Below are 230,686 nucleotides of genomic sequence, written 5' to 3'. Positions count from 1 at the left end.
CCATGTTGAAAACGAAGGACGATACCCCCGGCCTTGAGAGGCATTCGGTCACGAGCGCCCTGTGGAGCGCCGTCGGCGGTTACGGCAATGTCTTCCTCTCATTTGCAGTTTTTCTTATCCTCGCGCGTCTGCTGACGCCGGATGAGTTTGGCCTCGTCGCCATCGCCACGGTTTTTGTCGATATCATTCTCGTCATCGCGCGCGGCGGATTGCCGGAGGCGGTGGTGCAGCGGCCTCAACTTGAAGAAGACTATGCGGATACAGCCTTCTGGTTCTCCCTTGGCTGGGGCGCTGCCTTATGCGTTGCGCTGTCCGTGGCGGCACCGTTCCTCGCCGGCCTGTTCGGGCTCGCGGAACTCTGCCCCGTGTTGATGGCGCTTTCTGCGGTGCTCCTGATCATGGGTGCCGGCAGTATCCATGAGGCCCGGCTGCAGCGGGCGTTCGCGTTTCGAAAGCTGGCGATGCGGGCGATTTTTTCCAACATGCTCGCCGGGGCCATTGCCATAGTTCTTGCCCTCCAGGGATGGGGCATATGGGCCATGGTGGCCCAGCGCCTGCTGGCCAGTATCGCAACGACGATCATGAACTGGCTCGCATCAGGCTGGGTGCCGCGCCGCCGTTTCGTCAGGCATTACGCGGCTGACCAATGGAGTTTCGGGTCCAGAATTTTCTCGGCCAGCTTCCTGCTCGCCATGAACCTCAGACTTCAGGAACTGATCGCGGCCATGTTCCTGACGCCGGCTGCCGTGGGTTACATCAGGCTTTCCTGGCGCTGTATCGATCTTGTCAGCCAGTTCGCCGTTATTCCTTTCGGTTCGGTGGCCATGGCGACCTACTCGCAGGCCCATGCACAGAAAGGCTCGGTGGAAGAGGCCTGTCTCGGTTTCATCCGCTTTTCGGGCCTTCTCGCATTTCCCTGTTTTGCCGGCATGGCAGCGGTCGCGCCTATATTCATTCCAGTATTGTTTGGCGAGAACTGGAAACCCGCGGTGCCGGTGCTGCAAATTCTCTGCCTCATTGCCATACCCTTCGTGGTGGAATCCTTCACCTGGGGTGTTCTGGCGGCGATCAAAAGGCCAGGGCTCAATCTCAAAATTTCGGTCCTGCAATTGCTCGCCGGTATCGGACTGAGTTTCCTTGCCGCTCCTTTCGGTCTTTATCCTGTCGCGTGGGCGCATGTCGCGAAAGTGTACGGCGTCTGGCCAGTGGGTGTTTTTTATACCCAGCGTTACGGCGGCGTGGAATTCCAGAAAATCATGAGGGTCATTGCCATCCCGCTCGGTGCATCGATCGTCATGGGAGCGTCCGTATTTGGATTGGAGCAGGTCATCGAGGGTAGATTGCCTCCGATCATCTCTCTCGCATGTCTGGTCGTGGTGGGCGCCTGCATCTACGCGGCGCTGATTTTCGCGGCCATGCCCGCGGTCGCGAAAACCTCGGTCGTAGAGTTGCGCAAAATTCTGTCGCGCCGCTGAAGCGGGGCATTGCAGACTATTTCGCCGTCGTCTCCCATCAGGAAAAGGGCAGCGCCCGCAATTTTTCAGGACCGGGGGAGGCAGGTGGCGGGCGCAGAATATCCCGGAATGCGGCCGGGTGACGGATGGTTTTTAGGGCAAGAGCCAGCAATTGCCTGTTTTTATAGAGCTTTACCATCTCGGCTTTCACCGGTTCCCGGCGTTGCGACAGATTAAGACGCGCCTTTCGCTCAAGAAGGGCGTTGCGCCCGCCGTCCCCCTGCTGCAGCCGCTCGATGAGCATGTCACTCGAGGCGAGTAAGTGCGCATTATTGACGACTGTCTGCGATGTCGAACGCTGACCCGATACTGCGCCGGTGGGCGTGGTGTATAGATAGAGCGCCTCATGAAGAATGGCTGCCCTGCAGCCGGTGAGAATCAATTCGGCATAAAGAAGAAAATCCTCGCCGACGCGAAATGTGTCGTGGTAGCGAAGATTATTCTCCGCAAGCAATTGCTTGCGAAAAACAGGCTTCAGCCATCCCGCGTGGCTGTGTCGGCCGGGGCCATCGTTTTCGCAGAGAGTCCGGATCGTCCATTTCGAAAGCGCGTTCTCCATCGCAAAGGCCGGGCCGACGATGGTATCGGCCCCGAGGTCGTAAAGCAGGAGATTGTCAGCGATCATATCGAGGCCGACACGGTCGGATATTTCCGCCAGCCTTTTCAATCGATCGGGCAGGTAGGCGTCATCGGCATCGAGAAGCGCGATCCATTCTCCCCGTGCATGCTCGATGCCCGCGTTGCGGGATGCGGCCGGGCCGGCATTTTTCGGCTGGCGCAAAACCCGGAAGCGCGGGTCGCGCGCAGCATGGACTTCTGCCATCTCCGCCGTACCGTCGGTGGAAGCGTCGTCGATGATCAGGGCTTCCCAGTCACCGAAGCTCTGTTGGGTGAGGCTGTCTAGTGCGCGTGCCAGGGTTTTTTCGGAGTTGAAGGCCGGAACGAGAATGGAATAACGCATGAAGCCTCTTGCAGTTGGCTGGCCCTGGACCTGAAGCGACGACCGAGCGGGTTACCTGCTGCTGCGGTTTCGCGTGCGAGGCCTGTGGGAAACGCCCACGGAGCTTCATCGGGGATCAGGGAAAGTGTTCCTGTTTGTATCGGCACTGGCGGGGCGTCCTGAATGTTTAAATTATGGCCGGTTTTTCCCGGAAATATGCTGCAGTCATTTTAAGTATCCATCTTTTTTAAAGGCAATTTTCTTCAGGAATAAAGTGAAATTTCTCTCGTCAAAACAATAAACGGATATTCAAACGACATGTTGTATGGCGGTGACAGCGACGGGGTTACACGATAATCGAAAGACCCGATTCCACGATCTTCAGGACGGTCAGCCTGCCGGTTGTGAAAGCACCGGTATCGATGCCTACCCGTTGCGGCCCGGTTTCCGGTTCCGTCACCGGCGTGTGGCCGTGGATGACAAGGAGGTCCAGTCCCGCGCCCTGGGACAGAAAGGGTTCCCTGATCCACAGCATGTCCTCATCGGTCTGCGCTTCGAGCGGCAGACCCGGACGCAGGCCGGCATGCACAAAAATATAGGGCCCGATGCGGGCGTAGATCGGCAGATTGGCCAAAAGCTGGCGGTGAGTCTGGGGAATGGCGCCCAGCAGGGCATCCTTGAAGGGTTGAACCCTCAGGCGGCCCTTTTCAATGAAATAATCAATATCCACACCATAGGACAAAAGCGTCTGGCGACCGCCGAAATCCAGCCAATGCATGTTTTCGTGCGGGTTTTCGAGAAAGTCGCTGAACAGCTGCTCGTGATTGCCGCACAGCGCGATGCGGCGCAGTGGCGCAGGCGGCGGCCGCAGCAGATGCTCGAGAACCCCACAGGAATCGCGTCCGCGATCGACATAATCGCCGAGCAGCACGACAAGGGCGGGAGAGCGGTCGCCGGCCAGATCCGCAATGATTTTTTGTTCTGCCTGCAAAAGCAGGTCGAGACTGCCGTGCACATCGCCGATGGCATAGATCGGAAAGGATGTCAGCCTGTCGCCAAGCTCAACTCTGCGCCGTCTCCGCGCCTCGCGGGGGGCTGGTTGTTTACGACCGCGAATCCAGTTGAGCACCTTGGGCATAGCTGCCGATACTGTCTCCCTTACACGAGGTCAAGAGCGTTGGAAGCAGATGCCACGTCACCCGCCCGAGACAGGTCGTGCCCGGTCAGGATCTCGCTCCCGGCCCCTGCCGGAAGGCTTCGCCAGAAGCGGTTTTTGCGCGGCGGGGCCTCGATCGGCGAGCGGCAGGATACTCTTTTTCGCCTGCAAAGACTATGTCTGCTTCAGACCTAGAGTTTCAGCCAGACACGCGGGTCTTCGTGCGACTGGATCTTGATCCATTTCAGATCCACGGACTTCCACGGTTTGACGACATTGGTGCGATTGTCCAGCACCAAATCCCCTTGGGTGGTGCTGACCACCAAAACCGCGTGGCCGACACCGCTGGGGGTGCGCGCGGTGGCGATGCGCAGGGCGCCGGAAGGCCAGCCGGCACGCAGCAGGCGCTGCCGCTTGCTCACCGCATAGTCATCGCAATCACCGCTTGTCGGGTTCAGCTTCCATTCGTCTTCGCCCTCCAGTTCGCCAACATAGGTTATTGCGGTGTTGATCTCGGAGTTGATGCGCTGAAGCTCCACGCGTTTCTGTTTGGTCAGTTCGATCGTGTCACGATCACCAATGCGCACACATTGGTCGGCGGCATTGTCGCAGAATTTGGCAAAGGCGATCGGCGCGATCGTGGGACGGCTTGTCGTCATGAATTGGCCGGGCCGCGACGCCGCCGGGTTTTTCGCGAGGCCGCCGAGCTGAACGGCCGGTGCCGTCGTCGCCACGCCTGCCGCCACGCCGATGGCAATGGCCAGACTTGCCGCCACACGGGTTGTTTTCTTCGCCATGTTCTTGCCCCTGCACAGTTGTTTTCCTTATGCCCGGGAACATAGCGATGCTTTCTTGCAGGCCATTTAAGTCGATAGATTGCTTTTTAGTGAAATCCCATTTTTCTCGCGGGAATGCCATCAGTTGCAGCGTGTTCGGCCTTCGGCGTCGACGATACATGTCTGCTGCGGTACGCTGGTTCTCCGGTCGCGCCGCGTGTCCGGGGAGACGCGGCCGGCGGGCGGCCTGTCGTAACTGCGGGGCACTTCGAAATTTCGCCCGCCTATCGTTCCCTGCGCACCGCCGCGGCCATCCGGCGCGATCTCGAAATTCTGATATTGCTGGGCAGGTGACGAACCCGCCAGGCAAGCGGCAAAGATCCATGCGCCGCTCGCAAGGGCCGCCCGAAATGCTGCTGTTAGATGCCGATGCGCCGTCATTCCGTTTCCTCCGGGGCGCGCGAATGGTCGTCGCCGGCAGCGCCGTTTTCATCTCGCCGTATCGCTGATCATATCATTGATGCAGCAGCTGTCGTGAGAAGGATTTGACGGTTCCCGCGCATGGAATCACCCGCCGCTGTCTCGTCGTGCGACCGGCTGCTCAATCGGCCTCTGCCTGCCTCACCGGAACATAAAAGGGCCTTTTTCCCGCTGAAAAATTAAGCTCTTCTCCGCTGCATTTATAGGCTTCACAATCCTGTAACAACGGACCTAATATACAAGTGCAGATGCCGAATCGCTCAGGAGAAGCCCTTGACGATTGCAGTTTCACCACAGGCCCTGCCGGCGCTCGTTCTGAACGCAGACTATAGGCCGCTGAGTTATTATCCCTTGTCGTTATGGTCCTGGCAGGACGCGATCAAGGCCGTCTTTCTAGACCGTGTGAACATCATTGCAGAATATGATCATGCGGTGTCGTCACCCAGCTTTTCCATGCGGCTGCCGAGCGTCGTCAGCCTCAAGACCTATGTGCAGCCCACCCGCAACCCCGCTTTCACACGCTTCAACGTCTTCCTACGGGACAAGTTTGAATGCCAGTATTGCGGGACACGCGACGAATTGACCTTCGACCATGTGATTCCCCGCGCGCATGGCGGTGAAACCACCTGGCACAATGTCGTGGCGGCGTGCTCTCCCTGCAACCTCAAAAAAGGCAGCAAGCTTCCCAAACAGGCGGGCATGTTCCCGGCGCAGAAGCCTTTCCAGCCGACGGTTCAGGACCTGCACAATAATGGGCGTCTGTTTCCGCCCAATTATCTGCATGAAAGCTGGATGGACTATCTTTACTGGGATACCGAGCTGCAGCCCTGAGCTTTCAGGACTGCGACGCGGTTTTCCGCTTAGCGGCTTTTACGGCTTGCGCCGAAAAAAGCGACTGCCGCAAGTGCCAGACTTGCGATAACATTCCATCCGGCGAACGACAGGCCTAGGACACGAAGTGCCGCATCATTGCAGGAAGGCGCCTTGATGGCGTTGAGGTTGCCCAACAGGTCGCCGGCATTGGTCGTGATGGAAGGCGCCCCGGTGGCGCAGGTAATCGGCCCCGCCCAGAAACCCCATTCCACACCTGCATGATAGACGCCGAGGCCGGCCCCAATCAGCATGGCCACGCCGATAAGGGCGAGAAGCAGCCGTGTTATTTGAACCGGCAATTTGAAAATGCTGGATGCAATGGCCAAGATGCCAAGCGGAATGGCGTAATAATAGGGATCGCGTTGTAGCAGGCATAGCGCGCAGGGCGTGTAACCGCCAATATGCTGGAAACCGAGGGCTGAGCCGACGGTAAAGATCATTCCCGCCGTGACGCCGAGAGCGGCGAGTGTGCGGCTGTTATCGGCGGATGTCGCATTGGCCATGTAAATTTCCCCAAACTTCGCGAAGAAGCAGATATCCCGAACGGGCTTTCAAAAAGGCGGGCGTGATGGCGAAATTAAGTCGCCGATCTCGATGAATGTTACGGGATTCGTCTAATCCAGTCCTCTGCAACTGGCAAATGAAAGCCTGGTAAGAAACGGAGGCGGATGAGCAAGCTTTCGTGAGGACACCAGCCTCTACGCCACCCATCGAAGCCGCTATGAAAAAAGCATCTGGAGCAGGGAAAAATTGAGATATGTAGGTAATGGTACCCCAAGCCGGGATCGAACCAGCACTCCTTTCGGAACCGCATTTTGAGTGCGGCGCGTCTACCAATTCCGCCATTGGGGCAACGGTGGTAATGTCACGGCGTCTATCACGGGCAAGACCCTGCGTGCAACCCCAAAAGCTGGAAATTTGCGCGTTCGAGCGTGTAACTTCGCGCCTTTCAAATGACAGCTCATCGCTGCCATTCCTTGGAATTTTAAGCGTTTCGCTGTGCCTGAGCACCAGGTAGGGCGTGGACGGACGGGCCGGTCGGTGTCGCCCGCTGGCTGGAGATTCACGATGCGGCTGACCCGGGCCGGTGGCCAAAGCTAGCCGCGTTGCGCAGGCGTCTCGAGGCTGATCCCGCTGTTGTCTATGCGAGTGGCCTGGAACGTGGAGAGCCGGCTAAAGGCAATGGAAGCTGCCGGGGCCATGTTGATCGCAACGCTTGTCGAACGGTTCGGAAACTGACGAGGGCAGCGTGGACGGATTTTACCGCCCACGCTGTCTCGAAATGATACATCCTCGGTTGCGTTTTCATGATAATTTTAGATAGTTCTAATAAATTAGTATGTACGCAATTGCTAATTGAATTTATAATGGCCGGGTGGAGTTTCCACGCGGGGCGGGAGTAGCCAACTCATAGGGAGGAAATTATGAGGGCTTTTTCTCGCAATTTATTATTGTCTGCCTGCCTGATCCTGCCGGTCAATGCCCACGCGCTGGATATAGGGATCGGTGGAGAGAATGGGGTTAATGCGAGCGTGGGTGGTAATGGCAGCGGTGGGCTCGGGGTCGATGCTTCCGTTGGTGGCAGCGGCGGCGTCAACGCCAGTGCCGATGTCGGCGGCAGAAGCGGCGGCGGATTGGGCGCGGATGTCAACGCTTCGGTTGGTGGCAGCAATGGGGTCAATGCGGATGTCAACGCATCCGTCGGCGGTTCCAGCGGGGTCAACGCGGGCGTGAACGCCTCCGTTGGCGGCTCCAACGGCTTCAATGCCAATGTCGGCGCAAATGTCGGCGGATCCAGCGGCCTGGGCGTTGATGTCGGTCTCGGCATTGGCGGTTCAGGTTCCACGGGCAATCCCGGTAATCCGGGCAATCCTGGAAACCCCGGCAGTCCGGGAAATCCGAACAATCCCGGCAAATCGGGGCCGGTAACGCCTGGCGCCATGCGTAACGCCATTCAGGCTTATAACGACATGTCGCGCACCGAGCAGATCAGGCTCGCCCGACGTTGCATCGATATTCTGGGTGGCGGATACGATGCAGCTTTGACGCAATTGTGCAAGATGATCCGGACGGCCTCGCGCTGAAGCTGGACCCGAACAATCCGGAGGATGCCGTTGGCGTCCTCCGGCCTCAGTTGCCCTTGCGACCAAAGGACAGGATTTTCTGCCGCAGGCTGCGGGCGAGGTTACGGGTGTTGCGATACATGTCCACCTGCGTGGAAACCTGTCGAACGTCCCTGTCACTGTTCTGGGTGAGCCCCACGACAAGCGTGCCCATTTCCTGCCGTTCCTGCCAGAAGCGGCTCATGACAGGATGATCGGGCACGGCGCAGCTGTCACTGCGGAGAATATTGGCGTCGTCCAGATGCCAGTCGGTCAGTTTCTGTACCAGGAGCTTGCCGGGCGAAAATTGCGCGTAATTCTCGTCGAAGGCGGTTTTCCACGTATAGGCCTCGCCGGCGGTGATGAAGACGATCATGGAGGCAATGGCGCTTCCGTTGAGATCGATAGTGTGGATACGCACGGCATCGGCTTCGGCCAGGTTGGTGATCGCCTCGCGGGCGAAGGCCGCGCGATACCGGTCGTTGACCAGCGCGGTGCGTTTGCGGCCCTTCCAGCCGCTTGCCTCCAGCGCCAGAAACTCCTCCATGCGGTAGCGTATATCCTTCGGCTGGCGGGCGACAGTGTAGGATAACGCGCCCAACCTCTCGAGCTGTCGCCACTGCCGGCGCATTTCCCGCAAATGATGCGGGGCAAGGGCTTTTTGCAGATAAGCCTGGCCATCAAGCAGGCTTTCCAGCATCGGCCGGTGATAATGACCCGTCGTCGTCACCGGCAGGTTACGGCTGAGCGCGATGGCTCGGAACATGCGGGCAAAAGGCCCCTCCAGCCGCACATCCGGCAGAACCAGAACATTCGGCAGCCGCATGTCCCGGTCGGAAAGGGCGTCGAAAAGGTTATCGAGGGTCTCGGCCGCCCCTTCGGTATCCACCAGCGGCGTCCCGAGCGGCCCGAAAGGATTGGCCCAGACGCGAATAATGGAAGGACCGATGGAAAAACCCGGCTTTTCAACGGTAAAAGGCATCAGAAACCGCATGCGGCTTCGGGCGCCGTTCTCATCGCGAATGAGGGCGAAGCGCACGGTCTTGTCGTCGATACGCGGCATGGCCGGAGCAAGAAGCCGGCCGGTGAAAAAGACGTTTGCCTCCATGACGCGGTTGGAGAGAAAGTCGAGTTCCTCCTGCATGTCGTAACCGAGCTGCCCCGGATAGATGCAGAATTCACGGCCTTCCCGGCCCACACGCCGGCTGCTGTCCGCCACCGGGCGATCACGCTCCGCAGACGCCATGAGCGCCGCGATGCGCGGGTCCTGAAAATCCGGATTCTTTGGATCGCTGGACATGCTTATCGTTACACCGCCTTACCAGTGTTTTGACTCGCCCGGGGGTCGTTGAAGGCAAAAAGGACGATCCCGAGTGTACGGCGTATGGCAACATGCAATAGCACAGCCTCTATGGACATGGCTATCGCCACCGCTGCCGCGGCGCCTGTCAGACCATAGACCGGAATGAGCGCCATGTTGAGTGCAATGTTGCAACCGAAGATGATAATATAAAGCATCACGCACAATTTTTGTTTGCCGGCCATATTCAGCAGCGTCTCTCCGGGGCCGATGAGCGCTTTTGCCAGGAACCCCGCAAACAGGAAGAACATCAGCTCGTAACCCTCTACGAAGCCAGGACCGAACAGCGACAGCAGGAATGGCCCGGCCAGAAGCACCACGCTGCCAACGGCGAGAGACGGCCAGAAGGCCCACCGTGCGGCCTGGCTGGCGAAGCTCGCAAGCCCCGGCCTGTCATTGGCCGAAATCAGCGCCGCGAGACGTGGTGCGGCCGCCGCCTGGACGGAGAAAAACACGAACTGCATCAACACGATGGTTTTCGCCGCGGCGAAATAGATGCCGACCTGATCCGGCGGCAGATAAAGGCCGACGATCACCACATCGGAATTGGTCATCAGAAAACCGATGCCGTCGATCAGAAAGACCGGAAAGGCAAACCTGATCCAGTGACGAAAATGAACCCTTCGGGTGACGCTGCGGAAATGTCGGTTGAGCCGGCGGTTCAGGAAGACGAAGTGAAAAATGGTGGTGACATAAGTTGCGACAAGTGCCGTCAGCATGGCCGTCGTCGCAGTCTTTTCGGCTCCCAGGGCAATGGCCACCAGCATGAACAGGAGGATCAGTACGGGACGTACGATATAGGTGGGGCTAAGGGCGGAGATGGCCCAGCCATTGGCCCGCGCCGTGCCGTTCAACACATCGCCCAGCGCCACCATCGGCAGGGTGAAAAGCGCCAGCGAGACAGGAATGAGATAATAGGCGGCGATGCGCTCGCCAAAGAAATACAGAAAGATGAAACCGCAAAGCGCCAGCGTGCTGGCAGACAGCATGGCGAATACGCGGGCCGTCGAGGTTAGCCCCATGATTTTGTCATGGGCATCTTCCAGACGGTAGCCGGGCAGGAAGCGGATGACGGTGGTGTGGAAGCCGAGACAGGAAAGATTGCCGAACAGGATTACCAGAACCCACACGAAGGCGAAGAGGCCATATTCGAACTCGCCCATCAGGCGGGCAAGGATGATCTGCGATATGAAGGCGATGCCGGCGCTGACGATGCGCACCGCGAAGGCGACGAGCGCCATGCGCTGTGCCCGGGCAACCTCGTCCCTCGCGGAGACAATGAGGGCGATTTTACCGCCCAGCGGCGAAATCTTCGCGCGCAGGCCTGCGGGTAAGGCTTTTTCCGCCGTGCTGAGGATAGCCATGATCCACACGCCATTATTTCCAGTTGAATGGGCAGGCCGATTGTAAGCCCTTCATCCTTAACGAAGCGTTTGGGAGGCGGCTGCGCCTGTCCTGATGTCACTCGCTTCCCGCGGCTTGCGGATGCCGTTGAAGAGAAACAGAGCCAACGGGCTGCGGCGTATCGCCTGATGCAGAGAGTAAGCCGTGATGGTCGTGGCTGCGACGATGATGGTGAATTCAACGAGGGGCGGCAGCGAGATGAGAATAAAGAGCGTACCCAGAGCGTAAATCAGCGGGTGGTGAAACAGATAGATAGTGAAGGACGCATCCGTCATCCGTCTGGCAAACCGGCTCGGCCGGTCGAAATACCGGCAGGCGAGGTCGATCAGCAGGCGGCTCACCGTTACTGCGGCAATTGCCGACACCAGCACGAGCAGGGCTGAATTCGAAAACGGGCTTTGCAGCCTGAGTGTCACTGCCGCCGCAATGGCGGCCGTCGCTACGATTGCCGTGAGAATACCGGTCTGGCGAAAGCGGTGAAAGAGGGTCCGGTCGCGGTGGAGCAGGGCTCCGACAAGGAAGAAGGGCAGGTAGCGCCCATAGGGGTCGGAAGCGCGCTCATAGAGAGAAAGCAGGCTGCTTTCGGTTTCTGCCGCAATCAGGCTGGAACCATATATCGCCAGCTCCCATAAAATGGGCAGGATGCAGAGTGCGGCGAAAAACACCCCGGCATGTCGCCGCCGCAGCCTGTCGAGCCTGTCTACTGCGCGCGCAAAAGGCGGACGTTCCAGAAGATACAAGAGAGCGGCAAGCACCACGGAATAGGCGATGAGAGCGGGCAGGAACCACAGATGCATGATCCATTGTTCACTCGGGCGCAGCAGACCCGGCAGGCTCTCAATCAGTCCTTCGGCTGCAATCTCGCCTTTGGCGATACCGGCCAGTCGCAACAGTAAAAGCTGCAGCGGCCCGAGCAGAACGAGCGTCACGACGAAGGGCACGCCGAGGCGGAGGAAACGTTGTCTGAGCCAAGGCATTTTGCCTTTTTTGCCGATGACCATGGTGGAGAAATACCCGGCGACCAGAAAAAACGCCGGCATTCGGAAGGTGACGAGCCCGGCACCAAGCGCGGTCAGGAGCGTGCTGGTCTCAAAATCCTTGATGTCCCAGGGCAAGGCGTAGCTATAGAGCAGTGAGGCATGATAGGGAATGCCGAGCAGCATCAGAAGCGCTCGCAACGGGTCCCAGTAATGTTCATAATCTGAACTGCTCGGTTGCATTTTCTCCTCGCGTCGCACATGCGATCACGCGTGATCTGCGCTAGCCGACACGACTATTGGTGGAAAACGCTAACAAACCCTTCATGCGCCGGCCGGTGTGGGCGGAGCCTTCTTTTTGGGTAGAAGATCGAGCACCAGCGCGCAGCCGAGGATAATGATGCCCGCGCCGAAGAGCTGAGGCAGCGACAGCGGCTCATCTAGCACGAGGGCGCCGATAAGCACCGCCACAACGGTGACTGCAAACTCCACACTGATGGCCTTTGTCGCGCCGATAACCGAGACGAGGCGGAAATAGGTTATGTAGGTGAGGCCGCTCATGACGATGGCCTGGATGAGCAGGTATAGGTAGTCGATCGGCGCGGGAATGCGGGGAATCGGAACTGCCAGCAGCAGTGGCAGCGTCATGATACCACCGGTCATGAATGAGCCGATGGTAATTTCCCATGAACCCACGCCTTTGAGATACCTGCTGGCATAATTGCTGCCGAAGGCCGCGCAGATGCAGGCGGCGACACAGGCGATGCAGCCGATGACAAAACCGGTCGTGACGGGTACGGCGGGAAAACCCACGAGCAGCACAATGCCGCCGAAGCCCAAAACCAGCCCCACGACACCTTGCCTCGTCAGTCGCTCCAGCCCCCAGACCTGCGAGATGAGCATGGAAAAAAGCGGGATGGTCGCGACCAATATTGCGGCCATGGCGGTCCCGACAAGTGGCGTGCCATAAGAAAGGCCGATCAACTGGCCGGCAACGGTGGTTGCGCCCACAATGGCAAAGGCTTGCCAGCTTGCCGAAAACGCCAGTTTGCGTCGCGCAGTTCTCGCGATCAGGAAAAGAGTGGTGGCGGTCACCAGTGACCGCAACGTCACTGCGCCGATCCAGCCGAACGCATCCACAACCTGTAGAAGCAGGAGGAAGGACGCGCCCCATGCGAGTGCGAGAAAAACATAGGCGGCAAGATCGCGAGGGGCCATGGCAGCATTTTCCGGAGGATGATCCAGCTCCCATATTGGAAACCGATCATGCCCGTCAACAACAATGAATTGCGCAAAGAAAATCGCCCGCAACCTGGGTTACGGGCGATGGTCTTCATCGGATATGCGCGGCGTTCAGGCCTGTTCGTAAACGCCGTGGCAGTGCTTGTATTTCTTGCCGGATCCGCAGGGGCACATTTCATTGCGGCCGATACGGCCCCAGGTGGCGGGGTTGTTCGGATCGCGCTCCTCGGCCGGCACGAAGGCGGCAGGCGTCGCCTGCAAGCCCTGAGCCATTTCATCCTCGCCCGTGTTCGGGTCAAGGTGATGGGCAGTCATTTCCGGCAGTTCCGGCTGCTGCGGCTCCTGCTGAACCAGTTCCACACGCATCAGCTGGGCGGTCACGGCTTCGCGCAGATTGGCGAGCAGCGCCTGGAAGAGTTCGAAGGCTTCCGCCTTGTACTCCTGCAGCGGGTCGCGCTGCGCATAACCGCGGAAACCGACGACGGAGCGGAGATGATCGAGGTTGACGATATGCTCGCGCCACAGATGGTCGATCGTCTGGAGAATGACCGAGCGTTCGACATAGGTCATGATCTCGGGGCCGAAACGTTCCGCACGCTCGGCGGCGTATTTGTCGGCCGCCTCCGTGACGCGCTGGAGAATATCGTCTTCGGCGATGCCTTCTTCCTTGGCCCACTCTTCCACCGGCAGGTCGAGGTTGAGGAACTGGGCGATGCCCGCCTTCAGGCCTGCAATATCCCACTGTTCGGCATAGGCATTTTCGGGAATATGCTTGGTGACGAGCATTTCGATGACTTCGTGACGCATATCGGCTGCGGTTTCGCCGATATTATCGGCTTCCATCAACTCAAGGCGCTGATCGAAGATCACCTTGCGCTGATCGTTCAGCACGTCGTCATATTTCAGAAGGTTCTTGCGGGTCTCGAAGTTGCGGGCTTCGACCTTCTTCTGGGCGCGTTCCAGCGCCTTGTTGATCCACGGATGGACGATGGCCTCGCCTTCCTTGAGACCCAGCTTCTGCAGCATCGAGTCCATACGCTCGGAACCGAAGATGCGCATCAGGTCGTCCTGAAGCGACAGGTAGAATTTCGAGCGGCCCGGGTCGCCCTGACGGCCGGAACGGCCACGCAGCTGGTTGTCGATACGGCGGCTTTCATGGCGTTCGGTGGCGATGACGTAGAGGCCGCCGGCGGCCAGCGCCTTTTCCTTGAGCACCTTGATTTCGGCGCGAATCGCCTGTTCCTTCGCATCGCGCTCCGGACCCGGCTCCATGCCTTCCAGCTCGCGCTCGAGACGCATCTCGACATTGCCGCCAAGCTGGATGTCGGTACCGCGGCCCGCCATGTTGGTGGCGATGGTGACGGCGCCCGGCACACCGGCCTGCGAGACGATATAAGCTTCCTGCTCGTGGTAACGGGCGTTCAGGACCTGGAAGTCGGAGAAACCGGACTGGCGCAGGAGATGTGCCAGAAGCTCGGATTTTTCAATCGACGTCGTGCCCACCAGAACCGGCTGGCCGCGCTCATGCGCTGCCTTGATTTCGGTAATGATCGCCTGGAATTTCTCTTCGCCGGTGCGATAAACCTCGTCGTCTTCGTCGATACGCTGGATCGGCAGGTTGGTCGGCACCTCGATGACATCGAGGCCGTAGATGTTGCCGAATTCTTCCGCTTCCGTCGCTGCCGTACCCGTCATGCCGGCCAGCTTTTCATACATGCGGAAATAATTCTGGAAGGTGACGGAGGACAGCGTCTGGTTTTCCGGCTGGATCTGTACCTTTTCCTTGGCTTCGAGAGCCTGGTGCTGACCTTCGGAATAACGACGGCCGGGCATCATGCGACCGGTAAATTCGTCAATGATGACGATTTCGTCGTTGCGGACGATGTAGTCCTTGTCGCGGGTGAAGAGCTTGTGGGCCTTCAGCGCATTGTTGATGTGGTGGACGATCGCGACGTTCTCGACGTCGTAAAGCGATTCGCCCTTGAGCAGCCCCGCCTGCCGCAGCAGGTTTTCGAGCTTTTCGGTGCCTTCTTCGGAGAAGTTGGCCGAGCGCTGCTTCTCATCGATTTCGTAATCTTCCGGCGTCAAGAGCGGAATGAAGGCGTCGATGGTATTGTAGAGATCGGAACGGTCGTCCAGCGGCCCGGAAATGATGAGCGGCGTGCGCGCCTCATCGACCAGGATCGAGTCGACTTCGTCGACGATTGCGTAGTTGTGGCCGCGCTGAACCATCTGGGCGCGGTCATATTTCATGTTGTCGCGCAGGTAATCGAAGCCGAGCTCGTTATTCGTCGCGTAGGTGATGTCGCAGGCATAGGCCTCGCGGCGCTGGTCGTCGTCAAGGCCATGAACGATGACGCCGGTGGTCAGGCCGAGGAAGCGATAGAGCCGGCTCATCGTGGCGGCGTCGCGCTGGGCGAGGTAGTCGTTGACGGTGACGACGTGCACACCCTTGCCGGCGAGCGCGTTGAGGTACACCGCAAGAGTGGCCACCAGCGTCTTGCCTTCACCCGTTTTCATCTCGGCGATGGCGCCGCCGTGCAGGATCATGCCGCCTGTCAGCTGCACGTCGAAGGGACGCATGCCGAGAACGCGGCGCGATGCTTCGCGGGCCACGGCAAAGGCCGGGATCAGCAGGTCGTCGAGTGTCTTGCCGTCTGCCAGCTGCTGGCGGAACTCGGCGGTCTTGGCCGCCAGCGCTTCGTCGGAGAGCGCCTTGGTGGCTTCTTCCAGCGCATTGATGGCTGCGATCTTGCTTTTATAAGAGCGGACGCGGCGATCATTTGCCGAACCGAACAACTTGCGGGCTATTCCGCCGAGACTGACCATCTTACTGGCCCTTTCTGAAATTCCGTTTTGCCGGGCGCTTTGCTCCGTCACGCTGTTTTCAGCACAAATGACGGACTTCGCCCTTCAACGTATCTGGACGCGAGGTTGCGTGACAGATAAGAGGGGGGGCAAATGATGTCAACGGTTCTGCCCGTTACAGAATGGCCACATTCCGGTGTTTGGAAGTTTTTTCAGAGCCGGAAACCATGTCTGGAGCCGGCATTGTCCCCGAAAGGTTCAAAATGTTGCGCTATAATAAAATTGCGGCTGCGGTGATTGTGGCCACGCTCGGCCTCCAGCTTCCGGCTTTCGCACAGGAAGACAAGGTCGTCGCCAAGGTCGGCGATCTGGAAATCCATCAGTCCGAACTCGACCTCGCCATGAGCAACCTCGATCCGCAACTCGCGCAGCTTCCCGACGAGCAGAAGAAGGTCGCAGCCCTTTCCGGCGCGATCGATGTCAAGCTTCTCGTCAAGAACGCCAGTGCCGAAGGTCTGGAAAAGACTGAAGATTTCAAGAAGCGCATGGAATTCATCCAGGACCGTGAGCTGCATAACGCGTATTTCCGCAAGCACGTGGTCGACGCCGTCACCAATGACGAAGTAAAGGCCCGCTACGACAAGGAAGTCGCAGCCCTGCCGCAGGAACAAGAGATCAAGGCAGCTCATATCCTCGTTGCCAGCGAGGACGAAGCCAAGGACATCATCAAGCAGCTTGATTCGGGCAAGGATTTCGCAGCCCTCGCCAAGGAAAAATCCACCGATTCCAACAAGGATGACGGTGGCGATCTCGGTTGGTTCGGCAAGGGCCGCATGGTGCCGGAATTCGAAGAAGCCGCCTTCGGCCTCGAAAAGGGCGCCTACACCAAAACGCCTGTGAAGACCCAGTTCGGCTTCCACGTCATCAAGCTGGAAGACAAGCGCATCGCGCCGCCGCCGGCTTTCGAGCAGGTCGAGCCGCAGGTTCGTCAGCTTGTCATGCGCGACAAGTACGTTGCCCTCATCGAGAAGGCAAAGGCCGAGCAGAAGATCGAAATCATGGATGAGACACTGAAGAAGGGCTACGACGAAGCCTCGAAGGAACAGCAGGCTCAGCCGCAGCAGTAAAATTTCGGATTACGGGGCGGCTTAACGGCCGCCCCGTTTCATCTCAGGCCATCTCCAGACATCCATTCCAGAATTTCAGGCGCTTCCCATGTCCGTTGCCGTTTCTCCGCTCGCTCCGAAATCCTATCCTGACATGCCTGCGCTCCGCGGCGTTCGCATGGCGACGGCCGCTGCCGGCATCAAGTACAAGAACCGCACGGACGTTCTCTTGATGGTTTTCGACAAGCCTGCAAGCGTTGCGGGCGTCTTCACCAAGTCGAAATGCCCTTCCGCCCCGGTTGATTTCTGCCGCGCCAATCTCGGCGGCGGCGCGGCGCGCGCCGTGGTGGTTAATTCCGGCAATGCCAATGCCTTTACCGGCCTCAAGGGCAAGGCCGCGACCGAGCTGACGGCGAAATCCGCCGCAGCTGCCGTCGGCTGCTCCGAAACAGAGGTCTTTCTGGCATCGACGGGCGTGATTGGGGAACCGCTGGATGCCTCGAAATTCGCCGGTGTCCTGGGTGACATGAATGTTCGGGCAGAAGCCGATTTCTGGCAGGAAGCCGCCAAGGCGATCATGACGACCGACACCTATCCGAAGGTCGCCAGCCGCACCGCCGAGATCGGTGGCGTGATCGTGACGATCAACGGTATCGCCAAGGGCGCCGGCATGATCGCGCCCGATATGGCGACGATGCTTTCCTTCGTTGTGACGGATGCGGATATTGAGCCTGCCGCGTTGCAGGCCCTGTTATCGGCCGGCGTTGGCCCGACCTTCAATTCCGTAACGGTCGACAGCGATACCTCCACCTCCGATACGTTGATGCTGTTCGCCACGGGCGCTGCGGCCGAAGACGGCCAGGTGAAAGTGACGAATGCCGATGATGAGCGCCTTTCCGGCTTCCGCGCTGCGCTGAACGATCTTCTGAAGGACCTTGCCTTGCAGGTCGTTCGTGATGGCGAAGGCGCGCGCAAGATGGTGGAAGTTACCGTGACAGGAGCGGAAAACGACGCCGCCGCCAAGAAGATCGCCCTTTCCATCGCCAATTCACCGCTGGTGAAGACCGCGGTTGCCGGTGAGGACGCCAATTGGGGCCGTGTCGTCATGGCCGTCGGCAAATCAGGCGAAATGGCGGACCGCGACCGTCTTGCCATCTGGTTCGGCGGTGTGCGCGTGGCCGTCAACGGCGAACGCGACCCGAACTATTCCGAAGCGGAAACCAGTGCCGTCATGAAACTGGAAGACATCACGGTAAAGGTCGATATCGGCCTCGGTCAGGGAACGGCTACCGTCTGGACCTGTGACCTGACGAAAGAATATGTTGCGATCAACGGCGACTACCGGAGCTGACCGTTGGAGCCGAAGAGAATGCAGGACAACAAGGCCGTCAATCTGCCGCTGGTTCGCCGTCTGGAAGCCGTCAGCTTCCGGGCGTGGCCAGCCTCGTCGGTTATTTATGACGGCAGCTGGCAAATCCGTCTCACGGGTTCGCATCCCTCCAAGCGTATCAACTGCGTAGTGCCGCTCGATCCGTCCGATTACGGAAACAGCGCGGTGCGGCTGGAAAAGGCGCGTAAGCGTTTCGATGATTTCGGCCGGCCGCTGGTGGTGCGCGAAACGACGCTGATGCCGCCGCAGCTTGTGGAATTTCTGGTCAGGGACGGCTGGTCGATGTTCGAAGAGGTTGTGGTCATGACGGCCGATCTTTCCGACATGGAGTTGCCGGAAACGCTGGTCAGCCTTCCGAGCCACGATATCGGCCGTTTTGTAGAGGCGAGCATCAAGGTGAGCGATGGCGATCCGGCGCTGCGCCCGGCAATTGCTGAAATCGTCAGTTCCATCAAGCCGACGCTCGGTCTCTTCATCAATGAGGAAGTGGAAGGCAATCCGCTCGCAACCGTCATCTGCGTGCAGGACAACGATCTTGCCGGCATCCTTTCCCTCGATGTCGAAAAGTCGCAGCGTAAGAAGGGCCTCGGTACGCAAATCCTGTCATCCGCACTGCGCTGGGCCAGGATCAGCGGCGCAAAAAGCGCGTGGCTGCAGGTTGAAGCCGCCAATGCGCCGGCAATCGCACTTTATGAGAAATTCGGCTTCTCCGAGGCTTATCGCTATCGCTATTGGCGCAAGGGTTCAGGAGAATGAGCGAGGCCGGCAAAAAAATCCTGCTGGTCGCCGCCTGCGCCCTTCTCGATCAGGATGGCCGCATTCTTCTGGCGCAACGTCCGGAGGGCAAGTCGCTCGCGGGCCTGTGGGAGTTTCCGGGCGGCAAGGTGGAGCAGGGCGAGACGCCCGAGGAAACTCTCGTGCGCGAACTGGACGAGGAGCTGGGTATCAAAACCAAGATCGCCTGCCTTGCGCCTTTGACATTTGCCAGCCACACTTATGAGACATTCCACCTTCTGATGCCGCTTTACGTGTGCCGTCGTTACGAGGGCATTGCGCATGGCCGGGAAGGACAGGCGCTGAAATGGGTAAAACCGCAGGCGTTGCGCGATTATCCCATGCCGCCGGCCGATGAGCCGCTGATCCCCTTCCTGCAGGATCTGCTTTAGAACAGGCAATCGCCGGCGTCCCTCGCTTATGATCCCGTCACAGCTTCGTGAAAATGCCCCGTTGCCAGCGCTTTGCCGTGCCAAAACGGGTCTGTGTTAAGAGATCGTTCAGCACCCTCTGGCAGATTGTTAAGCTAAAGAAGCGGTAAACTGCGCGTTACGAGGTTGGTCATGAACGAGGATTTCTGGAAGACGGTGGAAGGTCGTCACTCTTATTCCGATAAATCCAGTCGCACCGGCGTTCTGAACGTCGCATTGCTTTTCGGCACGGCCGTCATCGCCCTGTCGTTGATCATCACACCCATGCTCGCCGGAAAGTCTTCCACGCGTGTGGCGCAGTTTCCCGAAAATTACGACATGATCAGCACCGGCTCCATCAAGAAGACAGATGTGGGCAAGACATACTCCATCCGCCGTAGCATAACACAGCCGATGCCGGAAATGCCCTGCGTGGTGACGGGCTACAGCAATGAGAGCGGTTGCTGATCGTTTACCATTGTCGGTAACCGATCTCTCACATAGCCCGTCTAGAATAAGCCGACTTCAATAGGTCATATTGCCGGCTGGCGGATTGGGCATATTCTGTGCTGCGTTCATTTATCGATTTCTGTAGGAATGAAGACGGCGCCAGCGCCGTTGAGTATGGCCTGATAGTGGCCGTGATTTCCGTCGCTCTTGTCGGCGGCGCGAGCGCCATAAGCAGCAATATCAATGCCCTGTTTCAGTTCATCGCCGACACTTTCGCCAGTGTCTGAAACGGTCATTCTTGCGTTCAGGATAGCTTGACTTCCCTGGTCTTCAGGGCGTCCGCCAGGCGCACTTTGGCGGAGCCGGGCTTCAGCGGTTTCTGCTGGCTCTCATGCGGCGCCCAGCCCGAAATATAGATGACGGAGAATGTCGCCCTTATGCGCCCATCCGGATCGGCATAACGTTCAGCATAGAGCTCTGCCGCCCGCATGAAAAAGGCACGGTTGAGCGGTCGTCTGCTACGGCCTGCCAGCGGATTGGCCATGCCCATCGCACGCAGGTCGCGCATCAGCGGGAAAATCGAATCGTAACGTACCGTGTAGGTTTCCGCGTCGGTGACGGGAAGCGCAAAACCGGCGCGTTGCAGAAGCGCGCCGACATCGCGCACATCGGCGAAGGGAATGACGCGCGGGCTTGCCCCGCCGGTCAGTTCCGCCTCTGCCGTCAACAACACGTCGCGCAGTTCCTGCAGCGTCCCGCTGCCGGGAATCGCGCCGAGAAACAGGCCGTCCGGCTTTAACGCCCGCCGGATCTGGATCAGCGCGCCGGGCGTGTCGTTGGTCAAATGCAGGGCAAGCGGTGAAACGATTAGATTGGCGGAGGCCTCTTCCAGTGGCAGATGCTCCATGGATGCCGCCTCCGGAATATTTTCATCCGTGGTGAAACGGCTTTCCGTCTCTATGCGGCGAATGGAATTCACCTTTCCCGTCTGTGCCAGCCGCCGGGCGGCAACGCCGGTGCCGCCATGCAGCTCGATGGCGGTCTCGAACTGGCGTTCGACAATGGCAAGCCTGTCTGCCAGTTCTTCAGCCGCCATGTCGAGAAGAAAAAGGGCCTTGTCGTCGCGCCGGTTCCACGCCCGGCGACGGTTTTGTTCGATCACGGCCTGGTCAAAAAGAATGTCCATCGTCTTGCCTGCTCGGCCTCTGGCGCCATCGGTACGGCGGGGCCGCATTCTGTGTCATGCCGTTTCAGGCATTGCTTTTCCGGCACCGGCCGGAATGATCTGTCTCGCAAAGGCACCCGTTCGGCGCTAAAGTCAACCTCATGGGCGCTGGCGAAGGTCTGTTTTCGGGGATGCTGTCGAAATCCGCGGTCCTGCTGCGGGTCGCACGAGACGTGTTGCGTTCGGTCTTCCGCATGATTTACCCGCCGACCTGTGCCGGCTGCACCCGCATGATCGGCGCAGAAGGAGCGTTGTGCCCAGAGTGCTGGCGGGACATTGTTTTTATCGAGCGTCCTTACTGCGAAATTCTCGGCATTCCCTTTGTCCGCGACCATGGCGAAAACATTGTCAGCGCCGACGCCATTGCCGACCCGCCGCCTTTTGACCGTCTGCGTGCCGCCGCCAGCCATCAGGGCGTCGCCCGCAAGCTGGTGCACCGTCTGAAATATCAGGACCGGACAGAGCTTGCGCGGTTGATGGCGTTGTGGATGCTGCGCGCAGACGACGGAGCGGTCAGCGCCTGCGATTGCATCGTGCCCGTTCCTCTGCATCGCTACCGCTTCCTGCGCCGCCGTTTCAACCAGTCCGCCGAGCTTGCCCGGCATCTGGCCCGGGCGGCTGACAAGCCTTTGCTCGCCGGCACCCTGCTGCGGGTGAAATCGACGGAGCGGCAGGTTGGGCTCTCGGCAATCGCCAGGCGTGACAATATGCGGGGCGCTTTCGCTCTTGCCCCTGGTCGGGAAGCGGATGTTTCAGGCAAGCACGTAGTGCTGGTGGATGACGTTTACACCACCGGCGCGACGGTGCGTGCGGCGAGCCGGGCCCTCCGAAAAGCGGGTGCTGCGGAAGTGACAGTTTTGACCTTTGCAATGGCCATTTCCGGTCCTATATGAAGCCGTAATGACATGAGGAAACCGTGCGCTTGACCGCACGTTTGCGAGGCTTTGAAAACATGGCACCGGTGACAATCTATACGCGGGATTTTTGTGGTTATTGCGCGCGCGCCAAGGCGCTGCTGGATAGCAAGGGCGTGGATTATGCCGAATATAACGCCACGACGACGCCCGAATACCGGCAGGAGATGATCGAGAAATCGGGCGGAACGACCTTCCCGCAAATCTTCATCAATGGGCAGCACGTGGGCGGCTGCGATGATCTTCATGCGCTGGACCGCGCCGGCAAGCTGGACGCGATGCTGGCGGCCTGATCTGCCCGACCGACGGAGGAAATCATGAGTTTCAAGGCTGCCGCCATTCAGATGCGCTCCGGTGTCGATACGGCGAGGAATGCCGCCGATATGGATCGGCTTGTGCGCGCCGCCGCGGCCGAAGGGGCTGTTTATGTTCAGACCCCGGAAATGACGGGCGCAATCCAGAAGGACAGGCAGGCGCTGCGGGCCCAGCTGCGCGACGATGATGGCGATATCATTGTCGCGACCGCCGCACGCCTTGCCCGCGAACTCGGTATTCACGTCCATGTGGGCTCTACGGCTATTGCCCGCCCGGACGGCAAGATCGCCAATCGTGGCTTCCTCTTCGCGCCGGACGGCTCGCGCATCTGCAGCTATGACAAGATCCACATGTTCGATGTCGATCTCGACAATGGCGAGAGCTGGCGCGAAAGCGCCGCTTACGAGCCCGGCGAGGTGGCGCGCATCGTTGAACTGCCGCTGGGTAAATTCGGCTTCGCAATCTGCTACGACGTCCGTTTTCCGCAGCTTTTCCGGGCGGAAGCTCTTGCCGGCGCTGAGATCCTGACGGTTCCCGCTGCCTTCACGCGCCAGACCGGGGAAGCCCATTGGGAAATTCTGCTGCGCGCCCGCGCCATTGAAAACGGCGCGTTCGTCATCGCCGCCGCTCAGGCTGGCGTACATGAGGACGGGCGTGAGACATTCGGCCATTCCATCATCATCGATCCCTGGGGTAAGGTTCTGGCAGTCGCCGGCGGCGCTGGCGAGGAGATCATCTTCGCCGAGATCGATACATCGCTGGTGGCGACCGCCCGTGGAAAGATTCCCAATCTGCGCAATTCCCGGGAGTTCGGGCTGGATACGGTCATTCCCCTCAAACCTGTGGGAGGTGAGGCAGCGTGATCCGGTATGCGCTAGCCTGTGAAAAGGGCCATGAGTTCGAAGGCTGGTTTGCCGGCAGCGACGATTTCGATGATCAGTTGCAGCGCGGTATCCTGTCCTGTCCGGTTTGCAATTCCGTGCAGGTCTCCAAGCTTTTGATGGCGCCGTCGGTTTCCACCGCCCGCAAGAAGGACGAACGCCAGACGCTCGCCATGGATGCCGCCAGAAAAGAGGCGCTTGCAAAAATCCGCGAGGCCGTCGCCAATATTCGCGCCACTGCGGAGGATGTCGGCGACAGGTTTCCCGAGGAAGCCCGCAAGATCCATTATGGCGAAGCGGACGAGCGGGGTATCATCGGCAATGCCTCGGTGCAGGACGCCAGGGCCTTGCTGGAAGAGGGCATAGAGATCGCACCGCTGCCGGTGCTGCCCGACGACGTCAACTGAATTTCAGAGACATCGCTCACGGAGCGCCCGGCGTTACCCCTGCGCCGGGCGCTTTGCCAGCATCATGTAGTTGACGTCCATATCCGGTGAGAGGTTCCAGCGATCCTGCAGCACGTTGTAGAAGACGCCTGTCCGGTGGATGATATCCATTCCGCTTGCAACCAGCGGCCGCTCAAGCTCTTCCGGGCGGACCAGCTTTTCATATTGATGCGTGCCGCGCGGCAGCCAGCGCAAAACATTTTCGGCAGCAAAGATCGCCAATGCCCGGGCTTTCAGCGTGCGGTTGATGGTGGCCGCGAACATCAGGCCGCCGGGGCGTACCATTTTCGCGCAGGTGGTGACGAAGAGATCGACATTGGCCACGTGTTCGACCACCTCCATGTTGAGGATGACGTCGAAGGTTTCGCCGGCTTCCTGCAGCTGTTCGGCCGTCACCGCGCGATAGTCGACGCTGACCCCGCTTTCACGGGAGTGGGTGGAGGCGATGCCGATGTTCTTTTCCGAGGGATCCGCGCCTACCACATCGGCGCCCATGCGGGCGACGGGTTCGGAGAGAAGACCGCCGCCGCAGCCGATGTCGAGAACACGCAGCCCTTCCAATGGGCGGTGCGCCTTCGGGTCCCGGCCGAAATTGTCGCAGATGCGGTTGCGGATATATTCGAGACGCACCGGATTAAATTTGTGCAGCGGGCGGAACTTGCCGGTCGGGCTCCACCACTCTGCGGCCATCGCGGAGAAGCGATCCACTTCGCTCTGGTCGACGGTCGTCTGTGCGGTCTCGCTCATGGCTCTGCTCCATATTGCTGTTGCATTGAAGTCGGACGATTGCCCCCCGAAGTCAAGACCGGAGACTTTCTCCGGCAGCGATTTATCGGGCGCTCATTGCCGCAGGGGAACTGATGCGGTCCCTCATTTGTTTCATGCTGCGTTCATGGAAGAACGCGTATTTTCCGATCGTGGCAGTATGCGGAACGCATACTCGTCCATCGAACAGGATGGATGCCGACAAGGGCAAAGCGGGCCTTTGCTTGAGGAGAAAGAAGTGAAGAAAAAACTGTTTGGCGCAATTGCGCTGGTGGCCATGCTCGCCGCGCCGGCCCTTGCCGAAGCTGCGACGCGGGGATTCGCCACCGCGAATGTGAATATGCGCTCCGGTCCCAGCACAGCCTATCCGGCTGTTGTCGTGATCCCCGTCGGCGCACCATTGACGGTACACGGCTGCCTGTCCGATACGCCGTGGTGTGATGTGTCTTTCGTCAACGGTCGAGGCTGGGTAGCCGGCCGCTACATCCAGACGACATTCCGGCAAAACCGGGTCTACGTCGAGCCCCGTTATTATCGCGATCTCGGCGTTCCCATAATCACTTTCGAAGCCGGCCGTTATTGGGACCGTTATTATCGCGATCGCGACTTTTACCGCGAACGTGACCGGTGGCGTCGCCCGCCGCCATCAGGCGGCTACTGGAACGCCCCGCCCCCGAGTGCTGGATGGGATCGCCCACGTCCGCGTGACGACTGGCGCGATGGTCGCCGGGACGACTGGCGCGATGGCCGCCGCGATGAGTGGCGTGATCCCCGCCAGGGCGGTGGTCCGAATGATGGTCGTTGGGAACGTCGCTACGGCGACTGGAACCAGGGCGACAGAAATCAGGACAGGCCGCGTCGCGACGATGACCGCCGCCGTTGGGAAGATGAAAATCGCGACCGCAACCGTCAGTTCAATCAGGATGATGGTCAGCGTCGCCCCGAGCGTCGTGTTCAACCTGAAGAACAACGACGTCCCGAAGGCCGCGCTCCGTCACAGGAGCAGGTTCGTCCGCCCGAGCAGGCACCCCGGAGCTATCGAGCTTGTGATCCGGCGGATACGGAATGCCTGTCGAGACAATAAAGCTTAGACTGGCGGGAATACTTGCCAGTCAAACATGATTTGTGAAAAAATGTCCCCGGTTTGTTGCCGGGGACATTACACGTGTGGGAAGCGCTTCCAGTATGCTCCGTAAAACGCATCTGACGAGGCTACACACCCGCGCACTACTTGGTTGCTTCCAGACTTTTGATCGATGCGTAGGTGTTTGCTACTTCGTGGTGGCAGCCTTGCTGGCACGGACCTTGGGTTTTGCGGCAGCTTGCGCATCCGGTGCCGCCTCTGCCGCAGCGGCCTTGGGAGCGGCCTTCTTGCGCGTTGCGGGCTTCGTCGCTTCCGATGTCTTCAGCAGCGAAAATTCATGCTTGGCCTGTTCCCAATGGTGCGCATCGCGCCCGTGCGGGTGGCCTTCCTTTTCCCAGAGTGTATATGCGCGTTTACTGATCCATTCGTGTTCCGAAACCTGCATGCTCGTCTCCCGTTGCTGTTTACAGCGCCTATGAGAAGGCGACATTCCGCTTTGGTCCGGCACACGCTCGACAGGAATCAATGCCGGCATTTCCAGACGCCATTACATGCCATGATTTTCCGGGCGTCAAGCAAACATGCTGCATTGCGAAAACCGATTTCTGGCATTTTCTGCCCGTTAAAGCGGTTTGAGTGAAAGACGTTCCTGCCACGCAAGATCAACGTTGCGTGATTGCGCCAAGGCCGCCAAGATGGCCGAACGAACGGGCAGCGGAGGAGGCGGTCTTGGAGCGGAGAATGGAAACGGATGCGCAGGTCATCATCGAAAAACAGGGAGGGGCGGGCATCATTCGCCTCAACCGGCCGAAGGCCATCAACAGCCTGACCTTGCCGATGGTGCGCGACCTGTTCCATGCGCTTCAGCGTTTCGAGGAGGAACCCGGCGTTGCCTGCGTGGTGTTGACGGGAGAAGGGGACAGGGGGCTTTGCGCCGGGGGCGACGTCCGCATCATTCACGATCTCGGCAAGGCGGGGGACCCACAGGTCCTTGATTTCTGGCGGGAAGAATTTCCGCTCAATTATCGTATCGCCCACTTCGGCAAGCCCTATGTGGCGCTGATGGATGGCATTGTCATGGGCGGCGGCGTTGGCATTTCAGCCCATGGCAGCCATCGTATCGTCACGGAGCGCACAAAGCTCGCCATGCCGGAGACGGGCATCGGCTATTTTCCTGACGTTGGCGGGTCCTGGCTTTTGCCACGGGCGCCGGGCGAATGCGGCACCTGGCTGGGGCTGACGGGCAATGCCGTTACTGCCGCCGACGCCATCTATGCGGGCTTCGCCGATTATCTTGTTCCTTCGGATCGCCTTGGCAGGCTGGTTCAGGATCTATCGCGATCGGTGGATACGGACAGTGTTGAGACGGCCATCACGGCGCACGCTATTGAGGCCGGCGAAGGCATCTTATCCCTCAATCGGGAGATCATCGACGCGACATTCCGTTTTGACACGGTCGAGGAGATTTTTGCCGCGCTCTCGGCGCGCCAAGATGCATTTTCACGCGAGACCCTCGAGGTTCTGCAAAAGCGCTCCCCCACCAGCGTGAAGCTGACCCTGAAGCTGCTGCGCCTGGGTCGGGAAAGCGCGAGCCTCATCGAATGCCTTGAGCGGGAATTTGCTGCCGGCACGGAGATATTGCGCCAACGTGATTTTTATGAGGGCGTGCGCGCCGCCCTCGTCGACAAGGATCGCAATCCCCGCTGGTCGCCGGCGCGGCTGGAAGAGGTGCGGGAGGAGGACCTTGCGCCCTATCTCGCCAAGCATTCCGGCAACCTGTTTCCCGATCATCGCCTTTAGTGAGGCGCAAAAGAAATCCGGGTTCGTGGCTTATATGAAATCCTCGCCTTCCAAGTGAATATTATTTGGGCAAAATTTCCAATCCATCCTCCGGCAAGGCATAGTTGTTTCTCGCGGGCGTTGCTGCCGCCCGCTATGTTGAGCACCATTCGAATTGCCGGGGGTATTCATGAAACGTCTTCTCATTATCGGAACTGCCATCGCCGCTCTTTTTTCAGTTGCGGCGCAGGCGCAGTCTCCGACTACCATTCTCAACGCGTCCTATGATGTCGCCCGCGAGGTCTTCGCGGCCGAAAACGAGGCTTTCATCAAGCAGCATCCGGGCGTAACCGTCGATCAGTCGCATGCCGGCACCTCCAAACAGGCGCGTGCCATCGTCGAGGGTCTTGAAGCCGATGTCGTCACTTTCAACCAGGTGACCGATGTCGATTTTCTGGTGAAGCAGGGTTTCGTTTCCGCTGACTGGCAGAAGGATTTCCCGAATGACGCATCGCCTTTCTATTCCTTCCCCTCTTTCCTTGTCCGCGCCGGCAACCCCAAGGGAATCAAAGACTGGGACGATCTTGTCCGCGACGACGTGAAGGTCGTTTTCCCCAATCCGAAGACCTCCGGTAACGCGCGTTACACCTATCTCGCCGCCACAGCCTACGCCAAGGAAAAGTTCAAGGGCGACGACGCGAAGGTCCAGGAATTCGTTAAGAAAATCTTCGACAATACGCCTGTTTTCGACACCGGAGGCCGCGCTGCAACCACCACTTTCGTGGAGCGTGAAATCGGTGACGTCTTGATTACCTTTGAAGCGGAGACCCGCGGCATCGCCAAGCAATATGGCGCCCAGAAGGTGGAAGGCGTCGTGCCCTCCGTCAGTCTGCTGGCCGAATTCCCGGTTGCCGTGGTTGACAAGGTCGTCGACAAGCGTGGCTCTCGCGATCTGGCGAAAAGCTATCTCGACTTCCTCTATACCGAAGAGGGGCAGCGCATCGCCGCTGAATTCGGCCACCGTGTCCATAATGAAAAGGTTGTCGGTGAGTTCAAGGACAAGTTTCCGGCCATCCGCCTCGTCAACGTCAATGACGTTTTCGGTGGCTGGACTAAAATCCAGAAAGAGCATTTTGCATCCGGCGCGACGCTTGATACGCTCTACGGCAGCCGCTAATCACAGCGACAGCAACATTTGAATGACCCGGCGGGAAACTGCCGGGTCGCTTTTTGATTGATGGGGGCGGGGTTTGAAGCGGAATGTTCTGCCGGGGCTGAAATTGTCCCTTGGCGTTACCCTCACTTACGTCGCCATCATTGTGCTTTTGCCGCTCTCGGCGCTTGTGTTCAAGGCGGCAAGCCTCGGGCCTGCCGAGTATTGGTCCATCATTTCCTCGCCGCGGGCCGTCGCCAGTTACCGTGTCACCGTGCTCTGCGCGCTGGCCGCAACCCTGTTCAATGTGATCTTCGGACTGGCGCTCGCCTGGGTGTTGACGCGCTACCGCTTTCCCGGCTGGCGTTTTGTCGATGCGATCGTCGATCTTCCCTTCGCGCTTCCCACCGCCGTTGCCGGCATCGCCCTGACGACGCTGTTTGCCGGCAATGGCTGGTTCGGCTCGGTGCTGGCGCAATTCGGCATCAAGGTGGCCTATACGCCGCTTGGCATCATGGTGGCGATGGCTTTTACCAGCCTGCCCTTCATCGTGCGCACCGTGCAGCCGGTGCTGGAAGACCTCGATCCGGCGCTGGAAGAAGCGGCGCAGTCGCTCGGTGGTTCCGATCTTGAAATTTTCCGCAAGATCATCCTGCCGCTCCTGACTCCGGCTCTGCTCGCCGGTCTCTCGCTCTCTTTCGCCCGCAGCCTGGGTGAATTCGGGGCAATCATCTTCATCGCCGGCAATCAGCCGTTCTCGACGGAAATCACCGCCCTGCTGATCTTCATCCGGCTCGAGGAATATGATTATCAGGCGGCAGCGGCCATCGCCTCCGTGTTGCTTATCACCGCCTTCGTAATGCTGGCGGTGACCAATTATCTGCAGGCGCGCGCGCTTCGGTATACGGCGAGGGGCTGAGAAGATGAGCGGCGTTTCCTCACATCGCAAACCGCCCCGTGTCGGCGATGCACCTCTTGTGCGCCGCAGCCTGATCGCCTTCGTGCTCATCATCGGCACGCTTCTCGTTTTGGCACCGCTCGTCATCATCGGTGTCGAAGCGTTCTCGCAGGGCTGGAAGGCCTATTCGGCCACCATCACCCATCCGGATACTCGTCACGCCATTATGCTGACGGTGCTGACCGCACTGATCGCCGTGCCGGTCAATACGGCCTTTGGTGTTGCAGCGGCATGGTCCATCACCAAGTTCGATTTCCCGGGCCGGCGCTTCCTGCTGGTGCTGATCGAGATACCTTTCTCGATTTCACCGATCGTTGCCGGTGTCGCATATCTCTTCGTATATGGTTTGCAGGGCCTGTTCGGGCCGTTCCTCGACGCGCATGATATCAAGATATTGTTTGCGCTTCCCGGCATCGTTATCGCCTCAATGTTCGTGACTGCGCCTTTCGTGGCGCGTGAACTCATTCCGCTCATGCAGGCGCAGGGTCGTGATCTCGAGGAGGCGGCGACCTCGCTTGGCGCATCCGGCTGGCGAACCTTCTTTTCGGTGACCTTGCCGAACATCAAATGGGCGCTGCTTTATGGTGTCGTGTTGTGCAACGCCCGCGTAATGGGGGAATTTGGCGCCGTATCGGTCGTGTCAGGCAATATTCGCGGTCAGACCAATACGCTGCCGCTGCATATCGAGCTGCTTTATCACGATTACCAGACGGCTGGCGCTTTCGCCGCGGCGTCGATCCTCGCGACCCTCGCCGTCGTCACCATCATCGCCAAGGTGGCGCTGGAACGGCGCGGCGCAGGGCGCGGGCGTAAAAAGACCAACGGCGATGCCGCCATCGCCACGGAGACCTGATTCCCATGAAAATCCGCCTCGAAAATGTGGTGAAGACCTTTGATACGTTCCGTGCCGTGCGCGATGTTTCGCTTGATATCGAAAGCGGCGAGCTTCTGGCGCTGCTCGGTCCGTCAGGCTCCGGCAAGACCACGATTTTGCGCATGGTCGCCGGCCTCGAATATAGCGATGGCGGCCAGATTTTCTTCGGGGAGGAGGATGCCACCAATATTCCGGTGCGTGACCGCGGTGTGGGGTTTGTGTTCCAGCATTATGCGCTGTTTCCGCATATGACGCTCAACGAAAACATCGCCTTCGGCATGAAGGTTTCGAAGGTGAACCGGGACAGGGCGGCTATCGCCGCGCGCGTCGAAGAATTGCTGCGACTGGTGAAGCTCGATGGCCTGGGCGACCGTTTTCCCGCGCAGATTTCCGGCGGCCAACGGCAGCGCGTGGCGCTGGCGCGGGCGCTTTCGGTCGATCCCAAGGTGCTATTGCTGGATGAGCCTTTCGGAGCGCTGGACGCCAATGTGCGTCGCGACCTGCGCCGCTGGCTGCGCGAGATCCACGATTCGCTCGGCATCACGACGATTTTCGTGACGCATGACCAGGAAGAGGCGCTCGATCTGGCCGACCGGGTCGTCATTCTCAATCAGGGCGAAATCGTGCAGCAGGGCACGCCGAAGGAGGTCTGCCGCCAGCCGAACAGTGCCTTCGTCATGCGCTTTCTGGGAGATGCCAACCGGGTTGCCGGTGTGGCGCGCGGCGGAAAGGTGTATGTGGGTGAGAATGAACTGCCCTTCTCCTATGCTCAGGGCGATGGCGCGGTTGATATTTACGCACGTCCCGGCGATCTGGAGTGGGAAGACCTGCATGACGGCATACCGGCGTCCGTGGAGCGCGTCCTTGACCGCGCCGGTGAGCGCCGGGTGATCGCCAGTACCGACGGCGGCGATATTCTGGAATTCGACGTGCCGCCCGAAAACGACGTCGCCGCCGGAGATCGCGGTTCCGTCATCATTCGCCGGGCGAAGATTTTCCCGGCGCCGTAAGGCGCCAGGGCCTTTGCCCGCTTAAAACAGAAGTTCGAATGCGCTTTCGGCTATCAGCCTGCCGTTGATCACAAGGTCGACCCGGTGGACACCGGGATAGTGTTTGCGGGTCGTAAAATCACGTATGGCGCGGCTGATTGACAATGTACATGTCTCGCCGGGCGGAAGCTCGACTTCCTTCCACTTGAAGACCTTCGCGGAGGCATCGCCGCTCTTCTTCACATAATGCACGGCGTAATCGATCACCAGCTTTTGCCGGCTCTTCGCCGTCGAAGTGAAAGAGGCGGAAATCCGCACCGGATTGCCGAGAGCGACTTTTGCCGGCAACACCTCGAACGCCGCAAGTGTAATCTGCGCCTCCTCATGCGCCCCGAGATGGGCAAGCGCTGCGGTGTCGCCCTTCTTGATCAGCGTGCGCAAGGCCTGCCGCATGATCCAGCGTGTATGCGGGTTGTCCTTCGGCCATTCATCGATGAGCGCCAGCACAAAAGCGGGATTATCCTTGGTGATGTCGTTCAGGTGGTTGGCGACGGATTTGCGCACATAAAGCGCCTGGTCTGCTTTCATGGTGTCGAGGATCGCGGTAACCGGCGAGGGATCATCGATCAGGGGCTTGAGCTGGAATGACCATGGCAGGCGAGGCCGGCAGCCTTCGCTGGCAAGCCGCCGCACATGCTCATTTTCGTGCCGTGACCAGGTTTCCATCACGGCAAGGGTGGCGGTCAGGTCCTTTTGCAGGAAATGCCGGATGGCGAATTCCGAGGAGCCAAAGCGGGTGAAATATTGCAGCGCGTCCATGGAAAGATCGAAATCATCAAGGCCGTAAAGCGCGACATACTCCGGAAGCGAAATCGAAGCGAAACCGTTGCCGATGCCGGGCGCTGCGGCGGTGAGGATTTCGATGTTGCGGGCATAGTCGCCGGGAAGTGTCGCATGCAGGCTTGTTGCCACCTGCCGCATGCGCTGCATGATGCCCAGCGCTTCAAGGTTTTCGGTGGCGAGCGCCATGAAGGCGGAAGCGTTGAAGGGCGGATGGACGGCCCTGGTCTGATCGGCGATATGCTGCAGTTTCTCGTGGTTGAAGATTTCCTTCAGTGCCGGTGCCGCCGTGTCGCTCATAATGTCCTCAAAGTTCACTTTTTGTTCTTTTAGGGCAGGAGGAGAGGCGAGGCAAGGGAAGACTATGTCGCTTTCGAATACTGCTGACGGACCGAGCGCGTGCCACGAACGTCTTCTCCCCATCTGGGGAGAAGTTCGCGGTAGCGGGATGAGGAGGCAAGGTCAGCGAAAAGTCGCGAGCTTGCCCCCTCATCCGGCACTTCGGGCCACCTTCTCCGCGGCGGGAGAAGAATTTTCTGGGAAAATCAGCTCATCTGGCTGACGAACTTCGTCTCCAGATAGGCCTGGACTGCTTCGGAGCCACCTTCCGTGCCATAACCGGAGTCCTTGATGCCGCCAAAGGGGACTTCGGGAAGAGCAAGGCCGTTGTGGTTGATGGTCAGCATGCCGGCCTCGACCTGTTGGCCAAGCGCGTGCGCGGTCTTGACCGAACCGGTGAAGGCATAGGACGCAAGGCCGAAGGGCAGGCGGTTCGCCTCGGTGATGGCGTCATCGAAGCTTGAGAACCGGTTGATAATGGCGACCGGGCCGAAGGGCTCGTCATTCATGATCTTGGCTGATGTCGGCACATTGGCGAGAACCGTCGGCTCGAAGAAATTGCCCTTGTTACCGATGCGGCGGCCGCCGGTCTTCAATTCGCCGCCATGCGAAACGGCGTCGTTGATGAGGCCTTCCAGCGCCGGGATGCGACGCTCATTGGCGAGCGGGCCCATCACAACACCATCTTCCAGGCCATTGCCCACCTTGATCGCCTTGGTTGCTTCCACAAAACCTTCAAGGAACCGATCGGCCACACCGTCCTGCACAAGGAAGCGGGTAGGGGCGACACAGACCTGGCCGGCATTGCGGAACTTGGCAAGCGAGGTGACTTCGATGGCCTTGTCGATATCGGCGTCGTCGAAGATCATGACAGGCGCATGGCCGCCCAGTTCCATCGTTGCGCGCTTCATGTGCCTGCCGGCCAGTGCAGCCAGATGTTTGCCAACGGGCGTGGAGCCTGTGAAGGATATCTTGCGAATGACCGGATGCGGAATGAGATATTCCGAAATCTCTGACGGTACGCCATAGACGAGGCCGACGACGCCCGCCGGAACGCCCGCATCAACAAAGGCGCGGATGAGTTCGGCAGGCGACGCCGGCGTCTCTTCCGGCGCCTTGACGATGATGGAGCAGCCGGTTGCAAGCGCGGCGGAAAGCTTGCGGACGATCTGGTTGATCGGGAAGTTCCATGGCGTAAACGCTGCAACGGGTCCGACCGGCAGCTTGATGGCAAGCTGTGAGACACCGGTTGCCCGCGCCGGGATGACCTGCCCATAGGTGCGGCGCGCCTCTTCTGCGAACCAGTCGATGGTGTCGGCCGCGCCCATGATTTCAGTGGCGGACTGCGCCAGCGGCTTGCCCTGTTCGCGGGTCATGATGTAGGCGATCTTGTCCTTGCGCTCGCGCAATATGTCGGCCGCCCTGCGCATGATCTTGGAGCGCTCAAAGGGCGAGGTGTCACGCCACACCTTGAAACCCCGCTCGGCGGCGGCGAGCGCCAGATCGAGGTCTTCCTTCTCGGCATGCGCAATCGCGCCGATGATTTCGTCCGTCGCCGGATCGGAGACGGCGATTGTCTTACCGGAAACGGCATCGCGCCATTCGCCACCAATGAGAAGTTTGATGTCGGGATAGGTGTGCATAGGGGCTACCTTCATGATGCGGCCGATACGGCGGATGCCGCCCGGCCCGGAGAGGTGAACAGAATTTTCCTGGCCGGACGAAATCCGGCGTCGCAGCTTTCGCAGCGTGGAACAGGTGTCTGGGCTTTTCCGGCGGAGGTCGTGGACTGCCGGAAACGGAAACGACAGTGCTTATATTAAGTTCCGGGCGGTATGTTTCAACCGCTTGCCCGAGGTAATGCCATGATTTTTATGTGACGCGGAACCATCATTCGCCGTTTGTGCCGCCATGGAAGTCGATGCCGTTTTTCGGCCGCAACGGCGGGCGCGAATCACGTTGCTCCGTAAGGAAACGGTGGAAATTCGGCCACAATTCGGCCGTGGTCACGCTGGACGGATCAGGGGCGGGCGGTGCGCGGCGTTGCCGGTTGCGTCATAACAGGGCGCGCAACGTCAAAAAGTACAATAAGACGGAAAAATTATCCAAAGGGTTTACTCAATACCTAGAGAAAATACGGATAAAATCTCAGTGAGGATATAACATCGGTTCCTGATATATATGCTGTTGGCGGTTCCCTTGACCTTCCAGGGTTGGCGAAAACCCTCGACCTGAACGTTATCGATGGAGAAAAATTATGAATTTCGCCCGGGTACTTCTCAGTGCGTTCATGTCGCTCGTGTGGCTTTCCTGTGCCGAGGCGGGAGACATAGCCAAGCCGCAGGGAAAGCCGATATTAACCATATCCGGCAACATCACCAACACTAATACCGATGGAGCTGCGGAATTTGACCGCGACATGCTGGAAGCGCTCGGCATGGACACCGTGGAGACGACGACACCGTGGCACGACGGCCGTGTCCGCTTTGACGGTGTGTCGCTTGCCAAGCTGATGGATGTCGTCGGCGCAAAGGGCACCAGTGTCACGGCGGTGGCTCTCAACGATTATGTGAGCACGATACCGGTTGAAGACTTTAAGAAATTCAATGTTATCCTCGCCATCAAACTGGATGGCAACTATATGACAGTACGCGAAAAGGGCCCGTTGTTTGTCATCTATCCCTATGACAGCGACCCGGAACTGCAGAAGCAGACTTATTATTCGCGGTCCGCATGGCAAGTTGCCAAACTGATAGTGGAATAAAGGTGCCGTTTGCGAAAACTTGTGGCGGTGATCATCTGTTGCTTCGTCCTGGCAACGGGCTATATCGCTTTCGTCATTGCCGAGCGGCAGACCGCTCTGCAGAAGTTCGCCCGCTATAATGACTCATGGGCCGTCAGCCAGACCGTAGCCGAATATCTGCGCCTCCAGAATAAACTCGCCGTGTTCGCGCTTAATCCCGGCAGGGTTGACCGGGATGAATTGCAGCTGCGTCTGGATATCATGCTCAGTCGCCTGGAGCTGTTGAAGCAGGGCAACCTCGGCGCTTTCATCAATGAAAAGCAGCAATGGCGGGATCTGGTAACCCGCCTTGACGCCGTTCTGGCGCGTCTCGAACAGCAGATAAACAGCTTGAATTCGAGCGATGTGCCGGATCTTCTTGCCGCCATGAGCGCGCTGGATGCGCCGATGACGACGCTTGCCTCGTCTTCCGTCGCGTATGATGTGAATCTGATCGATACCGCCCATGAGGATGTCCGCAAGCTCCACATCGTCTATACGGCGCTGGCTGGCGGTCTCATCCTCTGCGGCATCGCGCTTGTCATATTGCTGCTTCGCCAGAACGATCTCCTGAACCGCGCGCAGAAAAGCATGCGCGGGCTGACGGACGATCTGCGCGCCGCGACGCTGGAGTTGCAGGCAAAGAATGTCCGTCTGGAGCATGATGCCTATCACGATGCGCTGACGGGCCTGCCGAACCGGGCGCTGTTCCGGCAGGAACTGATCGAGCGGCTGCGCCGGTCCTTCGGTGGCACCGGTACGACAGCCATATTGTTGCTCGATCTCGACGGATTCAAGGATGTCAACGACACGCTCGGCCACGATGCAGGCGATGCGCTGCTTCAGGCCGTGGCGCAGCGCCTCTCGGCCATCGGCGGCGATTATGACATGGTTTGCCGCCTTGGAGGCGATGAGTTCGCGGTTGTCTCCGACGATCTGAATGAGGACGCCGCGCGCCGTCTTGCCACCAAGCTCATCGATCAGATCAGCCGCACCTATCAGCTGGGTGAGCAGGAGGTCAAAATCGGCACCTGCATCGGCATCGCCATATCGCACGGTGCAGTGGATGCGGATGAATTGTTCAAGCGGGCGGATCTGGCGCTTTACGAGGCGAAAGCCATCGGTCCGGGCCGTGCGAGCGTTTTCAAGGTTCGGATGCAGAAGCAGCTGACCGAGAAGAAATCCTTCGAAGCCGATCTGCAGACGGCACTGCAGAACGACGAGATGGAAGTTTATTACCAGCCGCAGGTGGCGACGCAGACGCGCAAGCTCTGCGGGTTCGAGGCGTTGCTTCGCTGGAAACATCCGGTGCGCGGCGATGTGCCCCCCAGTGTGTTCATTCCCGTCGCGGAAAGAACCGGTCTCATCCATTCGCTCGGAAAGTGGGTGATGGAAACCGCCTGCCGCGAGGCGATGGGCTGGGACGAGGACATGAAGGTGGCCGTCAATCTGTCGCCCGTTCAGTTCCACAGTACCAACCTTATTCAAAACGTCATGGGCGCGCTTGAAAAAAGCGGACTGGAACCAAGCCGGCTCGAACTTGAGATCACCGAATCGATCCTGCTCAACAAGAGCGACCAGACGATCAACACGCTGTCGCGGTTGAAGGCTGTCGGCATCAAGATCGCCATGGATGATTTCGGCACCGGCTATTCATCGCTCGCCAATCTGCGCGGCGTCCCCTTCGACAAGATCAAGATCGACCGGTCCTTTCTGCGCGATATCACCAGCGACCGGGATGCGCTGGCGATCGTGGAATTCGTGGTCGGCGTTGGCCGCAGTTTGCGAATGACGACGATTGCGGAAGGTATCGAGACGGAAGAGCAATATGAATGCGTTAGGCGTCTGGGATGCGATCAGGTTCAGGGATATCTGATCAGCAGGCCGCTGCCGGCCAAGGAACTCGTCGCCTGGAGCTCTGCCTGAGTCGCGCCTGTCCTGGCGGCCATTGGAATTTTTACCATGTGATACTGTCGCTCGCGAAAACCCATACCGGTTACCGCAACGATGCTGTAGAGCATTTTCGGTTGATACGGAACCGTTGCGGCGAGACGACCGGATTTTGCGAAAAGGCTTGAGACATGGAAATACTGGACGTGCATGGAGTTGCCCTGCCTCTTTCTTCCGATGAGGTGTCGCCCGTCATCTGGCAGGCGCTGACCGACGGCAGCTACGAGGCGAAGGAAGCCCGCAGCGTCCTGAAAGCCATCAAGCCCGGTGATCGGGTGCTGGAGCTGGGTTCCGGTATCGGGATCATCACGTCGATCATTGCAGGCATCAAGGATGTTTCCGTATGGGCTTTCGAGGCCAACCCCGCGACTGCGGCGCTGGCCGAGCGGGTGATCAAGGCCAATTGCCGGGGTAACGTCGTGTTTTCGCAGGGGCTTCTCACCGCCGACGAGCCCAGCTCCTATCCATTTTACGTTCGCAGGGATCTCTGGATGTCGTCCATGGACGAAAATCAGGGTCCCTATGAAAAACGCATCGAAATCTCCTCCGCCAACATCGATGAATTCATCACGAGCCGCGGCATCACAGCGCTCGTCATGGATATCGAGGGTGCGGAACGCGATCTGCTAGGCAGGGCCGACCTGAGCGGCGTTGAGCGGATATTCGTCGAGCTGCACGACCACCTCTACGGTCTCGCCGGCGTCCGCGACATCATGCAGGCACTCACCGCCAAGGGTTATGCCTATGATCCGCGCGGCTCTCGCGGTCCTTGCGTGCTGTTTTCCCGGGATGACAGCCCGAGGGAATACGATCCCGAGGTGGATTGAAAGCGGGGCATCTCAAGCCAAGGGTGACGTTGGAGAGTTTGTTTCAAGCTGCGGGCAGGCGCTAAGCGTTCTGCGCGCAATCATTTACCGACCGCTTGCGCCATCTGGCGCAACCTTTGGCGCTTCATGCCGTTTAGTGTCCGTGCCGCAATTCATCTGGCAGCGGGCAGCTCTATTATTATTGCGAAAAATGCAATTCATTCCGAATTATTATTGTAATTGTTGAAGTCATTTTCCTGCGTCATTATCCCTCCATCAAACCGGCGCACAACAGGATGCACCATTCCAACGCAACCGAAGGAGAAACGATCATGGGCTTTGTTAAGACGACAGACGGAACCGAAATCTTCTATAAGGACTGGGGCCCGAAGGATGCCCAGCCGATCGTTTTCCACCATGGCTGGCCGCTCTCGTCCGATGACTGGGATGCGCAGATGCTGTTCTTCGTCTCCAAGGGTTTTCGTGTTGTCGCCCATGACCGCCGTGGTCATGGCCGTTCCGCCCAGGTTGCCGATGGTCATGACATGGACCACTACGCCGCCGACGCCTTTGCGGTCGTCGAAGCGCTCGATCTGAAGAATGCCGTGCATATCGGCCATTCCACCGGTGGCGGCGAAGTTGCGCGTTATGTCGCCAAGCATGGCGAACCCGCCGGCCGTGTCGCCAAGGCGGTTCTCGTTTCCGCCGTACCGCCGCTGATGCTGAAGACCGAAGCCAATCCGGAAGGTCTCCCGATGGAGGTTTTTGACGGCTTCCGCTCAGCGCTTGCCGCAAACCGTGCGCAGTTCTTCCGCGACGTGCCGGCCGGCCCGTTCTATGGCTTCAACCGCGATGGCGCGACCGTGCATGAAGGCGTGATCCAGAACTGGTGGCGTCAGGGCATGATGGGTGGTGCAAAGGCCCATTACGACGGCATCAAGGCCTTCTCGGAAACCGACCAGACCGATGACCTGAAGAATATCAGCGTTCCGACGCTTGTTCTGCACGGTGAAGACGACCAGATCGTTCCGATCGCCGACTCCGCTCACAAGTCGGTGAAGCTGCTGAAAAACGGCACGCTGAAGACCTATCCCGGTTTCTCGCATGGCATGCTCACCGTCAATGCCGATGTGCTGAACGCCGATCTCCTGGCCTTCATCAAGGGCTGATACTTTTGCGACATCAGAATGCGGCCGATCATTCGGCCGCATTTTGCGTTTCGCATCAGGCGAGGTGGTTACGCCAGACATTGCGGTAAGAGGTAAGACCGGGAATGTCGTGCGGCGTGAAATGGCGCTCTCGACCGGCAAGCGGTTTGATACCGGTGAGCAGGGCCGCGCCCGCGCTGGTGCCGGTTGATCCTTCGACCGCCGTTACGTCCGTCTCCGCAAAGCCGGCCAGGGCCTTCAGATAGAGGGCGTTGCTGGCGAAAGGGCCTTCGACAAGGATGGGACCTTTCCGCCCGATGAGCGAAAGGCTGAATTCCGTCATCAACGCCAGGTAAAGCGATGTCGCCGCGTGTCGCTCTGCAGCGGTGGCGTTTTTATCGCCGAGCCACTGCGCCGTCTTGTCCGGAAACGGGCCGGAGCCGCTGACAACACTCGGCAGCAGCATCATGCCCCTGGCAACGACGCCGCCGAGAGCTGCGTCTATTGCTTCGTCTTTTGCTTCTCCGAATTGCTGTGCCAGCATTTCATATTCCCTGCCGCCCATGAAACGGGAGGAGGGAACGGGACGGCCGAAAGCATCGACATTCAGGAGTGTGTCGCGGATGGGATCGAGCGCACCCGCCGCACCGCCAATGGCGAAATTCACCACCCAGGTGCCGGTGGAGACGACCGAAAAATCACCGTCGCGGCGCAGAAGATGCGGCAGGAGCGAGGCGTTGGAATCGTGGATTCCACAATAGACCGGCATATGCGGCGAAAGGCCGGTTTCGATTGCCAGTGATTGGTGGATTGTACCCAGGACATCGAAAGCGGAGCGGACCGGCGCCATTAACGTCTCGATACCGAGACGCTCGACGAGCGAGGAGAAGCTCTTCCGGGGCGGGTTCCAGAGATCGGTATGACAGCCGAGCGAGGTCGTTTCCGTGGCCCGAATGCCGGTCAGACGTCCCGCCCAATATTGTGGATAGGTAACGATGCTGCGCACCCTGGCGAAATCGTTCGGAAAGGCCGTCTTCTGGAAATGGATTTGCGCGCCAAGGTTCAGCCCGGCGGGAAGCTGTGGTGAACCGCTCTCGGCAAAATCGGGCCGGATGTTGTGATAGGCTTCCTCAATGGCTGCGGGATAGCTGTGTTCATAATCGAGCACAGGCATGGCGAGGTCGCCGTTCCCATCGAGAAGTGCTGCCGAAGCGCCATGGGTCGTGATGGAAATCGCATCGAAGCCGGGCTTCTGGCCGAAACGCTGAAGCGTGGAGAGAATGAAGCGCCAGAGCATCTCCACATCGTAATGCGGATAAATTCCATCGCGGAGGACAGGGTTCGCCTGTTTTTTGCTGGCAATCTCCTCGCCGCTGCCGGTGTCGATGACGACGACCTTGGCGTTGGTCTTGCCGATATCGATGACCGCGACGCGGTCCGGTCTGGTGCTCTTGCTCATGGCAGATGGAACACCGTCACCAGGTCTTTTGCGACCGGCGAATTATCGGGATTGCTCTCCATGATATCGGCCATGTGGGCCCACCACTTTTTCATCACGGGATGCTCTGGCAGAGCCGCCATGCGATGGGTCTTCGGGCGCGTCAGCACGCCGAAAAGGATGTTGGTTTCCGGGTCGAGATGAATGGAATAGTCACTCACCCCTGCCTCGTGCAGCAGTGTCACCAGTTCCGGCCATATCTCGTCATGGCGCTTTTTATATTCGGCCTCTTTTCCCGGAAAGAGTTTCATCTTGAAGGCGTATTTTTCGAGTTCCGTCATGGCTCAGCTTCTCATGGACCGAAGGCGGCGGACAACGATGGGGATGGCGATGGTGATGATCAGCAGCAGGCCGACGAAGATCGACATGACGATGCCGGGCACATTCAAAAGACCAAGCCCGAAGGTAACGAGGCCCATGACGAAGGCTGCGATGACGACGCCTGCGATGGTGCCGGAGCCGCCGAGGATCGACACGCCGCCCAGCACAACCATCGTCACGACCTCCAGCTCCCAGCCCTGAGCAATCGACGGCCGCGTCGAACCGAGCCGCGAGGTGAGGCAGACGGCGGCAATGCCGCTCATCATGCCCGTGAGCAGGAAGAGGATGAACTTCACCCGCTCGACGGGGATGCCGGAGAAACGGGCGGCGAACGGGTTGTTGCCGATCACATAGACCTGCCGGCCAAAATTGGTGGCATGCAGCAGAATGGCGAAGAGAATGGCCATGGCGATAAACAGGACGAATTCGAACGAAATCACCCAGAAGACGTAACCCTGACCGAAATAGGCGAAATCGGCGGGGTATTTGCCATAGGCCTGATCACCCAGCACCATATAGGAAATGCCGCGAAACAGGCTCATGGTGCCGATGGTAACGACGATGGACGGCAGTTTCAGCCCGGCGATCAGGAACCCGTTGAAGGCGCCGCACAAAAGTCCGGTGCCGATGCCGATCGCAACAAGGCCCGGTGTGCCGACGCCCATCTGCGCCGCAGCGCCCATGGCGGTGGACGCGAGCGCGATGATGGCGGCGACCGAGAGATCGATCTCACCGGCGATGATCAGCAGCGCCATGGCAAAGGCGATGATGGCCTTTTCCGTGAAATTGAAGGTCGCATCAGACAGGTTCCAGGCATTGAGGAAATAGGGCGAGGCCAGCGAATTGGCGATGAAGATCAGGATCGCGACGCCGAGCAGCAGCACTTCCCAGCTGCCCATGATGCGCCGTAGAGGTGTTCCCAGCTTGTCTGGAATGATGCGCGGGCTTTGTGTTGAATGGGACGGCGTGCTCATGCTGCGGCCTCCTTGGGCTGATCACCTGCGGCGCGGTCCCGCAGGATGATGCGGCCTTTCCTGGCTTCGGCGCGGGCGTTGAAGACGACGGCGAGCACGATGACGACGCCTGATATCGCCATCTGCGCGAAGGGCGAGATGCCAATGACGGGGAGCGCGTTCTTGATGACGCCGAGGAACAGCGCGCCGAGCACGGCACCCGCCACCGAACCGATGCCGCCCGCAATCGAGATGCCGCCGATCACATTTGCCGCCACGCTGTCCAGTTCGAAGCCGGCGGCGATGTCGACATAGGCAACCGCGTAACGCGACACCCAGAGATAGCTGGCGAGACCGGCGAGCGCGCCCGAGAGCACGAAGGCGAAGAAGCGCGTGCGGCCGACATCGATGCCCGCATAAACGGCTGCACTCGGATTACCGCCCGAGGCATAAGCGGAGCGGCCGAAGGAAGTCCGGCCGAGCACCAGCCAGGCGCCGGCGATGATGAGGATCGCCACCCAGGAAAGGACCGGCATGCCGAGAATCATGGTGCGCGGCACGTTGAGGAAAGTGGGGGATAGCTGGTGCGCATTCACCCAGCCGCCGCCCGAAAGCACGAAGGCCATGCCGCGATAGATGGTGAGTGTACCAAGCGTGACGACGATGGGCGGAATGCCGAGCCACCAGACCAGAACGCCGTTGAGCGAGCCGAGAAACGCGCCGATGCCGACAGCCATGACGATAAGAAGCGGCAGCGGAATGCCCGGAAAGGCAGCGTTGGTCATCGCCACCGCCATGCCGGTAAAGGCAAGATTGGCTGCGACCGAGAGGTCGATGGATTTTGTAAGGATGACCGCCATCTGGCCCAGCGCCAGAATGATGAGAATGGAGGTATCGTTGAAGATGTTGACGAGATTGCCGGGCCGGCCGAAGCCGGTGGCGCGCATCGCAAAACCGGCGATCATGACGATGATGATACCCGCCAGCAGCCATTCGCGGTTTTTGAGTAGACGTTGCATGTTAGCCCCTCTCAGGCATTGCCGGTGGCGGAGCGCACCAGCTTTTCCGGGGAAAAATCGGCGCGTTCGAACTGGCCCGCCATCAGGCCTTCGCGCATGACGATGGCGCGGTCGGACATGCCGAGGATTTCGGGAAGTTCGGACGAGATCATGATGATCGACAAGCCTTCGGCCGCGAGCTCGCTGATGAAGCCGTGCACCGCTGCCTTGGAGCCGATATCGATGCCCTTTGTTGGCTCATCGAGAATGATGACCTTTGGCTGGGTGGCGAGCCATTTGCCGATCACCACCTTCTGCTGGTTGCCGCCTGAAAGTGTACCGACCGGCACCGAAAGGGCGGCGGCGCGCAGATCGAGCCGCGAGGCATATTTGCGCGCAAGCGCGAATTCGTTGGCGGCGGCCAGGAAGCCCTTGCGCGAGGTGCGTGTGAGTGAAGGCAGCGACATGTTCTGGTAGATCGGCATGTCGAGCGCCAGACCGTGGCGGCCGCGTTCCTCCGGCACGTAGACGATACCGGCGCGGATGGCATCTTCCGGCGAGCGGATTGTGATGGGTTGGCCGTTCAACATCACTTCACCCGATGCCGGGCGGGTGATGCCGAACAGCGACTGGCAAAGCTCCGAACGCCCGGCGCCGATCAGCCCGTAAAGGCCAAGAATTTCGCCCTTGCGTAGCTCGAGAGAGATATCGCGAAACTCGGTCTGATGAGAGTAATCGCGGACTGAAAGAACCGTGGGGCCCAGCGTAACAGCCTGCTTTGGAAAGGCGTTCGTTACATCACGGCCAACCATCAGCCGAACGATTTCATCCTGCGGGGTGGTGGTGAGCGTGCCGGCGCCCACCATCCTGCCGTCCCGGAAGACGGCATAGTTTTCTGCAATCTCATAGACCTCGTCGAATTTGTGGCTGATGAAGAGAATAGCCTTGCCCTGCCGCTTCAGGTTTTCGACGATTCGGAAGAGATCATCGATTTCCTTGCGCGAAAGGGCGGCGGTCGGTTCGTCCATGATGACGATGCGCGCCTCGACCGACAGGGCGCGGGCAATGGCGACGAGGTGGCGCTGTGCGATCGACAGGTCTTTCAGCCGGATCGTCGGATCGATGGTGCTTTCCAGCTGTTCCAGCAGAATTCTGGCACGCGCATTGATGGTCTTCCAGTCGATCAGGCCAAAACGGCCTTTTGGCGCATGGCCGAGGAAGATGTTTTCGCCGACCGAAAGCTCATCGAACAGCACGGTTTCCTGATGAATGGCAGTGACGCCTGCATCGATGGCATCCTGTGCGCTGTGGAAGTGGACAGTCTTGCCATCCAGCAGGATTTCGCCTTCGTTCGGGCGATAGATGCCGGTGAGGATCTTGACGAGCGTGGATTTGCCCGCGCCGTTCTCGCCGATCAGCGCGGTAACCTTGCCGGGGTATAGCGCGATATCGACGCTATCAAGCGCTTTCACGCCAGGGAATATCTGGCTGATGCCGCGCATTTCCAGAATGGGCGTGGGGCTGGGGGCTTCTGCAGCGTTTAGGATTTGGGTTTCAGCGCGCATCGTCAGGTCTTACCGGTCGGTTTTGAGTGAAGTGATTGGGGCCACCCCCCTCTGCCCTGCCGGGCATCTCCCCCTCAAGGGGGGAGATCGGCAAGCGGATAGCACCCCGCGTTATGAATCGAGCGGGTGCGGCATATCGATCTCCCCCCTCGAGGGGGAGATGCCCGGCAGGGCAGAGGGACCCTCCGCCCGCGGTCAGCAACTTCTCAGATCAAAAAATCTTCGAAAACTGATCGATATTCTTCGCGTCATAAACGAACGGATCAGCCATCGCCGCTTCGCTGTTTTCGCCAACCTTGATCTTGCCCATACGGCCGGCTTCAATTTCCGAACCCGGCTTGCCGTCGGTTTCGCCCTTCACGAGGCGATAGGCGATCTGGGTGGCGGAATAGCCGAGGTCTATGGGGTTCCAGATGGCGAATTCCTTGGTCGCGCCCGACTTGATGGCGCCGGCCATTTCGGAAGGCAGGCCAAGACCGGTGACATAGACCTGACCTATCTTGCCGGAATCCTTCACAGCCTGCGAAGCGGCGAGAACGCCAACCGTGGTTGGCGCGACGATGACCTTCACATTCGGCTGCGAGGAGAGAAGGCCCTGAGCTTCGCGGTAGCTCTTGTCGGCGAGGTCGTCGCCATAGACCGTCGTGACGAGGTTGAGGCCAGGGAAGTCCTTCAGCTGCTTCTTCATCTCATCGATCCAGATGTTCTGGTTCGTTGAGGTGGTGGTAGCCGAAAGAATGGCGAAATCGCCCTTGCCGCCTTCCAGATGCGATGCTGCGAGCTGCAGGCACATTTTGCCGATCAGCGCGTTGGACGAGGGGTTGAGCTGAAGAATGCGTCCTTCGGGCGCAACGCCGGAATCCCAGGAAATCACCTTGATGCCGCGCTGCGCCGCCTTCTTCAGCGCTGGAACCACGGCGTCGGGATCGTTGGCGGAAATGGCAATGGCGTCGACGCCCTGCGCGATCAGCGAATTGATGACTTCGATCTGGCCTTCCGCCGTTGTGCTGGTCGGGCCGGTATAGATGATCTCGACTCCGCCGAGGTCCTTTGCGGCCTCCTGTGCGCCCTTGTTGGCGGCTTCGAAAAAGCCGTTGCCAAGCGATTTCACCACCAGCGCGATCTTCACGTCGGCGGCCTGTGCAACGCCGCCGAGGCCGGCGACGGAGAGTGCCGCGCCGAGCGCGAGTACGCTCGTCAATGTTCTGCGTGTAAGTTTCATGTCCCTTTTCCTCCCGTTTTTGAACCTTGCAACTTCCCTGCCGGCGCTCCTCAAGCGACCGACGAAGAATTCTCCTCATCCGGCGGACCGGCCGTTTTCGCGTCCGCCACGGCGCCGGCGATCAGCAGCTCTACCCCGGCATCTTCCACCATCCTTGCCGCCTCGTCAGAAATCCCGTCATCGGTGATGATGGTCGAGACGTTCTCGAGCGGGCAGAGAATGAGGCTGGACCGTTTCCTGAATTTCGAGGAATCGACCATCACGATCAGCTCTTCCGCCTGCCGCATCAGCTTCTGTTCGCTCTGGATGACCAGCGCGTCGGATTCCATGATGCCGAGCGCACCCACGCCCTGCGCCCCGAGAAAAATCCGCCGTGCATAGAAGTTGCGGATTGCGTCATTCTCGAAGGGTGACAGGATCAGGCTCTGGTCACGATAGATCGCGCCACCCGGCACGCTGACATTGCATTTGGAATGCTTCACCAGATGCTCGGCGATGGCGAAAGAATTGGTCATCACCTGCAGGCGGCGCGCCGCCATGTAATGCACCATCTGGAATGTCGTGGTGCCGCCATTCAGGATGATCGCATCGCCATCATTGCAGAGATCGACCGCCTTGCGCGCAATTGCGCGTTTCTTATCGATATTGACTGATTCGGACACGCGGAAAGGCCGCGCGGCCAGATTGCCGAGCTGCGGCGGATGCACCGCTTCCGCACCGCCGCGCACGCGCCGCAACTTGCCCTGCACGTGCAGGGACGCAATATCCCGCCGAATGGTCGCTTCCGACGCATCCGTCAATTCCGCAATATCCTGCACCGTCACCACAGGTTTTTCCTGTATGGCGCTCAAGATGATGCGATGGCGTTCGCGTTCGTGCATTTGGTCCTCCTGATCGTGATTATTCGCAATCTCTTTACGTTGTCAATCAACAACGATCAAATTAATCAATATCGCGCTGCAACATGAAAATTTATGATCGTTTTTGATTGACATTGGGCTTTTGGATGCGCGATACCTGCCGTCAAAGGAGGCGGACCGGTGTCGGTTCGCGAATGAAGACCATGTGGGAGGAAGACATGACGGGAACATCCCGCCTTCTCGAAAGCCGTTGGGACGACGCTTATGCCAGGACGCTTGATGAGCCGGGAAAGCTTCTTTACCGCTCCAACCTGCTCGGTGCCGACAAGCGCATCACCAATTACGGCGGCGGGAACACATCAGCAAAGGTGCTTGAAACCGATCCCCTGACGGGCGAGAAGGTCCGCGTCATGTGGGTGAAGGGCTCCGGCGGAGATGTCGGCACCATCAAGCTCGATGGTTTTGCAACGCTTTATCTCGACAAGCTGGAAGCGCTGAAGGGCATTTATAAGGGCGTTGAAGACGAGGACCGCATGGTCGGCTTCCTGCCGCATTGCACCTTCAACCTCAATCCGCGCGCGGCCTCCATAGATACGCCGCTGCACGGTTTCGTGCCTTATGATCATGTCGACCATATGCATCCCGATGCGATTATCGCTATCGCCGCCTCGAAAAACTCGAAGGAATTGACGCAGCAGATTTTCGGCGACGACATCGGTTGGCTGCCCTGGCGTCGCCCCGGTTTCCAGCTGGGCCTCGATCTGGAAGCTTTCGTCAAGGCCAATCCGAAAGCCAAGGGCGTCGTGCTGGAAAGCCACGGCCTCTTCACCTGGGATAACGACGCCAAGGCATGTTACGAACTGACGCTCGCCATCATCAACAAGGCGATCGAATGGTTTGCGGGAAAGACCGAAGGCAAGGTGATCTTCGGCGGGGCGGTGGCCAAAAGCCTGCCGGTTGCCGAACGTCGGGCCATCGCCGCCCGGTTGATGCCGGAAATCCGTGGCCGCATCGGCCGTGAAGAACGCAAGCTCGGCCATTTTGATGATCAGGATGCCGTTCTGGAATTCGTCAATTCGAAGGACTTGAAACCGCTCGGTGCGCTGGGCACATCCTGCCCTGACCATTTCCTGCGCACGAAAATTCGTCCGCTGATCCTTGATCTCGATACCGCAAATCCAGATGTGGATGCGCTGACGGCCAGCCTAGACAAGGCGCTGGAGGACTATCGCGCGGATTACACGCGCTATTATGAAGCTTGCCGCCATGACAATTCGCCAAAAATGCGTGATCCGAACCCGGTGATATTCCTCATCCCCGGCGTCGGCATGTTGTCTTTCGCTAAAGACAAGGCCACGGCCCGCATCGCTGGCGAATTTTATGTCAACGCCATTAATGTCATGCGTGGCGCGTCCACCGTGTCGGAATATCAGGGTCTTCCCGAGCAGGAAGCCTTCGATATCGAATATTGGCTGCTGGAAGAAGCGAAGCTGCAGCGCATGCCGAAGCCGAAGAGCCTTGCGGGCCGCGTGGCCTTCGTTACGGGCGGCGCCGGCGGCATCGGCCGGGCGACGGCGGAGCGGCTGGCGGGCGAGGGTGCCTGTGTGGTGCTGGCCGATATCGACGAAGCGGCACTGGAGGCTGCGAAGGGCGATTTCGTCAAGCGGTACAGCGCGGATGCGGTGCGTACCGTCAAGCTTGACGTGACGCAGGAGAATGCAGTGATTTCCGCCTTCGCGGAAGCGAGTGTGGAATTCGGAGGCGTGGATATCCTCGTTTCCAATGCCGGCATCGCTTCTTCCGCTCCCGTGGAAGATACGACGCTTGCCATGTGGAACAAGAATATCGACATTCTCGCGACAGGCTATTTCCTCGTTTCGCGAGAAGCATTCCGGCTGCTGCGGCGCCAGAATCTCGGCGGCAACGTCGTTTTTGTCGCTTCCAAGAACGGCCTCGCCTCTTCGCCCAATGCCTCGGCCTATTGCACCGCGAAGGCGGCAGAAATTCATCTCGCCCGTTGCCTTGCGCTTGAGGGGGCGGAGGCCGGCATTCGCGTCAACACCGTCAATCCCGATGCCGTGCTGCGCGGTTCGAAGATCTGGAGCGGCGAATGGCGCGAGCAGCGCGCGGCCTCTTCCAAGATCGAAGTGACCGATCTGGAGGAACATTACCGCAAGCGCTCCATGCTAAAACTCAACGTCTTTCCGGAAGATATCGCCGAGGCGATCTACTTCCTGGCGTCCGACGCCTCCGCAAAGTCCACCGGCAACATCATCAATGTCGATGCGGGTAATGCGCAGAGTTTTACGCGGTAGACGTCCGGCAGGTCCCACTCCGTCATTCCGGCCTTGAACCGGAATCCAGCAGTCGCGTATCTGCGCGGCGGGAGAGTCTTCTCAGCCCAAAGACTTGGGCTGGCTGGATTCCGGCTCAAGGCCGGAATGACGGAGTGGTGGTGTCGCGGGTCGAAGCACCTGTTGTGTTCATCGTTCGGGAGGAAAAAATGACCGAGACGACAATCGCCGCCGATGTGATCGCGGCTGAAAACGAAAAGCGCGCTGCTGCTTTGAAGGACGATTATCAGGCGCTTGGCAACCAGCTCGCGCGCCGCAATATCGATATCGAGGCCGTCACAACCAGTGTCTCCGAATTTTTCGTTGCCGTGCCCTCCTGGGGCGTCGGCACCGGCGGAACCCGTTTTGCCCGTTTTCCCGGCGCGGGCGAACCGCGCGGCATTTTCGACAAGCTCGATGACTGCGCCGTCATCAACCAGCTGACGCGGGCGACGCCCAATGTTTCACTGCATATTCCGTGGGACAAGGAAGACCCGAAACGCCTGAAAGCCCATGCGGATGCGCTGGGTCTCGGCTTCGACGCCATGAACTCCAACACGTTTTCGGATGCTCCGGGCCAGAGCCATTCCTACAAATATGGCTCGCTCAGCCACACCGACGCCGCCACACGCCGGCAGGCGGTGGAACACAATCTCGAATGTATCGAAATCGGTAGGGCCATCGGCTCCAAGGCCCTGACGGTCTGGGTGGGTGATGGCTCCAACTTCCCCGGACAGAGCAATTTTACCAGAAGTTTCGAGCGTTATCTCGCCGCAATGGCCGACATCTACAAGGCGCTGCCCGATGACTGGCGCATCTTTTCCGAACACAAGATGTATGAGCCGGCCTTTTATTCCACCGTCGTCCAGGATTGGGGCACCAATTATCTTATCGCCAATGCGCTCGGCGACAAGGCCTTCTGCCTCGTTGATCTTGGTCACCATGCGCCCAACACCAATATCGAAATGATCGTCGCCCGGCTGATACAGTTCGGCAAGCTCGGTGGTTTCCACTTCAACGACAGCAAATATGGCGATGACGATCTGGATGCCGGCTCAATCGACCCTTACCGCCTGTTCCTGGTTTTCAACGAACTTGTCGACGCCGAACATCGCGGGGTAAAGGGTTTCCATCCCGCCCACATGATAGATCAGTCGCATAATGTGACGGACCCGATCGAAAGCCTGATCTCCAGCGCCAACGAAATCCGTCGCGCCTATGCGCAGGCGCTGCTGGTGGATCGTGTGGCTCTTGACGGCTACCAGCAGGACAATGATGCATTGATGGCTTCAGATGTGCTGAAGCGGGCCTACCGCACCGATGTCGAACCAATTCTCGCTCAGGCGCGGCAACTGGCAGGCGGCGCGATTGATCCGATTGCGGCCTATCGGGCAAGCGGCTATCGCGAGCAGGTTGCGGCGAAGCGCCCGGTTTCGGTTGGCGGCAGCGGCGGGATTGTGTAAATTCGGTGTCGTTGGAACAGGGGGGAGCCGAGGCTGACTACACACCTTGCCTCTATCTCGACGTCATCCCCGGCATTGTGCCGAGGATCTGCCTGCTTTGCATGAAATCGATCGGTAATAGATGCTCGGGAGAGGCCCGAGCATGACGAAGGTGAAGGTGTTGGTCACGAAGCGCGCCCGCCCGCTGCGCCTTCACGACGTCCCAGAAGGCGATTGTCGGCGCACCTGAAACGTATGTTCGGGCCCCGGAAACGCCCCTGCGCGAACCTCATCGGCATAGGCCGCCGCCGCGTCGGAGATCGTCGGGCCCAGATCGGCGAAACGCTTGACGAATTTCGGTTTGAAGTCGGTGAAGAGGCCGAGCATGTCGTCGGAAACCAGCACCTGCCCGTCACAGGCTGGCGATGCGCCGATGCCAACGGTGGGCGCGGCAAGTTTTTCCGTCAGCTCGCGGGCCAGCGGCTCGACTGTGCCTTCTACGACGATGGCGAAGGCGCCCGCCTGATCCACCGCAATCGCGTCACGCCAGATCTTTTGCGTTTCCGCATCAGAATGCCCCAGCGAGCGGAAGCCGCCGGCCGTGTGAACAAGCTGCGGCATCAGACCGACATGGCCGAAGACGGGAATGCCGCGGGCTACCAGGAAGGCGATGGTTTCGGCCATTTCCTCGCCTCCCTCCAGCTTCACGCCGTCGCAGCCGGTTTCCTGCATCAGCCGCGCCGCGTTGCGGAAGGCCTGTTCCTTGGATTCCTGATAGGTTCCGAAGGGCAGATCAACAATGACGCAGGCATGTTCGACGCCGCGCATGACGGCCCGGCCATGGGCGATCATCATGTCCAGCGTCACGCCGACTGTGGTATCCATGCCGTAGAGCACCATGCCGAGGGAATCGCCGACCAGCAGCAGGTCGCAATGCGGGTCAAGCAGGCGGGCGATCGGTGTGGTGTAGGCGGTCAGGCAAACGATGCGCGCCTCGCCCTTCATCTGCCGGATGGAGGCCGTCGTCAGCCGTTTTTGTTTTCCATGGGCGCTCATTGGGCAGCCTCCCTTTTCTCTGTTCTCTCGCGGCCGATGACGCGGTTGTCGAGAAGCCTTGTGCTGCCGAGGCGCACGAACAGCGCCACCAATATTGGCCCTGCCTGCACGGAAGCAACGGGTGCCAGCGTATCGGGATCGCGTACCGCAACGACGTCGGGACATGCCAAAGGCTCGGCGGCGATAAATGTTTCGAGAGCCGCTTCGAACGCGGCGGGGTCATCCAATCCCAGGTCATAAAGCCGTTCCGCCTCGTTCAGCGCCCGCGGAACGATCACGGCGGCGGCACGTTCCTGGGCGCTCAGATAGACGTTGCGTGAGGAGCAGGCGAGCCCATCCGGCTCTCGCACGGTTGTGACGGGAACGACCCTGACCGGCTGGGCGAGGTCCTCGACCATGCGGCGGATCAACGTTACCTGCTGATAGTCCTTCTCACCGAAATAGGCCGAATCTGGCTGAACAAGATTAAAAAGCTTCGTCACCACGGTTGCGACACCGGCGAAATGCCCCGGCCGAACCGCGCCTTCCAGCTGGCTGCCGAGTTCCGGCACGTCAACGACGGTTGCCATTGGACGCGGATACATCTCCGAGACTTCGGGCGCGAAAAGAATGTCGACGCCAGCTTCCTCCAGAAGCGCGCTGTCGCGGGCGAGGTCGCGCGGATAGCGGGCCAGATCCTCATTGGCGCCGAATTGCAGCGGATTGACAAAGATGGAAACCACCGTCACGTCGTTTTCCGCCTTCGCCCTGGAAACCAGCGTGAGATGACCGATATGGAGGAAACCCATCGTCGGTACGAAGCCGACGGTTTTGCCGGCGCGGAGAAAGACGGCGATCGCATCGCGCAATTCGGCGACAGTTTTTACAAGGCGCATAAGGTCTCCTCCGGCTTCCCGATCACCCTCCGGCGAAAGGTGCTGGATAGAACGCGATTTGTGAAACGGGGTCAACGCGGTCAAACCCATTATATCGATTAACGGAGTTGGCGATCGACACACCCTGCCTGTCTGGCCTCAGGGCTTGCCGGTCCAGCGCGGGGGACGTTTTTCCGCAAAGGCCAGACGTCCCTCCCGCGCCTCATCACTGCCGCTGACGACGGTGATGATGCGTTCGGCGAAGACGAGCCGTTCCGCCGACGGCATATCGCGCATGGCGAGCAGCGCCGCCTTTCCGGCCGCGATGGCACCCGGTGCATTGTGCCGCAGCGTTGCAAGAACCTCTTCGATCAGGCCGTCGAGGCTGGCGAGGGGAACGGCGCGGTTTATGAGCCCGAGACGTGTCGCCTCACTGGCGCTGACCGTGTGGCCGAGATAAGCCATTTCCTGAAGCCCGCCCAATGGGATTTTTGCCAGAAGTTTCGCTGCGACCATGGCGGGGAAAACACCGACCTTCACCTCCGGCAGGCCGAATTCGGCATGATCGGCTGCATAGACGAGATCGCAGGCGGCAACGAGGCCAAGCCCGCCCGCCAGAACCCGGCCATTGATGCGGGCGATGACGGGCCTGTCGCAGCCTTCTATGGCGCGCATGACGTCGGCTATAGGGTTCGTGCCGTCCCGGGACAGGAACATGCCGCCCGCACTTTCCTTCAGATCTGCACCCGAACAGAAACTGCGTTCTCCCGCTGCCGTTATCACAACGGCGCGCAGGCCATGGTCGCCGGAGGCTGCGCGGATCGCATGGGTGAGCGCATCGGTCATGGCGGCATTCAGGGCATTATGCACCTCCGGTCGGTTGAGAGTCAGCCACAGAACATCCTTGCGTTTCTCGCTCAACACCTCATTTGCCATGGGCGTCACCCTTCTGTTTCGCGGCGAGAAGCGCCTTGCCGGCACGCGCTGCATTGGACCTGCCCAGATGCCTGCTTATCCAGTCACCGGTTATCGCCACGGCCATCAGGTCGACGCCGGTTTCTATGCCAAGTCCCGCCAGCAGATAAATGACGTCTTCGGTGGCGACGTTGCCGCTCGCGCCCGGCGCGAAGGGGCAACCGCCCAGCCCGGCGACGGAACTGTCGAACGTCGTTATGCCCTGTTGAAGCGAAGCCAGCACGTTGGCGACGCCCTGTCCGTAGGTATCGTGGAAATGCATGGCAAGTTTTTCAAGCGCGACATGTGCCGAGACCCGCTCGATGATGTTGCGGATCTGGCCCGCCGTGCCGATGCCGATCGTATCACCCAGCGAGATTTCATGGCAGCCGAGTGCAATAAGGGCATCGGCCATCGCCGTCACTTCATCGGGCGCAACTGCTCCGTCATAGGGGCAGCCGGCAATGCAGGAAAGGTAACCGCGCATGCGGATATTTCGCACGGCAGCGGCATCCGCGACATCGCGCAGACGGTCTAGGCTTTCGGCGCGCGAACAGCCGATGTTGTGCCGGCTGAAACCTTCGGAGGCGGACACGAAAACCGCGATTTCCGTGACGCCGGCTTCAATGGCAGCTTCGAAACCTCTCATGTTGGGAACAAGCGCCGGATAGGCCGTTCCCGCTCGTCTTTCGAGGCCTCTAAACACCTCTTTCGACCCCGCCATCTGCGGCACTTTTTTGGGTGAAACGAAAGCGCCCGCTTCCACCGTTCTCAGTCCTGCTGCAGCCAGCCGCTCGATCAGCTCGATTTTTGTCGCGGTCGGAACCTCGGTGGTCTCATTCTGCAAGCCGTCACGTGCGCCGACCTCAACGATCCTGACGGTTCGGGGCAAGCTCATCTCATGCTCCTTCCGGCTCGAAATTCACCAGCACCGCGCCGGCCGCGACCATGTCGCCCTCATTGCAATTGATGGCCGTGACGATGCCCTTCGCCGGCGCACGGATCGTATGCTCCATCTTCATCGCTTCCATCACCACAAGCGCGTCGCCGGCCTCCACGACAGCACCGTTTCGGCTGAGCACCGCGCGGATCACGCCCGGCATGGGAGCTTCCAGGCCAGCGGCGTGAACAGAAGAATCCGCGATTTCGACGGGATCTGGCTGGCTGATGCGGTAAGGCTCGCCATGCAGGAGAAGCGCATAGGTGCCGGTCTCGGCGAAGAAATAGCCCTGACTTTTCCGGCCGTCCAAGGTTGCAAGGAGCTGGCCGTCACCGGAAAGGCTGCCGTAGGCCCGGATCGTCCGCCCCTCGATTGCGAGCGTGAATTCATCACCCTCATACGTGACGCCGACGCTTAACGGCTGGTTCTCAAACATGAAATTCAGCGTTTCCCGCGCCGGTGCGTTGAGACGGAATGCGGCCTTCGTGTTCCACGGGCTATGGGGATCCGCCTCTGATTGCGACATTCCATTTGTCCGGCGGGAGAGCAGCAGGCCAAGCGCGGCGAGGGCGATGACACCTCCATCATTCGAGGCTGGACCAAAGAGCGAAGCTTCGTTGCGGGTGATGAAACCCGTATCGAGGTCGGCTGAGGCGAAAGCTTCCAATCGGGCAAGCCGTGTCAGAAAGGCGGCGTTGCTGGTGACGCCGCAGATCGCCAGATTTTCCAGCGCCAGCGTCAGACGCCGCACGGCTGAGGCTCGGTCCCGATCCCAGACGATAAGCTTGGCGATCATCGGATCGTAATGCACGGTGATGGCGTCGCCGGCGCGGATGCCGCTGTCGATCCTGACGTAAGAGCCTTGATCGGGGAAAACGAGATGGCTGATGGTGCCGACCGACGGCAGGAAATCATGCGCCGGGTCTTCGGCATAGATACGGGCCTCGATGGCATGACCATTTATGCTGAGATCGGCCCAGTCCTGCGGTAAGGTTTCACCATCCGCAACACGGATCTGCCATTCGACCAGATCGAGACCGGTAATATACTCGGTCACGGGATGTTCGACCTGAAGCCTCGTATTCATTTCCATGAAATAGAATGCGCCGGAAGGATCGAGCAGGAATTCCACGGTTCCCGCACCGCGATAGTCGATCGCGCGGGCGGCGGCTGTTGCCGCTTCATACATACGTTGCCTGAGCGCATCCGGCAGGCCGGGGGCAGGGGCTTCTTCCAAAACCTTCTGATGCCTGCGCTGGATGGAGCAGTCACGTTCGAAAAGGGAAAAACAATTGCCGTGGCTATCGGCAAAGATCTGCACCTCCACATGGCGCGGCCGTTCGAGATATTTTTCGATCAGAATGCGGTCATCACCGAAGGCGGCCGACGCCTCGCGTTTTGCCCCGGTAAGTTCCGCTGCAAATTCACGTTTTTGCCTGACGATGCGCATGCCCTTGCCGCCGCCGCCGGCCGAAGCCTTGAGCAGGACGGGATAGCCTATGGCTTCCGCCTCATTCCCCAGCCGTTCCTCCGCCTGGTCCTTACCGTGATAACCGGGAACCACGGGCACGCCAGCCTTGGCCATCAGTGCCTTTGCTTCGCTTTTGCCGCCCATGGCGCGGATCGCCGCGGCCGGTGGGCCGATGAACACCAGCCCGGCGGCGGCACAGGCTTCGGCGAAACCGGCATTTTCCGAAAGGAAACCGTAACCCGGATGAATGGCTTCTGCGCCGCTTGTCTTCGCTGCGGCGATGATCTTTTCGCCATCGAGATAGGAGGCACGCGCGGGTGCAGCGCCGATGGCGATCGCTTCGTCGGCAAGCGCCACATGCATGGCGTCACGATCGGCATCGGAATAAACGGCGACGGTACGAATGCCCATTTTGCGGGCGGTATGAATGATGCGGCAGGCGATCTCGCCCCTGTTGGCGATGAGTATTTTCGAAAACATCGTCGCCTCACATCCTGAATATGCCGAAACGGGTGGGTTCAATGGGTGCGTTGAGCGCGGCGGACAGACCGAGGCCGAGGACGAGGCGGGTATCCTTTGGGTCGATGATACCGTCGTCCCAAAGCCGCGCGCTGGCATAATAGGGATGGCCCTCCCGCTCGTATTTTTCGCGGATCGGCTGCTTGAACGCTTCTTCGCCTTCCTTCGACCAGTGCCGGCCATCAGCTTCGATACCGTCGCGGCGAATCTGTGCCAGAACGGAGGCCGCCTGCTCGCCGCCCATCACCGAAATGCGGGCATTCGGCCACATCCAGAGGAAGCGGGGCGAATAGGCCCGGCCGCACATGCCATAATTACCGGCCCCAAAGGATCCGCCGATGATGACGGTGAATTTCGGCACCTTGGCGGAGGCGACGGCGGTGACGAGCTTGGCGCCATCCTTGGCAATGCCGCCAGCCTCATAGGCCTTGCCGACCATGAAGCCGGTGATGTTCTGCAGGAAAACCAGGGGAATGCCGCGCTGGCAGCAGAGCTCGATGAAATGCGCGCCCTTGAGCGCCGATTCCGAAAACAGGATGCCGTTATTGGCGATGATGCCAACGGGATAGCCATGGATATGGGCGAAACCACAGACCAGCGTCGTGCCATAAAGCGCCTTGAACTCATCAAATTCAGAACCATCCACCAGACGGGCGATGATCTCACGTACCTCGAAGGGTTTGCGCGTATCGGCGGGAACGATGCCGTAAAGCTCTTCGGGCGGGTAAAGCGGTTCTGCCGGTTCACGGATATCCAGCTCCACCTGCTTGCGGCGGTTGAGGGTTGAGACAATCCGCCGGGTCAGCGCGAGCGCGTGGCGGTCGTCATGGGCAAAATGATCGGTGACGCCGGATTGCCGGGAGTGCACATCCGCACCGCCTAGCTCTTCCGCACTCACCACCTCACCTGTTGCCGCCTTCACCAGCGGCGGGCCGCCAAGGAAGATCGTGCCCTGGTTTTTGACGATCACGGATTGGTCGCTCATCGCAGGCACATAGGCCCCGCCCGCCGTGCAGCTGCCCATCACCACGGCGATCTGGGCGATGCCTTTCGCCGACATATTGGCCTGATTGTAGAAGATGCGGCCGAAATGATCGCGGTCGGGAAACACTTCGTCCTGATTGGGCAGGTTCGCGCCGCCGGAATCCACGAGGTAAATACAGGGCAGGCGGTTCTCGGCGGCAATCTCCTGCGCGCGCAGATGTTTCTTCACCGTCAGCGGATAATAGGTGCCGCCCTTCACCGTCGCATCATTGGCGACGATTACACATTCTCGGCCCGAGACCCTGCCGATGCCGGTGACAATGCCGGCGGCCGGAACGGGTTCGTCATAAACCTCGTAAGCTGCAAATTGCGAGAATTCGAGGAATGGACTGCCGGGATCGAGAAGTGTCTCGATGCGGTCACGTACCAGCAATTTGCCACGGGAAAGATGCCGTTCGCGGGCCTTGTCGCCGCCGCCTCTGGAGATTTTTTCGACCTGTCGGCGCAGGTCAGCCACCAGATCCGACATAAACTCGACATTGGCAGCGAAGGCGGGATCGCGGTTCATACTGGACGTAAGCTTCATCGCGTGTCCTCACCCGTTGCCCTTGACCAACTCGCGGCCGATCAGCATCCGGCGGATTTCGCTGGTGCCAGCGCCGATCTCATAAAGCTTGGCGTCGCGCAGCAGCCGTCCGGCCGGGCTTTCATTGACATAACCGGAACCGCCGAGAAGCTGGATCGCATCCAGCGCCACCTGCGTCGCCCGCTCGGCGGCGAAGAGGATAGCCCCTGCCGCATCCTGCCTCGTGATGCGGCCATTGTCGCAGGCCCGGGCCACGGAATAGACATAAGCGCGCGATGCGTTCATCGCCGAATATATATCCGCGAGCTTACCCTGCACGAGCTGGAATTCACCGATCGGTTTGCCGAATTGCTTGCGCTCGCGGGCATAAGGCAGCACCAGATCGATGGCCGCCTGCATGATGCCGACGGGGCCGGCGGCGAGCACGGCGCGCTCGTAATCCAGCCCGCTCATCAGCACTGCCACGCCGTCATTCAACCGCCCGAGGATGTTTTCCTCCGGCACCTCGCAATCCTCGAACACGAGTTCCGAGGTGGGGGAACCGCGCATGCCGAGCTTGTCGAGTTTCTGGGCCGGACGAAACCCTTTGAAGCCTTTTTCAATGAGGAAGGCGGTGATGCCGCGCGGGCCGGCGGACATATCCGTCTTGGCGTAAACCACCAGCGTATCGGCCTCGTGGCCGTTGGTGATCCACATTTTCGCACCGTTCAGCACATAGCGGTCGCCCCTGCGTTCCGCCTTCAGCCGCATCGAGACGACATCCGAACCGGCTTCCGTCTCGCTCATGGCAAGCGAACCGACATGCTCGCCAGAGACGAGTTTCGGCAGATATCTGTGCTTCTGCTCTTGCGTGCCCCAGCGATGGATCTGGTTGATACAGAGGTTGGAATGAGCGCCGTAGGAAAGGCCAATGGAGGCGGAAGCCCGGCTTATTTCCTCCATCGCCACGCAATGGGCGAGATAGCCCATGTCGGCACCGCCGAATTCTTCCGAAACAGTAATGCCGTGCAGGCCAAGCTCGCCCATTTCAGGCCAGAGCTGACGCGGGAAGCGGTCGTCCCTGTCGATCTCCGCCGCCAGCGGGACGATTTTATCATCTGCGAATGCACTTGCGCTGTCGCGCAATGCTGCGATTTCCGGGCCGAGATCGGCATCGAAAATGGCGGCGAGGTTCAAACTCATCGCGTCTCCTCCTCCGGACGGCAGGCCGTCCCTTTGTCAGCAGCCGGCACCTCCTCCGCGCCGGCAGCCCTTATTTACGGCGTGTCACCCCCGGTGAAGGCGGCGGAACGGCGCACGAATGTCTTGATGGCAAAGTTGGACTGGATGCGCGACACGCCGGGAACGGTGGTCAGGAAATCCAGCAGCTGCTGGTAATGCGGCAGATCCCGCACCATGGCGTGGATCAGATAATCGGAACTGCCGCTCGTCTGGTAACCACCCACCACCTCGGGAATGGAGGCCACATGATGTTCGAATGTCGTCAGCGCTTCCTTGATCTGCCGCTCCAGCGTGACGGAGATGAAGACACCCATATTGCCGAGCAGCCGGTTCTCGTCAAACACGGCGGTATAGCCGCGAATGATGCCTTCCTCTTCGAGCTTGCGCACGCGGCGCAACGTTGGCGTGAAGGAAAGGCCTATCCGAGCCGCAAGATCCCGCCAGCTGACCCGCCCGTCATCGCCGAGAACATGCAGAATCTTCTGGTCGAAACTGTCGAGCTCAATCATGGATCATTTGCTCTATGATATGACTATTTGTTGGATCAAAGATATCGCCAATCAAAAAACTGTCAATCAAAATAGCTTTGAAATGAATTCGAGATAGTGATAGCGTTCACGTCAGTCGCGGTCTGGAGGAGATTTGCGGCGGGCCGGTTCCTCACGTCAGGGCTGGCCAAGGGAGGTGAATTTGGCTGTGCATGACCTTGTCGTGATCGATGGGGCCGCCCGTGCTTTCAAGGGTAGCCCTCGCGACCAATTCCAGCTGGCGACGCGCCTGATACGCTTCTGCTTTTTGGCGGGAGGCGGCGATGATGCTCACTGAATCCCAGCAGCAGATCAGAGATATGGCCCGCGACTTCGCGCGGGAAAGGCTTGCCCCTGGCGCCGCGTCGCGTGACCGGGAAAGCCGTTTTCCCAAGGAAGAATTGAAAGCGATGGGCGAGCTCGGCTTCCTCGGCATGCTGGTGTCCGAAGAGTATGGCGGGGCGGAAACCGGTGCTGTCGCTTATGCGCTGGCGCTGGAAGAAATCGCTGCGGGGGACGGTGCCTGTTCCACCATCATGAGCGTCCATAATTCGGTCGGCTGCGTGCCGATCCTAAAATTCGGGACCGAGGACCAGAAGCAGCGTTTTCTGCCGAAGCTTGCCTCCGGCGAATGGATCGGTGGCTTTGCGCTGACCGAACCACAGGCCGGCTCCGATGCCTCAAATCTCAAGACCAGGGCGCGTCGCGATGGCGATAACTATATTCTTGATGGCGCGAAGCAGTTCATCACCTCGGGTAAGAATGGCGATGTCGTCATTGTTTTTGCCGTTACGGATGCAGCGGCAGGCAAGAAGGGTATCAGCGCCTTCATCGTGCCCACCGATACGCCGGGCTATGAGGTTATCCGGGTGGAGGAAAAGCTTGGCCTTCACTCGTCCGATACCTGCCAGATCGCTTTCAACGGCATGGCCATTCCCGCCGATTTACGGCTCGGTGCGGAAGGTCAGGGTTACCGTATTGCGCTCGCCAATCTGGAAGGCGGCCGCATCGGCATCGCGGCGCAGGCGGTGGGCATGGCGCAGGCGGCGTTTGAGGCGGCGCGGGATTATGCCCGTGAGCGCAAGGCCTTCGGGCAGGCGATCATCGAACATCAGGCGGTGGCGTTTCGTCTCGCGGATATGGCGACACGCATTCAGGCGGCGCGGCAGCTGGTGCTGCACGCGGCGGCGCTGAAGGAAGCGGGTGAACCCTGTCTTTCGGAGGCCTCGATGGCCAAGCTCTTCGCGTCGGAAATGGCCGAACGCGTTTGTTCGGACGCCATCCAGATCCACGGCGGTTATGGCTACATGGCGGATTATCCGGTGGAGCGGATCTATCGCGATGTGCGCATCTGCCAGATTTACGAGGGGACAAGCGATGTCCAGCGGATGGTGATCGCAAGAAACCTTTGAGAGTTGTTTCACGGTCTGGAGGAGACCGCGACGGGAGGAGTAGAATGGACATATCAGAAACGCCACATCTCAGCCTGCATGTTCCGGAACCCGCCGTGCGGCCCGGCGATCAGCCGGATTTCTCCAATGTAAAGATACCCAAGGCCGGTTCCGTGCCTCGCCCGGAAGTGGATGCCGCGCCGGAGAGCATGCGTGATCTCGCCTATTCGATCATTCGCGTCCTTAATCATCAGGGTGAGGCCGTCGGACCTTGGGCCGGGCTGCTTTCGGATGACGACCTGCTGACGGGTCTGAAGAACATGATGAGGCTTCGGGCTTTCGATGCGCGCATGCTGATGGCGCAGCGGCAGGGCAAGACCTCTTTTTATATGCAGCATCTCGGGGAGGAGGCAGTGAGTTGCGCCTTCCGCAAGGCGCTTTCCAAGGGCGACATGAACTTCCCGACCTATCGGCAGGCAGGCCTGCTGATCGCCGACGACTATCCGCTCGTCACCATGATGAACCAGATCTATTCCAACGAACTCGACCCGCTGCACGGGCGGCAACTGCCTGTCCTCTACTCTTCCAAAGAACACGGTTTCTTCACCGTATCCGGCAATCTCGCCACGCAATATGTCCAGGCAGTGGGCTGGGCGATGGCGTCGGCCATCAAGGGTGATACAAAGATTGCGGCCGCCTGGATTGGCGATGGCTCGACGGCGGAGTCGGACTTTCATTCGGCGATGGTTTTTGCATCGACCTACAAGGCGCCGGTCGTTCTCAACATCGTCAACAACCAATGGGCCATTTCCACCTTTCAGGGCATTGCACGCGGGGGCTCCGGGACCTTCGCGGCACGCGGGCTGGGTTTCGGTATTCCCGCACTGCGGGTCGACGGTAATGATTATCTGGCCGTTTATGCCGTGGCCCGTTGGGCCGTGGAGCGGGCGCGCCGCAATCTCGGCCCGACGCTCATCGAATACGTCACCTATCGTGTCGGCGCGCATTCCACCTCTGACGATCCGAGCGCCTACCGCCCGAAGACCGAGTCCGAAGCATGGCCTCTGGGCGACCCTGTCCTGAGGTTGAAGAAACACCTCATCCTGCGTGGCGTCTGGTCGGAAGAGCGGCACCGGCAGGCGGAAGCGGAGATCGCCGATGAGGTGCTGGAAGCCCAGCGCGAGGCGGAAAGCCACGGCACGCTGCACGAGGGCAAAAAACCGCCGAAGAAGGATATTTTCGAAGGTGTTTACGCCGAGATGCCGGCGCATCTCGTCCGCCAGCGCCAGAAGGCAGGATGGTAAGACATGGCAAGAATGACGATGATTGAAGCCGTCCGCAGCGCCATGGATGTATCCATGGAACGCAGCGACGATGTCGTGGTTTTTGGTGAGGATGTGGGTTATTTCGGCGGCGTTTTCCGCGCCACACAGGGGCTGCAGCAGAAATACGGTAAAACCCGCTGTTTCGATGCGCCTATCAGCGAATCCGGCATTGTCGGCACCGCCATCGGCATGGCCGCTTATGGATTGCGGCCCTGTGTCGAAATCCAGTTCGCCGATTACATGTATCCCGCCTATGACCAGATCACCCAGGAGGCAGCGCGTATCCGTTATCGCTCAAACGGGGATTTTACCTGCCCGATCGTTCTTCGCATGCCGACCGGCGGCGGCATTTTCGGAGGCCAGACGCATAGCCAGAGCCCGGAGGCGCTTTTCACCCATGTTTGCGGGCTGAAAGTGGTGGTTCCTTCCAATCCTTACGACGCCAAGGGGCTACTGATAGCGTCCATCGAAGATCCCGACCCCGTAATGTTTCTGGAGCCGAAGCGGCTTTATAACGGCCCGTTTGACGGTCACCATGACCGGCCCGTAACGCCATGGTCCAAACACGAGAAGGGGGAGGTGCCGGAAGGGCACTACACCATTCCCATCGGCAAGGCCGAAATCCGCCGCCCCGGAACCGATGTCACGGTCATCGCTTATGGCACCATGGTGCATGTGGCGCTGGCAGCGGCGGAAGAGACGGGAGTGGACGCCGAGATCATCGATCTGCGCAGCCTGCTGCCGCTCGACCTCGATACCGTCGTGAAGTCGGTTTCCAAGACCGGCCGCTGCGTCATGGTGCATGAGGCGACGTTGACCTCCGGCTTCGGGGCAGAAGTCGTGTCGCTGGTGCAGGAACATTGTTTTTATCACCTTGAGGCTCCCGTCGTGCGCGTCGCAGGTTGGGATACGCCTTATCCCCATGCGCAGGAGTGGGACTATTTTCCGGGGCCAGCCCGCGTCGGGCGCGCCCTTGTCGAAGTCATGGAGGCCTGATCATGGCAGAATTTATTCTAACCATGCCCGATGTCGGTGAAGGTGTGGCGGAAGCCGAACTCGTGGAATGGAACGTCAAACCGGGCGATCTTGTCCACGAGGACATGGTGCTGGCCGCGGTGATGACCGACAAGGCGACGGTGGAAATCCCTTCGCCGGTGGCGGGCGTCGTCACCTGGCTGGCGGTAACGGTGGGCAATACGGTGCCGGTGAAAGCACCGCTCCTGCGCATCGAAACCGATGTCGCTGCCGTCGCTGCCAATGGTAGCGCGCCGGAAGGGGAGGCGCCGACCCGCATGACGGAAGAGGAAGCGCCCGCCGACATGACGGACACGCCGCCACCCGTTGAAACCCAGCCGGTGCCGCGCGAAGCCGGGGAGGCCAACACGGCGCCTGCCGCCGAACTGCACCATAAGCCGCTGGCATCTCCGGCCGTTCGCCAGCGTGCTGACGATCTCGATATCGATCTTGCACAGGTCAAGGGAACGGGTCCCGACGGGCATATTACCCATGCGGATCTCGACGCGTTCTTAACCGTGCGGGGGCGGCCGGAACGCACTGAACCGATGGCAGCCCACGATAGCGCTGTCGAAGAGGTGAAGGTGACGGGGCTCAGGCGCAAGATTGCCGAGAAGATGGTGCTTTCCGCCTCCCGCATTCCCCACATCACCTATGTCGAAGAAGTCGACGTGACCGATCTGGAAGATCTGCGCGCTACGATGAACGGCAACCGCCGTTCCGGGCAGCCGAAACTGACGGTCCTGCCATTTTTGATGCGCGCGCTTGTCAAAGCCGTTGCCGATCATCCTGGTATGAATGCGCTTTTCGATGATGAAAAAGGTGTCGTCAGCCACTACGAGGCGGTTCATATCGGCATTGCCACGCAGACACCGTCAGGCCTCACCGTTCCGGTTGTGCGCCACGCGGAAGCGCTCGGCCTTTGGGAGTGCGCAGACGAGGTCGCACGCGTTGCCGAAGCCGCTCGCACCGGGACGGCGCATCGGGAAGAACTGATGGGCTCCACCATCACCATCAGCTCGCTTGGGGCGTTGGGTGGTATCGTTTCGACGCCCATCATCAATTACCCCGAAGTCGCGATCATCGGCGTCAACAAGATCGTGACGCGGCCGGTCTGGGACGGAATTCGCTTTGTGCCGCGCAGGATGATGAACCTGTCTTCGAGCTTCGATCATCGTGTCGTGGACGGCTGGGATGCGGCAGTCTTCATACAGGCCGTCAAGGCGCTTCTGGAAAAGCCGGCGCTTATTTTCATCGATTGAAGGCGATCCTTGCTCCCTCGTCCCTGTGCTCGTCAAAGGGACCCAGCCAGCCCAAGTCTTTAGGCTGAAAGGAACTCGTCCCGTCGCGCAGACGCGCGTCGGCTGGAGTCCTGTGACGAGCACAGGGAGGAGGGCGTATGCGTGTCATGACCGCATTTCTTAGCCCGCGTTTTCAGCCTTCACGGAACTGTTTCGCTATCGGTATAGGCTTGCGTTCGTCATCTTCGGGTATAGAAGAGAAGAACGAGAAGCATGTTTTCTCATCACGATCACAGTGGCGGACGAGGGCGCTCCGGTGCCCGGCGGTCCGCTCTCCGCCGGCAACAGAACGAAAAAGGTCCTCCCATGCAAACTCCCAAACCCGTTGTCCTGACTATTCTCGATGGCTGGGGGCTGAGTGAGGATACATCCAGCAACGCGCCTGTTCTGGCGAACACGCCCACCATGGACCGGCTTTTCGCCACCTGCCCGAATGCGAGGCTCACCACGTTTGGTCCTAAGGTGGGGCTGCCTACCGGACAAATGGGCAATTCCGAAGTCGGTCATACCAATATCGGTGCGGGCCGCATCGTCGCCATGGATCTCGGCCAGATCGATCTTGCAATCGAGGATGGCAGCTTTTTCCGCAATGCGGCGATGCTTGATTTCGCCGCCAAGGTGAAGGCCGCAGGCGGTGTGGCGCATCTGATGTGCGTCGTTTCCGATGGCGGCGTTCATGGCCATATCCTCCACGGCCAGGCGGCGGTGAAGCTGATGGTCAGCCACGGCCTGAAGGTCGTGGTGCATGCCATCACCGATGGTCGTGACGTCGCGCCGCAATCCGCTGAAGATTTTGTGGCTGCGCTTGTGGCAAGCCTGCCGGAAGGCGCCAGCATCGGCACCGTGATCGGCCGTTATTATGCGATGGACCGCGACAACCGCTGGGAGCGTGTCGAAAAGGCCTATGACGCGATGGTCCTGGCCAAAGGCGAGCACGCCCGGGATGCGGTGAGCGCCGTTGCACAGAGCTACGCGAATAAAGTCACGGACGAGTTCATCCTGCCGACCGTGATCGACGGTTATGAAGGCTTCAAGGCCGGCGATGGCCTGTTCTGCCTGAACTTCCGTGCTGACCGCGCGCGTGAAATCCTGCTTGCCATCGGTGCCGATGATTTCGACGGTTTTGAGCGCGAAAAGCCAGTGCTCTCGGCGCTGCTTGGCATGGTGGAATATTCTACCCGGCACAATGATTTCATGACCACGGCTTACCCGAAGCGCGATATCGTCAACACGCTTGGCGCCTGGGTGGCGAAGCAGGGCCTTACGCAGTTCCGGCTCGCCGAAACGGAAAAATATCCGCATGTGACGTTCTTCCTGAACGGCGGCAAGGAAGAGCCGGAAGTCGGTGAAGAACGCTTCATGCCGAAATCCCCGAAGGTCGCGACCTACGACCTGCAGCCGGAAATGAGCGCGCCCGAGGTAACGGAAAAATTTGTCGAGGCGATCGGCAAGGGTTACGATCTCATCGTCACCAATTACGCCAACCCTGATATGGTCGGCCATACCGGTGATCTGCAGGCCGCAATCAAGGCCTGTGAAGCCGTGGATCGTGGCCTCGGTGCGGTGGTTGCCGCACTCGAAAAAGTGGGAGGCGCGATGCTTGTGATTGCCGACCACGGCAATTGCGAAACCATGGTCGACCCGGTGACCGGCGGCCCGCATACGGCGCACACCACAAATCCGGTTCCGGTGATCCTTTTCGGTGGCCCTGAAGGTGCGAAGCTCCATGACGGTATTCTCGCCGATGTCGCGCCCACCCTGCTGCAGCTGATGAATGTGCCCTTGCCGCCGGAAATGACGGGCAAGAGCCTGATCGACCTTTAATCAAGCGTCGTCGCGCGGCAGCATTTCACCCCCGCGCGACCGTCTGTTTCAGGTTCCGAACGAGCGTTTTAAGCTATGACTGCTTCGCGTAGAGGCGGTCGTGAGCCAGCATGCCGGCAATCATGGCGCAGACGAAAAGAACGACTGGCATCAGCCCAAGGCCGACAGCGGAGAGTGCCGGGCCGGGGCAGAAGCCGGCAAGCCCCCAACCGATGCCGAAAATCGCCGAGCCGGTTATCAGCGGCCCGTCGATGCGGGTCTTTGCTGGAAGGCGGAAATCGTCGGCGAGAACGGGCTTGGCGAGACGTCTGCTGAGCAGCACGCCCGGCGCCGCGACCATAACGGCACCACCAAGAACGAACATCAGGCTCGGGTCCCAATGGCCGCTTGCGATGTCGAGAAAGCCGGAAACACGCGCCGGATCGACCATGCCCGACAGCGAAAGGCCGAATCCGAACAACGCTCCTGCAAGCAATGCAAGTGCAATACGCGCTACGGCCGGATTTTTCATGACATGGCTCCCGCTATCGTCGCAGTAAAGATGCCGGTGATCAGGAAGGTGGCGGTTGCGGCGATCGAGCGCCGGGAAAACCGCGCCAGCCCCATGATGCCATGGCCGGAGGTGCAGCCGGAGCCCATGCGTGTGCCAAAACCCACCAGCAGACCGGCAATCAGGATGAGGGGCCAAGGGGCAGCGACGGTGATTGCGGGTAGCCGGCCGAATGCTGCGGCATGGATATAAGGTCCCGCCAGCAAGCCGGCGATGAAAGCGAGATCGAAAAGACGCCGCTCCCTGCCAAGAGTTCTGCCGATGATCCCGCTGATACCGGCAATGCGGCCGTTAAAGACAAACAGGAGAACGCAGGCGAGGCCGAGCAACATGCCGCCGAAAAGAGAAGACCAGTAGGGGCTCACGCGGTCTCCTCCTCCGGCGCGCAGAATATGGTGTAAAGCGCCTCGATCAGCTGCGCCGCTTTCGCTTCGCTCAGCTGGTAGAAAATTTGCTTGGCGTCACGCCGGGTTTCAACCACACCGGCTTCCCGCAGGACGCCCAGCTGCTGGGAGAGTGTAGGCTGGCGAATATCCAGCCTGGCTTCCAGCTCTCCCACGGAAAATTCTCCCTGCGCCAGCGTGCAAGCCAGCATCAGCCGCGCAGGGTGGGCAAGGGTCTTCAAAAGCAGCGCGACTTCCACGGCCCGTTCCTCCATGGCGGGAAGGGGAATGTCAGGAGTATGAAGGGGCTTTCCGGGCGTCTTTCCCTTTACCACGTGCTGCCCTCCAGCACATCAAGAGGGAATTTCAGGTAACGCCTGCCATTTGCCTCCGGCTCCGGCAGGCGTCCGCCGCGAATATTGACCTGCAGGGCGTGGAGGATGAGCTTTGGCATCGGCAAGGTCCGATCCCGCGTTTCCCTGAGGTGGATGAAGCTTTCCTCCGTCATGCCGACCAGATGTGGATTGCTGCGTTTCTGTTCGCCCACAGTACTTTCCCATTTCGGCGCGCGGCCGCCGGGCTGATAATCATGGCCGGTGAACAGCCGTGTTTCGTCCGGAAGGGCGAGAATGTCCTGAATGGACGCCCAGAGTTCTCTGGCGCTGCCACCGGGAAAATCAGCCCGCGCTGTGCCTGAATCCGGCATAAAAAGCGTATCGTGCACGAAGGCGGCATCTCCCACCACATAGGTTACGGAGGCGAGCGTATGGCCGGGCGAAAACAGCACGCGCGCTTCAAGCGAACCGATATTGAACCTGTCGCCCGCCTCGAACAGCCTGTCCCACTGCGAACCATCGGTTTCAAGGTCAGGCCAATTGTATTTTTCCTGCCAGAGCCGCTGTACGCCGGTGATCTTCGCGCCGATGGCGGTCTGCGCACCGGTCTTCTGCTTCAGGTAATGGGCGGCGGAGAAATGGTCGGCATGCGGATGAGTATCGAGAATCCATTCCACCGACAGGCCTTCGCTTTCCACATGGTTCAGAATGGCGTCGGCATTCATCGTTCCGGTTGCGCCGGATTTCTCATCGAAATCATAGACCGGATCGATAATGGCACAGCGTTTGGTCACTGGATCGGAAACGACATATTGCACGCTCCAGGTGCGCGGATCAAAGAATGCCTTGACGTGCGGAACCGCTGCCGCGCGTCGCTCCAGCCAGCGGGTGGCGCCGGAAAGATCAAAGCCATGCGCCTTGCCAAAAGCCTCGATGTCGCCACGTTCCATGCGTCCGTCGAGCGCTTCCCCGAGCACATGAAGCGTGAGCGCACGGGTGCCACCCTTGCAATGGGCAAAAACGGGGCCTGCCGCTTCCGCCATTTTCTGTTGAAAGGCGCGGATATCGGCCTCAGTGATGGCAGGGCCGGTGACCGGGATGAAGCCATAGTCCATGCCTGCCGCCCCGGCGGCGCTTCTTTCCTGCTCATTGCCCGGTTGGCTCGGCTCTTCGCCATCCGGCCGGGCATTGATGACGCTTTTATAACCCTGCGCGGAGAGCGACTGGAAATCGGCGGTCATCGGCTGCCCCGCAACGGTCAAGCGCTCGTTGATCTTAACGACTTTCATCGACATCTCCTGTGGCAACAACTCAATATATATTATTGTATAATGTATATTGATCGCTGGCAAGAGTGCGAGGTACCTTCGCAGCTCTCTGCGGCTTGTGGCGTGTTAGCGGAACATCCCCTGCGCCCGGGTGGCAGGGCGCAAGGCATGTTTGCGGCATCGATTAGAATTCACACTGGCCTCAGACGGCAAGCCTGCGGCGCGTCGCCTTCCAGCCGAGACAGATGGCTCCTATAAGCAGGACCGTCTGGGCGATCAGGAAGGGTGGTTCATTGCCGTTCGGCGCCAGCTTGTTGAGCGTTTCGACCTTGAGAAAGGCCTGTACGATCAGGACGAACATGTTGAGATAGAGGCTCATCGTGGCGGTGATCGTATAAATGATGCGCGCCCTGCCATTCAGACCGTATCCGTAAAGCGCGACAAGTGCGATTGCCAGAACGAGGGTCGATATGACGCCGACACCGAGTGCCGGCGTGAAATTTCCGATTGGGAACAGGAAGCCGGTGAGCGTGGTGGCAAGCGTGGTGACGAGGAATAGCGCCATCATGCGGGGCATCCATCGCCCTGCCGCATAAGCTGGCAGGGCGATCAGTCCGGTAGCAATGCCGATGAAGCTCAAGCCCACATGCAGTGCGGTGAATTGGGGAATGGTCAGTCCGAGGATCATGATACGTATCCCTCTATTCGGGTTTGGCTGCACGATACCGGCTGGCGGCAAGTGCATGGGAGAGATTGGGCCGCAGGGCTGCACGCGCGGCAAGGAAATTTTCAAGATCGGCAGTGTCCGGCAGGGAGGGAATGGTCAGCGCTTCGCCAAGGTCGAGACCGGCAAGGGCAGCATCCACCATGTCATGGACATCCATGACCATCGCGGCCGGAATGGCATCGAGCCGTTCTTCCTCCCAGATGGCCGTGCGAGTTATACCGGGAAGAACGGCCTGAACCCGCACGCCGGAGGGTGAAAGCTGTGCCTGCAGCGCCTCGGTAAAAGCGAGCACGAAAGCCTTGGTGGCCGGGTAGACGGCGGTGAATGCTGCCGGCATCAGTGCTGTAACTGATGTAATGTTGATGATCGTACCCTTTCCGTCGGCGGCAAGGCGCGGCGCGATGGCTGCCGCAAGCCGCGTGACGGCGAGAATGTTGAGGTTGATCATCGTCGTCACATAGGCTGGGTCCAGCGCCGTGATCGCGCCTTCGCCAGCGATACCGGCATTGTTGACGAGGCCGGTAATCCGCCGGTCCTCACGCAGCCGCGCCTCTACCTTTTCGAGATCTTCCGCCCTGGAAAGATCGGCGGAGAGAACCTCGACGGCGATGTGATGATCCCTTTCCAGCTGCGCGGCCAATGCCTTCAGCTTCTCGGCGCGTCGCGCCACCAGAATGAGACCGTGGCCGCGTTTTGCCAGACGTTCGGCATAAACCGCGCCGATGCCGTCGGATGCGCCGGTGATGAGAAATGTATTCTGTGTCATGTCCGTGTCTCCTGTATCCGGTGGTTTCAGCCGTTGATGAAGGCGAGCAGGTCGGCGTTGAACCGGTCCTGATGGGTCTGTGTCAGGCCGTGATCGGCTCCCTGATAGATTTTGAGCACCGCATGTTTGACGATCTTGACCGTGGAAAGCGCGGAAGCGCCGACCGGCACGATCTGGTCGTCATCGCCGTGGAGAACCAGCGTCGGCTTGTCGAAAGCTTTCAGGTCCTGATGGAAATCGCTTTCCGAAAAGGCGCGGATACTGTCGAGCTGACCTTTCAGGCCGCCCATCATGCCCTGCCGCCAGAACTCATCACGGATACCTTCGGATATGACGGCGCCTTCGCGGTTGTAGCCGTAGAAGGGAATGGTCAGATCCTTGAAGAACTGGCTGCGATTGTCATAGGTGCCCTTACGGATGCCGTCGAAAACATCGATTGGCAGACCGATGGCGTTGCTTTCCGTCTTCAGCATCAGCGGCGGCACCGCGCCGATGAGAGCGATCTTGGCAACGCGGGCGGTGCCATGGCGGCCGATATAACGTGTCACCTCGCCGCCACCGGTGGAATGGCCAACCAGAATGATGTCGTGAAGATCGAGTTGTTCGATTAACTCGGCCAGATCGTCGGCATATTGATCCATGGTGTTGTCATGCCAGACCTGATCGGAGCGGCCGTGGCTACGGCGGTCATGGGCGATGGTGCGGAAACCGTTATTGGCGAAGAACACCATCTGCGCGTCCCAGGCGTCGGCGCTTAGCGGCCAACCGTGGGAGAAGATGATGGGCTGTCCGTCTTTCGGGCCCCAGTCCTTGTAGAAGATGTGCGTTCCGTCTCTGGTGGTGATCGTTGTCATGGCTCTCTCTCCTGTTGCAGGGAGCTTGCTTGCGTCCCGTGGGAATAGAGATACTCTTGACGCAGCCGGGGCTGGATTGGCGCTTCTGACAGAAAGCGAGCCGAAACTGACAAAACGGGGGTTGGGCATGGCGGGTGTAACGGGAAGCGCGCTGGAAGTGGGGCTGGTCCTCTATCGGGACTGCCAGATCGCCATGGTGCATGGCATCACCGATCTTTTCGCCATCGCGTCGGTATTTTCACAGGATCGCGGCGGGCCAAAATTGCGGGTCAGCCATTGGAGCATGGGCGAAGGCGGTGAATTTTCCCGCTCCTATGACACGGAACCCGGCGGGCCAGGGCATCCCGATATCTTCGTTGTGCCCGGCCGGTTGACCGGGCCGGCTGAAATCGAGGAAGCCGAGCCTTACGCCCGCTGGCTGCTGAACCGGCACGCCCAGGGCGCGACGCTGGCTGCCAGTTGCGGCGGGTCGTTCATGCTCGCGGCCACCGGGCTTCTGGCTGGCCGCCCGGCGACGACCCACTGGTTGTTTGCGGAGCGTTTTCGGGACCGATTTCCCGATGTCCGGCTGGAGATAGACAAGATCGTCATCGAGGACGGCGATATCATCACAGCCGGCGGGTTGATGGCGTGGACCGATCTTGGTCTGCGCATCGTCGACCGGCTGCTCGGCCCTTCCGTGATGATCGAGACCGGCAAGTTTCTGCTGATCGACCCGTCAGGACGGGAACAGCGTCATTATAGTAGTTTCGCCCCAAGGCTGACGCATGGCGATGAGCCGATCCTGAAGGTGCAGCACTGGTTGCAGGCCCGTGCCGGGCGGGCGACAAGCGTTACCGACATGGCCGGCCATGCCGGGCTGGAGGAGCGAACCTTTCTGCGCCGCTTCAAGGTGGCGACCGGCATGAAGCCCATCGAATATGTCCAGCACCTGCGGGTCGGCAAGGCGCGTGAATTGCTGGAATTCACCCGCCGTTCGGTCGATCAGATCGCTTGGTCGGTGGGTTATGAGGACGCTGCCGCCTTTCGCCGGGTGTTTCACCGCATTCTCGGCCTCTCACCGGGAGAGTATAGAAGCCGCTTTTCCAGCGGTTCGGCCATGGTTGCTGCCTGAGGTTGATCCGATGGGGGTGGTGGTACCCGGCACTTGCAATGTGGCCGGTGTTTGCTAACATGCCAGACAAGTTTAAAACAGGTGGGCCGGAATGGACGTCGAGAGCAGCACCAAGCAAGTATCGCTTGCGGCGAAAATCAGTTCGGCCTTGCGACGGGATCTGGCGGAGGGGGTGTTCCGCCCGGGTGACCGGCTTCCGAGCGAAAGCGAATTGACGCGGGAATATTCCGTCAGCCGAACGGTTGTGCGCGAGGCCATCGCCATTCTTCGTGCCGATGGCCTCGTTGAAGCACGCAAGGGCGCAGGGGTCTTTGCTGTCGAAGCCAAGCCGGCAAAGGAACTGCCTTTTAACGATCTCGCCGTGGGTCGCATTTCCTCGGTCATCGAACTCCTGGAACTGCGGACCGTGTTCGAAGTGGAATCCGCCGGGCTGGCGGCCTCGCGCCGTTCCGCCGTGCAGGTGGAATCGATCGTGGATGCGCATCGGCGTGTCGGTGACTGTCTCGCCGCCGGGCTACCAACGCGGGACGCCGATTTCGAATTCCATCTCGCCATCGCGCAGGCCACGCAGAACAGGCGGTTTCCGGAGTTTCTTCAACTCATTCGGTCCGGTATCATTCCCCGCGGCGAATTACAGGGTGCCGCGCCGGGGTCGCGGCCCAAGGATTACAACCTCCACCTTCAAGAGGAGCACGGCAAGATCGTCGATGCCATTATCGAGGGAGACGCCGATGCCGCGCGCCAATATATGGCCTCACATCTGCGCGGCAGTCTCGAGCGATACAAGGTGCTCCTGCGGTCCCGCACCGTGGCTGAGTAGGGCGGAAATAGCTGATATAGCAATGAATTATGCGTTTGCCCGTCGGTAAAAGGCCAGGGAAGCAGCAAGCGTCAGCAGCGCGCCGCCGCAGATGCGGTCGAGCCATAATGCTCCGGACTTGCGCAATATCCTGACCGCCTGCGCGCCGAACAGGGCGTATGCGAACATCACGATGAAATCGATGCCGGCGAAGATCAGCGCAAGTACGGTATATTGCTGAGTCTCCGGCGCGGCGACATCGATGAATTGCGGCAGGAAGGCCGAAAAAAACAGGTATCCCTTAGGATTGGTCACGGCGACGAGAAAGCTCTTCAGGAAGATTGAACGCGCCGATGCGGCCCTGTTTGCCTCTGCAGAGCCGAGAGCGCCGTCAAGCGTCCCTCTTGAACGCAGAAGCATGATGCCAAGGTAAACAAGGTAGCAGACCCCCGCCCATTTGACGACACCGAACCAGAACTCCGAGGTGGCCATAAGAGCCCCGAGTCCCAGTGCAACCGCGCCGATCAGGAAGAAATCCGAAAGGACGGCACCAGCCGTGCCGATCATCGCGCGACGCACGCCGAGTTTCGAACCATTGGCAAGCGCCAGCAAGACGGTGGGGCCGGGTGTTGCAATGCCGATAAAGGCGACCATGGCAAAAGCCAGGAGCGTCACGTCGATCATATTTTCCTCCCCCGAGGCGGCAGACACGAGCGGTCAAATCGCCACAATTTTCCATGTCAGCCTTCTGTGGGCAGGGAGAATACAGCGTTTTGCGGTTGTGGCAATGTGGGCTTCTTTAGGGAAAGAAGAACGCCGCAACCGCCGCCTGGGCAACGCTGTCCCTATATACCACCGTGCTTGCCGATATCGATTTTGGCGTCGGATGCTTGACAGCCTGCAACACCTGTGACAACTTTACCGTAGTTGTCAGACAGGATGTGCTCCTTGCACGCTCGGTGACTGGCAAGGGAGGAATCATGTCAAAAAGACGCCTTTCGCTTTATGGCCTGTCCGGCCAGATCGGAAGTATTGCGGTCACGCTGCTTGGATTGCTGCTGCTGACCTTTTTCATTGGCCGCCTGATGCCCGCCGACCCAGTGCGGGCCATTGTCGGTGAGGATGCGACCCGTGAAACCTATGAACAGGTCTATCACGCGCTCGGCTTTGACCGCCCGCTGTGGCAGCAGTTCGTCTATTATCTCGGAGATGTCTTCACCGGCAATTTCGGAACGTCGATCCGCACGGGCCGCCCCGTCATCGAGGACATCATAAGCGTGATGCCGGCGACGATCGAGCTTGCGACCTTCGCCATCCTGATCGGTGCCGGCCTCGGCATCCCCATGGGCGTTTACGCCGCCGTGAAGAAAGACCGCTGGCAGGATCATCTTGTGCGCGTTCTCAGCCTGTTCGGCCATTCCATGCCGATCTTCTGGACCGGCATGATCGCGCTGATCGTTTTTTACGCCCATCTCGGCCTCGTTGGCGGCGGTGGCCGCATGGACCAGTTCTATATCGGTCTGGTGGAGGAGCGGACGGGCTTTCTGCTGATCGACAGCCTGCTTGCGGGTGACATGGAGGTCTTCCGGTCGGCCATCAACCACCTCATCCTGCCAGCTGCCCTGCTGGGCTATTCCTCCTCTGCCTATATCACCCGCATGACGCGCAGCTTCATGCTGGATCAGCTGGGGCAGGAATATGTGACGACCGCGCGTGTCAAAGGCCTGTCGCAGCGGCAGACGGTGTGGCTGCATGCTTTCGGCAATATTCGCGTGCAGCTGGTCACCATCATCGCGCTGGCTTACGGTTCGCTGCTGGAAGGAGCGGTCCTCATTGAGACCGTCTTCGCCTGGCCGGGTTTCGGGCAATATCTCACCAGCAATCTTATCATCGGCGACATGAATGCCGTGATGACCTGTGTACTGATCGTCGGCGTCATCTTTATCGGGCTCAATCTCCTGTCCGACATTCTCTACCGCTTTTTCGATCCGAGGACCCGCTGATGACGGCCCCTGCTGAAACTTCCTTCCGTCTTCCGGTGCCGCTGAACGCGCTGAAGAACATTATCGTCTTCCTCCTCAAAAGCCCGACATCGGCTTTCGGCCTGCTGATCTTGCTGCTGCTCGTCATCTCGGCGATTTTTGCGCCCTGGCTCGCGACGCATGATCCTTACGCACAGAATCTCGCCAACACGCTGCAGCCCCCGGGCAACGGCCATGTCTTCGGGACGGATGAGCTGGGGCGCGATATCTATAGCCGTCTTCTCTGGGGCGCACGCATCACGCTCACCATCATCACGCTGGTATCGATCATCGTCGGTCCCGTCGGCCTTCTGGTCGGTACGGCATCCGGTTATCTCGGCGGCAAGTTCGATACGGTGATGATGCGCATCACGGATATCTTCCTGTCTTTCCCTAGCCTCATCCTGTCGCTCGCCTTCGTCGCAGCACTGGGTCCGAGCCTTAATAACGCGATCATTGCAATTGCGCTCACCTCATGGCCGCCGATTGCGCGTCTTGCCCGCGCTGAAGCCATGACCTTTCGCAAGGCGGATTACATTGCCGCTGCAAGGCTTCAGGGCGCGTCGCCGCTGCGCATCATCGTCAAGTCGATCATGCCCATGTGTCTCCCCTCGGTTCTCATCAGACTGACGCTGAACATGGCAACCGTCATTCTGACCGCCGCAGGTCTGGGCTTTCTTGGCCTCGGCGCGCAGCCGCCGCTGCCGGAATGGGGAGCGATGATCGCCACCGGCCGGCGTTACATGCTGGATAGCTGGTGGCTGGTGACCTTTCCCGGCATTGCGATCCTGTCTGTCAGTCTCGCTTTCAACCTCCTCGGTGACGGGCTGCGGGATGCGCTCGATCCGAAGCAGATGAACCGGAGATAGGAACATGGAAAAACCAATCCTTGATGTTGAAAATCTCCGTATCCGTTATGGTGGTTCACCCACCGAGGCGGTGCGCGGCATCTCCTTCACGCTCGGTCGGGAGCGGCTCGGCATTGTCGGTGAAAGCGGTTCGGGAAAATCCACAGTCGGACGCGCTCTGTTGCGCCTCCTGCCTTCGGCAACGATCACCGCTGACAAGCTGGCTTTCGACGGGCTCGATCTTCTCTCCCTCGATGAGAAGGAGATGCTGAAGGTTCGCGGGCGGCGCATGTCGATGATCCTTCAGGATCCGAAATTCTCCCTCAACCCCATCCGTCGGGTCGGCGATCAGGTGACGGAGACCTATCTGCGCCACTTCAGGGCATCAAAAGCCGAGGCACGGGAAAAGGCGCTGGCGATGCTGGATGCGGTGAAGATCCGCGATGCCTCACGTGTCTACGAGCAATACCCGCACGAAATCTCCGGTGGCATGGGTCAGCGCGTGATGATCGCCATGATGCTGCTTGCCGATCCCGATCTCGTTATCGCTGATGAACCAACTTCGGCGCTTGATGTGACGGTGCGGTTGCAGGTGCTGAACATTCTCGACGGTCTGGTGCGCGATCGCGGCATCGGCCTCATCATGATCAGCCACGATCTCAACCTTGTGCGCAATTTCTGCGACCGGGTGCTGATCATGTATTCAGGCCGCGTGGTGGAAACGCTGGCCGCCCGCGATCTCGATCAGGCGCAGCATCCCTATACGCGCGGCCTTTTGGCGGCACAGCCGCGTATCGGCGGTGCGCGCGCACCGCTTGCGGTGCTGGACCGCCGCCCTGAATGGCTGGAGGAGAATGCATAATGGCCGTTTCTGTCGAAACCCGCGATCTTTCCATCACTTTCGGCAGCGGCAACACCGCACTGAAAGTGCTGCCTTCGGTGTCGTTCCGTGTCGAGCCTGGCGAATGTTTCGGGCTGGTCGGTGAAAGCGGTTCGGGCAAGTCCACCGTGTTGCGCTGCGTCTCAATGCTCAACGATTTCTGGACTGGCGATATCCTCATCGACGGCAGATCGGTGCGAGACGTGCCGCTGATCGAGCGCTGCCGTATGTTGCAGATGGTGTTTCAGGACCCCTATGGCTCTCTGCATCCCCGCCAGTCGGTGCGCACCGTGCTTGGTGAATCGCTTGCGATCCACAAGCTCGGCGACCGCGAGGAGCGCATGCGCAAGGTCATCACTGATGTCGGCCTGCCGGTGTCTTTCCTCGACCGTTTCCCGCACCAACTCTCCGGCGGCCAACGGCAGCGCGTGGCGATTGCGAGGGCGCTGATCCTGGAACCGTCGCTGCTGCTGCTCGATGAGCCGACCTCGGCGCTCGATGTCTCGGTCCAGGCGGAAATCCTCAACCTCTTGCAGCGGCTGCGGGAAGAGCGCGGTTTCACCTATATCATGGTGACCCATGATCTCGCCGTGGTCGATCACATGTGCGATCGCTTCGCCGTGATGCTGCGTGGCGAAATCACCGAAATCCTGCCGCGCGAGGCCATTGCTGGCAACGATGCAACGCATCCTTATGCGCGCGAACTGATCGGTGCCTCGCTGGAATATGAAGGCGCGTGACGACTCCAAGAACGTGACCGTCCTCCTCCGGGGCGCCACGGATGATAACAGCCTCCTTCCTTGCCCGGCCTCCCCGCCGGGCATTTTTTTGAATGGCTTGAGAGGGGCGGCCGCGGCGACTGCGCCATCGGGTATTGACGTAACGATGAAACAGGAACGGGCGATGTTTTGCTGAGCTCCCTCCAACCGTCATGCCGGCCTTGAGCCGGTATCCAGCCAGCCCAAGTCCTTGGGCTGAAAGGATTCTTACCGCCGTGCAGACGCATGTCGGCTGGATTTCGGCTCAAGGCCGGAATGACGGAAGCGATATGTTTTCGCCAGTCGGAGCCGTTCTGTGCAGTCTTTCCGCCAACAAAAAGGCGCGGGGTGAGCCGCGCCTTTTCATATTCGAGAATACGCAGCGGGCTCACCGCTCCTTGCTCACCACTTCAAACCTCGAGAGCCAGGGGCTGACGATCATGCCCTTGACGTCGCTGCGGAAGGCTGCGGTGTCGACCACTTCGGAGAAGGGCTGAATGGACATGACGATTTCATCCATATAACCCTGCAGGTCTTCATAAAGCTTCGTCTGTTTTGCCGCATCGCGCTCAACAAGCGCTTCCTCAATCATCTTGTTCAGCTTTTCGTCGAAGAAGCTGGTGCGCCAGCTCTGGTAATTGGTGAGCTTGGCGTCATCGGCATTATTGGGGTTGTAGGCAATCGAGCGCAGGTTGTTGTCCGGGTGCGGCTGCTGGCCGCCGCCACCGCGGCCGAGCAGCAATTCGAAGTTGCGCTCGCGCATCGCACCATAGATCTGGTCGCCGGAGCCGCTGATCAGCTCGGCCTGAATGCCTGCCTGGGCGAGCGTGTTCTGGATTGCCGTTGCGGCTTTCATGAACGGGTCTTCCGAAAGCACGCGCAGCGTTGTCTTGAACCCATCAGGATAACCGGCCTCGGCCAGAAGCGCCTTGGCTTTTTCAATATCGAGCTTGTAGCCCTGATCCGGCAGCGCACCCATAACGCCGGTGCTGAGGGACCGCTGATGCAGCTTGCCGTAATAGGGCATGACCGCCTTGTCGAGACCATCGTAATCAATCAGGTAACGCAAGGCCTCGCGCACCTTCTTGTTCGCGAATTTCTCGTCCTTCATCGAAACGCTGAGGTAATAGAAACCGGAGCCCGGTGTGGATTCGATGGTGACGGCCTTGTCGGCCTCAAGTGATTTCAGATCCGGAGCCTGCAGGGAATAGGCAACGTCGATATCGCCCTTTTCCAGCATGAGCCGCTGCGACTGCGATTCCGGCAGATGGCGCATCAGGATACGCTTCATCTTGGCCTTTTCACCCCAATAATCGTCGTTGCGGGTGAGGATGATGTATTCGTTGGATTTCCACTGGGTCAGCTTGAAGGGGCCGGAGCCGGCGGAATTCAGCGTCAGCCATGCGCCGCCGAGATCGCCATCCTTCTCATTCTCAAGCGCGGTCTGGCTGTCGATGATCGAGCCGGGACCGTTCTGGGCAAGGATCATCAGGAGAAGGTTGGGATCGTCGGGCTTGGGGATATTCAGCACGAAGACCTGATCGCTTTCGGCAACGAAAAGCTTGTCGGCCTCTTCCAGCTTGAAACCGCGGGTTTTCAGAAAGGATGATTGCGCCAGGTTGCGGGCGAGCAGCCGTTTGAGGCTCCATGCCACATCCTTTGCCGTCACGGCATTGCCGGAAGCGAACTTGGCATCGGCACGCAGATGGAAACGGATCGACTTCCGGTCTTCGGCTATTTCCCAACGTTCGGCAAGGCGCGGCTGGACGCTGCGGTCCTCAGGCGAAAGCACGATCAGGGTGTCATAGATATTGTTCAGAACCTGCACGGTCTCGCGGCCGGTGATGGCGGCGGGGTCGAGTGTGAGGATATTGCTCATGGTCGTGGCGACAATGAGCTGGTCCTTTGGCGTCTCGGCAAAAGTGCTGAGCGGCATGGCGCCGATCAGCAGGGCGCCAAGTGCTGCTGTTGCAAGAAAATGTTTCATCTTTCCTCCCAATACGGCCGCTTCATACGGCCTTCCACGTTTCGATCCACGTGCCCGGTTCCTCCTCGGGCGGCGTGTGATCAACCAAGAATATCTTTGACTGGCGTGGCCAGGGCCCGGCCGATCGCCGCTGTCGCCGGCGCGTCCAGATGCACGCCGTCCACCGGCGAAGCACTGGCGACCGAACCGGCGTCGAAGAAGTGATGTCCGAGTTCGGTAGCGAGTTTTTGGTAAAGCGGCGCAAGCCTGAGCGATTGCCCGACATCCCGCCCTCCCGCCGGTTCTCCACCCGGGCCTGCAACGCAGGGCGGTGGGGCAACGATCAGCAGTTTCGGTACCGCTTCTCGCGGCTTGTAGATGAAGGTCTCGACGATCTGCGCTAACCGGCGCATGCCGGAAACGGCGGCTTCCGCGCGTCCGCCATGCACCGGTTTGATGTCATTGGTGCCGAGCATGATTATGACGAGGTCAATCGGCATATGGCACGAGAGCGCTATTTCCAGCGCCCGCACGCCGTTGCGGCAGGCCGGACCGGCGTGGTCGTCGTAGCAGGTGGTTCGTCCGCCAAGACCTTCGGGGTAAACTTTCGCCATGCCGGCAAGCTCGGTTTCCAGAACCTCCGGCCAGCGATATGCGGCGGGGTGCCTGAGGCCCGTTGCCGGGTCCGCACCCCAGGTGAGGCTGTCTCCAAAGGCGAGCACCGTTTTCATCGCCCGTTACCTCACCCGGTTGTTGTCGATGAAGGTAAAATCGATGTCCTCGCCAAGGCCCGGCCGGTCGGGAACGTGGACAAAGCCATCCCGGTCCATCGGATCGGACAGAGACTTCAGATAGTCGTGGCCGTCATCATATTCGAGGAAGGGATGTAGCAGGCCACGCTCATACCAGCGGCAATTCTTGGTGGCGGCAACCACATGCAGGTTCATGGCGGTATTTCCATGCACTTCGCACTCCATACCGAAGGCTTCGGCCAGATGCATCGTCTTCAGCGCCGGTGTGATGCCCCCGACATCGTTGACGCCGGTGCGCAGAATGTCGCAGGCGCCGGCCTTGATCCATTCGGCACGGTGCCAGTGTTTGCCGGCCGCACTTTCCGGGCCGACGACCGGAATATCGAGATTGTCGGAAAGCCACTTGTAGGAGGACAGCGACTGTTCATCCATCGGCTCCTCGATCCAGTCGAAACCGAGTTTTTCGAGGCCACGGCCCAGCGCCAGCGCATCGGTGCGGGAGTACCAGTGGAAGGCGTCAATCATCAGGCGGATATCGGGGCCGACCGCCTCGCGCACGGCCGCGCAGGCCTTGAGGTCCATCTTCACATCCGGCGCCCAGCTGACGGGCGGCATCCACGTGTGCAGCTTGATGCCCTTGTAGCCGCGCTTCACCAGTGTCTCGGCAAAGCGGCCGTAGTCGTCCGGTGTCGCCAGCCCGCCTTCCAGTTCGTCACCGCACATGATGGAGCCATAGGCGAGCACCTTGTCGCGATAACCGCCGACCAACTTGTATACAGGTTGATTGAGGGAGCGGCCGGCAAGGTCCCATAGCGCGCAGTCAACCACCGCCAGCGTGCGGTCAGTCAGTTGGGCGGCCGAACCGCGCTGCCAGTGGGCAAGGTCCTGCCACAGCCGTTCGCGGTCTCGATGGTCCTCACCGATCAGGACTTTCTTGACGAATTTTTCGATGACATGCGGGCGAACGATCTCTGGCGCGGTAAAAGAATGGCCCTCGTGGCCGTCCTCTGTCCGGATCGTCAGCATGGCCTGTTCCACCTGATGCGCCGGACCCGGATGCGCGTGGCCGGCACTGTCCGAGTGCCGACGGGTCGTCGTGCGGAAAACACGGACCTCGACGTCGGTAATGATCATAATTCCTCCCTCATGCAGGTGTCTCGGCGTTGTTGGTCGCCGCAATGTCATACATGTGTGCAATATTTGTCAACATGTATGATAATCTGTATTACATGTTGGAGGGGGAAATCAAGGTCATTTGTGCTCGACGCTGCGCAGGTCGACGGTGAGGAACAGCCTCTGGCGGATTTGCCTCATTCCAAAAAAAGACCCGAGGAAGCGTGAGGGCGGGCTGTGTGGAGGGATAGTCGACAATTTTAGTGTATTATTGAATCGCGCAATGATCTTTCAACAATGGCCGGGACTATAAACGAACATGCCGCGCCAGTTGCCGCCGTCATCATGCATGCTGTGTGAGCATGCGTCGCATCGGGCGGTCGTTCCAAACCAGGAGGGCTGCATTTGCGTCGCTGAGTTTCAACTCGTTTCCGGATGCGCGCCCATGCCCCTTTCCCACATCTCCCATTTCGCCTTTCTTGTCCCGGGCAACTATCATGACGATGATCCGGGACAGGGGCTGGAAGAAACCCTGCAGCTTTTCGAAGCAGGAGAGGCGCTGGGTTATCATAGCGCCTGGGTCCGCCAGCGCCATCTGGAGCGGGGTGTTTCCTCTGCGGCGACTTTCCTCGCTGCGGCTTCGCAACGAACCAGACGGATCGGATTAGGCACCGCCGTTATTCAACTCGGTTACGAGAACCCGTTCAGGCTGGCGGAGGATCTGGCCACCGTGGATGTCCTGTCGCGCGGACGGCTGAATGTGGGGGTTTCGGTGGGCGCACCGCCCTTCGCCCATCTTATTTCCGACTATGTTGATACGGTTATCGACGCGGACTACAGCCACGCGCGCGCTGAGAAGCTGGCGAGGGCGCTGCGATCGGAGCCGCTGTCGAACGAGACGGAGGCGGGCAATGCGGCCGGTGCGCAGGTGCCGCGGCTTCGGCCAGTCGCTAAGGGGCTGACGGACCGGTTATGGTATGGCGGTGGATCGCAGAACTCTGCGCGCTGGGCTGGCAGGGCAGGGTTCAATCTTCTGACGGGCAATATTGTCAGCGGCGAGAATACCGATGATTTTCTGACCGCTCAGGCGGCTCTCGTTGCTCGCTTCCGGCAGGAATGGGCGCATGAGCGCGAACCGCGTGTCGCTCTTGGCCGCGTCATCCTGCCAACCGATAGCGCAAGCCCCGCCACGCGCCGCCGTTACCAGGAATTCGTTGCCGAGCGGGACAAGCGCACGACCTCGCCGCATGGGGCGCGCCGCACGCTTTTCCTGCCGGATATCGTCGGGACGACGCATGAGATTCTGGAAAGATTGTCGAGCGACCCCGTTTTGCCGTTTGTCTCGGAATTCCGCCTCGAACTTCCCTATGAATTCCAGCCGGACGATTATCGCCAGATCGTGACGGATTTCGCCTCTGTCCTGCCGCAGCTTTCCGGCGAAAGGCCGGTTTTGAAAGTGGCGACGGGGCAATAACATCGCCACCTCCCGCCATTCGACTTTCAATGGAAGCCGGCGGGAGGTCGACTGAGCGACATTGCCGCATCCGTCCTTCAATCGGGGTATGGCAGGCCATAGCGGTCGCGGATCGTCGCGGCTTCATATTCGCGCGGGTAAACCCCACGATCCTGCAGTACCGGAACAACTTGTTCGACGAATTCAGCGATATCATCGGGCGCCCGTGGCGGCTGTAATGTGTAGCCGTCCACTGTGCCATCCTGCCAGAGCTCGATAATGCCGTCCGCTACCTCTTCCGCCGTGCCGAGCAGCAGCCGGTGATGTCCTTCCGAGCGGCGTACGGCCTCGCGGGCAGTCAGTTTTTCATGGGTCAGAAGATCGGAAAGGCCAAGGCCCATGCCTACCGCCCATTGCCGGTTCTGGTCGGGGATGAAACGCTCGGCATCGAGTTTTGCGTCGGGGTCGAAATCGCGAGGCTCTATGCCGTTTTCTCTGGCGAAACGTGCCAGGAGACCGTCTTCCGAACCGGCGCCGCTGTAGAGTTCATGTTTACGCAGGGCTTCCTGCCGGGTTTCGCCGAGAATGACGACGAGGCCGGGAACGATGCGGATGCCAGAGGGATCGCGCCCGAGGGAGACAGCGCGGTCGCGGACCTTCTTGCCAAAGGCCTGCCCTGCGGGACGTGACAGAATATTGCAATAGATGATCTCGCCATGGCGTGCCGCGAGATCAATGCCGCCTTCGGAGGCGCCGGCCTGCGCGATAACGGGATGCCCCTGCGGCCCGCGCGGAACGTTGAGGGGGCCTTTGACATGGAAATATTGCCCCTCATGATCGATGGTTTCGGCTGTCGCCGCATCCCAGAAGCGGTTCTCCGGCACGTCGCTCTCGCGGCGGGGGTCCCAGCTAGACCAGAGCTTTTTTGCGACATCCAGGAATTCGGTAGCCTTGGCATAACGTTCGCTGCGCGGCGGCAGCGGATCGTTGCCAAAATTGGCGGCAACATTGGGATTAAAGGAAGAAACGATATTGACGATCAGCCGGCCGCCGGTGACGAGATCGATGGATTGAGTTCGTCTGGCGAAATTATAGGGCGAATTGTAGGTGGAGGACACGGTTGCCACGAAGCCGATATCCGGCACCTGTGCGGCAAGCGATGTCGAGAGGATGAGCGGATCAATGGTGTGGAACGGCCGGCTTGCCGGGTCGGTCAGCAGTGCCGGGTGGTCGGAAAGGAAAACGGCGTCGAACCGGCCCTCATGCGCCAGTTCCGTCAGTCGTCGGTAATATCCGATATCGTTTATATCGTGCCGGTCTCCGCTCCGGTATTTCCAGGCACTGGCGAGATATCCTGTCGTGTTGATGCCGACGTTGAGATTGAGCCGGCGTTTGGTCTTGCTCATGCTGCCACTTTTTCTTTCGGGTCTGTTGGATTATCGGCCTGTATGGCCGCGCAATTGCGGGAAGCGTAACAGCCGGGGGGCCGGTCGCGAGTTAAAAATCCTTGCTGTGCGGAGAAGAAAAACTTTCGTCTCCAGTTTCACCCGCGCGTGGTCGATCTGATCGATGCCCGACAAAAATCCCAGCGAAATCCTGCTTTTATCGAAAGGATATTCCGCCATGCGGCGCATGAGCTGGTAAGATGGAAACGAATTTCCTCAATCGCGTTTGAAATAGTACACTTTATCTATAGAAAATGTTTTATGGCGTGTAGCGTGCCGTCCAGATCGCAATTTCGAGGACGAACGCCATGGCCAACGCCGCTCTTCGCCAGGGAACCCAACCCGTAACGGTGTGGTATACACGCTGCCCGGCGCCCACGCCGCTTTCCATCGCAACGCAACTGGGCTGGATTGAGCAGAGTTTTGCCAACCACGGCATCTCCGTTTCGTCCATTCGCGATGCGGCCGATCCAGCCATTCGCCAGAGTCATTTTGATCATAGGCTGGACTGGTCGTTCCGTCAGGGCGGCAACATCCCACCGATCTGGGCGAAATCCGGTGGCCGGAAAACACGGCTGGTGGGGCTGACAAGGACCGACGAGTTCCAGGCCGTCATTGCCTTGCCCGCAAGTGGCATAAGCAAGGGAAGCGACCTGAAGGGGCGGCGCATCGGTCTGCCGAAGCGCCCGGACGAGATCATCGATTTCCAGCGCGCCACCTCGCTCAAGGGCATCGTGTCGGCATTGACGGTCTCGGGGCTTTCCATCGCAGATGTCGAGCTTGTCGAGCTTGCCGCCAAAGAACCCGTGCTGCTCGGCCCGACGGAGGAACGGTTCCACGGTCTGCGCCGGCGGCTTCCCTATGGCGAGGAAATCGCAGCATTACACCGGGGCCAAATCGATGCATTTTTCGTCAAGGGCGCGGAAGGCGTCACTGTCGCCAATCTCATCGCCGCGCAGGTCGTGGTGTCGACGGGTTTTCACCCTGATCCGAAGATCCGCATCAATAACGGTACGCCGCGTCCCCTGACCGTGGACGCCACTTTTGCCGATGAGCGTCCGGATCTGGTAGCGGAACTGGTGGCCACGGTTCAGCGCGTTGCGGATTGGGCAAATGACAATCCGGGGGAGGCCGTGCGTTTCATCGCTCGCGAGATCGGCGTCAGCGAGGAGGCGGTTCTCGCTGCGAATGGCCCGGACGTATATCGCAATCTGAGACTCGATCTCGATCCGGCTGAGCTGGATGCGCTCAGTCACTTCAAGGATTTCCTGCTGCAATGGAAATTCATTCCCGAAGATTTCGATGTCCAGGACTGGGCCGATCCACGCGCCCTTTCTGCACCGCAGGATACCGCGCACCATATTGTTGGGAGATGATAACATCATGGCAGCCATCATTCTTGTAACGGGTGCAACGGGCAAGCTCGGGCAAAGGGTCGTCAGCCGTCTTTTGCAACGTCAGGCGGAGGTTCGGGTATTGACCCGCCGGCGCGAAGACGCGCTGAAGCTGTGGGGCGACAGGGTCGAGATTGCGGAGGGTAACTTTTCCGATCGGGCCAGCCTGAAGGCGGCGGCGCGGGGGACCAACAGGGTGCTTCTGCTTTCGCCCATCGGAGAGACGCTGGCGGCAGACCAGAAGACGGTCATCGATGCCGCCCTCTCCGCCGGTATATCGCGGATCGTGAAAATATCCGGTTCCGACTGGACTATTGGAAATGCTGCACGCTCGATTTCGGGAGCGGCGCATGGCGAGGTGGAACAATATCTGGCGGCAAGCGGCATCGCGCATACGGTGTTGCGGCCGAACGCCTGGATGCAGGTTGCGCTGGAGCCTGCTGTCGCCGCGCTTCGCAAAGGCGAGGACGTGCCGGCCCGTTTCGGCGATGCGGCGGTCTCCTTCATCGATGCCGACGATATTGCCGATGTCGCTGTACAGGCTCTGGCTTCAAGCGCACCGCTCGTCGGCCCATTGGTGCTGACCGGACGCGAAGCGCTGACGGCGCTGGAAATTGCCCGCATTGCGGCCCGTATCCTGCATCGGCCCGTTGGCGTTTCGCACCATGCTGCCCCCGTCTTCCCGCCGCATATCGGCGCTTTCGAACAGACGGCGATCGGTGAATTCGGAGAACTCATCCGCGAAGGTTTCGCCGCATCCATCACCGACGCCATCTACCATATCACCGGCCGCCAGCCCCGCAGTGTCGAAGATTATCTGCGCGCGCGGCTGGCGACTGCCCCACAGGGTGATCATTCCGAGGGAGAAAAGACATGGCGCTGACTGTTCCATTACCCGAAGATTCTGAGCTCAAAGGTCTTGAGCTGAAAGGCCCGGCTGATTTCGACGACAGCCCGCTCAGTCGCGCCATCAAGCAGCCCCTGATGCTCGGTCTGTTCCTCAATCTGCAGGATATCAATTTCTCCAGCTTGCCGACCAGCAACAGCTGGACCTTCGATTACAATGTCGAACTGGTGAAGCGTGCCGAAGAGCTCGGTTTCGAAATCGCCTTCAGTCGCACGCAATGGCTGCCGAAGGGTGGTTATGACGGTGAATCCTCGCTTGACAGTTTCATTGCGCTTGGCGCGATGGCGGCGGTGACGAAGAGCATTTTGCTGATCTCCACCATCCACGTTCTTTACGGGCCCCTGCATCCGCTGCATCTCGCCAAATATGGCGCGACGCTGGATCATATCGCCCAAGGACGCTGGGGCATCAACATCGTCACCGGCCACCGTGCCATCGAACATGAAATGTTCGGCTGGCAGCGGATCGATCATGACAAGCGTTATGACATGGCGGGGGAATTGTTCGATGTGCTCCACCGCCTTTGGGGAGAAACCGAAAACTTCACTTATGAAGGCAAGCTCAACCCGTGGGCGATCAACAATGGCTGGATCACGCCGAAGCCCGCTTTCGGCCGTCCGCCGCTGGTGACAGCGACCGGTTCTCCCGCCGGTATCGATTTCGCCGCCCGTCATTCCGATCTGGTTTTCGTCACTTCGCCGGGCGGTGCGCATATAGACAGTGCGCTCGAAACGCTTCCCGATCATGTCGCCACCATCAAGAACCGCGCCAAAGCCTATGGCCGGCAGGTGAAGACGATCATCAATCCGATCATTGTCAGTCGCGATACGGAGAAGGAGGCGATCGCCTATGCCGATGCCATCGAGGCCGGAAAGCCGCAGCCCGGCACGCGTGCTTTCGCCACCAACAATTACGACAGCGACGCCCATGCCTGGCGCGGACGCGGTGATGCACGCCACAAGCAGGGCCGCAATCTCGGTGGCAATATCGAAATCATCGGCTCGCCGGAACAGGTGGTCGAGCAGCTTGTCGGCCTGAAGAAGGCGGGGATCGATGGCGTTCAGCTGAATTTCTACGATTTCCGCGAAGACCTCGATTATTTCGCCGAGCGTATTCTGCCCTTGATGAAGGAGGCGGGCCTGAGGCTCTGACGCCTTTCCAGCCCTGATTTTCCTATCCGAAGCCAATCCTTCGCAATCGTCCGATTGCGAAAACGATATTTTTTGTCCTGAGGAGATACCGTGAATATCGCCGTCGATCCCGTTAAAACACCCGCCCCTAAAATCATCGACCGGATCGGGACGTTTGTTCCCGAGCTCGTCTCCATCCGCCACGACCTGCACCAGCATCCAGAAATCGGCTTCGAGGAGGTGCGCACGTCAGGCATCGTCGCTGAAAAGCTTGCTTCCTGGGGCATCGAGGTTCATCGCGGTTATGGCAAGACCGGCGTGGTTGGCGTGCTACGCGGCCGTCGTGCGGGCAATCGCTCCATCGGGCTCCGGGCCGATATGGATGCCCTGCCGATGCCCGAGGAAACCGGTCTGCCCTATGCGTCCGTCTACCCCGGAAAGTTCCATGGCTGCGGGCATGATGTGCACACCACCATCCTGCTCGGCACCGCCCGTTATCTGGCGGAAACCCGCGATTTCGCCGGCACGGTGGTGTTCATTTTCCAGCCTGCCGAAGAGGGGCTGGGCGGCGCGCGCGCCATGATTGCCGATGGGCTGTTCAAGGATTTTCCGGTCGACGAGATTTACGGGCTCCACAATTCCACCCATGCCGCGCCCAATCACCTCAAGGTTTCGCCGGGCACCATTCTGGCTGGTGCGGATTTCTTTGACATCCGGCTCAAGGGCCGGGGTGCTCACGCCGCGCATCCCGATGTCTCCCGCGACCCGGTGCCGGCAACGGGTGAACTGATCCAGGCGCTGCAGACCATCGTCAGCCGCAACGTATCGCCCACCGATCCCGCCGTGCTGTCGATCACGCGCATTGAAGCTGGATCAGCCTATAACGTCATTCCCGAAACGGCCGCGATTGCCGGAACAGTGCGAGCCTTCTCCGACAGCGTGCGCGAAACCATAAGGGGCCGCATCCGCACCATCTCGGATCACATCGCTGCTGCCTATGGCCTGAGTGCTGAGGTGGATATTCGCGACATATTCTCGGTCCTTACCAATGATGACGTGTCAGTGGAAATCGTTGCCGGCGTGGCGCGCGAGGTTCTGGGAGACGAGCGCGTTTCCACCGAGCCCGGCCGCTTCATGGGCAGCGAGGATTTCGCCGATCTTTTGAAACACGCACCGGGTGCGTTTTTCACCCTTGGCCATTCCGGCACGGTACCTGCCCACAATCCCGGTTTCATCGTTGACGACGACATCCTGCCCGTCGGGGCGACCCTGTTCGCGCGGCTGGTGGAAACCCGGCTGAAACCTGCCTGAAATTTAAAAAACAAGTCTGTAAGAGGAAACATCCATGGATATTACAAGACGTAAGACATTGCTTCTGAGTGCCGCCCTGGCCGGAGCCACATTGCTGCCATCCCTGCCGACGCTGGCGGCGGAAACGCCGAAAAAGGGCGGGATCGTCACTTTTGCAGGTCTCGGCGAGCCAACGACGCTAGTGCCGCTTTCCGATTCCAATACGCGCACCCGCGCCATTTCCACGAAAATCCTCGAGGGTCTGGTGCGGTTCGACAGCGAGTTCAAACCGCATCCGGTTCTGGCCGAAAGCTGGGAAACATCGGCCGACGGGCTGCGCTATACTTTCAAATTGCGCAAGGGTGTCAAATGGCATGATGGCAAGGATTTCACGTCGCAGGACGTCAAATTTTCGTTGCTTGCCTTCAAGAAGGTCGGGCCACGGGGGCGCATCACCTTCGCCAATGTTGCCGATATCGAAACGCCTGATCCGCTGACGGCCGTGGTGGTGCTTTCCAAACCCGCGCCTTATCTTCTGCGCGCGCTGACGGGCGGCGAGACGCCCATATTGCCGGCCCATGCCTATGCTTCGGAAAACTACAATGAAAGCCCGAACGGCAATGCGCCAATTGGCACAGGCCCCTTCGTGTTCGAGGAATGGAAACGCGGCAGCTATGTGAAGCTGAAGAAGAACCCGGATTACTGGCAGGCCGATCTGCCCTACCTTGATGGTTTCGTGGCACGGTTCGTCGCCGATGCGGCTTCCACCACCATTTCCGTGGAGACGGGTGAGGCGGATTACACCGCCGATGTCTCCTACAGCGATCTTGAGCGCCTGCGGCAAAATCCGAAACTGGCTGTGGAGGTCTATACCGACGCTTATCTCAACAATGCGGCCGTGTTCGAGTTCAATCTGGAGAACCCAATTCTGGCGAAGAAGGAGGTGCGTCACGCACTGGCCCACGCCATCGACCGCGATTTCATCAATGACGCCATCTTCTTCGGGACGGCGAAACCTGCCGGCTCCAACATCCCGGCAGTCTTCACCGCCTATAACGACGAAAAGCCTTTCACCTATCCCTTTGATCTCGCCAAGGCGAATGAGTTGCTGGACAAGGCCGGCTACCCGAAGGGCGAGGATGGCACGCGCTTTTCGCTGCGGCTCGCCTTTCTGCCGTCCGACGTCTTCCGTAAAACGTCCGAATATCTCCGCTCATCCTTCGGCAAACTCGGCGTGAAGGTGGATATCGTCGAAGGCGATCTCGCCACCTTTATCAAGCGCGTTTATACCGAGCGCGGTTTCGACCTGACGGTGAACGGCATCAGCCGGTTGTTCGATCCGACAGCGGGCGTGCAGCGTCTTTATTGGTCCGATGGCATCAAGAACCCCGCGCCTTATGTCAACGCCGCCCACTATAACAATCCCACGGTGGACAATCTTTTCCGGGCGGCCGCCATCGAGGTTGATGAAACGAAGCGGGCCGGGCAGTTCCATGAGATCCAGAAAGTCGTCGGAGATGAGCTGCCGAATTTCTCGATCGTTGCTTTGCCGACCGTCATTCTACGCAACACCAGCCTGAAATCGCTCGTGACGACCATCGACATTGCCTATGGCGATCTGGCGACAGCCTGGAAAAGCGAGTGAGGACAGAAATCCGATCACCCTGCAGCGCGAAAGTTATGACGAACTTTTCTCCGCATTCAACGTCATCCTCGGTCTTGCACCGAGGATCTCCCAAGGCATCCTACGCCTTGTAGATCGCAGATGCTCGGGACAGGCCGGAGCATGACGAAGGAGAGGTTTTACGCCAACAGCATCTCACCAGAACCCGGCAATTCTGCCGGGTTTTTTATTGCCGAAACCCACCCTCCATCCTGTTTGCATCTTCGCGCGGCAAGCCTGTTTCAGGGAAAAACTTTGCGCATGAGACAGATCGGGTGAAACAGCGATACCATCCACGAAAATTTCGAAAAAATCAATTTCATCAATAATTTAGCGCAAAGCTTCTCTTCGTTTCCAAGCAAGAATTGCTTTCTGGACCCGCGCTATGGCCGCCTGCACTGTGAGCTGGAAATCTCACCCTCACATGATGGATGCCATGGCCAAGGATACGCTTTTTTTGATCGCTCCCGGTTTTGAAGACCCCAAGCACCCCGGTGTCCGGTTCGTCTGCCCGCATTGTAACCAGATCGAGGGTCTGCTCGCCGCGTTTCCTGACCTTGCGGCTGGGATCGACGTCCACCGCGTCGGGTTCCAGCGCCCACGTGAGGCGGTTATCGCCGCCGTGGGAGAGGAAAATCAGTCGCTGCCGCTGTTGATCTTCGCCGGCGACGCGCCTGCCGACGTCACGGTCAAGGGCGAGACGCATTTCATTCAGGACACCAAACGCATTTTGCAAATCCTCGCCGAGCGCCACGGGTTCCCGCAGCTGCACTGAGTTGCCGCACCCCGCATATCGGATTTTTCGGAGACAGACATGACCATTTCCAGACGCCAGTTTCATAAGATCGCACTTGCTGCCGGCGCATTCGTGGCGCTCCCGGGCGGTTCTTTCGCCGCGGCCGAAGAGCCGGTTTCGGGCGGCACGCTCAAGATTGTTTATTTTCCTGAGCCGACCCAGCTCGTGGCCATCAATACAAGCGCGGGCGGACCGCAGTTCATCGGTTCGAAGATTTACGACGGGCTTCTGACCTATGACTATGAGCTTTCGCCCAAGCCGAGCCTTGCCAGGGAATGGAGCGTATCGGCGGACGGACTGGAATATGTTTTCCACCTCCAACCGAAGGCCAAATTCCATGATGGCAAACCGGTAACATCGGCGGATGTGGAATTTTCCATCCTGCGGCTGAAAGAGGCCCATCCGCGCGGTCGGGCGACGTTTGCGAATGTCGAGAGCGTCGATACATCCGATCCGCTGGTCGCAAAGGTGAAGCTCTCCAAGCCGGCACCGGGCCTGATTACCGCGCTCGCGTCGTCTGAATCGCCCATCGTGCCGAAGCACATCTTTGAAACCTTCAAACCGACCGACAATCCCAAGCCTGCGCAGATCATCGGCAGCGGCCCTTTCGTGCTGAAGGAATGGGTGCCAGGCAGCCATATCCTGCTGGAGAAAAATGCCGACTACTGGGATGCGCCGCGCCCTTATCTGGAGCGCGTCATCATCCGCCTCATCAACGATGCGGGCGCCCGCGCGGCGGCGCTGGAAACCGGGGAAGGGGATATTGGCCCCAACCCTGTGGCGCTCGCCGATCTGGAGCGGCTGAAAGCGATCCCGACGTTGAAGGTGGATGACCGCATCTATGCCTATGCCGGCCAGCAGAACCAGCTGGTCATCAATCTTGAGAACGAATATCTGAAGGAACTGAAGGTCAGGCAGGCCATTGCCCACGCCATCGATGTTCCGGCGCTCATCGATACCGTGCTTTACGGTTACGCCGTGCCATCGCCGACACCGATCAGCCCCGGTCTTGCGAAGTTCCACAATCCCGATATCGGTTTTGCCAGGTTCGACGTCGCGCAGGCGGAAAAATTGCTGGACGAGGCGGGTTTCCCGCGCAAGGACGGCGGCAAGCGTTTCAAGCTCCGCGTCACCACCAACCCATTCAATCCGCAGACCTATTCGGATTTCATCGCGCAGGCGCTGTCGAAGATCGGGATTGAGGCCGATATCCAGAAATTCGATTTCGGCACCTATGTGAAGGTGGTCTACACTGACCGCGCCTGGGACCTTTCGGTGGAATCCCTGTCCAACACTTTCGATCCAACGGCCGGCGTCCAGCGCGTCTACTGGAGCAAGAACTTCAAGATAGGCCTGCCATTCTCAAATGCCAGCCACTACGCCAATCCGGAGGTGGACCGGCTGCTGGAAGCGGCGGCGGTGGAGCCTGACATCGAGAAACGCGCTGCCTTCTTCAAGGAATTCCAAGCCGTTGTCGCGAAAGATCTTCCCGTCATCAATCTCGTCGCACCCATCCAGCCGGTCGTCGGCAGCGTGCGCATCAAGGATTATGCGACGGGGGCCGAAGGTCTCGGCGGTAATCTGGCCAGGGCATGGCTGACGAAGGAGGCGTGAGCCGCCGCAGTTGGTCCTTAGAGCAGTGAGGTCATTTCATGAGCAGAAAATCCGAAAAGCTGGTTCTCAACGCCTTCATCTATCCGGGCGGACATCACGAAGCGGCCTGGCGGCACCCGGATTCAGAGCCGCACCGCGTCACCGATATCAGGCTTTATCAGGATATCGCCCGCAAGGCCGAGGCGGCGAAGCTGGATGCGATCTTCTTTGCGGATGCGCCGGTACTGGATGCCAACATCCGCTACGCCGCCCGCCACCGGCTGGAGCCGATCACCATGCTGGCGGCTCTCGCTGCCGTCACCGAAAAGATCGGCTTCATCGCCACGGCGTCGACCACCTATTATGAGCCCTATAATCTCGCCCGGCTGTTTGCCTCTGTTGATCATATCAGCGGCGGCCGCGTAGGCTGGAACATCGTCACGACCTCGGCGGATGCAGCGGCCGGCAACTTCAACCTCCAGAAGCACCCGCCGCATGCCGATCGTTATCGTCAGGCCATCGAGTTCGTCGATGTGGTGACGAAGCTCTGGGACAGCTGGGAGGATGATGCCATCGTCGCTGACAAGGAAAGCGGTCTATTTGCCGAAACAGATCGCATCCATCCCGCCAATCACGATGGCGAATTTTATCGGGTGCGGGGCGCATTGAATGTGCCTCGTTCACCACAGGGACGGCCAGTCTATGTTCAGGCAGGCTCCTCGGAGGAAGGCCGCGGTTTTGCCGCCCATTATGCTGAGGCAATCTTTACCGCGCATCAGACTCTGGAGAGTGCGCGGTCTTTTTATTCCGACATCAAGCGGCGTGTCGCGGCCACGGGGCGCAATCCCGCCCATGTGAAAATCTTACCCGGCATCAGCCCCTTCATCGCATCAACCGAAGAGGAGGCACGAAACCTTGAGGCCTCCTTCAACGATCTCATCCAGCCGGCATTTTCGCTTGGGCAATTGCAGCGCATCACCGGCATAGACCTGTCATCGGCCGATCTCGACCGGCCGCTGCCGCAGGAAGCCGTGGAAGCGACGCGCGCGCAGGCGAACAGCAGCCGCCATCAGCTGGTTCTCGACATCATCGACCGGGAAAACCCGACGATCCGGCAATTGCTTCACCGGCTTGCCGGCGGGCGAGGTCACAAGGTCATATCAGGCACACCGGAACAGGTAGCGGACTGGATAGAGACCTGGTTTCGCGAGGGTGCTGCCGACGGATTCAATATCATGCCGCCATGGCTGAATGGCGGGTTTGATCTCTTCGTGGACGAGGTGGTGCCGATCCTCAAACAACGAGGCCTCTTCCGTGAGGATTATGAGGGCGACACGTTGCGTGATCACTACGGCCTGCCACGACCTGACAATATTTACGTGGCGAGAGAGCCGCAAAAGGAACGCGCCTGAGGTGGGACGGGCGTGTTCAGGCGGCGGCCTCAAGAGCGCGCATATCCTCGCGCAACAGAGCGAGTAGAGATGCGACCTCCGGCAGCCGCCGCCTGTCAGGACTGGTCAGGAGGTGATAGCGGCTGGCGGTCGGCTGCGGCGAACCAAAAGGAGCGATCAGGCGGCCGCTTTTCAGTTCTTCCGAAATCAGCGAATGACGCACCAGGCCTATGCCGTGCCCTGATGAGATCGCTTCTATCAGCGCGCTCTGGCGTGAAAAACGCGGACCCGTTGCGGAAAGCCTGAGCGGAATGCGGCAGGCGCGAAGCCAGTTCGCCCACTCAAATGCCGGGTCAAGGCCATTACCACGCAGCAGCGCAAAGCCGATATCACGCAACCGCTCCGGTTCGCCTGCAAGGCCATGGCGGGCTGCAAATTCCGGGGTGCAGACGGCGCTGACGGTGTCGGGAAATAGCGGTTCATGAATGAAGCCGGGAATTTGGGCGGCGGTGGCGACGATGGCGCAATCGGCATCAAAATGGGTGAGATCGACGGTATCGCCCTCGATGGATTCGATCGAAAGCTCGACGTCTCCGAGTGCCGGAACGATGCTGCCCAGCCGCGGCGCAAGCCAGCGGGCGGCAAAGCAACCTTCCGCCAGAACTTTCAACTGCGGCCGTGCATTCGAAACCATCAGGTCGGAAAGACTGCCGATCATGGTCTCGAAAGCGTCCGCCAGACCGGGATAAAGTGCGCTGCCGGCATCGGTCAGCACCAATTCACCGCGCTGGCGGCTGAAAAGCGGCTGGCCGAGGTGGGTTTCGAGAATGCGGACCTGCTGTCCGATGGCAGCGGTCGAAACATGCAGCTCCTCCGCCGCGCGTGAGAAGCTGGCGTGGCGCGCAGCCACGACAAAGGCGCGCAGGGCCGTCAGCGGCGGCAGCCGGGAAAGCGTGGGCAGGCGAAAAGCTGTCCGGCCCCCGGCGGGAGCGACAAACTCCGTTCTCATTGCTGCTTCTCCTTTGTCGGCTGCATCTTCCGCACAGTCAGAACACCCGGCCTTCCCTGAGATGTGTCGTCGTGCCGTTGAGATAATAATCACCGATCACCCGCGCTTTGTGGGCAAGCGGATTGTGATTGTAGACGGTGCGGATATTGCGCCAGTGACGGTCGAAATTCCGGTCGCTGGATGTCGCCGAACCGCCCCCCAGTTCATAAAGGTTGGTGGCAACGGCCAGCGACAGCTGCGAGGCAATGATCTGGGTGCGGGCAGTGGCGAGCGAGCCTTCCAGCAAGGCCGCCTCGATCGCCTCTTCATCGCCGGTGGCGAAGGCGGCCGCGGTGCGGTCGAGCGTTCGGGCTGCTTCGCGGATAAGGGTTTTCACCGCGAAGGCGCCGGCGCTGATTTCGCCGAGCATCTTCTGCACGAAGGGGTCCTGATTGGCGGTTTCGGCACTGCTGTGAAGCGTGGTGCGCGCCTGGCGCAAAACATACTCGACACCGTCATTCAGCGCGCCCTGAACGGCGCCGGCGGCCGAGGCGGCAAGGTGCAGCTGCCGCATGGCCGAACTGTGCCGGCCAATCTGGCTGCCGAGCTTACGGGTCGTCAATTCATGCGGCAGAACCTCGACATTATCCAGTAGCACGCCGCCGCTCGCTGTCATGCGCTGGCCCATGCTGTCCCAGTCATCGAGGATGGTGATACCCTGGCGATCAAGCGGAATGAGCACGCCGATTGGTTGCTCGTCATCGCCGATAGCGCTGAAAGTGCCAAAATCGGCAAAGGCGGTGCCGGTTGCATACCATTTGCGACCGTTCAGCCGGTAACGGTCGCCCTCGGCGCTGAGCCGTGTGGTGATTTCGCCGGGGCGCTTGGTGCCCTGTTCGGTGCTGGCACCGGCGAAAAGCTTGCCGGCGAGCACATGTTCGAGATGGCGCCGGTCTTCCAGCTCGATGGGTGCGAGAGCGAGGTTTTCGGTAAAATTGAAATGGCTGCGAAGCGCGTGGGGAATATTACTGTCGGCTTCGCCGAGGATCATCAGCACATCGATATAGTCCGCAATCGAGCCGCCCGGTCCGCCCTTGGCTTCGGGAATACGCAATGTACCGATCTTCGCCTCCTTGATGAGGGCGAAGATATCGTAAGGAAGTTCCCGTTGGCGTTCGCGGCGGGCGGCATCCTTTGCTGCGATAGCCGCAATGTCCTTTGCCCGGGCCAGAATCTCGTCACGGCTCGGTACGCCGGAATTGTCGGTGGTGGTTGTCTGCAGTTTCGGAGTGGACATTGCGGTTTTCCCTGAGCGGATGTGAGGGCCTGCGGCACAGCGCGCCGCAGGCATGGTCTTCTGGACGATCAGGCGACCGCGCGCGGCTTGAGCGCCGGGCGGTGCGCCGCTTCAAGATTGCGCGGCACACGGCCTTCGACGGGGTGGCTCGGATCGTTGAAACCGGGTGTGGAGGGATGGCCGGTGGTAACGAGGCTGTCGACCAGCGCTTCATCTTCCGCATCGATCTTCACATCGAGTGCGCGAATATATCCGTCCCAATGCTCTTCGGTGCGCGGGCCAGTGATGGCGGCGGTGACGAACTTGTTGTTCAGCACCCAGGCGAGCGCAAAATCCGCCGCTGAAACACCTTTCGAAGCGGCATGGGCCGCGACCTTTTGGGCGATCTCGACCGATTCCGGACGCCATTCCGTTTCCAAAACGCGCTTGTCGCCACGGCCAACGCGGGTATCGGCGCCGGGCTGTTCGCCAGGCTGGTATTTGCCGGTCAGCACGCCGCGGGCGAGCGGCGAATAGGACACCACGCCAAGGCCGTAATGATTGGCCGCCGGCAACTGCTCGGCTTCGGCCGTACGGTTGACGATGTTGTAGAGCGGCTGGCTGGCAACCGGCCGGTCGATGCCGAGCTGGTCGGCCAGATGCGAAATTTCGGCTATGCGCCAGCCGCGGAAATTCGACACGCCGAAATAGCGCAGCTTGCCGGCGCGGATGAGGTCGGCAATGGCGCGCACCGGCTCTTCCAGCGGCGCATCGAACACGGCGCGGTGGAAATAGAGGATGTCAATGTAATCGGTGTTGAGGCGGCGCAGCGAATTTTCGACCGTTTCGATCACCCATTTGCGCGAATGGCCGCCAAGGTTCGGGCCCTTGGTATGGGAGTTGACGAATTTCGTGGCCAGAACCCAGTGATCGCGCGTGGCCTTGATGCCGCGGCCCACGACCTCTTCCGACTTGCCGTCGTGATAGACATCGGCGGTGTCGATGAAATTGATGCCTTGTTCGCGAGCCTTGTCGATGATGCGGAAGGCCACGTCATCCGGCGTCGGGCCTCCGAACATCATCGTGCCGAGGCTCAGCGGTGAAACTTTCAGCGCGCTGCGTCCGAGATAGCGATAGTCGACCATTATGGTTGCTCCTTCAGTTTATTGGGCATGGTGGCAGGCCACGGCGTGGTTCTTGCCGAAAAGGGTATAGTCAGGTGCTTTTTCGCGACAGAGATCGGTGGCGAGCGGGCAGCGTGTATGGAACCGGCAGCCGGATGGCGGATTGTGCGGGCTCGGCAGATCGCCCGAAATGGGGGCCGCCTGCTTGCGGCGGGCGGGATCCGGAACGGCGGCGAGAAGCGCGCGGGTATAGGGGTGTTTCGGGGATGCCCAGAGTTCCGATGTGGGCGCGCTTTCGACGATCTTGCCGAGATACATGACCAGCACGCGATCGGAAAAATAACGCACCACGGAAAGGTCGTGCGAGACGAAGAGATAGGACAGCGAAAGCCGCTTCTTCATCTCCACCAGAAGATTGAGAATCTGCGCCTGTATCGACAGATCGAGCGCCGAGACCGGCTCGTCACAGACGACCAGTTCCGGTTCCAGAACAAGTGCGCGGGCAATGCCGATACGCTGGCGCTGGCCGCCCGAGAATTCATGCGGATAACGGTCGAGTGAATCCGCCGGCAGGCCCACCTGCGCGACGATGGCTTCAACGATCTCCCGCTGGCGCGCCCGGTCTCCTATGCCGTGCACCTTCAACGGCCCGGTAAGGATGGTGCGCACCGTCTGGCGGGGATTGAGCGAGGCAAAAGGATCCTGAAAGATCATCTGGATGCGGCGGCGAATGCCGCGCAGTTCGGACGATGTCATTGCGGTCACATCCGCACCCTTGAAGGTGATCCTGCCGGAAGACGGTTCGACCAGACGCATCAGGGACTTGCCGAGCGAAGACTTGCCGCAACCGGATTCGCCCACCAGGGCAACGGTTTCACCCGCCTCGATATCGAGCGACACGTCATCGACGGCGCGCACCGTGCCGCGTCCGCCCGTATAATGGGTGGAAAGACTATGCACCGACAAGAGCGCCATTGGGTATCTCCTGAGATGTTGGAGCAACGAAGGGGCAGGCGGCGTAACGGCCGTCTGAAATCTGCCTCAGCGGTGGTACATACTGCCCGCAGAAGCCGCGGGCGCTCGGACAGCGCGGCCGGAAGGCGCAGCCGCGTTCCCCCGTGGCGGAAACGATGGAGCCGGGAATTTCGATGAGCGGCCCATCGCGATAGTGCTGGCCGTCTTCGGCGCGCGGCGAGGCGGCAAGCAGGCCACGCGTATAGGGGTGGTAGGGATTGGAGAAAACCGGTTCCGGCAGCCCTTCCTCCACCTTGCGTCCGGCATACATCACCATCACCCGGTCCGCCCATTGCGCCACGATGCCGAGATCGTGGGTGATGAGGATGACGGCCATGTTGAGATCACGGCGCAGATTGTCGAGCAGCTGGAGTATCTGCGCCTGTATCGTCACGTCGAGCGCCGTCGTTGCTTCGTCGGCGATCAGCAGTTTCGGATTGCAGGCAACGCCGATGGCGATCATCACGCGCTGACGCATGCCGCCGGACAGCTGGTGCGGATAATCATCCACTCTACGGCTGGCATCGGGAATATTGACGAGGTCTAGGAGCTCAATGGCCCGTTTGCGGGCCTGATGCCGGTCGATCTTCTCATGGATACGCAGCACCTCGATGATCTGTTCGCCAACAGTCAGAACCGGGTTCAGCGAGGTCATAGGCTCCTGAAAGATCATGCCGATATCGCGACCGCGAATGCCGCGCCATTGTTTTTCCGAAAGCGGCAGCAGATCGCGCCCTTCGAGCAGAACCCGCCCGCCCGTCTTGGCGTGGGAGGGCAGGAGGCCGATCAGGCCGAGCGCCGTCAGGGATTTGCCCGAGCCGCTCTCTCCGACGATCGCGAGCATTTCACCGGGGCTGACATCGAAACTGACGCCTTTGACGGGCTGGGCAGAGCCGAAGCTGACGGAGAGATCATGGACTTCAATCAGTTTGCTCATCGGCGTTCTTCCGAAAAACGGGGGTTGAGCGCATCGTTGAGGCCATCGCTGATGAGGTTCAGCGAAATGACGGTGAAGACGATGGCGAGGCCGGGAAGGGCGGTCAGATACCAGGCGGTGCGGATGACATCGCGGCCAGACCCGATCATCGAACCCCAGGAAACGCGGTTGGGGTCACCAAGGCCCATGAAGGAAAGTGCTGCTTCCATGAGGATTGCGCCCGCCACCATGACGGAGGAGGTGACGATGATCGGCGGCAGCGCGTTGGGCAGGATTTCCTGAAACACGATGCGCGCATGGCCGTAACCGAGGCTGCGCGCGGCAAGCACGTAGTCCTTCTCGCGGATGGCGCGGAATTCGGCGCGGGTGAGGCGTGCCACCAGTGGCCAGGTGATGATGCCGATCGCCGAGGTGACCGTGGTGACTGAAGGCTGGGCGATGGCGACGAGCACGACCAGCAGGACGAAATTCGGCAGGGTCTGGAAGATTTCGATCAGCTTGACGAGGATATCGTCAATGATGCCGCCGAAATAACCGGCGAAAGCGCCAACGGCGATGCCGATGGTGAGCCCGATCAGTGTCGCCACGACACCGACGGTGAGCGAGATGCGCGCACCATGCACGATGCCTGCCAGAACATCCCGGCCCATGGAATCTGTGCCAAGCGGATAGGCCGCGTTCTGGCCGGGCCACAGGAACGGGCGGGCCACCATTTCCAGGGGATCGCCGGGATAGATCAAGGGGGCGATCAGCGCGGTAACGATGACGGTCGCGAGAAACAGCAGCCCTACGATGGCGTTGGGATTGGTGAGGAAGATTTTCAGTTCCCGCCGCAGGCCGCGCCGGGGCACGGAAACGGAGCGGGCCGAGAGCGCATCCGGCGCATGGATATAGGGCCAGGTCTTTTCTTCGGGCTTCTTCGGTTTGGGGCTGGTTTCTTCAGCGCCGAGTTCGGCCGTGTCGAGAACCGCTGATGTATGGGAGGAATTCATCGGCTTTCTCCAATGCGGGGGTCAAGCCATGCCTGCAACAGGTCCACGGCTGCATTGACGATGATAACGACGAGGGAGGAGAGAAGCAGAATGCCGAGCAGAACGCTGAAATCCCGCGCCATGACGGCTTCGAAAGCAAGGCGGCCAAGGCCGGGCCAGCTGAAGACGGTTTCGACCACGACAGCACCACCAAGCAGGCCGCCAATATGCATGCCGGCCATGGTTGTGATGGGGATCAGCGCATTGCGCAGAATGTGGCGTGTGGTCAGCCTGATCGGTGAAACGCCCTTGGCACGAGCGGTGCGCACATAGTCCTGCGACTTCACCTCCAGCATCGCCGCGCGGGTGAGGCGGGCATAGATCGCCAGAAAATAAAGTGCCAGGGACAGGGCGGGGAGGACAATATAGCGCAGCCGGTCCAGCAGGGCGGAAAACCCGGTGAGGCTGCTGCCAATGGTGCTGTCGCCGCCCGAGGGAAGCCAGCCGAGCTTCACCGAAAAGGTAAGGATCAGCATCAACCCGATCCAGAAACCGGGTACGGAATAAAAGATCAGCGAGCCGATGGAAATGATCCGATCCGGCAGCTTGCCGGAAAAAAGGGCCATGATCGAGCCGAGAAACACGCCGACGAAAATCGCAATGCCGAGCGCCGCGCCCATCAAGGCAAGCGTGCCCGGCAGGCGCTGGCCGATGAGATCAGCCACCGGCATGCCGTAGCGCGGCGAAAATCCGAGGCTGAACTGGGCGAGATTGCCGAGATAATTCATCAGCTGGTGCAGGACCGGCAGGTCCAGCCCGAAACGATTGCGGATTTCCGCCATGGTTTCGACGGTCGCCGAACCCGCTTCCGCAGCCAGCACATCTGCGGCATCGCCCGGCGCTAACTGCAGCAGGAAGAAGTTCAGAATGACGATACCGAGAACCGTCGGGACGGCCTGAATGGCCACCCGTTTCGCCTGCGATAAAATCCTTTTCGAATTTGACATCGGCTCCAGTCCGCAATCGTTAAAACATAAATCCGCCGGTGAAGGCACGGACATTAGTTGACTAATTTTATGGAATTTGTCAAAGAGTAATAGAATTATTTTCTGAAATTTACGGAAAATCGCGCCTTAAAGAAAAGATAATTCCTATTTGTGAGAATGGTTGGTTCACTATCCCAATCTCGTTCTCGTCCGAGGAACAAACTTCTTCCCAAGCGCAAGAGTTCAGTTTCGCCGGTTTTTTGCCGGTTCAATCAAGGAGAGGGTATCGCATGACTGTTTTCAACCAGACGACGCGGCGGGGATTTCTGCTGGCGTCGGTCGCCCTTGGCGTGGTGTCTTTGCCTGGGCTGAAGCTTCGCGCGGCAGAGCCCGCAAGTGGCGGAACAGCCACGTTGCTTATCTCGTCGGAACCGCCGGTGCTGACGACGATTGCGCACACGGCCTATAATTCCGTCTATATATCACCGAAGGTCACCGAGGGTCTGCTGACCTATGATTTCGATCTCAATCCCAAGCCGCTGCTGGCAAAATCATGGGATGTGAGCGCGGATGGCCTGCGTTACACCTTCAAGCTGAGACCCGGCGTTAAATGGCACGACGGCAAGCCCTTCACATCCGCCGATGTGGCGTTCTCCATCAACACCATCAAGGAAGTGCATCCGCGCGGCCGCAACACATTCCTCAATCTGACTGCCGTCGAGACGCCGGACGAGCTGACGGCGGTGCTGGTGCTTTCCAAGCCCGCGCCCTACCTCATTACAGCGCTCGCCGCCGCTGAAACGCCGATCGTGCCGAAACACCTCTATGAAGGGACGAAAGTGACCGAAAACCCGGTCAATCTCGCACCCGTTGGCACCGGCCCGTTCAAGTTCAAGGAATGGGTACGCGGCAGCCATATCGTTTTCGAGCGCAATGCCGATTATTGGGATGCGCCGCGCCCCTATCTCGACAAGCTCATCGTACGCTTCATTCCTGATGCTTCCGCCCGCGCGATTGCCATTGAAACCGGCGAAATCGATCTCGCGCCTAGCACCCCGGTTGCCTATAGCGATCTCGACCGTTTGAAGGAGCTTCCGAGCCTCGGCTTCGAGACCAATGGCTATCAATATACCAACTCGATCAGCCGCGTGGAGTTCAACCTTGAAAAGGATGTCTTTAAGGATGTCCGTGTCCGCCGCGCCTTCGCGCATGTCATTGACCGCAACGTCATCTTCAACACCGTCAACTATGGTTACGGCGCGACGATCACCGGGCCAATCAATCCGAAGCTCACGAAATGGTTCGTGGATGATCTGAAGACCTATCCGATCGATCTGAAGGCCGCCGAAGCGCTGCTCGATGAGGCCGGATACAAGCGCGGTGCCGATGGCATCCGTTTCAAGCTCAATCTGGATTACGTGCCGAGCACCGAGGCCTATCCGCGCGGCGCAGATTATATTCGCCAGGCGCTGGCGAAAGTCGGCGTTGATGTGACGGTGCGCACGCAGGACTTCGCCACCTACACCAAGCGTATCTATACGGATCGCGACTTCGATTTTGCCTATGAGGGCATGAGCAATCTCTTCGATCCGACCGTGGGTGTGCAGCGGCTTTATTGGTCAAAGAACTTCAAGAAGGGCGTGCCTTTCTCCAATGGCGCGGCTTACAGCAATCCGAAGGTGGATGCACTTCTTGAAGCGGCCGCCATCGAGATCGATCCCGACAAGCGCGTCGCGCAATGGAAGGAGATCCAGCAGATCCTCGTCGAGGACGTGCCGGCCATCGACATCGTCGCAGCACCTGAAATCACCATCTACAACAAGCGTATCGCCGATCACACCATCGGTGCCGAAGGTGTGGCGGGAAGCCTCGCCTTCGCGCATATCGCCGCATCCTGATCGTCTCACCAGGCCCGGCTCGCCCTTGCGGCGGGCCGGGATGTCTCCCTTCAGCCGACGGGCGCCGCAGCTTCGCTTTCCGGTGCCATCGTTTCATTGAGGCCATTCCATGAGCACGACACTTTCTGAAATCTGGTACACACGCTGCCCGGTGCCCACGCCAGTGGGGCTCGCGGCGCAGCTGGGTTATCTCGAGCAGACCTTCAAAGAGGCCGGCATAGCGCTGAAATCCATCATCGACTCACCTGACCGCTCCGTTCGCCAGAGCCATTTCAACCACACGCTGGAATGGTCGTTCCGCCATGGCGGCAATGTGCCGCCCATCCGTGCCCGCTCGGAAGGGCGCAATACGCGTCTCATCGGGGTGACGTGGACGGATGAGTTTCAGGCGATCATTACCCTGCCGGAAACCGGTATCCGTTCGCTTGCCGATCTCGTCGGTCGCCGTTTCGGCGTGCCGCGCCGGCCGGAGGGCATCGTCGATTTCATGCGGGCGACGGCGCTGAAGGGCATCGTTTCGGCGCTCTCGCTGGAAGGGCTGAAGGTCGGGGATATCGAACTCACAGATATTGTTATCAAGGATTCGGTGCTCGCCTCGCAGGAGGGGCCGTCGCTGTTCGGCCTGAAGCGCCGGCAATCTTTCGGCGAAGAGATCATCGCGCTCCTGCGGGGCGAGGTCGATGCGATTTTTGTCAAGGGAACGGCTGGCATCGCCGCCGCGAACCTGATCGGTGCGGTGCAGGTGGCGGAGTTCGGTTTTCACTCCGATCCGAAGATACGCATCAATTCCGGTTCACCCCGGGTGTTGACGGTGGATGGGCGGCTTGCCGATGAGCGTCCCGATCTGGTCGAGCGGCTGGTTGCCGCCATCGGCAAAGCCTCGCTCTGGGCGGAGCAGCACCCCGAGGAGACGCGTCGTTTCATCGCGCGTGAGGCTGGCGCGACCGAAGAGCAGGTTCTGGCCGCCAACGGCGCGGAGGTTCACCGCCATCTTGGCCTTGGCCTTGATGCCGACCTTGTCGGTGCCGTGGGCCATTACAAGGACTTCCTGCACCAGTGGGGCTTTCTCGAAAACGACTTCAATCTTGAGAACTGGATCGATGATCGTTTCGTTACGGCGAATGAAAGGGTGGTGGCATGAGCGTCGCACTTTCCGCCGTTCCGAACGCGCCGGCGCAGCGAGCCGATCCGGTCGCCGTGGCAACCGCGCTGGCCGAAGATTTCAGCCTGACGGCTGCGGACCATGACAAAAGCGGTGAATTCGCTGCGGGTAATTTCGAGGCGCTTTTCAAATCAGGACTGCTCGGTCTTGTCACGGCTGAGAAGGATGGCGGCTGGGGCGAGGGCATGGAAACGACCCATGCCGTCATCACAGCCATCGCCAAGGGCGATCCATCGACCGCTCTCATCCTCGCCATGCATTATAGCGTCCATGCCGCGATCCGGCGCGGCAAGTGGCCGGCGGCACTGGCCGCAAGGGTGCTGGCCGCCAATGGCCGGGAATTGGCACTCGTCAACAACGCGCAGGCAGAGCCGGGTGTCGGTTCGCCGGCCCATGGCGGCCTGCCGGAAACAACGGCGCGAATTGAGGGCGATGTCTGGGTCGTCAACGGCCGCAAGAGCTTCGTGACTGGCCTGCCGGGCCTGAAATGGGCGATCGTGCTCGCCGTGACGACGGAAGAGACGCCGCGCCTCATCCAGCTTCTGGTTCCTCTCGACGCGACTGGAATCACCCAGGAAAAGGCATGGGAAGCGACCGGCATGTACGCCACCGCCAGTCATGATCTGGTGTTGAAGGACGTCAGGGTGCCACTTGCCGATATCGTGGCCGAGCAACCGGCGGATGAGCCGCTGCGGCGCGATGAAGTGGACGGTTACAATTTCTTCGTGCTGCTGGCTTCCGTCTATCACGGCGTCGCGCTCTCGGCGCGGGACGATCTGCTGCGCCATCTTAATGGCCATGTTCCGGCGAGTCTCGGGGCACCGCTGTCCTCCATCCCCCGCATTCAGGAAGGTCTCGGTCAGATCGAAGTATTGCTGGCGGCGAACAGACGCCTGCTTGCCTCCGTCGCCCGGGATATCGATGTGGGGGAGAGAGTGGGAACCGATGCACTGGCCGTTCGCCAGGTCGTGATTGACAATGCGGTGGCGGTGACGGATCTGGCTCTGGAACTGGGCGGCAATCGCGGCCTGCGCCGGGACTACAATCTTGAGCGCCATCACCGCGATGCCATCACGGCACGGGCGCATGCGCCGCAGAGCCATATGATCCGCACGATCCTTGGCCGCCAGAGCATCAAGGCAGCCGGCGGCTGACCGGAGAAGGCATTGGGCGGCCCTGTTCCAGCAGGGTCGCCCGGCAGCTTCACCGCATCAATCCCGCAGCAGCGGCAGCAGCCTGTCGCCCTGCCGCTCAATTTCTTTCAGATAGGGCGTATCGGACAGCACGAAATGGGTGATCCCCAACGCACGATACTTCTTGAGCGACGTTGCGACATCTTCCGCTGATCCTACAAGCCAGGTCGTCCCGGCGCCGCCGCCACCAAATTTGCCCGGAGCGGTGTAAAGATTGTCGTCCAGCACGTCGCTCTGCCGGTGCAAGTCCAGAAGGCGGCGCTGGCCGACTGCGACTGCCTGAAGATGGTCGTTCCAGCGCACGCCATTGTTTGCGGCCATCTCGGCAACCTTTGCTTCCGCATCGCGCCACGCCTCGGCGGTCGTTTCGCGCACCAGCGTGGTGATCCGCAGGCCGAATTGCAGCGGCGGCAGATCGCGGCCGAGCGTTTCACTGAGGTACCTGAGCCGTTCTATCCGCTCACGCACACCGGCGAGCGGCTCTCCCCAGAAAAGCTGCACGTCGGCCTCGGTTGCGGCAACCTGCTCGGCTGCTTCGGAAGCGCCGCCGAAATAGAGTTTGGGATGCGGCCTGCCTTCGCGCGGCGCGATGCGCGGCAGGACAGTGGAGTTCTTCACCCGGAAATGCTCACCTTCGAACGAGACGTTTTCCTCCGTCCAGAGCCGCCGCACCAGCCGCATGAATTCTTTCGTGCGGGCATAACGCTGCGCCTGATCGCCTTCATCGTCGCCATAGGCCGCAAGCTCATCCCTGCCGGAGACGATGTTGATCCTGACCCTGCCACCCGAAAGCTGGTCGAGGGTGGCGGCTGCCGATGCGAGGTTGGCCGGTTTCCAGTAGCCGGGGCGGATGGCGATCAGCGGTTCGAATGTGGTGGTGCGCGCAGTAAGCGCCGCCGCCACCGTGAACGTGTCGGGTCTTCCCCAACCCGTGCCGACCAGCGCGCCTTTCCAGCCATGGGTTTCAAGCGCCCTGGCATGGCCCGTCAACGTGTCGAGACTGTTGTGATTATCGCTGACGGCATCGCCACGGTGACCGGGTTTGACGTCATTGGGGATGTACCAGAGAAATTCGCTCGTGCTGCTCACATTATCCGCCTGAATTTTCGTTTGTGGTGCGGCGGAGCGGCTCTGCCAAAGCCCGGCCTCTGCCACTTGGGCTACGGGAAGCGCAAGCCTACCCACGTGCGAGAATGGCAAAGCGGCGACGGCGCGGCGAAGCAGCGACGTTTCTTTTGTTGTCCGGCAGAGGAAAAGCTTTCCGTCTGCGAAGCCTAAATTGCACATATTTTCTATATAAAAAATTTGAGGAAATGATTTCCTCTGACGGACATTATCTTGGGGACCGAGAACGTATTTTCTGAACTATCGGATTTGTCTGGATCGTTTTTCCTCGTGCATCCAAAAGGTGAGCAAGGCCATAGTCGACTGGAATCATAAAATTCACCATGCTTGGTGCACTCGCACACAACCTACGGAGCAGGCATGTGTACCACCTTGATTGTTCCTGGCCTGAATGGTTCGGATGAAGGGCATTGGCAGCGACATTGGTTGCTGGATGATCCCGATGCCCAACTGGTTGATCAGGACAATTGGCAATGCCCGGTTCTCGACGACTGGCTTGACCGTCTGGAGGCAGCGCTGGCGACCGTCGAAAGTGCTTATGTCGTCGCCCACAGCCTCGGTTGCCTGTTGGTGGCGAATATGGCGTCTCGACCCTCCGCCGCCAAGATCAGGGGCGCGCTTCTGGTTGCACCCGCTCATCTCGACCGCGTGGAGGCGATGCATCCCTGTATTGTGCGGTTCGGCGCATTTCCGCAGCAGCCGCTTGCTTTTCCGAGCCTCGTCGTGGGCAGTATGAACGATCCCTACATGGATGCCGAAGAGCTCTCGCGCAGTGCCAGCCTGTGGGGGAGCGATCTCATCAATCTCGGCGCCGTCGGGCATATCAATATTGCCAGCGGCTACGGACGATGGCCCGAGGGTTATGCTCTGCTCGAACGGCTGGAGATGGGTAACGCACCCGCAAAGGCGGGGACCCGATCGAGGTCCAACACACTGAGTGCGCTCAGTGATGCGTATTTTTGAAGAGAAGAGTGGTCGTTTGCGGTCCATGTACTGCCATTGGCCGTCGGAAACGGATTTTTTCCCTCACGCCGCAAGGTTGGTCCACATTTGCCGATGATCCTCTAATTATAGAATGGTAATTTTATCGAAAATATTGACGATTTTGGATGATCGCCTGAGGATGGAGTGAGTAGAGCAAAGGAGGCGCACATGCCGCAGGGACTTCATGCGTTTACTTTCGATCTGTTCGGTTTGACCCGGCGTCAGCCGCGTGACGAGGAACAGGTCAGCCTTCATCCCTTGGACCATTCCGGACGCATAAGGCGAGAAAAAAGCGATCTCGAACTCGAGCGGGAAGAGATCTGCGAAATGAATTTTGCAATGCTCGGCCTTTACCCGGTCTTCTGACGGCTATTGGCGGAGGCTTCGTTTCGCTTCGCAGGGCGGGTTATCCGGGAGAGAAACTCTCCATGCCGAATGGAAATTGGAACAAAATTTCTTAAACGCGCCGGGGAATTGGCTACCCTTTATCATCAGAACGCATTGCCCGAAGGGCGGATTGCAAAGGACCAGCCGATGAGCACAGCCGACAAACCCCTCGATTTTCTTTGGTTCATTCCCTCGTCGGGCGACGGTAGTTATCTGGGCTCCGACGATCTCGCGCGTCCTGCCGATCCCGGCTATTTTCGCGAAATCGCGCAGGCTGCCGATCGGCTGGGTTATTCCGGCGTGCTCATTCCAACCGGCGTCGCCTGCGAGGAATCCTTTATTCTCGCGGCCAATCTTGCGGCTTATACCGAGAAGCTGAAATTCCTCGTTGCCATCCGTCCGGGCGTCGCGTCACCCGCCTATTATGCCCGGCTGGCCTCCACGCTTGATCGTGTTTCCCATGGACGGCTGCTTCTCAACATCGTGGTAGGCGGCAGCGCGCAGGAACTGGGCGGCGACGGCATTTTCCTGCCGCATGACGAACGTTACGACCATGCCGACGAGTTCTTCCAGGTTTTCAATTCACTGATCGAAACCGGCAAGGGGGGCCTGGACGGCAAATATATCAAGGCGGTGGACGCAAGGCTCGGCCTGCCGCCGGTACAGGAGCCGCGCCCGCCGCTTTATTTCGGCGGCTCTTCCGATGCCGGCATCGAGTTTTCGGCTGGTATCACCGACAAATATCTCACCTGGGGCGAGCCGCCGGCACAGGTCGCTGAAAAAATCGCCAAGGTACGTGCGGCCGCCGCCAAAAAGGGCCGCGAGGTAACCTTCGGCATTCGCCTGCATTTCATCGTGCGTGAAACCGACGAGGAGGCCTGGGCCGATGCCGACAGGCTGATTTCGAAGCTCTCCGACGAGACCATTGCGTCTGCTCAGGAAGTATTCTCCAAAGCGTCGGATTCCGTCGGGCAAGCGCGGATGCAGGCGTTGCACAACGGCCGACGCGACCGGCTCGAGGTTTCCCCGAACCTGTGGGCGGGCATCGGGCTCGTCCGTTCGGGCGCCGGCACGGCGCTGGTCGGTTCGCCTAAGACGGTTGCGGCGAGACTGCGGGAATATCAGGCGCTCGGCATCGATACCGTCATTGCGTCCGGTTATCCTCATCTCGAGGAAGCCTATCGCGTTTCCGAACTGTTGTTCCCGGAAATCGGGCTCGGCGGACCGCGCGATCAGATCCGCTCGTCATTCGGAACGAAGCAGGTCTTTGGCGGCGGTGGCCATGGCGGCAACGTCAAGCTTGTATCCGGGTCCTGAATGGCCTGCGAAAGGCAGGCCATTCTTCTTCCGCCTCGTATCCTGCGGCAGGCTGCAACGGCGCAGAAGCATATAAAACATTATTTCTATAGAATTTTGTCATTATGGAAAAAGGTGCCTGTTTCCCACCCTATCGCCGCTGTTAGCTATTGAACAAATCAGCTTTTTCAGGAGCCACCGATGACATTGCAATATGCGGCCAAGGATCAACAATTCATCAATCTCCGTGACCCCGTTGCCGGCAAGGCTCCGGATGCCGACAGCCTCAAGGCGGCGCTGAGAACACTGGGCGGCGGCGTCAGCGTGATCACGGCGGGGGAAGGGGAGGCCCGAACGGGTGCGACCGTAACCTCGGCCACGGCGCTGTCGGTCGATCCCCCCAGAATTCTTGTCGCGCTCAATCGCTCCTCGTCCACATGGCCGGTCGTGCAGCGTTTCGGCCATCTCGCCGTGAACATCATCGGCCCCAACCATCAGTTCATCGCCAACCAGTTTGCCGGCATCGGCGGCCTGAAGGGTGCGGATCGTTATCGCGGCGCTGAATGGACCCGGCTGGCGAGCGGCGCGCCCATTCTTGAGGATGCTGTCGCGGCGATCGACTGCACCATTGAGGAAGCGATCGAACGGCATAGCCATGTCATCGTGATCGGCAAGGTGGAGGCGATCCGCGTCGGCTCCGGCTACTCGCTGGTCTATCAGAACGGGCGTTATCATTCGCTGGGTTAAGCGTCGGCCGCCGGCGCGTTACTTTGTCATTGTTTGAGGGAGTTGAGCATGGGATCCGTCACGCCTCTCGGCGAAAGACTTCGTTTCGTTCCTCCACGCCTTGGCGCGGATATCGATGTGCTGACCGTCGCACGGGCAATCGCCGCGAACTGCGGGGTTGAAAGTCCAGGACACATCCACGCTCGGATTGCCCGTTCCGGCCTTCTCGCTCTTTCCGTTCCAACGGAGCTCGGTGGAGCGGATATCACCAATGACATTCTGTCACAGGCGCTTGCCATTATTTCAGCAGCCGATGCCGAGGCGGCGCAGGGCCTCGTTGAACATTTCACTGCCCTTGAGTTCATCAGGAATGCGGGCAGCGAAGAGCAGCGCAGGGCGCTTTTCGCCCGTCTCGATCTTGGCGAGACATTCGGACTGGCAACGTCTGCCGCGAATCTGGACCAAGCGGTTACGGTGACGGAAGATGACTACGCCCTGCGGCTTCCCGACGACGTTGTTGGGTCGGTGAGGGGCGACGCGGACTGGATCGTCGTGCCAGCGGTCAATACGTCCGGGCAGCCCTTGCTTATCGTCTTGCGCAATCGCCCCAATACGTCGTGGGAGGGTCTGTTGCGTGCCGATCAGGTTGTGTTCCTGGCTCAGGGCGCCGGAAATCTGGCCACTTCCGTGTCAACTCTTTTGAGGGCCGCAGTGGCGTTGGGACAAAAGCAGGGTGAGCTTTCGTCCCTGCTGATCGACAGGCTGGCGTATAAGGGTGCGGCACGACCCGTCATAGGGGAAGTATTTCTCGCCATCGAACTCCTGAGGGCGCAGATAGCAAGCCTTGCGGCCAATATCGATGCGGCACAGGTTGGTGCAGAAAACGTCACCTTTCGCTCGGTTCGCAACAATGCCATCACGCTTGAAATCCTGATGGCGCGCCTCGGTCTTGTCGAAGGCGTCAGCGAAGACGGATTGATCGCTTCGCTGGAGGACGATCTGCGCAGGCAATGAGTAGATCGCGAATGACCGACCGTTCGAAATCTATTGACCGGCCGGAATGGCGTGGGCGTCCTGCCCGTCCTTCTCCACGAATTGCGCAAGCGTCATATTGTCCAGAATCGTTGCGATGGCGTCACGCACGTCCGTCATCGAAAGTCTGACCTGACAGGTCTCCGGATCATCGCAGTCGTCACAGGCTTCAAAGGCTGTGCGGCTTGCGCAGCGGATGGGCGCCAGAGGACCGTCCAGCGTGCGGATAACTTGGCCGATCATGATTTCCGACGGCATTTTCGACAGTGAATAACCGCCATTGGGCCCCTTCTTGGAGCGCAGGATTCCGCTATTGCGCAGTTCCAGAAGAATGGTGTCGAGAAATTTTTTCGGGATGTTGTTACGGCTCGCAATCTCTGTCACGAAGGCGGTTTCGCCCTGGGGCAACCGCGCCAGATCGACAAGTGCCTTTAGTCCGTATTTGCCTTTTTTGGTCAACATCACATGATCCGAAAGAGAGACGGCACATTTTACAGCGCCTCGCCATATTATTCCTGAGTTACTAAGTAGTTTTTACCGAATTTCGGCGCAAGCCCGTTTCGCCTTCGTTTGGTGCTGAAAGCGGCCAGTTGCAACGTTATTTTGAGGTGACCCTCCGCGTTGCGGATGCCTCCCGCCTGCGCCGGCTTTCCGCGACACCACTGAAAACAATATTTTCTCTCATCGTGCCGCAACGTGGAACGATCATCCTTTATTAGTATATAAAATCCGTAGACAAAGTATGCATCAAAGACACGCGAGGTGATGATGTATACGCTCAGTTTGCTGGACAAGAGCCCTGTTCCAACGGGTGAGGACGCGGCGAGTGCATTCCGCGACACGATCAATCTCGCCAGACGTGCCGAAGAGCTGGGCTACCGCCGTTTCTGGGTGGCCGAGCATCACAATTCGCCGGAACTAGCCGGGTCCGCGCCGGAAGCGCTGGTTGCGTGGATATTGGCGAAGACCTCCCACATCCGCGTCGGCTCAGGCGGTGTCATGCTGCAGCACTACAGCTCTTACAAGGTTGCCGAGGTTTTCAACGTTCTGTCGTCGCTCGCGCCTGGCCGGGTCGATCTCGGCATCGGTAAGACACCGGGCGGGCTGCCGCTCGCGACGTCAGCCTTGCAGCAGGCCTATGATCCTGCCCGCAAACCGGATTTTGAAGCGGCCTTCGGCGAGCTTACCACATTCCTGTCCGGCGCCGCGCCGCACGAACACGCGCAGGCCGGATTGCGGGCAACTCCCGTACCGCCGGTCGCTGCGGAACGATTCCTGCTCGGCGCCAGCCCGGAAAGCGCGAGGCTTGCCGCTTCACGCGGATGGAATTTCGTTTTTGCCGGCCACCTCAATGGCGACGTGGAGGTTCTCCGCCGCAGCCTTTCGGTTTTCCGTGAAGAAAGCGGCGGAGTTGCCCCGGTCCTTGCCCTGTCCGCGTTTGCTGCGAGCGACCCCGCTCATGCCGCGCGGCAGGTCGAAGGTCAGCGCATTTACCGGGTGTTCCTCAGTGATGGCAGGGCCTTCAATCTGGGCCGGCGTGAACAGGCGGAGGAATTTGCCCGCCAGTCCGGCGATGCCGATTACCGCATCGAGGAGCGCAAGCCCAATGTCCTGCATGGCGGGCCGGAGGATATTCACAAGGCGCTTCGCGCGCTTTCCGAAGAGCACGGCATCGAGGAATTCATCATCGAGCCGCCGCATGTCGGGGCGGATCAGCGGCTTGCCTCGATCGAACTCTTGGCCACGCACCGCCTTTCCCGGGCGGCGTGATTTAGTCCTCAGGAGGAGATGACATGACGAGAAAGAAAATCCGTTTCGGCATCATGCTTCAGGGCCCCGGCGGGCATATGAACGCCTGGCGGCATCCCAAAAGCCCAGTTGACGCCAGCGTCAATTTCGAGTTTTTCAGGAAGAATGCGTTGAAGGCGGAGGCGGCCGGTATCGCCTTCGCTTTCGTGGCGGACGGGCTTTACATCAACGAAAAGTCGATCCCTCATTTCCTCAACCGGTTCGAGCCGCTGACGATCCTTTCAGCGCTGGCCGCGGTGACCTCGAAGATCGGTCTCGCCGGAACCGTTTCGACCTCCTATAGCGACCCCTTCACCATCGCCCGCCAGTTTGCTTCGCTCGATCTCCTGAGCGGTGGCCGCGCCGGATGGAATGCGGTGACGACACCTCTCGAAGGCACGGCGAAGAACTACAGCCGCAATCATCCTGAACATGCGCTGCGTTATGAGATTGCCGACGAATATCTCGAAGTCATCAAGGGTCTGTGGGACAGCTGGGACGATGATGCCTTTGTGCGCAACCGTGAGACGGGGCAATTTTTCGACCGCACCAAACTTCACACCCTCGGCCATAAGGGCCGCTTTTTCCAGGTGGAAGGCCCCTTGAACATCCAGCGTTCGCCGCAGGGGCAGCCGGTAGTGTTTCAGGCCGGCTCATCCGATGCCGGCATCGGTCTTGCGGGCAAGCACGCTGATGCGGTCTTCACCAATTCCGCTTCACTTGAGGAAAACCAGACCTTCCTGAAGCGAGTCAAGCAGAGTGCCGTCGCGCAGGGCAGGTCCGCTGCCGATGTGAAGATCTTCCCAGGCATCGGACCGATTGTCGGCGAGACCCAGGAAGAAGCGGAGGCGAAATACGACGTTATCCGCAACCTCATCACAATCGAGGAGGCGCTCGCCTATCTCGGCCGCTTCTTCGATCATCATGATTTCAGCGTCTATCCGCTGGATGAGCCTTTCCCTGACCTGGGCGATATCGGCAAGAACAGTTTCCGTTCAACGACCGACCGCATCAAGCGTCGCGCCAAGGAAAAGAACCAGACGCTGCGCGAGGCGGCACTGGAGGCGGCGACCCCGCGTGAGGGTTTCATCGGCACACCGGACAAGGTGGCTGACGAAATCATCCGCTGGGTGGAGCACGACGCTGCGGACGGCTTCATTCTCGGTTTTCCCGTGATTGCCGAAGGGCTGGATGATTTCATCCGCCTTGTCATTCCTGTGCTGCAGCGGCGGGGTTATTTCGATCCGCATCTGGACGGGGCGACGCTGCGCGACCATCTCGGGCTGCCTTTCCGGGAAAGTGTCTACGCCCGCGGCGAAAGCGGTTCGGACAAGGCCATCGCATAAGATCGCGGCCGGAGGGCGACCCGGCCGGCGCAGACTTTCAGGACGCGGCGCGTAAAGGGTCGTGCAGGAGATAGAACCATGAACATCCACATTGACGGCGCGCGTCCGCAGGACGACGCCGAACGGGGAATCCTTGCCTTCATCGAGGAGAGCATCGCCATCCGGCGCGATCTCCACCGGCATCCGGAGCTCTCGCTGAAGGAGAAACGCACGGCCGCTCTCATCGCCCGTTATCTTCTGTCCTTCGGATATGAGGTGACGGAGGGCGTCGGCGGACATGGCGTCGTGGCGACCCTCAAGCGCGGCCACGGCGAAAAACGCCTCGGTATTCGCGCCGATATCGACGCGCTGCCCATTGCCGAGGAAACCGGCCTTGCCTATGCCAGCGACACGCCGGGCGTCATGCATGCCTGCGGTCACGACGGCCATACGACCATCCTACTCGCAGCAGCCCGTTATCTTGCCGAGACCTCGAGGTTTTCCGGCACGTTGACACTGATCTTCCAGCCCGCCGAGGAAATCGGCGCCGGCGCGAGGGCGATGATAAAGGACCGGCTGTTCGAACGCTTTCCGGTCGACGCCGTCTTTGGCCTGCATAACTGGCCGGGTGTCGAGGCGGGCCAGTTCGGTTTCGTTGAAGGTCCTGCAATGGCCTCCGTCGACAAGGCGAAGGTGCGGATTGTCGGCAGGGGCGGACACGGGGCAGCGCCGCACGAAACGGTCGACCCGGTTCTCGCCTCGGCAAGCTTCGTCACCGCGCTGCAAAGCATCGTTTCACGCAATGTCGATCCGCGCGAGATGGCGGTGCTGACGGTTGGCTCCATTCATGGCGGGACGGCTTCGAATGTCATTCCCGAGAGCGTCGAACTGCAGATCACTGCACGCGCCTTCTCGCCGGTCGTGCGCGACAGGCTGGAGGAGCGGCTTCCGGCGCTGGCAAAGGCGCAGGCGGAAAGCTTTGGCGCAAAGGCCGAGGTTGCTTATTCACGGGGTTTTCCACCCGTCATCAATCATGCCGTGCAGACGGCTTTCGCCCAAGATGTCGCCAGACGGCACTTCCCGCCAGGACAGATCGCCGAGAGCTTTCAGCCGAGAACCGCGAGCGAGGATTTCGCCTTCATGCTGCAGGAGCGGCCTGGTTCCTATCTCTTCGTCGGCAATGGCGACAGCGCGCCGCTGCACAGCCCTCACTACGATTTCAACGATACGATCATCGCGCCTGCGGCGCGCTTCTGGGTGCGTCTGGCGGAAGACTACCTCTCCTGACGCAAAATTTGGGACAAGGACATGAGCGACAGTTTTTTCTACACATCGGTCAAGGATCCGCTCGCGACGCCGCTTCTTGAGGAGTTGCTGTTCGAATATGACAGCCGCTACGGCACATTTTTCAATGCGGAAGGGGCCAAGGCGGAGCTCAACAAATATCCGCCTGAGGCCTTCAGCCCGCCATCTGGCAACTTCCTGCTGCTCCTGCGTGACGGCAAGGCGATCGCCGGTGGGGCTTTCATGCGCTACGACGACGAGACGGCAGAATTCAAGCGCGTCTGGACACACTCCGCCCATCGCAGGCAGGGGCTCGCGAAACTTGTGCTGCGTGAACTGGAGCTGCAGGCGATCCGTCAGGGCTACGGTCGCGTTTATCTGACCACCGGCTTCCGTCAGCCAGAAGCGGTCGGTCTTTATCTGACCAACGGCTACCGCGCCCTGTTCGACACCGCGGCCGATCCCGAGACGATCAAGTCCCTGCCTTTTGAAAAAAGGCTGTCTGAAGCTTCTGCGCCCATCAGGGATGGCGCATCGCTTTCGGCCGCGCGGCCGCAACTCTCTCCAGTTCATCCGTGAAAGGCCTTTTCCGATGACGATAGCTTCCGATTTTCCGAATGTCTCGGTGAGTGAACACAAGGGCGAGCCGGTCAGGGACGGTTACGCGCATTTCCGCGTCGTTCCTGCCCGCTATCCACTGCGTACGGCGGGCACCGTTCTTGCGGTTCTCATCATCGCGGCCGTCCTGCATTCCGTCTTCGGTAACCCACGCTGGGGCTGGAATGTATTTGCGGAATGGTTTTTCGCCGAACCGGTGCTTGTCGGGCTAGGCCGGACGCTGCTGCTGACGGCGCTTGGGGCTTTTCTCGGTTTCGTGCTCGGCACCGTTCTCGCCCTTGCCCGCGTTTCGGGGTCTCCCCTGCTTGTCGCGATCTCCTGGACCTATATCTGGATATTCCGTTCCATTCCGCTGATTGTGCTGCTGCTGATCCTCAATAATCTCGGTTATCTCTACGAGACCGTCACGATCGGCGTTCCCTATACCGGTATCAACTTCTTCAGCTGGAACACGACGCAGCTCATGACGCCCTTTGCGGCTGCGGTGCTCGGACTGACGCTACATGCTGCGGCTTTCTCATCGGAGATCGTGCGCGGTGGCATCCTATCGGTCGAACAAGGTCAGCTCGAGGCGGCGGCCTCGCTTGGCCTGCCGCGCCGCCGGCAGTTTTCGCGCATCGTGCTACCGCAGGCGATGAGAACCATTCTGCCCAATGGTTTCAACGAGATCATTCTCCTCGCGAAGGGAACGTCGCAGGTCTATATCCTCGCGCTGCCCGAGCTATTCTATACGATCCAGATCATCTATCGCCGCAATCTGGAAGTGATCCCGCTGCTGATGGTTGCCACCGTCTGGTATCTGGTGATCCTGACCGCGCTTTCCATCGTCCAGCATCACATTGAGCGGCACTTTTCGCGTGGCGCGCTGCGCAACCCTCCGCCCTCACTATTTGCAACGCTCTACCGCACAATCCGGCCGCGCCGGCCCTTGCCTGAAGCGGTGGAGGCACCAGCGCCTGCGGACGCTAGAGCCGAACGGCCGACCGCCGTCAGGACCGGTAGTTTCCAGCTCGGAAATCGCGGTGGGTCGGTCAATATTCACGGTGTTTCGAAGTCTTTCGGCTCGCTGAAAGTCCTTGATGATGTCACCGTTTCCATTCCGGCGGGCAGTGTCACCACCATTCTCGGCCAGTCCGGGTCCGGCAAGTCCACCCTGCTGCGCTCCATCAATCACCTGGAACGCGTGGATGATGGCTTCATTGCCATTGACGGCGAACTGGTCGGATATCGCCAGCAAGGCGACACGCTCTACGAGCTGAAGGAGCGGGAGATCCTCAAGCGACGCGTTGAAGTGGGTATGGTTTTTCAGAGCTTCAACCTCTTCCCCCATCTTACCGCACTGGAAAATATAGCCGAAGCGCCGGTCGTGGTTCGGGGCATCAAGAAGGAGCAGGCCGAGGCGGAGGCGAGGGATCTTCTGGCTCGCGTCGGTCTTGCCGAAAAGTCCGGAGCCTATCCGCGTCAGCTTTCGGGCGGCCAGCAGCAGCGCGTGGCGATTGCGCGGGCGCTTGCCCTGCGGCCAAAGGTGCTGTTGTTCGATGAGCCGACCTCGGCGCTTGATCCCGAACTCGTCAACGAGGTGCTTGACGTCATCAAGGAACTGTCCCGGTCCGGCGTCACCCTCATCATCGTCACGCACGAGATCGGTTTTGCCCGCGAAGTTTCCGACAGGGTGATCTTCATGGAGCAGGGGCGGATTCTCGAAACGGGCACGCCTGACAAGGTGTTCAATAATCCCGAGCATCCGCGCACAGCCGAATTCCTCGCCAAAGTTCTCTAATCAACAAAAAGGAAACACTCACATGGCTTTTTCATCGAAATTATTTTCCCTGCTCGCCGGTGGTCTTTTCACGGCCACTGCCGCGCTCATCCCGGCAGCGCATGCGCAGGAGGTTGACCTGTCGCCGGAGCAGAAGGGTCGCGTTCGCGCAGAAAAGGTGGAGGAGGCGATCAAGCTTCTGCCTGCCGGCCACAAGTTCGTCGCCGATGGAAAGCTGACGGTTGCGACCGTACCTTTCCGGTTGCCGCTGGTGGATTACGCGAGCGACACGAAGACGCCGATCGGCGTGGAGCCGGATATTGCCCAGCTCGTCGCCGACAGCCTTGGACTTGAACTTCAGCTTGTCCCCATCGCCTGGGCTGACTGGCCGCTCGGTCTCACATCAGGCAAATATGACGCCGTGACGTCTAATATAACGGTGACGGAGGCCCGTAAGGAAAAGTTCGATTTCTCCAGCTATCGCAACGACTTGCTTGGCTTTTACGTGGGCAACAACAGCAAGGTCACGTCAATCGGCAAGCCCGAGGATGTTGCCGGGCTGAAGGTGATTGTCGGCGCGGCCACCAATCAGGAGCAGATACTCTTGAAGTGGATCAAGGACAACAAAGCCAAGGGTCTGGCCGACACCGAGGTACAATATTACGACGACCAGGCGGTGCTTGATGTCGCCCTGCAATCCGGCCGCGCGGATGCCTATCTTGGCCCCAATGCCACCTCTGCCTTCCAGGCGGCAAGTCAGAAGAAGACGAAGCTCGTCGGCACCTTCTCCGGCGGCTGGCCCGAAGCGGCGGAAATCGCCGTCGCTTCGAAAAAGGACGCCGGTATTGCCGAAGCCATCACTGCCGCACTGAATGCCCAGATCAAGAACGGCAACTACGGCAAGGTTCTCGCCCGCTGGAATCTGGGCTCGGAGGCCATCACCGAATCCCGCACAAACCCGCCCGGTCTGCCCAAGAGCTGAGAAGGCACATCGCTGACAGCCAAGTTGCCGAAAAAGCTGAGTTGAAGGTGGGACATCACTCAGCCGGTAGCGCGGGCCTCCTCCCGCCCGCGCTACCTCCGTCCCGCGATCAATATCGGGAAACACCAATGACTTTCAACTTTCGCCTGACCTCCGTCACGCTCGGCGCCTTTCTTTCCTTTGCCGGCTTCGCGTCTGCTTTCGCAGATGATGTCTTCGATCTGTCGCCGGATCAGCCTAGGCGTGTCAGGGTCGAGAAGGATGCCGGTGCCATTGCCGCCATCCCGAAGGATTTCCGGTTCGTCTCACCAGGCAAATTCACCGTGGCCGTTTCACCGGGCGGCCCGCCGCTGGCCACTTACGCAACCGACGCGAAGACTGTCGTAGGGGCCGATCCCGATTATGCGCTCGCCGTTGCCGACAGTCTCGGGCTTGAGCTGGAACTGGTGGCGGTCGCCTGGGCGGACTGGCCGCTGGGGCTCGCGTCGGGCAAATACGATGCGGTGATCTCGAATGTAGGTGTCACGGAGCAGCGCAAGGAAAAGTTCGACTTCTCCACCTACCGGCAGGGTCTCCACGGCTTCTTCGTCAAGTCCGACAGTGGCATAAGCGCTATCAGGGAGCCGAAGGATGCGGCGGGGCTGCGTATCATCGTCGGCGCCGGCACCAATCAGGAGCGTATTCTGCTGAAATGGAGCGACGAGAACGTTGCCGCCGGTTTGAAGCCGATCGAGCTGCAATATTACGACGATGAAGCAACGCGGCTTGTAGCCCTTTCGGCAGGGCGGGCGGATGTAATCGTTCAGCCGCATGCCCAGCTGGTTTTCATCGCCGCACGCGACAAGACAATCAAGCGTGTCGGAACCCTTTCCGCCGGATGGCCGGAACGTTCCGACGTTGCAATCACCACCCGCAAGGGTTCGGGACTGGCCGATGCATTGACACTCGCCACCAACGACCTGATCAAGAGTGGTGCCTATGCGAAAATTCTCGACCGCTGGCAACTTTCCGAAGAGGCGCTGCCGGAATCGCGGACCAATCCTCCCGGACTGCCGAAAAGCTGACCTGCAGATGAGATGCGGCGGACTGCAATACCCGCTGGGTCAGCCCCGCGGGTATTTGTCCGTCAGAAATCCGCGACCTTGCCCCAGGCCGAGCTGTTAAAACGGCTGGGATGATAAGGCGCGGGATCGACGATCGGGCTGGCGCCAGTGACGATATCGGCAATGAGGTGGCCCGCTCCCGGACCTATGCCGAAACCATGGCCGCTGAAGCCCGCGGCGAGGATGAAGCCGGGCAATTCGATGGTTTCACCAATGGCAGGTACGCCATCCGGTGTGCTGTCGATAAAGCCGGCCCATGTGGTCGAAACCTGCGTTTTGCGCAGAGCAGGCAGGAGCTGCAAAGCTCTTTCATGGGTTTCGCGGATCGCTGCCGCATTCGGTTTCGGATCCAGAATGCGAACCCTTTCCATGGGGGTCGGCGCATCGAGCCGCCAGTTTTTCAGTGACTCATGGCCGCCGCGAACGCCTTCCAGGCCGCCCGGCCTGAGACTGCGCCAGCGCTTGAGGAACATCGGCACGAACTCACGCGCAAACCGCGCCTGCTGCGCCGTCGGGTCAATGCGTCCAAGCCCGCTGATGGCGAGCGTATAGCCCCCATTATTCCGCTTCGTTACCGAGACGGCGGCAGTGTGCAGCGCATCCGGCAGACCTTCCGCGCCGGGCGTAACGGCGAGAATAGAGGACCGAACCGAAGCCTGTGGAAAACGGATGCCCAGCTGGCGGCAGAATGAAGAGGCCCAGGCGCCGCCGGACATGATCGCCGTTTTCGTGCGGATGGTTCCTTTTTCGGTAACGACGGCGCTGACGCGACCATTTTCCGTCTCAAGGCCCCGCGCGGCGCAGTTCTGATGTACCGTGCCGCCCAGCTTCATGATGGCACGCGCTACGGCGGGGGCCGCCATGGAAGGATCGGCTGTCCCGTCGGTCGGTGAAAAAACGCCCCCCCTCCAGCGTTTTCCGGTCGCATGCCCACGCTCGCTCGCCTCATCTGCGCTCAACATATGGGTCGTCACGCCGGCAGTAAGGGCAAAGTCGCGCCAGCGCGCCCATCCAGCAAGCTCGGCCTCGTTGTCGCTCAGGTAAAGCAGCCCGCAGCGGCGAAAGCCGGTGTTCTCGCCGCTTTCGGCCGCAAATCGTTCCCAGAGCGTAAGGCTCTGCGTCGAAATCGGCAATTCCCTTGCGTCGCGGTTCTGCTGCCGGCACCAGCCCCAGTTCCGGCTGGATTGCTCGGCGCCGATAAGACCTTTTTCGACAAGGGCGACTTTCAGGCCGCGCTGCGCGAGGTAATAAGCAGCGAATACGCCGACGATGCCGCCGCCGATGATGACGGCGTCAGCCGCTTTCGGCAGGTCCGGCGATGTCGTTATCTGTTGCAGCGGGGCGGGCATGGTCTGGCTCCTTATAGTCGTCCTAATTTACCTTGGCCGGCGCGCAAACGTTGCCAGACTGGGCTCTCTGTCGGAATTTCCTGCTGTTCGCAGACCTCTCTGCAACTCTTTCTGCTGAATGAAAAAAACATCGTTGCGTCGACAGCGCGCGTCCATGTGGTAAGATTTCAATTGCCGCGCCAGAATTTTATGCCGCGTGTCTGAAAAAACAAAAGGGGTTCCGCACGTGATGAAACTTGACCGGATCGATATCAAGATTCTCTATGAACTTCAGAAAAACGGTCGCATCACCAATGTCGAGCTGGCGGAACTTGTCAATCTTTCGCCAAGCCCCTGCCTGATGCGGGTGAAGAAGCTCCAGTCGGAAGGTTATATCGAGGGGTATTCGGCGCAGATCAACATCAACAAACTCGGCCAGACGCTGACGGTCTTCACCGAGATCACACTCAAGAATCATCGCCAGATCGATTTCGCCCGCTTCCTCGGGGTCGTCGAAAAAATCGATCAGGTGGTGGAATGCCATCTCGTTTCCGGCGGTTACGACTACCTCCTGAAATTCGTCACGTCGGGCATTGTCGAATATCAGTCGATCATGGAAAGGCTGACCGATATGGACGTGGGCATCGACAAATATTTCAGCTTCGTGGTGCTGAAATCGCCGATTATCAAATCGCATATGCCGCTGACCAGCCTCTTTCCGCTTTGAAGTGAGAGGTAGTACATCAGACGTCCGCAGAACCGATGGGTTTGACAGGGGGTTGCACTTACACTCCGTCACCCCGGACTTGATCCGGGGTCCAGCGCGATCAAGTCCTTGATTGCAAAAGACTCTTCTCACGGGGCAGACGCGCCGTGGCTGGATGCCGGATCAAGTTCGGCATGACGGAGGACAGCGTCTCAATCCTCTTTGGTAATCACCCAGGTTTTTGCAACGCCTTACTGTTTTTCAGCAGCTCACCGCTTGGAAAACGCCCGCACCAGCTCTGCATCCTGCTGAAGATTGTCGAGCCATGTCGGGTCGAGTTTGGGTACCGAAGAGAAGAGCAGCTTTGAATAGGGATGCGTCGGCGATTTTATGGCTTCCGTCTCCAGATGCTCCACCTTCTTGCCGGCGTACATCACCACGATTTCGTCGCAGATGGTCTCCACCACCGAGAGATCGTGGCTGATGAAGATGTAAGAGAGGTTCAGCTCCCGCTGCAATTCGCCGAGAAGATCGATGATGGCGGCGGCAACCACGGTGTCCAGCGCCGAGGTGATTTCGTCGCAGATGATGAGTGATGGTTCGGCGGCCAGCGCCCGGGCGAAATTGACGCGCTGCTTCTGCCCGCCTGACAGGCCTGAGGGATGACGGTGGCGCACCGAGCGCGGCAGCTTCACCATGTCGAGAAGCTGATCGACCCGCGCATCCCGGGCCTTGCCCTTCATGCCGTGATAAAAGGTCAACGGCCGGCCGAGAATATCCTCGATCGGTTTCGAAGGGTTAAGCGCGGTATCGGCATATTGGAAAACGATCTGCATGCGGCGCAGCTGGTCGCTTGTCCGATGGCGGGCATCGGCATCCAGCTCCTTGCCTTCGAAAATGACATGGCCGCCTGCCGCCGGAAGAATGCCGGCAATGGCGCGTGCCAGTGTCGATTTTCCGCAGCCGGATTCGCCGATGATACCGAGATTGCGACCGGGATAGACCGAAAGGCTGACGGAATCCACGGCGCGCACGAGCGGCATCCTGTCGTCGCCCTTGGTGCCATATCCAGCGATCAGATTTTCAATATCCAGCAACGGTGCTGCCCGCTCCTGCGTTGGCGGGGCGACCGCGCGGACCTTGTCATGAAATGCCGTCAGCAATTCCTTTGTGTAGGGATGCTGCGCATTTTCGAGAATATCCCTGGTGGTGCCGGTTTCCTGTACCTCGCCGCCTTTCAGCACCACGATCCGGTCGGCGATCTGGGCAACGACGGCGAGATCGTGTGACACATAGACACCTCCGATGCCGCCCTTACGCATTGCCGATTTGAAGGCGCGCAGGACCTCGATCTGGGTCGTCACGTCGAGTGCGGTGGTCGGTTCGTCGAAGATCACCAGCTTCGGATTGCCGATCAGCGCCATGGCCGCGGAGAGGCGCTGAAGCTGACCGCCGGAGACCTGATGCGGATAACGGTCACCGATGGTTTCCGGGTTGGGCAATGAGAGCGCCTTGAAGAGCTCAACCGCGCGTGCACGGGCTTCCTGCGGCGGCATCAGGTGATGGATGCGGGTGACTTCGATGACCTGATCTATGATCTTCTGTGCCGGGTTGAAGGCGGCAGCAGCGCTTTGCGGGACATAGGTGACTTGTGTGCCGCGAACCCTTTCGCGCTCTGTTTCGGAAAGCTGCACCATATCCTGACCCGCCACCTTGACGCTGCCGCCGGAAATGCGGCAACCGGGGCGGGCATAACCCATCAGCGTCAGTGCGATGGTGGTCTTGCCGGAGCCGCTTTCGCCGATCAGTGCGACGATTTCGCCATCGGCGATATCGATGTCGACGCCCTTGATGATATCGATGCGACGGCCTGAATCGGTGGTTGCCTCGACCTTCAATCCGCGGATTTCAACGAGATTGTTCATGCTTCGCTCCTGTCGCGAATTTTCTGCGGCAGATTGTCGATCAGCAGGTTCACGCTGATCGTCAGGCTTGCAATGGCCAGTGACGGAAAAATGACCGCGGGAGCCGCGAAAGGCAGGCCGCCGATGTTTTCGCGCACCAGCGCACCCCAGTCGGCATTGGGTGGCTGCAGGCCGAGGCCAAGGAAGGAAAGGCCAGAAAGAAGCAGGACGATAAACACGAACCGCACGCCGAGATCGGCAAGCACGGGCCGGATGATGTTCGGCAGAATTTCGGAGCCGATGAGATAAAAGAGGCTCTCGCCGCGAACACGCGCCACTGTGACGAAATCCATTGTGTTGACATTGACTGCAAGCGCGCGGGCAAAACGATAGGCGCCGGGCGTGTAGATGACCGAGAGCGTGACGATCAACACCGGAATGGACGAACCGACAGCGGCGACGACCACAAGGCCGAAAAGCTTGCTTGGAATGGAATTCACCGCATCGAGAAACCGGCTGAGCGCGGCGTCGAACCAGCCGCCGATGACGGCGGCGCACATGCCGAGCACAACGCCGCAGGTGCAGGCGATGGCGACCGCTGCCAGCGAAATGCCGACCGTAAAACGTGCGCCCATGAGAATACGGGAAAGCACGTCACGACCGAGATAGTCCGAACCGAGCCAGAGCTCCGATGTCATCGGCCCGAAATAATCGAAATCGACGATTTCACCGACCGGATGCGGAATGAGATATGGCGCGAAGATCGCAACCATGGCCCAGAGAAAGATGACGAGAAAGCCGAAAACGCCGACTGCGTTGATCTTGTAACCCAAACGCGAGGTCCCCGAAGTTGTTTTGACATGATCGGCCATCAGCGCAGCCTCGGATTGGACATGATGGCGATGATGTCTGCCGTCGTGATGAGGAGGAGATAACCGACGCAGAAGATCATTGCGCAGGTCTGGATCAGCGGCAGGTCGCGGGTGGCGACGCCATCGACCATCAGCTTGGCGATGCCGGGAAAATTGAAGATCGTCTCGACGATGATAACACCGCCGACAAGATAGGAGAGCGAGAGCGCCACCGCGTTGACAATGGGGCCGAGCGCGTTTGGCAGCGCGTGGCGCAGCACGATGCGCATGCGCGGCGCACCTTTCAGCAGCGCCATTTCGACATACGGCGTGTCGAGTGTCTCGATAACGGCGGCGCGGCTCATGCGGATCATTTGGGCGGAGACAACGAAGGTCAGGGTGATGACGGGCATGGCGTAAACACGCAGCACATCGAAAAGCGTGTGCACTTCGCTGACGAGCGAGAGCGCCGGCAGCCATTTCAGGTAAACGGCAAAAAGCAGCACCGCGAGCGTCGCGATCATGAATTCCGGCACCGAAATGACGCCGATGGTCAGCACGGTGACGGCCCGGTCATAAAGCGTTCCGCGCAGCATTGCGGAACTGATGCCGAGCGTCAGCGCCAGCGGCACGGCGATGATGGTCGTGATGCCGGCCAGCTTCATGGAGTTGATGAAACGCGGGCCGATGAGATCGGCAATCGCCATGTTATTGGCATAGGACGTGCCGAGATCTCCCTGCACCAGGCCGAAAAGCCAACGGATGAAACGCAGCAGGGCGGGATCGTCGAGATGCATGGCGGTACGCAGGCCGGCAACGGCTTCAGGCGTCGCCGCCTGGCCGAGGAGGATCGTCGCGGTGTCGCCGGGTAACAGGCTGGTGGCTGAAAAGACGATAAATGAGACGATAAGCAGCGTCGTCAGCATGACGACCAGCCGCCTGGCGACAAGGGATAATATCCGGCTGTTCATTCACATGCTCCTGCAACCTGCCTGATGGTGGAGGCTTCCCGCATCTTGGGGAAAGCTTGCCGGGCGCTGTTTCACGCCCGGCACCATGGTTTATCAGGCTTCGAGCCAGACGTATTCCGCGAAGGCGTAACCCATCATGCCGCCGAGTGGATTGGCTTCCAGCCCCTTCAGCTTGGAGGAGATTGCGTCCACATTGGTGAGATAGGCGGGAATGATGGTGCCTGCTTCGTCGGCGATCATCGTCTGCATCTCGAAGTAGATCTGCTTGCGCTTCTCCATGTCGAGCAGGCCGCGCGCCTCCAGCATCAACTTGTCGAATTTTTCCGACTTGTACTGGCTTTCGTTCCACGGCGCGTCCGATGCATAAAGCAGCGAGAACAGGATGTCGGGCGTCGGACGCGGGTTGATGTTGCCGAAATGGATCGGGGCCTTCAGCCAGTAATTGCTCCAGTAGCCGTCGGCGGGAACGCGCTGCACGTCCAGCTTGACGCCGATTTCCGCAGCCGAAGCCTGGATGATCATCGCCATGTCGATGGCCGAGTTCGCCGCGTCGGAGGTAATGACCGGGATGGACTGGCCATTGACGCCGGCTTTTTCGAAGTGGAACTTCGCCTTCTCGGGATCGAAGGCTTTCGGCTTCAGATCCGGATTGTGATAGGGGCTCATGGGCGGCACCGGCTGGTCGTTCCCCACTTCCCCAAGTCCGCGCAGGGCCGCCTTGACGATCTGCTCGCGATTGACGATCGACTTCATGCCGGCAATGAAATCGGCCTTGTTACCGGGGGCCTGATCAAGACGGATGTTGAGATTGGTGTAGTTGCCGGACGTTCCCTTCGACAGGACAACGCCCTCCTGCTTGTCGAGCAGACGGAGCGCGCGCGGGTTGATGGCGGCGGCGAGCTGGATATCACCGGAGAGAAGCGCGTTGACACGGGCATTATCGTCCGAGATCGCGAAGAACTCGAAGCTGTCGACGTGCGGTCCGCCGGATTTCCAGTAATTGGTATTCTTCGCCATGATCGAGCGTACCCCCGGCTCGAATTTTTCCAGCTTGAAGGCACCGGTGCCATTGCCCTTGGAGAAATCGGTGGTGCCGTCGGCCACGATCATGAAGTGGTGCATGGCAAGGATCGTCGGCAGGTCGGCATTGGCGCTGGCCAGCGTAATCTCGACGGTGCTCTTGTCGACGGCTTTGAAGCCGGTCATCTGCGCCGCGATCTTGGCAACCTTGGAGCCGACGGCTGGATCGAGATGGCGCTTCAGCGAATAGACCACGTCGTCGGCGGTCAGCGCCTTGCCGTCGTGGAAGGTCACTCCTGAGCGGAGTTTCACGGTCCAGGTCTTGGCGTCCCTGGATTCGATCGATTCGGCCAGCTCCATCTGCGGCGTGCCGGAAATGTCGAGAAAGCTCAGGCGGTTGTAGAGCGCGCAGCAGCGGACATAATCCGTCGAGAGCGAGGCTTTGGCCGGATCCAGCGTATCGGCAGTGGAGGCCGACCAGCCCGCCGCCTTCAGCGCGCCGCCGGAAACGGGGGTAGCCGCCACGGCCTGCGAGGCGCGGCCGAGGATTGCCGAGCCGGCGGAAAGGGCCACGCCGCCCGCCAGCATCATGTGAAGCAGTTCGCGCCGTGTGGCGCCGCGGCGTATCGCCTGTTCAACGGCAGCATCGTCGGAGCGGGTCCAGTTTGAAATCCTGTCACTCATGGTCTTCCCCTTTTGTATGATTTCTTGAAATGCGTCTGTAGAAATTATCTGCGGCTGGGCACCGGTGTGCGCCACGCCGACAGCAGGGGCGGCTCAGCCGCCCGATTGTCTGGCGGCTTCGGCAAGGCCGGCCATGGACGTGAAGTGATAATCCGGTTCGGTAAAGTTTTCCGGCTCGATCGTGCCGCCATATCCCTTCTGGGCATGGCGACGCTCTATCCAGCAATTGGTCATGCCGAGTTTTCGGGAAATGCCGATATCGTGGTACTGGCTCTGCGCCACGTGCAGAATGTCGTCCTTCGACGCTCCTTCGCTTTCCACGAAGGAGAAGACCTTCTCGAAGAAGGCAGGGTCGGGCTTTTCAGTGCCGGTGTCATCGGCAGTGAAAGCGGCGTGGAAGGGGTTGCCGAGTTCCTTCGAGAAATAGTCGAAGGCCCAGCGTCGGGCGTTGGTCATGGCGATCAGGCGGTGGGTCTTTGAAAGTTCGGCCATGGCGGCGCGGCTGTCGGCAAAGCCTTTCCAGTCCTTCGCCGCGTCGCGCAGACGCTCACCATAGGCGCGCTCCACCGGCAGGCCGAGCTCAGGGGCAATGATGAGGTAGACGCGCACGAGATCATCGGGAAAAAGGTCGGTCGCGTCGGAGTAGCGGGCCGCACGGTAGAGCGCGAGCGCCTTTTCACCATCGACCTCAACACCGTTTTCCGCACCGATTGCGGCCAGCGTCGATGTCAGACCCCGTTCGAAATCGATGAGGGTTCCCACCACGTCGAAGCTCATATATTTGAAGTCGCTCAGTTTTTTGGGCAATGTCGGTCTCCGCTCTGCCGCCACGTCCTTTTTAGGGGAGGGTTGCGGCATTTTATTTCGTTCCCGGACGGAATCCTTGTCCCGTTCCCATTTTTGAAAACGCCTGTTTTAGTGGCGTTTTGTGCTTTTTCTTAGGGATAGTTTGGCAGTTCCGGCGCGCCGGATTCTCCGAAATGGATCGGCTCTTCGGCAGAATATTGCGAATATCCGCTGTGTGGCGACATTTCGCGAAGGTGCCGGGAAAGAGCCGGTCGCCGCTTCAGGCCATTGCCGCCCGCACGGTCGGGTCCTCTAACGTCTGATCGAGGGTTTTAAGCGTCCGTTCGATTATCGCATCGATCTCGCCATCCGTACAGCAGAGCGGCGGCGCGTAGCCGAGGATGCCGTTCGCGAAGGCGCGTACGATGAGGCCGTTCTCCCAGGCGCGATCAAAAACCCTGCGGGCCGGTATGGCCGCTGCCGGAAGCGGGGTTTTCTTCTCCTTGTCGGTCACAAGCTCGACGGCGGCAAGCATGCCGCGGCCGCGCACATCGCCGACCAGCGGATGGCTTCTCAGCCCTTCCAGCCCCGCCATGAGGTGCGCGCCGGCGCGGCGGCCATTCTCCAGCAGCCCGCCTTCGTAGAGCTTCAGCACTTCCAGACCCACGGCTGCGCTGACCGGATGAGCGGAATAGGTATAGCCATGGCCGACCGCCGCGTCGCCTGCGAAATCGGCAATCGTGTCGTAGACATGATCAGCCATGAATACCGCGCCCATCGGCACGTAGCCGGACGTGAGGCCCTTCGCCGCGGTGATGAAGTCGGGCACGATATCTTCGTCGGCGCAGGCAAAAAGCGGGCCGGTACGCCCGAAGCCGGTGATGACTTCGTCGGCGACGAAAAGGATGCCGTATGACTTGCAGAGGTCCCGCATGGCCTTGATCCAGCCGGGCGGCGGTACGAGCACCCCGCCGGAACCCTGAATGGGCTCCGCATAAAAGGCGGCGACGCGCTCCGGACCGATCGTCTCGATCTTGTCCTTCAGAATTTGCAGGGAGGAGGCGATGATGGCGGCGGGATCGCTTCCGGCCGGGTTGCGATAGGCGTAATGCGACGGGATTTTGTGCTGCCAGTCGTAAGGCACGCCGAAACCAGCATGAAACGCGGGCAGGGCGGTGAGGCCCGAGCCGGCGGTGGTGGAGCCGTGATAACCCTGTTCGATGGAGATGAACTGGTCACGCTGCGGCTCACCCCTGGCGTGCCAGTAATAGCGGATGAAACGGATGGTGCTGTCCACGGCATCGGAGCCGCCAAGCGTGAAATAGACATGGTTCAGGTCGCCGGGCGCTCGGTCGGCGAGTTCCGACGCAAGCCGGATGGCCGGCTCGCTGCCAATGTCGAAATAGGCTGTGGCATAGGGCAATTCCCGCATCTGTCTGGCTGCGGCCTCAACGATGCTGTCATGACCATAACCGGCATTCACGCACCACAGACCGGCAAAGCCATCGATGAGCTGGTGGCCGGTGATGTCGGTGACGGTGGCGCCGCTTGCCGATTTCAGCACCCGCACGCCCAGCTTCTCATGGCCGCGGAAGGAGGAGACGGGGTGCACCAGATGGGCGCGGTCCAGTTCGATCAGGGAATTGCTTAACATGGGTCTCTCTCCGGATTCAGCCGAGTGCCTGGCTGGTCAATGCAAATGTTTTGAATTTTCTGCCGGGGGCGATATCGGTCTTCGGTCGGCGCATGGCGATGCCGCCGCCGACATGGGCAAGACCATTTTCGACGAGCCATGGGGCGAGACCCGTATCGGCGGTGGTGTCCACCCGCAGGAACATGCCGGGGCGCTCGGCAATGAAGAAAGCGATGAGGGCCTTTGCAGTTTCAGCATTTTCTGCCACGACCGGGCCTATTACCTCACCGCGCCCGAAGGCGCGCAGGCCTGCAAAGCCCTTGAGGACGCCCTCCTGCCGGACTTCGGCAAAACGCGCTCTCGCGACAAGCGCTGCAAAGAGCGGGGTGCGGTCCGCGCCGAACGCCTGCGCATCGAGCACCGCAAGCTCCCCTGGAACGACGGTCTCGAGCCAGGCGACACCCGCCGGCTTTTCGCCAGGAACAGGAACGCCCTGATGCTGGAGCACTTCCCCCGAGGCGACGAAGCCCATTTTTTCATAGAGGGGAAGGCCATCGGCCGTGGCGACCAGGCGGCATTCGCGCTCCTCGGCGGCGCCGATCGCCGCATCCATCAGACGGCGGCCAAGACCGCGGCCGCGCATGGCCTCATCCACGATCACCATATTGACGGTGGCGCAGCCATCTCCCAGCAGCGTCGCCATTGCGGTTCCGACGACACGGCCGTTTTCGAGCGCGACGAAGCCATTGCTGATTGAAAGGACAAGCGCCCAGTCTTCCTTGCGATGCGGCCAACCGGCCTGGCGCGAGAGTTCGACGGCGGCGTCAAGATGGTCAGGTTGAAAGGACTGGATGTCGATGGGGCTGGCGTGCATGCCGAAACTCCGTTTGCTCTGCTGGTTCATTGATAGACTGAGGTTTGAAGAAGATTGTCCCGACAAATGGGAAGGTTCGATATGTTTCGCTGTTGCTTTTATCCGTTGCCGCATCTTATGCCGCCTGTCGTGCGCGCCTGGCGGCAAACCGGGCCAGGCGAGGGCATCCGGGTTTCTCCGCGCGCAACTCTCTGCCAAACTGGCAGCTACATACGCAACAATCTGCTTTCGCGACGGGCAATTGCGGTGCGCCGACGGGACAAAGGCTTTCTATGATCTCATTATTCCGGCCACACTCGATCCCCAATCAAGGATGACGACGACATGACCATCTTCCGCCCGAAATACATCACTTTCGATTGCTACGGTACGTTGATTAACTTTCAGATGGCCGAGGCCGCCCGCGATCTTTACGGCGACCGCCTGGATGAAGCGCAGATGCAGGAATTCATCAAGAATTTCTCCGCTTATCGTCTGGATGAGGTCATGCATGACTGGAAGCCTTACGCTGAAGTCGTTCACAACGCGCTGTCACGGACATGCAAGCGCAACGGCGTATCCTTCAAGGACGAGGATGCCATCATGACCTATGAGCGCGTTCCGACCTGGGGTCCGCACGCGGACGTCCCCGCTGGTCTGGCGAAGGTCGCCAACGAAATTCCGCTCGTCATCCTGTCCAACGCCATGGATTCGCAGATCATGTCGAATGTCGCAAAGCTCGGTGCGCCGTTCCATGCCGTCTATACGGCCGAGCAGGCGCAGGCCTACAAACCGCATTTCAAGGCTTTCGAATATTTGTTCGACATGCTCGGCTGTGGTCCGGAAGACATTCTCCACGTCTCGTCCTCATTCCGTTACGACCTGATGTCGGCCCATGATCTCGGCATCAAGAACAAGGTCTGGGTCAATCGCGGCCACGAACCGGCAAACCCTTATTATGGTTATGTCGAGATCGCCGATATTTCCGGTCTCGCGGGTGTTGTCGGACTGTAAGGAAAGGACCAGGCCATGAAGCTCGTCTCCTACTGGCACGATACTGCCCCCTCTTTCGCGGGGGCGGCGGAAGGTCCTGTAGAGGGTCACTATGATGTAGCCGTCATCGGCGGCGGCTTTACCGGTCTTGGTGCTGCGCGCCAGCTCGCAAAAGCGGGCGCGCGCGTCGTTGTTCTGGAAGGGCAGCGGGTCGGCTGGGGTGCTTCCGGCCGCAATGGCGGGCACCTCAATAACGGCCTTGCCCATTCCTATCTTTCCGCTAAGGCGGAGCTTGGCAAGGAACGAGCCATTGCGCTCTACAAAGCGCTGGACGCGTCAATCGACACGCTGGAGAGCCTGATCGCCGAGGAAGGTATCGACTGTAATTTCCGCCGGGCGGGCAAACTGAAAATGGCCTCGAAGCCGCAGCATTTCGAAGGGCTGGCGAGGAATTTCGAAGCTGTCCACGCCGAGGTCGATCCCGATACGGCGCTTCTGTCCGCCGCCGATCTTACGGCGGAAATAGGATCGCCCTTTCATGGCGCCATGCTCTCGAAGAAGAGCGCCATGATGCATATGGGCCGTTATGTGGCAGGGCTCGCCGAAGCTGCCAGCCGTCATGGCGCGGTGATCTTCGAAAATGCGTCGGTGACGAAACACATCCAGAACGGCGGGCTTCACGAACTTGAAACTGCGCGCGGCAAGGTGACCGCGGACAATGTTCTCATTGCGACTGGCGCTTACACGCCCTCTGGTTTCGGTTATTTTCGCCGGCGCATCATCGCCGTCGGCAGTTTCATCATCGCAACGCGGCCGCTGACGGATGCAGAAGTGAAGGCGTCGGTTCCGGGCAACCGCACCTATGTCAACTCCATGAACATCGGCAACTACTTCCGGCTGGCTCCGGATAACCGGCTGATCTTTGGCGGCCGTGCACGCTTCTCCGCCACGTCGGACCAGCGTTCTGACGCCAAGAGCGGAGCGATCCTGACGGAAAGCCTCCATCGCATTTTTCCCCAGCTTTCGCATGTGCCGATAGACTATTGCTGGGGCGGACTGGTGGACATGACCAAGGACCGCTATCCGCGGGCCGGCTATCACGATGGCGTCTGGTATGCCATGGGCTATTCCGGTCACGGGGCGCAGCTTTCCACACATCTCGGCATGGTGGTTGCGGACGCCATTCTGGGGCGGCCGGACAACAACCCGCTAAAGGGGCTTGAGTGGCCGGCGGTGCCAGGTCATTTCGGCAAGCCCTGGTTCCTGCCGCTCGTGGGTTTATATTACAAGATGCTGGACAAGATACAGTAGCCGGCCGCAATTTGTGGCCGCGCCAGCCAGGCGCGGCCACTCCTTGAATGCCCCGGATGCACGGTTAACCCGCGCGCTTCAGTTGAAGGTGGGATACACCCGCTGCAACATTAACGCCGGTTCCCACTTCCGCACTGATAGGCTGCAGGGCAAAGTTTTTGGCATTGCCGCCGATCAGCGCATTGGCGCCGACACCGACCCCGACCGACGCTCCTGCGGAAGCGCCGACATAATCACCGCTCAGCGCGCCGTCACCCACACGGCTTGCCGCCGTGTTCAGCACGATCCAGCTCATAAAGGTCTTGCCGGTCACGCCGATGTCGAGACCGAGCTTGCCGATCTTGCCCGTGTAGCGCTCAGTCTTTCCTGAGCGCTGGCGGAATTCGCAGTTCACCGCCTTGCTGGATCCGACGACGAGGCCGACGCCGCCGGCGATTTCACACGACAGCGTGCCGACACGCTCCTTCTGCGCGGTTTCCGTAGCGCGCTTGCCGTTGTGCTTCGTCTCGGCGGAAGCGAGTGGGGCAATGGCCAGCGTTGCAATTGCAGTTGCGAGAACGAGTTTTTTCATTGTCTGTCACTCCTGTTATCATTCACGAGGCGGATGCGTGGGGAAGAGGCATCCAGATAGGGATAGGGCGGCTGCCGGATCGCCAGATCCGCAATGATCGGCCGCGATGCGAAACATTCCGCGATGATCACCGCACGTTCGAAGGCAGAGAGCGTTTCAACCTCGCCCGAGAGCACAATACGGCCCTCGACCGACGTGACGGAGATTGAGCTTTTCTCCTGTCCGTCAGCATAGGCGATTACGGCCTGCAAGGCGGCGCAGAGGCTGACCTCCTGCGGAAGGCAGCTTGCCGCCGGGGTTGCTTCGCACGCAAGCATCATGGTGAAACCTCCTGCCTTGAACATTGACGGTTCACTTGAATGCTTTTTTGACGGTATCCTTCGTCTGGCCCAGCTTTTCCTGCGCCTGGCCGGCCAGTTTTTCGGCCTTGCCTTCAGCCTGAAGCTTGTCATTGCCGGTGATCTTGCCGGCTGCTTCCTTGATCGTGCCCTTTGCCTGACGGGCGATACCTTCGATACGGTTATTGTCCATGACGAACTCCTTCCATCGTTTGAGCGTGCCGCGGTTGGTAACGGCATGATGGAAAGGTAGCCCTGGAATAGTGCTCCTTGCAGAGCATTAGCTACTAGTTCAACTGGTACAAATTGACCTATTTTGCGGGTGGCGAATGTTGTTTTTCCCGGCGGCCGGCAAAACCGCGCTCCCTAGCCCAGATGACCGCCGCCGTGCGGCGGTTAACGCCGATCTTGCCGTATAGCGACGCAATATGATTGCGGATGGTATGTCTGGACAGGTTCAACCGGTCGCTCATTTCCTTGTCGCTGCATCCGTCGCAGATCAGAGACAATATCTGCTCTTCACGCTCGGTGAGATCCTTGAGCGAAGCGGAGGATGACGCCCCGCGGGAATTCTGCCTGAGCCCTGCCAGCCGTTCCACCACGGTGCGACTGAACCATGATGTATCGGCCATGACGCTCTCGATCGCCTCGATCAGTTCGTTCTCGGAGCGGCGTCGTTCCGTCACATCCTGTATCGCCCAGATGACACAGAGCTGGTCATTGATCTCGGCGCGTTCTGCAGAAACGATACATTCGGCCGCGCTGCCATCGGCAAGGTTCATGCGCAGGTTCTCGTTGCGGATCGGGATATTGTCCTTCAGCCGCTTTTCGACATCGCGCCGTGCTGCCACATCGTCCCACAATTTCAGTTCGCTCGCCGTCTTGCCCACCACCTCGGCTTCCTTGCGTCCGCACAGCGTCAGAAATGCATCGTTGACTTCTGTCAGCACGAAATCTTCAAGCCTCGAAATCGCAGCCGGTGCAGGCGAGAGTCGGAAGGATTTGAAAAAGCGCTCCTCGCTCTGGCGAAGGGCATTTTGTGCTTTCCGGCGGCCGTCGAGATCGGCGAAGGTAAAAAGCATGCACGGCTCTTCGGCAACGGCGATGGTTTCTCCCGCCACAATCACCAGCCGGTCGCCGCCGGGAATGGGGATGAGCGCCTCACGCTGGCGTATGACACGTCCTTCATGCAGGCGTTTCAGCGCATCCTCGCCGGTATCGCATTCGGAAAACAGGCCGAGTTCCTCGACGCTGATGCCGATAATATCCTCCCGGCTGAAGCCGGTCATTTCCAAAAAGCCCTGGTTGACGCGAATGAAGCGCTGGTCTTCAAGCCTGCAGATGAGACCAGGTGCGGGATTTGCGTTAAAAGCACTCTCGAAACGTGCCTCCGCTTCGTAGCGCGGCGTTTCGTCACGAATGATCAGCACCAGCACATCCGGTTTCGCGCCGGCATCTTCCAGGATAAGGCCACGCACGGTGTGCACCCAGCATTCGGTTTCATCGTCACTCGGCGATATTTCCACCGTGACGTCTTCAAAGGTCTCGCCGGCAAGAAGCCGCTCAAGCGGATACTGCCCTGCTTCTAGAAGGTGATTATTGCGATACCGAAGCGTGAAATTCCGCCGGTAGCTTTCGGTATCGTCGCCGAGTTCGGATACCGATTCTATGCGGTGCATCACAAGCGCCGCCCTGTTGGCCCAGGCGATTGTTCCGTCGTTTTCGAGAAGGATCAGCCCGTCGCTCAGCCCGGTTACGAGATTTTGCAATACGAGCCGGTTGATCTTGGGAACGGTCAAGCTGTCGTCCATGTCGCCCCTGGCATCTAGAAACTTTATGCCTTTATAACGCCAAGTTCCGCCAAGTGTTGCAAAGCCGGCATAGACGACACGATAACGCGCCGCTTGACCGCGATAAGCGCCGGAATCGGATGGTGCGGATTTGTTGGCTGTCCGTCATACCGTCACCTCAAGGCTCATTTTCGCCCCCTGCAAACGCGGCGGTGATCACTTGCTTATGGGCGCGCCCATCGGACATACTGCCTCTTGAACCACAGATGCCAAGGGCGAGACGACGCCAGAGACTTGAAGCTGGATCGCGCAGCCATCCGAGAAGATTGAGCCATGAATACCCGATTCCTCGAAACCTTTCTCTGGGCTGCCCGATTGAGCAGCTTTTCGGCAGCCGCGGAACGCTTGCACACGACCCAGGCATCTGTTTCAAACCGCATCGCCGCGCTGGAGCGGGAGCTCGGCGTCGTGCTGTTCACGCGTGATGTGCGCTGCGTCAACCTGACGCCCGCCGGTCGTCTGGCGCTGCAACATGCCGAAAAGATCGTCAACCTCACCGGCGAATTCCGGCAAATCGTCAGCAATCGGGAAGCGCTGAGGGGGACTGTGCGGATCGGTGCTGCCGATACGATCGTGTATGCCTGGCTGCCGCTTCTCATCCGCCGCATGAACGAGCAATATCCCGGCGTCAGTCTGGATCTGACAATCGATACCAGCCTGAAACTTTCACAGCGTATCCAGAACGGCGAGGTGGATGTCGGCTTCATCATGGGGCCGATCATGGCTGCTGACATCTATAACTCACCGCTTTGCACCTTCGAATCCTGCTGGGTGGGCGCGGTCGAACTGCCGCTGCCGGAAACCGGCGTGACGCTTGAAGATATCGCGCATTTTCCGTTGCTTACCTACTCCACCGGCTCGCAGCCGCATCAGGCGTTGCGGGCGCTTCTGGATTCGCACGGCCTGTCCGACAGCCGGATTTATAATTCGAATTCGCTGTCGATCATGACACGCCTCGTGGCCACGGCCGTCGGCGTCGGTGCGCTGCCGCGTGTCTTGGTGGACGGCATCATCAAATCTGGCGAAGCGCGTATTCTCGACATCACGCCATCGGTGCCGCCCCTGACCTTTCACACGGTTTACCAGGAGCGAGGCGACAATGCGCTCGCCCGCGCGATCGCCGACATGGCGACGGAAATCGTCAGTGAAACCACGATTCAGTGGATGACCGCCGCAGCTTAATTTTTATGCTGCATTGCAAGATGATTAATCTATAAGCTTATCTTATGGGTTTCGATAGAGTTTTTCCGTTTGTCACGAAAACAGTTCCCGTTCTTAATTCTCCTCGCAACATGAGAGGAGAGCAACGTGAAAGTCTCACTTGTTCAAATGAATACCCAGAATGACAAGGCAGAGAACCTGAAGGTTGCTGTCGATTTGATTGAGAAGGCAGTCAAGGCGGACAATCCAGACCTTGTTGTTCTTCCTGAATACTTTGCATTTCTTGGAGATAATCCTCAGGAGATGCATGAAAGCGGCGAGGAATTTCCCGGCGGTGAAATCTATACGCTGCTTTCGGGGCTCGCGAAGAAGCATGCCATAACGCTCCATGCCGGCTCCATCGTTGAGAAGGAAGGCAACCGCTTCTATAATTCGACCCTCGTTTTCGGCCCTGATGGCAAGCAGATCGCCCGTTATCGCAAGATTCACCTGTTCGACGTCGATACGCCGAACGGCATCAGCTACCGCGAATCCGATTCCGTCGCCCGCGGCGAAGAGGTCGTAACCTATAAGGTTGGCGACAAGACGGTCGGTTGCGGCATCTGCTACGATATCCGCTTCCCGGAACTGTTCCGTGCGCTGCGGGACAAGGGCGCGGATGTCATCGTTCTGCCGGCTGCATTCACGCTGATGACGGGGAAGGACCATTGGGAAGTGCTGGCCCGCGCCCGCGCCGTCGAGACGCAGACCTATTTCCTCGCCGTCGGACAGATCGGCACCCATGCGGGTGGAAAGAAAGCCTGCTGGGGACATTCCATGGTCATCGATCCGTGGGGTCACATCGTCGCGCAATGCTCCGACACTGTCGGGACAGCCGGCGCCGCTCTCGACTTCGACTATTCGGCCAAGGTGCGCGCCAACGTGCCGGTGGCGAACCACCACGTTCTCTGATCGGAGAAAGACCCAATGTTTATCGTCAACCCCATGCCGGAACAGATCGGCCCCGACATCATCGAACTTCTTGAAAAGGTCGAAGTCGCCACGATCGGCCATGTGCTCCATTCCGGTTTCGTCGATCCTGAAATCCGGGCGGTCCTTCCGGGCAAGCGCGTGGCGGGCACCGCCGTCACGCTTCGCATCCCGAATGCGGATTCGACCATGCTGCACTACCTGACGCAACTCGTGCGTCCGGGCGATATCGTTCTCATCGACCGTTGCGGTGATACCCGCCACGCCTGCTGGGGCGGCGTCATCACCAACACCATGAAGATGGCCGGTGTCAAAGCCGGTGTCGTCGATGGTCCGGCGACCGATTTCTCGGAGTTCACGAAGGTGGACATGCCCATGTGGTGCCGCGGTCCGTCGCCGATCACCACGAAGATCCTCGGTCTGGAAGGCGCGATCAATATTCCAATCAGCGTTGGCGGCCAGGTGATCAATCCGGGTGATGCGATCCTGTGCGATGAGAGCGGCGTGGTCGCCCTTCATCCGAGCCAGGCTCGCGCCATGGCGGAGCGCGCCATCGGCATGCAGGAAGCCGAGATCGTGCTTCTGGAGCGCCTGCGCAACGGCGAGAAGCTGCCGGATATTTCGGGCGCCAATAAATTCGTCCAGGCCAAGCTCAGCGCCTGACACAGGCTTACGGGTGGCGGATCCGTTCGCCACTCCCAATAACAATAGAGGAGAACAGGACAATGAAGAAAACGATACTTCTGAGTGGGATTCTCATGCTCGGTGCGGCTGCCCTGCCGGCGCAGGCCCAGCAGACCGTGACGTTCCTCGGCTATAGCGGCCTTTTCCAGGAGCGTTACACGAAGGCCGTCATCGAGCCTTTCATGGCCGCCAACCCTGACATCAAGGTCGAATATTTCCCGCAGCAGGGTTCTGCCGCCATGCTCGGCTCGCTGCGCGCCCAGAAAGCTGCACCGCAATCCGATATCGCGCTGATGGATGTCTCTGTTGCCAAAACCGGCACGGATGAAGGCCTGTTCGACAAGATCGATGAAAGCGTGACGAAGAATGTCGCCGACCTTTATCCGAACGCGCGCTTCGAAGGTGTGGCCGGTGTTGGCGTGACTTTCGACAACCTGGTTCTCATCTACAATACCGATGCGGTCAAGACCGCCCCGGGCAGCTGGAATGCCCTGAAAGACAGCGCCTTCAAGGGCAAGGTCGCCATGCTGAGCGCCCCTGACATCGTCGGTATCGGCACGACGATCATCATGGATCACATGAATGGCGGCAAAGACTTCATCAAGAATATCGACGCCGGCATCAGTGCGATGGCCGAAGTCGCGCCGAACGTCCAGACCTGGGAACCGAAACCGGAAGTCTATCCGAATGTCGTCAATGGCCAGGTATCGCTGGGCGTGGGCTGGAACGCCCGCAGCCAGGTGAATGCCGATGGTTCCAAGGGCAAGATGAAGGTCGTTCTTCCGAAGGAAGGTACGATTCTCCAGATCAATACGCTCAACCTCGTCAAAGGAGGCCCTTCGTCCGAGGCGGCCCGCAAGTTCGTCGATTATGCATTGAGCCCGGAAGCCCAGGCCGCCTTCACCGCCGCCATGTATTATGCGCCGACCAATGCCAAGGCCACGGTGACTGCCGATGTTAGCGATCGCACGGTCGTCAAGGCGATGGACAAGGTCATTCCGGTTGACTGGATCGGCCTCTCGAAGGTTCGTGACCAGATCACGCAGGACTGGCGTCGCAAGGTCATTCCGCTCAGCCGCTGAGGCTTTTCGCGCCTGGCGTGAGAAATGGCAAGACTTCCGCACCCCTTGTCGGCTGCGGAAGCAGCATACCAAACCTCTCGGCTCATCTTCCCCACCGACGCTCGGATCGGTGGCGAGGTGGGTCGGCGCGCAAGGGACAGGACATGTTCAAGACGCCAAGTGTCTGACATGCTCTGGAGAAAGGCAAAAAGCCAGAATGGGAACTTCAGACATCATGCAGCCAGGATTTCTCTCAATTCGTTCGCTGACCAAGCGCTATGAAACCATGGTAGCCGTGGATAATCTCAATCTCGAGATACCCAAAGGCGAACTGGTCGCCTTTCTCGGTCCGTCCGGCTGCGGCAAGTCGACGTCGCTGCGCATGATTGCCGGGCTTGCCCCGGTGACGTCGGGCTCGATCCTGATCGATGGCAAGGACGTAACCCGGCTTGCGCCCTACAAGCGCGATATTGGCCTTGTCTTTCAGAGCTATGCGCTGTTCCCGCATATGACGGTTCTCAAGAACGTCATGTTCGGTCTTGAAATGCGCAAGGTGCCGGCTGCGGAAGCGGAACGGCGTGCCCGTGAGGCAATCGCCATGGTGCGTCTGGAAGGGCGCGAGGACCGCCGACCGGCCCAGCTTTCCGGCGGCCAGCAGCAGCGTGTCGCACTGGCACGTGCTCTCGTCATCCAGCCCTCCATTCTCCTGTTCGACGAGCCTCTTTCCAATCTCGACGCCAAGCTGCGCGACGAGATGCGCTCTGAAATCCGCCGTATCCAGAAACAGCTCGGCATCACTTCAATCTTCGTCACCCATGATCAGGTGGAGGCGCTCAGCATGTGCGACAAGGTCGCCGTCCTCAATGGCGGGCGTCTGGAACAGCTCGGCACGCCGCATGACCTCTACGAGCGCCCGGCGACGGCATTCGTCGCCTCTTTCGTCGGCCGCACCAACCGCCTGGTCGGAAACGCGGTCGGCGATCACATCACGGTCGGTGATGCGGTATTGCGGGCGCCCGGTTCGCACAATGGCAAGATCGACCTTATGGTCCGGCCGCATCGCATGGCCATGACGGTGGCCGGTGACGTCGCGCCCGATTTCGAGGGAGCGCCGGTCAATCGTATCGCCGGTGAAGTCCGCGATGTCTATTATGCCGGTGACATCCTCCATTACGAGATCGCCGCGGGCGGCCAGACGCTGTCCGTAGAGCGTGCCACATCAGGCGGCGAAACGCCGGTGGCGGCGGGCAGCGCAGTCAGCCTCGTCTGGCGCGTGGAGGACACGCTGGTCTTCGGAGCAAACCAATGACAGCGGCGGTCATGATCACGGCTCCCGGCAGCCGTACATACTCCATGGTGTTTCTCGCAACGCTTCTTCTCGGGCCGATCATTGCGGTCAACGGCCTTGCCTTTGTGATGCCGGTCTTCAACCTGCTCCTGCTTTCCTTCCGCGAAAGCCTCGGCGGCGGCGGTCTTGGCGAAGCCCACACACTCGACAACTGGACATCGACGCTGACCGACGGTTTTTATATCGAACTGATCGGCCAGAGCATTCTGACCAGCCTCTTGATCACCGTCCTCACGCTTATCGCTTCCTATCCCATCGCGCTCTATCTTCACCGGGCGCAGGGTCGCTGGAAGACGCTGCTGCTGGTACTGGTCATCTCGCCGCTTTTGACCTCGGCCGTGGTGCGTACCTATGGCTGGATCGCGATCCTTGCCGATGACGGCCTCATCAACAATATCCTCTTCGCATTCGGTGCGGAAAGCGGTGTGCGGCTGCTGTTCAACAAGGTCGGCGTTGTCATCGGTCTCACCGAAATCCTGATGCCCTATATGATCCTGGCGCTGCTTGCCGGTTTCGGCAGGCTCGATCCGCGTGTCGAGGAGGCGGCCGAAACACTCGGCGCATCGCCCTGGAAGGTGTTCTGGCGCATCATCGTGCCGCTCACCATGCCCGGTGTCGCGCTCGGTTGCCTGCTCTCTTTCGTCCTCGCCGTCAGTTCGTTCATCACCCCCAAGCTGCTTGGCGGCGGGCGTGTCTTCCTTCTGGCGACGGAAATTTACGATCAGGCCATCGTGACGCTCAACTGGCCGCTCGCTGCGACGTTGTCGATGATCATTCTCGTGATCTTCGGTGCGGCTCTGGTGCTTTATTCCCGGCTTCTGCGGGCCATTCTTTAGGGAGATCAAAGATGGAAGAACGTCCCGTTCCGCTGGCGCTGAAAATCGTCGCCTTCATCATGTTCGTTTTTCTGCTGGCGCCCGTGGTGCTCGTGGTGCCGATCTCGTTTTCGGCCGATAGCTACATGGCTTTCCCGCCTTCGGGCTGGAGCCTGCGCTGGTATGTGGATCTCATGCATGATTCGAAGATGATGGGAGCGCTGGGCACCAGCACCCTTCTCGCCATCATCGTCACCGTGCTGTCCATGCTGATCGCGCTGCCGGCCTCCTATGCCATCGTTCGCATGCGGGTCATCGGCGCGGACGCGCTTCTCGCCTTCTTCACCGCGCCGCTGCTGCTGCCGACAATCGTTCTCGGCCTTGCTATTCTCATCGTCTTTGCCGGTGCCGGTCTGCTCGGCACCTTCACCGGTCTGGTGATCGCGCATCTCATCATCGTGCTGCCTTATGCGCTGCGTGTGCTTACCACCTCGCTTGCCGGCCTGCCGCTGATCTTCGAAGAGGCCGCCTCCACCCTGGGCGCATCGCCGCTCACGGTTTTCCGCCGCGTGACCATGCCGATGATTGCGCCGGGTGTCGTGGCGACGGCGGCGCTTTCCTTTTTGGTGTCGTTCGACGAAGCCGTGATTTCGCTGTTCCTCACGGGTCCGCGCATCACCACGCTTCCGGTCGCCATGTATCAGCATGTGGAGACGCAGGCGGATCCGCTTGTTGCGGCCATTTCCGTTCTCTTGATCGTGCTCACACTTGCCGTCGTTTTCATCGTTGACCGCACGGCGGGCCTGACAAAGACTTTTGTGAAGTAAAGTCGCGGGGGTCGCCGGCCGGTGCCGGCTGCCCCTGACTGGCAAAGACGAAGATTTCATCCCCGTTTATCAACACCGCTTCTGCATCGGTGCGACTCGTCGCGCCTGTTGATCTCGCTCGGAACGACGAAGGCAAAGGTAACCCCATGGCCGAGACCCCCTCTACGGAATTTGATGTCGCCGTCATTGGCGCCGGTGTCGTCGGTTGCGCGGTCGCCCGCCGTTTCGCACTGGCCGGTGCGAAGGTGGTGGTGATCGAAAAAGGTCCCGACATCCTCTCCGGCGCTTCCAAGGCCAATAGCGCCATCCTCCATACCGGTTTCGATGCGCCGGAAGGCAGCCTGGAGCTGGAACTGGTGAAGGCAGGCCGGGCGGAATATCTCTCCATTCATCGCCCGATGGGTCTCAGCATCGTCGAAACCGGCGCACTGGTCTGCGCCTGGAACCCGGGCGAAGCGGAAAAACTGCAGGGGATCGCCGAACAGGGGCGGCGCAACGGCATTGCCGGGCTTGAGTTACGCACGGCCGAGCAGGCCCGTGAAGCCATGCCGGGCCTGTCCGGCCGCCTTGTCGCCGCACTTGACGTTCCGGGCGAACATATCATCGATCCCTGGTCCGCGCCGCTCGGCTATCTCACGCAGGCGGTGGCGCTGGGTGCCCAGCTGCTGCGCAACGCGGAGGTCCTGTCCGGTGCATTCGACGGCGTGTGGCAGATAGAGACGACGGCGGGCACCATATTTGCCGCCAGCGTCGTCAATGCCGCCGGGCTGTTCGGAGATATCGTCGACGCACGTCTGGGATTTCCGCCCGACTTCATCATCAAGCCCCGCAAGGGGCAGTTCGTGGTGCTTGATAAGGCTGCCCGTAGGTATGTGCCGCGCATTGTTCTGCCCGTTCCGACCGAAATCACCAAGGGCATCGTGGTGTGCCCGACCGCCTTCGGCAACGTTCTTGTCGGTCCGACGGCGGAAGAGCAGGAAGATCGCGAACGCGCGACGGTCGAGACGGCGACGCTGAAAGGACTGCTGGAACGCGGTACGGAAATCGTTCCCGCGCTGGCCTCCGTTTCCGTGACCGCTGTTTATGCCGGTCTGCGCCCGGCCTCTGAAAAGAAACACTACCGGATTTCCACCCGGCCAGACCGGCGGGCGATCACGCTCGGCGGCATTCGCTCCACGGGCCTCAGTGCCGCGCTCGGACTGGCGCAGCATGCGCTGAGGCTTCACGAAGGTTTCGGTACGCGTTTTAACCCGCCATCCTCAATCCCTGAAGTGACGATGCCCAATCTGACCGAAACCTGCGGGCGGGACTGGCAGCGTGCCGATCACGGCGAAATCGTCTGTCATTGCGAACTCGTCACCCGCCGGGAAATCGAGGCGACATTTTCGAGCCCGGTGCCACCCGGCGATTTCGGAGGCCTGCGGCGGCGTACCCGCGCAGGGATGGGGCGCTGTCAGGGCTTTTATTGCAACGCGTGGTTGGCGGCGATGACCGGCGACCGTCTGGCAACGCCGCTTTCCGTCCGAGAGGGAGCGGACCGATGAGCGCCGGGGAGCCGTTTCAGCGCGTGCATCAACACCTTGAGAATGCAGATGTCATCGTGGTCGGCGGCGGTCCGGCGGGCGTGGCTGCGGCGCTTGAGCTGAAAGCGCGCGATATCCCCTGCGTGATGATCCTCGACCGTGAACCCGCTCTCGGTGGCGCCACCCGGCATTGCGTGCATTCACCTTTTGGCATGCGCGAATTCGGACGCGTCTATTTAGGCCCGGCTTATGCGCAACGCCTGCAGCGGCAGGCGCAGGAAGCGGGTATCGATATCCGCACCGGTCATTCCGTGGTCGAACTGCGGCGGGATGGCACGCTGCTGGTGACATCGGCACGCGGCGTCGAGACACTGAAGGCCCGGCGTATCGTGTTGGCCACGGGCGCGCGGGAAAAACCACGCTCCGCGCGGCTTCTGCCCGGTGACAGGCCGGTGGGCGTCCTCACCACCGGCACGCTGCAAGCCTATGTCGCCTTTCACGGCATCATGCCATTTCGCCGGCCGCTGATCGTCGGTTCGGAACTTGTTTCCTTTTCTGCGCTTTTGACCTGCCTTACGCATCATGCCCGGCCGGTGGCGATGATCGAGCCGGAACCTTATCCATTAGCGCGGTGGCCTTTTCGATGCTTCCCGCCGGTTGTTGGGGTGCCCTTTCATTGTGGCGCCGCACTCACGGATATCCGCGGCCGCGGCCGGGTCGAGGAGGCGGATATCCGTCTTGTGGATGGTCGTATCCTGACGGTTCAATGCGATGGTGTTCTGCTCACCGGGCGGTTCACGCCGGATGCGGCGCTTCTCGATGCATCCCCGGTAGAGATGGCGGCAGGCAGTGCCGGGCCGTTGATCGACCAGGACGGGCGAATGGCCAATCCGATCTTCTTCGCCGGCGGAAATGTCTTGCGGGCCGTGGAAACGGGCGGCTGGGCGTTTCGCGAAGGCCGTCGGGTTGGCGCGGCGGTGGCAAACGATCTCGCCCGGGCACCCTGCAGCGCGCCGGGCGTTCCCGTCACGTTCGCTGAACCGCTCAAGCTGGTAGTCCCCGCCATGCTGCGGCCTGGCGGGTTTAAACGACCGGCTTTTCGCGACTTCCAGCTTCGTTTCACCAGACGTGTTCGAGGCCTGCTTTCGCTTCATCTCGATGGAAAGGAAGTGTGGAGCAAGACCGGCCAGTGGTTCCCTGAACGCCGTGTGCTTGTGCCCATTCCCGCTGCGGCGTTTGAAGCGGCTCAGATTTCCTTTCATTTTCAGGAGACCAGTTGATGCGCGTTGCGGCGATCGACCAGGGGACGACGTCAACCCGGTGCCTTGTGGTGACCGATGGCGGCAAGGCGGAGATTGTGGCCAGCCGGCGTCACGCACAATTTTACCCCGCCGCCAATCATGTGGAGCATGATCCGGAAGAACTGCTTGTTAATATCCGCGCGGTGCTCGCCGCCGCCGGGCCGGTGGACGCCATCGCCATTGCCAATCAGGGCGAAAGTTGTCTGGCGTGGGATGCCGTCAGCGGTGAGGCGCTCTCGCCAGTCATCGTCTGGCAGGATGCCCGCACCGCCCAAACGCTGGCCGCCCTGCCGCCCTCGGCAACACATCTTTCGAAAGAGATTTGCGGGCTGCCTCTCGATCCGTATTTTTCGGCCAGCAAACTGGCCTGGCTGGTCAGGCACAATCCGGCAGTGGCAGAGGCGAAGGCATCCGGGCGTTTGCGGCTGGGCACCACCGACGCGTTCTTTCTGGACCGGCTGACGGGCTGTTTCCGCACCGACCTTGCGACGGCGTCGCGCACGGGGCTGCTGGATCTTTCAACCGGAGACTGGAGTCCGGAGCTCTGCGCGCTGCATGGCGTGACGATGGATTGCCTGCCCATGGTCGGCCCTGTCGACGGCGGCTTCGGCTCGATCGAGGGAACGCCCATCCGCGTTTCCATCGTTGATCAGCAGGCCGCACTTTATGGCCACGGCTGCCGCACGGCAGGCGATTGCAAGATAACTTTCGGAACGGGGGCGTTTCTGTTGTCCGTTGCCGGTAACGGGCGCCCATCGACGGGAGAGCTTCTGCCAACAATCGCCTGGCAGATGCAGGGCGCGCCTGCCGTTTTCGCCATTGAAGGCGGCGTCTATGATGCCGGCGCGGCGGTCGAATGGGCGAGAAAGATTGGCCTCTACGCTGAAAATGCCGAACTCGATTGTTTTGAGGGGCCATCGGCCATTCGCCGTGGTCTCGCGTTCGTACCCGCGTTTTCGGGCCTTGCCGCGCCTTATTGGGAAAGACACGCCGCGCCGCTGTTCATCGGTATGAACCACGCCACCGAGCGGAGTGACATGGTGCGCGCGGTGCTGGAAGGCATTGCCCTGCTGACGGCGCGGCTGATCGAAGCTGCATCGGCGGTTGCTCCCATAGGCGACACGATCTCCATCGATGGCGGCCTGTCGAACAGCCGCTATTTTGTCCGTTTTCTGGCGGCAGCCAGCGGCCGGACCATTTGCGTGCCGGCCATGCGCGAGTTGACGGCGCTCGGTCTGGCCGAAATGTGCGGCATTGATGTCGCCGCCATGCGGCGCGAGACCGAGATATTCGCGCCCGATGGATCGGTCGGCGCCGAAGATCACGCCCTGTTCGCACGCGCCATAGACAATGCCCGCTGCTGGGGGCGGTAAGGCGCCTCGGCAACAGCTGTCACACCTCCCTTGGCGTAGAGGGACCAGTGGGTGGAATTGAACAGGCGACAAAGGCGACGAAATTTGATAAATTACAAGTCGGCCGGTTGCTGTTTGACGCACGGGTGAAAGTCGCCGGGCGTTCCCATACTGCCAGCCGGATCATGGCGCAGGAGGAGAAGTGCTATGACGGCATTCCATGTCATGGCCGGTGCGAGTGGCGAATTTGCCCGCCCGGAAGTCCGCAAGATTGGTATTGCAGATATAGCCGACGCGTTAAGGCTGGGACTGGAGGACTTTAAAGAAAAGCCGTCCCATTATTTTTTTCTCTGTCTCATGTATCCGATCGCCGGTGTTCTCATGGTGATGTGGAGTGCCGGCGCTAATATGCTGCCGCTGATCTATCCCCTGATGTCGGGTTTTGCACTGATTGGCCCAGTCGCGGCGATCGGCCTCTATGAAATCAGTCGACGGCGCGAACAGGGGTTGGATAGTTCGTGGCGGCACGCGCCGGAGGTTCGTCACTCTCCGGCACTGCCGTCGATCATCGCGGTCGCCGTCATGCTGCTTGCGCTTTTCGCCGTCTGGCTGATTGTTGCGCAGCGCATATACTCCGTGAATTTCGAGGCGACGGCACCGGTTTCGCTCTCCACCTTCCTCTCCGATGTATTGATGACCCCGCAAGGACTCTCTCTCGTCATCTGGGGCAATCTGGCTGGCTGCGTTTTTGCCGTCATCGTGCTGGCGACAACGGTGGTGACGTTTCCTCTGCTGCTTGATCGGGATGTCGGCGCGGTCGCGGCGGTGGATGCAAGCATCCGTGCCACGCTTGCCAACCCGGTTCCGGTGGCGCTGTGGGGCTTGATTGTCGCTGCGATGCTCGTTCTCGGGACGATCCCGGCATTCGTCGGTTTAGCGGTTGTCGTGCCCGTTCTCGGCCATTCTACATGGCACCTTTATCGGAAAATGATCGTCCCCGATTATTCCAGCCGTATGCCTTGAATTTATCGAGCAAACCTGTCGTGCCGTTCCTGCGGTGATGACGGGTAACCTTCGAAAGCGGCGGTTCGTAAGATCGGCGCAACCACATTCAGGATTGTGGAAGCAGCACGCCAACGGCAAATTCTTCCTCGGTTGCCGTGTGGCCTGCCTGTGTCTTGCGATATTCGCTGGGCGTAAAACCGCGCTCGGTTCGAAGCGTACGGGAAAGGTGGGGTGCGTCGCAAAAGCCGGTGGCAAGCGCGATCTGGGTGATTGGGTCGTGCGTGGTGCGCAGGAGCGAGAGCGCCCGGTCGAGACGGAGCTCCAGATAGACCTTGGATGGCGTGGCCTTCAGATCATTGAGGAAACGCCGCTCGAGGCTGCGGCGGCCAAGGCCGAGGTCGCTTGCCAGTTCCAGCACGGTCTTGGGAACCTCGATATTCTGCTGCATCCGCAGGATCGCTTTTTTGACAAGGGGATCGCTGGCCTTACGTGTGCTCTGCTGACCGGGCTGGGGTTTCTCACCGCTCAGCGCGCTGTCGATCATCATGATGTTAAGGCTCTTGATGGCGGCGGATTGGCCGACATGGCGCTCGACGAGGAAAGCCGCCAGATGCGCGGCACCATGGCCGCCCGAACAGGTCAGCCGGTCGCGGTCGATGACGAAGATCTGGTCGGAGATCATCTGAACCGTATCGAAACGGTCGAGAAAATCCTGGTGGTGGAACCAGCTTACGCAACAGCGATAGCCATCGAGCAGCCCCGCTTCGTGGAGGATGAAGACGCCGGTGCAGAGGCCGACAATCGGAACGCCTGCCGTTGCGCGGTCTTTCAGGAAGCGCAGTGCTTCCGGCGGCAGGGCGCTGTGATCGCTGATCAATCCGCCGACAACGACGATGTAGTCGTAGTGACCGGCATCGCTCAGCCGCGTATCCGGCTGCACTTTCACGCCGCAGCTCGACTGCACACTGCCGAGCGTTCCGGAGAGCACCGACCATTCGCAGAGGATGGGTCGGGAGCGGTCCGCCTCGTCCGCGGCTAAGCGCAGCACGTCGACGAAATTCGCAAAGGCTGACAGCGTAAAGCGGTCGGCAAGCAGGAAGGCGACGCTGAGGCGTTTTTTGGCGGCGTGCGATTTCATGACGCAAATATTCATGCAAACAGACGCGATTGTCCAGCCGGGCGATGGCAAATGATCTTAGCTTTTACGACAACAGATTTTCCAACCGTCGGGTCCGATCATGACGCGTTTTAATGCTTTCAGTCTTTTGAAGAATGCCCTGACGGGCAATAAAAACTGGGAAGAACAATGGCCCGACAGCCAGCCGAAGGCCGAATATGACGTGATCATCGTCGGTGCCGGCGGCCATGGTCTTGGGGCGGCCTATTATCTGGCCAGCCAGCACGGCATCACCAATGTTGCGGTCATCGACAAGGGCTGGCTCGGCGGCGGCAATACCGGCCGCAACACGACGATCATCCGCTCCAACTATCTCTATGACGAAAGCGCCCGTCTTTACGATCACGCCGTCGATCTCTGGGAAAATCTCAGCCAGGAACTGAACTACAACGTCATGTATTCGCGGCGCGGCGTGCTGATGCTGGCCCATAATGTTCACGACGTGCAGAGCTTTAAGCGTCATATCCATTCCAATCGCCTGAACGGTGTCGACAATCGCTGGCTCACGCCTGAGGAATGCAAGGAATATTGCCCGCCGTTGAGCCTTTCGCCTAATGCGCGTTACCCTGTCATGGGGGGCGCATTGCAGGAGCGTGCGGGCACGGCGCGCCACGATGCGGTCGCCTGGGGTTATGCGCGCGGTGCCGCCGCCCGCGGTGTGGATATCATCCAGAACTGCCCGGTCACCGCTATTCGCCGCAACGCCGACGGTTCCGTTGCCGGTGTCGAGACGGCGAGGGGCTTCATCAAGGCAAAGAAGGTCGCAGTTTCGGCCGCCGGCCACACCTCTGTCGTCATGGATACGGCCGGTGTCCGCCTGCCGCTCGAGAGCTATCCGCTACAGGCGCTGGTATCGGAGCCGATCAAGCCGATTTTCCCCTGCGTTGTCATGTCCAATGCGGTCCATGCCTATATCAGCCAGTCGGACAAGGGCGAGCTGGTGATCGGTTCGGGCACGGACCAGTATACGTCCTATTCGCAGCGCGGTGGCCTACCGCTGATCGAGCATACGATCGCCGCCATCGTCGAAATCTTCCCGATCTTCAACCGCATGCGGATGTTGCGCAAATGGGGCGGCATTGTCGACGTCACGCCGGATCGCTCGGCCATCCTCGGCAAGACCCCTGTCGACGGGCTTTACGTGAATTGTGGCTGGGGCACTGGCGGGTTCAAGGCCACGCCGGGTGCTGCCCACACCTTCGCCTGGACCATCGCCAAAAACGAACCGCACCCGATCAACGCGCCGTTCACGCTGGAACGCTTCCGCTCCGGCCGCCTGATCGATGAGGCCGCCGCCGCCGCCGTGGCGCACTGAGGATAACGACCATGCTTTTGATCCGCTGCCCCTATTGCAACGAAACGCTGCCCGAAGCCGAATTCACCTATGCCGGGCAGGCCCATGTCGTCCGCGCTGCCGATCCCTCGTCGCAGAGTGATGAGCAATGGGAAGAATTCCTGTTCATCCGCGAAAACGTCAAAGGTCCGCATTTCGAGCGCTGGCGGCACCTGCATGGTTGCGGCCGCTTCTTCAACGCCGTGCGTGACACGGTAAGTGACCGTTTCCTCACGACCTATCGTGCGGGTGAACCGCGCCCTGAACTGTCCTCCCTGACACGCTTGACCGCAAGCTCCGAGGTGTCGAAATGAACTCCTATCGCGTTTCCGGCCGGGGCCGGGTGGATGCTTCCCGCTCGGTCAGCTTTACCTTCGACGGCAAGACCTATCGCGGCGTCATGGGCGATACCGTCGCCTCCGCGCTTCTTGCCAATGGCGTGCATCTTATGGGCCGCTCGTTCAAATACCACCGCCCGCGTGGCCCGGTGGCGGCGGGTTCCGAGGAGCCGAATGCGCTGATCGGCACCCGCCGCGGCGCCGGCCGGTTCGAGCCCAATACCCGCGCCACGGTGCAGGAAATCTGGAACGGGCTGGAAACCACCTCGCAGAACAAATATCCGAGCCTGAAATTTGATATCGGCGCTGTCAACGACATGGCCTATATGCTGTTTTCGGCTGGTTTCTACTACAAGACCTTCATGTGGCCGAAGAGCTTCTGGAACAAGGTCTATGAGCCCTTCATCCGCGCAGCCGCGGGTCTTGGCGTCTCCCCAAAAGAAGAAGACCCTGACACCTATGCCTCGCGTAACCTGCATTGTGATGTGCTGATTGTCGGTGCCGGTCCCGCCGGTCTCGCTGCCGCACGGGTGGCGGCGGTGGATGGCCGCAAGGTCGTGCTGGTCGATGAAAATGCCGAAGCCGGCGGCACGCTGCTGTCCGAACCCCAGGCAAAGATCGATGGCAAGCCCGCATGGACCTGGCTTGCTGATGAATTGAAGGCCCTGAAGGATCAGGGCGTCAAGGTGATGACACGCACCACGGCGATTGCCTATTACCATCAGAATATGATCGGCCTTTGCGAAAAGCTGACCGACCATCTCGAAACCGTGCCGAAGGATGTGCCGCGCGAACGCCTGTGGCGCGTTCGGGCGCGTCAGGTGGTGCTGGCGCAGGGCGCACTGGAAAAGCCGCTGGTTTTCCACGGCAATGACCGGCCGGGCGTGATGCTCGCGGGTTCCGCCCAGACCTATCTCAACCGCTATGGCGTCAAGGTCGGCAATCGTCCGGTGGTGGTGACGAGCCATGACAGCGCCTGGTATGCCGCTTTCGATCTTCACGGTGCTGGCGCATCTGTTCAGGCCATTGTCGATACCCGCGCCAAGGTGCGCGAGGAGCTGGTAAACGAGGCGCGTGCGCTCGGAATTCCGGTCAAGCTCTCGCATACGGTCACAGCGACGTCGGGGCGATTGCGCGTCAAATCGGTTCGCGTCAATCCGGTGAATGGTTCCACGGTCGGCGCAGGTCAGGAAATTGCCTGCGATGCCGTGCTGATGTCGGGCGGCTGGACGCCGTCGCTGCATCTCTTTTCCCACACGCAGGGCAAGATCGCCTGGGATGACGAGCGGACGACCTTCCTGCCAGCGCTCACCAATGAGGATTGTGTGATAGCGGGCGCCGGACGCGGGCTTTGGGGCATCGAGGCCGCGCTGAAGGATGGTGCGGAGCGGGGCCGTGAAGTCGTCGCAGCTGTTGGCAAGAGCGCCAATGTTTCCAGCCATGCGGTCGATCATGATCGTATCGGCAGCGGTGTCTCGCACACGGAGCTTCCGAGTGACCGCGACGCCGGCAAGGCCAAGGCCTTCGTAGACTACCAGAATGACGTGACGGCCAAGGATTTGCGGCTCGCCGTGCGAGAGGGTATGCGCTCCATCGAGCACGTCAAACGCTATACCACCAACGGCATGGCGACCGATCAGGGCAAGATGTCCAACATCAACGGCCTCAACATCGCTGCGGAAGCGCTGGGCAAACGCCAGCCGGAAGTTGGGCTCACCACCTTCCGTCCGCCCTATACGCCGACAACCTTTGGGGCCTTCGCCGGTTATCACCGGGGCGCGCATTTCGAAGTGACGCGCAAGACGCAGATCGACAGTTGGGCTGAGGCCTATGGCGCGGTTTACGAGCCGGTCGGACAATGGCGTCGCGCCTGGTATTTTCCAAAGCCTGGCGAGGATATGGATGCCGCCGTTCGCCGCGAATGCCGGGCGGTGCGCCAGAGTGTGGGCATTTTCGATGCCTCGACGCTGGGCAAGATCGAGGTAGTCGGTCCTGATGCAGTCGAGTTCATGAACCGCATGTATACCAATCCCTGGACAAAGCTGGCTGCCGGTCGCTGCCGTTATGGCCTGCTGCTCGGCGATGACGGCTTCATCCGTGATGATGGCGTTATCGGCCGCATGACCGAAGACCGTTTCCATGTCACCACCACCACGGGCGGTGCCGCCCGGGTGCTGAACATGATGGAGGATTACCTCCAGACGGAATGGCCCGATCTCAATGTCTGGCTGACCTCGACCACGGAGCAATGGTCCACCATCGCTCTCAACGGTCCGAATGCGGCAAAGCTGCTCGCGCCGCTGGTGGAAGGTGTCGAGCTGACCGAAGAGGCCTTCCCGCACATGTCCTGCGTGGAATGCACCGTTGCCGGCATGCCGGCGCGGCTGTTCCGCGTCAGCTTCACCGGCGAGATCGGCTTTGAGGTTAATGTGCCGGCACCGCTCGGTCGCAAGCTCTGGGAAATCCTGTGGGAGGCCGGTCAGCAATATGGGATCACGCCTTATGGCACCGAGACCATGCACGTGTTGCGCGCGGAAAAGGGCTACATCATCGTTGGCCAGGATACTGACGGCACGGTGACGCCCTATGATGCGGCGATGGGCTGGGCCGTGGGCAGGAACAAGCCCGATTTCGTCGGCAAGCGCGGTCTTGCGCGACCCGATCTCGTCGCCAAGGGCCGCCGTCATCTCGTCGGTCTACTGACGGAAGACCGTTCGAAGCTGGAAGAGGGCGCGCAGATCGTCTTCGATCCGAAACAGCCGATCCCGATGAAGATGGTTGGCCACGTAACGTCATCCTACCATTCGGATGCCGTTGGCCAGCCGATCGCGCTGGCTCTGGTGGAAGGCGGCCATGAGCGGATGGGTGAGACCGTCTATATTCCCATGCTGGACCGCACCATTGCCGCAAAAATCACCGGGATGGTCTTTGTCGATCCCGAAAACACCCGCCTTAAAATCTGACCCGGAGCCGACAATGAACATGCGCGTTTCCTCCTCCGTTTCCGGCGTGCTTGCCGAAAGCAAAGCGGCACGGGTCAGCATCTCGGCCGCACAAGCCCGGTTTTCGCTGCGTGCGCGCGGCGATCTGGCGCCGCTCAACGCTGCCCTCGGCCTCGACTTGCCCGACCGGATCGGCGCCCGCGCCGCTTCCGGTGAGATTGACGTTCTGCGCCTTGGTCCCGACGAGTGGACCGTCGTTGCACCGACGGCCGAAATCAACAGGCTGATCGCGGCCTGCGCAGACGTTTATGCCGACCTTCCGCACAGTCTTGTCGACATTTCCGGCCGTGAAGTGACGATGTTGATCGAAGGTCCGCGGGCTGCTGAGTTGCTGACATTGGGCTGCGCCCGCGACATCGACACGATTGCCGTTGGCGAGGGACGCCGGACGATGTTCGACGGCGTGACCGTGGTGCTTTGGCGAGACGCTGAACACCGGTTCCGCATGGATGTCTGGAACAGTTTCGCGTCGCATCTCGGCCATCTGCTTGAAACCGGCTGCAGGGAGCTCGCCGCCGAAACCGCCTGAAGGCGTTGCAGTTTCAGAACCGTCCAGGAGCTGATCCACCAAGGGGAGCAGGATTTGACCACCTATGTCATGAAAGTCTCGTGCCCGGCGCGCAGCGGCATCGTTGCGGCCGTATCCGGATATCTCGCGCGGTCCGGCTGCAATATCAATGACAGCTCGCAATTCACCGATCAGGAAACCGGCCGTTTTTTCATGCGGTTGAGCTTCGTTTCGGAGCAGGGGCTGGAGCGGGACGCTCTCGCCGAGGGTTTTGGTCCGGTCGCCGTCGACTTCGACATGCAATACGACATCCACGACCTTTCCCGCAAAACCAGAGTGGTGATCATGGTGTCGCGCTTCGGTCATTGCCTCAACGATCTGCTTTATCGCTCCCGCATCGGCGCATTGCCGGTGAAGATCGTCGCGGTGATATCCAATCATCTCGATTATCAGAAGCAGGTCGTGAACGACGACATTCCGTTTCATCATATCCGCGTCACGCCTGAGACAAAACCGGAAGCCGAAGCGGAAATCCTGCAGGTGGTGCAGGATACTGGCGCGGAACTCGTCGTTCTCGCCCGTTACATGCAGGTTCTGTCGGACCGGCTGTGCCAGGAAATGTCGGGCCGCATCATCAACATCCACCACTCCTTCCTGCCATCATTCAAGGGCGCAAATCCCTACAAGCAGGCCTATGAGCGCGGGGTACGGCTGATTGGAGCAACCGCCCACTACGTCACCGCCGATCTCGATGAAGGGCCGATCATCGAGCAGGACACGATCAGGGTAACCCATGCACAGAGCGCGATGGATTATGTGTCACTCGGCCGCGACGTGGAGAGCCAGGTGTTGGCGCGCGCGATACATGGCCATATCCACCACCGGGTTTTCCTGAATGGCAACAGGACCGTGGTTTTCCCCGCCTCGCCGGGAGAATATGTCTCGGAGCGGATGGGCTGAGCGCGGCGCTGCCGTAGCCCCGGCTCCGCCATCCCCTTGAACAGGCGCGAGGCGCGGGCTGCTGAACGGCAGCCGCCCTCGTCCGGTGCCGGGTCAACCGTCATACTCATCGTCGGTGACCTGTTCCAGCCAGTCCACCACCTTGCCGTCCTTGACCTCCTGAAGCGCGATATGGGTCATGGCCACATCAGGCGCGGCCCCGTGCCAGTGCCTCTCGCCCGGTGCGAACCAGACGATATCACCGGGGCGGATTTCCTCCACCGGGCCACCGTCACGCTGCGCCCGGCCGAGACCGGAAACCACGATCAGCGTCTGACCGAGGGGATGGGTGTGCCATGCCGTTCGCGCCCCGGGTTCAAAGGTAACCTGAGCGCCCTGCACCCGCTCTGCATCGAAGGGGTTGAAAAGCGGATCGATGCGGACCGTGCCCGTAAACCAGGCCGCGGGGCCTTTTGCCGATGCCCGTGTTCCTGCGCGCAATATTTCCATGGTCATTCTCCTGACTGATGTTCCAGGCCGGTGGGAAGCGCGGGGCCTGCCGTCGCCCACAGGGCGGGGTCATCGCTTTCCGCATTCTGTGAAGCCCTGCCTCCGGTCTCCGCCACGCGCTTCATTCTCGCGCGTTTCCGAGAGTTGCGCCGGCCGCTTCCGCGACCTTTTCAGACCGCTCGACAAAAATCAATCTCGGGATTGACTCACTTATGAAAACGGTTACATTCGCTGATGTAAACGGTTTCATAGTCGATATCCGTTGCTTGGAGGAGCAAGTTTTCATGTTTAGACATTTGTTGGCTGCTGCCGCGATGGTGCTGGCGGCGGGCACGTCCTTGCACGCGCAGGAACAGAGTTTCAAGATCGGTCTTTCCAATTCTTTCGTCGGCAGCGAATGGCGCACGCAGATGATCGAGGAAGCTCAGGCTGCCGCGAAGGCGTGGGGCGAAAAGGGCGTCAAGGTCGAGGTTGTCGTCCAGAGCGGCAATGTCGACGTGCAGGGGCAGATCGGTCATATCCGCAATTTCATGAACCAGGGCGTTGATGCGATCCTCATCAATCCCGGCAGCCCGACCGCCTTCGATCCAATCTTCGCGCAGGCCAAGGCGCGCAACATCCTCGTCATCGCAACCGACGCCGAAGTGTCCTCCAAGGATGCGATTTATGTCGGTATCGACCAGAAGGCATGGGCCGCGCAGTCGGCGCAATGGCTGGCGGATGCGCTGAAGGGCAAGGGAAGCGTCGTCGCCATCAACGGTATCGCGGGCAATCCGGCAAACGAAGCCCGCGTCGCCGGTTATCGCGAAGTATTCAAGAAATATCCTGACATCAAGGTGCTGAACGAAGCCAATGCGAGCTGGGATCAGGCGCAGGGGCAGCAGGCCATGCAGAACCTGCTTGCCACTTATCCCGACATCAGCGGTGTCTGGGTGCAGGACGGCATGGCCGACGGCGCGTGGCGCGCCATCGAAGCCGCCGGCAAGACCAAGGACATTGCTGCGACCGGTGAAATCCGCAAGGACTTCATGACCCGCTGGGAAAAGGAAAAATTCAACTCCGGCGCCTCGGTCAATCCGCCCGGCGTGATGGCCAGTGCGCTCAATGTCGCTGTCCTGAAGCTTCAGGGCAAGGAATTCAAGGACGGTATCTTTGGCGGCACCTATGGCAACGCCATCTATATTCCGATCCCCTTCGTCAGCAACGAAAACCTTGCCGACAATATCAAGGCTGCAGAAGGCAAGCCCGGTTACTGGTCCGTCACGGCGACCGTGACGCCGGAACAGGCCGGCGAGTTCTTCAAATAAGAACCGTCCCGGGCCGGCGGAAGCGCCGGCCCGAACCGGAATTTCGAGTGCGGACCGCGCGTTGGCTGGCCGCCTGTGACAAGCATTATTCGGGGACATGCGATGGCGAACGCTTTGGAAGCGGCCGGCATAACGAAGAATTTTGGCGCCGTACGTGCGCTTTCCGACGGCAGGCTGACTGTCGGTCGCGGTGAAATTCACGCGCTTCTGGGCGCCAATGGCTGCGGCAAGAGCACGCTCTGCAAAATCGTTGCGGGCGCGGTGGCGCCGACGAGCGGCACGGTCAAATTCAAGGGCGAAGATGTGCGCTTCAAGAGCCCGCGTGACGCCGAAGACGCCGGTATTGCGCTGTTTTACCAGGAACTCAGCCTTGTTCCGCAGCTTTCGGTTGCCGATAACATCTTTCTCGGCCGGGAGCCGAAACGTGGCATTTTTGTTGACCGTAAGGTGCTGAAAGCCGAGGCGGCAAGGCTGATCGCCCTGTTTGACGGCGTGGCCGGCGAAGGACTGGAGCCGGATGCGATCGTTGGCACTCTGCCGCCCGATCAGCGCCAGCTCGTAGAAATCCTCAAGGTCTTTGCCCAGAATGCCAGCCTCATGATTATGGATGAGGCTACGGCAGCGCTCGATGGCCGCCAGTCCCAGCGCTTTTTTGAGATACTCCGGGCCAAGAAGGCCGATGGCGTCTCGACCATCATGATTTCCCACCGTCTCGACGAGGTTTTTGCCGTCTGCGACCGCATTACCGTGATGCGGAACGGCGCAACGATTTCCGAGCTCGATACGGCGGCAACCACGCGTGAAGCTGTGGTGCACGATATGGTCGGCGATGTCCGCGCAGCACCTGCCCGCCAGCAGGGACGCGCTGCCGCAACTCCCAGCCTCAAGGTGACTGATGTTACAGGCGAAGGCGTGCGCGGTGTCAGTATTGAAGCCTATCCGGGTGAAATCGTCGGTCTGGCCGGCCTGCAGGGGCAGGGACAGTCGGCGCTTTTGAAGGGGCTGTTCGGCGCGACGCCCTTTGCGACGGGCCAGACATGGTTCGATGGACGTGAAATTACCATCGGCAAGCCATCGCACGCGGTTCACAACGGTTTTGCCTATGTCTCGGGCGACCGCGGGCGTGACGCTTCCCTTCAGGGCCGGTCGATCTTCGAAAATCTCGTCGCGGCCCTGATGGTGCGCGAAAAGATGCGGCTGGTCCGGCCCGCCACGCTGAAGCCGCGGGTGCAAAAGGTCGCGGATGATATGAAGACGAAGTTTGCCGGCCTGGATATGGCGATCGGCACGCTTTCGGGCGGCAATCAACAGAAGATATTCATTTCCCGCTGGCTTGCCACGGCACCGAAACTGCTGCTGCTCGACGATCCGACCAAGGGCATCGATCTCGGCGCGAAGGCCGACCTCTTTGCGCTGATGCGGCAGCAGGCCGATGCCGGCGCGACCATTCTTCTCTACTCTTCGGAAGATGCGGAAATCCTCGAATATGCCGACCGCATTCTTGTGTTCAACGGTGGACGCATTTCTGCGGAACTGACCGGAGCCGACATGACATCTGTAAACATGACCCGCGCCGCTTATGGAGATGCCGCATGAGCGTCTCCGGTTTCCTGCGCAGGCAGCCATGGGTCATCACCCTCGTCGTTCTGGCCGTTCTCGTCGCCGTGAATACGTTTCTGCAACCGTCCTTCGTTCAGCCCTCCGTGCTGCAATCGAACCTGACGACGTTCCTGCCGCTGATCCTGGTCGCCATCGGCCAGACCTATGTCATTCTGGCGGGCGATATAGATTTGTCGGTTGGCAGCATCGTGGCGCTCGCCAATGTCGTCACCGTCAGCGTGATTGCTGCTCTTGGCGGCACGACTGGCGCTGTCTTCGCCGGCATGGCAGCGGGTGTAACCGTTGGGCTACTCTGCGGCCTGGTCAACGGCCTCTTCATTTCGGGCCTGCGTTTCCAGCCGATCGTGACCACCTTCGCGACAGGCATCATCTTTGCCGGGATGGCGATCTGGGTTCTGCCGCAGGCTGGCCTGCCGGTGCCGGAGGCCTATTGGCAGACCTATTCCGGCAGCTTCGTCGGCCTGCCCTTCGTGCTTTGGGTGCTGATTGCCGGCATCGCCTTCACGCTTATCGTGTCGCGTATCCCTTTTCACACGCATCTGCTTGCGGTGGGTGGCAATCGCACCGGCGCCTTCCAGACGGGGCTACGCCTCTCCGGCATCCGTATCGGCGCTTACATGATCTCTGGTCTTTTCTCCGCGCTGGCGGCGCTCTGCCTGACGGGTGAGACGGCGTCGGGCGATCCGCTTCTCGGTGCAAGTCTGGCGCTATCTTCCATCTCTGCGGTGGTCTTGGGCGGTACGGCGCTTTCCGGCGGCTTCGGCAGTTCGACCGGGTCGATCGCGGGCGCGCTGGTGCTGGGCATGATCGGCAATGTGATCTTCTTTGCGGGCCTGCCCTTCGAGTACCAGACACTGGTGCAGGGTCTGATCGTGCTGACGGCTCTGGCCGGTGGCGTTCTGGTGACGAGGCGTTGATATGACCAATCCCGGCTTGCAACTCAAAACCCTTCTCACCGATCCCCTGACCATCGCCATTGGCGCATCGGCTTTCCTGCTGCTTGTCGGCGAATTGTTGTCGCCCGGCTTCGCACAGGGATCGCAGATCGTGCGGCTGCTGACGATTGCCGCCATTCTCGGTATCGTAGCGGCGGGCCAGAATCTCGTCATCCTCGGCGGACGCGAAGGCATTGACCTTTCCGTCGGCGCGATGATCTCGCTCGGCGCGGTGCTTGCCGGCAATATGATGAACGGCCAGAATGCCGGTATTCCCCTTGCCATTCTGGTTGCGGGCGGCATTCCGTTCCTGATCGGCCTCATCAACGGTCTCGGCATCACCTTCGTGCGCATTCCGCCGCTGGTAATGACGCTCGGCATGACGGCGGTCATCCAGGGCGGGCTGGTGGTTTATTCGCAGGGCGTTCCGTCAGGTGCGGCGGCTCCGCTGCTCGCAGGCTTCATCAACCGTCCCCTCATCTTCGGCATTCCCGGTGTACTCTTCGTCTGGCTGGGCATCGCCGCGATCATGCTCTTCGTCCTGCGCCGCACGGCTTTCGGCTTCGCCATTTACGCCATCGGCTCCAACGAGCGGGCGGCGACGCTGGTAGGTCTTCCTGTTCCGCTGATCCGCACGCTGCTTTATGGCCTTTCCGGCCTGTTCGCTGGCCTGACCGGGGTTTGCGTCATCGGCTATACCGGCACGTCCTTCATCTCTGTCGGCGACCAGTATGTGCTTCCGTCGATCATCGCAGTGGTCATTGGCGGCACCTCGCTGGCCGGCGGGGCTGGCGGATATGTCGGAACCATGGCCGGCGCAGTTGCGCTCACCATTCTGCAAAGCGTACTGATAACGCTCAACCTCGATGTATGGGCACGGCAGATCATATTCGGTGTCACGTTGCTAGCGCTGATGCTGCTTTATGGCCGCCAAAAGCAGTTGCGTGTGTGACAGATGAGCAAAGAACACGGTTCGAATATCAGGGAAGTTGCAGCTCTCGCGGGTGTCTCCATCGCGACAGTATCGCGCGCGCTGCAGCAACCCGACAAGGTTCGCCCGGAAACCCGCAAGAAGGTTTTCGATGCCGTTCGGCAGGCGAACTTCGTTCCCAATGCGCAGGCGGCCAGTTTCCGCCGCCAATCCAACAACACCGTCATCCTTCTCGTTCGCGATATCGGCAACCCCTTCTATCTCGAAATCTACAAGGGTGTTGAGGAAGCGGCGGGCGAAGCGGGCTTCAAGGTGCTTATGGGCGATGCCCGCAATGACGAGCACCGTGTGGCGACCCACATCGATATGGTACGGCAGAAACATGCCGACGGCCTCATCCTGATGACCGGGCAGTTCCCGTCCGAGCTTCTCGATCAGGGCGATGCGCTGCCGCCGATCGTCATCGCGTCGGAGACGGTGCCCGGACTCGAGCTGCCGACCGTCAAGGTGGACAACCGCGCCGCATCGATGAACGCCGTGCGTCACCTCATGGGAGCGGGACATGAAAGGATCGTGCATCTGGCCGGTCCCGTACCGGAAAGTCTGGCGCAGGAACGTTTCGACGGTTACCGCGCGGCACTTGCGGAGGCCGGCATAGCTTATGCCGACGAACTGGTGGTGACGGGTGATTACAGCATTGAGGCCGGCCGGCAGGCGATTGCGGGCCTTCTCGAAGGCGGCATTGTCTTTACCGCGATCTTCGCATCGAGCGACCAGATGGCGATTGGCGCGATCAGCGAGTTGCGGGGCAGGGGTCTGTCGGTCCCGGGTGACGTCTCCGTCATCGGCTTCGACGATATCATCTTCGCCAATGCCTTTGAGCCGCCGCTGACGACGGTGCGTCAGCCCCGGCAGGAAATGGGCCGAAGGGCCATGGCGCTGATGGTGGACAGGCTGAATGGCAAACGCACCGCCGAGACCATCGTGCTGGATACGGAACTGGTGGTGCGCGGCTCGGTCGCGCCGTGCCGACCGCCGCACCGGTAGCGGCCAGACTGTGAATGCAAGGAGTGTAAGGACATGAAGACGATCAAAGGCCCGGCGATTTTCCTCGCGCAATTCGCCGGAAACGAGGCCCCTTTCGATACGCTCGACAATCTCGGCCAATGGGCGGCTTCGCTCGGCTACAAGGGCATCCAGGTGCCGACCGACCCCAAGCTCTTCGATCTGGAAAAGGCTGCGGAATCCAAGGACTATTGCGACGAGATCAAGGGCCGTCTGGTCGAGATCGGTGTCGAGATCACCGAGCTTTCGACGCATATTCAGGGCCAGCTCGTTGCCGTTCATCCCGCCTATGACGAGATGTTCGACGGTTTCGCTCCGGCCGAACTGCGCGGAAAGCCGCAGGCGCGGCAGGAATGGGCGGTCAATCAGCTGATATGCGCAGCGAAGGCGTCGCGGCATCTCGGCCTCAAGAGCCATGCGACCTTCTCCGGCGCGCTCGCCTGGCCGTTCGTTTATCCGTGGCCGCAGCGCCCGGCGGGCCTTGTCGAAATGGCCTTTGCCGAGCTCGGCAAGCGCTGGACACCCATTCTCGATGCCTTCGAGGAAAATGGCGTGGATCTCTGCTACGAGCTGCATCCGGGTGAGGACCTGCATGACGGCGTCACCTTCGAGCGATTTCTCGAAGCCACCGGCGACCACGCGCGCGCCAACATCCTCTACGATCCCTCGCATTTCGTGCTGCAGGCGATGGATTATCTCGGCTTCATCGATATCTACCACGAGCGTATCCGCGCCTTCCACGTCAAGGATGCCGAGTTCAATCCAACCGGCCGTTCCGGCGTTTATGGCGGGTATCAAAGCTGGGTCGATCGGCCGGGCCGTTTCCGTTCGCTGGGCGACGGGCATGTCGATTTCGGCGCGGTTTTCTCGAAGCTCACCCAATATGATTTCGATGGCTGGGCGGTGCTGGAATGGGAATGTGCGCTGAAGCACCCGGAAGACGGCGCGCGCGAAGGCGTCGCCTTCATTGAAAACCACATTATCCGTGTGACCGAGCGGGCCTTCGACGATTTCGCCAAGAGCGGCGTCGATGATGCCGCCAATCGTCGCCTTCTCGGCCTCTGAAAGGGATAGCCATGTCTTCCACACCAAAAAAATTCGACAGCCGCCGTATCCGTCTCGGAATGGTCGGCGGCGGTCAGGGCGCCTTTATCGGTGCGGTGCACCGCATCGCGGCCCGGCTGGATGACCGTTACGAGCTCGTGGCCGGAGCGCTTTCCTCCGATCCCGCGCGTGCGGCCGCTTCGGCAACCCTGCTCGGCATCGCGCCGGAGCGTTCCTATGCCTCATTCGAGGAGATGGCCGCGGCAGAGGCCGGTCGAGACGACGGTATCGAGGCAGTCGCCATCGTGACGCCCAATCACCTCCATTTTGCGCCCTCAAAGGCCTTTCTCGAGGCCGGTATTCACGTCATCTGCGACAAGCCTGTGACCGCGACACTTGAGGAAGCAAAGGCGCTGGCCGAGATCGTCAGGGCGTCGGACAGCCTGTTTGTCCTGACGCATAATTACACCGGCTACGCCATGCTGCGGCAGATGCGGCAGATGGTGGCTGACGGAGCCATTGGCAAGCTGCGCCACGTTCAGGCCGAATATGCCCAGGACTGGCTGACCGAGGCGGTTGAGAAGACCGGTGCGAAGGGGGCGGAATGGCGCACCGATCCCAGCCGCTCCGGCGCGGGCGGCGCCATCGGCGATATCGGCACCCACGCCTTCAACGCCGCCGCCTTTGTTACCGGTGAAATCCCGAAGAGTCTTTATGCCGACCTGACCTCTTTCGTGCCGGGCCGGCAGCTGGATGACAGCGCCAATATTCTTTTGCGTTACGAAAGCGGCGCCAAGGGCATGCTTTGGGCAAGCCAGATCGCAGTCGGCAATGAAAACGCGCTGTCGCTGCGGGTCTACGGCGAAAAGGGCGGGCTTGAATGGCACCACCGCGTGCCGGATGAGCTGTGGTTCACCCCTTACGGGGAGCCGAAGCGGCTCATAACCCGCAACGGCGCAGGCGCAGGAGCCGCGGCCAACCGTGTCAGCCGCGTGCCATCGGGGCACCCGGAAGGATATCTCGAGGGTTTTGCGACGATCTACCGCGAAGCCGCAGATGCAATCATTGCCAAAAGGGAGGGAAAAGCAGCCGCCGGGGAGGTGATTTACCCCGGCATGGAGGACGGCCTTGCGGGTCTCGCATTCATCGATGCCGCCGTTCGTTCCAGCCAGACCTCGACCTGGATCAATATCGATATCTAGGTCGCAGCCTATCGGAGGAGACGACACAGGGCGCCGAAGGTGATGCCCAGCAAAGGTACACGTGTCGTCACATTGATCAAACGGAAAGGGAGTTACGCGTTTGAAAACGTTCAAGTCAAAATTCGCAGGCATGGCAGTCGTCGCAGCATTGGCAGCCAGTTTCGCAAATCCGGTTTTTGCCGATGACAGCAAGACCCTGCCGATTGCCGCGCAGATGTATACGCTGCGCAATTCCGGAACGCTGGAGGAGCAGCTGACGATCCTCAACCGCGCGGGCGTTTCCGCGGTGGAAACGGTGGACATGCAGAAGGTCAGCGCCAGCGAATTGAACACGCTTCTCGAAAAGCACAAGATCAAGGTCATTTCCTCGCATGTGCCGATCGACAAGCTGCGCGGCAACCTCGACGAGGTCATCACCGAACAGAAGGCTGTCGGCAACCCTGTCGTGACCGTACCTTTCCTGAAGCCGGAAGACCGACCAAAGGACGCCGCTGGCTGGACCGCCTTCGGCAAGGAACTGGGCGGCTATGCGGACAAGCTGTCCGCTGCGGGCCTTTCCATGGCCTATCACAACCACGACTTTGAAATGGCAAAGTTCGACGGCAAGACGGCGCTGGAACTGTTGCTCGACGCCGCCGGCCCGAAACTGCAGGCCGAAGTCGACGTCGCCTGGGTGGCGCGCAGCGGCAATGATCCCGCAGAATTCCTCGGTACCTTGAAGGGCAAGGTTTTTGCCATCCACGCCAAGGACAATGCACCGACGGGCACGGCGGAAAACGAACGCGGCTTCGCCATACTCGGCACCGGCACGCTTGACTGGAAGACGATCCTGCCGGCGGCCAAACATGCCGGCGCAAAATGGTTCATCCTCGAGCACGACCTTCCGCTCGATGCCGAAGCGGTCGTAACCAAGGGCAACGCGTTCCTCAACGAACACCTGCCGACCATTCAGTAAACACTGCCAGTAAAACCAGAACCGCTCCCCGGCGGCCGGTTTCGGCGGGGAGCATGAGGTTCGACAGACGCATGTCCATTTTCCGCCGCGCCGCGACGGGAAGCGCTTTGCCCTGTCGTTTTTTCCAAGCTCACATCGGAGGAGTTATCATGGCAAACAATCATTATGATGCGATTGTTGTCGGCTCGGGCATCAGTGGAGGCTGGGCCGCAAAGGAACTCACGCAGAAGGGCCTGAAGGTTCTGATGCTGGAGCGTGGCCGCAATATCGAACACGTCACCGACTATCAGAATGCCGACAAGGAAGCCTGGGACTACCCCCATCGCAACCGCGCCACGCAGGAAATGAAGGCGAAATATCCCGTTCTCAGCCGCGATTATCTGCTGGAAGAGGCGACGCTTGGCATGTGGGCCGATGAGCAGGAAACGCCCTATGTCGAGGAAAAGCGGTTCGACTGGTTCCGCGGTTATCATGTCGGCGGCCGCTCGCTGCTGTGGGGACGCCAGACCTATCGCTGGTCGCAGACCGATTTCGAGGCCAATTCGAAAGAAGGCATCGCCGTTGACTGGCCGATCCGTTATGAGGACGTGTCCCCCTGGTATGACTACGTCGAGCGCTTCGCCGGCATTTCAGGCAGCCGCGAGGGGCTGGACATCCTTCCTGACGGGGAATTCCTGCCGCCCATTCCTCTCAATTTCGTAGAGCAGGATGTCGCAAGCCGGCTGAAGAAGGCGTTCAAGGGCACGCGCCACCTCATCAATTCGCGCTGCGCCAACATCACCCAGGAACTTCCCGATCAGGAACGCACGCGCTGTCAGTTCCGCAACAAATGCAGGCTGGGCTGTCCCTTCGGCGGCTATTTCAGTACGCAGGCATCCACCCTGCCGGCAGCGGTCGCTACGGGAAATCTCACGCTTCGTCCCTTCTCCATCGTCAAGGAAATCCTTTATGACAAGGACAAGAAGAAGGCACGCGGTGTCGAGATCATCGATGCCGAGACAAACCTGACCTATGAATATACCGCCGACATCATCTTCCTGAACGCATCGACGCTGAACTCGACCTGGGTGCTGATGAACTCGGCCACCGATGTCTGGGAAGGCGGGCTTGGCAGCAGCTCCGGCGAACTCGGCCATAATGTTATGGATCACCATTTCCGCATGGGCGCCACCGGCCAGGTGGAAGGTTTCGAGGACTTCTATTTCAAGGGCCGCCGTCCGGCGGGCTTCTACATTCCGCGGTTCCGCAATACCGGTGACGATAAGCGCAAATATCTGCGCGGTTTCGGTTATCAGGGCTCCGCCAGCCGGTCGCGCTGGGAGCGGGAGATCGCGGAACTGAATATCGGCGCCGATTACAAGGAAGCGCTGACCGAGCCGGGTGGCTGGACCATCGGCATGACCGCCTTCGGTGAAATGCTGCCCTATCATGAGAACCGCGTGAAGCTGGATCATGAGAAGAAGGACAAGTGGGGCCTGCCGGTCCTTTCCATGAATGTCGAGATGAAGCAGAACGAACTCGACATGCGCGAAGACATGGTCAATGACGCCGTCGAGATGTTCGAGGCGGTCGGCATCAAGAACGTCAAGCCCAGTCGTGGCAGCTATGCGCCGGGCATGGGCATTCACGAAATGGGAACGGCCCGCATGGGACGCGACCCGAAAACCTCTGTCCTTAACGGCAACAACCAGGTCTGGGATGCGCAGAACGTCTTCGTCACCGATGGCGCCTGCATGACTTCGGCCTCCTGCGTCAACCCGTCCTTGACCTATATGGCGCTGACCGCGCGTGCGGCCGATTTCGCCGTTTCCGAACTGAAGAAGGGGAACCTGTGATGAACAGACGCGAACTGCTGAAACTCATAGCCGTTGCGACCGGCCTGCCGCTGATCGGTGCGGATATCCTGACAGCCGCCGAAAACGCTGCCAGGCCCGCCGGGGGTGCCCATGTCTTTACGCCCGAGGAAATCCGCTTTCTGGACGAGGTGGCGGAAACCATCATTCCGCGGACCTCCACGCCGGGCGCGAAGGACGCGGAAGTCGGTGCATTCATGGCCGTCTATGCGGCCGATTGCTACACTGACGAACAGCGGACACTCTTCCTTTCGGCCATTTCCGACATCGAGAAACGCAGTCAGGCCGAACACGGGAAGGCCTTTGTGGCTTTGACCGCCGAACAGCGCCAGGCGCTGCTTTCTGTGCTGGACAAACAGGCCAAAGCGGAACAGTCGCCGGCAAAACCGCATGCTTTCACGCTGGTCAAGCAGCTGACACTGCTTGGTTTCTTCACCTCGAAGATCGGCGCCACGGAAGTTCTCGTCTATGACGAGATTCCCGGTGGCTTCGAGGATCGCGTTCCCTACAAGAAGGGCACGCCTGCCTGGGGCACGACCTGAAGAAAATCGCCGACCCGTCTGCTTCCGTGGACGGGTCGTACTCAAGCGGCAAGACAAGGATGACACGATGCGCAAAATAACAATCATCGCGGCGGCAATGTTTGCCGCAAGCGCCATTCCTGCTTTTTCGGAGGGCGATGTTGCCAAGGGCGAGGCCGTCTTCAAGCGGTGTTCCGCCTGTCACGCCATCGGTGAGGGCGCTAAAAACAGGGTCGGCCCGCAGCTTAACGGGATTATCGGCCGCGCGGCGGGCGGCGTGCCGGACTATACTTACTCGGCCGCGATGAAAAAAGCGGGCGAGGAAGGCCTCGTCTGGACGCCGGAAGAATTGCGGGCATTCCTGAGCGCGCCCAAAAAGAAAATCCCTGGCAACAAGATGGCGCTGGCCGGCATCAGCAAGCCGGAAGATTTGGACAATCTCATTGCCTATATTGAAAGCGCGGCTTCGAAACCTGCAGAGTGATGGCGGCCGAGGCGGGGGAGGATAGGCTGATCCTCCTTCCGGCTGCTGCCGGGAGAGGACGGCCAATGTCATAGAACCCGCCCCGCTTCCTCGATGAATCTTCGCACCAGCGGCAGATGTCGTCTTTCGGCAAGGCAGATCGCATATTCATCGATGAGTTCGGTGGCATCGCAGAGCGGCACGAAGGAAAGGCGCGCGTCGTGACCGAATTCCAGATCGGCCACCACGCCGCATCCCACACCGTTGGCGATGGCTTCTCGCACGCCCTCGCGGGATGAGATTTCTATGACGGGCTGGATGGAGATGCCGTGATCGGCAAGGTTCTTTTCGAAGATTTCGCGGGTGCGCGATCCCCGCTCTCGCATGACGAAGGACAGGCCTTCAAGCTCTGCCACGAAGACGCTCTCCCGCGCCGCCAGCGTGTGAAAGACGGGCACGCACAGGCCAAGCCGCATGCTGAGGAATTTGACGCCATAGAGGCGCGGATCATCAGGTGCACGGGCGGTAATGGCGACATCGGCGCGATAATCGATGATCTGTTCCATCACCCGCGCGGAATTGTCCACCGAAAGCGAAAAGGTAAGCTGCGGCCGCTCGGCCTTCAGGCGCGAAAGAATAGGCAGCGGCAGCACGGGACCATCGGCTGCAACGCGCAGATGCCCGCCCGCAAAGCCCACATCACCGCGCAGGAAGGCCTTGGCCTCGTTTTCCGCCTGAAACAGGCGCGCGGTGATTTCGAACAGGCGTTCACCCTGCGGGCTGAGGCTCACCCCCCGCGGTTTTCTTTCCAGAAGGTTCACACCGCTGATCGCCTCCAGCTCGCGCACATGGGCTGAAAGGGTGGATTGGCTGATCGCCATGTCCCGCGCGGCCTGAGAAAAACCGCCCGATTGCGCGACGATGTGAAAGGCCTTCAGCTGGGTGGTCGACATGAGATCCTGTTCTGCCGGCGCTAGCGCCGTGTGCGCCTTCCTTCTGCCGTGCGATTATCGGCGAAAACGCTGACAACACCATGACGCCCGCGGGAAGGCTTCGTTTACCCTGTGGCGTAACCGATGGCGGCCATGGGAAATCGCTATGGCGCGTTTACACTTTGTTAGGAATTCGTCATCCGGGCGTTAGCCCCTGCCTCTAATCGTGCCGCCATGGCCTCGGCCAATCCGTTTCACGCAAAAAGGCCCAAGAGATGACGACTTCGCAAAACTCGATCGCCAACCCCATCGAAACCTCTTCCGACTGGCTGCTGAAGATCCCGGACCTCTCGCAGCAGCAGAGCATTCTCGTTTCGCCCGGTGGCACCGGCACGGTAACGTCCTACAGCTTGGTATATGACGTCTATTTCCCTTCGGGCGGCTCCACCGAATGGATACCCTTCCTTCAGACGGATCTTACCAACAGCAACGACGGTGACATTTTTGGCTCTGCAAGCAGTGCCAGCTACGGTATCGGCATCGGCGGTAATTATCGCGGCACGGCCAAACTGGATGCCTGGAACCGTGTTGGTGTCACGATCGAAAAGAATTCGAACGGCACCGTTTCGATGAATAAATACGTCAATGGCGACTATATCGCGACCCAGCAGATATCGTCCAATCCGGGACGCTTCGCCATCGACCTGTCCAAAGGCTTCCTGATCTTCTCGGATGAGGATGGCGATACATCTCCCGGCTATCTCAGCAATTTCCTCTTTCTCCAGAAAGTGCTGACGAAGGCCGAAATGTCCTATCTGGGCGCAGCAAAAGCATCGGGTATTCTGCCGGATGTAATGAAGCAGGCGGCAGAGCAGACAGGCGCTCTCGAAGTCCGTTTCTCGGAAGGCTCGGCCGCACCCGCAATCGGCACGGGAACGATTACCGCAAAGGGCACCACGCTCGAATTCACGACGCCTGCAAAGGCTAACGTCCTTGGAATTGGCGAGACGGCCCCTGTCGATCCGTCGGCCGTGGCAAAAACCGCCATGATCAAGGACATGATGGTGACGCCCGACGCGGCAAACGTGACGATCGATCTGTCGAAGTACTTCTCCGGCGAAAAGCTTACCTTCACCGTGCAGAACAGCGAAAACAAGGTCGTGAATGCGGTCCTTGCGGAAGGCAACAAGCTGACGCTTGACTTTGCCGAACTCGGCCATTCCGACATTCGTGTGACCGCGACGGACGCTGCCGGCAAAAGCATGGCCGACGACTTTCGTGTGCGTGTGGCCGGCCCGAACGCCTATACGATCGCGGTTTTTCCAGACACGCAGGACTATACCTCGAACGATGGCATAAAGCATCTCTTCGGCGACATGACGCAGTGGCTGGTCGATAACCGCCAGAGCCACAACATCGTCTTCATGAGCCATGTGGGCGATATCACCCAGAACAACCAGTCGTCCGAATGGGATATTGCCGAAGCTGCGCTGCGCAAGCTCGATGGCAAGCTGCCCTATGCGCTGCTTCCCGGCAATCACGATCAGGGCTCGTCCGGCAACGCCGCAAACCATTCTTCCGACCAGCTGGACAGCCGTTTCTCGGCTGCAAAGCAGGCGGCGACCAATGCCGGCACCTTCGGGGGCGCTTACGATCAGGAACAGGCCGCCGCCCGCAACACCTACAGCACCTTCACCGCGCCTGATGGGACCAAGTGGTTGTCCATTTCGCTCGAATTCGGCCCGCGCGACGACGTGATCCGCTGGGCGGGCGATGTGATCGAGAAGTTTCCCGACCATCGCGTGATGCTCGCAACGCATTCGCTGACGAGCTATGCCGGCCGTCAGGACAATCTGGCCTTGCCGCTCTATGACGAAGGCGCCGGCTATGATTATGGCATGCGCACCGACCAGCGCGGCGCAAACGACGGCGAATATGTCGCCCGCGTCTTGTTGTCCCGTTATCCGAACATCGTCATGACCTTCTCCGGTCACATCTTCGGCGATGGCGCAGAAACCGACATCACCTACAACCAGTATGGCGAGCCGGTCTTCCAGTTCCTGGTCAACTACCAGAACGGCGTATCCCGCGAAATCACCGGTAACGGCATCGAGTCGCGCGGCAATAACGGCGGCAACGGCGCGATACGCCTGATCACCATCGATCCGGACAATAACCGCATCTCCACCGAAACCTACTTCACCGCCTTCGACGATTACCTCGACGGTTACCGCAGCAAGCCGGAAATCGATCGCAACGGCCTGACCGGTTATTATCGCGGTCATCAGGAAGTGTTCGAAAACGTCTATGTCGGTGCAGGCAAGGCGCGCGCCATGGCCGATGCCGGTGACGACATCGTCGCCAGTGCGGCAACCGGTGCATCGAAGGCAAGCGTTAACCTCTCAGCGGCCAAATCACTGCTGTCGGCAGACATCAAGAAATTCGTCTGGACGGACAAGAACGGCGATGTGGTTGCCGAAGGCAAGGAAGCGGTTGCCGATCTTTCGCTCGGCAGGCACAAGCTGACGCTGACGGCAACCGACGCCAACGGCGTCAAGACCACCGATAAGATTGACGTTCTCGTTCGCGGCGACCGCACCCTGCTGGTTGAAAACTTCAATGACGGCAAGGCGGACGGCTGGGCCACCAATTTCGGCGCGACCGATGGCAACACCGGCAACTTCCTGCTCAAGGGCACGGTATTTTCGCGCTCGAGCACAACGGATGGCCTTGCCGCTCCGGAGGCAGCGCTCTTCGACCAGAGCGATGCGACCGGCAACAAGCTTGTTTATATTGGCGGGCAATCGGCCGGCTGGAGCGACTATGTCCTGGAAGCGACGCTCATCCAGCTCGATAATGACGCAATCGGCGTCTACTTCTATTACAAGGACGCGAACAACTACTACCGCTTCTCGATGGATGGGGAAACGAACCGCCGCCAGCTGATCAAGGTTTCGGGCGGCAATGAAGTTCTGCTCGCTTCGGTCAATGAGGGCGTCCAGTATAATATGGAGCTTCCGCTGACCGTCTCGGTCGTCGGCGGCGTCATCAACGTCTTCCTGGGTGACAAGAACGTCTTCGGCGGCCCCGTCGTGGATGCGACGTCGCCGCTCTCCGGCGGCACGGTTGGCGTCTATTCCAGCGGTCAGCGCGCCTCGGTTTTCGATGACATCGTCGTCACACGCGCGGTCACGACCGCCAAGGCCGGGATCGACCAGCGGGTCTACGACCTGGATGGCGATGGCAAGGCTTCCGTCACGCTCGATGCATCCGGCTCCTTTGGCCCTGAGCATCTGACTGGCTTCGTCTGGACGGACCTCGACGGCAATGTCGTCGCCACAGGCAAAAAGGTCGACGTCGCGCTCGATACCGGCATCAACAGGCTGATCCTGAAGGTCACCTCCGCCAACGGTGCCGTTTCGACCGATCGCGTTGATGTTACGGTCGTGGAGAAGGCGAAAATTCTCGTTGCCGAGGATTTCTCCTCCGCTGAGGCCATGGCGCGCTTCAAGATTGTTGACGAGGGTGAGTTCGGCGGTATCGGACCGGATGGAAAGTCCTCTGAGTGGCTGATTTCCAACGGCAGGCTGGTTCAGACAACCGAGCTTGCAAGCCGTGAGCTGACCTGGAGCGGCGCAACCAACTCCGACTACTGGAAGCGTGGCTGGAGCCCGATGGGGGACGGCGTCAACGTGCTGCGCCTTGGCACTTATGCGCTCTTCAACGACCCGGCAGCGCTGGCATGGACCGACTACGCCATCGAAACAACGTTCCAGACACCTGACAAGGACGGTCTCGGCTTCCTGTTCCGCTACAAGGACAGCAAAAACTATTACAAGCTCGAACTGGATGCCGACGGCATTCTTGATCGTACCCCGAGCAATGGCGCCGGCAGCATCTTCAATCTCGTCCGGATGCGAAACGGCATCGAGGAAATCCTCGCTCAGGTGCCAGGCAAATATGAGCCTGGCCAGGATACGAAGCTGCGCGTCGAGGTCATCGGCGACAAGATCACCGCTTTCCTCAACGAAGAGGCGCTGTTTGCCTATCCCATCGGTGATCGCGAACTCGACGCGGGTACTTTCGGCCTCTATTCCTGGGGTAATAAGGGTCTGGCCTTCGACAATCTGACGGTGGTCAATCTGAAATCCGGCCTCGAGGCGGGCACAACCATCAACGGCACGGAAGCGCGCGACACCCTCGTGGGTACAGATGCCGATGAAACGATCTTCGGCCACGGGGGCGATGACCGGTTGATCGGCAACGCCGGCAACGACCGCCTGGCCGGCGGCGATGGCAACGACGTGCTGATGGGCGGGGCAGGGCGTGACGCGCTGTCCGGCGGCAACGGTGACGACGTGCTGTTTGGCAATGAGGGCAACGATATCGTCTCCGGCGGTCTGGGTGACGACGTCATCGAAGGCGGTACCGGCAACGATCTGCTGCTGGGCGGTGATGGCTCCGACACCTATGTCTATGGCCGCGGTGACGGCTCCGACGACATCGTCGAGACCTCTGGCGCAACGGGCGACAAGGACATTCTCGTTCTGCACGATATTGCCAGAAACGAAGCCGTCCTGCACAAGTTCGGCGACAACGTCGAAATCGAATTCGGCAACGGTGAAAAAATCTCGCTGCGCAACCAGCTCGCTGGCGGCGGTGTGGAACTGGTGACCTTCGCCGACGGAACGCTTCTCAACCGCGATGCGATCGTCAAGGGTCTTGTCAACCGTGGCCCGGTTGCTGCTGCCGATACGCTGGCTGCAGTCGATGAAGATGCGGCATCCTTCCTTATTTCCTTCGCCACATTGCTGGCGAATGACAAGGACGCCGATCTCGACCAGCTGGCGGTGACGGGTGTCTCCCTTGTCGCGGGTGGAACAGCGGTTATGGAGGAAAACGGCATCCGCTTCACCACGGCTGCCGATTTCAACGGCACGGCGTCCTTCAGCTACAGGATCACTGACGGTCGCGGCGGTTCGAGCGAGGCGACGGCAAGCTTCACCGTCAAGCCTGTCAATGACGCACCTGTTGCCGCCTCCATCGCCGTCAAAACGGATGAGGATGTTGTCCTGAAGGGCAAGGTCGTTGCATCCGATATCGATGGCGATACGCTGACCTTCGCCATCAAGGCCGATGCCGGCGCGGCGAAGGGCGAAGTCAAGATCGACGCGGCGACCGGTGAGTGGGTCTATGCGCCGAACGCCAATGTGAATGGAACCGACAGCTTCACGGTTGTCGTTTCCGATGGCAGGGGCGGCAGTGCCGAGAGCGTCGTCTCCGTGACGATCAATCCCGTCAACGATGCGCCCGTGGCCGTAGACGACAGGATCACCGTATCGGAAAAGGATAACGCCAGCTTCGATCTGGTCGCCAATGATACGGATGTGGAGGGTGACCGCCTGACGCTCGTCAGCGTCGCAGTGGCAGGCGTCGCGGGCCTTGCCCTGACCAGCGAACAGGCAGCTGCTGCCTTCTCCGTGGTCGATGGCAAGCTGGTTGTTGATCCTTCCTCTGCCTGTGCGGCCCTGGAAGATGACCAGCAGGCGGTCGTGACGCTCACCTATACGGTCCGCGACGCCAATGGCGGCGAAGCGCACGGCACCACAACCGTGACTGTGAACGGCTACACCGAATACACCATCGTCAGCGGTACTGACGGTAACGACGTCCTGGTGGCTGGCGATGGCAAGGACATGCTGGAAGGTGGTGACGGCAACGACACGCTGCTGGCCGGTGCCGGCAACGACATGGTGGATGCGGGCGCCGGCAACGACCGTGTGGTTGCTGGTGACGGCAACGATATCGTCGAGGGCGGCGCCGGTAACGACGTGCTGATGGGCGGCGCCGGCAATGATGTTCTTCACGGCGGTGCTGGCAACGACCAGCTGAACGGCGGATCGGGCGATGACACGCTGATCGGCGGGGCGGGCAACGATGTGCTGACCGGTGGCAGTGGTGCGGATACCTTCGTTTTCGCGGCCGGCAGCGGCCGGGATGTCGTGACGGACTTCCAGGCCGGCGCTGACGGCAAGGATGTCGTCGAACTCTCGAAGGACGTCTTTGCGGATTACCAGGCGTTTATCGCCTCCGGGGTCTTCACGGATGGCGACCACGGTGCCGAGATCGCCTTCAAGGACGGGTCGACGATTACCTTCGATGGTGTGAAGACCGAGCAATTCGTCATCGACGACTTCCGCTTCGCGTAAACCACAGGGGCGCATCCATCCGGGTGCCCTTCAAATCGCGCCAAACCCGCCGATTTCGGCGGGTTTGTGCTTGAGGGAGCCTGGCAGGAGTGGCCCACCCTGTCGGCAAAGACGAAGTAAGAAAACGTCTTCGTCATTGGCTCCCGGGGGCCGGAGAGCACGCTGTCGCCAATATTGCTGCAGCGGACGTGCTGACTGGCGCTGGCGCTGGACGCGATCGCCCATATTCGGACGGCGACCTGTTGGACGGCCAGCGTCGAACCAGCTGCCGGGGAATATCTCAAATCATAATCGATGTAGGGAAGGGCGGTTTTCATCGCCGATGCGTGTGATGACTCATGAATTTTCTTGATCGATTGTCGCAAATGCACGCGCAAGATTGACGTTTTTCCGGTGCGGCGCTACCACCTGTGCCGATGCCCGTCAGCCGACGGTCATTCGCTGAAATAGCGGCTGGTCGGCGTGCTCGGGTTGTCGTGTCAAAGGGGGAACCGTCCTTGTCGCTTTATCCTGTTCTCCTCGGCAGGCTCGCCCGGCCGGATCTGTTTTCCGATCTCGCAGGCATCGCTCTCGGCGGCAAGGCTTGGTCGGGCGCGGAATTCGATGTTTTAAATCCTTCGACCGGTGCGCTGCTTGCGCGGCTGCCGGATATGGGGCCCTTGGAAACCCGGGACGCGATCGACCGCGCGGCTGAAGCACAGGGCGTGTGGCAGAGCCTGCCGGCCAAGGATAAGAGCGCGGTGATGCGCCGCTGGCACCAACTGATTGTTCTCCATTCGGACGACCTCGCAACGATCCTGACGGCAGAAATGGGTAAACCGCTGACGGAAGCAAAATCCGAAGTCGCCCATGCCGCTGCTTACGTGCAATGGTATGCCGAGGAGGCGAACCGCATCTATGGCGAAACGATTTCCGCCCCTTCCAACGATCGGCGGATGCTCGTTATCAAGCAGCCGGTGGGCGTGGTCGGCACCATCACGCCGTGGAATTTCCCAGCATCCATGGTCGCCCGGAAGATTTCGCCCGCACTTGCCGCCGGCTGTGCCATCGTATTGAAACCAGCGGAACAGACGCCGCTGGTGGCAGGGGCAATGTTCGTGCTCGCGCGGCTTGCCGGTTTTCCGGAGGGGGCGCTTAACCTTATCTATGCCAGTCACGGTGCCGATGTCGGTGCGGAATTGTGCACCAATGCCAGGATACGCAAGATCAGCTTCACTGGCTCAACCGAAGTCGGGCGGCTGCTGATGAGCCAATGCGCGCCGCAGATAAAGAAGCTCAACCTCGAATTGGGCGGCAATGCACCCTTCATCGTTTTTGACGATGCCGATATTGATGAAGCCGTGGAAGGCGCCATTCAGGCGAAATTCCGCAATGGCGGCCAAACCTGTGTCTCGGCCAACCGCATCTATGTCCAGTCGGCGGTTCACGATGAGTTTTCGGAAAAATTCGTTGCGCGGGTGGCAGAATTGAAGGTTGGCGACGGCTTCGATCCCGAGGTGACCATCGGTCCGATGATCGACAGCCACGCCATCGACAAGATCGAGGCACATCTGGCCGACGCCGGCGCAAGAGGCGGCACAATAAGGTGCGGCGGCAAGCGTGTCGGCAATGGCGGAACCTTTTTCGAACCAACGGTCCTCACCGGCGTCACCAGCGCGATGCGGGTGGCGCAGGAAGAGACTTTCGGACCTTTAGCGCCGATCATCCGTTTCGACGATGCGGAGCAGGTTGTTCGTGAAGCCAATGACACGATCTACGGTCTGGCTGCCTATTTCTACGCCTCCAATCTCAAGCGCGTGTGGCGTGTTGCCGAAGCCCTGGAATATGGCATGGTCGGTATCAATACCGGCCGCATGTCGTCGGAAGCAGCTCCTTTCGGCGGTGTCAAACAATCCGGCATCGGCCGCGAAGGTTCGCGCCACGGCATGGAGGATTATCTTGAAATGAAATATCTCTGCATGGGCGGCATATAGCGGCCGGCCGTCACGGGTTCCCGTGGATCATCGCCCTCAGTAACATTTGTGCTCCAGCGATGCTGGCTGCGATCAGCCTGTCGTTCATCAACGAGAAACGCAGGGTGGGCTGGTGAAGCAGCAGCCCATTACGAAACCGATGGCCGCCATGGGAAATCCCTATGGCGCGTTTACGATTTTTCAGGTCTCCGTCATCCGCACGTTAGCCTTTGCCGCTAGGCGTGCCGACATGGCTCTCGGGCCACTCCCGTGTCGCGAAGGAAGGCAGGAGATGACGACCTCTTCAAACATGATCGCCGGCCCGCTCGCGATGCGCTTTTTCCCGTTCGCGGAAGATTGTCACAGGCGTATTGCCGCCGGCTGATCCCGCCGCCGCGATTTCAATGGACAGTAAAATGCGTTTCCAATCCGCCAATAGTAATGTTCGTCAGATCAAGGGTGTATTTGCGGGCTGCGCCGTCGCTTTCATCGGCGTCGGCCTCATGAGCGCCCTGGTCAATATTCTTTATCTCACCGGCTCGCTGTTCATGATGGAGGTCTATGACCGCGTCCTGCCCAGCCGCAGTCTGCCGACGCTGGTGGCGCTGTTCGCCATCGTGGTGGCGCTTTACGTATTTCAGGGTCTGTTCGATGCCCTGCGCGGGCGCCTTCTGGTGCGCATCTCCGATCGTCTCGATCAGGTCCTTTCCTCGAGGGTCTACGAGGCGGTGATCGGATTGCAATTGCGCCTGCCGGTCAGCGGCGCCCAGGCACAGCCGCTTCGTGATCTCGATACAATCCGCTCTTTCCTGTCGGGAAGCGGGCCGACGGCCTTGTTCGACCTGCCCTGGCTGCCTTTTTATATTGCCATCTGTTTTGCCTTTCATTTCTGGCTCGGCGCCACCGCGCTTGCCGGCGCCGCAATTCTCACCGCGTTCACGCTGATGACCGAGCTTGTCTCCAGACGCCCCGTCGAGGAGGCCGCGCGACACGCCTCCCAGCGCAATCGGTTGATTGAAAGCGTGCGCCGGAACGCCGACATCGTCGCCGTCATGGGTATGGTTCCGCCCCTGCGCGATCGCTGGCAGACGGGCAACCGCGCTTATGTGCGCGAACAGCGCGCTGCAAGCGATGTAGCCTCCGGTTTCGGCGTGGCAAGCAAGGTGCTGCGCATGCTGCTGCAATCCGGCATTCTGGCGGTTGGGGCGTGGCTGGTCATCAATGAGCAGGCGACACCCGGCATCATCATCGCCGGCTCCATCCTGTCGGCGCGGGCGCTCGCGCCGGTGGATCTCGCCATCGCCAACTGGAAGGGCTTCATCGCTGCCCGGCAGAGCCGCCGCCGTCTCGAAAAGACGCTTGCGCTGTTGCCGGATGCCGCCATGCGCATGGACCTTCCGGCGCCCCGCTCCCTTCTCTCCGTCGAACGTGTCGGCGCCATTCCACCGGAAGCGACCGAGCCGGTTCTGCAGGATGTCGCCTTCACGCTGGCGGCCGGTAGCGCCCTTGGCGTGATCGGCGCGAGCGGTTCGGGGAAAAGTTCGCTCGCACGGTTGCTGGTCGGCCTCTGGCGCCCGCTCAAAGGCTCGATCCGGCTGGATGGCGCAACGCTGGACCAATGGCCGGCAGAGGCGCTGGCGCGCCACATCGGCTACATGCCGCAGGCAATCGACTTGCTGGACGGCACCATTGCGGAAAACATCGCCTCTTTCGACCGGCAGGCGAGTTCGGAAAAAATCATCGCGGCCGCCCGTGCTGCGCGCATCCACGACCTCGTTGTGAGCCTGCCCGATGGCTATTCCACTCTGGTAGGCGAAACCGGCCGGCAATTGTCGGCGGGGCAAAAACAGAGGATAGCGCTGGCGCGTGCCCTTTATGGCGAGCCGTTTTTCGTTGTGCTCGACGAACCCAATTCCAACCTCGATTCCGAAGGCGAAGAGGCGCTGACGGCTGCCATTCTCGGCATTCGCGAGCGTGGCGGCGTGGCCGTCATCATCGCCCATCGTCCAAGCGCGCTTCTGGCCGTGGACAAGGTGCTCATGCTCGCTGACGGACGGCAGCAGGCCTTCGGCGCCAAGGAGGAAGTACTCGCCAAGGTGCTGCGTCCGGTCGGTGGTGCGGCAGGCGCCCTCAAGGTCGTGCAGGCCACGGAAGCAGGAAAGATCTGAATATGGATGAATGGCAGACACTCAGACGCTCGATCCGCAACCATATTTTCGTTGGTGGACTGGGTTTTCTAACCCTCGTCGGCGTCTTCGGCGGCTGGGCCGTCGGCACCGAGATTGTGGGTGCGGTCATCGCGCAGGGTTCTCTGGTGGTGGAAACCAGCCTGAAGAAAGTCCAGCATCCCGTGGGCGGCGTTGTCAGCGAACTGGCCGTGCGGGACGGAGACCGGGTCAAGGCAGGCGATGTGGTCATGCGTATCGATGCGACGATGACCAAGGCCAATCTCGCCATCATCGTCAAGAGCCTCGATCAATTCACCGCCCGCAAGGCGCGGCTGGAGAGCGAGCGTGATCGGGCCGGCCGGGTGATTTTTCCGCAAACGCTGCTCGATCGCGCCGGCGATGGCGAGGTTCTGGCCATGATGAATGCCGAACAGCGCCTGTATGAAAACCGCAAGGCGGTTCGCGAAAGTAAAAAACGCCAGCTCGAACAACGCGTGCGACAGCTCCGCGATGAGATAAGCGGCATGGAAGCCGAGCGCGCGGCGAATTTGCGCGAGCAGGGCATGGTCGATGAAGAGCTCATACGCTTTCGCTCCCTGCATGAAAGGGGGCTGATGGAAAAAAGCCGCCTCAGCACACTGGAGCGTCAGGCCACGGATATCGACGGTGATATTGGCCGGCTGATGGCCGGCATTGCCGGGGTCGAAGCGAAGATCAGCGAAACCGCGCTGCAAATCCTGCAAATCGACGAACAATGGTCGGAAGAGGTGGGTTCCGATCTGCGCGAAATGGATGCGCGCATCGGTGAATATGTCGAGCGCCGGGTGGCGGCCGAAGACCAGCTGAAACGCGTCGATATCCTGGCGCCGCAGGATGGGGTGGTGCACCAGCTTTCAGTGCACACCATCGGCGGTGTTGTGGCGCCCGGCGAGCAGATCATGATGATCGTGCCGGAAGTCGACAAACTGGTGGTCGAGGTCAAGGTCGCGCCGCAGGATATCGATCAGATCTATTACGGTCAGCTGACCAACCTGCGCTTCTCCGCCTTCAACCAGAAAACGACGCCGGAAATAACCGGAACGGTGGAACGTATCTCCGCTGATGTGACGGTGGATCAGCGAACGGGCACCAGCTTTTATCTGGTACGTGTTGCCACGTCGCAAGAGCAGATAAAGCGTCTTGGCGAATTCAGCCTCATGCCCGGCATGCCGGTGGAAGCTTTCATCACGACAGGTGAGCGAAGCGTCTTGTCCTATTTCCTCAAGCCGTTGATTGATCAGGCGAACCGCACCTTCAGAGAGGCCTGAAGGCAATGGGCGAGGGGCGTAGCTAGCGAAATGGTTTGCTCAATTCTGCGATGTCATGCGCTTTCATTGGCGCGTGGCGTTGCAGTTTTCATGGGGCGCTCGGAATTTTGAGCGGTTAGGCCGCCAAGCGGCGTGATTTGGGCGTGACTATTCCGTGTGATGTGGCCCGGTGTCGTTCCATGAAGCGGATTGTATGTCCGTAACGCCCCCTTCCGCTAATCGTTGTGCGACAAACCCTAGGGGGTAGCTTCCCTTCGCAACTGCATCGCGTTCGTCGAGGCAGGTCCAACCTGGGACAGGCAGCTCATGCTGTGCCGTGTTTTTGCTTTCCGGAGAAACTGAACGGCCGTGTTGAAGCCGGGACTGGAAGCGAAGCGCCCGCATTGTGCGAGTTCCAAAAAGTTTGAATTGACCGCCTCTCGCGGCGAGGCAAAACTTGGGGCATTGGCAAGGGAGAGCAAAAATGGACCAGCCGTGGCGTCACATGACAAGCGCACCGAAAGACGGTACCCGGATTCTCGTGACGATCCGCTCGTCGGAGCAAGGCCCGGCACAGGTGGATCTTGTTTATTGGTCCAATGGCGACCGGCTCGGAGCAGAAGGCTGGCGAGCTTCGGATTCCTCACCGGGTCGGATAATTGAATATGCGGAACCGGAGCTGAAGTGCTGGATGCCGGTTCCGGCGGCGAATACCGGTGGGCTCTCGGCGCCATCTCCCTGGGAAGGGGATGATGACCGCGAGCTTTTCGGATCCGGAATATGATGGGTGGAATTGCAGTGAATTTGCGGGAATATCGCGGTGTATCATCCCTGCCTCGTCCGCGGAACTGATATCGCAAGTGCACCTGCATCATCCTGATGCCCTGCGCGCAGGATCGCGTGCGGGTATGGATGTCATGCTCAGAGCATTCTCGATTGCAGCGCCTGAGGCGGTGTTGTCGAAGACGCACCAACCGTCAGGCGCAACGAGTTTGCAAAAGTGCCTGATCTCATCGTCGCTATAAGTGGAATAATAGATCTTTGGTTTTCCGTGCAGGCGAACATATCGCGGGGGTTCGTTGAAGGTTTCCGCAGGCCACACGAGCGCCGGATCGGCGAAAACGCGGTCAATCTTGTATGTTTTCAGCAAATCAACCGCTTCCTGCGACGCCCAGCTCTCGTGCCGGGCTTCAATGACAATCTGCCCGTTATCAGACCCACGCATCGCCTCGAACGCCCTGTCTGACGTCCGGATATCAAAGGCAAGCGATGGCGGAAGCTGACACAGAAGCGGTCCACGCTTTCGACCCAGTGGCGCAAGGTCTTCTATGAAAGTTTCAAACGGCTCGGCTATATCGTTCATTCTGCGCCTATGCGAAATCTCTTTGGGTATCTTTGCAGAGAAACGGAAGGTGTCGGGCACGGATTCAGCCCACCGCGCGAAGGTGGACGCCTTGTGCCGACGGTAGAATGTGGAGTTGATTTCGACTCCATCAAAGACCGAGGCGTAACGTTGAAGGCCGCTCCCTTCTCTCGGGAACCGGTCGGCCACCTTTCTCGGGATGGACCAGGCCGCAGTGGCAATGATTGGCAAATCGTGTCTCCTTCACCTCACCGGATCCAGTTCAACTCTTTAAAGCTCGATTTCAGCTCAAGAATTTGCTCCAGCCAAGTTCGTCTTAAAACCTCGTCGGCTGACAAGGTTCCGCGACGGTGATTCGGTTGGGGGTCCAGCCGGCTCTTTTCAGCGTCGCTTGCTGGTAAATAGCCGGTTGCAGCATCGAGACGGATCCGGGTGCTCGAATAGTATTCCCGTTACACAGCGTCGGATGTTGGCGTCTGCGTCTTCCCATGAAAGTAGCGATGAAACCGGACAATGACCCGGGAGCCGAGACTGACCGATGATTGAAATTTCCGCTGCTACCAGTTGGCTAATGGCTGAGTTCCGACCGGGCTTGGAACACTTCGACAAGGTCCGCGGTTTGTACCAAGGGTCAAGGCGGAAAAGAGAGGAGATATCATGTCTAACTCAAAATCCACGGATGGCGATTACGCCGAAAACACGGGTACGACCGACAATCGGTTCGGCTACTCGCTTGAAAGCCAGGCTCAGTTTGACGATGCCACCGAGATAGCGCGCGGAACGGCCGCCGGCGAAACCCTCAATGTTTATCGCCTTGAACCTGTTGCGGCGCCGGACGACCCACGCTGGCAGAATGCGCCTGCCCACGGAACCGTGGTCGTCGCAGCGCGGACGGCGGGTGATGCACGGATCGTCGCTGCAGGTGCGGAACTCGATTTCATGGAGATCGACGCCCTTCCCGCTGAAGACGTGTCGACGTTGAATGCAAGCGCCTTTAGAGATGAAAAACTCTATACGGTGATCGAAGTGGAACACGGTCGACAGGGTCTGACGCGAGGGGTGATGGACGGCGATGTCCGTATAGACACCATCAAGCCAGTGCAGATCTGAGAACGTGCCGACCCGAAGGGCTGCGCGATCCTCCGTTCTGCCGCAGGCTTTCAGTTATCAGCTCCGATCTGGGTAACGATATGATCGTCAGCTCACCCGGCGGGCCTGCTCCCGTCAGGGGATACGCGTTCCGGGCCAAGCTGCGAGGGCAAGGTCGATCAGCCGCTTCAGCAAGGCGTTGCAGGCGCCGTCGCAGGCTTGGGCGGACATGCCCTGGATGATTGCACCATAAAAGCGGGCAAGCGTGTCGGTATCGGTTCCCGCCGGCAGTTCCCCTTCGTCGACTGCACGGTCGAAGCGGGTCTTGAGGGCCTGCATTGATGCCTCGCGCAATGTCGCCGTCAGACGCGCTACGGACGCATTTTCTTCCGCATGCTGCAGGACGGCCGTGGAGACCATGCATCCGCGCGGCTTGTCCGGCTGGGTGTCTCCATCGGCAATATCGTAGAGGTAAAGCCTCAGAGCTTCGTAAAGCGGCAGATCGGACTGCAATATGGCGGATCGACGGCTGTTTTCACGAGCAATGCTGAAATCCAGCGCCTGGCGGTACAACTCCTCCTTCGATCCAAACATCGAATAGAGCGTCGGCGGATTGATGCCCATCGCTTTCGTCAGATCGGCGGTTGAGGTTCCTTCGTAGCCGCGCTCCCAAAACAGCCGTGCCGCGATGTCGAGCCCAACGTCGCGATCGAGCAGGCGGGGTCTGCCTCGTCTGCGGACTGGTGTCTCCATAAAATAGTGATCCCTATTATATTGTTGACAGATGCGCTTCGCTCATTATTATAGGGGTCACTATTTATTTTGGCAACGGAGTGATCAATGTCCAGGCGACTTGCAGACAAGACAGCCCTTATCACTGGAGGTTCACGCGGGATCGGCCGGGCGGTTGCCCTTGCCTTTGCCAGGGAGGGTGCCGCGCTGATTGGCGTGCATTATGCCGCCAACGCGGATGCGGCCAATGCCACGGTGCGCGAGATCGAAGGGCTCGGCGTCAAGGCCGTCGCCGTGAAGGCCGATCTCAGACAGGGCAAGAACGCGGCCGACAGCCTGTGGGCGCAGTTCAGCGAAGCAGCGCAGATCGAGACGGGCTCGACCGCTCTCGACATTCTCGTGAACAATGCCGGTATCGCGCCCGCACTGCCATTGACGCAGACGAGCGAAGCCGCGTTCGATGAGGTGATGACGATCAACTACAAGGCGCCGTTTTTCCTGATCCAGGCCGTGGCCGACCACATCCGTGAAAACGGCCGTATTATCAACGTCTCGACCGGGTTTACGCGCATCGCAGCGCCGACTCATCCCGCTTACGCCGCGTCCAAGGGCGCGCTGGAAACGTTGACATTGGCGCTGGCACCGGAGTTTGCCACGCGCGGTATCACAGTCAATGCCGTGCTGCCGGGTGTCACGGAAACCGACATGAATGCAGAGTGGCTGTCGTCTCCGGAAGCGCGCGCTGGCGCCGAAGCCCTCTCGGTATTCTCGCGCGTCGGAAAGGCGGAGGATATCGCCGACGTGATTACCTTCCTCGCATCCAGCGATGCCCGCTGGACGACGGGCCAGATGATCGATGCAACGGGCGGCGCCCGCATCTAGGGTACGTTGCTCTTGCTTTAGCTAAAGCTGTTCAAGCAAAAGCAGCCCACGAGGAGAGTCTGATTAAGTTCAGCTTGCTTGTCGTTTATCATCACATCCACGGGCGCTACGCGTGTCCGTGGCGTCGTTATCCCCTTGTGCGGTGCCGCCGAGCTACGCGCAAACGCGTGGTCGCGGACATGTGACGCGCCGATCCCTGCAGATTGATCCTGCCGGCACGCCGTCTAAACGCTTTGCACGACCATCGAGCGGGATGCAGCCCAAGGCAAAGCCACCGGCGCTGTCGCGGCGGGTTCCGCCGAATTCCGATAGCTTTCGGTCGCGCCTGCAGCCTGCCTTGGCAAAGGCCGTCCATTTCTAAATTATTCTGCCGCGATTGTTACGTTTCCGAAACGAGCTTTGACGAGAAGCGCGGCTTCTGCGATTGCCTGATTTACCCGGGCGTTCACCACGGGAGAAACCTGCCCTTCCACGTAATCCCGGCCGGAGGTGTAGATTGCGGTCGGCGTCACGAAGGCTTCGAAAAAGGCAAATAGCGGCCTGAGTTGGTGTTCCACCACAAGCGAGTGCCGGTCCCCGCCGCCTGTCGCCGTCAAGATGACAGGTTTGCCCCTGAGGTCGGCGGGATCGAGAAGATCGATGACGTGTTTGAATAGGCCGGTATAGCTTCCCTTGTAAGTCGGTGAACCGATCACCAGAGCTTCAGCGTCGATGATGGTCTGAACGACCTGCCGCGCGCTGACTTCCAGGTCTGCTACGGATCGTGCCGAGCTTAGGGAGGGGCCGAGATCCTCAACGTCGAAAACCTGATGTTGCAGGCCCAGTTGGCCGGCCAGCGCCTCGCTGACGCTTTCGACGAAGCGCTTTGTGCTTGATGGCCGCGATGTGTTGCCGGAGAAACCGACGATCAGATTGTTGCTCATTGAACTTTCTTTCGGGTGATCCTGCATAAATGCGGTTTCTGTCTGCGCGCCCTAGGCCGTCTTGAGAATCGACAGCCCGGCCGGATGTGCCGATCGATCATTCTCGCCGGTCTTCCACTTCTCAAAGGCGGCGCGTCCGAGAATGGCGACGGACGTGTCTTCCTGGGGTGCATGGACGAGGACTGACTGGATATCCCGGAAATGACGCTCGAGCCCGAGATCGGCATTGAGACCGGGGTTGCCGATGCCGCGGACCGCCAGCTGGACAGCGTCGCGGATTTGCCTCCCGGCGAGAAGGCGGGCCCTTATCAGGTGTTCGGCATCGCCAATATGGTTTGCGAGCGCGCCAAAGATGATCTGGCGGGCGCCGGCAACCAGAAGGTCGATTTCACCCGAGAGTTCAACGAAACGTTCCGTTTGCGCAATCGGGCGGCCAAGATTAGCCGGCACGCGCTCATGCGCGAAGCGGATGAACGCTTCTTGGGCGGCTTCGGCCGCGCCCAGATAGATGGCAGTGAGTGCAAGCGTCATTGCCGCGTGGCCGCGATTATCCTGCTGGGCGACCGAGGGATCAACGAGCTCCAGCACATTTTCTGCCGGGATTTCAACTTCGGTGTACTCGACATCGTGCGAACCGGTCGCCCGCATGCCGAGGCTTTTCCAGTTCTCGATAATCTTGATGCCGGGCAGACCGTTGGGGACGACGAAGGTGCCGACCCGTGGCTGAACCTCATCGGTATGCGCCCAGACGAGAAAATGGGTGAGGCCATAGGCACCCGTTACGAAGCGCTTGCGGCCCGTGATCGACCAGCCATTTGCCGTCCGGTGCGCACGCGTGGCCGGCAATCCGCCGCGGGCCGGCGACCCCAGCTCTGGTTCCACACGCGCGGCGTTCAGAAGAAGCGGCTGCTGCTTTGCCTGTGAAAGAAGTTCCCTATAGAGACCGTCCGGCCAATGGCCCTTCGTGGCCTGCCCGAGATGTGTAAAAATCGTCATTGCGCTGATAAGCGCTACAGAAGGATCGCCTCGCCCGAGCGCCGCCAGAATATGGGCTGCGGTGCTCAAGGTTCCTCCCGGTCCGCCATAACGCGTGGCCACCGTGCTTTCGAGAAGTCCAGCCTTATGAACGGCGCGAATACCGGGCCAAGGAAACTGACCGGTCTGATCCGCATCCGGTGCGGCTTCGGAAAGGACGCGCGCGGCTGCGTCGAGTGCGGTGGGGTCATAGGACATGCGGATAGCGGCTTTCTCATGGTCGGCAGGCGGGATCACCCGTCACAGGGGTGGATGATCCCGGTCTTGGAAGAGAGGTGGATCGGTCCGACGGCGTGGTCGGACTGCGGTGATCAGGCGGCTGCCTTCTTCTTCGCCTCTTCGCGTTCGCGAATACCCTCGCGGACGAGGGGCAGGATGTATCGTCCGTAGTCTACGGCATCATTATAGTTGTCGTATCCACGGATCGAAATCAGATCGGCGCCAAGGTCGATATAGTCGAGAATGGAGTCGGCGATCGTGCGTGGCGACCCGACCAGGGCGGTCGTCGCGCCGCTGGCATTGGTGGCGGTAACGGTCGGATACCAGAGTGCGCGGTCATGGACGTCGCCGCGCTTGGCGATATCCAGCAGACGCTGGGACCCGATATTGGCAGGAGGCGCTGCATTGACCGGGGCACGAGACAGGCCCTTCTGGCGGTTCTCGTTCAGACGGTCGAGAACCCTGTGCGCCTTTTCCCAGGCCAGTTCATCCGTTTCGGCGACGATCGGCCGGAATGTAACCCAGATCCGGGGGCGGTCGGTGCGTCCGGCTTTTGCGGCTTCGGCGTAGATACGGTCAATCTGCTGTTTTGTTTCAGCCAGCGGTTCGCCCCAAAGGCCGAAAATGTCGCAAAGGGAGCCGCCGATACGATAAGCAGCATCCGAAGAGCCGCCGAGCGAAATCGGGATAAGGCCATTGGTCGGACGCACGGCGCTGCGGAACTGCTTGAACTGGTAATATTTGCCTTCGAAATCGAACGGCTCCGTCGAAGCCCATGCAAGGCGAAGAATGCGGATATATTCTTCCTGACGCTCGTAGCGCTCTTCCTTGTTGAGGAAATCGCCTTCGCGTGCCTGCTCCTCGTCGCTCCCGCCCGCGATGAAGTGGACGACAACGCGCCCGCCGCTCAACTGGTCGAGTGTGGCGAGGGACTTGGCCGCAACCGTGGGATAGACCGTGTTGGGGCGGAGCGCGACAATGATCTTGATGTTCTTCGTGTGCGCAAGCACCGTCGCACCCAGCGTGAAGGGATCGAACGAAGAGGAGGAATAGGGAATGAGCGTGTAGTTGAACCCGTAGTCATCCAGTGCACGCGCGTAACGTTCCAGAAACAGCGGATCGACCGGAGCATCAGGGATGGGGTTCAGATCATTGGATGCGTTGGGAAAGCTGACGCTGATAAATTCCGCAGCCATGGGAGCTCCTTGGTGTTTCTAAATGTCGAGTGAAAGCTAAAGCCGATGTGGCATATGAGGAAGACAGGTCTTTCTATTTCTATGGAAAATGTAGAAAATATTGCCTGACTATTCTGGTGGCCTAGAACCGGCGATTGCCGCCGGGTCCGCATCTGCGTCATAAGGGCCGGGTTTCCACCCCAGGGAGGGAGCAACCGTCGTCGCAAGATCGGTGAGCAATCTTACGTTTTCGGTCAATCCGAAAGCCGGAGGCAAAAAGAGGACAAGCTCATCTGCGGCCGCCAGCCCGGGGTCACTCAGTACCGCCTCAATGACCTTATCCGGTGCGCCCTGAAAAACGGGGGAAATCATGGCTCCAGCCGGTTGGCCGGCAGGAGCCAGCGCACCCTTCGGGCGTGAGGCCGCAATGCCGACTGTGCGACGTTCAAGGTCATAGGCGGCATATTTTTCCCGCAGTTCCGGAGTGGTGCCGACCAGGATCGACGCTGCAACGGCGACCGGAGGCGGCGTTGTCTTCCAGATCCGCAGCCAGTGGGTGCGATAGGCATCGATGATACGCGCCTGATATTGGCCAAACGTCTCGCCTTCGTCCTGATCGTGAAGGACGGTACCGGAAATCAGGCCGATACCGAGTTCGGCGGCCTGAATCGCTGAATCGATACTGGCGGAGCCCTGTCGGATACGGCTGCGCAAGGTGGGGCTGTGTGGGGTCACCCGCAACTCGGCTCCCGGAGGCGCACCAACGTCGTTCGGCGTAACAACGTGGAGAACATCACCGGCAATGGCGGCAAGAAAACGCGACTGTCGCCGCTTTGCCTCTGTCCGGGCATCGGTATCCACGGATCCGAATACGGCATCGAACGCCCCATTTGCCCCGGTTGAAATCGCAAGTTCAAGCCGGCCGTCGATCAGCAGGTCGGTCGTGCCCGCCGCTTCGGCCAGCAGAATGGGGTCCTGATAACGCATCGGGATGACGGCGGAGCCAAGCGTAATGTGCCGCGTATGCTGGCCGGCCGCCGCAAAGAAGGGCAACGGCGAAGAAAGATAGTGGTCGAAATGGCGCTGATAGGCCCAGCCGGACTGATACCCAAGCCTTTCCGCCTGTCTGAACAATTCTATGCCCTGTCGGAGCCCCTTTGCCGGACCGTCATCGTCGTTGAATGATACCCGCGTATTGAAACCCAGCCGGCTTTTCGGCCGGAACAATGCGGGAAGGTCGCGCGACGCTGCTGCAATATTCATGCGAGTTGTTCCTTCCGCAGCGCGTGCGGGGCTGCATGGGTGCGGGCCGTTCCGGCGATGCCCGATGGGATGGAGTTCAGCAGCGACGCGGTGTATTCGTGTCGCGGATTGCCGAAAATCTCGGTGACGGTCCCATGTTCGACAATGCGGCCTCGCTGCATCACGGAAACGCTGTGCGCAAGTTGCCTGACGAGGGCGAGGTCATGCGAAACAAAGACATAGGTCAGTCCGAGCTTCGCCTGCAGCGACAGCAGAACCTCGACGATATCCGCCTGAACGCTGACATCGAGAGCGGATGTGGGTTCGTCCAACACGATCACATCAGGCTTGAGGACCAGCGAACGGGCAATTGCCACACGCTGACGCTGCCCGCCTGACAGGGCTGATGGCTTGCGTTCCATGAGGTGCTCGCTCAAGCCGACATTTGCGAGAGCTTGCCGCACCTGCTCGGATCGCTCCTTCGGAGTACCGATCTCGAATCTGTCGAGCGGCTCACGAACAAGCTGGCCCACCTTCCATGTCGGGTCGAGTGACGTGAACGGGTTCTGGTAAACCAGTTGCAGATGCCGCCATACCGACCGCAGGGAAGCGCTGCTCTTGCTTGTAACGCTCTCGTCGGCAACCGTGATGGTGCCGCTTTCCGGCTGCTCGAGCCCCAGCAGCAGGCGGATGGTCGTGGTTTTCCCGGAGCCGGATTCGCCGACAAGCGCGTGCGTCGTGCCTGCCGGAACCGTAAACGAAATATCATCCACAGCGGTCAGGGTTTTGCCATCGACGGTGAAGCGCTTGGTGACGCCGCTGACAGCGATCTTTGGCGATTTGTCACTATCGAGAAGGCTGAACCCCGGATCGCGAAATTTGGCATAACGCTCCGGGTTGAGCGCGGGCACGTCGCCATGGAGTTTTTTGGCATAGGGAGAGGAGGGGGAGGAAAAAACAGCCGATGTCCTGCCCGCTTCCTGCACGACGCCGTTCTTCAGCACGACGAGATTGTCCGCCCTCTCCGCCGCTATTGCGAGATCATGGGTGATGAGAAGCAGGCTGATGTTCAGCTCATCGCGAAGACGGGAGAGGAGATCGAGAATGCGTTTCTGGATTGTGACGTCGAGCGCCGACGTCGGCTCATCCGCCACCAGCAATGCGGGGCGCGGTAATATTGCGAGCGCGATCAGTACACGCTGCAGCATTCCGCCCGACAGTTGATGCGGATAGGAATCGTAAACCCGTTGCGGATTGTCGAGACCCACCTTCGCGAATGTTTCCAGAATGAGGAGCTTGCGGATTGCGGGGTTGGCCTCTTCCGTCAGCGCTGCCGCCTCCAGCGCCTGCGCGCCGATTGTTCTCACAGGATTGAGAGAGTTGCCCGGATCCTGCGGCACGAAGCCGATTTCGCGGCCACGAAAAGGCCTGAAGCGCCGTTCCGGCAATGCCAGAATGTCCTGCCTGTCGAAAACAACCCGGCCCGTGGCGTTTGCGCCGTTGGGAAGCAGTCTTAGTACAGCCTTTGCGATGGTCGACTTTCCCGAACCGGATTCTCCGATCAGCGCAAGACTTTCGCCACGCCCAAGCTCGAAGCTGACACCGTGCACGACCTCCTGCCGCCCGTAGGACACGGCAAGATTTTCAACGCCGAGCAGGGGTATGGCGGGCTGCGGTGCCTCTGCCACTATCCGGGGAGGGGTCGGCGCTGTTTTCAATGCGATTTGCGAAGCCATCGGCTGATCCTGTTGACAGAGAGGACGGTCACGATCGTAACGAACGCGGGCGCATAAACGAGCCAGGGCCATTTGAGGTAGTCCTTGCCGATCGAGATCAGCAGGCCCCAGTCGGAAGAGGGCGGCGGATCGCCGTAGCCGAGGAAGGCGAGGCTGGCGATGACGAGAATGGACTCGCCGAATTGCAGGACGGCCAGCGGCAACATCGAGCGGGATGCGTTTGGCAGCACATGTCTCAGCACGATGTAGCCGCGTGAGCCACCCGAGAGAAACGATGCCTCCACGAAGGTCGCCTGACGCGTCTTGATGACCTCTGAGCGCGCCACACGGGCGAAGAAGGCGATCGCCGATATGCCTGTAGCAATGGCGGCGTTGATTGTCTCGAAGCCGATTGCGGTGACGATGATGACCGCCAGCAGGAACTTCGGGATGGATAACAGCACGTCGACAAAACGGGCAAAGACGATATCCACCCAGCCGCCGAAAAATCCGGCAAGCAGACCGATCACACCGCCGATGACGACGCCGATGACGACAGCGACCAAAGCGCTCGATACAGATGAAGCGGTGCCATAAACGACCCGTGTATAGAGATCGCGCCCGAGATGATCCGTGCCGAACCAATGGGCAAAACTTGGCGCAAGAAGCTTGTCAGCCGGGACGCCGTTGATCGGGCTTTGGGTGGTGAAAAGCTGCGGTGCAATCGACCAGGCGACGACGATTGCGATGACAAGCACGGAGAGGGCGACCGTTGCAGTTATGTTGAGAGTTTTCAGTCTCTCCAACGGATTGCTGATGGAAGCCGGGCTGGAAATAAGGCTCATGGTTTGGCCCCCGTTTCAAGGCCAAGCGACGTGTCGTCGATCGTCGACAGGCGGCGTTTTCGGCCAACGATAATTTTCACCCTTGGATCGAGCAGCGGATAGAGGAGATCGGCGATGAGGTTGACGACGACGAACACCACGGCCCCCAGCGAGACGATCGCCTGCAGGACCGGCAGATCCTGAGTGCTGACGGAACGCTGGACGAGACTGCCGATACCGGTGCGGCCGAATACCGTCTCAGTAATCAGCGAGTTGCCCAGAAGTTCGCCGACGGTGAGGGCGATAACCGTCACCACGGGCAAGGAGGCAGGCTTGAGGAGATGTGTTGCAAAAAGCCGTCTTGGCCCGATGCCGCGACTGCGGGCAACCGCTGCGTAATCCTGCTCTGCCTCATGATCGAGATTGGCGATCAGGACCTCCGCGATCTGTGCGGAAAACGGTATGCCGATGGTGATCGCCGCAAACAGCGTGGCCCAGAAACTGTCGGGTTCGATGACCCGGAACAGCCTGAGCTGAAAACCGAAAAGGTGGATCAGAAACAGGCCGATGACGAAATTGGGTGTCGACAGGAACAGGGAAGGGAAGGCACGCAGCAATCCCTGTCCGTAACGCTTCGGCACGACCTGCGTGCCGTAGGCGACCGCAAAGGCGAGGATCAGCGCCACGGTCAGCCCGGCGGTGGCCAAGACCAGCGTCGATGGCAGCACCTCGGCGATGAGCGTCGAGACCGGTCGGTTGGAGCGCATCGAGATGCCCAGATCGCCTGTCAGGAAGGCCGACAGGGAGTGCCAGAGCTGCACGATGATCGGCTGGTCCAGCCCCTGTGCCGCAATGATTTCGGTAATCTCCTGCTCGGTAAAGCCGTTCTGCGGGTTGCGCAGAACGCTGGTGATCGGGTCGCCAGGCAGGACGCTGACGACCACGAAGGTGAAGACATAGGCCAGAAGGATGACGACGATCGCCTGGCCGAGCCGCTTTGCGGCGTAGGTTAGGTAGGCATTGCTCATGCCGTCACCTCCTTGACGTTACTCGGTGGTGCTGGCGTCATTCGGCAATGAAAGCTGTGTAATAGCTGGCATAAGCGACGCCGTTATAGACTTCGCCCTTCAGCTTCGGCGATTGCACGTAAATGCGCTGAACGATTTGCGTGCGCGGGATGAAGTAGCCCTGTTCCAGCACGTATTTTTGCAGGCCATCGAGCAGAGGCTTCCGATCCTCGACGGAACCTGCACCAGCGATCTTGTCGCGCAGGTCGTTGAGCGTCGCATCACGCTCGTCCAGCGCAAACCAGTTCTCGCCATTATTGGCGTTGGTCAGGATGCTTGCGACCGTACCGGCGTCGATAAAGCTGCGGGTGACTTCATATGTCGGAACGGCGGCGCCACCGAATTTGACCTTCTCGCCAAAGGTCACGACATCATAAGCCCTGATATTGACCTTCCATCCAAGCCGGCCGAGCTGCTGGGCAATCAGCTCATCGACTGATTTCGAGGTTGCCAGATAAGGATTGGAATGGATCGTCAATTCCAGCGGCTTGCCGTCCTTCACGCGAACGCCGTCCGCACCCTTGACCCATCCGGCTTCGTCCAGAAGCTTTTCCGACTTGTCCGGGTTGTAGGCGAGGAGATCGCTGTGATCCGTGGCTCCCGGGACGTTGCTCTGGATGAAGGACGTCGCGAGCTTCCAGTCCTGCGTATAGACTGTGTCGATGATTTCCTGACGGTTGATACCTGCCTGGAGTGCCTGACGCACCTTCACATCATCATAGGGCTGAAGCTTGGTGTTGACGGCCCAGCCGTTGACGAAGCCGAGATAACGCGGGGTCGCGATGGTGAAGCCTTCCTCCTTGAGCGATTTCAGTTCCTGGGGCGAGGCGTTGTAGGCGACATCCGCCTGACCGGACTGAACGGAGGCGACGCGAAGGGATGGCTCAGAGACCAGCTTGTAGGTGATGGTATCGAGATAGGCGGGGCCGGTGTGGCCGACTGCGGCGGGACCCCAATTATAGTCCTTGCGCTTGACCAGGGTGACGTGGTCGCCCTCTTTCCAGGACTCCACCACATAGGGTCCGCTGCCGGCGGTCTTGCTGAGGTCCGCCTGCTGGCCGGCAGGCTGGGCAATGGTCTTGGGAGAGATCAGGATGGAGCCGTGGTAGCCAAGCGTCGGAATGAACCCGAGCGTCGGCTTCTTGAAGAAAACCTTGACCGTCGTCGCATCAACCGCTTCGGCGTGATCATAGGTCTTGGGGAAGAGGCCGATCGGGTTGATGCCCTCGTTCTTGCGGCCGGCATACCAGATGTCGAGATTGGCAACGACGGCCTTGGCATCCAGCGGTTCGCCATCGGAGAAAGTCACGCCGCTTTTGAGGTGGAGGGTGAACTCCGTCGCGGTGTCGTTCTGCTCCCAGCGCTCGGCAATCCACGGGCTGACCTTGCCTTCGGCATCGACGTACAGCAGCTTATCCGTGACATGACCCCATATGTGGCCCTGGAAACTGGAGATCGCGCTGTTATTGGGGATCCACGTGTCGCCCAGGGAATCGATCAGAAACGTGATGTCACCGCCATCATGTGGCGTGTCTGCGGCCACAGCCCTCAAGGGTGCAGCCGTCGATAAAAACAGCGAGGCCGAAACAGCGAGCGAAGCCGTAAGAAGCAGGCGGCGACGCGAAAGAGACGATGAGAAAGGACGCTTTGTCATTGTATGATCCTGAAAATTCCAAGGTTTTTCGTTGCAATTTCCGCATCTCCTGGGATGCGCGTGCTTCTGCGGTGGCTGCTCAAACGCATGTCAAACCGTTGCCGCGCCGGCCTCTCGGCCGAGCAGGAGAATGCTTGAGTTCATTGGTGGCCTGATTGGGCGACGCGACGCTAGCGAGCGGTTCCCGAGAACCTGCGTGGCAGAGGAGCGCGCCCGCTTCTACATATTCCAGTCATGGCGCGATCCCCTTCTGCGCTGTCCGTCTTGCCCTTAACCTAGCAGTCAGGCGTGAGGGAGAAAGACTGGTTATTCTTTTTCTATGGATTTAGTGAATTATTTTATCGTCATTTCGGCGGCTGTTTGGATTGGTGTTTCAGGGCCCCTTGGAATGCGGGGTTCCGGCGTGGAGTGACGACGGCTCGGCGTCTGGGCCGACCTGTTCTCGCGATAGAAATCGCATTGCCTGGAAAATTGTCACGGGCGGCAGAGCCCCGGTGAAACGCTCGATCTCCACCTTCGCGATCTGGCCGGTCGATGCCTGCGACAATTTCGATGTGCCGATATCGCGGGTCAGAATATTTGGATTTCCGTGGATGCATATCGAGTTTTCGGCAGTTGGATCCTCTGGTTCGAACCAGGCGCCGGTAGCGAGCTGCATTACCCCCGGCATGACGTCTTCACTGAGAAGGGCGCCCGCCAGGCAGCTGCCGCGCTGATTGAAAAGCCTCACGACATCGCCGTCAGATATTCCACGGGCCGAGGCGTCGGCTGGATGGATACGGACGGGCTCCCTGTCCATGATCTTGGTGGAACGGCTGAAATCACCATAGTCCAGCTGACTGTGCAGGCGTTGATATGGTTGATTGCAGACGAGATGCAGCGGATAGAGGTGCGCATCGTCTGGAGTTTCCACTCTGGGTGGATACCAGCGTGGATGACCCTTGCAGTCATCGTAACCGAAACCCTCAACGGTCCCGGAAGAAATCTCGATCTTTCCTGAGGGGGTCGCCAGCGGTTTCGTGGCGGGATTATCAAGGAAAGCGCGCGCCGGTCCACCGTCGTCCGGCTTGACTGGAAGGGACAGTTCTCCGCGTTCCCAGAAGGTTTCAAAGTCCGGCGCCTCATGGCCCGACGCGGCAAGTGCCTGACGGGTCGTTTCGTATAGAAAGGCAAGCCATTCTCCGCTGCTGCGGTTTTCGGTGAAGGCCTCGAACCTGCCGAGTTCGCGGGCAATGCCGGCGAATATTTCGTAATCGTCGCGTGCTTCGCCGACGGGGGCGATCAGGCGCTTCATGGCGATCATCAGCGGATCGCGATCGGCGGCGCCGATGTCGTCACGCTCAAGCGTGGTCGTGGCGGGCAGCACGATATCGGCGTGTCTGGCGGTGGAGGTCCAGGCGGACTCGTGGACGATGATCGTTTCCGGCCGCCTGAAAGCGGCTCGCAACCGGTTGATATCCTGATGATGGTGAAATGGATTGCCGCCCGCCCAATAGACAAGCCGGATGTCAGGATAAAGAAGCGTGCGCCCATTGTAATGGAACTCGGCGCCGGGATTGAGCAGCATATCGGAGATGCGTGCGCAGGGAATATAGTCCGGCACAGGGTTTTTGAATTGCTGCAGCGTTGGCAGGGGAACGGCGAGCAGGTTCTTGCCGATATTGCCCAACGCGCCAAGGGAATAAGAAAATCCGCCGCCGTCCGATCCGATCTGGCCGAGCATGGCGGCAAGCACAATGCCCATCCACACCGGCTGCTCTCCGTAATCGGCCCGCTGCAGCGAATGACTGACGGTGATCAGGGTTCTCGAACCGGCCATCCTGCGCGCCAGCTTGCGTATCGTGTCCGGCGCGATGTTGCAGATTTCGGCCGCCCATTCCGGGCTTTTGTGCTGGCCGTCCTCCCTGCCGAGAAGATAGTTTTCAAACCGGTCATATCCGACCGTATAACGCTCCAGAAACGTCCGGTCGTGCAGGCCTTCCGTAACGAGGACGTGCGCCAGCCCGAGCATCATCGCCACGTCGGTGCCCGGGATGATGGGAAGCCACTCGGCATCCGCCTCAGCGGGGAAATCGTCTGCCAGAGGGCTGATGAATGTGAAATGCGCACCGCGAGCCTTCGCGCCGGCAAGTTTTTGCCGGACCGTGTGCGTGCTGATCCCTCCGCCGTGGACATCGGCATTCTTGATCGCCATCCCGCCAAAGGCGAGCACCAGCTCGCTGCTGCGTTCGATGGCATCCCAGGTCACGCTCTTTCGGTCGAAGCTGTCATAAGGGCCCAGGACATGGGGGATTATGACCATGGCCGCACCGGAACTATAGGTGTTGACCGACCGGACATATCCGCCGAGGACATTCAAGAAGCGGTGGATCTGGCTTTGCGCGTGATGAAAGCGACCGGCACTGGACCAGCCGTAGGAGCCGCCGAACACGGCGCTTGGACCGTGACTGTCGTAGACCCGCCTCAGTTCGTCGGCGACCAGTGTCGTCGCTTCGGCCCAGCTGACCTCGACATAGTCGTCAGCGCCCCGTCGCTGTGCATGGTTGGTTTCGCGCTCAAGCCACCCCCGCCGGACAGCGGGCCGTCGGATGCGGACGGGGCTGTCGGCGATCGCCGGAAGATTGCCCAGTAGCGGGGATGGATGGGGGTCGCCGGAGTGAGGCTTTATCTCCAGTCGCCCATTTGTGAGCCGCCCGGAGAAGGCCCCCCAGTGAGAACTGTGAGTCTTGAAGGAATTCATCGTGTCGTCCCAGCGGTCGCGGATCGCAAAGTAACATTCTATCTCGGCAGGATTTTGCCGGGATTCATGATGCCGGCTGGATCGACTGCATGTTTGATGAGCGCCATAAGATCGACCGCGTCACCATGTTCTTCACGCAGGTAGGCGATCTTGCCGGTGCCCACGCCATGTTCGCCGGTCGAGGTGCCGCCGACCGAGAGGGCGTATTGCACCATCTTCTTGTTGATGGCCGCCACCTCGCCGAGCTCTTCCGCATTGCCGGGATCGACCGCGAAGACGACATGATAATTGCCATCGCCGACATGGCCGAGAATGGCAGCCGGTACGCTGCAATCCTGCAGGAGCTCGCGGGTCTTCAATATGCAGTTGCTGAGCTGCGAGACCGGAACACAGACATCCGAAGACCAGCCTTTGGCGTTTGGCCTTTGCGATACGACAGCATAAAATGCGTTGTGGCGCGCTTTCCAGAGGCGATTGCGTTCTTCAGGGGCGTTGGCCCACTCGAAATCCTTGCCGCCATGGTCTTCCACAATGGCGGACACCATATCGACCTGCTCCTGGACGCCGGCGGGCGAGCCGTGAAACTCGAAAGCCAAGGTGTCCTGGATCTTCAGCTCCAGCCCGGAATAGGCATTGACGGCCGTGATCAGGCCACGGTCCATGAGCTCCATGCGGGCGACGGGGATGCCGAGTTGCACGACCTGAATGGCCGCCGCGACTGCCTGTTCGACGCTCTCGAAAGAGCAGAGCGCCGCCGAGATGGTTTCGGGTATTCCATAGAGGCGAAGGGTTATTTCGGTGATGATCCCCAGCGTTCCTTCCGAACCCACGAACAGCCGCGTCAGGTCGTATCCGGCAGAAGACTTTCTGGCGCGACCGCCGGTTTTGATAACCTGGCCGGTCGGCAGCACCACGGTCAGGCCCAGTACGTTTTCACGCATTGTTCCGTAGCGGACGGCGTTGGTGCCGGAAGCGCGGGTTGCAGCCATGCCGCCAATCGAAGCGTTTGCGCCGGGATCGATGGGAAAGAACAGTCCCATGTCTCGCAGATATGTGTTCAACTGCTCCCGCGTTACCCCGGCCTCGACCGTACAATCCAGATCTTCACTGCTGATACGGGTGATTTTCGACATGCGTGAAAGGTCGATTGAGACCCCGCCATTGACGGCTGTCAGATGTCCTTCCAGCGAAGTGCCGGCGCCAAAAGCGATGACGGGCACCCTTTCCGCCGCACATAGCCGCACGACCTCGGACACTTCGGAGGTGGTTTCCGCGAAAGCGACCGCATCGGGAAAGGCGGCTGCGTGATGCGCCTCGCCGCGCCCGTGCTGCTCGCGCAGTGTCGGCGACGTTGAAAGACGCTCCCCGAGGAGGTCTCGCAGGGATCGGATGAGAGAAGGAGACAGGTCAGGCATAAAACATTCCGTGTAGGCGGGTCGCAAAACGCTGCGACAGACTTACAAACCTTGAGGGCGAGGCGCGCGGCTGGCGACGCCAGACCGTCTCCGCCATCTGGCGGTGAACATCAGGCGGCCAGTTTTTCGCCTCTGAGATGACGCTCAAGGAACGGAAGGCTGTCCTGCCCCCAGTAGAGTTCATCCTGATAGCGATAGGTCGGAACCCCGAAAACACCGGCGGCCCTGGCAGCTTCGAAGCTCGCCTTCTGCAAGACAGCAACCGCGTCGCTTTTGCCATGTTCATCGAGGGCTACAGCATCGAAGCCTGCGGCCATCGCGATGGCCTGGCGGATGTCGGCCTTGCCGATGTCTTCACGGCGGACCCAGAAAGCCTCCTGCAGTGCAACTGCAAGCTTCAGCCAGTCTTCACCCTTCTCGATTGCCGCCGCAACCATCAGGCCTGCCGGGGACGGATCCGAGAGCGCAGCGCGATTGTCGAAATTGAGCACTTTTCCGCGCAATGCCGCCCACCGCTTCAGATCCGTGATCCAGTAGGCACGTCTGGCCTCCGGGCGATTTTTTGAGTAAATGCCACCGTTTTCCTCGATCAGCGGAATAAGGTGAGGGCGGATAGTGGCGCCCTGCTGTTTCGCCAGGGCAGCAAAGGGTTCAACACCAATGAAGGCCCAGGGTGAACCGATGCTGAAGAAATAATCGATCGTCTTTGTCATTGTCTGCTGCTTTCAGTTCGGTTGATCGGTGGAGGCGGCGGCCGTGGCGAAAACGGAGAGAGCGCAGTCACGCGCGATCAGCACCGCCTTGGGGTCGCGTCCAACCGCGACGGTCGCCAGCGCCCCTTCGTAGAGAAGTGAGAGATGGGCGGCGGCGATCTCCACTGTGCTGCCGGCCCTCGCCAGGATAGCGGCGAACAGGTCCCTGACCTTCGCCTTATGGGTACGCGCAACGAACACGACCCGCTCGGATTCGCCATGTTCGGCAACCGCGAGAGCGAAGGCGCAGCCGCGAAAATCCGGGCTGTCGGCCTTTTCGTGGAGTTGCTCGAAAATCAGCCGGATCTGCTCCTTCGGAGCCATGTCCGCATCCACCACGTTCTGAAGCGCGTGGATCACCCGCTCATGACGCGCTTCCAGATAGGCTGCAACAAGATGATCCTTCGAAGGGAAATGCCGGTAGAGCGTCGCCTTCGCGACATTCGCTTCCTCGATGATCCGATCGATGCCGACAGCCCGGATGCCTTCGCGATAGAAGAGCGTGCCGGCGGCGGTGAGTATATGGTCTGATATGGCTTCTCTCATTATATCGTTTCACACTGTCGTTTGATAAATCGCACTGCTTGAGGCCGCCGGTCACGAAGGGCTGGCGGGATTGGGCTGCGCCGGCCGGTCCGGGCCGGCGATGAGCGACGTGATTGCATCGAGCGGCAGCGGCTTTGAAAACCCGCCCTGTTGCGCCAGTTTGCCGGCCAGCGTCTGAACAGCGTCGTTATAGGGCGTTGGCACATTGTGAAGCCGGCCGAGCAATACGATCTCTCCGTTGAGGAAATCCACCTCACTTGAGGCTCCGCGCCTGAAACTCTGCCACGTCGATTGCTGGCCCGGGTGAATGCCGCTGTTCGGCGCTACTCGCCAGTTCGAGATGTCTACGGTTCGCTCGGAGGGCGAGGCGAGGGTGTAACCTGCCGCGTCGAGCACATGGCGGGCTTCATCCACCAGCGCCGCGCTGATCTTGTCGTTCAGATCGGCCGGACCGTCGAACAGTTCGAGGACGTTGCGAACGTTGTGAAGGAGCTTTGCTGCTTTCCAGCGGCGGATATCGTCGCTGGCCTCGGCAAGATATCCCGCCCTGTTGAGGTCTGCCGTGACCTGCGTCGTCACCTCATCCTGTCCGAGCGGAAAACGCCCGACCGTCACGATGCCCAGTTGCGGCTCGCCGCCAACCACCACCTTCCCGGTTTCTGTGAACCGCGCCGGTGTCAGAATGCTTGCGCCATAGACCCTGGAAAATGTTCTCAGGGCATTGGCTTCAGTCGCCAGTCCATTCTGAAAAGTCACTATAGGCAGCTGTGCAGCCGCCGGTGCCGTCGTGTTGGAGACGTTCTGCCAGGACCAGAAGGCGAGTGCGCTTATGGCATCCTGAGCCTTCACGGTGAGCAGGAGGATATCATCCCGTCTCAATTCCGGAAGATCCGTCAGGTCGAAGACCTTCAGATCGATCTGCCGCGTCTGTGCGGGTCGTTGAAAGGTAAGGCCATGCTGCCTGATATGGCTTATCTGGGCTCCCCGCCCGAAAAGTGCATAATCAATGCCGGAAAGTGCAAACTGTGCTGCAAGGCTCGCGCCCACCGCGCCGGCGCCAATGATAACATAACGTGGCATCTGTCGTTTCTCGTCCTGTCTTTTTACGCTCCGGATCTACGGAGATATTGGTGTGGTGATTGGTTCGGCGGTTTCGGCGGCGGTTGAGGACGGTGGCAGGATGCGTTCAGGAGCATTCTGAACGGATCGTAAGGCCTTCAAGCGGGGCAAAGGAAGACCGGTCATTCTATATCTACTAATTTTATAGAAAATAAGTTCCCGAAACCGGTGATTTCGGGAGAGATTGCGCCGCCCCGGCCCGCACCTTGTATCGCCGGGGCAAGGGAGCGCCTTCGTTTGATACCGTCAGCCGCAATGGAATTTATTTGATAGCGAAACCGAGGCGACGCAGCGTCCGGCTCAGTTCCGCACGGCCCTTCAGCGCGGCGGCGTTCTCCACACGCTGGGCAATGGGCCCTGTCCAGCCATTTTGCGGCAGGCCCTGTTTTTCCTGAAATACCTTCAAGACCTCATCATAAGAATTGAGGTCATCGTGGGCGGGTTCCGAATAGGTTTCATGAAACAGAATGGATGATTGTGACAAGCGCGGTTTGACATCTGTTTTTACCGCTGGGTCAGGATAGCCGACCGTCAGGCCGAAGACGGCAACCGTCTCGGCAGGTAGGTTGAGTTCGCGGGCCACGTCCTCCGGCCTGTTGCGGATGCCGCCGACGTAGCAGGAGCCCAGGCCGACTGAATCAATTGCAGCTACAGCGTTCTGCGCCGCCAATGCAGCGTCGATGGCGCCGATCAGGAAGCTTTCCAGGTAATCCAGTCCTTCGCCCTCATTCCCCTGGCTTGAAGCGACCGTGCGCAGCCGCTTCAGGTCGATAAGCCAGATGAGGAAAAGGGGGGCATCCTTTATATGGGCGTTGCCGCCGGTGAAACCCGCCAGTCGTGCCTTGCGCTCCTTGTCCTGCACCGCAACCACACTCCACGCCTGAAGATTGGATGATGTGGGCGCTGATTGCGCGGCGGCGACCAGAAGCTCCAGGCTGCCCTCCGGCAGAGCCTTGGGCAGATAGGCGCGGGCGGTGCGATGGTTCAGCAAGGCGTCGATGGTGTCATTCCAGAAAGGCGGAGAAAAATAGGCCTGCGTTCCATAACGGGCCTCGACGCGCTGCTGTGGGATTTCCAGTTTGGTAATCGGACTGGGCGGGGTCATCGGATGAAACTCCATAATTGGGGGGGGCGGGCTCAATTGTGCGGATCAGAAAGGTGGCAAATTCCTGTGATTTGATATGGCCGGCCGAGGCATCTGCCGAGCAATGTCCTTCTCAATCGCGATTGTGAGATGAAACAACATTTCCACGGGAATGCTGAAACAAACGCCGGCGAGATTTCTTCGCATTCCACCATCTGCTCCGGATGCGCAACGAAGATCCCGATGGATGGGGCAATTCAGCGCGAGCTTTGGTGCCTGCTTGCGTAAGTACTGAAATAAAATTCCGCAAGGAATGATTTCTTCGACAAGGAGGAAGAATTTTATCCTTAGGAATGCGCTGCATTGCCCCGATGCTTTCGTCATCGAAACGACGTTTTCAAACGGGGATTTTCATGACGATCGGACGCCGGCAGTTCAATAAAATGCTTCTTTTGGCAACGGCAGGAACGGCCCTGCCTGGTTCGGTCTTCGCAGCGGGTGGCGATGCGAGCCGGCCCGTCTCCGGCGGCACGCTCAGGCTGCTCTATCGTGTCGATCCCGGCAACGCGCTTTTCGCCATCAACACATCGTCAGGCACGGGGCAGGCGATCGGCCCAAAGATTGTTGAAGGCCTCCTCACATTCGATTTCGACCTCAAGCCGCAGCCCTTGCTGGCAACGGAATGGTCCGTTTCCGATGACCATCTGCGTTATACGTTCAAACTCAGGCCAAATGTGAAATGGCATGACGGCAAAGATTTTACATCGGAAGACGTTGCCTTTTCGATTTTCCGCCTGAAAGAAGCGCATCCACGCGGCCGCATAACCTACCAGAACGTTCAGGCGGTGGAGACGCCGGATCCCCTCACTGCCATTATCGTTCTGTCCAAACCCGCACCGTTTCTCATTGCTGCGCAATCGAGTTCGGAATCGCCGATCGTGCCGAAGCATATTTTCGAAAAGCTGAAGCCCGCCGATGGCCAGACGCTGCAGACTGCTATTGGCACCGGCCCCTTCAAACTGACCGAATGGACGCCGGGGAGCCATCTGATCTTCGATCGAAATCCCGATTATTGGGATGCCGGCAAACCCTATCTTGATCGCATCATCACCGACCCGGCTGCGCGGGCAGTGGCGCTGGAGACGGGGGAAGTCGATCTTGGCGACAACCCCGTGCCGCTGGCGGATCTCGAACGGCTGAAGCAGAACCCCGATCTCGTTCTGGATACGAACACCTATGCCTATGCGGGTCCGCAGCAGCAGTTGTTCTTCAATTACGATAACGAAATCTTCCGCAAGAAAGATGTTCGCCTGGCCATTGCGAAGGCAATCAACCTCGATGAGATCGTCAACGTGGCGCTCTTCGGTTATGCGCAGATATCACCCAGCCCCGTCAGCACGGCCCTTCCCAACTGGTATGATGCTTCGGTCAAGCCATATGCCTACGACCCGAAAGAAGCGGAAAAGTTACTCGACGCGGCGGGATATCCGCGCAAGGAGGACGGAAAGCGTTTTCCAGTACGATTGACGTATAATTCCTATCTGACACCCGGCTATGCCGATGTTCTTCGCAGCCAGCTTGAAAAGATCGGCATTGCCGTTGAAATCCGCAAATACGACCTGCCGACCTATCTGAAAACCGTCTACACGGACCGTGCCTTTGATCTGGTGGTGGAATCCCTCTCCAATACCTTTGACCCGTCGCTCGGCATCCAGCGCGCCTATTGGAGCAAGAATTTCAAGATCGGGCTGCCCTTTTCCAATGCGGCAAACTACGCCAATCCAGACGCAGATGCGCTTCTTGAAGCGGCCGCCATCGAACCGGATCCGAAGAAACGCTGGGTAACCTGGAGCAAGTTCCAGCATCTCATCCATGACGACGTCGCCTCCGTCGATCTCGTGGCGGCGGGAAGCCAGATCGTGGCGCACAAGCGGGTCAGGAACTATGTCACCGGCGCGCAGGGGCTGAACTGGAGTTTCGGCGATCTGTGGCTCGATCCGACCGCTTGAAACCCCGCATGAAAATTCCGGATTTGTCAGGAGAAAACGCAATGTCCGTATATGCTGTAACAAAAGATCGTCTCATCGAATGGCTGCGCGATGGCAGGGAACTTGCGGTCCTGGATATCCGTACCGCCGAGGAAGTGGGGTATGCTTCACCGCTATTTGCCACGAACCTTCCGGTTGACAGGCTTGAGGCGGAAATCGATCGCTTCATTCCTCGCCCCGTCGTGCGCACCGTGCTGGTGGATGATGGAAAAGGCAGCGCGGAGCAGGCGGCCGAACGGCTTGCCGCCAAGGGTTGGACCGACATTCATTTTCTGCGTGGCGGAATCCCGGCATGGATCGAAGGTGGCGTCGAGGCGTTGCCGACATTCGATATTCCCGGCGTTCCTTTCGTTCAGAAGGTGAGAAGCGAGAAAAACACGCCTGTGGTTTTTGCGCGTGAGCTCAAGGCGTGGCGGGACGCCGGAGAGGATGTTGTCATCCTCGATACGCGCACATTGCCGGAATATGAAAAGGCACATGTGCCCGGTGCGATCGGTGTGCCGGGTGCGGAACTCCTGCTGCGCTTTTCCGATCTCGTTCCCTCGCCCAAAACAAGGGTCGTCGTCTCCTGCGCTGGCCTGCCCCGCGCAATTCTCGGCGCGCAGACATTGATCGACGCCGGTGTCGAAAACGATGTCAGTTACCTGCATGATGGGACGCGCGGCTGGACGGATGATGGATTTGAGCTGGAAACAGGCCCCTCCCGGACATATTCGCATGTGAGCGCCAACGCGAAAGAGATTGCAGAGGCGCGATTGAAGGCCTTTTCCAGGGATGACGATCTGCTCTTCATCGACCGCCCGACCGCCGAGACATGGTTGAAGGACCCATCACGAACGACCTATTTCCTGGACGTGCGCACACCGGAAGAGTTCGAGACTTCCCATCTGCAGGGCTCAATTTCGTCGGAAGGCGGGCAGCTTCTCGGTGTCGCCTATCGAACGATCGCGGTGCGCGGTGCCCGGGTCATTCTGGTGGATGACCTGCTCGGCGCCCGCGCCAGGGTCGTGGCCCACTGGCTGAAACGCAGAGGGTTCGAAATCGCGCTCCATTTACACGACTTCGAACAGGGTACCGAAGCGGCAGCCGCCTAGACCCGGGCGGGTGTTCGCCAGACTGCTCCACAGACAGGAATTTGCAATGACCAATGCCAGCCATGCCTGGGGTTCTGCGCCCAGCAAACGTTTTGACGCGATCGCCGAGAGGTTTCGGGGAATTTTTGCCGAAATCGGCAAAGATTCAATACGACACGATCTGGAACGCGAGCTTCGTTTCGATGACTACGAAGCTTTGAAAAAGGCCGGCTTTTCCAGATTGCGTCTGCCGGAGAAATTTGGTGGTCTGGGCCTGACGCTTCCCGAGCTTTTTGGCTTGATCATTGAACTCGCGCAGGCAGATCCCAACCTCACCAATGCTTACCGCAGCCATCTTGGCTTTACGGAAGATCTGCTGAATGCACCACCTTCGCCATGGCGGGATGCGTGGCTAGAGCGGATCGGACGTGGCGAAACCATTGGCAGCGGCTTTTCGGAAATCGGGGATGCCAAACTTGGAACCTATTCCACCCAGCTCACCCGGGATGGCGGCGGCTGGCGGCTGAATGGCGAAAAATATTATACGACCGGCTCGCTCTATGCCGACTGGATCACGCTTGGAGCCGTGGATGGCGATGGTGTACCGGTTGGCGCGCTTGTTCCCACAAAGGCTGAAGGCGTCGAAATCGTCAACGACTGGGATGGTTTCGGACAGGCGCTGACGGCCAGCGGCACGGCGCGATTTACCGACGTGGCGATTTCCGAGGACCTCATCAAGCCGAGCGCGCTTCGTTTCAGCTATTCAGGCGGCTTTTTCCAGCTCGTCCATCTGGCCTCGCTTGCCGGGATCGGCCGCGCGGCCGCATTGGAAATCGCCCGCCATGTTGCGGAGCGCAAACGCGTCTATCAACGCAGTAACGCCGCGCGTTTTTCTGATGACCCTCAGGTGCTTCAGGTCGTGGGGCGGATCAGGGGTGCGGCCTATAGCGCCGGCGCCATCGTGTTAAAGGCCGCAGAAGCCCTGCAGGCTGCCTATGATGCCAATCTCTCTGGAGACGAGGAGCATATTGCATCTGCGAACCGTGACGCGGAGCTGGAAGTCAGCCAGTCGGTTACTGTCGTCAGCAACCTTGTCCTGGATGCGTCCACTGTCCTCTTCGATGCGCTTGGCGCCTCAGCCGCAAAACGCAGCCATGGTCTTGATCGTCACTGGCGAAACGCCCGCACGATAACCTCACACAATCCCCGTATCTATCACGACCGTATCGTTGGAGATTTCGCCGTGAACGGCGCCTCACCAGCGCCAAATGGAGGCGTGGGGATAGCACCGCAAACGCAGAAGGAAAAATCCGAAGCATGATCAAAACATGCGGTCCGACGGGCGATACGCATCGGAGCCTGTTGTTCGGTATCCACGCAGTGCAAACAGGATAGTGAAATTGGGCAGGATTTATCGGGATTTTACAGAACTCGTTGGCAATACGCCGCTGGTGGAACTCGCCAGAATTCGGACGAAATACAATCTCCAATCGCGCATTCTCGCCAAGATCGAGTACCTCAATCCCGCAGGCAGTGTCAAAGACCGCACCGCCTGGGGCATCATATGTGAGGCTGAGAAGAGCGGCCGATTGCCGGGCGATCTTCTTTTCGATCTGACCAGTGGCAATACAGGCATCGGAATTGCGGCGGTTGCCTCCGCACGCGGCTATCGCACGAAATTTTATCTTCGCAATACCATCAGCGAAGACAAGATCAACATCCTCAGGCAGTTCGGCTCCGAGATCGAGCTGATCGAAAATGAGGAGCTCTTCCAGCCCGATGCCATCCATCGCATCATCGACAGGATCAAGGCTGAAAATCCGGATGCATTTTATACCGGCCAGCGTTCCAATGATGCCAACCCGCAGGTTCATTTCGAGACGACCGGGCCGGAAATCTGGCGCGATACCGAAGGTGACATCGATATCCTGGTCGCCACCGTTGGTACGGGCGGCACCGTGTCCGGTGCCGGACGTTTCCTGAAGGCGCAAAAACCGGAGATAAGGATCGTTGTTGCCGAGCCGACACCGCAGTCCGTTCCATCCCCCGAAAACCCCGGCGCTTCCACGATCGAAGGCGTCCACAAGGTGACCGAAGTGGAGGAAGGGACCTTGCCGGAGACCTACGACAAGAGCGTCGTGGATGAAGTCATTGCCGTTACCACCGAAGAGGCGCGGCGGGCAGCGCTTGCGGTGGCCAGAGAGGAGGGCTTCCTTGTGGGAACCTCATCCGGTGCAGCCATCTTTGCCGCGATCGAGCTTTCCCGCCGCGCGGAAAACAACGGCAAGACGATTGCGGTCGTGTTTCCGGATAGTGGCGAGCGCTATCTTTCGCTTTTTGATGCCCCTGACTGAAAAGTCTGCTCGCATGGTTCGCGGCCCCGGAGAAGTTTGAACTGTGCCCGTGAATGACCATGTCGGCGAAATCATTGCCCCCTGACGCCGGATGTGGAGCGAACACAAGACCGTCAGCCGCCGATGCTTGAAAAGAGCGCAGGCCGTTATTGAAGCGGCCTTGAATGTCCCATTTTCAAACGCTACATTCCATCGGTCCGCAGCAACAACAGGATGGTCGACAATGGATTTCAACCCGATAGCAACGCCACTTTGCCTTGCCATGCGGGAAAACCTTGTCCATGACCCACTTTATCACACTCTCCAATCTGTCCTGGTTCACGCCTGACGGTCGTTCGCTTTTCACCAATCTGAATATTGTGTTCGGCCCGGAGCGTGTCGGGCTTGTCGGTCGTAACGGGGCCGGCAAGACGACGCTCTTGAAGCTGATCGCCGGCGAATTGACACCATCTTCGGGTTCTGTCTCTGCACCGTCGGGTATCCACATCCTGCGTCAAAGCGTCCAGGTGGCCGAAGATGAGACGATTGCCGATCTCTTTGGCGCGCGTGATGCGCTCGCTGTGCTTGAACGGGCGCAGGCGGGTGGCGCGACGTTGGAGGAACTGGCCGATATCGATTGGATGCTTGAGACGAATATCGAGGCGGCACTCGCGCGCTTCGGCCTGTCCATGCCCGCGACGACACTGCTCGCCCGACTCTCCGGCGGGCAGCGCACCCGTGCAGCGCTTGCCGCTCAAATCTATCATGCACCCGAGTTCCTGATCCTCGACGAACCCACGAACAACCTCGATCGTGACGGTCGGACTGCAGTGATCGAACTTGTGAGCGGCTGGCGTCATGGCGCAATCATTGTCAGCCATGATCGTGAATTGCTCGAAACGGTCGACAGCATTGCTGAACTGACATCGCTCGGTATCAGCCGTTATGGCGGAAACTGGGACCACTACAGCGATCGCAAGGCACTGGAGCTTGACAATGCCAGGCATGAACTGGCCGAGGCCGAGAAGCGGCTCAGCGCCGTCGAGCGCAAGGCGCAGGAGACGGCCGAGCGGCAGGCTCGTCGCGATGGTGCAGGCAAAAGGAAGGCGGCGGAAGGAGGAATACCGAGAATTTCGGCCGGAGGGCGCGCCATGCGGGCGGAGCAGACAAGCGGTGACAACGCCGCCACGGCGCGCCGAATGACGGGGGAGGCCAAGGCAGACGTCGCAGAGGCGCGAGGTCGCATTGAGGTGCTTGAACCATTCATGCTGTCCATACCGTCCACCGGACTGGTGGCGTCAAAGACGGTTCTGCGGCTGGAAGACGTAACTGCGGGTTACGAACGCAATGCGCCTGTCCTGTCCGATCTGTCGCTTGCGATTACAGGTCCGGAACGGATTGCGGTGGCGGGGCCGAACGGTTCGGGAAAGACGACGCTGCTTTCCGTCATCACCGGGTCTCTCGCGCCATTTTCTGGTTCGGTCCGAGTTGAGGTTGCTTGCGCGTTGCTGGACCAGAAGGTCAGCTTGCTGCGACCCGGGCTATCCATCCGGGACAATTTCATGCGTCTCAACCCGCGGTCCAGTGATAACGCCTGCCGGGCCGCTCTTGCCCGCTTCCTGTTTCGCGGCGACGCCGGTTTGCAGGATGTGCGGCATCTGTCTGGCGGCCAGATGCTACGCGCCGGCCTTGCCTGCGTCCTTGGCAACCAGAAGCCGCCGCAGCTTCTCATACTCGATGAACCGACCAATCACCTCGATCTTGATTCCGTCGCGATCGTGGAGGCCGGCCTGAAAGCGTATGACGGCGCAATTCTGGTCGTCAGCCACGACGAGGCGTTTCTGGAGGGGATCGGCGTGTCCCGACGGTTTGAGCTTCATGGACGCCGTCAAACATGAGCAACGCCGCGCATTTTAGCGCGGCATTTGGTCATTCGAGAAGCCAGCTCGACGGCCTGAAGAACGTCCTGAGGCTCTCTGTGCAGGCGATTGACGGCAGCACGCATCTTGATTTCTTACTTCGAAACGGAGGCCACCCGCCACTGCCATTCAGCGTTAAACCTGTGCCTGGCCGCCGTCCGCGAAGAGCTCGGCGCCGTTGACGAAGCTCGCATCATCGGAGGCGAGGAACAGCGTCGCCTTGGCGATTTCCTCGGCTTCGCCGACGCGACCGAGAGGGATGCGAGAGGCGAGATAGTCGAGCAGGCCCTGCTGCTGTTCCTTGTCGTCGCCTGCAAGTTCGACGAGGCCTGGTGTGCGCGTGGCGCCGGGCGAGATGACGTTGACGCGGATGCCCGTGCCCTTGAGGTCGAGAGCCCAGGAACGAGCCAGGTTGCGCACCGCGGCCTTGGAAGCGGAATAGACGGAAAAGGCAGCCGTGCCTTCGGTGCCGGCAGTCGAACCCGTCAGCACGATGGACGAGCCCTTGCCCATCAGCGGAAGTGCCGCCTGCACGGTCAGGATCACAGCTTTCACGTTGCGGCCAAAGGTGTCGTCAATCTGCTCCTCGGTGATCTGGCCGAGCGGCAGCATGGTGCCGCCACCTGCATTGACGATGAGGGCGTCAAGGCGGCCCTGTTCCGCCTTCACCTGGGCGAACAGCTTGTCGAGGTCAGCGTTGCTTGAGGAGTCCGCCTGTACGCCGACCGCGCCCTGTCCTATTTCTGCCACCGCCTCGTCCAGAGCGGCCTTGCGGCGGCCTGTGATATAGACGCGTGCGCCTTCGGCAGCGAACAACTTGGCCGTCGAAAGACCGATGCCGCTGGTTGCTCCGGTGATGACGGCGATCTTGTTTTGAAGCCTGTTGGCCATGTTAACTCTCCTGATGCTTGGGCGCGCGAAATGGTTCAGCCCGAATGCACGGCCTGTTGAAGTTCTGAATTTGCTCGGGATGTGGCGCTGGCCATTGGCCTCGTCACCGTCCGATGAGGAGAAGTTAGTTCGTCAGCCCGGTGGAGAGAAGCCGCTCAGGATGGAGACATTATCCATCTGGATGGATAGTCGTCTTCGTCACATCGCGCCGCGCGTCGACCGCTTCGAACACCTTCGCTGCCCATTCCGTGAAGGCGCGTAGCCGCGGATTTGGGAAACGATCAGCGGGATAGACGAGATGAAGGGGATGATTGTCCGGCTTCCAGTCGGGGAGAAGTTCAACCAGCGCCCCGCTCTTGAAATGGGGCCGCGCGAGAAATCCGAAGCTTTGGCCAATTCCCAGTCCCGACAGCAGCGCGTTCAGATGCGCGGTACTCTCGTTGACGGAAACGCCGCCAGAGGCCGGGAGATACTCGCTTCGCTCTTCGCCGCGCTGAAAACGCAATGGAAATCTCTTTCCAGATGACGCGGAGAAGTAGGAGACGATCCGATGCTTCTCGATATCGTCAGGTCGCTCCGGCAACTGCAGACCAGCCAGATAGGTGGGCGATGCGCAAATGACGTAGTCCAGCTCGCACAGCTTCCGCGCCTTCATTGATGAGTCACCCAGCGCCCCGCCGCGAATGACGCAATCGATACCCTCACTGACGAGATCGGCGGGGCGATCGCTGACACCGAGCATGAGATCGATTTCTGGATAATGGCGCTGAAAATCCGAAAGTGCCGGGATGAGGATCTGGTTTGCCAGCACAGAGCCGATGTCGACGCGCAGCTTTCCTTTGGGTGTGCTGCGGGAGCCGGCAATAGTGCCGTCCATGTCATCGAGATCGGCGAGGAGCTTCAGCGCGCGTTCGTGATAGGCGACGCCCTCCGTGGTCATCGTGACCGACCGCGTGGTGCGCTCCACGAGCTTTGTTCCGAGATGTGCCTCGAGATCCTGCACCAGCTTGCTGACTGAGGACCGAGGAAGGTTCAGCATATCCGCCGCCTTGGCGAAGGACCCGGCTTCGGCGACGCGGACAAATGTTCGAATGGCGAGTATCTGATCCAAGAGAGGCCCAACAAGCAGGTGGAGATAATCTACATCTACACTTGGCCGGCGAGCCCTGCCATGCAGGTTCTTGCGAAAGGTGGATAAATCTGCGCCATACGACGATATCCGAACGTTCATTCACGAACACAGGCAAAACGCCGCGTGTCCTTTCGGGCACGCGGCGATTTATCGTGAAACCGGATGGCAATTCCCTCGCGATCCGGTTGCGTTCATGCCTGTGCGTCAGCCGATCTTCACATTGTCGTCGCGCTTGATGGCGATGACGGTCGAGCGGGGCAGCTTGCCTTCGCCGTCCGGGAAGGGGGCGTCGGGGTGCTGGATGCCGACGAAGTGGGTGCGCTTGTCGGCGGACCAGGTCTGGCCGGTGACTTCGGAACCCTTCGGCGCAGTCAGGAAGCGCTCAATGCGGCCAGTGGCCGGGTCGCCCGCCAGCATCTGGTTGTTGCCCTGGCCGGCGAAGTTGCCTTCATTGGTGTCCTCGCCATCGGTCTGGATCCAGAGCAGGCCGGTCGAGTCGAACATCATGCCGTCAGGCGAATTGAACATGTTGCCTTCGTTGATGTTCGGGGAGCCGGCATAGGCGTCCTTGTGGACGGCGGGGTTACCGGCCATGCAGAACAGGTCCCACTTGAACTTGCCGTCCGCATGGTCGTCATTTTCCGGATACCAGCGCACGATCTGGCCGTATTCGTTCTTCTCGCGCGGGTTGGCGGCATTGATCGCCATGGCGTCGCCGCCGGCATTGGCGCGCAGCTTGCCGTCCTTCATTTCGCCGCGGCGGCTGTTGTTGGTCAGCGCGCAATAGGCTTCGATGGCGACGGGGTTGATGGCGACCCATTCCGGGCGGTCCATGGTCGTCGCGCCCACCTTGGAAGCGGCCTGGCGGGTGAAGACGCAAATTTCGTCGATCTTCATGCCCGTGGTTTCCGGCGTCAGGGCAAGCCACTCGCCGGCACCGTCATCGGAGAACTTCGCGACGTAAAGCGTGCCTTCGTCCAGCAGCTTGGAGGTGTCGCCGCCCGGCACGTAGATGCCGCTGGAGACGAATTTGTAGAGGAACTCGCCGCGCTCGTCGTCACCCATGTAAACGACGACACGGCCGTCACGGGCGATCACCACGGCGGCGTTTTCATGCTTGATGCGGCCAAGCGCGGTGCGCTTGATCGGCGTGGACTTGGCGTCCGAGGGATCGATCTCGACCACGTAACCGGCGCGGCGTGGTTCATTGGGGTTCTTGGCAACGTCGAAACGGGCGTTGAACTTCTCATAGGCGTAGCGGGTCTCGGCGACGATGCCGTAACGCTTGTAATCGTCAGGCAGCTTGAAGGCGGCGTCGGTGGTGCCGAAATAGCCGTTGAAGTTCTCTTCGCAGGTGAGGTAGGTGCCCCAGGGCGTGCGGCCTGCGCCGCAATTGTTGAAGGTGCCGAGACAGTCGACACCCTTGGGGTCGGCGGCGGTCTTGACGAGATCGGAGCCTGCGGCCGGGCCGGAAAGCTTCATCGGCGTGTTGTGGTGGATACGGCGGTTGAAAGGGCTGTCGAGAACGATTTTCCAGCCGTCCTTGTCTTCCGCGACTTCCATGACGGTGACGCCCTGCATGTTCTGCAGGATCTTCACGTCGTCGGCCGTCTTCGGGTTGCCTTTTTCGGCGTGCGGCAGGTTGGTTTCCGGGTTCACATATTCATGATTGACGGCGATCAGCTGGTGGTTGCCCACCACGAAGAGTTCCATGCCGTCGGTATTTTCGCCGAAGACCTTGTCGGAATTTTCAACGCTGACGCCCTTTGCGGGGTCGAGATCAGGAACGTTGGAGAACAGCGGCTGGCCCCATTTCGCCAGCGGCTTCCAGTTATAGCCTTCCGGCACATGGATGGTGTGGTCGGTGGCGGCGGCAACCGGCTTGAAGGGGAAACGGCCGACGGCGGCTTCCTGCGCTTCGGCCGAGGTGCTGCTCATCAGGTTGCCGAGCGTGCCCATGGCGGCTGCCGCCGAACCGAAGGCGAGCACGCCGCCCAGAAAGCCGCGGCGGGAAATCGCGGTTTCGACCACGCGGTCGAAATCGGTTTCGGCCGGCGGCGGGTTCTGCAGTTCGTCCCACTCGTCCCAGGACAATTTGCTCGTATCGATGTCGGTCATATCGTGTCTCCACCGTTCAATGTTTGGAATCATTCCAACAGGCTGCGTACCTTCCGAGTGTTTCACTCGGATGACGGGAAGACAGGTTTAAAATATGATTGTCGCGGTTATGAATCTGCTGTTTTTCCCTCAATGCGGGATGAGCACGCGGGTGAGAAGCTGGCCCTCGAAGCGGCAGAAACGGAAAGGAACCTCCGTTCCGCACCGCCATTCCTCGCTGAGTTCAGCCGTCAGGCACAAGGATCCCGAGCCATTTGCGTCCAGGCGGGATAATTCGGCCGCCTCGAAAAAGAACAGCTTTTCCACCATGGGATACAGCGCCTTGAACAGGCTTTCCTTGGCCGAGAAAATCAAGCCGGTGATGAAGGGATCGATAATGTTGCCGAGGTTGTAGCGCTCATTTGCGGTCAGGAGTTGTGGGGCGATATCGCGGGCCTCCTCCTCTGTCAGCAGTTTTTCGATATCGACGCCGATACCGCGAAACTGTCGACAGCAGCCTACAAGCGCAATCGCCGTGCCCTGGCTGTGGGAAATTGCGCCAATCACCCCTTCAGGCCAGAGAGGCGCACGGTCCTCGCCCATACCGGGAAAGATGGAACGGCCGGTCAGGCGGCGGATGGCTTCCGCGGCGCATCTGCGCCCCGCGATGAATTCCGCCTTGCGTCTTTGCGTGGCGCTTGAAAGCTGCGGCGGCAAGGGAGGGACCTCGCCGCCGCAGCCCTCATCGGCGCTGAAACGAAGGATAAGGCAATGGCAGCCGCATATGTCGTCCGGCCAAGGCCAGATGGCCTCGGGTGGATCGCCGGAGATGGCGTCGTGATCAAACGCCGTTACAACGTCCATGTCCCTTACTCTCAATCCAACGGCTCGAATTCAAGCCGCAAGCGTGGCACCGCCATCAACCACGATCTGCTGCATCGTCACGTGCCCGGCCTGATCGGAGGCGAGGAACAGCACGGTATCGGCAATATCGTCCGGCCTTGCGATCTTGCCGAGCGGAATGCCGAGCTTGAACTGCTCGGGCAGGCCGGCGACCAGCCGGTCCTTGCCGGCGGGATCGCTCAACATGCCGGCAAGCATCGGCGTATCGGTGGAGCCGGGTGAAACGACGTTGCAGCGCACGCCATAGGGCGCAAGCTCGAGGGCGGCGCAATGGCTGAGGCTGACCAGCGCTGCCTTGGAGGCGCAATAGGCCATCATGCCGATGCGCGGCACGACCGCGGCATTGGAGCCGATATTGACGATTGCGCCGCGCCGCTGCCGTTTGAAGGTGGCGCTCCACTGTCTCAGCATATGGAACGGCCCGGCAGCGTTGACATCCATGCACGCCTTCCAGTCTGCGGGCGTCAGGCTTTCACTGTCGCCGAGCCGCAATATGCCGGCGGCATTGACGAGAATGTCGAGCCCGCCCCATTCGGTCTCGATCGCCTTGCAGGCCGTCTCCACTGCCGCCGCATCGGTGATGTCGAGTGCGATCTGGCGGAAGGGCGCTTCCGCCGTTCTGGCCTGGAGGTCGAGGCCGATGAGATCGGCCCCTTCCTCGATGAAACGTTCGGCGATGCGGCGGCCGATGCCCTGAGCCGTACCCGTCACCAGCACGCGCCGCCCGGTAAATCTCTGTTGCGTCATCTTTTTTGTCCGCTCAGGCCGCGAGCCGCTTTTGGTCGATCAGCGTCCACCAGGCGGAGAGCGTGGGCACGCGCGCAAGCTCATCGAAGCCGACGGTGACGCCGCGTTCCTTCAACTCTCCGGCAAGCTTCATCACCTGCAGGGAATCCAGCCCGTAGAAGATCAGGTTTTCGTCGGGGTCGATATCGCTCTCATCCTCCACCATCTGCAGGACGCGGGCTTTCAGCCATTCGCTGATATCGTCGCCCTTTCCCGCGCCGACAAGGCTTGCGGCATCGATCACCACGCCGCAGCGTGTGGCCACATATTGCAACGCCATGCGATGCTCCGCCTCGGAAAAATCGGCAACGCCATCACCGATCATGAACGGCTGGATGTCCTTCATAAAGGCTTCCACTGCCGTCATCATGCAGCCTATATGGGCATAAACGCCGCCGACGATGATCTGATCACGGTTCCAGCCCTTCATACGTTCGGCAAGGTCGGAGCGCTGGAAAGCGCTGTAGCGCCATTTGGTCAGCACCACGTCGTCAGGCGTGGGGGCGAGCTTGTCCACCACCTTCTGCAGTTCGGGATCAACGACGGTCAGACCCGGTCCCCACATGTCGTTCAGAAGAGCGCGGTCGCCAGGCGGCTGATTATGCGGCTGGGCGGTGTAAATGATAGGGACACCGTTCTGAACGGCCCATGTCTTCACCTTGGCGAGATTGTCGATGAGGGTCGTCATCAGCTTGCCGTCGGCCTCGTAGAACCGCAGGAAATAACGCTGCATATCGTGGATGAGGAGTACGGCGCGTTTCGCATCGGGCTGCCATTTTGTCTTGTTGGCCGGAAAACTCGCAGCGACCGGCATGGGATAATCGGAAATGGTGGGGATCGTCATGATGACCTCGGTTTGTGCGGCACCGGCTGGGCTGGCGCATTTAGGAACATGGGGACGCCATTTTGGCGTCCCATTCGATGGGTGCGGAATGTCAGGCGCTGACGGCGACGGGGGTCGTCAGCAGATCGCGCAGGCGTTTTTTGTCGATTTTTCCGACGGCGGTGAGGGGCATGGCGTCGATGAAGCGCACACGATCCGGCAGCTTGTAATCCGCGACGCCGAGGCCTGCGAGGTGCTGGCGAATAGCCGGCGCCTTGAGAGCGGGATTGCGCGACACGACGAAGACGCAGCTTTTTTCGCCGAGAAGTTCGTCTTGCATCGCCACCAGAGCCGCATGGGTGACATCCGGATGCCGCAGGATCAGGTTTTCCACCTCTTCCGAAGCGACCTTTTCGCCGCCGCGATTGATCTGGTCCTTCACCCGGCCAACGACCCTCAGATAACCTTCGGGCGTGCGCTGCACGACGTCGCCCGAGTAATAGAAGCCATCCTTGTCGAAGACCCGGGCGCTGTGTTCGGGCGCGCGGTAATAGCCCCGGAACGTATAGGGGCCACGCGTTGCCAGCATGCCGGCTTCGCCCTCGGGCACGTCGTTGCCGTCCTCGTCGACGATGCGGATTTCGTCATCCGGGCTGATCGGCCGGCCTTGCGTGGTGAAGACGATATGGTCGGGGTCACCGAAGCGGGTGTAGTTCACCAGACCTTCCGCCATGCCGAAGACCTGTTGCAGATCGCAGCCCAGCACTTCCGGCACCTGGCGGGCCAAAGCCTCGGCGAAGCTTGCACCGCCGACCTGCAGGAGCTTGAGCGACTTCAGCCTTTCGCGATGGGCGGGAGCCGCCTGCAGCCACAGCGCGACGGCCGGCGGCACCAGCGGCACAATGTTAACGCCGTGTTTTTCGATGAGATCGAAGCAGGCAAGTGGTTCCGGATTGGCAGCCATGACCACCGCACCGCCGGCGTGGAACACACCGAGCGCGCCGGGCGAACTCATCGGGTAATTATGCGCCACCGGAATGGCGCAGAGGAAGCGGGTCTCAGGCGAAAGGCCGCAGATTTCCGCACTGGCCCGAACGCTGTAATCATAGTCGTTATGCGTCCGGGGGATCAGTTTTGGCGTACCGGTGCTGCCACCGGAAAGCTGGAACAGCGCCACTTCATCGGCGGCGGAAGGGGCGTAAGCGGGTGGGTTTTCGGCAACGGCGGCCAGCCGCCGTTCCAGGCTCAGCCGCGGATCTGTTTCGCCAAGCAGAAGGGTCAGGGTAAGCCCGGGAGAAGCCGCCTTCAGCGCCTCCAAAAATGTGTCATTGGCGAAAAGCTCGTGGCTGCGCGAGCCGATCACCAGCTTCGGCGCGATCTGCTCCGCATAGGAGGTCATTTCCAGCCGGCGATGGCTGAAAAGTGCGTTGACGGGGGAAGCGCCGATCTTCATCAGCGCGAAAAAGACGAGATAGAACTCGGCAATGTTCGGCAACTGTACCAGCGCGGTGTCGCCCTTGCCGATGCCAGCGGCGGATAGGTGTCCGGCCAGATTGGAGGATTGCCGGTCGATATCCGCGTAGGTGAAGCGGCGGTCGCCGCAGATCAGGGCCGTCGCGTCCGGCCGGCGCTCGATCTGTTCGGTGAGGATGCCGCTCAGCGGCCTGTCGATCCAGTAACCGCGCTCGCGGTACCGGCGCGTCAGATCGTCGGGCCAGCGTTGAAATTCGATTGTCATGGTTTGTCCCCGGGAAATCAGGCAGAAAGACCGCAGGCGTTCAGCATGGTCTTGAGTTTGGTCTGCACCTCGGCCCATTCGGATTCGGGCTCCGATGCCTCAACGATGCCGGCGCCGGCAAAGAGCCGCACCGTTTTTCGCTGCACGGTGCCGCACCGGATCGTTACCACCCACTCGCCATTGCCCTCAGAATCCATCCAGCCGACCATGCCGGTGAAGAGGCCGCGCTCGAAAGGCTCGACGAAGCGGATAAGGCGATGGGCGCGCTCGGTGGGGAAACCGCAGACGGCCGGCGTCGGGTGCAACAGGCACGCAAGCTGCAGGGCATTGGTCTCTGGGTCGGCGAGGCGGCCTTCGATGCGGGTCGAAAGATGCCAGAGGGCTGCCGTGTTGATGAGGGAGGGTTTTTCAGGGACATCGAGTTCCGCGCAGACCGGCGAAAGCAGGGAGCGGATGTCCTCGATAACGAGGCTGTGCTCGTAGTGGTCCTTTTCCGAAGCCGATAGCCGCTCGGCGTTGGCCTTGTCCGCGGCGGGGTCGACCATCCGCTTTGCCGATCCCGCCAGCGGGTTCGAGATGATGTTCTCACCCTGCTTGCGAATCAGGAGTTCCGGGCTGACGCCGATGAGGTCGCCGCCATCGGGCAGCGGAATACGAAACTGGTAACCTTCGCGATTCTGTTTGGCGAGACTCGCCAGCAATCTCTCGACATTGACCTCGGAAGCGAAGGTGAGTTCGCGCATGACGGAAAGTACCGCTTTACGGACATCGGAATGGCGGAAATTGACGATGGCGTGCTCTACGGCGCGTTTAAAGCCGGTCTCGTCCGGCAGGCTGTTCTGGCCGACAAGCGCGGGCATGGCCGAATCGGCGACGACCGGCGCGGTTTCTCGTGGGCTCCACTCATGGTTGTTCGGTATATAAAGGCATGAGGGTTCGCTGACATCGAAGGGGATTGCCCCAATGGCGATCGGATTGTCCTGACCAGCCCGGCGGGCCCGTTCGAAAGCGGCTTTAATCGCTTGCTGCAAAGGGCTGCCAGTATCTTCTCCGCCGCGGGCCGGAAGCGTTATCCTTTCGCGGATTCCTTTGGCCCGCAACTGCCCGGTACCGGAAGTGAAAAGAAAATCCCTATTAAAATCAGCAATTTCGTCGGATTCGACGTCATTCGTCCTGAGTGCTCCCGTTTTCATGGGATGCCTCCTGTTCGAGTGGTTGACGATGGTTTATACTTGATTATGATAATCATGTTTTGTCAATCGGTGCAAATTCACATGCTAAATTTAACTCCGATGCAGGTGGCCTACTGGGTCGGTCGGGAGACGGATGGGATACTCGGAAAAGTTACGCCCCATCTTTATCTCGAGTTCGAGGGGCGAGCTCTGGAACTCGAAAAACTGGCCGTTGCGGTCGGCAGGCTTTGCCGGCGACACCCGATGCTGAGCCTCAGGATCGATGCGGAAGGGCGTCAATCCGTCGATCCTGATGGTCGCCCGCTGCATCTCGATGTGGAGGACATGACGGCGCTTGATGCGGAGACGCTTGCGCGCCGGCTCGAGATCAAGCGCCACGCGTGGAGCCATCGCGCGACGGATCTTCGCACTGCGCCGCCCGCGGCGATTGCGCTCAGCCTGTTGCCGCATGGCCGTAGCCGGCTGCATGTGGACACGGACATGCTGGCCATCGATCCGGCCAGCGTGCGGATATTGATGGAGGACCTCGCCGGCCTTTACGAGGAGGCGGACAAGGATGAGACCGCGCGTCCCCCGGCGGCGCAGCCATCCTTCTTCGACTGGACGAAACGCCTTGCGGCCGATCCTGACCTCAAGAGCGTGCGGGAATACGACCGGTCGTGGTGGCGGCAGCATATTGCGGATATTCCGGACGCGCCGCCGCTTCCATTTTTACCGGAGGATGCGTCACGCGCCGTTCATACGGACCGTTTTGCCACGATGCTTACGGTCGTTGAACGTGACGGTCTTGAACGGGCTGCGCGGCGTTGCTCGGTAACGATGTCGACCCTGTTGCTCGGTGTTTTTGCCGTGGCGCTGTCGCGGGCGATCGATTCCGAAAAGTTCCGGCTCTCCGTTCCGGCTTTCTGGCGTGCACCCCTGGTTGAAGGGGTTGATTCCATCGTCGGTGAGTTTTCCAACGTGCTGGTGCTCGGCGTCGATATCAGACCCGCTGAAAGCGTCGAAGCCCTGCTCGGGCGGGTTTTCGATGACATGAACGGCCTGCTTGCCCATCAGGCCTATCCGGGCGTCAGCATCATGCGCGACCTCTCTCGCCTGCGCGGCGGTTTGCAGACCTCGCCCGTGGTTTTTACCGCCGGTGTCGACCTGCCGGGCGGCGATCTGTTTTCACAAAGGGTTGGGCAGCTGTTTGGCTCCCTGGTCCACACGGTATCGCAAGGGCCGGGGGTTGCGCTGGACGCGCAGGTCGCGAGGCTTGATGGCGGCCTGCTGATAAACTGGGATGTGCGGCTCGATGCGCTGCCTGAACCATGGCTTCGCGCCCTGTTTAAAACCTACGTGGGTCTCCTTCGCCGGCTCGCTGATCACCCGGACCTCGTTGAGGAAAGCGTGGAACGATTTGGTGCTGCGATGCCCGAACAGCTGGCCGATAAAAAAGGAAACGCCATGGAACGTCCGCTCTCACCGCTGCAGAAGGCATATCTTCTCGGTCGCGGCACACATCTGCCGCTCAGCGGCGTGGCGATGCAGGAGTTTCGCGAATATCGCGGCAGCATCGACCCCGCCCTGCTGCGGACCCGCCTTTCTGCCATGGTCGAGAGACATGAAAGCCTGCGCACCCGCATCGACGAGCGGCGCCTCGTGCAGATCGTGTTCGGGGAAGCGGAGATCAACCTTGATATGATCGATCTCTCGGATATTTCCCCGGCGGCAGCGGAAGCGAGGATCGACGCCGTCAGACGGGATTTTTCCCACGCCCATTTTGATCTCGCCGCCTCTCCCTGGCGGGTCACGGTCTTCCGCCTGCCGGCGTCCGAGGCAAAGGCTGATCATGTCGTGGTGTTCCTGCGTTTTGACGCTCTCATCCTTGACGGGCGGGCGATAGCCAGCCTCGCGACGGAACTTTTTGACGGTGTCCTGCCGGTCGCAATCACCGCTGCGGCTGAAACGCCAGGAGAGGATATCGCAGCCGCCCGTGCCGGGGACGCGGCCTATTGGACCGAGAAGCTGAAAGAAGCTGAAGTGCCCTCGCAGTTGCCCTGGAAAGCACCGCTCGAAACCATTCCGACGTCGCGATATAGCCGCCAGAGTCTGATTGTCGAAAAGCAGCGCTTCTCCGCCTTTGCGCGGGCCGGTGCGAAAGAGCGCCTGTTCAAGAATTCGGCGCTTACGGCGGTCATTCTCGAGGTGCTGTCGCTCTGGCTGAACGAGGGTGCGCTGGTGGTCGGCATTCCCGTTGCGCCGCAGGTGGACGGGGCCTTCGCCAACCGCTCCAGCTTCATCGCCGTCCAATGGAATGCGGCAAAAGACGATTTTGCCGTGCGGGCGGCGGGCCTGCAGAGGGATGTGCTGGAAGGGCTGAACCATCTGGCTTTTTCCGGCATCGATCTCAATCGCGTGCTTCTCAATGCGAATGCGGGCGGGCTCGCCCTGCCTGTGGTGATTACCAATGGTCTCACATGGCCGACGCTTTCGCCGGATTCGGCCATGCGCTGGACGGACGGTCTGACGCAGACGCCGCAGGTCGCGCTGGATTTTCGCTTTTCGCAGAATCCGAATGGCGATCTCGTCCTCGATATCGACTATGCGGAGCAGGCGATCGATGCGGCGATGGTGGCGGATATTCTCGCAGCCATCGAGCGCGCGATTGCGGGGATCGCGGATAGCGGCGCTTTCGTCCTCAACGGACGCGATATTGTCGACCTGTCCCATTACCGGCTGAATGGCGATGAAGGAAACTTCGTCTGCCCGCCATTTCTGGAACGGATCGCCGGCCGTCTTTTCGCAGGAGAGCCGTCACGCACCGCGCTTGTCAGCGGCAAGCGGCGCATCGCCTATAGCGAGCTTGGCGAGATGGTGGCGCGCGTGATTACGGGCCTAAGGGCGCGCGGCATCGGTCGGGGTGATGTCGTGGCCATCTGCCTGCAGCGTAGCCCCGAACACACGGCGATCACGCTCGCCGCGGCCCTGATGGGTGCGGTCTGGGTGCCGGTCGACGCCGGTTCACCCGACGATCGCCTGCAGTATCTGCTGACCAATTGCCGCCCGGCGCTCATCGTCGCCCGCCGCGTTCCGCAGGGTTTTGACGCTGTCGATCCGGCGGTGCTTCTGTCCACGCCCGCTCCGGCTGGCGCACCGGTCTCCATGGCGGAGTTAGCGGCGCTTTCCCGAAGCGAGGGGCCTGCCTATTTTCTTTACACGTCTGGCACGACAGGCAAACCGAGATGCGTCGTGCTTTCCAACCGCGCCACGGCCAATGTCATTGGCGGCACGCTGGCGGAATGGGCGGTGACGGAACGCGACGTATTCATCTCGGTCACCCCGCTGCATCACGACATGTCGGTCTTTGATGTTTTCGGCGCGCTCGTTGCAGGGGCGACGCTGGTGCTGCCGGCACCCGGAGAGGAAAAGGATGCGGTGCGCTGGAACGAGCTGGTCGCAGAACATGGTGTCACGCTGTGGTGCTCCGTGCCTGCCATCCTCGAAATGCTTCTCGCCTGCTGCCGTGGTAACCAGCTATCGTCGCTCCGGCTTGTCGCGCAGGGCGGGGACTACATCAAGCCTGTTATCATAGAAGAGCTTCGCCGGCTGAAGCCCGACCTGCGGCTGATATCGCTCGGCGGGCCGACGGAAACGACGATCTGGAGCATCTGGCACGAGATTGTTGCGGAAGATGTGGCGGCCGTGCCCTATGGCCACCCGCTGCCCGCCAATCGTTATTTCGTCCTCAACGATCACGGCGGCCATTGCCCGGCGGGCGTCGTTGGCCGCATCCATACGGCCGGCGTGAATGTCGCGATCGGCTATCTCGAGGACGGCGCGATTACCCAGACGGATTTCGTGACGATTACCGATCCGCAGGGAAACAGCGTGCGCGCCTTCCGAACCGGGGACCGCGGCCGCTACCGGCCGGATGGCAAGATCATGTTCGCGAGCCGTGTCAACGGTTACGTCAAGGTGCGGGGCGTGCGGGTCTCGCTGCCGGATGTGGAAAACGAGCTGATCCGCCACCCTTCTCTCCAGAGGGTTCTGGTTGTGGATTACGGTGTCGAGCAAAAGGGCGAGGCGGCCATCGGCGTGCTTTATGTCACGACACCCGGCCTCGAACTCACCACTGCCGAACTGCGCGACTTTGCCCGCCGGCATCTGCCGGAATCGCATGTGCCCGGCCGGTTTCTCAAGGTTGACGATCTGCCGCTTTCGACCAATGGCAAGCCCGACCGCCGTCGCGCCCGTGAACTCTTGACCAGTGGAACGGCTGACGCGGAACCGGCAAAATTCTCCGCCCCTGCGGTTCCAGACGTCGATCACGGCGACCGCCGGGTGCTGGATATCTATCTCAGCGTATTGGGTAAAAAGCCGGCAAATGTGGATGCAGACAGCGACCTGCTGGCGCTCGGACTTTTGCCGTCGCACCTGAAAACCGTCTCGGCCGAAATTCGCGCCGTCTTCGGTGTTGACCTGACACCGCAGCAGCTTTTGCGGTGCCGCAACGCCAGGCAGGTGACGTCGCTCATGGCCGTACGGGCGGCGTGAACCCCGTCATTTCGGGTGGCACTTCGCGCCCGGCAACGAAAATAGTGCAAGGAAAAACAGATGGCGCATATCGATCCCGCCGGCGGCTGGCTTCCACTGACGCAGCCGCAACTCGATTTCTGGGAGGAATTTTCCTTCCATCCCGACGAACCGGTTTCAACCGTCGCCCATTACATCGATCTTTCCGGTGCGGTGAATGAAAGCGCGCTCCTTCAGGCGATCACACGCACCGTGCGCGAATCCGAAGTCCTGTCTATCCGCTTCCGCGTCGGCGATGATGGCGAGACGCCGCAGCAATGCTGCGACCCAAGCCATGCCCCGGTTGTGGAACTTGTCGATCTCCGCGGCAATACCGCTCCGCTGGAGGAGGCTTTGCGGCGCATGAACGCGGATGTGGAAGCGCGGCTCGATCTCACGGCCGACAGGCTCTCGGCGCAGCTGCTCTACCGTATCGCCGATGATCGTTACCTTTGGTATATCCGCGCCCATCATATCGTCGTTGATGGTTATGGGCTGACGCTGGTGGAGCAGCGCTGCGGCCAGCTTTACGGGCACTATTGCGGTAAGGGTGAAGCGGGTCCGGATTTTCACCCCTTCGGCGATTTCCTGGCGGAAGAGGAAGCCTACAAGCGGAGCCGGCGTTTCGAAAAGGATCGCGATTTCTGGACAGCCTATCTCGCCGCACCCGCCGATCTGCCGGTGCTGGACAAGGATTGCGAGGATTATGGCGGCGGTGGCCTGCATGCGGATGCGGCCTTGCCGCCCGGTTTCAGCAAGCGGTTGCAACGACTGGCCGGCGCACTGGAGATTGGCTGGCCCGATCTTCTGGTGCTGCTTTCCGGTCTTTATCTCCACCGGGTGCTGCCCCGCCCGGATCGTGATGTCCTGACACTGTGGCTGCCGTTCATGAGCCGCTGGGGCAGTGTCGGCGCACATATGCCGGCCATGCTCGTCAACATCCTGCCGTTCCACCTCACCATCGAGCCGGGCGAGGACGTCGCCGCATTTCTGACGCGCAACGCCGCCAATCTGCGGAAGCAGCGCCTGCACGGCCGCTACCGTATTGAACAGATCGCCGCCGACCGGGAAATACCGAAAGGCCGGCGCTTCTTCTTCTCGCCGCTCATCAATGTCCTGCCGTTCAGCGCGCCGGTGTTTGCCGGGCTCACCGTTGCCAGACACATTCTGGCGAATGGTCCCGGCGACGGGTTCAACCTTACCTTCCGCGGTGAAGATGACGGCAGCGAACTGAACCTGCACATCGATGCGGACTCGGCACTGACACAAGCGGGAGACTTCGCCCGCTACCGTAAAGAGCTGCCATTGTTCCTCGATGCCATGCTGCGCGAGGAGGCCTTGGCGCTTGCGGCGGTGGAGGCGTCCACGGCGTTCCGCCTGGCGGTCTGAGGTGTGACGGCGTGCGGATGCAGGGGCCGCGCCAGGACATTCTCATCAGCGTTCAAAGACAAAATAACCCGGCTCCGTCAGGCGAAGCCGGGTTTTCCTTGGCAGGTCCGGCTCAGGCGAGCGTCGTCAGCACGCGGTCCGAAGCGCCGGTTTCCGCAAAACGGCTGAAGATGCCGCTGGTGGTGCTGCGCAGCCGCTCGACATCCTCAGGTCCGTAACGGTCCGAACGGTAGCTCATCAGCACGCGAATGGAGCGATCGCCGCCGATCGTCTCTTCCATTACCTCGAACTGCAGCCCCAGCATGGATTCGTGTTTGTCCGGATCGATCTGGCGGAATTCCACCGCCCTGCCATCCGGCCCCGCAAGGGCGCCGTTCAGCTTGTTCTTGGCGTGGATCTGGATGAAGACCTCGAACAAATGGTCGCGACCCGGCGTCATGCCCAGTGCTTCCTCCACGAGATCGATCGGGATTTCGCTGTGTTCCAGCGAGCCATTGATGGTGTTCTTCACCGAGGAAATCAGTTCGCCGACGGTCATCGTTTCCGCGAAACGAACGCGATGGGCGACGACCGTGGTGAAATAACCGATCGTATCGAAATAATTGCTGTCGGTGCGGCCCGAAGCCGAGGTGCCGACCACGAGATCGCTCAACCCGCCGAGATGGCGCAGCGATGCGGCAATCGCGGCATAGACCACGTTGAACAGCGAGGCGCTGTTCTGCCTGGCAATGGCGTAAAGCCCGTCGCTGACATGTTTTTCCAGCTTGAACTCGATCCAGCCGCCTGCCGGTGCTTCGTCCTGCGATGCCTCGTGCGGTGTGCTTTCCTGTCCGTTGAGAGTAAGGCCTTTCGGCGCATCCCGCAACATATCGGTCCAGTAGGCAAGGTGGCTGGAATTGACGCCTGACGCGACCTGTTGTCTTGCAAATTCGTGGAACGGGGCTGGTCTGGTCGCAAAGACCGGGGCCATGCCCGTCGCCCTTGCCCGGTAAGCCTCGGTCAGCTCGTCCATCATCAGGTTCACCGACCATTCGTCCAGCACGATGTGATGGAAGAGGAAGGAGAGCACCTGACGGCCGGTGTGGGGGGCGCGCAGGAAGCGCAGCCGCATCGGCAGTTCGCGCGCTAGATCGAAGCGCCAGCCAGCCTCGGCGTGGCGGTCCACCCCTTCGCTTTCTTCGCTGGTCCAGAACCATTTGTAACCGGGCAGATCATGCATTGGCACGATCCTCTGCAGAACCATATCGTTTTCGACGTAGAAATGGGTCCGCAGGCCAGGATGGCGCTCGATTATATCGAGGAAGGCGCATTCGAAGGCGTTCTCATCGACCGGATCGAGGAAATCGAGCGCGAAGGGAATGTTGAAGATTTCGCCGAAACCGAAAGCGGCATAGGCTTTCCAGAGCGACATCTGCGCCAGCGAAAGCGGCGCGGTCAGCGAGCCGCTCGCCGTCGCGTCCGCCTGCGCAGGCGCAGCGGTTGCGAGCCGCGTCGCCTGTTTTGCGAGCGTGGCGGCGGTCGGGTAGCTGAACAGATCGTTGAAACGAAGCTCGATGCCATGATTGGCGAGAAGGCGGCCGATGATGCGGGTCGCGATCAGCGAATGGCCGCCGAAATCGAAGAAATCGTCATCCGGCCCCATGTCGGGTGAGACGAGCGCTTCACGGAACTCGGCGAGGATCGTTTCGACGGTGTCGTCCTTCTGAGCGGACGCACTGGGCGAAAGGGCTGCCTGCTGCGGTGCTGCCGCGGCGTCTTGAGGGACGACCTCGGAAAAATCCGTGCCGCCTTCAAGATGGCTGACGAAGCGCTCCAGGAGGAAGGCCGTCGCATGCGGCGATGTTTCCCTGCCGCCCGTCAATTCGAGGCGGATCTCGCCCGCGGCCGTCGGCCCGACGGCAAGTGTCAGGCCGAGGCCGGATTGCAGGGAGGGCAGGGGCAGGTGCTCGAAGTGAAGACCATGTTCCGATATGGCCTGAACAGGTGTTGCAAGCGCCTGCAGCGTTAAGGTGACCTTTGCTCCTCCATTGTCGGTTCCTTGCTCCAGCCCCGACAGCACGGCATTTTCAGCCTGTTCGGGCGATTGGTCGCGGGTGATCGCTATCCGCGCCACGGACTCGGCTGAAATCGGTGTGGCTGCGCCGAGGCCGGGCCGCAGGCGAAGGGTTACTGTTTCGGGGCCACCGCTTCTTGCCAGGAAAAGCGCAAAACGCGATCCGGCACGCGCGAGGATCGCGTTTGCAGCCGTGGAGCTGTGGAGGCCGAGCAGGGAAGCCGCAAGGTCGACGCCATGGCTATGGCTCGCAGGCCTGTCAATTGTGTTCTGCCGCAGCGCCACGACGGTCGAGCCAGTGGCTGGACGTTGCAGCCAGCCAAGCGGAAGCGGGTCGACGCTGTCACTTTCGACCGCACGCGGCGAAAGCGGTTTCGGCGTTCCACCGGCATAGGCCGCCGTAATACCGTCCAGCAGGATCTGCGGGGAGAGGACCTCGCCCAGCAGGGCATGGACCAAAAATGCCAGCAGGATTTCACCTTCGCTCAAAAGCACGACGGCCTGGAAAGGCGGGTCGGTCTCGGCATCAAAGGGCCTCCCCTGAAGGTCGTGCAGCAAAGTCAGTGCCTCCTCTGCCGAGGGGACATGCAGCAGCTGCACGATGGATGCGGATGGAGCCTCAATACTCTTGGCAAGCGTACCGTCCTCGCCAAAGGCAAAGCGCGCACGAAGCTCGGGCCAGACCTCACAAACCGTCTTCAGTGCCGAGGTTAGACGCAGCAGATCGCATTCTTCACCAATCCGATAGGCGAGAAGCTGCCGAAAGACCTGATCGGGATCCTGAAACTGTTCGAACCAGACCCGTTCCTCATATTGGCTCGGCGGGGCCTCCCCTTCGTTGTCGAAGCCTTCTTCGATGCGACGTGCGAGCATACGTGTGTTGTCTGCTGCCATGGTCCTCTCCTTGGTATAGTCGGAAATCGCGCTCCGGCGCGAAACGTGCCGGTTCGCGGGATCAATGTCCCGCGCGCGACCGTTCGATGAGTGCCTGCCACGCGGCAAGCGTTGGCCGCCGGGCCAGATCGTCATAAGCGAGCCGCGCTCCCGCAAGCTGTGAAAGCGGCTGCATCAGGCGCATGAGGGCAAGCGAATGAAGTCCATAGCCGAACAGGTTGTCCCCCGGTTCGATATCGCGCACTTCATCTTCCAGAACCCTTGCGAGAAGGGCTCTGAGTTGCGTCATAATCGCTTCCGCATCCCGCATGGCAGCCGTCGTGATTGCCGGGTTACTCATCGAAATGATCGTGAACGCCGCTCGCGCCGCGCCGCCAGTAGCCGGAAGCACGGGTCCATTTGGGGTTGGCGCCAAATTCCTCGACCAGAAGGGCGCGAACCGCCTTTGCGGTCTTCGATTCGCAGGCGACCCAGCTGAAGAAATCGCCCTTTGGCAGTTCGAGCTGGCGCAGGGCGCTCGTTAATGCGTCCTGGTCGGTTCCGTTGTCCGGCCTCTGCGTTATCCAGACGATCGATGCGTCCGCCCTGGTTACGAGCTCCAGCCGGTCCGCCTCCGTCTCGACTTCGATCAACGCCACGACGGGTGTGCCGGCAGGCATCTCCTCCAGTCGCCGTGCCAGCGCGGGAAGGCCGGTATCGTCGGCGATCAGCAGGTGCCAGTCATAGGTGAAGGGAACGGTGAAGGAACCGCGTGGGCCGGCGATCCACGCCTTGTCACCAACTTTCGCGCTCTTCGCCCAGTTGCTGGCCGGGCCATCGTGATGGGTGGCGAAATCGATGGCGAGTTCGCCTTTTTCGGCATCGAAGCTGCGCGGCGTGTAGTCACGCGCCAGCGGCCGCGGCGCGCCTTCCGGGAATTCAATGCCGTTCGGGCCGATCACCGGCAGGGTCGGTTCGGTTTGGCCGGGCTGGGGGAAGAACATTTTGACGTGGTCGTCAAAACCGAGGCTCGTAAAGCCCTCCAGTTCCGGCCCGGTCAGCACGATGCGTACCATGGACCGGCTGAGTTTTTCGGTCCGCGCCACGTCCAGCGCGCGCAGCTTCACGGCGTGGCGGTGGCGTTTGGGAGTGCGGTCCGGAAGGGCGGAATCCATGGTTTCTGGCATGCTCATGCTGCTGTCTTTCCTGGGATGACGCCGACGGGTTCGGCGGTCTCGCTGTCCCGGGTCGGCGTGCCGGATGATCGCGCGTTGGGGTTCTCGTCCGGCGCGATATTCCGGCGTCGTTGCGTCAAGATGCGCGGACCATAACAGGCGGTTTCCGCCCCGGCAATATAAGTTTCTTCGAAAACTCAAGTTTATGCCCGGCACGTGATCGTGCCGGGATTTGTCGGGCAGAAAGGTGGTCAGCGGCGGCCCGCCCAGCTTTCCACTTCATCCAATGTATGGAGCGCGCTCGGAATGGAAGGCGTCGTCACCCTGGTGGAATCGAGGAAAACAATCCTTTTCTCGCGTGCCGGTTTTACGAAACGCTCCCAGCCGGGAATGATCTTTTCAAGCGCGGCGCGGGTTCCCGCCTCGCCGCGGGCTGGGCTGGTATAGCTGTTCATCACCACAAGCAGATCGGGATTGAGCTTGCCGAATGCTTCGGCGCTCAGCGGCATCATCAGGGTCGAGCCCATTCCGCCCGAAGAGGCGGTACTGTCGATCTTCAACCTGACATAACCGAGATCCTCTATTGCCTGCACCGCGCCGGACATGTTCCCCACGGCGTTGATCTGGTCCGTCAGCAGGATCGCGAGATAAGTCTTGCCGTTGATATCTTCACCCAGCGTCTTTTTGACGGCGGCGAGCTTGGTGTCATAAATCTTCCGACGCTCAGCGAAGACATCGCTTCGCCCAACCAGACCTGCAAGGTCTTCCTCCACGCTGAAGCCATAGGCTTTGCCGGCGCTTGCCTTTTGCAGATAGACCGGTGCGACTGTGGAGAGCTGTTCGGCCTTGCCGCTGTCCATTTCCGTGGCGACGATGAGGTCCGGTTGCAGCGCCCGCAGCTTTTCGAGGTCGATTTGGCCGACAGCGCCGAAACCCTTCGGTTTCGCGTGGCCTTCGCCAAGAACGGTATCAACGAAATCGACGGCGGTTGCGAATTTGCCGTCGCTGTTGCGGCCATAGGCGCCGACCACATCAGCGCCAAGATCCATCAGCGGCACGCCCAGAAGCGGCTCGTGCATGACGACAATGCGCTGCGGCTTTTCCGGAACGGAGAGGGTGCGGCCGACGGCATCGGTCACGCTGCGCTCGGCGGCGAGACTCGTTCCGGCGGCCAGAAGTGCGGCGACGAGGATGGCAATTCGCATGGCATTCCCTTTATTCGATATATTAGTGAGCGGTGGTTCTGCGCAACGCCTGCAGGCGCAGCGTGAGGATGAAGAGCGGCACGCCGATCAGCGTCAGCGCAAGGCCAATCGGCATCGGCACATCCGCCACCAGCCCGCGCGAGAGCGTATCGGCGGCGACCACCAGAATGCCGCCGGTAAGCCCCGACAGGAAAAGCCTGGCGCGGCCGACAGCGGGCGAAACGAAGGTGGCGAGATGCGGGGCGATGACGCCGAGAAATGTCAGCGGGCCGACGGCGGTAACGGAGGAGGCGCTTAGAATTACCGCAAACACAATGACGAGCGGTCGCGAATGCCTGACGGTTTCTCCGAGTGCCATGGCCATCTCGCTGCCAAGATCGAACACGGCAAGCGCCCGGCCAATGAGGAAAATGCCGGCAAGGCTTGCTGCAAAGAGGGGAGCAAAAACGATGATGGTCGGCCAGCTTGCCTGAAACAGCGAACCGGCCATCCAGTCCGCCAGCGAAA

General features: G+C 60.1%; 199 protein-coding genes and 1 tRNA gene (1 of these 200 cut by a window edge). 104 read left to right on the top strand and 96 right to left on the bottom strand.

Annotated features, from left to right (window positions below):
* Positions 1–2: 2 nt before the first annotated feature.
* Positions 3–1,475 carry a lipopolysaccharide biosynthesis protein gene (locus EYD00_RS16455; protein WP_003585600.1) on the top strand — a complete coding sequence of 491 codons (1,473 nt, stop codon included), beginning with the start codon at positions 3–5 and terminating at the stop codon, positions 1,473–1,475.
* 37 nt (positions 1,476–1,512) lie between these two features.
* Here EYD00_RS16455 and EYD00_RS16450 read toward each other — a convergent pair whose 3' ends face one another.
* The 4 genes from EYD00_RS16450 to EYD00_RS16435 all read right to left on the bottom strand — a co-directional run bounded on the left by EYD00_RS16450 (position 1,513) and on the right by EYD00_RS16435 (position 4,827).
* Positions 1,513–2,475, bottom strand: coding sequence for a glycosyltransferase family 2 protein (locus tag EYD00_RS16450; protein WP_051674173.1), 963 nt, complete (start codon positions 2,473–2,475; stop codon positions 1,513–1,515).
* 325 nt (positions 2,476–2,800) lie between these two features.
* Entirely contained in the window at positions 2,801–3,592 is a 792-nt protein-coding gene (locus EYD00_RS16445) for a metallophosphoesterase family protein (RefSeq protein ID WP_034497135.1), read from the bottom strand.
* A 209-nt stretch (positions 3,593–3,801) separates the two neighbouring features.
* The gene (locus tag EYD00_RS16440) at positions 3,802–4,407 is read right to left on the bottom strand and encodes a transglutaminase-like cysteine peptidase (RefSeq protein ID WP_006698509.1); all 606 of its coding nucleotides are present in this window, start codon (positions 4,405–4,407) and stop codon (positions 3,802–3,804) included.
* Positions 4,408–4,527: 120 nt separating this feature from the next.
* Positions 4,528–4,827 carry a hypothetical protein gene (locus EYD00_RS16435; protein WP_022562964.1) on the bottom strand — a complete coding sequence of 100 codons (300 nt, stop codon included), beginning with the start codon at positions 4,825–4,827 and terminating at the stop codon, positions 4,528–4,530.
* A 312-nt stretch (positions 4,828–5,139) separates the two neighbouring features.
* On the opposite strand from EYD00_RS16435, the gene EYD00_RS16430 reads away from it, so the two are divergent.
* Positions 5,140–5,697: an HNH endonuclease gene (locus EYD00_RS16430; protein ID WP_003585610.1), complete on the top strand. Its 558-nt coding sequence runs from the start codon at positions 5,140–5,142 to the stop codon at positions 5,695–5,697.
* Between the two features lie 29 nt (positions 5,698–5,726).
* Here the strand turns inward: EYD00_RS16430 and EYD00_RS16425 are convergent, their stop codons facing one another.
* Together EYD00_RS16425 and EYD00_RS16420 are read right to left on the bottom strand one after the other, a co-directional pair.
* Positions 5,727–6,242: a disulfide bond formation protein B gene (locus EYD00_RS16425; protein WP_003585612.1), complete on the bottom strand. Its 516-nt coding sequence runs from the start codon at positions 6,240–6,242 to the stop codon at positions 5,727–5,729.
* A 264-nt stretch (positions 6,243–6,506) separates the two neighbouring features.
* Positions 6,507–6,591: transfer RNA gene (locus EYD00_RS16420), tRNA-Leu, on the bottom strand.
* A gap of 572 nt (positions 6,592–7,163) precedes the next feature.
* Here EYD00_RS16420 and uppQ point away from each other — a divergent pair.
* Entirely contained in the window at positions 7,164–7,823 is a 660-nt protein-coding gene (uppQ, locus tag EYD00_RS16410) for a polysaccharide biosynthesis GNAT family N-acetyltransferase UppQ (RefSeq protein ID WP_034497129.1), read from the top strand.
* Between the two features lie 46 nt (positions 7,824–7,869).
* Here the strand turns inward: uppQ and EYD00_RS16405 are convergent, their stop codons facing one another.
* The 5 genes from EYD00_RS16405 to secA form a co-directional block, all read right to left on the bottom strand.
* Positions 7,870–9,141, bottom strand: coding sequence for a GNAT family N-acetyltransferase (locus tag EYD00_RS16405; RefSeq protein WP_003585618.1), 1,272 nt, complete (start codon positions 9,139–9,141; stop codon positions 7,870–7,872).
* An 8-nt stretch (positions 9,142–9,149) separates the two neighbouring features.
* Positions 9,150–10,565 (bottom strand): Wzx-type polysaccharide biosynthesis protein UppV, encoded by a 1,416-nt coding sequence (gene uppV, locus EYD00_RS16400; RefSeq protein WP_034497126.1) that lies wholly within the window; start codon positions 10,563–10,565, stop codon positions 9,150–9,152.
* 57 nt (positions 10,566–10,622) lie between these two features.
* Complete coding sequence (locus EYD00_RS16395) at positions 10,623–11,825, bottom strand: acyltransferase family protein (RefSeq protein WP_081859429.1); 1,203 nt, start codon at positions 11,823–11,825, stop codon at positions 10,623–10,625.
* Positions 11,826–11,906: 81 nt separating this feature from the next.
* A complete protein-coding gene (locus EYD00_RS16390) occupies positions 11,907–12,800 on the bottom strand; it encodes a DMT family transporter (RefSeq protein WP_003585624.1) in 894 nt (297 codons plus the stop codon).
* Positions 12,801–12,935: 135 nt separating this feature from the next.
* On the bottom strand, positions 12,936–15,653 hold the full coding sequence (secA, locus tag EYD00_RS16385) for a preprotein translocase subunit SecA (RefSeq protein WP_022562957.1): 2,718 nt from the start codon (positions 15,651–15,653) through the stop codon (positions 12,936–12,938).
* 242 nt (positions 15,654–15,895) lie between these two features.
* On the opposite strand from secA, the gene EYD00_RS16380 reads away from it, so the two are divergent.
* From EYD00_RS16380 to EYD00_RS16355, 6 genes are all read left to right on the top strand, one after another.
* Entirely contained in the window at positions 15,896–16,759 is an 864-nt protein-coding gene (locus EYD00_RS16380; protein ID WP_034497608.1) for a peptidylprolyl isomerase, read from the top strand.
* An 88-nt stretch (positions 16,760–16,847) separates the two neighbouring features.
* Positions 16,848–18,089, top strand: a complete 1,242-nt coding sequence (argJ, locus tag EYD00_RS16375) for a bifunctional glutamate N-acetyltransferase/amino-acid acetyltransferase ArgJ (protein ID WP_034497124.1) — start codon at positions 16,848–16,850, stop codon at positions 18,087–18,089.
* Positions 18,090–18,107: 18 nt separating this feature from the next.
* Positions 18,108–18,884, top strand: a complete 777-nt coding sequence (locus EYD00_RS16370; RefSeq protein ID WP_003585631.1) for a GNAT family N-acetyltransferase — start codon at positions 18,108–18,110, stop codon at positions 18,882–18,884.
* Positions 18,881–19,294, top strand: a complete 414-nt coding sequence (gene mutT / locus EYD00_RS16365; RefSeq protein WP_003585633.1) for an 8-oxo-dGTP diphosphatase MutT — start codon at positions 18,881–18,883, stop codon at positions 19,292–19,294. Before EYD00_RS16370 ends, mutT begins: the two co-directional genes overlap by 4 nt.
* A gap of 171 nt (positions 19,295–19,465) precedes the next feature.
* Positions 19,466–19,780 (top strand): hypothetical protein, encoded by a 315-nt coding sequence (locus tag EYD00_RS16360; protein WP_034497121.1) that lies wholly within the window; start codon positions 19,466–19,468, stop codon positions 19,778–19,780.
* A gap of 98 nt (positions 19,781–19,878) precedes the next feature.
* Positions 19,879–20,049, top strand: coding sequence for a Flp family type IVb pilin (locus tag EYD00_RS16355; RefSeq protein ID WP_077985725.1), 171 nt, complete (start codon positions 19,879–19,881; stop codon positions 20,047–20,049).
* Positions 20,050–20,066: 17 nt separating this feature from the next.
* Here the strand turns inward: EYD00_RS16355 and EYD00_RS16350 are convergent, their stop codons facing one another.
* A complete protein-coding gene (locus EYD00_RS16350) occupies positions 20,067–20,948 on the bottom strand; it encodes a methyltransferase domain-containing protein (protein ID WP_034497606.1) in 882 nt (293 codons plus the stop codon).
* A 140-nt stretch (positions 20,949–21,088) separates the two neighbouring features.
* On the opposite strand from EYD00_RS16350, the gene EYD00_RS16345 reads away from it, so the two are divergent.
* The 4 genes from EYD00_RS16345 to EYD00_RS16330 are packed head-to-tail and all read left to right on the top strand — an operon-like array spanning position 21,089 to position 23,504.
* The gene (locus tag EYD00_RS16345) at positions 21,089–21,880 is read left to right on the top strand and encodes a ComF family protein (RefSeq protein ID WP_034497118.1); all 792 of its coding nucleotides are present in this window, start codon (positions 21,089–21,091) and stop codon (positions 21,878–21,880) included.
* A gap of 59 nt (positions 21,881–21,939) precedes the next feature.
* On the top strand, positions 21,940–22,194 hold the full coding sequence (grxC, locus tag EYD00_RS16340; RefSeq protein WP_003585640.1) for a glutaredoxin 3: 255 nt from the start codon (positions 21,940–21,942) through the stop codon (positions 22,192–22,194).
* Between the two features lie 24 nt (positions 22,195–22,218).
* Positions 22,219–23,079: a carbon-nitrogen hydrolase family protein gene (locus tag EYD00_RS16335; RefSeq protein WP_034497116.1), complete on the top strand. Its 861-nt coding sequence runs from the start codon at positions 22,219–22,221 to the stop codon at positions 23,077–23,079.
* Positions 23,076–23,504, top strand: coding sequence for a DUF1178 family protein (locus EYD00_RS16330; RefSeq protein WP_034497113.1), 429 nt, complete (start codon positions 23,076–23,078; stop codon positions 23,502–23,504). The genes EYD00_RS16335 and EYD00_RS16330 overlap by 4 nt, the downstream gene beginning before the upstream one ends.
* A gap of 33 nt (positions 23,505–23,537) precedes the next feature.
* Here EYD00_RS16330 and ubiG read toward each other — a convergent pair whose 3' ends face one another.
* Positions 23,538–24,290, bottom strand: a complete 753-nt coding sequence (gene ubiG / locus EYD00_RS16325; RefSeq protein WP_034497110.1) for a bifunctional 2-polyprenyl-6-hydroxyphenol methylase/3-demethylubiquinol 3-O-methyltransferase UbiG — start codon at positions 24,288–24,290, stop codon at positions 23,538–23,540.
* Between the two features lie 256 nt (positions 24,291–24,546).
* Here ubiG and EYD00_RS16320 point away from each other — a divergent pair, with 256 nt between their 5' ends.
* Complete coding sequence (locus EYD00_RS16320) at positions 24,547–25,392, top strand: SH3 domain-containing protein (RefSeq protein ID WP_034497603.1); 846 nt, start codon at positions 24,547–24,549, stop codon at positions 25,390–25,392.
* Between the two features lie 187 nt (positions 25,393–25,579).
* Here EYD00_RS16320 and EYD00_RS16315 read toward each other — a convergent pair whose 3' ends face one another.
* A complete protein-coding gene (locus EYD00_RS16315; RefSeq protein ID WP_034497107.1) occupies positions 25,580–25,837 on the bottom strand; it encodes a DUF2934 domain-containing protein in 258 nt (85 codons plus the stop codon).
* Positions 25,838–26,133: 296 nt separating this feature from the next.
* On the opposite strand from EYD00_RS16315, the gene EYD00_RS16310 reads away from it, so the two are divergent.
* The 5 genes from EYD00_RS16310 (at position 26,134) to EYD00_RS16290 (ending at position 31,166) form a co-directional block, all read left to right on the top strand.
* Positions 26,134–27,192, top strand: a complete 1,059-nt coding sequence (locus tag EYD00_RS16310) for an enoyl-CoA hydratase/isomerase family protein (RefSeq protein ID WP_081859428.1) — start codon at positions 26,134–26,136, stop codon at positions 27,190–27,192.
* Positions 27,193–27,361: 169 nt separating this feature from the next.
* On the top strand, positions 27,362–28,348 hold the full coding sequence (gene cysP, locus EYD00_RS16305) for a thiosulfate ABC transporter substrate-binding protein CysP (RefSeq protein WP_006698488.1): 987 nt from the start codon (positions 27,362–27,364) through the stop codon (positions 28,346–28,348).
* A gap of 73 nt (positions 28,349–28,421) precedes the next feature.
* Entirely contained in the window at positions 28,422–29,243 is an 822-nt protein-coding gene (gene cysT, locus EYD00_RS16300) for a sulfate ABC transporter permease subunit CysT (RefSeq protein ID WP_003585655.1), read from the top strand.
* Between the two features lie 4 nt (positions 29,244–29,247).
* Positions 29,248–30,135, top strand: coding sequence for a sulfate ABC transporter permease subunit CysW (cysW, locus tag EYD00_RS16295; RefSeq protein ID WP_034497100.1), 888 nt, complete (start codon positions 29,248–29,250; stop codon positions 30,133–30,135).
* A 5-nt stretch (positions 30,136–30,140) separates the two neighbouring features.
* Positions 30,141–31,166: a sulfate/molybdate ABC transporter ATP-binding protein gene (locus tag EYD00_RS16290; RefSeq protein ID WP_006698485.1), complete on the top strand. Its 1,026-nt coding sequence runs from the start codon at positions 30,141–30,143 to the stop codon at positions 31,164–31,166.
* 21 nt (positions 31,167–31,187) lie between these two features.
* On the opposite strand, the gene EYD00_RS16285 is transcribed toward EYD00_RS16290, so the two are convergent.
* Together EYD00_RS16285 and EYD00_RS16280 are read right to left on the bottom strand one after the other, a co-directional pair.
* Positions 31,188–32,285: a DNA alkylation repair protein gene (locus tag EYD00_RS16285; RefSeq protein WP_034497098.1), complete on the bottom strand. Its 1,098-nt coding sequence runs from the start codon at positions 32,283–32,285 to the stop codon at positions 31,188–31,190.
* 245 nt (positions 32,286–32,530) lie between these two features.
* Positions 32,531–33,967 (bottom strand): NAD-dependent succinate-semialdehyde dehydrogenase, encoded by a 1,437-nt coding sequence (locus EYD00_RS16280; RefSeq protein ID WP_003585659.1) that lies wholly within the window; start codon positions 33,965–33,967, stop codon positions 32,531–32,533.
* 614 nt (positions 33,968–34,581) lie between these two features.
* On the opposite strand from EYD00_RS16280, the gene EYD00_RS16275 reads away from it, so the two are divergent.
* From EYD00_RS16275 to EYD00_RS16260, 4 genes are all read left to right on the top strand, one after another.
* Positions 34,582–35,088: a putative pterin-binding protein gene (locus EYD00_RS16275; protein WP_003585660.1), complete on the top strand. Its 507-nt coding sequence runs from the start codon at positions 34,582–34,584 to the stop codon at positions 35,086–35,088.
* A 21-nt stretch (positions 35,089–35,109) separates the two neighbouring features.
* Complete coding sequence (locus tag EYD00_RS16270) at positions 35,110–37,032, top strand: putative bifunctional diguanylate cyclase/phosphodiesterase (RefSeq protein WP_006698481.1); 1,923 nt, start codon at positions 35,110–35,112, stop codon at positions 37,030–37,032.
* A gap of 155 nt (positions 37,033–37,187) precedes the next feature.
* Positions 37,188–37,883: an FkbM family methyltransferase gene (locus EYD00_RS16265; RefSeq protein ID WP_034497091.1), complete on the top strand. Its 696-nt coding sequence runs from the start codon at positions 37,188–37,190 to the stop codon at positions 37,881–37,883.
* A 311-nt stretch (positions 37,884–38,194) separates the two neighbouring features.
* Positions 38,195–39,031 (top strand): alpha/beta fold hydrolase, encoded by an 837-nt coding sequence (locus tag EYD00_RS16260; protein WP_034497086.1) that lies wholly within the window; start codon positions 38,195–38,197, stop codon positions 39,029–39,031.
* Positions 39,032–39,086: 55 nt separating this feature from the next.
* On the opposite strand, the gene EYD00_RS16255 is transcribed toward EYD00_RS16260, so the two are convergent.
* The 7 genes from EYD00_RS16255 to EYD00_RS16220 form a co-directional block, all read right to left on the bottom strand.
* Positions 39,087–40,469 carry an FGGY-family carbohydrate kinase gene (locus EYD00_RS16255; protein ID WP_034497084.1) on the bottom strand — a complete coding sequence of 461 codons (1,383 nt, stop codon included), beginning with the start codon at positions 40,467–40,469 and terminating at the stop codon, positions 39,087–39,089.
* Positions 40,466–40,789, bottom strand: coding sequence for an L-rhamnose mutarotase (gene rhaM, locus EYD00_RS16250; RefSeq protein WP_004445557.1), 324 nt, complete (start codon positions 40,787–40,789; stop codon positions 40,466–40,468). Before rhaM ends, EYD00_RS16255 begins: the two co-directional genes overlap by 4 nt.
* A 3-nt stretch (positions 40,790–40,792) precedes the next feature.
* Complete coding sequence (locus EYD00_RS16245; protein WP_034497081.1) at positions 40,793–41,803, bottom strand: ABC transporter permease; 1,011 nt, start codon at positions 41,801–41,803, stop codon at positions 40,793–40,795.
* Positions 41,800–42,801 (bottom strand): ABC transporter permease, encoded by a 1,002-nt coding sequence (locus EYD00_RS16240; protein WP_034497079.1) that lies wholly within the window; start codon positions 42,799–42,801, stop codon positions 41,800–41,802. The genes EYD00_RS16245 and EYD00_RS16240 overlap by 4 nt, the downstream gene beginning before the upstream one ends.
* Before the next feature lie 11 nt (positions 42,802–42,812).
* Positions 42,813–44,345 carry a sugar ABC transporter ATP-binding protein gene (locus EYD00_RS16235; RefSeq protein ID WP_045531460.1) on the bottom strand — a complete coding sequence of 511 codons (1,533 nt, stop codon included), beginning with the start codon at positions 44,343–44,345 and terminating at the stop codon, positions 42,813–42,815.
* 211 nt (positions 44,346–44,556) lie between these two features.
* A complete protein-coding gene (rhaS, locus tag EYD00_RS16225) occupies positions 44,557–45,567 on the bottom strand; it encodes a rhamnose ABC transporter substrate-binding protein (protein WP_034497077.1) in 1,011 nt (336 codons plus the stop codon).
* 50 nt (positions 45,568–45,617) lie between these two features.
* A complete protein-coding gene (locus tag EYD00_RS16220; RefSeq protein WP_004445548.1) occupies positions 45,618–46,448 on the bottom strand; it encodes a DeoR/GlpR family DNA-binding transcription regulator in 831 nt (276 codons plus the stop codon).
* A gap of 197 nt (positions 46,449–46,645) precedes the next feature.
* Here EYD00_RS16220 and EYD00_RS16215 point away from each other — a divergent pair, with 197 nt between their 5' ends.
* Together EYD00_RS16215 and rhaI are read left to right on the top strand one after the other, a co-directional pair.
* Entirely contained in the window at positions 46,646–48,742 is a 2,097-nt protein-coding gene (locus EYD00_RS16215; RefSeq protein WP_034497598.1) for a bifunctional rhamnulose-1-phosphate aldolase/short-chain dehydrogenase, read from the top strand.
* Positions 48,743–48,930: 188 nt separating this feature from the next.
* A complete protein-coding gene (gene rhaI / locus EYD00_RS16210; protein ID WP_034497075.1) occupies positions 48,931–50,223 on the top strand; it encodes an L-rhamnose catabolism isomerase in 1,293 nt (430 codons plus the stop codon).
* 192 nt (positions 50,224–50,415) lie between these two features.
* On the opposite strand, the gene panB is transcribed toward rhaI, so the two are convergent.
* From panB to EYD00_RS16170, 8 genes are all read right to left on the bottom strand, one after another.
* A complete protein-coding gene (panB, locus tag EYD00_RS16205; RefSeq protein ID WP_034497072.1) occupies positions 50,416–51,258 on the bottom strand; it encodes a 3-methyl-2-oxobutanoate hydroxymethyltransferase in 843 nt (280 codons plus the stop codon).
* Positions 51,255–52,133 (bottom strand): pantoate--beta-alanine ligase, encoded by an 879-nt coding sequence (gene panC / locus EYD00_RS16200; RefSeq protein WP_034497070.1) that lies wholly within the window; start codon positions 52,131–52,133, stop codon positions 51,255–51,257. Before panC ends, panB begins: the two co-directional genes overlap by 4 nt.
* A 138-nt stretch (positions 52,134–52,271) precedes the next feature.
* Positions 52,272–53,048 carry an enoyl-CoA hydratase-related protein gene (locus EYD00_RS16195; protein ID WP_034497068.1) on the bottom strand — a complete coding sequence of 259 codons (777 nt, stop codon included), beginning with the start codon at positions 53,046–53,048 and terminating at the stop codon, positions 52,272–52,274.
* A complete protein-coding gene (locus EYD00_RS16190) occupies positions 53,038–53,964 on the bottom strand; it encodes a hydroxymethylglutaryl-CoA lyase (RefSeq protein ID WP_034497066.1) in 927 nt (308 codons plus the stop codon). The genes EYD00_RS16195 and EYD00_RS16190 overlap by 11 nt, the downstream gene beginning before the upstream one ends.
* Before the next feature lies 1 nt (position 53,965).
* Positions 53,966–55,957 carry an acetyl-CoA carboxylase biotin carboxylase subunit gene (locus EYD00_RS16185; protein ID WP_034497063.1) on the bottom strand — a complete coding sequence of 664 codons (1,992 nt, stop codon included), beginning with the start codon at positions 55,955–55,957 and terminating at the stop codon, positions 53,966–53,968.
* 7 nt (positions 55,958–55,964) lie between these two features.
* Positions 55,965–57,566 (bottom strand): carboxyl transferase domain-containing protein, encoded by a 1,602-nt coding sequence (locus EYD00_RS16180; protein ID WP_034497061.1) that lies wholly within the window; start codon positions 57,564–57,566, stop codon positions 55,965–55,967.
* A gap of 9 nt (positions 57,567–57,575) precedes the next feature.
* Positions 57,576–58,748: an isovaleryl-CoA dehydrogenase gene (locus EYD00_RS16175; protein WP_034497059.1), complete on the bottom strand. Its 1,173-nt coding sequence runs from the start codon at positions 58,746–58,748 to the stop codon at positions 57,576–57,578.
* A 74-nt stretch (positions 58,749–58,822) separates the two neighbouring features.
* A complete protein-coding gene (locus EYD00_RS16170) occupies positions 58,823–59,296 on the bottom strand; it encodes an Lrp/AsnC family transcriptional regulator (protein ID WP_004445535.1) in 474 nt (157 codons plus the stop codon).
* Positions 59,297–59,598: 302 nt separating this feature from the next.
* Between EYD00_RS16170 and EYD00_RS16165 the strand changes: the two genes are divergently transcribed.
* From EYD00_RS16165 to gpmI, 5 genes are all read left to right on the top strand, one after another.
* The gene (locus tag EYD00_RS16165) at positions 59,599–60,726 is read left to right on the top strand and encodes an acyl-CoA dehydrogenase family protein (RefSeq protein WP_034497057.1); all 1,128 of its coding nucleotides are present in this window, start codon (positions 59,599–59,601) and stop codon (positions 60,724–60,726) included.
* 44 nt (positions 60,727–60,770) lie between these two features.
* Positions 60,771–62,009, top strand: a complete 1,239-nt coding sequence (locus EYD00_RS16160) for a 3-methyl-2-oxobutanoate dehydrogenase (2-methylpropanoyl-transferring) subunit alpha (RefSeq protein WP_022562920.1) — start codon at positions 60,771–60,773, stop codon at positions 62,007–62,009.
* Between the two features lie 3 nt (positions 62,010–62,012).
* A complete protein-coding gene (locus tag EYD00_RS16155; protein WP_006698463.1) occupies positions 62,013–63,026 on the top strand; it encodes an alpha-ketoacid dehydrogenase subunit beta in 1,014 nt (337 codons plus the stop codon).
* A gap of 2 nt (positions 63,027–63,028) precedes the next feature.
* Positions 63,029–64,306 carry a dihydrolipoamide acetyltransferase family protein gene (locus EYD00_RS16150; protein WP_034497054.1) on the top strand — a complete coding sequence of 426 codons (1,278 nt, stop codon included), beginning with the start codon at positions 63,029–63,031 and terminating at the stop codon, positions 64,304–64,306.
* A gap of 345 nt (positions 64,307–64,651) precedes the next feature.
* Positions 64,652–66,169: a 2,3-bisphosphoglycerate-independent phosphoglycerate mutase gene (gpmI, locus tag EYD00_RS16135; protein WP_034497052.1), complete on the top strand. Its 1,518-nt coding sequence runs from the start codon at positions 64,652–64,654 to the stop codon at positions 66,167–66,169.
* A gap of 73 nt (positions 66,170–66,242) precedes the next feature.
* Here the strand turns inward: gpmI and EYD00_RS16130 are convergent, their stop codons facing one another.
* The 7 genes from EYD00_RS16130 to EYD00_RS16100 all read right to left on the bottom strand — a co-directional run bounded on the left by EYD00_RS16130 (position 66,243) and on the right by EYD00_RS16100 (position 71,052).
* Positions 66,243–66,680: a YeeE/YedE family protein gene (locus EYD00_RS16130; RefSeq protein ID WP_034497049.1), complete on the bottom strand. Its 438-nt coding sequence runs from the start codon at positions 66,678–66,680 to the stop codon at positions 66,243–66,245.
* Positions 66,677–67,084 carry a YeeE/YedE family protein gene (locus tag EYD00_RS16125; RefSeq protein ID WP_034497046.1) on the bottom strand — a complete coding sequence of 136 codons (408 nt, stop codon included), beginning with the start codon at positions 67,082–67,084 and terminating at the stop codon, positions 66,677–66,679. The genes EYD00_RS16130 and EYD00_RS16125 overlap by 4 nt, the downstream gene beginning before the upstream one ends.
* Positions 67,081–67,377 (bottom strand): sulfite-sensing transcriptional repressor BigR, encoded by a 297-nt coding sequence (bigR, locus tag EYD00_RS16120; protein ID WP_045531466.1) that lies wholly within the window; start codon positions 67,375–67,377, stop codon positions 67,081–67,083. The genes EYD00_RS16125 and bigR overlap by 4 nt, the downstream gene beginning before the upstream one ends.
* Positions 67,378–67,430: 53 nt before the next feature.
* On the bottom strand, positions 67,431–68,726 hold the full coding sequence (blh, locus tag EYD00_RS16115) for a bifunctional sulfur transferase/dioxygenase Blh (protein WP_034497043.1): 1,296 nt from the start codon (positions 68,724–68,726) through the stop codon (positions 67,431–67,433).
* A gap of 181 nt (positions 68,727–68,907) precedes the next feature.
* The gene (locus EYD00_RS16110) at positions 68,908–69,393 is read right to left on the bottom strand and encodes a hypothetical protein (RefSeq protein WP_034497040.1); all 486 of its coding nucleotides are present in this window, start codon (positions 69,391–69,393) and stop codon (positions 68,908–68,910) included.
* 13 nt (positions 69,394–69,406) lie between these two features.
* A complete protein-coding gene (locus EYD00_RS16105; protein WP_034497038.1) occupies positions 69,407–70,198 on the bottom strand; it encodes an SDR family NAD(P)-dependent oxidoreductase in 792 nt (263 codons plus the stop codon).
* A 26-nt stretch (positions 70,199–70,224) separates the two neighbouring features.
* Entirely contained in the window at positions 70,225–71,052 is an 828-nt protein-coding gene (locus EYD00_RS16100) for an alpha/beta fold hydrolase (protein WP_034497036.1), read from the bottom strand.
* A 127-nt stretch (positions 71,053–71,179) separates the two neighbouring features.
* On the opposite strand from EYD00_RS16100, the gene EYD00_RS16095 reads away from it, so the two are divergent.
* Together EYD00_RS16095 and EYD00_RS16090 are read left to right on the top strand one after the other, a co-directional pair.
* The gene (locus EYD00_RS16095; RefSeq protein ID WP_004445517.1) at positions 71,180–72,166 is read left to right on the top strand and encodes a GlxA family transcriptional regulator; all 987 of its coding nucleotides are present in this window, start codon (positions 71,180–71,182) and stop codon (positions 72,164–72,166) included.
* 91 nt (positions 72,167–72,257) lie between these two features.
* The gene (locus tag EYD00_RS16090) at positions 72,258–72,986 is read left to right on the top strand and encodes a FadR/GntR family transcriptional regulator (protein WP_004445516.1); all 729 of its coding nucleotides are present in this window, start codon (positions 72,258–72,260) and stop codon (positions 72,984–72,986) included.
* Between the two features lie 27 nt (positions 72,987–73,013).
* On the opposite strand, the gene EYD00_RS16085 is transcribed toward EYD00_RS16090, so the two are convergent.
* On the bottom strand, positions 73,014–73,649 hold the full coding sequence (locus tag EYD00_RS16085; RefSeq protein WP_034497034.1) for a LysE family translocator: 636 nt from the start codon (positions 73,647–73,649) through the stop codon (positions 73,014–73,016).
* Between the two features lie 296 nt (positions 73,650–73,945).
* Here EYD00_RS16085 and EYD00_RS16080 point away from each other — a divergent pair, with 296 nt between their 5' ends.
* Genes EYD00_RS16080 through EYD00_RS16065 form a run of 4 tightly spaced genes read left to right on the top strand, consistent with a single transcriptional unit; the run spans position 73,946 to position 77,454 of the window.
* Positions 73,946–74,968 carry an ABC transporter permease gene (locus tag EYD00_RS16080; protein ID WP_004445514.1) on the top strand — a complete coding sequence of 341 codons (1,023 nt, stop codon included), beginning with the start codon at positions 73,946–73,948 and terminating at the stop codon, positions 74,966–74,968.
* The gene (locus EYD00_RS16075; RefSeq protein WP_034497032.1) at positions 74,968–75,855 is read left to right on the top strand and encodes an ABC transporter permease; all 888 of its coding nucleotides are present in this window, start codon (positions 74,968–74,970) and stop codon (positions 75,853–75,855) included. Before EYD00_RS16080 ends, EYD00_RS16075 begins: the two co-directional genes overlap by 1 nt.
* Before the next feature lie 4 nt (positions 75,856–75,859).
* Positions 75,860–76,696 (top strand): ABC transporter ATP-binding protein, encoded by an 837-nt coding sequence (locus tag EYD00_RS16070; protein ID WP_004445510.1) that lies wholly within the window; start codon positions 75,860–75,862, stop codon positions 76,694–76,696.
* Complete coding sequence (locus EYD00_RS16065; RefSeq protein ID WP_006698450.1) at positions 76,696–77,454, top strand: ABC transporter ATP-binding protein; 759 nt, start codon at positions 76,696–76,698, stop codon at positions 77,452–77,454. The genes EYD00_RS16070 and EYD00_RS16065 overlap by 1 nt, the downstream gene beginning before the upstream one ends.
* Before the next feature lie 406 nt (positions 77,455–77,860).
* Here EYD00_RS16065 and EYD00_RS16060 read toward each other — a convergent pair whose 3' ends face one another.
* The 3 genes from EYD00_RS16060 to EYD00_RS16050 form a co-directional block, all read right to left on the bottom strand.
* Positions 77,861–79,459 carry an ABC transporter substrate-binding protein gene (locus EYD00_RS16060; protein WP_034497027.1) on the bottom strand — a complete coding sequence of 533 codons (1,599 nt, stop codon included), beginning with the start codon at positions 79,457–79,459 and terminating at the stop codon, positions 77,861–77,863.
* 80 nt (positions 79,460–79,539) lie between these two features.
* Positions 79,540–80,169 carry an SGNH/GDSL hydrolase family protein gene (locus EYD00_RS16055; protein ID WP_034497024.1) on the bottom strand — a complete coding sequence of 210 codons (630 nt, stop codon included), beginning with the start codon at positions 80,167–80,169 and terminating at the stop codon, positions 79,540–79,542.
* Positions 80,170–80,175: 6 nt separating this feature from the next.
* Positions 80,176–81,324 (bottom strand): mandelate racemase family protein, encoded by a 1,149-nt coding sequence (locus tag EYD00_RS16050; RefSeq protein WP_034497021.1) that lies wholly within the window; start codon positions 81,322–81,324, stop codon positions 80,176–80,178.
* A 424-nt stretch (positions 81,325–81,748) separates the two neighbouring features.
* On the opposite strand from EYD00_RS16050, the gene EYD00_RS16045 reads away from it, so the two are divergent.
* Positions 81,749–82,777, top strand: a complete 1,029-nt coding sequence (locus EYD00_RS16045; protein ID WP_034497018.1) for an LLM class flavin-dependent oxidoreductase — start codon at positions 81,749–81,751, stop codon at positions 82,775–82,777.
* Positions 82,778–82,854: 77 nt separating this feature from the next.
* Here the strand turns inward: EYD00_RS16045 and EYD00_RS16040 are convergent, their stop codons facing one another.
* Complete coding sequence (locus tag EYD00_RS16040) at positions 82,855–84,162, bottom strand: NtaA/DmoA family FMN-dependent monooxygenase (protein ID WP_004445502.1); 1,308 nt, start codon at positions 84,160–84,162, stop codon at positions 82,855–82,857.
* A gap of 347 nt (positions 84,163–84,509) precedes the next feature.
* Between EYD00_RS16040 and EYD00_RS16035 the strand changes: the two genes are divergently transcribed.
* From EYD00_RS16035 to EYD00_RS16000, 8 genes are all read left to right on the top strand, one after another.
* The gene (locus EYD00_RS16035; protein WP_006698445.1) at positions 84,510–85,577 is read left to right on the top strand and encodes an ABC transporter substrate-binding protein; all 1,068 of its coding nucleotides are present in this window, start codon (positions 84,510–84,512) and stop codon (positions 85,575–85,577) included.
* Positions 85,578–85,584: 7 nt separating this feature from the next.
* A complete protein-coding gene (locus tag EYD00_RS16030) occupies positions 85,585–86,478 on the top strand; it encodes an NmrA family NAD(P)-binding protein (RefSeq protein WP_004445500.1) in 894 nt (297 codons plus the stop codon).
* Positions 86,469–87,653, top strand: a complete 1,185-nt coding sequence (locus tag EYD00_RS16025; protein WP_034497015.1) for an LLM class flavin-dependent oxidoreductase — start codon at positions 86,469–86,471, stop codon at positions 87,651–87,653. The genes EYD00_RS16030 and EYD00_RS16025 overlap by 10 nt, the downstream gene beginning before the upstream one ends.
* Before the next feature lie 90 nt (positions 87,654–87,743).
* Complete coding sequence (locus EYD00_RS16020; RefSeq protein WP_051674171.1) at positions 87,744–88,943, top strand: M20 aminoacylase family protein; 1,200 nt, start codon at positions 87,744–87,746, stop codon at positions 88,941–88,943.
* 34 nt (positions 88,944–88,977) lie between these two features.
* Positions 88,978–90,567 (top strand): ABC transporter substrate-binding protein, encoded by a 1,590-nt coding sequence (locus tag EYD00_RS16015; RefSeq protein ID WP_022562897.1) that lies wholly within the window; start codon positions 88,978–88,980, stop codon positions 90,565–90,567.
* 442 nt (positions 90,568–91,009) lie between these two features.
* Positions 91,010–91,360: a DUF3088 domain-containing protein gene (locus EYD00_RS16010; RefSeq protein WP_034497013.1), complete on the top strand. Its 351-nt coding sequence runs from the start codon at positions 91,010–91,012 to the stop codon at positions 91,358–91,360.
* A 39-nt stretch (positions 91,361–91,399) separates the two neighbouring features.
* Positions 91,400–92,995, top strand: a complete 1,596-nt coding sequence (locus tag EYD00_RS16005) for an ABC transporter substrate-binding protein (protein WP_022562894.1) — start codon at positions 91,400–91,402, stop codon at positions 92,993–92,995.
* A gap of 38 nt (positions 92,996–93,033) precedes the next feature.
* Entirely contained in the window at positions 93,034–94,386 is a 1,353-nt protein-coding gene (locus EYD00_RS16000) for an LLM class flavin-dependent oxidoreductase (RefSeq protein ID WP_004445487.1), read from the top strand.
* 16 nt (positions 94,387–94,402) lie between these two features.
* Here EYD00_RS16000 and EYD00_RS15995 read toward each other — a convergent pair whose 3' ends face one another.
* From EYD00_RS15995 to EYD00_RS15965, 7 genes are all read right to left on the bottom strand, one after another.
* Entirely contained in the window at positions 94,403–95,374 is a 972-nt protein-coding gene (locus EYD00_RS15995; protein ID WP_034497011.1) for a LysR substrate-binding domain-containing protein, read from the bottom strand.
* Between the two features lie 37 nt (positions 95,375–95,411).
* A complete protein-coding gene (locus EYD00_RS15990) occupies positions 95,412–96,650 on the bottom strand; it encodes an acyl-CoA dehydrogenase family protein (protein WP_034497008.1) in 1,239 nt (412 codons plus the stop codon).
* Between the two features lie 68 nt (positions 96,651–96,718).
* Positions 96,719–97,774 (bottom strand): aldo/keto reductase, encoded by a 1,056-nt coding sequence (locus EYD00_RS15985; protein ID WP_004445482.1) that lies wholly within the window; start codon positions 97,772–97,774, stop codon positions 96,719–96,721.
* Positions 97,775–97,792: 18 nt separating this feature from the next.
* Positions 97,793–98,728 (bottom strand): ABC transporter ATP-binding protein, encoded by a 936-nt coding sequence (locus EYD00_RS15980; RefSeq protein WP_006698435.1) that lies wholly within the window; start codon positions 98,726–98,728, stop codon positions 97,793–97,795.
* On the bottom strand, positions 98,706–99,704 hold the full coding sequence (locus tag EYD00_RS15975) for an ABC transporter ATP-binding protein (RefSeq protein WP_006698434.1): 999 nt from the start codon (positions 99,702–99,704) through the stop codon (positions 98,706–98,708). The genes EYD00_RS15980 and EYD00_RS15975 overlap by 23 nt, the downstream gene beginning before the upstream one ends.
* A complete protein-coding gene (locus tag EYD00_RS15970; RefSeq protein WP_004445477.1) occupies positions 99,701–100,696 on the bottom strand; it encodes an ABC transporter permease in 996 nt (331 codons plus the stop codon). Before EYD00_RS15970 ends, EYD00_RS15975 begins: the two co-directional genes overlap by 4 nt.
* Positions 100,693–101,682, bottom strand: coding sequence for an ABC transporter permease (locus EYD00_RS15965; RefSeq protein WP_004445474.1), 990 nt, complete (start codon positions 101,680–101,682; stop codon positions 100,693–100,695). Before EYD00_RS15965 ends, EYD00_RS15970 begins: the two co-directional genes overlap by 4 nt.
* Before the next feature lie 269 nt (positions 101,683–101,951).
* Here EYD00_RS15965 and EYD00_RS15960 point away from each other — a divergent pair, with 269 nt between their 5' ends.
* The 3 genes from EYD00_RS15960 (at position 101,952) to EYD00_RS15950 (ending at position 105,875) form a co-directional block, all read left to right on the top strand.
* Positions 101,952–103,559: an ABC transporter substrate-binding protein gene (locus EYD00_RS15960; RefSeq protein ID WP_004445472.1), complete on the top strand. Its 1,608-nt coding sequence runs from the start codon at positions 101,952–101,954 to the stop codon at positions 103,557–103,559.
* 109 nt (positions 103,560–103,668) lie between these two features.
* The gene (locus EYD00_RS15955) at positions 103,669–104,700 is read left to right on the top strand and encodes an ABC transporter substrate-binding protein (RefSeq protein ID WP_022562891.1); all 1,032 of its coding nucleotides are present in this window, start codon (positions 103,669–103,671) and stop codon (positions 104,698–104,700) included.
* Positions 104,697–105,875, top strand: a complete 1,179-nt coding sequence (locus tag EYD00_RS15950; RefSeq protein ID WP_034497003.1) for an acyl-CoA dehydrogenase family protein — start codon at positions 104,697–104,699, stop codon at positions 105,873–105,875. Before EYD00_RS15955 ends, EYD00_RS15950 begins: the two co-directional genes overlap by 4 nt.
* A 57-nt stretch (positions 105,876–105,932) precedes the next feature.
* Here EYD00_RS15950 and EYD00_RS15945 read toward each other — a convergent pair whose 3' ends face one another.
* Positions 105,933–107,003: an LLM class flavin-dependent oxidoreductase gene (locus EYD00_RS15945; protein WP_034497593.1), complete on the bottom strand. Its 1,071-nt coding sequence runs from the start codon at positions 107,001–107,003 to the stop codon at positions 105,933–105,935.
* Positions 107,004–107,399: 396 nt separating this feature from the next.
* On the opposite strand from EYD00_RS15945, the gene EYD00_RS15940 reads away from it, so the two are divergent.
* From EYD00_RS15940 to EYD00_RS15920, 5 genes are all read left to right on the top strand, one after another.
* Positions 107,400–108,002: an alpha/beta hydrolase gene (locus EYD00_RS15940; protein ID WP_022562888.1), complete on the top strand. Its 603-nt coding sequence runs from the start codon at positions 107,400–107,402 to the stop codon at positions 108,000–108,002.
* A 189-nt stretch (positions 108,003–108,191) separates the two neighbouring features.
* A complete protein-coding gene (locus EYD00_RS15935; RefSeq protein ID WP_004445462.1) occupies positions 108,192–108,389 on the top strand; it encodes a hypothetical protein in 198 nt (65 codons plus the stop codon).
* A 168-nt stretch (positions 108,390–108,557) separates the two neighbouring features.
* Entirely contained in the window at positions 108,558–109,727 is a 1,170-nt protein-coding gene (gene ssuD, locus EYD00_RS15930) for an FMNH2-dependent alkanesulfonate monooxygenase (protein ID WP_022562886.1), read from the top strand.
* 180 nt (positions 109,728–109,907) lie between these two features.
* Positions 109,908–110,453 carry a flavin reductase family protein gene (locus tag EYD00_RS15925; protein WP_004445459.1) on the top strand — a complete coding sequence of 182 codons (546 nt, stop codon included), beginning with the start codon at positions 109,908–109,910 and terminating at the stop codon, positions 110,451–110,453.
* A gap of 48 nt (positions 110,454–110,501) precedes the next feature.
* Positions 110,502–111,446: an acyl-CoA dehydrogenase family protein gene (locus EYD00_RS15920; protein WP_004445457.1), complete on the top strand. Its 945-nt coding sequence runs from the start codon at positions 110,502–110,504 to the stop codon at positions 111,444–111,446.
* Between the two features lie 30 nt (positions 111,447–111,476).
* On the opposite strand, the gene EYD00_RS15915 is transcribed toward EYD00_RS15920, so the two are convergent.
* Entirely contained in the window at positions 111,477–111,926 is a 450-nt protein-coding gene (locus tag EYD00_RS15915) for an RrF2 family transcriptional regulator (RefSeq protein WP_004445456.1), read from the bottom strand.
* A gap of 303 nt (positions 111,927–112,229) precedes the next feature.
* Between EYD00_RS15915 and EYD00_RS15910 the strand changes: the two genes are divergently transcribed.
* The 7 genes from EYD00_RS15910 (at position 112,230) to EYD00_RS15880 (ending at position 120,284) form a co-directional block, all read left to right on the top strand.
* Positions 112,230–113,234: an LLM class flavin-dependent oxidoreductase gene (locus EYD00_RS15910; RefSeq protein WP_034496999.1), complete on the top strand. Its 1,005-nt coding sequence runs from the start codon at positions 112,230–112,232 to the stop codon at positions 113,232–113,234.
* Between the two features lie 23 nt (positions 113,235–113,257).
* Complete coding sequence (locus EYD00_RS15905; RefSeq protein ID WP_022562883.1) at positions 113,258–114,598, top strand: LLM class flavin-dependent oxidoreductase; 1,341 nt, start codon at positions 113,258–113,260, stop codon at positions 114,596–114,598.
* A gap of 78 nt (positions 114,599–114,676) precedes the next feature.
* A complete protein-coding gene (locus EYD00_RS15900) occupies positions 114,677–115,864 on the top strand; it encodes a M20 aminoacylase family protein (protein ID WP_022562882.1) in 1,188 nt (395 codons plus the stop codon).
* A gap of 21 nt (positions 115,865–115,885) precedes the next feature.
* Complete coding sequence (locus EYD00_RS15895) at positions 115,886–116,440, top strand: GNAT family N-acetyltransferase (RefSeq protein ID WP_022562881.1); 555 nt, start codon at positions 115,886–115,888, stop codon at positions 116,438–116,440.
* Between the two features lie 13 nt (positions 116,441–116,453).
* A complete protein-coding gene (locus tag EYD00_RS15890; protein ID WP_081859448.1) occupies positions 116,454–118,259 on the top strand; it encodes an amino acid ABC transporter permease/ATP-binding protein in 1,806 nt (601 codons plus the stop codon).
* Positions 118,260–118,281: 22 nt separating this feature from the next.
* Positions 118,282–119,220, top strand: a complete 939-nt coding sequence (locus EYD00_RS15885; RefSeq protein ID WP_022562879.1) for an ABC transporter substrate-binding protein — start codon at positions 118,282–118,284, stop codon at positions 119,218–119,220.
* 128 nt (positions 119,221–119,348) lie between these two features.
* Entirely contained in the window at positions 119,349–120,284 is a 936-nt protein-coding gene (locus EYD00_RS15880; protein ID WP_022562878.1) for an ABC transporter substrate-binding protein, read from the top strand.
* 62 nt (positions 120,285–120,346) lie between these two features.
* Here the strand turns inward: EYD00_RS15880 and EYD00_RS15875 are convergent, their stop codons facing one another.
* Entirely contained in the window at positions 120,347–121,672 is a 1,326-nt protein-coding gene (locus tag EYD00_RS15875; RefSeq protein WP_022562877.1) for an NAD(P)/FAD-dependent oxidoreductase, read from the bottom strand.
* 229 nt (positions 121,673–121,901) lie between these two features.
* Between EYD00_RS15875 and EYD00_RS15870 the strand changes: the two genes are divergently transcribed.
* Positions 121,902–122,378 (top strand): Lrp/AsnC family transcriptional regulator, encoded by a 477-nt coding sequence (locus EYD00_RS15870; RefSeq protein ID WP_004445447.1) that lies wholly within the window; start codon positions 121,902–121,904, stop codon positions 122,376–122,378.
* A gap of 248 nt (positions 122,379–122,626) precedes the next feature.
* On the opposite strand, the gene EYD00_RS15865 is transcribed toward EYD00_RS15870, so the two are convergent.
* The 7 genes from EYD00_RS15865 to EYD00_RS15835 form a co-directional block, all read right to left on the bottom strand.
* On the bottom strand, positions 122,627–124,282 hold the full coding sequence (locus tag EYD00_RS15865; RefSeq protein WP_022562875.1) for an ABC transporter ATP-binding protein: 1,656 nt from the start codon (positions 124,280–124,282) through the stop codon (positions 122,627–122,629).
* Entirely contained in the window at positions 124,279–125,133 is an 855-nt protein-coding gene (locus EYD00_RS15860) for an ABC transporter permease (protein WP_004445444.1), read from the bottom strand. The genes EYD00_RS15865 and EYD00_RS15860 overlap by 4 nt, the downstream gene beginning before the upstream one ends.
* On the bottom strand, positions 125,133–126,083 hold the full coding sequence (locus EYD00_RS15855) for an ABC transporter permease (protein WP_034496995.1): 951 nt from the start codon (positions 126,081–126,083) through the stop codon (positions 125,133–125,135). Before EYD00_RS15855 ends, EYD00_RS15860 begins: the two co-directional genes overlap by 1 nt.
* 93 nt (positions 126,084–126,176) lie before the next feature.
* Complete coding sequence (locus tag EYD00_RS15850) at positions 126,177–127,787, bottom strand: ABC transporter substrate-binding protein (protein ID WP_022562873.1); 1,611 nt, start codon at positions 127,785–127,787, stop codon at positions 126,177–126,179.
* 93 nt (positions 127,788–127,880) lie between these two features.
* Positions 127,881–128,594, bottom strand: a complete 714-nt coding sequence (locus EYD00_RS15845; protein ID WP_034496993.1) for an HAD-IA family hydrolase — start codon at positions 128,592–128,594, stop codon at positions 127,881–127,883.
* A 259-nt stretch (positions 128,595–128,853) separates the two neighbouring features.
* On the bottom strand, positions 128,854–130,227 hold the full coding sequence (locus EYD00_RS15840; protein ID WP_022562870.1) for an aspartate aminotransferase family protein: 1,374 nt from the start codon (positions 130,225–130,227) through the stop codon (positions 128,854–128,856).
* 16 nt (positions 130,228–130,243) lie between these two features.
* Positions 130,244–131,080, bottom strand: coding sequence for a GNAT family N-acetyltransferase (locus tag EYD00_RS15835; RefSeq protein ID WP_022562869.1), 837 nt, complete (start codon positions 131,078–131,080; stop codon positions 130,244–130,246).
* 324 nt (positions 131,081–131,404) lie between these two features.
* On the opposite strand from EYD00_RS15835, the gene EYD00_RS15830 reads away from it, so the two are divergent.
* Together EYD00_RS15830 and EYD00_RS15825 are read left to right on the top strand one after the other, a co-directional pair.
* Positions 131,405–132,073: a haloacid dehalogenase type II gene (locus EYD00_RS15830; protein ID WP_022562868.1), complete on the top strand. Its 669-nt coding sequence runs from the start codon at positions 131,405–131,407 to the stop codon at positions 132,071–132,073.
* Between the two features lie 15 nt (positions 132,074–132,088).
* Complete coding sequence (locus tag EYD00_RS15825) at positions 132,089–133,363, top strand: NAD(P)/FAD-dependent oxidoreductase (protein WP_022562867.1); 1,275 nt, start codon at positions 132,089–132,091, stop codon at positions 133,361–133,363.
* Positions 133,364–133,427: 64 nt separating this feature from the next.
* On the opposite strand, the gene EYD00_RS15820 is transcribed toward EYD00_RS15825, so the two are convergent.
* From EYD00_RS15820 to EYD00_RS15805, 4 genes are all read right to left on the bottom strand, one after another.
* Positions 133,428–133,934 carry a DUF992 domain-containing protein gene (locus EYD00_RS15820; protein WP_022562866.1) on the bottom strand — a complete coding sequence of 169 codons (507 nt, stop codon included), beginning with the start codon at positions 133,932–133,934 and terminating at the stop codon, positions 133,428–133,430.
* The gene (locus EYD00_RS15815; protein WP_080823375.1) at positions 133,931–134,278 is read right to left on the bottom strand and encodes a BON domain-containing protein; all 348 of its coding nucleotides are present in this window, start codon (positions 134,276–134,278) and stop codon (positions 133,931–133,933) included. The genes EYD00_RS15820 and EYD00_RS15815 overlap by 4 nt, the downstream gene beginning before the upstream one ends.
* Positions 134,279–134,285: 7 nt before the next feature.
* Positions 134,286–134,465, bottom strand: coding sequence for a CsbD family protein (locus tag EYD00_RS15810; protein ID WP_004445431.1), 180 nt, complete (start codon positions 134,463–134,465; stop codon positions 134,286–134,288).
* A 118-nt stretch (positions 134,466–134,583) separates the two neighbouring features.
* On the bottom strand, positions 134,584–136,083 hold the full coding sequence (locus EYD00_RS15805) for a helix-turn-helix transcriptional regulator (protein ID WP_022562864.1): 1,500 nt from the start codon (positions 136,081–136,083) through the stop codon (positions 134,584–134,586).
* 312 nt (positions 136,084–136,395) lie between these two features.
* On the opposite strand from EYD00_RS15805, the gene EYD00_RS15800 reads away from it, so the two are divergent.
* The 11 genes from EYD00_RS15800 to EYD00_RS15750 all read left to right on the top strand — a co-directional run bounded on the left by EYD00_RS15800 (position 136,396) and on the right by EYD00_RS15750 (position 148,186).
* On the top strand, positions 136,396–137,304 hold the full coding sequence (locus EYD00_RS15800; protein ID WP_034496991.1) for a LysR family transcriptional regulator: 909 nt from the start codon (positions 136,396–136,398) through the stop codon (positions 137,302–137,304).
* A gap of 147 nt (positions 137,305–137,451) precedes the next feature.
* On the top strand, positions 137,452–138,234 hold the full coding sequence (locus EYD00_RS15795) for a carbon-nitrogen hydrolase family protein (RefSeq protein ID WP_034496988.1): 783 nt from the start codon (positions 137,452–137,454) through the stop codon (positions 138,232–138,234).
* Positions 138,235–138,249: 15 nt separating this feature from the next.
* Positions 138,250–138,915: an RraA family protein gene (locus tag EYD00_RS15790; RefSeq protein WP_006698407.1), complete on the top strand. Its 666-nt coding sequence runs from the start codon at positions 138,250–138,252 to the stop codon at positions 138,913–138,915.
* 62 nt (positions 138,916–138,977) lie between these two features.
* The gene (locus EYD00_RS15785) at positions 138,978–140,018 is read left to right on the top strand and encodes an ABC transporter substrate-binding protein (RefSeq protein ID WP_034496985.1); all 1,041 of its coding nucleotides are present in this window, start codon (positions 138,978–138,980) and stop codon (positions 140,016–140,018) included.
* Between the two features lie 214 nt (positions 140,019–140,232).
* On the top strand, positions 140,233–141,306 hold the full coding sequence (locus EYD00_RS15780; protein ID WP_004445420.1) for an ABC transporter ATP-binding protein: 1,074 nt from the start codon (positions 140,233–140,235) through the stop codon (positions 141,304–141,306).
* Positions 141,303–142,181, top strand: coding sequence for an ABC transporter permease (locus tag EYD00_RS15775; RefSeq protein WP_034496983.1), 879 nt, complete (start codon positions 141,303–141,305; stop codon positions 142,179–142,181). Before EYD00_RS15780 ends, EYD00_RS15775 begins: the two co-directional genes overlap by 4 nt.
* 11 nt (positions 142,182–142,192) lie before the next feature.
* Positions 142,193–142,987: an ABC transporter permease gene (locus EYD00_RS15770; protein WP_034496981.1), complete on the top strand. Its 795-nt coding sequence runs from the start codon at positions 142,193–142,195 to the stop codon at positions 142,985–142,987.
* Between the two features lie 146 nt (positions 142,988–143,133).
* Positions 143,134–144,531: an NAD(P)/FAD-dependent oxidoreductase gene (locus EYD00_RS15765; protein ID WP_034496979.1), complete on the top strand. Its 1,398-nt coding sequence runs from the start codon at positions 143,134–143,136 to the stop codon at positions 144,529–144,531.
* Positions 144,528–145,790, top strand: a complete 1,263-nt coding sequence (locus EYD00_RS15760) for an NAD(P)/FAD-dependent oxidoreductase (RefSeq protein ID WP_034496976.1) — start codon at positions 144,528–144,530, stop codon at positions 145,788–145,790. Before EYD00_RS15765 ends, EYD00_RS15760 begins: the two co-directional genes overlap by 4 nt.
* A complete protein-coding gene (locus EYD00_RS15755; RefSeq protein WP_034496974.1) occupies positions 145,790–147,184 on the top strand; it encodes an FGGY family carbohydrate kinase in 1,395 nt (464 codons plus the stop codon). Before EYD00_RS15760 ends, EYD00_RS15755 begins: the two co-directional genes overlap by 1 nt.
* 186 nt (positions 147,185–147,370) lie before the next feature.
* Positions 147,371–148,186, top strand: coding sequence for a DUF2189 domain-containing protein (locus tag EYD00_RS15750; protein WP_034496973.1), 816 nt, complete (start codon positions 147,371–147,373; stop codon positions 148,184–148,186).
* 88 nt (positions 148,187–148,274) lie between these two features.
* On the opposite strand, the gene EYD00_RS15745 is transcribed toward EYD00_RS15750, so the two are convergent.
* Positions 148,275–149,321 (bottom strand): GlxA family transcriptional regulator, encoded by a 1,047-nt coding sequence (locus tag EYD00_RS15745; protein ID WP_006698401.1) that lies wholly within the window; start codon positions 149,319–149,321, stop codon positions 148,275–148,277.
* Positions 149,322–149,406: 85 nt separating this feature from the next.
* Here EYD00_RS15745 and EYD00_RS15740 point away from each other — a divergent pair, with 85 nt between their 5' ends.
* From EYD00_RS15740 to purU, 5 genes are read left to right on the top strand one after another with little or no spacing between them, the layout of a single operon-like run.
* Positions 149,407–150,660 carry a sarcosine oxidase subunit beta family protein gene (locus EYD00_RS15740; protein ID WP_034496971.1) on the top strand — a complete coding sequence of 418 codons (1,254 nt, stop codon included), beginning with the start codon at positions 149,407–149,409 and terminating at the stop codon, positions 150,658–150,660.
* 11 nt (positions 150,661–150,671) lie between these two features.
* Complete coding sequence (locus tag EYD00_RS15735) at positions 150,672–150,992, top strand: sarcosine oxidase subunit delta (RefSeq protein WP_004445406.1); 321 nt, start codon at positions 150,672–150,674, stop codon at positions 150,990–150,992.
* A complete protein-coding gene (locus EYD00_RS15730) occupies positions 150,989–153,979 on the top strand; it encodes a sarcosine oxidase subunit alpha (protein ID WP_034496968.1) in 2,991 nt (996 codons plus the stop codon). The genes EYD00_RS15735 and EYD00_RS15730 overlap by 4 nt, the downstream gene beginning before the upstream one ends.
* A 13-nt stretch (positions 153,980–153,992) precedes the next feature.
* Positions 153,993–154,547 carry a sarcosine oxidase subunit gamma family protein gene (gene soxG / locus EYD00_RS15725; RefSeq protein ID WP_034496965.1) on the top strand — a complete coding sequence of 185 codons (555 nt, stop codon included), beginning with the start codon at positions 153,993–153,995 and terminating at the stop codon, positions 154,545–154,547.
* 54 nt (positions 154,548–154,601) lie between these two features.
* Positions 154,602–155,486, top strand: coding sequence for a formyltetrahydrofolate deformylase (gene purU, locus EYD00_RS15720; protein WP_034496963.1), 885 nt, complete (start codon positions 154,602–154,604; stop codon positions 155,484–155,486).
* Positions 155,487–155,579: 93 nt separating this feature from the next.
* Here purU and EYD00_RS15715 read toward each other — a convergent pair whose 3' ends face one another.
* Positions 155,580–155,975: a (R)-mandelonitrile lyase gene (locus EYD00_RS15715; RefSeq protein WP_004445400.1), complete on the bottom strand. Its 396-nt coding sequence runs from the start codon at positions 155,973–155,975 to the stop codon at positions 155,580–155,582.
* Between the two features lie 284 nt (positions 155,976–156,259).
* On the opposite strand from EYD00_RS15715, the gene EYD00_RS15710 reads away from it, so the two are divergent.
* The 11 genes from EYD00_RS15710 (at position 156,260) to EYD00_RS15660 (ending at position 167,892) form a co-directional block, all read left to right on the top strand.
* Positions 156,260–157,282, top strand: a complete 1,023-nt coding sequence (locus tag EYD00_RS15710; protein ID WP_006698395.1) for a substrate-binding domain-containing protein — start codon at positions 156,260–156,262, stop codon at positions 157,280–157,282.
* A 102-nt stretch (positions 157,283–157,384) separates the two neighbouring features.
* Positions 157,385–158,878 carry a sugar ABC transporter ATP-binding protein gene (locus tag EYD00_RS15705; RefSeq protein WP_034496961.1) on the top strand — a complete coding sequence of 498 codons (1,494 nt, stop codon included), beginning with the start codon at positions 157,385–157,387 and terminating at the stop codon, positions 158,876–158,878.
* A complete protein-coding gene (locus tag EYD00_RS15700) occupies positions 158,875–159,819 on the top strand; it encodes an ABC transporter permease (RefSeq protein WP_006698394.1) in 945 nt (314 codons plus the stop codon). Before EYD00_RS15705 ends, EYD00_RS15700 begins: the two co-directional genes overlap by 4 nt.
* A 1-nt stretch (position 159,820) precedes the next feature.
* The gene (locus EYD00_RS15695; protein WP_004445396.1) at positions 159,821–160,789 is read left to right on the top strand and encodes an ABC transporter permease; all 969 of its coding nucleotides are present in this window, start codon (positions 159,821–159,823) and stop codon (positions 160,787–160,789) included.
* A gap of 3 nt (positions 160,790–160,792) precedes the next feature.
* Positions 160,793–161,815 carry a LacI family DNA-binding transcriptional regulator gene (locus EYD00_RS15690; protein ID WP_034496959.1) on the top strand — a complete coding sequence of 341 codons (1,023 nt, stop codon included), beginning with the start codon at positions 160,793–160,795 and terminating at the stop codon, positions 161,813–161,815.
* 33 nt (positions 161,816–161,848) lie between these two features.
* Positions 161,849–162,898 carry a sugar phosphate isomerase/epimerase family protein gene (locus EYD00_RS15685; RefSeq protein WP_022562842.1) on the top strand — a complete coding sequence of 350 codons (1,050 nt, stop codon included), beginning with the start codon at positions 161,849–161,851 and terminating at the stop codon, positions 162,896–162,898.
* 11 nt (positions 162,899–162,909) lie between these two features.
* Complete coding sequence (locus tag EYD00_RS15680; RefSeq protein WP_004445391.1) at positions 162,910–164,079, top strand: Gfo/Idh/MocA family protein; 1,170 nt, start codon at positions 162,910–162,912, stop codon at positions 164,077–164,079.
* Between the two features lie 100 nt (positions 164,080–164,179).
* Positions 164,180–165,034, top strand: a complete 855-nt coding sequence (locus EYD00_RS15675; RefSeq protein ID WP_004445388.1) for a sugar phosphate isomerase/epimerase family protein — start codon at positions 164,180–164,182, stop codon at positions 165,032–165,034.
* 149 nt (positions 165,035–165,183) lie between these two features.
* The gene (locus EYD00_RS15670) at positions 165,184–166,869 is read left to right on the top strand and encodes a GMC oxidoreductase (protein WP_034496957.1); all 1,686 of its coding nucleotides are present in this window, start codon (positions 165,184–165,186) and stop codon (positions 166,867–166,869) included.
* Positions 166,869–167,429, top strand: coding sequence for a gluconate 2-dehydrogenase subunit 3 family protein (locus tag EYD00_RS15665; RefSeq protein WP_006698388.1), 561 nt, complete (start codon positions 166,869–166,871; stop codon positions 167,427–167,429). Before EYD00_RS15670 ends, EYD00_RS15665 begins: the two co-directional genes overlap by 1 nt.
* Positions 167,430–167,496: 67 nt before the next feature.
* Entirely contained in the window at positions 167,497–167,892 is a 396-nt protein-coding gene (locus EYD00_RS15660; RefSeq protein ID WP_004445382.1) for a c-type cytochrome, read from the top strand.
* A gap of 68 nt (positions 167,893–167,960) precedes the next feature.
* Here EYD00_RS15660 and EYD00_RS15655 read toward each other — a convergent pair whose 3' ends face one another.
* Positions 167,961–168,824: a LysR substrate-binding domain-containing protein gene (locus EYD00_RS15655; protein WP_034496955.1), complete on the bottom strand. Its 864-nt coding sequence runs from the start codon at positions 168,822–168,824 to the stop codon at positions 167,961–167,963.
* 254 nt (positions 168,825–169,078) lie between these two features.
* Here EYD00_RS15655 and EYD00_RS15650 point away from each other — a divergent pair, with 254 nt between their 5' ends.
* The 5 genes from EYD00_RS15650 (at position 169,079) to EYD00_RS15630 (ending at position 181,202) form a co-directional block, all read left to right on the top strand.
* Positions 169,079–175,012, top strand: a complete 5,934-nt coding sequence (locus EYD00_RS15650) for an Ig-like domain-containing protein (protein ID WP_034496953.1) — start codon at positions 169,079–169,081, stop codon at positions 175,010–175,012.
* Positions 175,013–175,554: 542 nt separating this feature from the next.
* Positions 175,555–176,985 carry an NAD-dependent succinate-semialdehyde dehydrogenase gene (locus EYD00_RS15645; protein WP_045531540.1) on the top strand — a complete coding sequence of 477 codons (1,431 nt, stop codon included), beginning with the start codon at positions 175,555–175,557 and terminating at the stop codon, positions 176,983–176,985.
* Positions 176,986–177,380: 395 nt separating this feature from the next.
* The gene (locus EYD00_RS15640) at positions 177,381–179,132 is read left to right on the top strand and encodes a type I secretion system permease/ATPase (RefSeq protein WP_034497587.1); all 1,752 of its coding nucleotides are present in this window, start codon (positions 177,381–177,383) and stop codon (positions 179,130–179,132) included.
* Positions 179,133–179,134: 2 nt separating this feature from the next.
* On the top strand, positions 179,135–180,439 hold the full coding sequence (locus tag EYD00_RS15635) for an HlyD family type I secretion periplasmic adaptor subunit (protein WP_045531514.1): 1,305 nt from the start codon (positions 179,135–179,137) through the stop codon (positions 180,437–180,439).
* Positions 180,440–180,902: 463 nt separating this feature from the next.
* A complete protein-coding gene (locus tag EYD00_RS15630) occupies positions 180,903–181,202 on the top strand; it encodes a hypothetical protein (RefSeq protein WP_004445373.1) in 300 nt (99 codons plus the stop codon).
* Between the two features lie 87 nt (positions 181,203–181,289).
* On the opposite strand, the gene EYD00_RS15625 is transcribed toward EYD00_RS15630, so the two are convergent.
* Positions 181,290–182,012: a DUF72 domain-containing protein gene (locus tag EYD00_RS15625; protein WP_034496943.1), complete on the bottom strand. Its 723-nt coding sequence runs from the start codon at positions 182,010–182,012 to the stop codon at positions 181,290–181,292.
* Positions 182,013–182,438: 426 nt separating this feature from the next.
* Here EYD00_RS15625 and EYD00_RS15620 point away from each other — a divergent pair, with 426 nt between their 5' ends.
* The gene (locus EYD00_RS15620; protein WP_004445368.1) at positions 182,439–182,891 is read left to right on the top strand and encodes a hypothetical protein; all 453 of its coding nucleotides are present in this window, start codon (positions 182,439–182,441) and stop codon (positions 182,889–182,891) included.
* A 114-nt stretch (positions 182,892–183,005) separates the two neighbouring features.
* Here EYD00_RS15620 and EYD00_RS15615 read toward each other — a convergent pair whose 3' ends face one another.
* The gene (locus tag EYD00_RS15615; RefSeq protein WP_034496941.1) at positions 183,006–183,623 is read right to left on the bottom strand and encodes a TetR/AcrR family transcriptional regulator; all 618 of its coding nucleotides are present in this window, start codon (positions 183,621–183,623) and stop codon (positions 183,006–183,008) included.
* A gap of 87 nt (positions 183,624–183,710) precedes the next feature.
* Here EYD00_RS15615 and EYD00_RS15610 point away from each other — a divergent pair, with 87 nt between their 5' ends.
* A complete protein-coding gene (locus EYD00_RS15610) occupies positions 183,711–184,484 on the top strand; it encodes an SDR family oxidoreductase (RefSeq protein WP_034496940.1) in 774 nt (257 codons plus the stop codon).
* A 362-nt stretch (positions 184,485–184,846) separates the two neighbouring features.
* Here EYD00_RS15610 and EYD00_RS15605 read toward each other — a convergent pair whose 3' ends face one another.
* The 14 genes from EYD00_RS15605 to EYD00_RS15535 form a co-directional block, all read right to left on the bottom strand.
* The gene (locus tag EYD00_RS15605; RefSeq protein ID WP_034497585.1) at positions 184,847–185,407 is read right to left on the bottom strand and encodes an NAD(P)H-dependent oxidoreductase; all 561 of its coding nucleotides are present in this window, start codon (positions 185,405–185,407) and stop codon (positions 184,847–184,849) included.
* A 51-nt stretch (positions 185,408–185,458) separates the two neighbouring features.
* Positions 185,459–186,640 carry an acyl-CoA dehydrogenase family protein gene (locus EYD00_RS15600; RefSeq protein ID WP_034496937.1) on the bottom strand — a complete coding sequence of 394 codons (1,182 nt, stop codon included), beginning with the start codon at positions 186,638–186,640 and terminating at the stop codon, positions 185,459–185,461.
* 113 nt (positions 186,641–186,753) lie between these two features.
* On the bottom strand, positions 186,754–187,857 hold the full coding sequence (locus EYD00_RS15595; RefSeq protein ID WP_004445361.1) for an LLM class flavin-dependent oxidoreductase: 1,104 nt from the start codon (positions 187,855–187,857) through the stop codon (positions 186,754–186,756).
* Positions 187,858–187,965: 108 nt separating this feature from the next.
* Complete coding sequence (locus EYD00_RS15590) at positions 187,966–189,099, bottom strand: LLM class flavin-dependent oxidoreductase (protein ID WP_034496933.1); 1,134 nt, start codon at positions 189,097–189,099, stop codon at positions 187,966–187,968.
* Positions 189,096–190,814 (bottom strand): dipeptide ABC transporter ATP-binding protein, encoded by a 1,719-nt coding sequence (locus EYD00_RS15585; RefSeq protein ID WP_034496930.1) that lies wholly within the window; start codon positions 190,812–190,814, stop codon positions 189,096–189,098. The genes EYD00_RS15590 and EYD00_RS15585 overlap by 4 nt, the downstream gene beginning before the upstream one ends.
* Complete coding sequence (locus EYD00_RS15580; protein ID WP_034496927.1) at positions 190,793–191,638, bottom strand: ABC transporter permease; 846 nt, start codon at positions 191,636–191,638, stop codon at positions 190,793–190,795. The genes EYD00_RS15585 and EYD00_RS15580 overlap by 22 nt, the downstream gene beginning before the upstream one ends.
* A complete protein-coding gene (locus tag EYD00_RS15575) occupies positions 191,635–192,645 on the bottom strand; it encodes an ABC transporter permease (RefSeq protein ID WP_034496926.1) in 1,011 nt (336 codons plus the stop codon). Before EYD00_RS15575 ends, EYD00_RS15580 begins: the two co-directional genes overlap by 4 nt.
* Before the next feature lie 37 nt (positions 192,646–192,682).
* Complete coding sequence (locus EYD00_RS15570) at positions 192,683–194,338, bottom strand: ABC transporter substrate-binding protein (protein WP_034496924.1); 1,656 nt, start codon at positions 194,336–194,338, stop codon at positions 192,683–192,685.
* Between the two features lie 373 nt (positions 194,339–194,711).
* The gene (locus tag EYD00_RS15560; RefSeq protein ID WP_244465098.1) at positions 194,712–197,078 is read right to left on the bottom strand and encodes a molybdopterin guanine dinucleotide-containing S/N-oxide reductase; all 2,367 of its coding nucleotides are present in this window, start codon (positions 197,076–197,078) and stop codon (positions 194,712–194,714) included.
* A gap of 38 nt (positions 197,079–197,116) precedes the next feature.
* Positions 197,117–198,493 carry an FAD-binding oxidoreductase gene (locus EYD00_RS15555; protein ID WP_034496922.1) on the bottom strand — a complete coding sequence of 459 codons (1,377 nt, stop codon included), beginning with the start codon at positions 198,491–198,493 and terminating at the stop codon, positions 197,117–197,119.
* A 110-nt stretch (positions 198,494–198,603) separates the two neighbouring features.
* Positions 198,604–199,206 (bottom strand): 2-hydroxychromene-2-carboxylate isomerase, encoded by a 603-nt coding sequence (locus EYD00_RS15550; protein WP_034496920.1) that lies wholly within the window; start codon positions 199,204–199,206, stop codon positions 198,604–198,606.
* Between the two features lie 12 nt (positions 199,207–199,218).
* Positions 199,219–199,791: a TetR/AcrR family transcriptional regulator gene (locus EYD00_RS15545; RefSeq protein WP_022562817.1), complete on the bottom strand. Its 573-nt coding sequence runs from the start codon at positions 199,789–199,791 to the stop codon at positions 199,219–199,221.
* A gap of 51 nt (positions 199,792–199,842) precedes the next feature.
* Complete coding sequence (locus EYD00_RS15540) at positions 199,843–200,871, bottom strand: ketopantoate reductase family protein (protein WP_034496918.1); 1,029 nt, start codon at positions 200,869–200,871, stop codon at positions 199,843–199,845.
* 301 nt (positions 200,872–201,172) lie between these two features.
* Positions 201,173–202,015 (bottom strand): NADPH-dependent oxidoreductase, encoded by an 843-nt coding sequence (locus tag EYD00_RS15535; protein WP_034497580.1) that lies wholly within the window; start codon positions 202,013–202,015, stop codon positions 201,173–201,175.
* Positions 202,016–202,407: 392 nt separating this feature from the next.
* Between EYD00_RS15535 and EYD00_RS15530 the strand changes: the two genes are divergently transcribed.
* The 5 genes from EYD00_RS15530 to EYD00_RS15510 all read left to right on the top strand — a co-directional run bounded on the left by EYD00_RS15530 (position 202,408) and on the right by EYD00_RS15510 (position 209,346).
* The gene (locus EYD00_RS15530; RefSeq protein ID WP_034497577.1) at positions 202,408–204,003 is read left to right on the top strand and encodes an ABC transporter substrate-binding protein; all 1,596 of its coding nucleotides are present in this window, start codon (positions 202,408–202,410) and stop codon (positions 204,001–204,003) included.
* Between the two features lie 41 nt (positions 204,004–204,044).
* On the top strand, positions 204,045–205,136 hold the full coding sequence (locus EYD00_RS15525; RefSeq protein ID WP_034496914.1) for a rhodanese-like domain-containing protein: 1,092 nt from the start codon (positions 204,045–204,047) through the stop codon (positions 205,134–205,136).
* 46 nt (positions 205,137–205,182) lie between these two features.
* Entirely contained in the window at positions 205,183–206,436 is a 1,254-nt protein-coding gene (locus EYD00_RS15520) for an acyl-CoA dehydrogenase family protein (protein ID WP_034496912.1), read from the top strand.
* 73 nt (positions 206,437–206,509) lie between these two features.
* The gene (locus EYD00_RS15515) at positions 206,510–207,469 is read left to right on the top strand and encodes a PLP-dependent cysteine synthase family protein (protein ID WP_244465099.1); all 960 of its coding nucleotides are present in this window, start codon (positions 206,510–206,512) and stop codon (positions 207,467–207,469) included.
* Positions 207,470–207,750: 281 nt separating this feature from the next.
* Positions 207,751–209,346: an ABC-F family ATP-binding cassette domain-containing protein gene (locus EYD00_RS15510; protein WP_034496909.1), complete on the top strand. Its 1,596-nt coding sequence runs from the start codon at positions 207,751–207,753 to the stop codon at positions 209,344–209,346.
* A 156-nt stretch (positions 209,347–209,502) separates the two neighbouring features.
* Here EYD00_RS15510 and EYD00_RS15505 read toward each other — a convergent pair whose 3' ends face one another.
* The 8 genes from EYD00_RS15505 to EYD00_RS15470 form a co-directional block, all read right to left on the bottom strand.
* Positions 209,503–210,258: an SDR family NAD(P)-dependent oxidoreductase gene (locus EYD00_RS15505; protein WP_022562810.1), complete on the bottom strand. Its 756-nt coding sequence runs from the start codon at positions 210,256–210,258 to the stop codon at positions 209,503–209,505.
* 169 nt (positions 210,259–210,427) lie between these two features.
* Positions 210,428–211,369, bottom strand: a complete 942-nt coding sequence (locus EYD00_RS15500) for a LysR family transcriptional regulator (protein WP_034496907.1) — start codon at positions 211,367–211,369, stop codon at positions 210,428–210,430.
* 225 nt (positions 211,370–211,594) lie between these two features.
* Positions 211,595–213,508, bottom strand: coding sequence for a PhoX family protein (locus EYD00_RS15495; protein WP_034496904.1), 1,914 nt, complete (start codon positions 213,506–213,508; stop codon positions 211,595–211,597).
* A gap of 129 nt (positions 213,509–213,637) precedes the next feature.
* Positions 213,638–214,351 (bottom strand): 4'-phosphopantetheinyl transferase family protein, encoded by a 714-nt coding sequence (locus EYD00_RS15490; RefSeq protein ID WP_034496900.1) that lies wholly within the window; start codon positions 214,349–214,351, stop codon positions 213,638–213,640.
* Between the two features lie 30 nt (positions 214,352–214,381).
* Positions 214,382–215,137, bottom strand: a complete 756-nt coding sequence (gene dhbA, locus EYD00_RS15485; RefSeq protein WP_022562806.1) for a 2,3-dihydro-2,3-dihydroxybenzoate dehydrogenase — start codon at positions 215,135–215,137, stop codon at positions 214,382–214,384.
* Between the two features lie 13 nt (positions 215,138–215,150).
* Positions 215,151–216,020 (bottom strand): isochorismatase, encoded by an 870-nt coding sequence (locus EYD00_RS15480; protein ID WP_034496897.1) that lies wholly within the window; start codon positions 216,018–216,020, stop codon positions 215,151–215,153.
* 91 nt (positions 216,021–216,111) lie between these two features.
* A complete protein-coding gene (locus EYD00_RS15475; RefSeq protein ID WP_034496895.1) occupies positions 216,112–217,737 on the bottom strand; it encodes a (2,3-dihydroxybenzoyl)adenylate synthase in 1,626 nt (541 codons plus the stop codon).
* Positions 217,738–217,754: 17 nt separating this feature from the next.
* Positions 217,755–218,930: an isochorismate synthase gene (locus tag EYD00_RS15470; RefSeq protein ID WP_034496893.1), complete on the bottom strand. Its 1,176-nt coding sequence runs from the start codon at positions 218,928–218,930 to the stop codon at positions 217,755–217,757.
* A gap of 81 nt (positions 218,931–219,011) precedes the next feature.
* On the opposite strand from EYD00_RS15470, the gene EYD00_RS15465 reads away from it, so the two are divergent.
* Both EYD00_RS15465 and EYD00_RS15460 read left to right on the top strand, forming a co-directional pair.
* Positions 219,012–223,466, top strand: a complete 4,455-nt coding sequence (locus EYD00_RS15465; RefSeq protein WP_081859426.1) for a non-ribosomal peptide synthetase — start codon at positions 219,012–219,014, stop codon at positions 223,464–223,466.
* A gap of 60 nt (positions 223,467–223,526) precedes the next feature.
* The gene (locus tag EYD00_RS15460) at positions 223,527–224,873 is read left to right on the top strand and encodes a condensation domain-containing protein (RefSeq protein WP_034496890.1); all 1,347 of its coding nucleotides are present in this window, start codon (positions 223,527–223,529) and stop codon (positions 224,871–224,873) included.
* A 112-nt stretch (positions 224,874–224,985) separates the two neighbouring features.
* On the opposite strand, the gene EYD00_RS15455 is transcribed toward EYD00_RS15460, so the two are convergent.
* From EYD00_RS15455 to EYD00_RS15435, 5 genes are all read right to left on the bottom strand, one after another.
* The gene (locus EYD00_RS15455) at positions 224,986–227,820 is read right to left on the bottom strand and encodes a condensation domain-containing protein (RefSeq protein WP_034496888.1); all 2,835 of its coding nucleotides are present in this window, start codon (positions 227,818–227,820) and stop codon (positions 224,986–224,988) included.
* Between the two features lie 61 nt (positions 227,821–227,881).
* Positions 227,882–228,160: a phosphopantetheine-binding protein gene (locus EYD00_RS15450; RefSeq protein ID WP_034496885.1), complete on the bottom strand. Its 279-nt coding sequence runs from the start codon at positions 228,158–228,160 to the stop codon at positions 227,882–227,884.
* Positions 228,153–228,992 (bottom strand): siderophore-interacting protein, encoded by an 840-nt coding sequence (locus tag EYD00_RS15445; RefSeq protein ID WP_022562799.1) that lies wholly within the window; start codon positions 228,990–228,992, stop codon positions 228,153–228,155. The genes EYD00_RS15450 and EYD00_RS15445 overlap by 8 nt, the downstream gene beginning before the upstream one ends.
* Positions 228,993–229,225: 233 nt before the next feature.
* Positions 229,226–230,179 carry an ABC transporter substrate-binding protein gene (locus EYD00_RS15440; RefSeq protein WP_022562798.1) on the bottom strand — a complete coding sequence of 318 codons (954 nt, stop codon included), beginning with the start codon at positions 230,177–230,179 and terminating at the stop codon, positions 229,226–229,228.
* Between the two features lie 22 nt (positions 230,180–230,201).
* Positions 230,202–230,686, bottom strand: the end of a protein-coding gene (locus EYD00_RS15435) for a FecCD family ABC transporter permease (RefSeq protein ID WP_034496879.1). Its footprint extends 580 nt past the window's final position; only the last 485 of its 1,065 coding nucleotides appear in the window; its start codon lies off the right edge, out of view — the gene reads right to left on this strand; the stop codon is at positions 230,202–230,204.

The organism is Agrobacterium sp. 33MFTa1.1 (assembly GCF_004328495.1).
GTDB lineage: Bacteria > Pseudomonadota > Alphaproteobacteria > Rhizobiales > Rhizobiaceae > Agrobacterium > Agrobacterium pusense.
Note: the sequence above shows the minus strand (reverse complement) of the source record. Positions and strands in the feature narration are given on the sequence as shown.

Coding starts and splice junctions, on each gene's coding strand:
- EYD00_RS16455 (WP_003585600.1), top strand. CDS start 3: ATGTTGAAAACGAAGGACGATACCCCCGGCCTTGAGAGGCATTCGGTC.
- EYD00_RS16450 (WP_051674173.1), bottom strand. CDS start 2,475: ATGCGTTATTCCATTCTCGTTCCGGCCTTCAACTCCGAAAAAACCCTG.
- EYD00_RS16445 (WP_034497135.1), bottom strand. CDS start 3,592: ATGCCCAAGGTGCTCAACTGGATTCGCGGTCGTAAACAACCAGCCCCC.
- EYD00_RS16440 (WP_006698509.1), bottom strand. CDS start 4,407: ATGGCGAAGAAAACAACCCGTGTGGCGGCAAGTCTGGCCATTGCCATC.
- EYD00_RS16435 (WP_022562964.1), bottom strand. CDS start 4,827: ATGACGGCGCATCGGCATCTAACAGCAGCATTTCGGGCGGCCCTTGCG.
- EYD00_RS16425 (WP_003585612.1), bottom strand. CDS start 6,242: ATGGCCAATGCGACATCCGCCGATAACAGCCGCACACTCGCCGCTCTC.
- uppQ (WP_034497129.1), top strand. CDS start 7,164: ATGAGGGCTTTTTCTCGCAATTTATTATTGTCTGCCTGCCTGATCCTG.
- EYD00_RS16405 (WP_003585618.1), bottom strand. CDS start 9,141: ATGTCCAGCGATCCAAAGAATCCGGATTTTCAGGACCCGCGCATCGCG.
- uppV (WP_034497126.1), bottom strand. CDS start 10,565: ATGGCTATCCTCAGCACGGCGGAAAAAGCCTTACCCGCAGGCCTGCGC.
- EYD00_RS16395 (WP_081859429.1), bottom strand. CDS start 11,825: ATGCAACCGAGCAGTTCAGATTATGAACATTACTGGGACCCGTTGCGA.
- EYD00_RS16390 (WP_003585624.1), bottom strand. CDS start 12,800: ATGGCCCCTCGCGATCTTGCCGCCTATGTTTTTCTCGCACTCGCATGG.
- secA (WP_022562957.1), bottom strand. CDS start 15,653: ATGGTCAGTCTCGGCGGAATAGCCCGCAAGTTGTTCGGTTCGGCAAAT.
- EYD00_RS16380 (WP_034497608.1), top strand. CDS start 15,896: ATGTTGCGCTATAATAAAATTGCGGCTGCGGTGATTGTGGCCACGCTC.
- argJ (WP_034497124.1), top strand. CDS start 16,848: ATGTCCGTTGCCGTTTCTCCGCTCGCTCCGAAATCCTATCCTGACATG.
- EYD00_RS16370 (WP_003585631.1), top strand. CDS start 18,108: ATGCAGGACAACAAGGCCGTCAATCTGCCGCTGGTTCGCCGTCTGGAA.
- mutT (WP_003585633.1), top strand. CDS start 18,881: ATGAGCGAGGCCGGCAAAAAAATCCTGCTGGTCGCCGCCTGCGCCCTT.
- EYD00_RS16360 (WP_034497121.1), top strand. CDS start 19,466: ATGAACGAGGATTTCTGGAAGACGGTGGAAGGTCGTCACTCTTATTCC.
- EYD00_RS16350 (WP_034497606.1), bottom strand. CDS start 20,948: ATGGACATTCTTTTTGACCAGGCCGTGATCGAACAAAACCGTCGCCGG.
- EYD00_RS16345 (WP_034497118.1), top strand. CDS start 21,089: ATGGGCGCTGGCGAAGGTCTGTTTTCGGGGATGCTGTCGAAATCCGCG.
- grxC (WP_003585640.1), top strand. CDS start 21,940: ATGGCACCGGTGACAATCTATACGCGGGATTTTTGTGGTTATTGCGCG.
- EYD00_RS16335 (WP_034497116.1), top strand. CDS start 22,219: ATGAGTTTCAAGGCTGCCGCCATTCAGATGCGCTCCGGTGTCGATACG.
- ubiG (WP_034497110.1), bottom strand. CDS start 24,290: ATGAGCGAGACCGCACAGACGACCGTCGACCAGAGCGAAGTGGATCGC.
- EYD00_RS16315 (WP_034497107.1), bottom strand. CDS start 25,837: ATGCAGGTTTCGGAACACGAATGGATCAGTAAACGCGCATATACACTC.
- EYD00_RS16310 (WP_081859428.1), top strand. CDS start 26,134: ATGGAAACGGATGCGCAGGTCATCATCGAAAAACAGGGAGGGGCGGGC.
- cysP (WP_006698488.1), top strand. CDS start 27,362: ATGAAACGTCTTCTCATTATCGGAACTGCCATCGCCGCTCTTTTTTCA.
- cysW (WP_034497100.1), top strand. CDS start 29,248: ATGAGCGGCGTTTCCTCACATCGCAAACCGCCCCGTGTCGGCGATGCA.
- EYD00_RS16290 (WP_006698485.1), top strand. CDS start 30,141: ATGAAAATCCGCCTCGAAAATGTGGTGAAGACCTTTGATACGTTCCGT.
- EYD00_RS16285 (WP_034497098.1), bottom strand. CDS start 32,285: ATGAGCGACACGGCGGCACCGGCACTGAAGGAAATCTTCAACCACGAG.
- EYD00_RS16280 (WP_003585659.1), bottom strand. CDS start 33,967: ATGCACACCTATCCCGACATCAAACTTCTCATTGGTGGCGAATGGCGC.
- EYD00_RS16275 (WP_003585660.1), top strand. CDS start 34,582: ATGAATTTCGCCCGGGTACTTCTCAGTGCGTTCATGTCGCTCGTGTGG.
- EYD00_RS16265 (WP_034497091.1), top strand. CDS start 37,188: ATGGAAATACTGGACGTGCATGGAGTTGCCCTGCCTCTTTCTTCCGAT.
- EYD00_RS16260 (WP_034497086.1), top strand. CDS start 38,195: ATGGGCTTTGTTAAGACGACAGACGGAACCGAAATCTTCTATAAGGAC.
- EYD00_RS16255 (WP_034497084.1), bottom strand. CDS start 40,469: ATGAGCAAGAGCACCAGACCGGACCGCGTCGCGGTCATCGATATCGGC.
- rhaM (WP_004445557.1), bottom strand. CDS start 40,789: ATGACGGAACTCGAAAAATACGCCTTCAAGATGAAACTCTTTCCGGGA.
- EYD00_RS16245 (WP_034497081.1), bottom strand. CDS start 41,803: ATGAGCACGCCGTCCCATTCAACACAAAGCCCGCGCATCATTCCAGAC.
- EYD00_RS16240 (WP_034497079.1), bottom strand. CDS start 42,801: ATGCAACGTCTACTCAAAAACCGCGAATGGCTGCTGGCGGGTATCATC.
- EYD00_RS16235 (WP_045531460.1), bottom strand. CDS start 44,345: ATGCGCGCTGAAACCCAAATCCTAAACGCTGCAGAAGCCCCCAGCCCC.
- rhaS (WP_034497077.1), bottom strand. CDS start 45,567: ATGAAACTTACACGCAGAACATTGACGAGCGTACTCGCGCTCGGCGCG.
- EYD00_RS16220 (WP_004445548.1), bottom strand. CDS start 46,448: ATGCACGAACGCGAACGCCATCGCATCATCTTGAGCGCCATACAGGAA.
- EYD00_RS16215 (WP_034497598.1), top strand. CDS start 46,646: ATGACGGGAACATCCCGCCTTCTCGAAAGCCGTTGGGACGACGCTTAT.
- rhaI (WP_034497075.1), top strand. CDS start 48,931: ATGACCGAGACGACAATCGCCGCCGATGTGATCGCGGCTGAAAACGAA.
- panB (WP_034497072.1), bottom strand. CDS start 51,258: ATGAGCGCCCATGGAAAACAAAAACGGCTGACGACGGCCTCCATCCGG.
- panC (WP_034497070.1), bottom strand. CDS start 52,133: ATGCGCCTTGTAAAAACTGTCGCCGAATTGCGCGATGCGATCGCCGTC.
- EYD00_RS16195 (WP_034497068.1), bottom strand. CDS start 53,048: ATGGCAAATGAGGTGTTGAGCGAGAAACGCAAGGATGTTCTGTGGCTG.
- EYD00_RS16190 (WP_034497066.1), bottom strand. CDS start 53,964: ATGAGCTTGCCCCGAACCGTCAGGATCGTTGAGGTCGGCGCACGTGAC.
- EYD00_RS16185 (WP_034497063.1), bottom strand. CDS start 55,957: ATGTTTTCGAAAATACTCATCGCCAACAGGGGCGAGATCGCCTGCCGC.
- EYD00_RS16180 (WP_034497061.1), bottom strand. CDS start 57,566: ATGAAGCTTACGTCCAGTATGAACCGCGATCCCGCCTTCGCTGCCAAT.
- EYD00_RS16175 (WP_034497059.1), bottom strand. CDS start 58,748: ATGAGTTTGAACCTCGCCGCCATTTTCGATGCCGATCTCGGCCCGGAA.
- EYD00_RS16170 (WP_004445535.1), bottom strand. CDS start 59,296: ATGATTGAGCTCGACAGTTTCGACCAGAAGATTCTGCATGTTCTCGGC.
- EYD00_RS16165 (WP_034497057.1), top strand. CDS start 59,599: ATGATGCTCACTGAATCCCAGCAGCAGATCAGAGATATGGCCCGCGAC.
- EYD00_RS16160 (WP_022562920.1), top strand. CDS start 60,771: ATGGACATATCAGAAACGCCACATCTCAGCCTGCATGTTCCGGAACCC.
- EYD00_RS16155 (WP_006698463.1), top strand. CDS start 62,013: ATGGCAAGAATGACGATGATTGAAGCCGTCCGCAGCGCCATGGATGTA.
- EYD00_RS16150 (WP_034497054.1), top strand. CDS start 63,029: ATGGCAGAATTTATTCTAACCATGCCCGATGTCGGTGAAGGTGTGGCG.
- gpmI (WP_034497052.1), top strand. CDS start 64,652: ATGCAAACTCCCAAACCCGTTGTCCTGACTATTCTCGATGGCTGGGGG.
- EYD00_RS16130 (WP_034497049.1), bottom strand. CDS start 66,680: ATGAAAAATCCGGCCGTAGCGCGTATTGCACTTGCATTGCTTGCAGGA.
- bigR (WP_045531466.1), bottom strand. CDS start 67,377: ATGGAGGAACGGGCCGTGGAAGTCGCGCTGCTTTTGAAGACCCTTGCC.
- blh (WP_034497043.1), bottom strand. CDS start 68,726: ATGAAAGTCGTTAAGATCAACGAGCGCTTGACCGTTGCGGGGCAGCCG.
- EYD00_RS16110 (WP_034497040.1), bottom strand. CDS start 69,393: ATGATCCTCGGACTGACCATTCCCCAATTCACCGCACTGCATGTGGGC.
- EYD00_RS16105 (WP_034497038.1), bottom strand. CDS start 70,198: ATGACACAGAATACATTTCTCATCACCGGCGCATCCGACGGCATCGGC.
- EYD00_RS16100 (WP_034497036.1), bottom strand. CDS start 71,052: ATGACAACGATCACCACCAGAGACGGAACGCACATCTTCTACAAGGAC.
- EYD00_RS16095 (WP_004445517.1), top strand. CDS start 71,180: ATGGCGGGTGTAACGGGAAGCGCGCTGGAAGTGGGGCTGGTCCTCTAT.
- EYD00_RS16090 (WP_004445516.1), top strand. CDS start 72,258: ATGGACGTCGAGAGCAGCACCAAGCAAGTATCGCTTGCGGCGAAAATC.
- EYD00_RS16085 (WP_034497034.1), bottom strand. CDS start 73,649: ATGATCGACGTGACGCTCCTGGCTTTTGCCATGGTCGCCTTTATCGGC.
- EYD00_RS16080 (WP_004445514.1), top strand. CDS start 73,946: ATGTCAAAAAGACGCCTTTCGCTTTATGGCCTGTCCGGCCAGATCGGA.
- EYD00_RS16075 (WP_034497032.1), top strand. CDS start 74,968: ATGACGGCCCCTGCTGAAACTTCCTTCCGTCTTCCGGTGCCGCTGAAC.
- EYD00_RS16070 (WP_004445510.1), top strand. CDS start 75,860: ATGGAAAAACCAATCCTTGATGTTGAAAATCTCCGTATCCGTTATGGT.
- EYD00_RS16065 (WP_006698450.1), top strand. CDS start 76,696: ATGGCCGTTTCTGTCGAAACCCGCGATCTTTCCATCACTTTCGGCAGC.
- EYD00_RS16060 (WP_034497027.1), bottom strand. CDS start 79,459: ATGAAACATTTTCTTGCAACAGCAGCACTTGGCGCCCTGCTGATCGGC.
- EYD00_RS16055 (WP_034497024.1), bottom strand. CDS start 80,169: ATGAAAACGGTGCTCGCCTTTGGAGACAGCCTCACCTGGGGTGCGGAC.
- EYD00_RS16050 (WP_034497021.1), bottom strand. CDS start 81,324: ATGATCATTACCGACGTCGAGGTCCGTGTTTTCCGCACGACGACCCGT.
- EYD00_RS16045 (WP_034497018.1), top strand. CDS start 81,749: ATGCCCCTTTCCCACATCTCCCATTTCGCCTTTCTTGTCCCGGGCAAC.
- EYD00_RS16040 (WP_004445502.1), bottom strand. CDS start 84,162: ATGAGCAAGACCAAACGCCGGCTCAATCTCAACGTCGGCATCAACACG.
- EYD00_RS16035 (WP_006698445.1), top strand. CDS start 84,510: ATGGCCAACGCCGCTCTTCGCCAGGGAACCCAACCCGTAACGGTGTGG.
- EYD00_RS16030 (WP_004445500.1), top strand. CDS start 85,585: ATGGCAGCCATCATTCTTGTAACGGGTGCAACGGGCAAGCTCGGGCAA.
- EYD00_RS16025 (WP_034497015.1), top strand. CDS start 86,469: ATGGCGCTGACTGTTCCATTACCCGAAGATTCTGAGCTCAAAGGTCTT.
- EYD00_RS16015 (WP_022562897.1), top strand. CDS start 88,978: ATGGATATTACAAGACGTAAGACATTGCTTCTGAGTGCCGCCCTGGCC.
- EYD00_RS16010 (WP_034497013.1), top strand. CDS start 91,010: ATGATGGATGCCATGGCCAAGGATACGCTTTTTTTGATCGCTCCCGGT.
- EYD00_RS16005 (WP_022562894.1), top strand. CDS start 91,400: ATGACCATTTCCAGACGCCAGTTTCATAAGATCGCACTTGCTGCCGGC.
- EYD00_RS16000 (WP_004445487.1), top strand. CDS start 93,034: ATGAGCAGAAAATCCGAAAAGCTGGTTCTCAACGCCTTCATCTATCCG.
- EYD00_RS15995 (WP_034497011.1), bottom strand. CDS start 95,374: ATGAGAACGGAGTTTGTCGCTCCCGCCGGGGGCCGGACAGCTTTTCGC.
- EYD00_RS15990 (WP_034497008.1), bottom strand. CDS start 96,650: ATGTCCACTCCGAAACTGCAGACAACCACCACCGACAATTCCGGCGTA.
- EYD00_RS15985 (WP_004445482.1), bottom strand. CDS start 97,774: ATGGTCGACTATCGCTATCTCGGACGCAGCGCGCTGAAAGTTTCACCG.
- EYD00_RS15980 (WP_006698435.1), bottom strand. CDS start 98,728: ATGGCGCTCTTGTCGGTGCATAGTCTTTCCACCCATTATACGGGCGGA.
- EYD00_RS15975 (WP_006698434.1), bottom strand. CDS start 99,704: ATGAGCAAACTGATTGAAGTCCATGATCTCTCCGTCAGCTTCGGCTCT.
- EYD00_RS15970 (WP_004445477.1), bottom strand. CDS start 100,696: ATGAATTCCTCCCATACATCAGCGGTTCTCGACACGGCCGAACTCGGC.
- EYD00_RS15965 (WP_004445474.1), bottom strand. CDS start 101,682: ATGTCAAATTCGAAAAGGATTTTATCGCAGGCGAAACGGGTGGCCATT.
- EYD00_RS15960 (WP_004445472.1), top strand. CDS start 101,952: ATGACTGTTTTCAACCAGACGACGCGGCGGGGATTTCTGCTGGCGTCG.
- EYD00_RS15955 (WP_022562891.1), top strand. CDS start 103,669: ATGAGCACGACACTTTCTGAAATCTGGTACACACGCTGCCCGGTGCCC.
- EYD00_RS15950 (WP_034497003.1), top strand. CDS start 104,697: ATGAGCGTCGCACTTTCCGCCGTTCCGAACGCGCCGGCGCAGCGAGCC.
- EYD00_RS15940 (WP_022562888.1), top strand. CDS start 107,400: ATGTGTACCACCTTGATTGTTCCTGGCCTGAATGGTTCGGATGAAGGG.
- EYD00_RS15935 (WP_004445462.1), top strand. CDS start 108,192: ATGCCGCAGGGACTTCATGCGTTTACTTTCGATCTGTTCGGTTTGACC.
- ssuD (WP_022562886.1), top strand. CDS start 108,558: ATGAGCACAGCCGACAAACCCCTCGATTTTCTTTGGTTCATTCCCTCG.
- EYD00_RS15925 (WP_004445459.1), top strand. CDS start 109,908: ATGACATTGCAATATGCGGCCAAGGATCAACAATTCATCAATCTCCGT.
- EYD00_RS15920 (WP_004445457.1), top strand. CDS start 110,502: ATGGGATCCGTCACGCCTCTCGGCGAAAGACTTCGTTTCGTTCCTCCA.
- EYD00_RS15915 (WP_004445456.1), bottom strand. CDS start 111,926: ATGTTGACCAAAAAAGGCAAATACGGACTAAAGGCACTTGTCGATCTG.
- EYD00_RS15910 (WP_034496999.1), top strand. CDS start 112,230: ATGATGTATACGCTCAGTTTGCTGGACAAGAGCCCTGTTCCAACGGGT.
- EYD00_RS15905 (WP_022562883.1), top strand. CDS start 113,258: ATGACGAGAAAGAAAATCCGTTTCGGCATCATGCTTCAGGGCCCCGGC.
- EYD00_RS15900 (WP_022562882.1), top strand. CDS start 114,677: ATGAACATCCACATTGACGGCGCGCGTCCGCAGGACGACGCCGAACGG.
- EYD00_RS15895 (WP_022562881.1), top strand. CDS start 115,886: ATGAGCGACAGTTTTTTCTACACATCGGTCAAGGATCCGCTCGCGACG.
- EYD00_RS15890 (WP_081859448.1), top strand. CDS start 116,454: ATGACGATAGCTTCCGATTTTCCGAATGTCTCGGTGAGTGAACACAAG.
- EYD00_RS15885 (WP_022562879.1), top strand. CDS start 118,282: ATGGCTTTTTCATCGAAATTATTTTCCCTGCTCGCCGGTGGTCTTTTC.
- EYD00_RS15880 (WP_022562878.1), top strand. CDS start 119,349: ATGACTTTCAACTTTCGCCTGACCTCCGTCACGCTCGGCGCCTTTCTT.
- EYD00_RS15875 (WP_022562877.1), bottom strand. CDS start 121,672: ATGCCCGCCCCGCTGCAACAGATAACGACATCGCCGGACCTGCCGAAA.
- EYD00_RS15870 (WP_004445447.1), top strand. CDS start 121,902: ATGAAACTTGACCGGATCGATATCAAGATTCTCTATGAACTTCAGAAA.
- EYD00_RS15865 (WP_022562875.1), bottom strand. CDS start 124,282: ATGAACAATCTCGTTGAAATCCGCGGATTGAAGGTCGAGGCAACCACC.
- EYD00_RS15860 (WP_004445444.1), bottom strand. CDS start 125,133: ATGGCCGATCATGTCAAAACAACTTCGGGGACCTCGCGTTTGGGTTAC.
- EYD00_RS15855 (WP_034496995.1), bottom strand. CDS start 126,083: ATGAACAGCCGGATATTATCCCTTGTCGCCAGGCGGCTGGTCGTCATG.
- EYD00_RS15850 (WP_022562873.1), bottom strand. CDS start 127,787: ATGAGTGACAGGATTTCAAACTGGACCCGCTCCGACGATGCTGCCGTT.
- EYD00_RS15840 (WP_022562870.1), bottom strand. CDS start 130,227: ATGTTAAGCAATTCCCTGATCGAACTGGACCGCGCCCATCTGGTGCAC.
- EYD00_RS15835 (WP_022562869.1), bottom strand. CDS start 131,080: ATGCACGCCAGCCCCATCGACATCCAGTCCTTTCAACCTGACCATCTT.
- EYD00_RS15830 (WP_022562868.1), top strand. CDS start 131,405: ATGACCATCTTCCGCCCGAAATACATCACTTTCGATTGCTACGGTACG.
- EYD00_RS15825 (WP_022562867.1), top strand. CDS start 132,089: ATGAAGCTCGTCTCCTACTGGCACGATACTGCCCCCTCTTTCGCGGGG.
- EYD00_RS15820 (WP_022562866.1), bottom strand. CDS start 133,934: ATGAAAAAACTCGTTCTCGCAACTGCAATTGCAACGCTGGCCATTGCC.
- EYD00_RS15815 (WP_080823375.1), bottom strand. CDS start 134,278: ATGTTCAAGGCAGGAGGTTTCACCATGATGCTTGCGTGCGAAGCAACC.
- EYD00_RS15810 (WP_004445431.1), bottom strand. CDS start 134,465: ATGGACAATAACCGTATCGAAGGTATCGCCCGTCAGGCAAAGGGCACG.
- EYD00_RS15805 (WP_022562864.1), bottom strand. CDS start 136,083: ATGGACGACAGCTTGACCGTTCCCAAGATCAACCGGCTCGTATTGCAA.
- EYD00_RS15800 (WP_034496991.1), top strand. CDS start 136,396: ATGAATACCCGATTCCTCGAAACCTTTCTCTGGGCTGCCCGATTGAGC.
- EYD00_RS15795 (WP_034496988.1), top strand. CDS start 137,452: ATGAATACCCAGAATGACAAGGCAGAGAACCTGAAGGTTGCTGTCGAT.
- EYD00_RS15790 (WP_006698407.1), top strand. CDS start 138,250: ATGTTTATCGTCAACCCCATGCCGGAACAGATCGGCCCCGACATCATC.
- EYD00_RS15785 (WP_034496985.1), top strand. CDS start 138,978: ATGAAGAAAACGATACTTCTGAGTGGGATTCTCATGCTCGGTGCGGCT.
- EYD00_RS15780 (WP_004445420.1), top strand. CDS start 140,233: ATGCAGCCAGGATTTCTCTCAATTCGTTCGCTGACCAAGCGCTATGAA.
- EYD00_RS15775 (WP_034496983.1), top strand. CDS start 141,303: ATGACAGCGGCGGTCATGATCACGGCTCCCGGCAGCCGTACATACTCC.
- EYD00_RS15770 (WP_034496981.1), top strand. CDS start 142,193: ATGGAAGAACGTCCCGTTCCGCTGGCGCTGAAAATCGTCGCCTTCATC.
- EYD00_RS15765 (WP_034496979.1), top strand. CDS start 143,134: ATGGCCGAGACCCCCTCTACGGAATTTGATGTCGCCGTCATTGGCGCC.
- EYD00_RS15760 (WP_034496976.1), top strand. CDS start 144,528: ATGAGCGCCGGGGAGCCGTTTCAGCGCGTGCATCAACACCTTGAGAAT.
- EYD00_RS15755 (WP_034496974.1), top strand. CDS start 145,790: ATGCGCGTTGCGGCGATCGACCAGGGGACGACGTCAACCCGGTGCCTT.
- EYD00_RS15750 (WP_034496973.1), top strand. CDS start 147,371: ATGACGGCATTCCATGTCATGGCCGGTGCGAGTGGCGAATTTGCCCGC.
- EYD00_RS15745 (WP_006698401.1), bottom strand. CDS start 149,321: ATGAATATTTGCGTCATGAAATCGCACGCCGCCAAAAAACGCCTCAGC.
- EYD00_RS15740 (WP_034496971.1), top strand. CDS start 149,407: ATGACGCGTTTTAATGCTTTCAGTCTTTTGAAGAATGCCCTGACGGGC.
- EYD00_RS15735 (WP_004445406.1), top strand. CDS start 150,672: ATGCTTTTGATCCGCTGCCCCTATTGCAACGAAACGCTGCCCGAAGCC.
- EYD00_RS15730 (WP_034496968.1), top strand. CDS start 150,989: ATGAACTCCTATCGCGTTTCCGGCCGGGGCCGGGTGGATGCTTCCCGC.
- soxG (WP_034496965.1), top strand. CDS start 153,993: ATGAACATGCGCGTTTCCTCCTCCGTTTCCGGCGTGCTTGCCGAAAGC.
- EYD00_RS15715 (WP_004445400.1), bottom strand. CDS start 155,975: ATGGAAATATTGCGCGCAGGAACACGGGCATCGGCAAAAGGCCCCGCG.
- EYD00_RS15710 (WP_006698395.1), top strand. CDS start 156,260: ATGTTTAGACATTTGTTGGCTGCTGCCGCGATGGTGCTGGCGGCGGGC.
- EYD00_RS15705 (WP_034496961.1), top strand. CDS start 157,385: ATGGCGAACGCTTTGGAAGCGGCCGGCATAACGAAGAATTTTGGCGCC.
- EYD00_RS15700 (WP_006698394.1), top strand. CDS start 158,875: ATGAGCGTCTCCGGTTTCCTGCGCAGGCAGCCATGGGTCATCACCCTC.
- EYD00_RS15695 (WP_004445396.1), top strand. CDS start 159,821: ATGACCAATCCCGGCTTGCAACTCAAAACCCTTCTCACCGATCCCCTG.
- EYD00_RS15690 (WP_034496959.1), top strand. CDS start 160,793: ATGAGCAAAGAACACGGTTCGAATATCAGGGAAGTTGCAGCTCTCGCG.
- EYD00_RS15685 (WP_022562842.1), top strand. CDS start 161,849: ATGAAGACGATCAAAGGCCCGGCGATTTTCCTCGCGCAATTCGCCGGA.
- EYD00_RS15680 (WP_004445391.1), top strand. CDS start 162,910: ATGTCTTCCACACCAAAAAAATTCGACAGCCGCCGTATCCGTCTCGGA.
- EYD00_RS15670 (WP_034496957.1), top strand. CDS start 165,184: ATGGCAAACAATCATTATGATGCGATTGTTGTCGGCTCGGGCATCAGT.
- EYD00_RS15665 (WP_006698388.1), top strand. CDS start 166,869: ATGAACAGACGCGAACTGCTGAAACTCATAGCCGTTGCGACCGGCCTG.
- EYD00_RS15660 (WP_004445382.1), top strand. CDS start 167,497: ATGCGCAAAATAACAATCATCGCGGCGGCAATGTTTGCCGCAAGCGCC.
- EYD00_RS15655 (WP_034496955.1), bottom strand. CDS start 168,824: ATGTCGACCACCCAGCTGAAGGCCTTTCACATCGTCGCGCAATCGGGC.
- EYD00_RS15650 (WP_034496953.1), top strand. CDS start 169,079: ATGACGACTTCGCAAAACTCGATCGCCAACCCCATCGAAACCTCTTCC.
- EYD00_RS15640 (WP_034497587.1), top strand. CDS start 177,381: ATGCGTTTCCAATCCGCCAATAGTAATGTTCGTCAGATCAAGGGTGTA.
- EYD00_RS15635 (WP_045531514.1), top strand. CDS start 179,135: ATGGATGAATGGCAGACACTCAGACGCTCGATCCGCAACCATATTTTC.
- EYD00_RS15630 (WP_004445373.1), top strand. CDS start 180,903: ATGGACCAGCCGTGGCGTCACATGACAAGCGCACCGAAAGACGGTACC.
- EYD00_RS15620 (WP_004445368.1), top strand. CDS start 182,439: ATGTCTAACTCAAAATCCACGGATGGCGATTACGCCGAAAACACGGGT.
- EYD00_RS15615 (WP_034496941.1), bottom strand. CDS start 183,623: ATGGAGACACCAGTCCGCAGACGAGGCAGACCCCGCCTGCTCGATCGC.
- EYD00_RS15610 (WP_034496940.1), top strand. CDS start 183,711: ATGTCCAGGCGACTTGCAGACAAGACAGCCCTTATCACTGGAGGTTCA.
- EYD00_RS15605 (WP_034497585.1), bottom strand. CDS start 185,407: ATGAGCAACAATCTGATCGTCGGTTTCTCCGGCAACACATCGCGGCCA.
- EYD00_RS15600 (WP_034496937.1), bottom strand. CDS start 186,640: ATGTCCTATGACCCCACCGCACTCGACGCAGCCGCGCGCGTCCTTTCC.
- EYD00_RS15595 (WP_004445361.1), bottom strand. CDS start 187,857: ATGGCTGCGGAATTTATCAGCGTCAGCTTTCCCAACGCATCCAATGAT.
- EYD00_RS15590 (WP_034496933.1), bottom strand. CDS start 189,099: ATGAATATTGCAGCAGCGTCGCGCGACCTTCCCGCATTGTTCCGGCCG.
- EYD00_RS15585 (WP_034496930.1), bottom strand. CDS start 190,814: ATGGCTTCGCAAATCGCATTGAAAACAGCGCCGACCCCTCCCCGGATA.
- EYD00_RS15580 (WP_034496927.1), bottom strand. CDS start 191,638: ATGAGCCTTATTTCCAGCCCGGCTTCCATCAGCAATCCGTTGGAGAGA.
- EYD00_RS15575 (WP_034496926.1), bottom strand. CDS start 192,645: ATGAGCAATGCCTACCTAACCTACGCCGCAAAGCGGCTCGGCCAGGCG.
- EYD00_RS15570 (WP_034496924.1), bottom strand. CDS start 194,338: ATGACAAAGCGTCCTTTCTCATCGTCTCTTTCGCGTCGCCGCCTGCTT.
- EYD00_RS15560 (WP_244465098.1), bottom strand. CDS start 197,078: ATGAATTCCTTCAAGACTCACAGTTCTCACTGGGGGGCCTTCTCCGGG.
- EYD00_RS15555 (WP_034496922.1), bottom strand. CDS start 198,493: ATGCCTGACCTGTCTCCTTCTCTCATCCGATCCCTGCGAGACCTCCTC.
- EYD00_RS15550 (WP_034496920.1), bottom strand. CDS start 199,206: ATGACAAAGACGATCGATTATTTCTTCAGCATCGGTTCACCCTGGGCC.
- EYD00_RS15545 (WP_022562817.1), bottom strand. CDS start 199,791: ATGAGAGAAGCCATATCAGACCATATACTCACCGCCGCCGGCACGCTC.
- EYD00_RS15540 (WP_034496918.1), bottom strand. CDS start 200,871: ATGCCACGTTATGTTATCATTGGCGCCGGCGCGGTGGGCGCGAGCCTT.
- EYD00_RS15535 (WP_034497580.1), bottom strand. CDS start 202,015: ATGACCCCGCCCAGTCCGATTACCAAACTGGAAATCCCACAGCAGCGC.
- EYD00_RS15530 (WP_034497577.1), top strand. CDS start 202,408: ATGACGATCGGACGCCGGCAGTTCAATAAAATGCTTCTTTTGGCAACG.
- EYD00_RS15525 (WP_034496914.1), top strand. CDS start 204,045: ATGTCCGTATATGCTGTAACAAAAGATCGTCTCATCGAATGGCTGCGC.
- EYD00_RS15520 (WP_034496912.1), top strand. CDS start 205,183: ATGACCAATGCCAGCCATGCCTGGGGTTCTGCGCCCAGCAAACGTTTT.
- EYD00_RS15510 (WP_034496909.1), top strand. CDS start 207,751: ATGACCCACTTTATCACACTCTCCAATCTGTCCTGGTTCACGCCTGAC.
- EYD00_RS15505 (WP_022562810.1), bottom strand. CDS start 210,258: ATGGCCAACAGGCTTCAAAACAAGATCGCCGTCATCACCGGAGCAACC.
- EYD00_RS15495 (WP_034496904.1), bottom strand. CDS start 213,508: ATGACCGACATCGATACGAGCAAATTGTCCTGGGACGAGTGGGACGAA.
- EYD00_RS15490 (WP_034496900.1), bottom strand. CDS start 214,351: ATGGACGTTGTAACGGCGTTTGATCACGACGCCATCTCCGGCGATCCA.
- dhbA (WP_022562806.1), bottom strand. CDS start 215,137: ATGACGCAACAGAGATTTACCGGGCGGCGCGTGCTGGTGACGGGTACG.
- EYD00_RS15480 (WP_034496897.1), bottom strand. CDS start 216,020: ATGACGATCCCCACCATTTCCGATTATCCCATGCCGGTCGCTGCGAGT.
- EYD00_RS15475 (WP_034496895.1), bottom strand. CDS start 217,737: ATGACAATCGAATTTCAACGCTGGCCCGACGATCTGACGCGCCGGTAC.
- EYD00_RS15470 (WP_034496893.1), bottom strand. CDS start 218,930: ATGAAAACGGGAGCACTCAGGACGAATGACGTCGAATCCGACGAAATT.
- EYD00_RS15465 (WP_081859426.1), top strand. CDS start 219,012: ATGCTAAATTTAACTCCGATGCAGGTGGCCTACTGGGTCGGTCGGGAG.
- EYD00_RS15460 (WP_034496890.1), top strand. CDS start 223,527: ATGGCGCATATCGATCCCGCCGGCGGCTGGCTTCCACTGACGCAGCCG.
- EYD00_RS15455 (WP_034496888.1), bottom strand. CDS start 227,820: ATGGCAGCAGACAACACACGTATGCTCGCACGTCGCATCGAAGAAGGC.
- EYD00_RS15450 (WP_034496885.1), bottom strand. CDS start 228,160: ATGAGTAACCCGGCAATCACGACGGCTGCCATGCGGGATGCGGAAGCG.
- EYD00_RS15445 (WP_022562799.1), bottom strand. CDS start 228,992: ATGAGCATGCCAGAAACCATGGATTCCGCCCTTCCGGACCGCACTCCC.
- EYD00_RS15440 (WP_022562798.1), bottom strand. CDS start 230,179: ATGCGAATTGCCATCCTCGTCGCCGCACTTCTGGCCGCCGGAACGAGT.